The 230,686-nt window shown below is 57.9% G+C and carries 195 protein-coding genes, 2 tRNA genes, 2 pseudogenes and 2 riboswitches (2 of these 201 cut by a window edge); of the genes and pseudogenes, 109 read left to right on the forward strand and 90 right to left on the reverse strand.

Going from position 1 to position 230,686, the window contains the following annotated elements:
- Nucleotides 1-6 carry the final stretch of a protein-export chaperone SecB gene (gene secB / locus H1Y61_RS01795; protein ID WP_012654504.1) on the forward strand. 456 nt of this gene lie to the left of the window's left edge, so the window shows 6 of its 462 coding nt (coding positions 457-462); its start codon lies off the left edge, out of view; it ends in the stop codon at nt 4-6.
- 79 nt (nt 7-85) lie between these two features.
- Here secB and dnaQ read toward each other — a convergent pair whose 3' ends face one another.
- The 5 genes from dnaQ to H1Y61_RS01820 form a co-directional block, all read right to left on the reverse strand.
- Nucleotides 86-796 carry a DNA polymerase III subunit epsilon gene (dnaQ, locus tag H1Y61_RS01800; protein WP_180573548.1) on the reverse strand — a complete coding sequence of 237 codons (711 nt, stop codon included), beginning with the start codon at nt 794-796 and terminating at the stop codon, nt 86-88.
- Nucleotides 797-890: 94 nt separating this feature from the next.
- Nucleotides 891-1,478, reverse strand: coding sequence for a dephospho-CoA kinase (gene coaE / locus H1Y61_RS01805; protein WP_180573549.1), 588 nt, complete (start codon nt 1,476-1,478; stop codon nt 891-893).
- On the reverse strand, nt 1,475-2,335 hold the full coding sequence (locus H1Y61_RS01810; RefSeq protein ID WP_180573550.1) for a shikimate dehydrogenase: 861 nt from the start codon (nt 2,333-2,335) through the stop codon (nt 1,475-1,477). Before H1Y61_RS01810 ends, coaE begins: the two co-directional genes overlap by 4 nt.
- On the reverse strand, nt 2,328-2,927 hold the full coding sequence (locus H1Y61_RS01815) for a Maf family nucleotide pyrophosphatase (RefSeq protein WP_180573551.1): 600 nt from the start codon (nt 2,925-2,927) through the stop codon (nt 2,328-2,330). Before H1Y61_RS01815 ends, H1Y61_RS01810 begins: the two co-directional genes overlap by 8 nt.
- Before the next feature lie 31 nt (nt 2,928-2,958).
- On the reverse strand, nt 2,959-3,780 hold the full coding sequence (locus H1Y61_RS01820; RefSeq protein WP_071205335.1) for a pyruvate, water dikinase regulatory protein: 822 nt from the start codon (nt 3,778-3,780) through the stop codon (nt 2,959-2,961).
- Nucleotides 3,781-4,180: 400 nt separating this feature from the next.
- Here H1Y61_RS01820 and hemE point away from each other — a divergent pair, with 400 nt between their 5' ends.
- From hemE to H1Y61_RS01860, 8 genes are all read left to right on the forward strand, one after another.
- On the forward strand, nt 4,181-5,221 hold the full coding sequence (gene hemE / locus H1Y61_RS01825) for a uroporphyrinogen decarboxylase (protein ID WP_409363955.1): 1,041 nt from the start codon (nt 4,181-4,183) through the stop codon (nt 5,219-5,221).
- Nucleotide 5,222: 1 nt separating this feature from the next.
- Nucleotides 5,223-5,762 (forward strand): protoporphyrinogen oxidase HemJ, encoded by a 540-nt coding sequence (gene hemJ / locus H1Y61_RS01830; RefSeq protein ID WP_180573552.1) that lies wholly within the window; start codon nt 5,223-5,225, stop codon nt 5,760-5,762.
- 195 nt (nt 5,763-5,957) lie between these two features.
- Nucleotides 5,958-7,223, forward strand: coding sequence for a transcription termination factor Rho (gene rho / locus H1Y61_RS01835; RefSeq protein WP_015917602.1), 1,266 nt, complete (start codon nt 5,958-5,960; stop codon nt 7,221-7,223).
- 141 nt (nt 7,224-7,364) lie between these two features.
- Nucleotides 7,365-8,675 (forward strand): tRNA uridine-5-carboxymethylaminomethyl(34) synthesis GTPase MnmE, encoded by a 1,311-nt coding sequence (gene mnmE, locus H1Y61_RS01840; RefSeq protein WP_180573553.1) that lies wholly within the window; start codon nt 7,365-7,367, stop codon nt 8,673-8,675.
- Between the two features lie 34 nt (nt 8,676-8,709).
- The gene (gene mnmG, locus H1Y61_RS01845; RefSeq protein ID WP_180574376.1) at nt 8,710-10,575 is read left to right on the forward strand and encodes a tRNA uridine-5-carboxymethylaminomethyl(34) synthesis enzyme MnmG; all 1,866 of its coding nucleotides are present in this window, start codon (nt 8,710-8,712) and stop codon (nt 10,573-10,575) included.
- 4 nt (nt 10,576-10,579) lie between these two features.
- Nucleotides 10,580-11,215, forward strand: a complete 636-nt coding sequence (gene rsmG, locus H1Y61_RS01850; protein ID WP_180574377.1) for a 16S rRNA (guanine(527)-N(7))-methyltransferase RsmG — start codon at nt 10,580-10,582, stop codon at nt 11,213-11,215.
- An 18-nt stretch (nt 11,216-11,233) separates the two neighbouring features.
- Nucleotides 11,234-12,028: a ParA family protein gene (locus tag H1Y61_RS01855; RefSeq protein WP_180573554.1), complete on the forward strand. Its 795-nt coding sequence runs from the start codon at nt 11,234-11,236 to the stop codon at nt 12,026-12,028.
- A 104-nt stretch (nt 12,029-12,132) separates the two neighbouring features.
- Nucleotides 12,133-13,011, forward strand: a complete 879-nt coding sequence (locus H1Y61_RS01860) for a ParB/RepB/Spo0J family partition protein (protein ID WP_015917597.1) — start codon at nt 12,133-12,135, stop codon at nt 13,009-13,011.
- Nucleotides 13,012-13,109: 98 nt separating this feature from the next.
- Here H1Y61_RS01860 and holA read toward each other — a convergent pair whose 3' ends face one another.
- The 3 genes from holA to leuS form a co-directional block, all read right to left on the reverse strand.
- Nucleotides 13,110-14,153 carry a DNA polymerase III subunit delta gene (holA, locus tag H1Y61_RS01865; RefSeq protein WP_180573555.1) on the reverse strand — a complete coding sequence of 348 codons (1,044 nt, stop codon included), beginning with the start codon at nt 14,151-14,153 and terminating at the stop codon, nt 13,110-13,112.
- Between the two features lie 272 nt (nt 14,154-14,425).
- Nucleotides 14,426-14,950, reverse strand: coding sequence for an LPS assembly lipoprotein LptE (gene lptE, locus H1Y61_RS01870; protein WP_174112110.1), 525 nt, complete (start codon nt 14,948-14,950; stop codon nt 14,426-14,428).
- On the reverse strand, nt 14,940-17,570 hold the full coding sequence (gene leuS, locus H1Y61_RS01875) for a leucine--tRNA ligase (protein ID WP_180573556.1): 2,631 nt from the start codon (nt 17,568-17,570) through the stop codon (nt 14,940-14,942). The genes lptE and leuS overlap by 11 nt, the downstream gene beginning before the upstream one ends.
- Before the next feature lie 200 nt (nt 17,571-17,770).
- On the opposite strand from leuS, the gene H1Y61_RS01880 reads away from it, so the two are divergent.
- Nucleotides 17,771-18,430: a YggS family pyridoxal phosphate-dependent enzyme gene (locus tag H1Y61_RS01880; protein WP_180573557.1), complete on the forward strand. Its 660-nt coding sequence runs from the start codon at nt 17,771-17,773 to the stop codon at nt 18,428-18,430.
- 97 nt (nt 18,431-18,527) lie between these two features.
- Here the strand turns inward: H1Y61_RS01880 and H1Y61_RS01885 are convergent, their stop codons facing one another.
- Nucleotides 18,528-19,223: a DUF1013 domain-containing protein gene (locus H1Y61_RS01885; RefSeq protein ID WP_015917592.1), complete on the reverse strand. Its 696-nt coding sequence runs from the start codon at nt 19,221-19,223 to the stop codon at nt 18,528-18,530.
- Between the two features lie 289 nt (nt 19,224-19,512).
- Between H1Y61_RS01885 and acs the strand changes: the two genes are divergently transcribed.
- Together acs and H1Y61_RS01895 are read left to right on the forward strand one after the other, a co-directional pair.
- Nucleotides 19,513-21,468: an acetate--CoA ligase gene (gene acs, locus H1Y61_RS01890; protein WP_180573558.1), complete on the forward strand. Its 1,956-nt coding sequence runs from the start codon at nt 19,513-19,515 to the stop codon at nt 21,466-21,468.
- Between the two features lie 321 nt (nt 21,469-21,789).
- On the forward strand, nt 21,790-22,233 hold the full coding sequence (locus H1Y61_RS01895; protein ID WP_015917590.1) for a metallopeptidase family protein: 444 nt from the start codon (nt 21,790-21,792) through the stop codon (nt 22,231-22,233).
- Between the two features lie 180 nt (nt 22,234-22,413).
- Here H1Y61_RS01895 and pyc read toward each other — a convergent pair whose 3' ends face one another.
- Nucleotides 22,414-25,875: a pyruvate carboxylase gene (gene pyc / locus H1Y61_RS01900; protein ID WP_180573559.1), complete on the reverse strand. Its 3,462-nt coding sequence runs from the start codon at nt 25,873-25,875 to the stop codon at nt 22,414-22,416.
- Nucleotides 25,876-25,981: 106 nt separating this feature from the next.
- The gene (locus tag H1Y61_RS01905) at nt 25,982-26,722 is read right to left on the reverse strand and encodes a helix-turn-helix transcriptional regulator (protein WP_174112105.1); all 741 of its coding nucleotides are present in this window, start codon (nt 26,720-26,722) and stop codon (nt 25,982-25,984) included.
- A gap of 275 nt (nt 26,723-26,997) precedes the next feature.
- Between H1Y61_RS01905 and H1Y61_RS01910 the strand changes: the two genes are divergently transcribed.
- Complete coding sequence (locus H1Y61_RS01910) at nt 26,998-28,752, forward strand: glucan ABC transporter ATP-binding protein/ permease (RefSeq protein WP_174112104.1); 1,755 nt, start codon at nt 26,998-27,000, stop codon at nt 28,750-28,752.
- Nucleotides 28,753-28,860: 108 nt separating this feature from the next.
- On the opposite strand, the gene H1Y61_RS01915 is transcribed toward H1Y61_RS01910, so the two are convergent.
- On the reverse strand, nt 28,861-30,000 hold the full coding sequence (locus H1Y61_RS01915; protein WP_180574378.1) for a M20 aminoacylase family protein: 1,140 nt from the start codon (nt 29,998-30,000) through the stop codon (nt 28,861-28,863).
- Nucleotides 30,001-30,598: 598 nt separating this feature from the next.
- Between H1Y61_RS01915 and H1Y61_RS01920 the strand changes: the two genes are divergently transcribed.
- On the forward strand, nt 30,599-39,100 hold the full coding sequence (locus H1Y61_RS01920; RefSeq protein WP_180573560.1) for a GH36-type glycosyl hydrolase domain-containing protein: 8,502 nt from the start codon (nt 30,599-30,601) through the stop codon (nt 39,098-39,100).
- A 109-nt stretch (nt 39,101-39,209) separates the two neighbouring features.
- Here H1Y61_RS01920 and H1Y61_RS01925 read toward each other — a convergent pair whose 3' ends face one another.
- From H1Y61_RS01925 to H1Y61_RS01935, 3 genes are all read right to left on the reverse strand, one after another.
- Nucleotides 39,210-39,836 carry a LysE family translocator gene (locus H1Y61_RS01925; protein ID WP_180573561.1) on the reverse strand — a complete coding sequence of 209 codons (627 nt, stop codon included), beginning with the start codon at nt 39,834-39,836 and terminating at the stop codon, nt 39,210-39,212.
- A gap of 20 nt (nt 39,837-39,856) precedes the next feature.
- The gene (locus tag H1Y61_RS01930; protein WP_180573562.1) at nt 39,857-41,233 is read right to left on the reverse strand and encodes an MFS transporter; all 1,377 of its coding nucleotides are present in this window, start codon (nt 41,231-41,233) and stop codon (nt 39,857-39,859) included.
- Nucleotides 41,234-41,335: 102 nt separating this feature from the next.
- On the reverse strand, nt 41,336-46,141 hold the full coding sequence (locus H1Y61_RS01935; RefSeq protein ID WP_180573563.1) for an NAD-glutamate dehydrogenase: 4,806 nt from the start codon (nt 46,139-46,141) through the stop codon (nt 41,336-41,338).
- Nucleotides 46,142-46,378: 237 nt separating this feature from the next.
- Here H1Y61_RS01935 and pdxY point away from each other — a divergent pair, with 237 nt between their 5' ends.
- Both pdxY and H1Y61_RS01945 read left to right on the forward strand, forming a co-directional pair.
- Nucleotides 46,379-47,257: a pyridoxal kinase PdxY gene (pdxY, locus tag H1Y61_RS01940; protein WP_180573564.1), complete on the forward strand. Its 879-nt coding sequence runs from the start codon at nt 46,379-46,381 to the stop codon at nt 47,255-47,257.
- A 71-nt stretch (nt 47,258-47,328) separates the two neighbouring features.
- A complete protein-coding gene (locus H1Y61_RS01945) occupies nt 47,329-47,970 on the forward strand; it encodes a carbonic anhydrase (RefSeq protein ID WP_174112098.1) in 642 nt (213 codons plus the stop codon).
- Between the two features lie 113 nt (nt 47,971-48,083).
- On the opposite strand, the gene H1Y61_RS01950 is transcribed toward H1Y61_RS01945, so the two are convergent.
- The 3 genes from H1Y61_RS01950 to H1Y61_RS01960 form a co-directional block, all read right to left on the reverse strand.
- Nucleotides 48,084-49,940 carry a di-heme-cytochrome C peroxidase gene (locus H1Y61_RS01950; RefSeq protein WP_235680812.1) on the reverse strand — a complete coding sequence of 619 codons (1,857 nt, stop codon included), beginning with the start codon at nt 49,938-49,940 and terminating at the stop codon, nt 48,084-48,086.
- Nucleotides 49,941-50,156: 216 nt separating this feature from the next.
- Nucleotides 50,157-50,975: a lytic murein transglycosylase gene (locus tag H1Y61_RS01955; protein ID WP_180573566.1), complete on the reverse strand. Its 819-nt coding sequence runs from the start codon at nt 50,973-50,975 to the stop codon at nt 50,157-50,159.
- A 126-nt stretch (nt 50,976-51,101) separates the two neighbouring features.
- Nucleotides 51,102-52,136: an aspartate-semialdehyde dehydrogenase gene (locus H1Y61_RS01960; protein WP_180573567.1), complete on the reverse strand. Its 1,035-nt coding sequence runs from the start codon at nt 52,134-52,136 to the stop codon at nt 51,102-51,104.
- Between the two features lie 498 nt (nt 52,137-52,634).
- Between H1Y61_RS01960 and H1Y61_RS01965 the strand changes: the two genes are divergently transcribed.
- A complete protein-coding gene (locus H1Y61_RS01965) occupies nt 52,635-54,518 on the forward strand; it encodes an MFS transporter (RefSeq protein WP_180573568.1) in 1,884 nt (627 codons plus the stop codon).
- A gap of 68 nt (nt 54,519-54,586) precedes the next feature.
- Here H1Y61_RS01965 and H1Y61_RS01970 read toward each other — a convergent pair whose 3' ends face one another.
- From H1Y61_RS01970 to H1Y61_RS01985, 4 genes are all read right to left on the reverse strand, one after another.
- Nucleotides 54,587-55,393, reverse strand: a complete 807-nt coding sequence (locus H1Y61_RS01970; protein ID WP_180573569.1) for a phosphatase PAP2 family protein — start codon at nt 55,391-55,393, stop codon at nt 54,587-54,589.
- 134 nt (nt 55,394-55,527) lie between these two features.
- On the reverse strand, nt 55,528-56,640 hold the full coding sequence (leuB, locus tag H1Y61_RS01975) for a 3-isopropylmalate dehydrogenase (protein WP_180573570.1): 1,113 nt from the start codon (nt 56,638-56,640) through the stop codon (nt 55,528-55,530).
- A 305-nt stretch (nt 56,641-56,945) separates the two neighbouring features.
- Nucleotides 56,946-57,551: a 3-isopropylmalate dehydratase small subunit gene (leuD, locus tag H1Y61_RS01980; RefSeq protein WP_071203173.1), complete on the reverse strand. Its 606-nt coding sequence runs from the start codon at nt 57,549-57,551 to the stop codon at nt 56,946-56,948.
- 128 nt (nt 57,552-57,679) lie between these two features.
- Nucleotides 57,680-57,919, reverse strand: a complete 240-nt coding sequence (locus H1Y61_RS01985; protein WP_174112172.1) for a hypothetical protein — start codon at nt 57,917-57,919, stop codon at nt 57,680-57,682.
- Nucleotides 57,920-58,033: 114 nt separating this feature from the next.
- Between H1Y61_RS01985 and H1Y61_RS01990 the strand changes: the two genes are divergently transcribed.
- The 3 genes from H1Y61_RS01990 to H1Y61_RS02000 all read left to right on the forward strand — a co-directional run bounded on the left by H1Y61_RS01990 (nt 58,034) and on the right by H1Y61_RS02000 (nt 61,033).
- Nucleotides 58,034-58,933 (forward strand): HpcH/HpaI aldolase/citrate lyase family protein, encoded by a 900-nt coding sequence (locus H1Y61_RS01990; RefSeq protein ID WP_174112094.1) that lies wholly within the window; start codon nt 58,034-58,036, stop codon nt 58,931-58,933.
- Nucleotides 58,934-58,938: 5 nt separating this feature from the next.
- Complete coding sequence (locus H1Y61_RS01995; RefSeq protein WP_070166228.1) at nt 58,939-59,145, forward strand: DUF1737 domain-containing protein; 207 nt, start codon at nt 58,939-58,941, stop codon at nt 59,143-59,145.
- 160 nt (nt 59,146-59,305) lie between these two features.
- Nucleotides 59,306-61,033, forward strand: coding sequence for a methyl-accepting chemotaxis protein (locus H1Y61_RS02000; RefSeq protein WP_015917570.1), 1,728 nt, complete (start codon nt 59,306-59,308; stop codon nt 61,031-61,033).
- Nucleotides 61,034-61,269: 236 nt separating this feature from the next.
- Here H1Y61_RS02000 and H1Y61_RS02005 read toward each other — a convergent pair whose 3' ends face one another.
- The 4 genes from H1Y61_RS02005 to H1Y61_RS02020 form a co-directional block, all read right to left on the reverse strand.
- A complete protein-coding gene (locus H1Y61_RS02005; RefSeq protein WP_041697279.1) occupies nt 61,270-61,839 on the reverse strand; it encodes a CarD family transcriptional regulator in 570 nt (189 codons plus the stop codon).
- Nucleotides 61,840-62,571: 732 nt separating this feature from the next.
- The gene (gene fdxA, locus H1Y61_RS02010; RefSeq protein ID WP_070166230.1) at nt 62,572-62,910 is read right to left on the reverse strand and encodes a ferredoxin FdxA; all 339 of its coding nucleotides are present in this window, start codon (nt 62,908-62,910) and stop codon (nt 62,572-62,574) included.
- Nucleotides 62,911-63,262: 352 nt separating this feature from the next.
- On the reverse strand, nt 63,263-63,664 hold the full coding sequence (locus H1Y61_RS02015; RefSeq protein ID WP_174112092.1) for an RNA-binding S4 domain-containing protein: 402 nt from the start codon (nt 63,662-63,664) through the stop codon (nt 63,263-63,265).
- 3 nt (nt 63,665-63,667) lie between these two features.
- A complete protein-coding gene (locus tag H1Y61_RS02020; protein ID WP_180574379.1) occupies nt 63,668-66,811 on the reverse strand; it encodes a helicase-related protein in 3,144 nt (1,047 codons plus the stop codon).
- 464 nt (nt 66,812-67,275) lie between these two features.
- On the opposite strand from H1Y61_RS02020, the gene H1Y61_RS02030 reads away from it, so the two are divergent.
- Both H1Y61_RS02030 and H1Y61_RS02035 read left to right on the forward strand, forming a co-directional pair.
- Nucleotides 67,276-67,431, forward strand: coding sequence for a DUF3309 family protein (locus tag H1Y61_RS02030; protein WP_015917565.1), 156 nt, complete (start codon nt 67,276-67,278; stop codon nt 67,429-67,431).
- 34 nt (nt 67,432-67,465) lie between these two features.
- Nucleotides 67,466-67,723, forward strand: a complete 258-nt coding sequence (locus tag H1Y61_RS02035; RefSeq protein WP_041697274.1) for a YMGG-like glycine zipper-containing protein — start codon at nt 67,466-67,468, stop codon at nt 67,721-67,723.
- Between the two features lie 95 nt (nt 67,724-67,818).
- On the opposite strand, the gene phbB is transcribed toward H1Y61_RS02035, so the two are convergent.
- Both phbB and H1Y61_RS02045 read right to left on the reverse strand, forming a co-directional pair.
- Nucleotides 67,819-68,544 (reverse strand): beta-ketoacyl-ACP reductase, encoded by a 726-nt coding sequence (gene phbB / locus H1Y61_RS02040; RefSeq protein WP_180573572.1) that lies wholly within the window; start codon nt 68,542-68,544, stop codon nt 67,819-67,821.
- Nucleotides 68,545-68,888: 344 nt separating this feature from the next.
- Nucleotides 68,889-70,070, reverse strand: coding sequence for an acetyl-CoA C-acetyltransferase (locus tag H1Y61_RS02045; protein ID WP_180573573.1), 1,182 nt, complete (start codon nt 70,068-70,070; stop codon nt 68,889-68,891).
- Nucleotides 70,071-70,309: 239 nt separating this feature from the next.
- Here H1Y61_RS02045 and phaR point away from each other — a divergent pair, with 239 nt between their 5' ends.
- A complete protein-coding gene (gene phaR / locus H1Y61_RS02050) occupies nt 70,310-70,885 on the forward strand; it encodes a polyhydroxyalkanoate synthesis repressor PhaR (RefSeq protein ID WP_015917562.1) in 576 nt (191 codons plus the stop codon).
- Between the two features lie 158 nt (nt 70,886-71,043).
- Here the strand turns inward: phaR and rpmF are convergent, their stop codons facing one another.
- The 3 genes from rpmF to mtgA all read right to left on the reverse strand — a co-directional run bounded on the left by rpmF (nt 71,044) and on the right by mtgA (nt 72,828).
- Entirely contained in the window at nt 71,044-71,229 is a 186-nt protein-coding gene (gene rpmF / locus H1Y61_RS02055) for a 50S ribosomal protein L32 (protein WP_007604390.1), read from the reverse strand.
- A gap of 198 nt (nt 71,230-71,427) precedes the next feature.
- On the reverse strand, nt 71,428-72,087 hold the full coding sequence (locus H1Y61_RS02060) for a glutathione S-transferase family protein (protein ID WP_180573574.1): 660 nt from the start codon (nt 72,085-72,087) through the stop codon (nt 71,428-71,430).
- Between the two features lie 72 nt (nt 72,088-72,159).
- On the reverse strand, nt 72,160-72,828 hold the full coding sequence (gene mtgA, locus H1Y61_RS02065) for a monofunctional biosynthetic peptidoglycan transglycosylase (RefSeq protein ID WP_235680866.1): 669 nt from the start codon (nt 72,826-72,828) through the stop codon (nt 72,160-72,162).
- A 286-nt stretch (nt 72,829-73,114) separates the two neighbouring features.
- On the opposite strand from mtgA, the gene H1Y61_RS02070 reads away from it, so the two are divergent.
- Both H1Y61_RS02070 and H1Y61_RS02075 read left to right on the forward strand, forming a co-directional pair.
- Entirely contained in the window at nt 73,115-74,011 is an 897-nt protein-coding gene (locus tag H1Y61_RS02070; RefSeq protein WP_180573575.1) for a polyprenyl synthetase family protein, read from the forward strand.
- A gap of 88 nt (nt 74,012-74,099) precedes the next feature.
- Nucleotides 74,100-74,738 carry a LysE family translocator gene (locus H1Y61_RS02075; protein ID WP_180573576.1) on the forward strand — a complete coding sequence of 213 codons (639 nt, stop codon included), beginning with the start codon at nt 74,100-74,102 and terminating at the stop codon, nt 74,736-74,738.
- Between the two features lie 91 nt (nt 74,739-74,829).
- Here the strand turns inward: H1Y61_RS02075 and H1Y61_RS02080 are convergent, their stop codons facing one another.
- From H1Y61_RS02080 to H1Y61_RS02090, 3 genes are all read right to left on the reverse strand, one after another.
- Nucleotides 74,830-75,495, reverse strand: coding sequence for an OmpA family protein (locus H1Y61_RS02080; RefSeq protein ID WP_015917557.1), 666 nt, complete (start codon nt 75,493-75,495; stop codon nt 74,830-74,832).
- A 106-nt stretch (nt 75,496-75,601) separates the two neighbouring features.
- Nucleotides 75,602-76,852 (reverse strand): flavodoxin-dependent (E)-4-hydroxy-3-methylbut-2-enyl-diphosphate synthase, encoded by a 1,251-nt coding sequence (gene ispG, locus H1Y61_RS02085; protein WP_015917556.1) that lies wholly within the window; start codon nt 76,850-76,852, stop codon nt 75,602-75,604.
- A gap of 87 nt (nt 76,853-76,939) precedes the next feature.
- Complete coding sequence (locus H1Y61_RS02090) at nt 76,940-78,094, reverse strand: MFS transporter (RefSeq protein WP_180573577.1); 1,155 nt, start codon at nt 78,092-78,094, stop codon at nt 76,940-76,942.
- Between the two features lie 531 nt (nt 78,095-78,625).
- Here H1Y61_RS02090 and H1Y61_RS02095 point away from each other — a divergent pair.
- From H1Y61_RS02095 to H1Y61_RS02105, 3 genes are all read left to right on the forward strand, one after another.
- Nucleotides 78,626-86,209, forward strand: a complete 7,584-nt coding sequence (locus tag H1Y61_RS02095) for a type I polyketide synthase (RefSeq protein ID WP_180573578.1) — start codon at nt 78,626-78,628, stop codon at nt 86,207-86,209.
- 114 nt (nt 86,210-86,323) lie between these two features.
- Entirely contained in the window at nt 86,324-87,691 is a 1,368-nt protein-coding gene (locus H1Y61_RS02100) for an aminotransferase class I/II-fold pyridoxal phosphate-dependent enzyme (RefSeq protein ID WP_156531697.1), read from the forward strand.
- 11 nt (nt 87,692-87,702) lie between these two features.
- On the forward strand, nt 87,703-88,491 hold the full coding sequence (locus H1Y61_RS02105; protein WP_174112083.1) for an SDR family NAD(P)-dependent oxidoreductase: 789 nt from the start codon (nt 87,703-87,705) through the stop codon (nt 88,489-88,491).
- 12 nt (nt 88,492-88,503) lie between these two features.
- Here H1Y61_RS02105 and H1Y61_RS02110 read toward each other — a convergent pair whose 3' ends face one another.
- Nucleotides 88,504-89,103, reverse strand: a complete 600-nt coding sequence (locus H1Y61_RS02110; protein ID WP_180573579.1) for an IMPACT family protein — start codon at nt 89,101-89,103, stop codon at nt 88,504-88,506.
- Between the two features lie 298 nt (nt 89,104-89,401).
- Here H1Y61_RS02110 and H1Y61_RS02115 point away from each other — a divergent pair, with 298 nt between their 5' ends.
- A complete protein-coding gene (locus H1Y61_RS02115) occupies nt 89,402-89,566 on the forward strand; it encodes a hypothetical protein (RefSeq protein WP_087729479.1) in 165 nt (54 codons plus the stop codon).
- A 28-nt stretch (nt 89,567-89,594) separates the two neighbouring features.
- Here the strand turns inward: H1Y61_RS02115 and H1Y61_RS02120 are convergent, their stop codons facing one another.
- On the reverse strand, nt 89,595-90,065 hold the full coding sequence (locus H1Y61_RS02120) for an Lrp/AsnC family transcriptional regulator (RefSeq protein ID WP_180573580.1): 471 nt from the start codon (nt 90,063-90,065) through the stop codon (nt 89,595-89,597).
- Nucleotides 90,066-90,210: 145 nt separating this feature from the next.
- On the opposite strand from H1Y61_RS02120, the gene putA reads away from it, so the two are divergent.
- The 13 genes and pseudogenes from putA to H1Y61_RS02185 all read left to right on the forward strand — a co-directional run bounded on the left by putA (nt 90,211) and on the right by H1Y61_RS02185 (nt 108,227).
- Complete coding sequence (gene putA, locus H1Y61_RS02125) at nt 90,211-93,930, forward strand: trifunctional transcriptional regulator/proline dehydrogenase/L-glutamate gamma-semialdehyde dehydrogenase (protein WP_180573581.1); 3,720 nt, start codon at nt 90,211-90,213, stop codon at nt 93,928-93,930.
- Nucleotides 93,931-93,996: 66 nt separating this feature from the next.
- Complete coding sequence (locus tag H1Y61_RS02130; RefSeq protein ID WP_174112080.1) at nt 93,997-95,217, forward strand: TIGR03862 family flavoprotein; 1,221 nt, start codon at nt 93,997-93,999, stop codon at nt 95,215-95,217.
- A gap of 429 nt (nt 95,218-95,646) precedes the next feature.
- On the forward strand, nt 95,647-96,795 hold the full coding sequence (locus H1Y61_RS02135) for an HD domain-containing phosphohydrolase (RefSeq protein ID WP_180573582.1): 1,149 nt from the start codon (nt 95,647-95,649) through the stop codon (nt 96,793-96,795).
- On the forward strand, nt 96,792-97,118 hold the full coding sequence (locus tag H1Y61_RS02140) for an STAS domain-containing protein (protein WP_180573583.1): 327 nt from the start codon (nt 96,792-96,794) through the stop codon (nt 97,116-97,118). The genes H1Y61_RS02135 and H1Y61_RS02140 overlap by 4 nt, the downstream gene beginning before the upstream one ends.
- 4 nt (nt 97,119-97,122) lie before the next feature.
- A complete protein-coding gene (locus H1Y61_RS02145) occupies nt 97,123-97,491 on the forward strand; it encodes a response regulator (protein ID WP_174112077.1) in 369 nt (122 codons plus the stop codon).
- Nucleotides 97,488-99,545 (forward strand): chemotaxis protein CheA, encoded by a 2,058-nt coding sequence (locus H1Y61_RS02150; protein ID WP_180573584.1) that lies wholly within the window; start codon nt 97,488-97,490, stop codon nt 99,543-99,545. The genes H1Y61_RS02145 and H1Y61_RS02150 overlap by 4 nt, the downstream gene beginning before the upstream one ends.
- Nucleotides 99,542-100,069: a chemotaxis protein CheW gene (locus H1Y61_RS02155; RefSeq protein ID WP_156617493.1), complete on the forward strand. Its 528-nt coding sequence runs from the start codon at nt 99,542-99,544 to the stop codon at nt 100,067-100,069. The genes H1Y61_RS02150 and H1Y61_RS02155 overlap by 4 nt, the downstream gene beginning before the upstream one ends.
- 8 nt (nt 100,070-100,077) lie before the next feature.
- Complete coding sequence (locus tag H1Y61_RS02160; RefSeq protein ID WP_180573585.1) at nt 100,078-101,772, forward strand: methyl-accepting chemotaxis protein; 1,695 nt, start codon at nt 100,078-100,080, stop codon at nt 101,770-101,772.
- A 153-nt stretch (nt 101,773-101,925) separates the two neighbouring features.
- A pseudogene (locus H1Y61_RS02165) lies at nt 101,926-103,651 on the forward strand (methyl-accepting chemotaxis protein); the annotation flags it as partial.
- 288 nt (nt 103,652-103,939) lie between these two features.
- On the forward strand, nt 103,940-105,751 hold the full coding sequence (locus tag H1Y61_RS02170; protein WP_180573587.1) for a methyl-accepting chemotaxis protein: 1,812 nt from the start codon (nt 103,940-103,942) through the stop codon (nt 105,749-105,751).
- Nucleotide 105,752: 1 nt separating this feature from the next.
- Nucleotides 105,753-106,247 (forward strand): chemotaxis protein CheW, encoded by a 495-nt coding sequence (locus H1Y61_RS02175; protein WP_015917538.1) that lies wholly within the window; start codon nt 105,753-105,755, stop codon nt 106,245-106,247.
- Nucleotides 106,248-106,273: 26 nt separating this feature from the next.
- Nucleotides 106,274-107,125 (forward strand): CheR family methyltransferase, encoded by an 852-nt coding sequence (locus H1Y61_RS02180; RefSeq protein WP_174112072.1) that lies wholly within the window; start codon nt 106,274-106,276, stop codon nt 107,123-107,125.
- 7 nt (nt 107,126-107,132) lie between these two features.
- A complete protein-coding gene (locus H1Y61_RS02185; protein WP_174112071.1) occupies nt 107,133-108,227 on the forward strand; it encodes a protein-glutamate methylesterase/protein-glutamine glutaminase in 1,095 nt (364 codons plus the stop codon).
- A gap of 374 nt (nt 108,228-108,601) precedes the next feature.
- On the opposite strand, the gene H1Y61_RS02190 is transcribed toward H1Y61_RS02185, so the two are convergent.
- From H1Y61_RS02190 to H1Y61_RS02205, 4 genes are all read right to left on the reverse strand, one after another.
- A complete protein-coding gene (locus tag H1Y61_RS02190; RefSeq protein ID WP_180573588.1) occupies nt 108,602-109,174 on the reverse strand; it encodes a hypothetical protein in 573 nt (190 codons plus the stop codon).
- 390 nt (nt 109,175-109,564) lie between these two features.
- Nucleotides 109,565-110,272, reverse strand: coding sequence for a GIN domain-containing protein (locus tag H1Y61_RS02195; protein ID WP_180573589.1), 708 nt, complete (start codon nt 110,270-110,272; stop codon nt 109,565-109,567).
- Nucleotides 110,273-110,306: 34 nt separating this feature from the next.
- On the reverse strand, nt 110,307-110,879 hold the full coding sequence (locus H1Y61_RS02200; RefSeq protein ID WP_156637559.1) for a DUF1700 domain-containing protein: 573 nt from the start codon (nt 110,877-110,879) through the stop codon (nt 110,307-110,309).
- On the reverse strand, nt 110,876-111,202 hold the full coding sequence (locus tag H1Y61_RS02205) for a PadR family transcriptional regulator (RefSeq protein ID WP_041697252.1): 327 nt from the start codon (nt 111,200-111,202) through the stop codon (nt 110,876-110,878). The genes H1Y61_RS02200 and H1Y61_RS02205 overlap by 4 nt, the downstream gene beginning before the upstream one ends.
- A gap of 278 nt (nt 111,203-111,480) precedes the next feature.
- On the opposite strand from H1Y61_RS02205, the gene H1Y61_RS02210 reads away from it, so the two are divergent.
- On the forward strand, nt 111,481-112,239 hold the full coding sequence (locus H1Y61_RS02210) for a ParA family protein (RefSeq protein WP_180573590.1): 759 nt from the start codon (nt 111,481-111,483) through the stop codon (nt 112,237-112,239).
- Between the two features lie 149 nt (nt 112,240-112,388).
- Here the strand turns inward: H1Y61_RS02210 and H1Y61_RS02215 are convergent, their stop codons facing one another.
- The 5 genes from H1Y61_RS02215 to H1Y61_RS02235 all read right to left on the reverse strand — a co-directional run bounded on the left by H1Y61_RS02215 (nt 112,389) and on the right by H1Y61_RS02235 (nt 118,074).
- Nucleotides 112,389-112,916 carry an RNA pyrophosphohydrolase gene (locus H1Y61_RS02215; RefSeq protein ID WP_015917530.1) on the reverse strand — a complete coding sequence of 176 codons (528 nt, stop codon included), beginning with the start codon at nt 112,914-112,916 and terminating at the stop codon, nt 112,389-112,391.
- Nucleotides 112,917-112,952: 36 nt separating this feature from the next.
- A complete protein-coding gene (locus H1Y61_RS02220; protein WP_409363956.1) occupies nt 112,953-114,143 on the reverse strand; it encodes a divergent polysaccharide deacetylase family protein in 1,191 nt (396 codons plus the stop codon).
- A gap of 183 nt (nt 114,144-114,326) precedes the next feature.
- The gene (locus tag H1Y61_RS02225; protein WP_174112065.1) at nt 114,327-115,661 is read right to left on the reverse strand and encodes a S41 family peptidase; all 1,335 of its coding nucleotides are present in this window, start codon (nt 115,659-115,661) and stop codon (nt 114,327-114,329) included.
- Nucleotides 115,651-117,159 carry a peptidoglycan DD-metalloendopeptidase family protein gene (locus H1Y61_RS02230; protein WP_180573591.1) on the reverse strand — a complete coding sequence of 503 codons (1,509 nt, stop codon included), beginning with the start codon at nt 117,157-117,159 and terminating at the stop codon, nt 115,651-115,653. The genes H1Y61_RS02225 and H1Y61_RS02230 overlap by 11 nt, the downstream gene beginning before the upstream one ends.
- A 684-nt stretch (nt 117,160-117,843) precedes the next feature.
- Nucleotides 117,844-118,074 (reverse strand): DUF1674 domain-containing protein, encoded by a 231-nt coding sequence (locus H1Y61_RS02235; protein ID WP_180573592.1) that lies wholly within the window; start codon nt 118,072-118,074, stop codon nt 117,844-117,846.
- A gap of 160 nt (nt 118,075-118,234) precedes the next feature.
- Between H1Y61_RS02235 and htpX the strand changes: the two genes are divergently transcribed.
- The 4 genes from htpX (at nt 118,235) to purH (ending at nt 124,246) form a co-directional block, all read left to right on the forward strand.
- Nucleotides 118,235-119,212 carry a zinc metalloprotease HtpX gene (htpX, locus tag H1Y61_RS02240; protein ID WP_409363963.1) on the forward strand — a complete coding sequence of 326 codons (978 nt, stop codon included), beginning with the start codon at nt 118,235-118,237 and terminating at the stop codon, nt 119,210-119,212.
- Complete coding sequence (locus H1Y61_RS02245) at nt 119,203-120,684, forward strand: RsmB/NOP family class I SAM-dependent RNA methyltransferase (protein ID WP_180573594.1); 1,482 nt, start codon at nt 119,203-119,205, stop codon at nt 120,682-120,684. Before htpX ends, H1Y61_RS02245 begins: the two co-directional genes overlap by 10 nt.
- Before the next feature lie 116 nt (nt 120,685-120,800).
- On the forward strand, nt 120,801-122,477 hold the full coding sequence (locus H1Y61_RS02250; protein WP_235680813.1) for a heparinase II/III family protein: 1,677 nt from the start codon (nt 120,801-120,803) through the stop codon (nt 122,475-122,477).
- A gap of 152 nt (nt 122,478-122,629) precedes the next feature.
- Nucleotides 122,630-124,246, forward strand: coding sequence for a bifunctional phosphoribosylaminoimidazolecarboxamide formyltransferase/IMP cyclohydrolase (gene purH / locus H1Y61_RS02255; RefSeq protein WP_180573595.1), 1,617 nt, complete (start codon nt 122,630-122,632; stop codon nt 124,244-124,246).
- 76 nt (nt 124,247-124,322) lie between these two features.
- Here the strand turns inward: purH and H1Y61_RS02260 are convergent, their stop codons facing one another.
- The gene (locus H1Y61_RS02260) at nt 124,323-125,675 is read right to left on the reverse strand and encodes a capsule biosynthesis protein (RefSeq protein WP_180573596.1); all 1,353 of its coding nucleotides are present in this window, start codon (nt 125,673-125,675) and stop codon (nt 124,323-124,325) included.
- Between the two features lie 136 nt (nt 125,676-125,811).
- On the opposite strand from H1Y61_RS02260, the gene H1Y61_RS02265 reads away from it, so the two are divergent.
- Nucleotides 125,812-127,116, forward strand: coding sequence for a capsular biosynthesis protein (locus tag H1Y61_RS02265; protein WP_180573597.1), 1,305 nt, complete (start codon nt 125,812-125,814; stop codon nt 127,114-127,116).
- A 2-nt stretch (nt 127,117-127,118) separates the two neighbouring features.
- Here the strand turns inward: H1Y61_RS02265 and H1Y61_RS02270 are convergent.
- Nucleotides 127,119-127,208, reverse strand: a tRNA-Ser gene (locus H1Y61_RS02270).
- 431 nt (nt 127,209-127,639) lie between these two features.
- Here H1Y61_RS02270 and rplU point away from each other — a divergent pair.
- The 4 genes from rplU (at nt 127,640) to H1Y61_RS02290 (ending at nt 129,611) form a co-directional block, all read left to right on the forward strand.
- Entirely contained in the window at nt 127,640-127,954 is a 315-nt protein-coding gene (gene rplU / locus H1Y61_RS02275; RefSeq protein ID WP_015917518.1) for a 50S ribosomal protein L21, read from the forward strand.
- A 38-nt stretch (nt 127,955-127,992) separates the two neighbouring features.
- Nucleotides 127,993-128,265: a 50S ribosomal protein L27 gene (gene rpmA, locus H1Y61_RS02280; protein WP_015917517.1), complete on the forward strand. Its 273-nt coding sequence runs from the start codon at nt 127,993-127,995 to the stop codon at nt 128,263-128,265.
- A gap of 126 nt (nt 128,266-128,391) precedes the next feature.
- Complete coding sequence (locus H1Y61_RS02285; RefSeq protein WP_180573598.1) at nt 128,392-129,024, forward strand: GNAT family N-acetyltransferase; 633 nt, start codon at nt 128,392-128,394, stop codon at nt 129,022-129,024.
- Nucleotides 129,024-129,611 carry a GNAT family N-acetyltransferase gene (locus H1Y61_RS02290; protein WP_180573599.1) on the forward strand — a complete coding sequence of 196 codons (588 nt, stop codon included), beginning with the start codon at nt 129,024-129,026 and terminating at the stop codon, nt 129,609-129,611. Before H1Y61_RS02285 ends, H1Y61_RS02290 begins: the two co-directional genes overlap by 1 nt.
- A 37-nt stretch (nt 129,612-129,648) precedes the next feature.
- Here H1Y61_RS02290 and H1Y61_RS02295 read toward each other — a convergent pair whose 3' ends face one another.
- Nucleotides 129,649-130,509 carry an endonuclease/exonuclease/phosphatase family protein gene (locus H1Y61_RS02295; protein ID WP_180573600.1) on the reverse strand — a complete coding sequence of 287 codons (861 nt, stop codon included), beginning with the start codon at nt 130,507-130,509 and terminating at the stop codon, nt 129,649-129,651.
- 87 nt (nt 130,510-130,596) lie between these two features.
- Between H1Y61_RS02295 and obgE the strand changes: the two genes are divergently transcribed.
- The 8 genes from obgE (at nt 130,597) to bfr (ending at nt 137,289) form a co-directional block, all read left to right on the forward strand.
- Complete coding sequence (gene obgE, locus H1Y61_RS02300) at nt 130,597-131,697, forward strand: GTPase ObgE (RefSeq protein ID WP_156548087.1); 1,101 nt, start codon at nt 130,597-130,599, stop codon at nt 131,695-131,697.
- Nucleotides 131,694-132,872 (forward strand): glutamate 5-kinase, encoded by a 1,179-nt coding sequence (gene proB, locus H1Y61_RS02305; RefSeq protein WP_180573601.1) that lies wholly within the window; start codon nt 131,694-131,696, stop codon nt 132,870-132,872. The genes obgE and proB overlap by 4 nt, the downstream gene beginning before the upstream one ends.
- Entirely contained in the window at nt 132,865-134,148 is a 1,284-nt protein-coding gene (locus H1Y61_RS02310) for a glutamate-5-semialdehyde dehydrogenase (protein WP_180573602.1), read from the forward strand. Before proB ends, H1Y61_RS02310 begins: the two co-directional genes overlap by 8 nt.
- Complete coding sequence (locus tag H1Y61_RS02315) at nt 134,123-134,779, forward strand: nicotinate-nucleotide adenylyltransferase (protein ID WP_015917510.1); 657 nt, start codon at nt 134,123-134,125, stop codon at nt 134,777-134,779. The genes H1Y61_RS02310 and H1Y61_RS02315 overlap by 26 nt, the downstream gene beginning before the upstream one ends.
- Before the next feature lie 35 nt (nt 134,780-134,814).
- Nucleotides 134,815-135,279 carry a ribosome silencing factor gene (rsfS, locus tag H1Y61_RS02320; RefSeq protein WP_041697243.1) on the forward strand — a complete coding sequence of 155 codons (465 nt, stop codon included), beginning with the start codon at nt 134,815-134,817 and terminating at the stop codon, nt 135,277-135,279.
- A 163-nt stretch (nt 135,280-135,442) separates the two neighbouring features.
- Nucleotides 135,443-135,925: a 23S rRNA (pseudouridine(1915)-N(3))-methyltransferase RlmH gene (gene rlmH, locus H1Y61_RS02325; RefSeq protein WP_180573603.1), complete on the forward strand. Its 483-nt coding sequence runs from the start codon at nt 135,443-135,445 to the stop codon at nt 135,923-135,925.
- Nucleotides 135,926-136,046: 121 nt separating this feature from the next.
- Nucleotides 136,047-136,358, forward strand: coding sequence for a (2Fe-2S)-binding protein (locus tag H1Y61_RS02330; RefSeq protein WP_041698275.1), 312 nt, complete (start codon nt 136,047-136,049; stop codon nt 136,356-136,358).
- A gap of 445 nt (nt 136,359-136,803) precedes the next feature.
- Nucleotides 136,804-137,289, forward strand: a complete 486-nt coding sequence (bfr, locus tag H1Y61_RS02335) for a bacterioferritin (RefSeq protein WP_015917506.1) — start codon at nt 136,804-136,806, stop codon at nt 137,287-137,289.
- A gap of 68 nt (nt 137,290-137,357) precedes the next feature.
- Here the strand turns inward: bfr and htpG are convergent, their stop codons facing one another.
- Nucleotides 137,358-139,289 carry a molecular chaperone HtpG gene (gene htpG, locus H1Y61_RS02340; RefSeq protein ID WP_180573604.1) on the reverse strand — a complete coding sequence of 644 codons (1,932 nt, stop codon included), beginning with the start codon at nt 139,287-139,289 and terminating at the stop codon, nt 137,358-137,360.
- 489 nt (nt 139,290-139,778) lie between these two features.
- Here htpG and H1Y61_RS02345 point away from each other — a divergent pair, with 489 nt between their 5' ends.
- Nucleotides 139,779-140,636 (forward strand): RNA polymerase factor sigma-32, encoded by an 858-nt coding sequence (locus H1Y61_RS02345; RefSeq protein WP_015917504.1) that lies wholly within the window; start codon nt 139,779-139,781, stop codon nt 140,634-140,636.
- A gap of 135 nt (nt 140,637-140,771) precedes the next feature.
- On the opposite strand, the gene H1Y61_RS02350 is transcribed toward H1Y61_RS02345, so the two are convergent.
- The 4 genes from H1Y61_RS02350 to thiB form a co-directional block, all read right to left on the reverse strand.
- Nucleotides 140,772-142,253, reverse strand: a complete 1,482-nt coding sequence (locus H1Y61_RS02350; protein ID WP_174112169.1) for a M48 family metalloprotease — start codon at nt 142,251-142,253, stop codon at nt 140,772-140,774.
- 293 nt (nt 142,254-142,546) lie between these two features.
- Nucleotides 142,547-143,296 carry a thiamine ABC transporter ATP-binding protein gene (locus tag H1Y61_RS02355; RefSeq protein WP_180573605.1) on the reverse strand — a complete coding sequence of 250 codons (750 nt, stop codon included), beginning with the start codon at nt 143,294-143,296 and terminating at the stop codon, nt 142,547-142,549.
- Nucleotides 143,293-144,921 (reverse strand): thiamine/thiamine pyrophosphate ABC transporter permease ThiP, encoded by a 1,629-nt coding sequence (gene thiP, locus H1Y61_RS02360; protein ID WP_180573606.1) that lies wholly within the window; start codon nt 144,919-144,921, stop codon nt 143,293-143,295. The genes H1Y61_RS02355 and thiP overlap by 4 nt, the downstream gene beginning before the upstream one ends.
- Before the next feature lie 8 nt (nt 144,922-144,929).
- On the reverse strand, nt 144,930-145,931 hold the full coding sequence (gene thiB, locus H1Y61_RS02365) for a thiamine ABC transporter substrate binding subunit (RefSeq protein ID WP_180573607.1): 1,002 nt from the start codon (nt 145,929-145,931) through the stop codon (nt 144,930-144,932).
- Nucleotides 145,932-145,972: 41 nt separating this feature from the next.
- Nucleotides 145,973-146,080: riboswitch (TPP riboswitch) on the reverse strand.
- A 327-nt stretch (nt 146,081-146,407) separates the two neighbouring features.
- Between thiB and H1Y61_RS02370 the strand changes: the two genes are divergently transcribed.
- From H1Y61_RS02370 to H1Y61_RS02380, 3 genes are all read left to right on the forward strand, one after another.
- Nucleotides 146,408-147,160 carry a hypothetical protein gene (locus tag H1Y61_RS02370; protein WP_180573608.1) on the forward strand — a complete coding sequence of 251 codons (753 nt, stop codon included), beginning with the start codon at nt 146,408-146,410 and terminating at the stop codon, nt 147,158-147,160.
- 233 nt (nt 147,161-147,393) lie between these two features.
- A complete protein-coding gene (locus H1Y61_RS02375) occupies nt 147,394-149,166 on the forward strand; it encodes an ABC transporter ATP-binding protein/permease (RefSeq protein WP_180573609.1) in 1,773 nt (590 codons plus the stop codon).
- Nucleotides 149,167-149,588: 422 nt separating this feature from the next.
- Nucleotides 149,589-149,876, forward strand: coding sequence for a hypothetical protein (locus H1Y61_RS02380; protein ID WP_060718743.1), 288 nt, complete (start codon nt 149,589-149,591; stop codon nt 149,874-149,876).
- A 354-nt stretch (nt 149,877-150,230) separates the two neighbouring features.
- Here the strand turns inward: H1Y61_RS02380 and H1Y61_RS02385 are convergent, their stop codons facing one another.
- From H1Y61_RS02385 to H1Y61_RS02400, 4 genes are all read right to left on the reverse strand, one after another.
- Nucleotides 150,231-152,060, reverse strand: a complete 1,830-nt coding sequence (locus tag H1Y61_RS02385; protein WP_180573610.1) for an ABC-F family ATP-binding cassette domain-containing protein — start codon at nt 152,058-152,060, stop codon at nt 150,231-150,233.
- A 3-nt stretch (nt 152,061-152,063) separates the two neighbouring features.
- Complete coding sequence (locus H1Y61_RS02390) at nt 152,064-152,723, reverse strand: thiamine diphosphokinase (RefSeq protein ID WP_174112044.1); 660 nt, start codon at nt 152,721-152,723, stop codon at nt 152,064-152,066.
- A gap of 179 nt (nt 152,724-152,902) precedes the next feature.
- Complete coding sequence (gene rpsU, locus H1Y61_RS02395) at nt 152,903-153,151, reverse strand: 30S ribosomal protein S21 (protein WP_015917494.1); 249 nt, start codon at nt 153,149-153,151, stop codon at nt 152,903-152,905.
- Between the two features lie 35 nt (nt 153,152-153,186).
- Entirely contained in the window at nt 153,187-153,456 is a 270-nt protein-coding gene (locus H1Y61_RS02400) for a hypothetical protein (protein WP_015917493.1), read from the reverse strand.
- A gap of 481 nt (nt 153,457-153,937) precedes the next feature.
- Here H1Y61_RS02400 and H1Y61_RS02405 point away from each other — a divergent pair, with 481 nt between their 5' ends.
- From H1Y61_RS02405 to H1Y61_RS02430, 6 genes are all read left to right on the forward strand, one after another.
- Nucleotides 153,938-154,804 (forward strand): AAA family ATPase, encoded by an 867-nt coding sequence (locus H1Y61_RS02405; protein ID WP_180573611.1) that lies wholly within the window; start codon nt 153,938-153,940, stop codon nt 154,802-154,804.
- A 59-nt stretch (nt 154,805-154,863) separates the two neighbouring features.
- Nucleotides 154,864-154,941: riboswitch (SAM riboswitch) on the forward strand.
- A gap of 69 nt (nt 154,942-155,010) precedes the next feature.
- A complete protein-coding gene (gene metA, locus H1Y61_RS02410) occupies nt 155,011-155,940 on the forward strand; it encodes a homoserine O-acetyltransferase MetA (protein ID WP_180573612.1) in 930 nt (309 codons plus the stop codon).
- A complete protein-coding gene (locus H1Y61_RS02415) occupies nt 155,937-156,389 on the forward strand; it encodes a GNAT family N-acetyltransferase (RefSeq protein WP_180573613.1) in 453 nt (150 codons plus the stop codon). The genes metA and H1Y61_RS02415 overlap by 4 nt, the downstream gene beginning before the upstream one ends.
- A 6-nt stretch (nt 156,390-156,395) precedes the next feature.
- Nucleotides 156,396-157,583 (forward strand): vWA domain-containing protein, encoded by a 1,188-nt coding sequence (locus tag H1Y61_RS02420; protein ID WP_180573614.1) that lies wholly within the window; start codon nt 156,396-156,398, stop codon nt 157,581-157,583.
- A 177-nt stretch (nt 157,584-157,760) separates the two neighbouring features.
- Entirely contained in the window at nt 157,761-158,771 is a 1,011-nt protein-coding gene (locus tag H1Y61_RS02425; protein WP_180574383.1) for an aldose epimerase family protein, read from the forward strand.
- 169 nt (nt 158,772-158,940) lie between these two features.
- Nucleotides 158,941-160,221, forward strand: coding sequence for an MFS transporter (locus H1Y61_RS02430; RefSeq protein ID WP_180573615.1), 1,281 nt, complete (start codon nt 158,941-158,943; stop codon nt 160,219-160,221).
- Nucleotides 160,222-160,413: 192 nt separating this feature from the next.
- On the opposite strand, the gene H1Y61_RS02435 is transcribed toward H1Y61_RS02430, so the two are convergent.
- Nucleotides 160,414-160,488: transfer RNA gene (locus H1Y61_RS02435), tRNA-Gly, on the reverse strand.
- A 317-nt stretch (nt 160,489-160,805) separates the two neighbouring features.
- Between H1Y61_RS02435 and H1Y61_RS02440 the strand changes: the two genes are divergently transcribed.
- From H1Y61_RS02440 to H1Y61_RS02455, 4 genes are all read left to right on the forward strand, one after another.
- A complete protein-coding gene (locus tag H1Y61_RS02440) occupies nt 160,806-161,315 on the forward strand; it encodes a prolyl-tRNA synthetase associated domain-containing protein (RefSeq protein WP_180573616.1) in 510 nt (169 codons plus the stop codon).
- Between the two features lie 185 nt (nt 161,316-161,500).
- A complete protein-coding gene (gene trxA, locus H1Y61_RS02445; protein WP_180573617.1) occupies nt 161,501-162,499 on the forward strand; it encodes a thioredoxin in 999 nt (332 codons plus the stop codon).
- 177 nt (nt 162,500-162,676) lie between these two features.
- Entirely contained in the window at nt 162,677-163,351 is a 675-nt protein-coding gene (locus H1Y61_RS02450; RefSeq protein ID WP_174112036.1) for an LON peptidase substrate-binding domain-containing protein, read from the forward strand.
- A gap of 33 nt (nt 163,352-163,384) precedes the next feature.
- Nucleotides 163,385-163,573, forward strand: a complete 189-nt coding sequence (locus H1Y61_RS02455; RefSeq protein ID WP_015917483.1) for a Trm112 family protein — start codon at nt 163,385-163,387, stop codon at nt 163,571-163,573.
- 55 nt (nt 163,574-163,628) lie between these two features.
- Here H1Y61_RS02455 and H1Y61_RS02460 read toward each other — a convergent pair whose 3' ends face one another.
- The gene (locus H1Y61_RS02460; RefSeq protein ID WP_180573618.1) at nt 163,629-164,843 is read right to left on the reverse strand and encodes a ubiquinone biosynthesis hydroxylase; all 1,215 of its coding nucleotides are present in this window, start codon (nt 164,841-164,843) and stop codon (nt 163,629-163,631) included.
- An 86-nt stretch (nt 164,844-164,929) separates the two neighbouring features.
- Here H1Y61_RS02460 and tesB point away from each other — a divergent pair, with 86 nt between their 5' ends.
- The 7 genes from tesB (at nt 164,930) to H1Y61_RS02495 (ending at nt 173,356) form a co-directional block, all read left to right on the forward strand.
- Nucleotides 164,930-165,814, forward strand: coding sequence for an acyl-CoA thioesterase II (tesB, locus tag H1Y61_RS02465; protein WP_174112034.1), 885 nt, complete (start codon nt 164,930-164,932; stop codon nt 165,812-165,814).
- Nucleotides 165,815-166,032: 218 nt separating this feature from the next.
- The gene (locus tag H1Y61_RS02470; protein ID WP_272492752.1) at nt 166,033-166,383 is read left to right on the forward strand and encodes a P-II family nitrogen regulator; all 351 of its coding nucleotides are present in this window, start codon (nt 166,033-166,035) and stop codon (nt 166,381-166,383) included.
- A gap of 28 nt (nt 166,384-166,411) precedes the next feature.
- Nucleotides 166,412-167,770: an ammonium transporter gene (locus H1Y61_RS02475; protein ID WP_180573619.1), complete on the forward strand. Its 1,359-nt coding sequence runs from the start codon at nt 166,412-166,414 to the stop codon at nt 167,768-167,770.
- Between the two features lie 294 nt (nt 167,771-168,064).
- Nucleotides 168,065-170,698, forward strand: coding sequence for a DNA translocase FtsK (locus tag H1Y61_RS02480; RefSeq protein ID WP_180573620.1), 2,634 nt, complete (start codon nt 168,065-168,067; stop codon nt 170,696-170,698).
- Nucleotides 170,699-170,818: 120 nt separating this feature from the next.
- Nucleotides 170,819-171,481 carry an outer membrane lipoprotein carrier protein LolA gene (locus H1Y61_RS02485; RefSeq protein ID WP_156637592.1) on the forward strand — a complete coding sequence of 221 codons (663 nt, stop codon included), beginning with the start codon at nt 170,819-170,821 and terminating at the stop codon, nt 171,479-171,481.
- Nucleotides 171,482-171,615: 134 nt separating this feature from the next.
- Entirely contained in the window at nt 171,616-172,419 is an 804-nt protein-coding gene (locus H1Y61_RS02490) for an exodeoxyribonuclease III (protein WP_180573621.1), read from the forward strand.
- Between the two features lie 28 nt (nt 172,420-172,447).
- The gene (locus H1Y61_RS02495) at nt 172,448-173,356 is read left to right on the forward strand and encodes a HEPN domain-containing protein (RefSeq protein ID WP_180573622.1); all 909 of its coding nucleotides are present in this window, start codon (nt 172,448-172,450) and stop codon (nt 173,354-173,356) included.
- Nucleotides 173,357-173,663: 307 nt separating this feature from the next.
- On the opposite strand, the gene H1Y61_RS02500 is transcribed toward H1Y61_RS02495, so the two are convergent.
- Together H1Y61_RS02500 and H1Y61_RS02505 are read right to left on the reverse strand one after the other, a co-directional pair.
- The gene (locus tag H1Y61_RS02500) at nt 173,664-174,119 is read right to left on the reverse strand and encodes a cyclic nucleotide-binding domain-containing protein (RefSeq protein WP_180573623.1); all 456 of its coding nucleotides are present in this window, start codon (nt 174,117-174,119) and stop codon (nt 173,664-173,666) included.
- A gap of 37 nt (nt 174,120-174,156) precedes the next feature.
- A complete protein-coding gene (locus H1Y61_RS02505; protein WP_015917473.1) occupies nt 174,157-174,840 on the reverse strand; it encodes a response regulator transcription factor in 684 nt (227 codons plus the stop codon).
- 119 nt (nt 174,841-174,959) lie between these two features.
- Between H1Y61_RS02505 and H1Y61_RS02510 the strand changes: the two genes are divergently transcribed.
- Together H1Y61_RS02510 and H1Y61_RS02515 are read left to right on the forward strand one after the other, a co-directional pair.
- Complete coding sequence (locus H1Y61_RS02510) at nt 174,960-175,520, forward strand: L,D-transpeptidase family protein (RefSeq protein ID WP_180574384.1); 561 nt, start codon at nt 174,960-174,962, stop codon at nt 175,518-175,520.
- A 154-nt stretch (nt 175,521-175,674) separates the two neighbouring features.
- Complete coding sequence (locus H1Y61_RS02515) at nt 175,675-176,505, forward strand: aldo/keto reductase (RefSeq protein WP_180573624.1); 831 nt, start codon at nt 175,675-175,677, stop codon at nt 176,503-176,505.
- A 76-nt stretch (nt 176,506-176,581) separates the two neighbouring features.
- Here the strand turns inward: H1Y61_RS02515 and leuC are convergent, their stop codons facing one another.
- Together leuC and H1Y61_RS02525 are read right to left on the reverse strand one after the other, a co-directional pair.
- Nucleotides 176,582-177,991, reverse strand: coding sequence for a 3-isopropylmalate dehydratase large subunit (gene leuC / locus H1Y61_RS02520; protein ID WP_071203051.1), 1,410 nt, complete (start codon nt 177,989-177,991; stop codon nt 176,582-176,584).
- Between the two features lie 307 nt (nt 177,992-178,298).
- Entirely contained in the window at nt 178,299-179,966 is a 1,668-nt protein-coding gene (locus H1Y61_RS02525; RefSeq protein WP_180573625.1) for an O-linked N-acetylglucosamine transferase family protein, read from the reverse strand.
- Between the two features lie 237 nt (nt 179,967-180,203).
- On the opposite strand from H1Y61_RS02525, the gene H1Y61_RS02530 reads away from it, so the two are divergent.
- Nucleotides 180,204-181,223 (forward strand): glycosyltransferase family protein, encoded by a 1,020-nt coding sequence (locus tag H1Y61_RS02530; RefSeq protein WP_180573626.1) that lies wholly within the window; start codon nt 180,204-180,206, stop codon nt 181,221-181,223.
- Here H1Y61_RS02530 and H1Y61_RS02535 read toward each other — a convergent pair.
- The 7 genes from H1Y61_RS02535 to rplS all read right to left on the reverse strand — a co-directional run bounded on the left by H1Y61_RS02535 (nt 181,220) and on the right by rplS (nt 187,080).
- Nucleotides 181,220-182,044, reverse strand: coding sequence for an amino acid ABC transporter permease (locus H1Y61_RS02535; protein WP_087729556.1), 825 nt, complete (start codon nt 182,042-182,044; stop codon nt 181,220-181,222). The two genes, H1Y61_RS02530 and H1Y61_RS02535, sit on opposite strands and share 4 nt — an antisense overlap.
- 17 nt (nt 182,045-182,061) lie before the next feature.
- On the reverse strand, nt 182,062-182,859 hold the full coding sequence (locus H1Y61_RS02540; RefSeq protein ID WP_180573627.1) for a transporter substrate-binding domain-containing protein: 798 nt from the start codon (nt 182,857-182,859) through the stop codon (nt 182,062-182,064).
- A gap of 104 nt (nt 182,860-182,963) precedes the next feature.
- Nucleotides 182,964-183,842, reverse strand: a complete 879-nt coding sequence (copD, locus tag H1Y61_RS02545) for a copper homeostasis membrane protein CopD (protein WP_180573628.1) — start codon at nt 183,840-183,842, stop codon at nt 182,964-182,966.
- A complete protein-coding gene (copC, locus tag H1Y61_RS02550; protein ID WP_081355241.1) occupies nt 183,839-184,216 on the reverse strand; it encodes a copper homeostasis periplasmic binding protein CopC in 378 nt (125 codons plus the stop codon). Before copC ends, copD begins: the two co-directional genes overlap by 4 nt.
- A 64-nt stretch (nt 184,217-184,280) precedes the next feature.
- The gene (locus H1Y61_RS02555) at nt 184,281-185,693 is read right to left on the reverse strand and encodes a PepSY-associated TM helix domain-containing protein (RefSeq protein ID WP_180573629.1); all 1,413 of its coding nucleotides are present in this window, start codon (nt 185,691-185,693) and stop codon (nt 184,281-184,283) included.
- Nucleotides 185,694-185,931: 238 nt separating this feature from the next.
- Entirely contained in the window at nt 185,932-186,288 is a 357-nt protein-coding gene (locus tag H1Y61_RS02560) for a hypothetical protein (protein ID WP_234903405.1), read from the reverse strand.
- Nucleotides 186,289-186,537: 249 nt separating this feature from the next.
- Nucleotides 186,538-187,080, reverse strand: coding sequence for a 50S ribosomal protein L19 (gene rplS, locus H1Y61_RS02565; protein WP_070153199.1), 543 nt, complete (start codon nt 187,078-187,080; stop codon nt 186,538-186,540).
- 790 nt (nt 187,081-187,870) lie between these two features.
- Here rplS and H1Y61_RS02570 point away from each other — a divergent pair.
- Nucleotides 187,871-188,614: a sulfite exporter TauE/SafE family protein gene (locus H1Y61_RS02570; RefSeq protein ID WP_174112020.1), complete on the forward strand. Its 744-nt coding sequence runs from the start codon at nt 187,871-187,873 to the stop codon at nt 188,612-188,614.
- Here the strand turns inward: H1Y61_RS02570 and trmD are convergent.
- The 6 genes from trmD to H1Y61_RS02600 all read right to left on the reverse strand — a co-directional run bounded on the left by trmD (nt 188,596) and on the right by H1Y61_RS02600 (nt 193,231).
- Nucleotides 188,596-189,315 (reverse strand): tRNA (guanosine(37)-N1)-methyltransferase TrmD, encoded by a 720-nt coding sequence (gene trmD / locus H1Y61_RS02575; RefSeq protein ID WP_174112019.1) that lies wholly within the window; start codon nt 189,313-189,315, stop codon nt 188,596-188,598. The two genes, H1Y61_RS02570 and trmD, sit on opposite strands and share 19 nt — an antisense overlap.
- A gap of 1 nt (nt 189,316) precedes the next feature.
- Nucleotides 189,317-189,889, reverse strand: coding sequence for a ribosome maturation factor RimM (rimM, locus tag H1Y61_RS02580; protein WP_041697211.1), 573 nt, complete (start codon nt 189,887-189,889; stop codon nt 189,317-189,319).
- Nucleotides 189,890-190,013: 124 nt separating this feature from the next.
- Nucleotides 190,014-190,385: a 30S ribosomal protein S16 gene (gene rpsP, locus H1Y61_RS02585; protein WP_015917458.1), complete on the reverse strand. Its 372-nt coding sequence runs from the start codon at nt 190,383-190,385 to the stop codon at nt 190,014-190,016.
- 64 nt (nt 190,386-190,449) lie between these two features.
- Nucleotides 190,450-190,782, reverse strand: a complete 333-nt coding sequence (locus H1Y61_RS02590; RefSeq protein ID WP_015917457.1) for a chorismate mutase — start codon at nt 190,780-190,782, stop codon at nt 190,450-190,452.
- Between the two features lie 12 nt (nt 190,783-190,794).
- Entirely contained in the window at nt 190,795-192,375 is a 1,581-nt protein-coding gene (gene ffh / locus H1Y61_RS02595; protein WP_180573630.1) for a signal recognition particle protein, read from the reverse strand.
- Nucleotides 192,376-192,637: 262 nt separating this feature from the next.
- Nucleotides 192,638-193,231: a hypothetical protein gene (locus tag H1Y61_RS02600; RefSeq protein ID WP_180573631.1), complete on the reverse strand. Its 594-nt coding sequence runs from the start codon at nt 193,229-193,231 to the stop codon at nt 192,638-192,640.
- A 93-nt stretch (nt 193,232-193,324) separates the two neighbouring features.
- Here H1Y61_RS02600 and H1Y61_RS02605 point away from each other — a divergent pair, with 93 nt between their 5' ends.
- The 6 genes from H1Y61_RS02605 to H1Y61_RS02630 all read left to right on the forward strand — a co-directional run bounded on the left by H1Y61_RS02605 (nt 193,325) and on the right by H1Y61_RS02630 (nt 199,272).
- The gene (locus H1Y61_RS02605; protein WP_180573632.1) at nt 193,325-194,320 is read left to right on the forward strand and encodes an MBL fold metallo-hydrolase; all 996 of its coding nucleotides are present in this window, start codon (nt 193,325-193,327) and stop codon (nt 194,318-194,320) included.
- Between the two features lie 71 nt (nt 194,321-194,391).
- Nucleotides 194,392-195,303, forward strand: coding sequence for a diaminopimelate epimerase (gene dapF / locus H1Y61_RS02610; RefSeq protein ID WP_180573633.1), 912 nt, complete (start codon nt 194,392-194,394; stop codon nt 195,301-195,303).
- Nucleotides 195,300-196,574 carry a tRNA (N(6)-L-threonylcarbamoyladenosine(37)-C(2))-methylthiotransferase MtaB gene (mtaB, locus tag H1Y61_RS02615; RefSeq protein ID WP_180573634.1) on the forward strand — a complete coding sequence of 425 codons (1,275 nt, stop codon included), beginning with the start codon at nt 195,300-195,302 and terminating at the stop codon, nt 196,572-196,574. Before dapF ends, mtaB begins: the two co-directional genes overlap by 4 nt.
- A 22-nt stretch (nt 196,575-196,596) precedes the next feature.
- The gene (ftsY, locus tag H1Y61_RS02620; RefSeq protein ID WP_180573635.1) at nt 196,597-197,961 is read left to right on the forward strand and encodes a signal recognition particle-docking protein FtsY; all 1,365 of its coding nucleotides are present in this window, start codon (nt 196,597-196,599) and stop codon (nt 197,959-197,961) included.
- Nucleotides 197,962-198,034: 73 nt separating this feature from the next.
- Nucleotides 198,035-198,685: a septation protein A gene (locus tag H1Y61_RS02625; protein WP_015917450.1), complete on the forward strand. Its 651-nt coding sequence runs from the start codon at nt 198,035-198,037 to the stop codon at nt 198,683-198,685.
- A complete protein-coding gene (locus H1Y61_RS02630) occupies nt 198,682-199,272 on the forward strand; it encodes a DUF2585 domain-containing protein (protein ID WP_180573636.1) in 591 nt (196 codons plus the stop codon). Before H1Y61_RS02625 ends, H1Y61_RS02630 begins: the two co-directional genes overlap by 4 nt.
- On the opposite strand, the gene H1Y61_RS02635 is transcribed toward H1Y61_RS02630, so the two are convergent.
- From H1Y61_RS02635 to ccmA, 5 genes are all read right to left on the reverse strand, one after another.
- Nucleotides 199,247-199,873, reverse strand: coding sequence for a DsbE family thiol:disulfide interchange protein (locus H1Y61_RS02635; protein ID WP_087729415.1), 627 nt, complete (start codon nt 199,871-199,873; stop codon nt 199,247-199,249). The genes H1Y61_RS02630 and H1Y61_RS02635 overlap by 26 nt on opposite strands.
- Nucleotides 199,873-200,043 (reverse strand): heme exporter protein CcmD, encoded by a 171-nt coding sequence (ccmD, locus tag H1Y61_RS02640; protein WP_156617548.1) that lies wholly within the window; start codon nt 200,041-200,043, stop codon nt 199,873-199,875. Before ccmD ends, H1Y61_RS02635 begins: the two co-directional genes overlap by 1 nt.
- Nucleotides 200,040-200,822, reverse strand: a complete 783-nt coding sequence (locus H1Y61_RS02645) for a heme ABC transporter permease (RefSeq protein WP_174112011.1) — start codon at nt 200,820-200,822, stop codon at nt 200,040-200,042. Before H1Y61_RS02645 ends, ccmD begins: the two co-directional genes overlap by 4 nt.
- A gap of 68 nt (nt 200,823-200,890) precedes the next feature.
- Nucleotides 200,891-201,550 (reverse strand): heme exporter protein CcmB, encoded by a 660-nt coding sequence (ccmB, locus tag H1Y61_RS02650; RefSeq protein WP_180573637.1) that lies wholly within the window; start codon nt 201,548-201,550, stop codon nt 200,891-200,893.
- A complete protein-coding gene (ccmA, locus tag H1Y61_RS02655) occupies nt 201,547-202,212 on the reverse strand; it encodes a heme ABC exporter ATP-binding protein CcmA (protein WP_235680814.1) in 666 nt (221 codons plus the stop codon). Before ccmA ends, ccmB begins: the two co-directional genes overlap by 4 nt.
- Nucleotides 202,213-202,463: 251 nt before the next feature.
- On the opposite strand from ccmA, the gene acnA reads away from it, so the two are divergent.
- The 3 genes from acnA to H1Y61_RS02670 all read left to right on the forward strand — a co-directional run bounded on the left by acnA (nt 202,464) and on the right by H1Y61_RS02670 (nt 207,057).
- Nucleotides 202,464-205,157 (forward strand): aconitate hydratase AcnA, encoded by a 2,694-nt coding sequence (acnA, locus tag H1Y61_RS02660; RefSeq protein WP_180573638.1) that lies wholly within the window; start codon nt 202,464-202,466, stop codon nt 205,155-205,157.
- 361 nt (nt 205,158-205,518) lie between these two features.
- A complete protein-coding gene (locus H1Y61_RS02665) occupies nt 205,519-206,307 on the forward strand; it encodes a DUF1223 domain-containing protein (RefSeq protein WP_409363964.1) in 789 nt (262 codons plus the stop codon).
- Nucleotides 206,308-206,637: 330 nt separating this feature from the next.
- Nucleotides 206,638-207,057 carry a DUF2794 domain-containing protein gene (locus H1Y61_RS02670; RefSeq protein WP_015917441.1) on the forward strand — a complete coding sequence of 140 codons (420 nt, stop codon included), beginning with the start codon at nt 206,638-206,640 and terminating at the stop codon, nt 207,055-207,057.
- 7 nt (nt 207,058-207,064) lie between these two features.
- Here H1Y61_RS02670 and H1Y61_RS02675 read toward each other — a convergent pair whose 3' ends face one another.
- The 4 genes from H1Y61_RS02675 to H1Y61_RS02690 form a co-directional block, all read right to left on the reverse strand.
- Nucleotides 207,065-207,622: a GNAT family N-acetyltransferase gene (locus H1Y61_RS02675; protein WP_180573640.1), complete on the reverse strand. Its 558-nt coding sequence runs from the start codon at nt 207,620-207,622 to the stop codon at nt 207,065-207,067.
- A 126-nt stretch (nt 207,623-207,748) separates the two neighbouring features.
- On the reverse strand, nt 207,749-208,519 hold the full coding sequence (locus H1Y61_RS02680) for a Bax inhibitor-1/YccA family protein (protein WP_060718701.1): 771 nt from the start codon (nt 208,517-208,519) through the stop codon (nt 207,749-207,751).
- Between the two features lie 188 nt (nt 208,520-208,707).
- The gene (locus H1Y61_RS02685; RefSeq protein ID WP_180573641.1) at nt 208,708-211,254 is read right to left on the reverse strand and encodes an ABC transporter permease; all 2,547 of its coding nucleotides are present in this window, start codon (nt 211,252-211,254) and stop codon (nt 208,708-208,710) included.
- Nucleotides 211,251-211,967 carry an ABC transporter ATP-binding protein gene (locus H1Y61_RS02690; RefSeq protein ID WP_180573642.1) on the reverse strand — a complete coding sequence of 239 codons (717 nt, stop codon included), beginning with the start codon at nt 211,965-211,967 and terminating at the stop codon, nt 211,251-211,253. The genes H1Y61_RS02685 and H1Y61_RS02690 overlap by 4 nt, the downstream gene beginning before the upstream one ends.
- A gap of 254 nt (nt 211,968-212,221) precedes the next feature.
- On the opposite strand from H1Y61_RS02690, the gene H1Y61_RS02695 reads away from it, so the two are divergent.
- The 8 genes from H1Y61_RS02695 to H1Y61_RS26930 all read left to right on the forward strand — a co-directional run bounded on the left by H1Y61_RS02695 (nt 212,222) and on the right by H1Y61_RS26930 (nt 217,051).
- On the forward strand, nt 212,222-212,830 hold the full coding sequence (locus tag H1Y61_RS02695) for an arylesterase (RefSeq protein WP_071205390.1): 609 nt from the start codon (nt 212,222-212,224) through the stop codon (nt 212,828-212,830).
- A 66-nt stretch (nt 212,831-212,896) separates the two neighbouring features.
- Complete coding sequence (gene thpR / locus H1Y61_RS02700; protein ID WP_060718698.1) at nt 212,897-213,484, forward strand: RNA 2',3'-cyclic phosphodiesterase; 588 nt, start codon at nt 212,897-212,899, stop codon at nt 213,482-213,484.
- 115 nt (nt 213,485-213,599) lie between these two features.
- A complete protein-coding gene (locus H1Y61_RS02705) occupies nt 213,600-213,902 on the forward strand; it encodes a 4a-hydroxytetrahydrobiopterin dehydratase (RefSeq protein ID WP_180573643.1) in 303 nt (100 codons plus the stop codon).
- 94 nt (nt 213,903-213,996) lie between these two features.
- A complete protein-coding gene (locus tag H1Y61_RS02710; protein ID WP_049777323.1) occupies nt 213,997-214,422 on the forward strand; it encodes a YkvA family protein in 426 nt (141 codons plus the stop codon).
- A 281-nt stretch (nt 214,423-214,703) separates the two neighbouring features.
- Complete coding sequence (locus H1Y61_RS02715; protein WP_015917432.1) at nt 214,704-215,213, forward strand: invasion associated locus B family protein; 510 nt, start codon at nt 214,704-214,706, stop codon at nt 215,211-215,213.
- A gap of 295 nt (nt 215,214-215,508) precedes the next feature.
- Entirely contained in the window at nt 215,509-216,687 is a 1,179-nt protein-coding gene (gene rlmN, locus H1Y61_RS02720; RefSeq protein ID WP_409068175.1) for a 23S rRNA (adenine(2503)-C(2))-methyltransferase RlmN, read from the forward strand.
- 14 nt (nt 216,688-216,701) lie between these two features.
- Nucleotides 216,702-216,926 carry a hypothetical protein gene (locus H1Y61_RS02725; protein WP_015917430.1) on the forward strand — a complete coding sequence of 75 codons (225 nt, stop codon included), beginning with the start codon at nt 216,702-216,704 and terminating at the stop codon, nt 216,924-216,926.
- Nucleotides 216,923-217,051 (forward strand): hypothetical protein, encoded by a 129-nt coding sequence (locus H1Y61_RS26930; RefSeq protein ID WP_267889528.1) that lies wholly within the window; start codon nt 216,923-216,925, stop codon nt 217,049-217,051. The genes H1Y61_RS02725 and H1Y61_RS26930 overlap by 4 nt, the downstream gene beginning before the upstream one ends.
- A 50-nt stretch (nt 217,052-217,101) precedes the next feature.
- On the opposite strand, the gene H1Y61_RS02730 is transcribed toward H1Y61_RS26930, so the two are convergent.
- The 3 genes from H1Y61_RS02730 to H1Y61_RS02740 all read right to left on the reverse strand — a co-directional run bounded on the left by H1Y61_RS02730 (nt 217,102) and on the right by H1Y61_RS02740 (nt 219,632).
- Nucleotides 217,102-217,743, reverse strand: coding sequence for a LysE family translocator (locus H1Y61_RS02730; protein ID WP_180573644.1), 642 nt, complete (start codon nt 217,741-217,743; stop codon nt 217,102-217,104).
- An 81-nt stretch (nt 217,744-217,824) separates the two neighbouring features.
- Nucleotides 217,825-218,640, reverse strand: a complete 816-nt coding sequence (locus H1Y61_RS02735) for a hypothetical protein (protein WP_174112002.1) — start codon at nt 218,638-218,640, stop codon at nt 217,825-217,827.
- 137 nt (nt 218,641-218,777) lie between these two features.
- Nucleotides 218,778-219,632 carry an SDR family NAD(P)-dependent oxidoreductase gene (locus H1Y61_RS02740; RefSeq protein WP_180573645.1) on the reverse strand — a complete coding sequence of 285 codons (855 nt, stop codon included), beginning with the start codon at nt 219,630-219,632 and terminating at the stop codon, nt 218,778-218,780.
- 336 nt (nt 219,633-219,968) lie between these two features.
- On the opposite strand from H1Y61_RS02740, the gene H1Y61_RS02745 reads away from it, so the two are divergent.
- Nucleotides 219,969-221,192 (forward strand): argininosuccinate synthase, encoded by a 1,224-nt coding sequence (locus H1Y61_RS02745; protein WP_180573646.1) that lies wholly within the window; start codon nt 219,969-219,971, stop codon nt 221,190-221,192.
- Between the two features lie 52 nt (nt 221,193-221,244).
- On the opposite strand, the gene H1Y61_RS02750 is transcribed toward H1Y61_RS02745, so the two are convergent.
- The gene (locus tag H1Y61_RS02750) at nt 221,245-222,423 is read right to left on the reverse strand and encodes a multidrug effflux MFS transporter (protein ID WP_180573647.1); all 1,179 of its coding nucleotides are present in this window, start codon (nt 222,421-222,423) and stop codon (nt 221,245-221,247) included.
- Between the two features lie 178 nt (nt 222,424-222,601).
- On the opposite strand from H1Y61_RS02750, the pseudogene H1Y61_RS02755 reads away from it, so the two are divergent.
- Nucleotides 222,602-222,958 (forward strand): annotated as a pseudogene (locus tag H1Y61_RS02755) (transposase domain-containing protein); the annotation flags it as partial.
- Nucleotides 222,959-222,970: 12 nt separating this feature from the next.
- On the opposite strand, the gene H1Y61_RS02760 reads toward H1Y61_RS02755, so the two are convergent.
- Nucleotides 222,971-223,477 carry a GNAT family N-acetyltransferase gene (locus H1Y61_RS02760; protein ID WP_180573648.1) on the reverse strand — a complete coding sequence of 169 codons (507 nt, stop codon included), beginning with the start codon at nt 223,475-223,477 and terminating at the stop codon, nt 222,971-222,973.
- Nucleotides 223,478-223,664: 187 nt separating this feature from the next.
- Here H1Y61_RS02760 and H1Y61_RS02765 point away from each other — a divergent pair, with 187 nt between their 5' ends.
- The 5 genes from H1Y61_RS02765 to ppa form a co-directional block, all read left to right on the forward strand.
- A complete protein-coding gene (locus H1Y61_RS02765) occupies nt 223,665-225,749 on the forward strand; it encodes a M3 family metallopeptidase (protein WP_235680868.1) in 2,085 nt (694 codons plus the stop codon).
- A 128-nt stretch (nt 225,750-225,877) separates the two neighbouring features.
- Nucleotides 225,878-227,458, forward strand: coding sequence for an alkaline phosphatase D family protein (locus H1Y61_RS02770; protein ID WP_180573649.1), 1,581 nt, complete (start codon nt 225,878-225,880; stop codon nt 227,456-227,458).
- Between the two features lie 159 nt (nt 227,459-227,617).
- Nucleotides 227,618-229,447: a translational GTPase TypA gene (gene typA, locus H1Y61_RS02775; protein ID WP_041698252.1), complete on the forward strand. Its 1,830-nt coding sequence runs from the start codon at nt 227,618-227,620 to the stop codon at nt 229,445-229,447.
- A gap of 247 nt (nt 229,448-229,694) precedes the next feature.
- Nucleotides 229,695-230,201 (forward strand): GNAT family N-acetyltransferase, encoded by a 507-nt coding sequence (locus H1Y61_RS02780; protein WP_180573650.1) that lies wholly within the window; start codon nt 229,695-229,697, stop codon nt 230,199-230,201.
- 134 nt (nt 230,202-230,335) lie between these two features.
- Nucleotides 230,336-230,686, forward strand: partial view of an inorganic diphosphatase gene (ppa, locus tag H1Y61_RS02785; RefSeq protein ID WP_015917420.1) — the 5' portion only. The gene runs 183 nt beyond the window's last position; the window shows 351 of its 534 coding nt (coding positions 1-351); its start codon is at nt 230,336-230,338; its stop codon lies beyond the right edge, outside the window.

The raw sequence follows: 230,686 nt of genomic DNA on the forward strand, positions 1-230,686 counted from the left end.
AACTGATCCTTGCGTCATCCCGCTGTTTATCTCAGCACAAAAAAGCCCGGTCGAACCGGGCTTTTTTTATCGAAGGCGATGGCTGTTATTCGCCTTGATTGTAATGCGCCCAGATCGCTTTCTGGCCGAGCCGCTTGACCAGGGCTGCATGGCGCTCCTGTTCGGCCTCGGTTAGACGCGGCGCCAGTGTTTTCGGACGGGCGGCAATTTCCACCGTCACATTGCTATCCTGGTTGCGGGATCGTTTGTCGCTGTTTCCCGACTGCTCAAGACCGAAGGTCGCCTGGCGGCCGCCCAGCATTTCGATATAGACTTCAGCCAGAAGTTCGGAATCGAGCAAGGCGCCATGCTTGGTGCGATGAGAATTGTCGATACCATAGCGTCGGCAAAGTGCATCGAGCGAGTTTGGACCCATCGGGTGTTTGCGCCGCGCCAGAGACAGGGTATCGATGACATGCTCCGGCCCGACCGGCGGGCGACCCAACCGCTCGAACTCGGCATTGATAAATCCCATGTCGAATGTGGCATTATGCGCCACCCATTTTGCGCCATCGAAAAAAGCGACCAGATCCTCGACGATATCGGCGAAGACCGGCTTGTCCTTCAAAAACTCAGGTGTAATGCCGTGAACTGCCAAGGCATCCGGGTGAATGGCCCGGTCGGCAGGATTGATATAGACATGAAAACTGCGGCCTGTCGGGAAATGATTGAACAATTCGATGCCACCGATTTCAATCACCCGGTCCAGCTTGCTTTCCAGTCCGGTGGTTTCCGTATCGAAAACGATTTCCCGCATTATTGCTCCATTGTCAGGTTTTGGCTGCTGGCAGATCACTATTCCGACGCCACGCCATTTTCCATGTTCCCAGAAAAACTCTGGCGGTTCGATTTCAGGTTTGACCGCGCAGCATAGAAACGATGGCCTTCACCTGTGTCTGTGCGGCTTGGAGGCCTTGTCCGGTGTCAATCACGAAATCTGCGCGAGCGCGCTTTTCAGCATCCGGCATCTGCCGTGACAAAACCAGCGCAAGTTTTTCTTCGCTCCAGCCTGGTCGCGCCAGAACCCTACGCCTTTGAGTATCGGCATCGCAACTGACGACAACAACCTTATCAAGCCGTTTTTCTCCGCCGGTTTCAAACAGCAGCGGAATATCGAAAACAACCAGATCGGCGCCCGCCAATTCCTGATCTTCCAGAAAGTCCTGTTGCTTGTCACGCACCAGCGGGTGAACAATTGCCTCAAGTTGCTTAAGTTTACCCGGATTCTGAGCCAGAGTCCGACTGAGAATTTCCCGATCCACAACGCCAGAAACAACCGCTTCGGGAAACACCGCGCCAATCGGAGCGACCGCATCACCCCGGTACAAGTCATGCACCGCCGCATCCGCATCATAAACCGGCACACCTTCCTGGCGAAAAAAATCTGCCGTCGTTGTCTTGCCCATGCCAATCGAGCCGGTCAGACCGATGCGGATCATCGCTGCTTCTCCAGATCGGCAATCAACAACTGCCGCAAATCATCCGTCACCTGTGGCCGGACGCCGAACCATTTTTCAAATCCAGGTACAGCCTGATGCAAAAGCATGCCAAGACCATCCACAGTGGCAAAGCCCGCTGCCCTCGCCTGCCGCAACAGACCGGTTTCAAGCGGCGTGTAGACGATATCCGTTACCAAAGCGCCGGGAGAAATCCTGTCCCAGTCGATCTGTGGAACATCTTCCCCGTTCATGCCGAGAGATGTGGTGTTGACCAAAAGTTCAGCGCCCTGCAAAACCTCCTGCAGTTGCTCTCTTCCATGTGCATGGACGGCCGCACCAAAATGATCCGCCAGGTCCTGTGCTCGCGCCAGGGTCCGATTGACAACATGAACATGCTGCAATCCCCGATCCAGTAGTGCCTGGATGATCGCTCGACTGGCACCACCCGCCCCCAGCACAACAGCCTTACGCGCCTTGTCCCAGCCGGCATGTCCCTGGTCCAGATTGGCCAGAAAACCGTAAACATCGGTATTGGTGGCATGGATAAGACCGTTTTCAAGCCAAAGCGTATTGGCAGCCCCGAGTTGCCTGGCCACCATGTCGGGGACATCCGCTATCTGAAAAGCCGCTTCTTTATGCGGAATGGTAATGTTACCACCCCGATAGCGGGTCTTGCCCGACTTCATTCGGGCGAAGAAATCCACGATATCTGCCGGATCGATCTCCAGTTTATCATAGCCACCGATGAGACCGTGCTGTTGAAGCCAATAGCTGTGAATGATCGGCGACCGTGAATGCTTGATTGGATAGCCGGCAACAAAGGCGCCCGTCAGAAATGTTTCACGTGAATCATGCATGCACAACATCCAATTCGCGTAGTTTCTCCATCAAAGGCAAAAGCGGCACGCCGACGATGGTAAAATAGTCCCCGACGATATCCGAAAACAACTGCACACCCAAGCCTTCGATCTGGTAGCCACCAACGCTTTTCAGGATTGCCCCGCCTACCCGATCGAGATAGTCGTCCAGAAACGTCTCACTGAACATCCGCATCGTCATCCGAGCCAGGGAGACATGCCGCCAGATCACTTCACCCTGTCTCGCCAGCGCCAGCGCGCTATAAAGCACATGGGTTTCACCCCGCAAGCTGAGCAATTGGTCACGAGCGACGCTGAGATCCTTCGGTTTATGATAGACACGGTCGCCCAGAGCCAAAACCTGATCGCCGCCGATCACAAGACCATCCGGGGCCTGCCGGCTCACGGCCAAAGCCTTTTCGCAGGCCAGCACCTGAGCCAGCTCTTGTGGTGACACGTGCTGATGTTCGACCCGACCTTCGATTTCGCGCTCATCGATATCGGGTGCCATGACCGTGAAGCGCAAACCGGCCTGCTCCAGCAATTGCCGGCGGAAAGGGCTGGTCGATGCAAGAATAACGGGAATTGACATGATTGCCTCAACTTTAAAAAACTATCCGGCATTAGCGCGGCTTGGCACGCAGCGCAATGATTGCCGCTGCTGTCTCTTCAATTGATCGCCGCGTCACATCAATGACCGGCCAATTGTGACGGGCACACAGCGAACGGGCATATTTCAATTCTTCTGCAATGCTCGCCCTGTCCGTATAATCGCTTGGATCGAAACCACTGACGGTTCCCAATTCACGATGGCCGCGAACTTGTGAAATCCGATCAGACGTGGCGATCAATCCAACGATCAATGGCCCTTTTGCAGCGAGCAGCGATTCGGGTAAGGGCGAATCTGGCACGATGGGAATATTGGCGGTCTTAATGCCACGATTGGCGAGATAGATGCTGGTCGGGGTTTTCGATGTACGACTGATCCCTACCAGAACGACGTCTGCCTGGTCGTAATCCTCGGCCATCTGGCCATCATCGTGATCCATCGTGTAATTCAGCGCCTCAATACGCGCAAAATAATCGGCATTCATCACATGCTGGGCGCCGACGCGCCGACGCGCCAGTGGACCAAGATAGGCCTGAAACGTCCCGATAACAGGCTCAAGCACGTTAACGCTGGGTACACCGATCTCGATACAACGCCGATCAATAAAGTCCGCCAGCTCCGGATCGACAATGGTGTAAAGAACGATGCCGGGTTCCTTATCGATCGATTGGAGCACGGCATCCGCCTGCCGGCGGTTGCGCACCAGTGGATAGACATGCTCGATCGGATTGGAATGCGGAAACTGAACCGCTGCTGCCCGTCCAGCCGAGATCAGGGTTTCTCCCGTTGAGTCAGAAATGAGGTGCAGATGAAAGAAGTTTTTTCTGTTCTCCACGTTATCCTGACCCTGCTGTTGATAGACCTGTAGAAATCAGCCTGACTTTCCCCCCGGCGTTTCGCCCTGGGGATATCAGCCGGTTTTTCCACAGCACTAACCCGTTCAGCGTCGTTTTCACAGGCCCTGTGCATAAGGTGGCCGTTTTTTATCTGTTCAGCCCAAATCCCCACTCTATCCACAGGCCGAGCTATTCTTTATGCTGACCTTATCATTCTGATTATAATTGGCTTTTTATGATATGCCGGTACAATTATCCAAATTCCCCATCGTTCACTCCCCGCCGCAGGATTTCCCGCCTTAAAACATCGTTAATCTGTGCATTGTCTTTAACCCTTGCTACTCACAGACTCTTAGAAATAGAAAAAAGAAAGATCTCTCTTTTTATAATTTGAAAGGCATGACTTTGAGCGCTGAAAACCGTAAAGTCCTGAAAGTGCTTGAAGGCCAGAGCCTTTCACCACCGCCAATCTGGCTGATGCGTCAGGCTGGCCGCTATCTCCCAGAATATCGTCAAACGCGGGCACAGGCCGGAAGTTTCCTCGATCTCTGTTATTCCCCGGAACTGGCGACGGAAGTCACGCTCCAGCCAATCCGCCGTTACGCATTCGATGCTGCCATTCTGTTTTCCGACATTCTCGTCATTCCCGATGCCCTGAATCGAAACGTCACCTTCACCGAAGGCAAAGGCCCTGAAATGACGCCGATCACCGCCGATGAGATTCTGGATTTACCGGACCAATCGGTTTTCCCGCATCTGAACCCGGTGATCGAAACAGTGTCGCGATTACGCCAGACATTGCCGGATGAAACCACTCTGCTTGGATTTTGTGGTGCCCCCTGGACTGTGGCAACCTATATGATCGCCGGGCATGGCACCCCGGATCAGGCCCCGGCCCGCCTGTTTGCCTATCGACATCGCCAGGCTTTCCTGCGGCTTCTGGATCACCTCGCTGATCTTTCTGCCGAATATTTGCAGGCGCAGATCGACGCTGGTGCAGATGCGGTGCAAATCTTTGATTCCTGGGCTGGGGTTCTGGGTGAAGAGGAATTTGCGGATTTTTGTGTCAAGCCAGTCAAACGGATCATCGACAAACTGCGTCTCAGCCGCCCCGACGCGAAAATCATCAGTTTTGCGAAAGGGGCTGGAACACTCCTGAAGGATTACCGTCGCCGGACCGGAGCTGACGCAATTGGGCTGGATTGGAGTGTGCCTTTGTCCTTTGCCGCCGAGTTGCAAAAAGACGGACCTGTTCAGGGTAATCTCGATCCGATGCTGGCGGTTGCCGGTGGTCAGGCGATGCGTGATGGCATAGACAGGATCCTGGACCGGCTCGGGACCGGTCCGCTGATCTTCAATCTGGGCCATGGGATTACGCCACAAGCCGATCCGGAAACGGTGCGAGAGCTCGTGCAGCATGTCAGGCAAAAGGTGCAATGAGATGAGTGGCAGGCAAAGCGGAGAAACAGCTGGGAAGACCGCACGCCTGCGGGCCTTGGTGGCCCTTGCCATTTTTTGCCTGATCGTGATTGCCTTGTTTTGGGCTGGCCCCGATCAATCCTATCTCTGGATAAAGGCCTTGCATGTCATCGCGATCATCTCCTGGATGGCGGGCCTGCTCTATATGCCGCGGCTGCTGATCTACCATTTCGATGCGCCGAAGGGATCGCTCCAAGCCGAGACATTTGCGGTTATGGAGCGTCGCCTGATGAATGTGATCATGCGTCCTGCAATGGCCCTTTCCTGGATTCTGGGTCTTTATCTCGCCTGGTCGGTTTTTGGATTCCACGGCGGATGGCTGCACGCAAAACTGGCTGCGGTTGTTTGTCTCACCCTCGCTAACGAATATCTCGGCATGGCCACAAAATCCTTTGCCAACGGCGAGTATTTGAAAACCCCGCGATTTTGGCGGGCTTTCAATGAAATCCCGACAGTCCTGATGATCGTGATTGTCATTCTGGTCATTGTAAAACCCTTCTAAAGCAAGGTTCTCACTGACAAGTTGACCGAAATGTGAATGAAATTTCTGCCGCCTCTTGCGGCGCGCCCTATGAATCGCTATTTTCCCGCTACCCCTCTTCATGGCATGCATTTCTCGTATTCGCCGGTTTCGCTGGCAGAACCGAATTTATCCCCCGCACGCCTTCCCCAACAGTTTTAAATTATGGTCCCCTTCATGGCTGAAATGAAGCTACAAGAACTCAAGAGCAAATCGCCAACCGATCTGCTGGCCTTTGCGGAATCGCTTGAGGTCGAAAATGCCAGCACGATGCGCAAACAGGAATTGATGTTTGCCATTTTGAAAATGCTGGCCAGCCAGGATGTCGAAATCATTGGTGAAGGCGTTGTCGAAGTCCTGCAGGATGGTTTCGGGTTCATGCGTTCGGCCAATGCCAACTATTTGCCGGGTCCGGACGACATCTATATTTCGCCGTCGCAGATCCGTCGGTTTTCGCTGAAGACCGGCGATACCGTCGAAGGACCGATCCGCGGACCCAAGGAAGGCGAGCGCTATTTCGCGCTGCTGAAAGTCAATACGATCAATTTCGAGGATCCGGAAAAGATCCGCCATAAGGTCCACTTCGATAACCTGACGCCGCTCTACCCGAATGAGCGGTTCAAGATGGAATTGGAGATTCCTACCTCCAAGGATCTTTCCTCCCGGGTCATCGATCTGGTTGCGCCGCTTGGCAAAGGCCAGCGTGGCTTGATCGTCGCGCCGCCGCGGACTGGTAAAACCGTCCTGCTCCAGAATATCGCTCATTCCATTACCGCCAACCATCCGGAATGCTATCTGATCGTCCTTCTGATCGATGAACGTCCTGAAGAAGTGACGGATATGCAGCGTTCCGTGCGGGGCGAAGTCGTTTCCTCCACCTTTGACGAGCCGGCCGTGCGCCATGTTCAGGTCGCGGAAATGGTCATTGAGAAGGCCAAACGGTTGGTTGAGCACGGTCGTGACGTTGTCATCCTGCTCGATTCCATTACCCGCCTTGGCCGTGCCTACAACACCGTCGTTCCGTCTTCTGGCAAGGTCCTGACGGGTGGTGTCGATGCCAATGCGCTGCAACGCCCCAAGCGCTTCTTTGGCGCAGCGCGTAATATCGAAGAAGGTGGTTCGCTGACGATTATTGCAACCGCGTTGATCGATACCGGCAGCCGTATGGACGAAGTGATCTTTGAAGAGTTCAAAGGTACCGGCAATTCCGAAATTGTGCTTGACCGCAAGGTTGCCGACAAACGTATCTTCCCGTCCATGGATATTCTGAAATCCGGAACGCGCAAAGAAGACTTGCTTGTGCCGCGTCAGGACCTTCAGAAGATCTTTGTTCTTCGCCGGATTCTTGCTCCAATGGGAACAACCGACGCTATCGAATTCCTGATCGACAAATTGAAACAGACGAAGACCAATGGCGATTTCTTCGAATCGATGAATACCTGATCGCTCTCGCTTTCTTAAGCCGGATTCATAGTTTCAACCTCCGACCGCAAGGTCGGGGGTTTTGCATTTGGGGCACACTGTTGATTATGAAGCATGCCCAAGCACAAGGCAGGTTGCGGGTTCAAGGAGTAAGTTCAAGCAATGGCAGTCGATACTATTTTTGCCCTCTCGACCGGATCGCTTCCGAGTGGTGTAGCCGTCATTCGGTTATCGGGTCCTGATGTCCAAGCCGTTTTAACAGAACTTTGTGGTATGGTTCCTGAGCCACGCCAGGCCACGTTACGATCGATTCGGCACCGTGATGGACTGGTGATTGACCGCGGACTGGTCCTTTTCTTCTCCGGCCCCTCCTCGTTCACTGGTGAGGATTGCGGGGAACTACACGTGCATGGGAGTCGTGCCGTGGTAAGTGTTTTGCTTTCGACACTGGCCTCGTTCTCCGGTTGCCGCCTTGCAGAGCCAGGAGAGTTTTCGAGACGCGCTTTCGAAAACGGAAAGCTGGATTTGGTCGAAATTGAAGGCCTAGCCGATCTGCTGGCAGCGGAAACAGAAATGCAGCGGCGCCAAGCTCTAGCCCAAGCCAGCGGTCACGCGACCGGTATCTATGAGAGCTGGCGTGAGAAATTGATCTATGGCCGCGCGATGATTGAGGCTGAGTTGGATTTTGCCGATGAAGGGGATATTCCCGGCTCGGTGTCAGATCAGGTTTGGGATACCATTGCCGACCTCCGCACGCAGATTTCAGCGGCTATTGTCGATGACCGGCGAGGTGAGATCATTCGTGACGGTTTCAACGTTGTGATTGCTGGGCCTCCTAACGCTGGCAAGTCGAGCCTCATTAATGCGCTTGCTGGTCGGGATGTAGCGATTGTTACCCATTATGCCGGGACGACACGGGACGTTCTGCAATGTGATATAGACCTTGAAGGATATGTTGTTCGCCTGTATGACACCGCCGGTATTCGAGAGACCGAAGAGGTCATCGAACAGGAAGGCATACGGCGGGCATTGCGCAAGGTCGAAGAAGCCGATCTCGTTCTATTGCTTGATGACGTTTCATCTCCAGGCCACACAATTAATATTGTTTCGGTTCCGTTTATCACCATAGGCACAAAACTTGATCTTGTGTCGGCAAGTGATGAGATTGGACGAGATCTCGTCATTTCGACTTATGTTGCAGACGATGTGGATAGGGTCCGAAGCGTAATTCTTGATTCGATTCGGAAACGGTTTGGTCAGAGTGAATCAGTGATCCCAAGTCGCTTGCGACATATTGAATGCCTGCGAGATGCAGTTTCTTACATTGAGCAGGCCTTGGATGGGCGACTGAGCTTGGAAATCAGGGCGGATTTCCTGCGTTTGGCCAGTGACTCGCTGGGTCGCCTGGTTGGGCGTATCGATACCGAAACGCTTTTGGGCAAAATCTTTTCGGAATTTTGTGTCGGAAAATGATTCACGTGAAACACTGGTGGTCGAGATGAAAATGATGCCGCGGCGATTTGATGTGATTGTGATTGGCGGGGGGCATGCGGGCAGTGAAGCTGCCTATGCAAGCGCGCGGCTTGGTGCGCGAACATGCCTAGTGACGCATCGGCGCGATACGATCGGTGTTATGTCTTGTAATCCGGCCATTGGCGGTTTGGGCAAAGGGCATCTTGTCCGGGAAATTGATGCGCTCGGCGGACTCATGGGCAGATGTGCTGATGCCGCTGGAATTCAGTTCCGGTTGCTTAACCGTAAGAAAGGACCAGCGGTACGAGGACCGAGAACGCAAGCCGACCGAAAGCTTTACCGCCAAGCCGTACAAAATGTTCTCTTCAATTATCCACAGCTCGAGATCATCGAAGGGGATGTGTTCGATCTTGATGTCGAAAATGGCACGGTTAAAGGGGTTATTTTGGCAGACGGGCAAAGTCTGTCCAGCGCGTCAGTGATATTGACCTCCGGTACTTTTTTGCGCGGTCTCATCCATATTGGACAGACAAAAATTCCGGCCGGACGTGTTGGCGAAGCCCCTTCGCTTGGTTTGAGCGCGACATTGGGGCGGTTGGGCCTAAGGCTGGGTCGGTTGAAAACCGGAACTCCGGCCAGGTTGGATGGTCGAACTATTGATTGGGCACAGCTCGAAATGCAGGCGGCTGATGAGCAACCAGTCCCATTCTCGTTCATGACCGATCGGATTACCAATCCACAGATCGAATGTGGAATTACCCGTACCACTGCCGCAACCCACACAATCATTCGAGATAATATTCATCTCTCTGCCATGTATTCTGGGCAGATCGAAGGTGTCGGCCCACGCTACTGTCCTTCGATTGAGGATAAGATCAGCCGGTTTGGAGATAGGGACGGCCATCAGGTTTTCCTGGAGCCGGAGGGCTTGGATGACTATACGGTCTATCCAAATGGAATATCGACGTCTTTGCCGGAGTCCGTGCAGAGAGAGTTCATGAGAACTCTGCCCGGCTTGGAAAATGTGACCATTCTCCAGAGTGCCTATGCAATCGAATATGACCACATAGACCCGCGGGAATTGTCGGCGAGCCTCGAATTGAAAAGGCTGAATGGTCTCTATCTCGCGGGGCAGATCAATGGAACCACTGGTTATGAAGAAGCTGCGGCACAAGGCTTGGTAGCAGGATTCAATGCCGCACGCACGGCAGGCGGCCAGGATGTGGTTCATTTCAGCCGGGCTCAATCGTATATTGGCGTGTTGATTGATGATTTGATCAGCCATGGCGTGACTGAGCCCTATAGGATGTTCACCTCGCGTGCTGAGTTTCGTTTGTCGCTTCGGGCGGATAATGCCGATATGCGTTTGACGCCTATGGGTATCGCGCTCGGATGTATCGCTTCAGACCAGGAGACACGATTTAAGCACTACAAGCGTCAGATTGATGAAACGATCCAGATGTTTGAGGCGAGGAAACTGACACCGAATGAAGCAGTTGCCGTTGGAATTCCAGTCAACCAAGACGGGCGTCGGCGCAGCGCTCTCGAACTGTTGGCTTATCCCAATATTTCGATTGCCGATCTCTCGCGGCTCTGGCCTGACCTTTCCGCTCTAGATACTAAGGTCGCGGAGGCTGTTGAAATTCACGCGACCTATGCTGTTTATATGGATCGACAAAATGCCGATATTGCCGCAATCAAACGAGATGAAGATAGACTGATTCCAAAGGATTTCGATTATGCTTCCTTATCGGGCCTATCCAACGAGCTAAAGCAGAAACTGGAAAAGACCCGTCCTGAAAATCTCTCCCAGGCCGCCAAGGTCGAGGGTATGACCCCCGCGGCCATTTCTCTGCTTATCGCTTTCTTAAACAAGGGTATGTTGCGACATGTCGGTTGATGCAATGTCCGCGAGTCTCTTTCAGCGGCTTACCGGTCTACGTGTTTCACGTGAAACATACGAAAAACTGGATCATTTCGTCGATCTGTTTGGCAAATGGTCCAAGGTCATCAACCTTGTTGCCAATTCAACGAAAGATCAGATCTGGCATCGACATGTCATTGATAGCGCGCAGCTGTTTAAGCTTCGTTCGAACCCACAGCACTGGATCGACTTGGGAAGTGGTGGCGGATTTCCGGGTGTCATTACTGCGATTTTATTGTCGGAAAAGAGCGACGGCTGGGTCGATTTGGTCGAGAGCAATAATAAAAAAGCTGCGTTCCTCCGCACGGCTCTGATGGAAACCGGGGCCCGAGGCAGAGTTCATCCCGTGCGAATCGAAGAAGCACATAAAAGTCTGTCTGCTTGCAATACAATTTCGGCTCGAGCGCTTGCCGATCTCGATCTGCTTTTTTCTTATGCGTCTCCTTGGGCCGAAAAAAACAAAGATCTTAATTTTCTCCTGCATAAAGGTCGGGATTACCAGTCTGAAGTTAACAATGCGCGTGACCGATGGACGTTTGATCTGATAATACATCCTAGCGTGCTTGAAGCCGACTCTGTCATCCTGGAAGTGAGCGGGCTTGCACGATCAAAGTAAGATCAGTCAGGTGACCTCATGCCCCACGAGAAGAACCGGATCATAACGATTGCCAATCAAAAAGGCGGTGTCGGCAAGACTACGACCGCCATTAATCTTGCAACCGCATTGGCTGCGATTGGCGAAAGAGTATTGATTGTCGATCTCGATCCCCAAGGCAACGCAAGCACGGGTTTGGGAATTGACCGCCGTGACCGCAAATTGTCCTCCTATGATTTATTGATCGGAAGCCATAGCGTTTCCGAAACGGTTATCGATACTGCGGTGCCTAATCTGTCGATTGTACCCTCCACCCTCGACTTGCTGGGGCTTGAGATGGAAATCGCCCAGAAGGCTGATCGGGTGTTTCGCTTGAAGGCTGCTTTGCAATCTCAAGATGGATTGGCCTATTCCTATGTGCTGGTCGATTGCCCTCCGTCTTTTAATTTGCTGACAATGAACGCTATGGCTGCGGCGCATTCTATTTTGGTACCGCTCCAATGTGAGTTTTTTGCACTGGAAGGTCTTAGCCAATTGCTTGAAACGATTGGTCAGGTCAGGCGCAACGTTAATCCCACCTTGGATATCCAAGGCATTGTTCTGACAATGTTCGACTCCCGGAATAATCTCGCTCAGCAGGTGGTGACAGACGTCCGGAGCCATTTGGGTGAAAAGGTCTATCACACGCTCATTCCGCGCAACGTCAGGGTCTCGGAAGCACCGTCTTATGGAAAGCCGGCTATTCTTTATGACCTGAAATGCGCAGGCAGTCAGGCTTATCTGCAATTGGCGTCAGAAGTTATCCAAAGGGAGAGGCAACGTCGCGCGGCTTAGATCGTCTGTCCTGCGCCTATGGGTATGGTTTTGACGATTTGAATGGTGTTGACGTGGCGAGTAAAAGCCTGTTCCAGCGTGAAGAGTGAACGAAGAGGTTCGTGATGAACGACGATATTTCGAAACGGCGTCTTGGTCGTGGTTTGGCCGCCTTGATTGGCGAAATGGATCAACCTGTTCCTGTCGATGAAAGCAGAGCTGTGGTCTCTGCCGACCGGATGGTGCCGATTGAATTTGTGTCTCGTAATCCACGCAATCCTCGTCGTTACTTTGACGAAACGGTTCTTCAGGAACTTGCTGGCTCCATTCGCCAACACGGCATTGTGCAGCCAGTCGTGGTGCGAACGATTGCAACAGGCCGTTACGAAATCATTGCTGGCGAACGTCGCTGGCGGGCAGCCCAGCTCGCCGGATTGGTAGAAATACCCGTTATCGTTCGCGATGTGGATGATCGCACCGCTCTGGAATTGGCAATTGTCGAAAACGTTCAACGTGCTGATCTCAATCCGCTCGAAGAGGCGATGGGATATGAACAACTGATTGCAGAACATGGATATACCCAGAATGATCTCGGGGAGATTATCGGCAAGAGCCGCAGCCATGTGGCGAACAGCCTGCGGCTTTTGAAGCTTCCTGATCCAGTGCGCGATATGCTAGCAGACGGTTCTCTGTCTGCCGGTCATGCTCGTGCTTTGGTCTCGACATCGGACCCGAATAGCTTGGCCCGTCAGATCGTGTCCAAAGGCATGTCGGTCCGAGATGCTGAGCGTCTGGCGCAAAACGACATCAAGGGCCAAGGCCAGCCAAAGCCGCACGTGGCGCCTGCAAAGGACTCTGATACAGTCGCATTGGAGAGAAGCCTATCGGATCGTTTGGGATTGGATGTGTCGATCAATCACAAAGGTGGCGGTGGCCAGCTTCGAATCAATTACAAAACCCTGGAGCAGCTTGAGGAAATTTGCCGGTTGCTTGAGGCGCGCTAGCCTCTGAATGGACTTTTGCGCTGCCGTTTATCTTCCAAATAAAGCAGAAGACAATATTCTTTGCCATTTCCTGAGCGTGAAATGGCAAGCAGAAGAAGTTACTGGCGGCTTCTCCTGGCCGATTGCAGGGTAATGGCCAGAAGGGTTTGAAGCGACAGGCTGTCTTCTAAAGATGGCTGACGTCTGCTGGCGAGAATAGCTGCCTGTAATCGGCGCATCTCGACTGAAAGGGCGTCGGACGGCCAATTCTTTAGAGATTTTTCAAACAGTGGCTTTCGCTTGAAATGTATCTGACGGCCAAGCGTTTGCATGACTTGGCCAGCCTGTTGGCGTTTTTCATCCATCTCACTTCGCATAATGTCCAGCAACTGAAACTGTCGAAGGCACCCCTGAAGAACCAGGAACATGGGTGTTTTGGAGGTGGCAATTTTCTGGACGGCATGCAAGAGAGCGTCGGAATTGCCAGCAAGCACGGCATCTACCGCTTCGTCCGTCGAAACGGCGCTGGCATCTCCAATAATCTGCTCGACATGGGTTTCATCGACGAGATCGTCATGCAGACAATAGAGCAGCAGCTTGGATATCTCATTGCGAGATGCGCGGCGGTCACCGCCTAGACTTTCACTGAGCAGTGAACGAGCCGCAGGCGTCAGTCTCTTTCCTGCGGCGCTGAATTCCGCGTCAATCAAGGCATTGATGGCGCGTGCATCGTCCTGATAGCAGGGAATAACTGCGATATTGCGGGCTGGCTCGGCTATTTTCCGGGTCGCTGATCCCTTTTTGAGATCCCCAGCCTCCAAGATGAGACAACTGGAGTCTGGCGGATCGCTCGCAAGAATTTGTAGCCCATCCACCACACTCTTTTCATTGGCGATACCACGGATCCAGACAAGCCTGTCACCGCCGAATAGGCCGAGGGCGTTCATTTCATCCAATAGTTTTCCCGGATCGCTCTGCAGGTCGCTGCTATCCAGCCGAATGACCGAGAAGGGATCGTCAAGCGCAACGCCAGTCGATTTGGCAAGGGCTGCCGCGCGTTCCGCCACAAGGCCAACATCCGGGCCATAGACCAGAAACATCTTGTAGTGGCGGACTGATTTTTGCAGAAAGCCATCGAATTCGTGTGACTTGACTTCAACCATGGCTTCAAGTCTCTCCGCTTGACCGTGTATCAGACAGGCAGTGCAGCAAATTTAAAGTGATAGAGCATCATGCGTTTGATTAAACGCATGATGCTCAAGAATTTTTCAGGAAAAAGTAAAACCGGTTTTCCATTAAGACGAGCGGGTTGAAGGATGTCTATAGGTTGTCCGGTTCAATGTGATCCCAAGCAACCTATAGCGCTGTGCATTGCGATTTCAGGCACATCCCATCGAAAATCCCGGGCTCTCCATGTTGAAAAAACCCGCGTTTATTATTTACGAACCAGCAGACTAGCCAAATCTGCAGAGATCAACTCCGCCAATTCCCGCGCAGCACGATTTTCAGCATCTCTTACAGCGCGAAGCTTGGCAAATTCCTGGGTCGGAAAGTCCACCAGCGCCACGGCCTGACGATGGGCGATACGCATGACTGAAAGGTCGCTTGCCTTCTTCAGGGTATAGTCAGCGCTGACCGTCACGCGGCCAGCTGTTGCGCGGTCGGTGCTTTCGTTGATCAGGACTTCTGTCGTGTCAGTTTTCACGACAAGCGTTAAAAAGTATTCGGGATGGGCCGGTTCACCCTGCCCACCGGCAGCAAGGAAGATCAACCGATTGCGAACCTCTTGTCCAACTCTGTCCGTTGCCGGCGAGAAGCCAATCGAGGCCATCAATTTACGGGTGCCTAGTGCCTCGCCATAAAGCGGTCTGACCTGGCAGCCCGCAAGGGCGCCAAGCAAACCAACGGACGCGGCGAGAACCGCGCGACGGGATAAATTTACGCGTGAATCAGACGACAATGTTCACAATCCTCTGCGGAACCACAATGATCTTCTTAGGAGCTTGCCCTTGAAGAGCGGCTTTGACGGCATCCAGATCGAGCACCGCTTGGCTAACGGCATTCTGATCCGCATCGCGACCGATTGTCAATTCGGCCTTCTTCTTGCCGTTGATCTGTACCGGCATGACCACTTCGTTTTCAGCCACCAATTCAGCGTCGAAAACTGGCCAGTCTGCTTGCGCCACCATTCCGGAATGGCCCAGCACCGCCCAGCATTCTTCGGCCAGATGCGGCATCATCGGCGCAATGATCTGGATCAGTATTTCTGTAGCGTTGCGCACCGCAGCGACGAAGCTGGTATCTGCGTTTCCGGATGCCACCTGCGTCAGCGGCGCTGCCAGAGTGTTGAGCAACTCGTAGATCCGCGCCACAGCCTTGTTGAACGCCAGTTTGTCCAGATCGGCACCGACAGCCTGCAAGGTCTTGTGGGCAGCTTGAGAAACCGCCCTGCCCGGACCATCCTTAGCCGGAGTCGATGCAGAGGTTCTCAGCACGTCAGCAGCCTCGGAAATCAGCCGCCAAAGCCGCTGGACGAAGCGATGCGAGCCTTCGATACCGGCTTCCGACCAGATCACGTCCCGATCCGGTGGTGAATCCGACAAAACGAAAAAGCGGGCGGTATCGGCGCCGTAGGAGCCCAGAATATCATCGGGGTCGATGACGTTCTTTTTCGACTTCGACATTTTTTCAACGGAGCCAATCGTCACTTCCTCGCCGGAGGACAAAAGGAAGGCGCGGCGTGTGCCATCGACATCCTCGACGCGGATATCGGCAGGCGCCACCCATTCGCCATTCGCGCCGCTGCCAAGGCGGTAGGTCTCGTGGACGACCATGCCCTGGGTAAACAGACCCTTGAATGGTTCGCTGACGGCCACATGGCCGGTTTCCCGCATGGCGCGGGTGAAGAAGCGGGAATAGAGCAGGTGCAGGATCGCGTGCTCAATGCCGCCGATATATTGATCGACTGGCAGCCAATGATTGGCCACAGCCGGATCGGTCGGCTTATCTTCCCATGGTGCCGTGAAACGGGTGTAATACCAGCTAGAATCGACAAATGTGTCCATCGTATCGGTTTCACGCCGGGCTGCCTTGCCACAGCACGGGCAGGAAACGTTGCGCCAGGTTGGGTGGCGGTCCAGCGGGTTGCCGGGTACATCGAAGGTGACGTCATCCGGCAGCTTGACCGGCAGATCCTGTTTCGGGACTGGAACAACACCGCAGTCATCGCAGTGAATGACCGGGATCGGGCAGCCCCAATAGCGCTGGCGTGACACGCCCCAGTCGCGCAGGCGGAAGTTTACCCGACGCTCTGCGACAGGTTCATTGCCGAGCTGTGCAGCGGTGAGTTTGCCTGCGACGACATCGAAGGCCTCCTGTGTCGTTAAACCGTCCAGAAAGCGGGAATTGATCATCACGCCATCGCCGTCATAAGCGGTATCGCTGACGGTAAAGCTTGCGGCGTCACCATCTTTTGGCATGACGACCGGCACGACCGGTAAACCATATTTCCGGGCGAAATCCAGATCTCTCTGGTCTCCGGACGGGCAGGCGAAGATCGCGCCCGTGCCATAGTCCATCAGAACGAAATTGGCGATATAGACCGGCAATTCCCAGTTGGGATCAAGCGGATGCTTGACCTTGATGCCGGTGTCCAAGCCCTTTTTCTCGGCGGTTTCCAAGGCAGCCAGCGAGGTCCCTGCCCTGCGGCATTCGTCGCAGAAGGCAGCGATGTCGCTGGATGTTTCCGACAGCGCCTTGGCCAATGGGTGATCCGCAGCAATTGCCAGGAAGCTGGCGCCGAACAGCGTGTCAGGACGGGTCGTATAGACCTGCACGTCGGTAAAGCCCTGCGGGCCGGTGCCAGCGGCGATCTCCCAACGAATGGCAAGGCCTTCGGAACGGCCAATCCAGTTTTTCTGCATCAGCCGGACCTTTTCCGGCCAATGATCCAGCGTGTCCAGGGCGTCCAGCAAATCCTGGGCGAAATCGGTGATCTTGAAGAACCATTGGGTCAGTTCGCGCTGCTCGACCAAAGCGCCGGAGCGCCAACCGCGGCCATCGATCACCTGTTCATTGGCCAGAACCGTTTGATCGACCGGGTCCCAGTTAACTTTGGACTGCTTGCGATAGACGAGGCCCTTTTCCATCATGTCGAGGAAGAGATATTGCTGGCGTTGGTAATATTCGACATCGCAGGTGGCGAATTCACGCGACCAGTCCAGCGACAGGCCCATGGATTTCAGCTGGGCGCGCATGGAGGCGATATTCTGGTAGGTCCAGTCCTTGGGATGAACCTTGTTCTGCATGGCGGCGTTTTCGGCGGGCATGCCGAAAGCGTCCCAACCCATTGGATGCAGGACATTATAGCCGCGGGCGCGTTTGTAGCGGGCCACGACATCGCCCATGGCATAATTGCGCACATGGCCGATGTGAATCCGGCCAGACGGGTAGGGGAACATTTCGAGTACGTAGTATTTTTCGCGAGGATCGTTGTTATCGGTCTCGAAGATTTTCGCCTCAGACCATTTTTCCTGCCAACGAGGTTCCGCATCGCGCGGATTGTAACGTTCTGTACTCATGGGATGCTACGTCCGGATTGCTTGAAAATTTGGGTGGACCTTCACCATGAAACAGCTCTAGCGTCAAGGTTTTGCGCCGGAATCGGGCCATCCTGGGACGCATTCCTTGCTGCGGTGCCTATAATGCACTTGCAAGGCTCTTGCCTTTCGCGGCCAGTGCCGCGAAAACAGGCGGAATTTCAAAATACGGATTGCTGGCGATGACCATTGAAGAACGACTGGATGAGGTACGGACCCGGATCGCCGCTGCGGCCGAAGACGCTGATCGCAACCCCGAAGCGGTCACGCTGGTCGCGGTTTCCAAAACCTTCGATGCGGAGGCGATCCGCCCGGTCATTCTGCATGGCCAGCGGGTGTTCGGTGAAAACCGCGTGCAGGAATCGCAAGGAAAATGGCCGGAACTGAAAGCCGAAACACCTGGGATCGAGCTGCATTTGATCGGACCTTTGCAATCCAACAAGGCTGCGGAAGCCGTGGCGCTGTTCGATGTGATTGAGACGGTAGACCGGGAAAAGATCGCGCGCGCGCTGGCCGAGGAAATGGCAAAGCAGGACCGGAGGCTGTGCCTGTATGTGCAGGTCAATACCGGCCTGGAGCCGCAAAAGGCGGGCATTGCCCCACAGGACACGGTGGATTTTGTCACGCTTTGCCGGTCAGAACTCGGCCTCGATATTGTGGGACTGATGTGCATTCCGCCAGCCGATGAAAATCCCGGGCCGCATTTCGCCCTTCTGGCGAAGCTGGCCGGGCAATGCGGCGTTGAACGCTTGTCGATGGGCATGTCGGGTGATTACGAGACGGCAATTGCCTTCGGCGCCACGAGTGTGCGGGTGGGATCGGCGATTTTCGGCCATCGCTGACAGCTCGTTCAATAATCGCCGCTGGCCGTCTGCAATCAGAATAAAACCCCGGGGCGGAGCCACCGGGGTTTGAATTTTCCACAATGAAAGCTGAGGATCAGTACTGATCGTCTTCTTCTTCGGGAGTGGTCGATTTCAGCGATTGCAGCTTCTTGAACACGGCATTGGCATCGATTTCCTTTTCCTCTTCCTGGGCGTAGAAATCGAGATGTTCGGTCTGCGAAGCCGATTGCAGGGTGGCGCCCAGCTCGGCAGCCGTCGGCAGAGGCCGGCCCTTCGAGGCCTTTTCCACTTCCATGTCCAGATCGATCTGGCTGCACAGGCCAAGCGTCACAGGGTCCATCGGCGCGAGATTGGCCGAATTCCAGTGGCTGCGGTCGCGGATCTGCTCGATCGTGCTCTTGGTGGTGCCGACCAGCCGGGAAATCTGCGCATCCTTCAGCTCAGGATGATTGCGCACCAGCCAGAGAATGGCGTTCGGGCGGTCCTGACGCTTGGAGACCGGCGTATAGCGGGGGCCACGGCGCTTCGAATCAGGCACGCGCACCTTCGGTTCGGAAATCTTCAGCTTGTGGGCAATATCTTTTTCGCCGCGCGCGATCTCGTCGCGGGAAAGCTGGCCGGTGGCAATGGGATCAAGACCCTTGATGCCTTGCGCGGCTTCGCCATCGGCAATGGCTTTTACCTCAAGCGGGTGCAGCTTGCAGAACTGGGCGATCTGCTCGAATGACAGCGCCGTATTGTCTACGAGCCATACGGCCGTTGCCTTTGGCATAAGCAGTGTCTGGGCCATGCAATTACAATCCTTCTGTAGGTACGCGCCGTCGGGCGCGAGCCGTGGATACAACCAGAATTTCCGGGAAATCAACGGCTATATACGCCGGTTGACGCAGAAATGCAATTCTTTGAAAGACAAATGACCTTTGTCTAATTGCCGCCATGTGGCGACCTGATAAGAATTGGCAGTATGACACCTATATCATGATGCAGAGCCACTGCACCGCGTCATGCCAGGTCGCATGTTGAGAGAGGTGAGGAGCTCTCCGCAGCCTGTCATGGCTGCGTCACATCAGGAGGATTTCATGTCTGCGAAGACCTATACCGTTTTAAAGGCCGCCAAGGCCCAGGCTTTGATCGATAACGACAAATACCTGAAATGGTACGAGGAAAGCATTGAGGAGCCGGAGAAGTTCTGGTCCAAGCACGGCAAGCGGATCGATTGGTTCAAGCCGTATACCAAGGCCAAGAACACCAGTTTCAAGGGCAAGGTGCCGATCAAATGGTTCGAGGACGGGCTGACCAATGTCTCCTATAATTGTATCGACCGGCATCTGAAAACCCATGGCGAGCGCACCGCGATCATCTGGGAAGGCGACAATCCCTATATCGACAAGCGGATCACCTATAACCAGCTTTATGACAATGTCTGCCGGCTTGCCAATGTGCTGAAGGCGCATGGTGTCAAGAAGGGCGACCGCGTTACAATCTATATGCCCATGGTGCCGGAAGCGACCTATGCCATGCTGGCGTGTTCGCGTATCGGTGCTGTGCATTCGGTGGTGTTTGGCGGTTTTTCGCCTGAAGCCCTGGCTGGCCGGATCGTCGATTGCGAATCGACCTTCGTGATCACCTGTGACGAAGGGGTGCGCGGCGGCAAGCCGGTGGCCCTCAAGGAAAACACCGATGTCGCCATCGACATTGCAGCGAAACAATATGTCATCGTCAACAAGGTGTTGGTGGTGCGCCGTACCGGCGGCAAGGTCGGCTGGGCTCCGGGGCGCGATCTCTGGTACCATCAGGAAATCGCCAAGGTGAAGCCGGATTGCCCGCCGGTGAAGATGAAGGCGGAAGATCCGCTGTTCATTCTCTACACGTCCGGCTCCACCGGCAAGCCAAAGGGCGTGCTGCACACGACCGGTGGCTATCTCGTCTATGCGGCGATGACTCACGAATATGTGTTCGACTACAAGGACGGCGAGATATTCTGGTGCTCGGCAGACGTGGGTTGGGTGACCGGCCATTCCTATATCGTCTACGGGCCGCTGGCCAATTGCGCGACGACGCTGATGTTCGAAGGTGTGCCCAATTTCCCCGATCAGGGACGGTTCTGGGAAATTATCGACAAGCACAAGGTCAATATTTTCTATACCGCACCCACCGCCATCCGTTCGCTGATGGGGGCCGGAGACGATTTCGTCAAGCGCTCCTCGCGCTCCAGCCTGCGATTGCTGGGCTCGGTCGGTGAGCCGATCAATCCGGAGGCCTGGGAATGGTATTATAACGTGGTCGGTGATCAGCGCTGCCCGATTGTCGATACCTGGTGGCAGACCGAGACCGGTGGCATTCTCATCAGCCCCCTGCCCGGAGCCACGGATCTCAAGCCCGGTTCCGCGACCCGGCCGTTCTTCGGCGTCAAGCCGGAGTTGGTGGACAATGAAGGCAAGGTGCTGGAGGGGGCTGCCGATGGCAATCTCTGCCTGATCGATAGCTGGCCGGGTCAGGCGCGGACGATTTATGGCGACCACAATCGCTTCGTCCAGACCTATTTTTCCACCTATAAGGGCAAGTATTTCACCGGTGACGGCTGCCGTCGTGACGAGGACGGCTATTACTGGATCACCGGTCGCGTCGATGACGTGCTGAATGTGTCAGGTCACCGTCTGGGGACTGCCGAGGTGGAATCGGCGCTGGTCTCGCATCATCTGGTCTCGGAAGCCGCCGTGGTCGGTTATCCGCACGGCATAAAGGGCCAGGGGATTTATTGCTATGTGACGCTGATGGCGGGCCATGAGGGCGATGAGGAGTTGCGCCAGACGCTGATCAAGCATGTCCGTTCCGAAATCGGCCCGATTGCCTCTCCCGACAAGGTTCAGTTCGCTCCCGGCCTGCCGAAAACCCGGTCCGGCAAGATCATGCGTCGTATCCTGCGCAAGATCGCCGAGGACGATTTTGGCGCGCTGGGCGATACATCGACGCTCGCCGATCCTGGCGTTGTCGATGACTTGATTGCCAACCGGCAGAACAAAGCATCCGCCTGAGACTATTTTTCTTAGGTTTGCAAAGGGGGCGGGGTCTCTCCGCCCCTTTACCAAGTCGCTCACGCATTGTCTCTGTGAACGAATAAGAAAACGAACTATCGGCTTCAATGGCAGTTCATATTTTCCGCATTTTCAAGCGGAACTGGCCGGGTTTTGAATGGCACTCGTAAAGTGCAATTAAACAGACTATATGGGGGATCTTACTGCGGAACGACCCTTACCTGACCTTCGAGCCGGTCGGTGACAGGCCTCCACAGTCCATTCGAGTGTTATGGCGGGTGCGCGATGTCAGTCCTGCGCGGCGCTGTAGTAGGAGTTCCCATGGCCCGGGTAGACCAATCCGACGACTGGCGCGAAAAACACGCGCCGACAATCAGCACGTTCGAGTCGCTGGCGATCGAAGCTTTCGGCAATTTACCGAAGGAGTTTCGGGACCTGACCGGAAACCTGATCATCGAGATTGCCGATTTTCCCACCGACGACGTATTTGAAGACATGGCCCTCGAAACGCCCTTCGATCTGTTGGGCCTGTTCGAAGGGCGCGGCATTTCCGAGCGTTTCAGCATGGAAACCGGCGAGGTGCCTAATAAGATCACTCTCTATCGCCGCCCCATTCTCGATTATTGGGCTGAGAATGAAGAAACGCTGGGCGATATCGTCACCCATGTACTGATCCACGAGATCGGCCATCATTTCGGCCTGTCCGACGATGATATGGAGCGGATCGAGGAAAGCGTTGACGACGGAATGGCTGACCGGTCGTAACGCCTGCGAGACGTCAGGGAAAAGCGTCCAAGATTAGGGCGGCGCATCCTGAGGGACGCGCCGCCGCTTTACAGCGCCGTGCGTTTTATAAAATGCACAGAGGACGCTGTAACACTTTAAATCTGCTGCATAATTTTCTACTTAAATAGATTCCGATTTAAGGAATTATGCAGTAGTTTGTTATGCCTCAAGGCCGATCAGCAGGTCCTTGGCGTCGATCTGGTCACCCGCTTTCACCAGCACTTCGGCAATCTTGCCATCGCGTTCGGCATGCAGCGCGGTTTCCATCTTCATCGCTTCGATGGACAGCAGCACGTCCCCGGCTTTCACCGCCTGCCCGGCCGAGACGAAGACCCGCGAGATGACACCAGGCATCGGTGCGCCGATATGGGCGGCATTGGTGGCTTCCGCCTTGCGGCGGGCGGCGGCACCGGACGCTCCATGGCTGCGGTCCGGCACCTTGATACGGCGTGGCTGGCCGTTCAGCTCGAAAAACATCGTAACCAGACCCTGGGCATCGGGAGCACTGGCGGCCTGATTGACGATGACCAGCGTCTTGCCTTTTTCGATTTCGGCAAACAATTCCTCGCCATCGCCCATGCCGTAGAAATAGGAATGGGTCGGCAGGACCGAGACCGGGCCATAGGTATCGGAGGCCAGGGCGAAATCGGTGAACACTTTCGGATACATCAGGTAGGACGCGAATTCGAAATCACTGACACTGCGCTCCAGCTTGTCCTCGATGGTCTTGCGTTCGGCATCGAGATCGGCGGGCGGTAAAAGCGAGCCCGGCACAGCCGTATATGGTTTTTCGCCCTTCAACGCTTTCTTTTGTAGGCTCTGCGGCCAGCCGCCGGGTGGTTGGCCGAGGTCACCCTTCAGCATCGAGACGACCGAATCAGGGAAGGCAATATCCTTATCCGGATTCTCGACATCGTCCACCGTCAGGTCCTGTGCCACCATCATCAGCGCCATATCGCCCACCACCTTGGAAGAAGGCGTGACTTTGACGATATCACCGAACATCTGGTTGACGTCGGCATAGGCCTGCGCCACCTCGTGCCAGCGGGTTTCCAGCCCTAGCGAGCGGGCCTGTTCCTTCAGGTTGGTGAACTGGCCGCCGGGCATTTCATGCAGATAGACTTCGGAGGCCGGACCCTTGAGATCGCTTTCGAAGGCTGCATATTGGCCGCGGACCGCTTCCCAATAGAAGGAAATCCGACGAATCCATTCGGGGTCTAGCCCCGGATCGCGCTCGGTTCCGGCCAGAGCCTCGACGATCGAGCCCAGGCAGGGCTGGGACGTATTGCCTGACAGCGCATCCATGGCGGCATCCACGGCATCGACACCGGCATCAATGGCTGCCAGCACAGTGGCGGCTGAAATACCCGATGTGTCATGGGTGTGGAAATGGATCGGCAGGCTGGTCGCCTCACGCAACGCCTTGAACAAGACTTTCGCGGCTGCGGGTTTGAGCAACCCGGCCATGTCCTTGACGGCGATGATATGGGCGCCGGCCTTTTCCAGTTCGGCGGCAAGAGACGTATAATATTTCAGATCATATTTCGGCCGGGCGCTGTTCAAGAGATCGCCAGTATAGCAGATTGCCGCCTCGCACAGCTTGTTTTCTTCCTGCACGGCATCCATGGAGACGCGCATATTATCGACCCAGTTCAGGCAATCGAACACCCGGAACAGGTCGATGCCGCCCTTTGCTGCCTGGCGGACAAAATATTTGACGACATTGTTGGGGTAATTGGTATAGCCGACACCGTTTGCTCCGCGCAGCAGCATTTGCAGCAGCAGGTTGGGTGCACCTTCGCGGATCAGTGCCAGCCTCTCCCACGGATCTTCTGTCAGGAACCGCATGGATACGTCAAAGGTCGCGCCGCCCCAGCATTCCAGCGAGAGTAGATTGGGCAGGGCGCGGGCGTAGACGCTGGCGATCCGGGCAATGTCATGAGTGCGCATCCGGGTGGCCAGCAGCGATTGATGGCCGTCGCGCATGGTCGTATCGGTCAAAAGCACACGCGGTTCGTTGCGCATCCACTCGGCAAAGCCCTTTGGCCCCAGTGCATCAAGCTTCTGCTTGGTGCCATCGGTGATACTGGCATCGATATAGGGAATGACCGGCTTTGCCGCCTTGTCCGAGGGCTTGGGACGGCCCTTGGTTTCCGGGTGGCCGTTGACGGTCACGTCGGCCAGATAGGTCAGCAGCTTGGTTGCCCGGTCCTGGCGCTTGACCTGGGCGAACAGTTCCGGTGTGGTATCGATGAAGCGCGTCGTATAGGTGTTGTCGCGAAATTTCGGGTGTCCGATGATCGCTTCCAGGAAGGTCAGATTGGTGGCGACACCGCGGATACGGAATTCGCGCAGCGCCCGATCCATTCTGCTGATCGCCTCCTGCGGCGAGCTGCCTGCGGCAGTCACTTTCACCAGCAGTGGATCATAAAAACGGGTGATGATCGCGCCGGTATAGGCAGTGCCGCCATCAAGCCGGATGCCGAAACCTGCCGCCGAGCGATAGGCGGTGATACGGCCGTAATCGGGAATGAAATTATGCTCGGGGTCCTCGGTCGTAACACGGCATTGCAGGGCATGGCCATGCAGGCGGATATCCTCTTGGCGGGGAACGCCCGATTCCGGCGTGCCGATCGCAAACCCTTCGAGGATATGGATCTGTGCCTTGACGATGTCGATACCGGTCACCACTTCGGTGACGGTATGCTCCACCTGAATGCGCGGGTTGACCTCGATGAAGTAGAATTTTCCAGTATCGGCATCCATCAGATATTCGACGGTGCCGGCACCGATATAGCCGGTGGCTCTGGCAATTTTCAGCGAATAGGCGGCAAGTTCCTGGCGCTGCTCCTCGGAAAGATAGGGGGCGGGTGCCCGTTCCACGACTTTCTGGTTGCGGCGCTGCACCGAGCAATCGCGTTCGAACAGATGCACGGCATTGCCATGGGTATCACCCAGGATCTGGCTTTCGACATGGCGGGCATTTTCCACCAGCTTTTCCAGATAGACTTCATCCTTGCCGAAGGCCGCCTTTGCCTCGCGCTTGGCCTCCGTGACTTCGCGGGCCAGATCGCTTTCGGAGCGGATCACCCGCATGCCGCGCCCGCCACCGCCCCAGGATGCCTTAAGCATCAGCGGATAGCCGATCTCGCCTGCCATTTTGGCCACGGTGTCCATGTCATCAGGCAGCGGTTCGGTAGCTGGCACCACGGGAACGCCGACTTCGACCGCCAGATTGCGGGCAGCGACCTTGTTGCCCAATTGCCGCATCGTATCGGAGGTCGGGCCGATGAAAATCAGACCTGCATCGTTACAGGCATCGACAAATTCGGGACTTTCGGACAGAAGGCCATAGCCCGGATGGATGGCGTCCGCGCCTGACAGTTTGGCGACACGGATGATTTCCTCAATGGAAAGATAGCTTTCGATTGGGCCGAGATCCCGCTTCAGATGCGGGCCGCGACCGACCTGATAGCTTTCGTCCGCCTTGAAGCGATGCAGGGAGAGCTTGTCCTCCTCAGCCCAGATGGCGACCGTTTTTATGCCGAGTTCATTGGCAGCCCGAAACACGCGAATGGCGATTTCGGAGCGATTGGCAACTAGGATCTTGGAAATAGACAAATGGGCCTCCTCTTCATCAGGCGCTCATTGTGCGCCTGCGAAGAGAATCCATAGCGGTTTGCAAGACATCGCGCAATTTAGGCAAGTCAGCAGAACGATGAAATTATCAGCTGATCAGGCCGAGACGATAAGCAATTGCTACCATATGTTGCCGATTCTTGGCGTTCAACTTGTCCTGCAATTCGTTGACATACCAATCGACGGTGTGGTTCGAAATCTCGAGCAATTTGCTCATCTCATTCGAGGTCATGCCCTCTCCGAGATAATTGAGAATTTCAAGCTCGCGTCGGGTCAGGCGAACATCGACTTTTTGCACCATCGACAGCAGTTCGTCTTCGCCGTTGATTTCCGCCAGCCGCCAGAAGGCGCATTTCGCCACCGTATCGAACAGCATGATCTCAATCGGGGTCAGTTCCACCGATCGCCCGCCAATGGTCATGTTGGCCAGCAATCCGCCCCGCCCGTGGATGGGGAAGATATAGCCTTCCTCAAGACCAAAGCGCTGGGCATCCATCATCATCCGCTGCATGCGTTTGAAATGTGGGTCCTGGCTGAATGCCGTCAGCGTTTCGCTCCAACGGAACGGCCGTTGCGCTTGCGCCAGATAGCGAATGGCAGGGTCGATCAGCACGAATTTTTTCGTGATATAGACCTGCGGCCATTTTTCCGGCCAGCGTCCTGCAAGCACCAGCGACATGGGGTTTTGGTCAGGTTTGGGACTGCGCACTAGGCCGTAATAATCGAATTTATAAAATTCGAGGAGTTTCTCCAATTCTAGGATCAGCTCCTCGCGACTTCGGCATCCCTGAGATACAGCCAAAAACTGTATGAGATGATTGACACTCACACGCACCCCCTAGGTCCAGCACCAGACTGAACATTAACATTCTCTAATTATTATCAAACACTATTTCTTAAAATACACGTTAAGCTTATGTGTTTGTTAATTCGGCTACCTGAAATTTTACCCATAGCAAGCATGGTGAAAAAGAGAATTCCAAAACCGGACTTTGCACAACATCTGCGGGTCTGTATAGGCAGCGTTCAGGTTCGTCTCCTTAAAATATCGTGATACGATGCCTCAACCGGCCAATTCGAAGCCGATCAGGAGAAACTGACGCCATGTCCCTGTTACAAATTTACTGGCGAGCCTTGCAATATCTTGCCGCTTACCGTCTGAAGGTCAGCATCGTGGTGGCAGCCAATATCATATTGGCGGTGATCACCATTGCCGAGCCGATCCTGTTTGGTTGGATCATCGACGCAATTTCCAGTGGCAAGCCAGTCAAGGATATTCTGTTCCTCTGGGGCGGCTTTGGCATATTCAACACCATTGCTTTCGTGCTTGTTGCGCGCGAAGCCGATCGGCTGGCGCATGGCCGCCGGGCCAGCCTGCTGACCGAAGCCTTTGGCCGGATTATTTCCATGCCGCTGTCCTGGCACCACCAGCGCGGCACATCCAATGCGCTGCATACGCTGCTGCGCGCCAGCGAGACGCTGTTCGGCCTCTGGCTGGAATTCATGAGAACCCATTTGGCCACGGCAGTAGCGCTCGTGTTGCTGGTGCCGACCGCCTTTTCCATGGATGTACGCCTGACCCTGGTGCTGATCGTGCTTGGTCTGATCTATGTGGCGATCGGCAAGATGGTGATGGACAAGACCAAGGATGGGCAGGCCTCCGTCGAGAGCCACTACCACACGGTGTTTTCCCATGTCAGCGACACGATCAGCAATGTCTCGGTGGTGCATAGCTATAACCGTATCCAGGCCGAAACCTCGGCGCTGAAGACCTTTACCAGCAAGCTGCTCGATGCTCAGTATCCGGTGCTGGACTGGTGGGCGATTGCCAGCGGCCTCAATCGCATCGCCTCTACCGCTTCGATGCTGATCATCCTGATTATCGGCACGATGCTGGTGCAAAGCGGCGAATTGCGGGTCGGCGACGTTATCGCCTTTATCGGCTTTGCCAATCTGCTGATCGCCCGTCTCGACCAGATGCGCCAGTTTTCGACGCAGATCTTCGAGGCGCGCGCCAAGCTTGAAGATTTCTACGTGCTGGAGGATTCCGTGCAGGATCGTGATGAGCCGGTCGGCAATCGCGATTTGAAGTCTGTACGTGGCGACGTTGAATTCCGCCATGTTTCCTTCGATTTCGCCAATACCACCCAGGGCGTTAAGGACGTGTCCTTTACGGTCAAGGCCGGACAGACGATTGCCATCGTCGGGCCGACCGGTGCCGGCAAGACGACGTTGATCAACCTGCTGCAACGGGTGCATGAGCCGCAGCAGGGGCAGATCCTGATCGATGGCGCCGATATTTCCACCATTACCCGCCAGTCGCTGCGCAACTCGATTGCGACTGTGTTTCAGGATGCGGGCATTCTCAACCGGTCGATTGCCGATAACATCCGCATCGGGCGCGAAAATGCGACGGACGAGGATATCGTCAAGGCGGCTGAGGCTGCTGCGGCCACCGACTTCATCGAAAGCCGTCTGTCTGGCTTCGATACCGATGTCGGTGAGCGTGGCAACCGTCTGTCGGGCGGCGAGCGGCAGCGTATCGCCATTGCCCGTGCCATCCTGAAGGATGCGCCGATCCTGGTGCTGGACGAGGCAACCAGTGCGCTCGACGTGGAGACCGAAGAGCGGGTAAAATCCGCTATCGACCGGCTGCGCCAGAACCGCACGACCTTTATCATTGCCCACAGGTTATCGACTGTGCGTGAAGCCGACCAAGTGCTGTTCCTGGATCATGGCCGTATTGTCGAAATGGGTGGCTATGACGAATTGAGCGCCAAGGGTGGCCGTTTTGCAGCTCTATTGCATACCAGCGGTTTGCTGAACGATGACGACAAGACGGCAGTGAAGGTCGGATAAACCAATCATTCTATCTGTTGAAAAGGCGCGGTTCCGAAGGGAGCCGCGCCTTTTGGTTGTCTGCATTATCGCCCTGAACAGAGCGTTTCTGAATATCCTTGGAATACCCTATTCCAGCTTCAGGCGGCTTTCCACCAGTTCCACCCAGAATGCCGTGCCGGTTGGGATGATGTCGTCGTTGAAATCATAGCGCGGATGATGGAGCGGCGGGTCGTTTTCGGTGCGTTTGGTACCGAGGAAGAAGTAGGTGCCAGGCTTTTCCTGGAGCATATAGGCGAAATCCTCTCCGCCCATGGTCGGACGCGGCATATCAAAAACCTTGCCTTCTCCGGCAAAGCGTCTGGCAAGGTCGCGCACGTAATCGGTTTCCGCCTTGTGATTGACGGTGGCCGGATAGCCCCGCTCATAGTCGATCTCCACGGTCATGCCGTAGCTGGCCGCCTGCCCCTCGGCGATGGCTCGAACGCGGCTTTCCAGTTCATCGCGCACGTGATCGTCAAAGCTGCGGATGGTCAGCACCATGTCCGCCCGTTCCGGTATCACATTGCTGGCGGCACCGGCATGAAAGGCCCCAACGGTGACGACGACGGGATCGAGCGGGTGGATATTGCGCGATGCAATGGTTTGCAGCGCCATGATAATGCTCGCGCCTGCCACGATCGGATCGCTGGTGCTTTGCGGCTCGGCACCGTGGCCGCCCCGACCGATCACGGTGATCTTGCACTCATCCACCGAAGCCATGATCGGCCCTTCCCGGAAGGCGAAATGGCCGAATGCAATACCGGGGTCGTTATGCAGGCCAAACACCGCATCGCATTGAAAACGCTCGAACAACCCGTCTTCGATCATCAGCCGGGCACCGCCAAAGTTTTCTTCCGCTGGCTGGAAAATCAGATGCACGATGCCATCGAAATTGCGGCGTTCGGCCAGAATACCGGCAGCACCGAGCAACATGGCCGTGTGACCGTCGTGGCCGCAGGCATGCATCAGGCCGGGAGTGAGGCTGGCATAATCGAGGCCGGTCTCTTCAGTGATTGGCAGAGCATCGAAATCCGCCCGTAGCCCTAGGGAACGCTGACTGGTCCCATTGCGCAGGGTGGCGACGATGCCGGTGCGGGCCAGGCCTCTGGTGACCTCATAGCCCATGGCTTCCAGTTTTCCAGCCACATAATCGGAGGTGTGAAACTCCGATAGCCCCAGTTCCGGGTGCTGATGGAGGTAGCGCCTGATCTCGACGACATCTTTCATGGCATTGGAGAAAAAGAGAGACATAGTTAACCTAAAATGTGGATGGTCTGTTTCCGATTCGAAAAGTCCACCTCGGGCAGAGGGTCGTGGATTTGTTCTCGTTGGATTTATAGAGGGAGACCCTAACACCCGTTCAGCTTCGGTTCAAACTGCGCATTGCAGGGTGGAAGACTAGGATGAACAGTCTTGCCGACAAATTGTCGGGACAACATCGATCTGCAAAGGTCCGGCAGATGGATGAGCCCAAGCAAAGGAAGTGTTTATCGCCGTGAAACTCTGTCTAGATCATCTCCGCCCGTCTTGCCGGATTGACGGATTAATACGTGGAGTCATTGAAGATTGCTCTTCGTATTCCTTTTGCAAATATCTCAAGCGATTGATGCATTTGAGATATTTGCAATGCCTTCAAGGCGAGGATGCGTCAGCATGTCAGAGACTTGGTATAACGCCTGACCAAGCCTTTTTTAAAGGCGCCTGTCATGGACGTATTGATTTTCCCGCAGCCGCGGGCCTTTCCCTAGGCCCCGTTGCGCATATGTAAGTGCTGCATCATCCCAATGCGGCAGATTTCACTCTTGCTGGTAACAGATTCGAAAACATGTCCCCATCTATGACGCCGTCCACAGCGCCACGCGATACAGAAACCCGCAATATCGATCATAACGATTCGATCCGGGCCACCTATCTGACAATCGATGAGTTGCAGGAGAAATCCAGGGCTCTCGCCACTTCGGTGATGAGCACACTTCCGGGTTTCTTCGATTTCGATTTCTTCGCCCGGCATAAGGAAAACGAGCGGGAAATCCTGCGCGTCTATCGCACCACCGCCGCCGATGTCGAGGCGGGGGCGACGATTACGCCTGCTGCCGAATGGCTGCTGGACAATCACTACATTATCGAAGAAGCGATCCAGGAAGTCCGCCGCGACTTTCCCAAGAAATTCTATCGGCAATTGCCGACGGTCAAGGTCGGCGACCGGATCATTCCCCGCGTCATGGCGCTGGCCTGGCTCTATGTAGCTCATACCCATTCCACAGTGACACGCGAAAGCATGACGGCGCTGGCGGAAGGCTATCAGTCCGAGCATTCGCTTGAAATCGGCGAATTGTGGGCCCTGCCCTCTATGGTGCGCTTTGTGCTGGTGGAAAATCTGCGGCGCATTTCGACCCGGGTGGAAAAATCCCGGCAGATGCGGCGCAAGGCCAATGAGGCCGCTGACGAAATCGTCCGGCTGAATGACGAGGCCGCCTGCCGCGAATATTTAAAGCAGCTGGAATCGCTCGCCGACGACAATACATTCGCCACCCAGTTTCTCTATCGTTTGCGCAACGGTTCGCAGACATCCGCCGTTGCCGTCAGCTGGCTGGAGCAGCGGTTGGAGGCCAATGGCCGCACCACCGAAGAGGCGATGGCCGCCGAGCATAACCGGCTTTCGTCCGGCAATGTCAGCATGGGCAGTATCATCAAGGGTCTGCGGACCATCGACGACACCGAATGGTCGGTCTGGGTCGAAGAAGTCAGCCATGTTGACAAGATCCTGCGCAGCCACAGCGATTATGAAGCGCTGGATTTCGGTTCACGCAACAGCTACCGCAACACGATTGAAAAGCTGGCCCGCCGTTCCGACAAGAGCGAGCTGGAAATAGCCCAGATCGCCATCGATCTGTCGAAGGCCGCTGCCTCGACCGGTGATCTCTCCGACGCGCCTTCCAATGTCGGCAGCGTTCTCGTGGGCGCGCAGAAGGAGGCATTGGAACGTGCGGTCGATTATCGCGTGCCCGCGCATATTGCGGTCACCCGTAGCTTCAAGCGGTTGCATTGGCTGGCCATCGCCCTGCCCGTCCTGGCGCTGACGGCATTGGCGCTGGCGCTTGTCGCCTGGTATCTGTCTTACGCTGGCCTTTCGGTGCCGCTGATCGCCATTCTTGTCGTGCTGTTTGCTTTGCCGGCATCCGAAGGTGCAACCGGCCTGTTCAACACGCTGTCCACCTTTGTCCTGAAGCCAGCACGACTGGTCGGTTACGAGTTCAAGGAGGGCATTCCCGACGATGCCCGCACGCTGGTTGCCGTTCCCTGTATGATTTCCAAGCGCGACCATGTCGATGAATTGGTCCGCAATCTGGAAGTCCATTACCTCACCAATCCGCGTGGCGAAGTGTATTTTTCGCTGCTCAGCGACTGGCCGGATGCCAAGGTCGAAGAGACCGAAACCGATCTCGAAGTGCTGGAATATGCCAAGCGGGAAATGGCTGTGCTGAACGCCCGCTACAACGAAGACGGCAAGACCCGTTTCTATTTCCTGCACCGCCGCCGTCTGTTCAATCCCCAGGAAGATTGCTGGATGGGGTGGGAGCGCAAGCGGGGCAAGCTGCATGAACTGAACATGCTGTTGCGCGGCGACAAGGATACGTCCTACCTGCCGGGCGCCAATACGGTGCCGGATGGCGTGCAATATGTGATGACGCTGGACGCCGATACCCGGTTGATGCGCGATGCCGTGACCAAGATGGTCGGCAAGATGTATCATCCGATCAATCGGCCCGTACATGACCCGGAAACCGGTCGTGTGGTCAGCGGGTATGGGATTCTTCAGCCGCGTGTCACCCCCTCGCTGACAACAGGCAAGGACGCCTCGGTGTTCCAGCGAGTGTTTTCGATCAATCGCGGTCTCGATCCTTACGTCTTTACCGTTTCTGACGTCTATCAGGACATTACCGGCGAAGGCAGCTTCACCGGCAAGGGCCTTTATCATGTCGATGCTTTCGAGCGCGCTATCAAGGGCCAGATCGACGAGAATACCGTTCTTAGCCACGACTTGTTGGAAGGCTCGTTTGCCCGCTGCGCGCTGGTGACGGATGTCGAACTGGTCGAGGATTTTCCGACCCGTTACGAAGTGGAAATTTCCCGCCAGCATCGCTGGGCGCGGGGCGACTGGCAGTTGCTGCCCTATATCCTCGATCCGAAGCGCGGTATTACCTCGCTTGGCCGCTGGAAAATGGTCGATAACCTGCGCCGGTCGCTGACCCCGATTGCCTGGTTCGCTGCGTCCGTGATCGGCTGGTTCGCCATGAGTCCGATCGACACGCTGATCTGGCAATTGCTGTTGATCTTCTCGCTGTTCGTTGCGCCGACAATCTCTCTGATCAACGCGCTTGTGCCACGTCAGACGGATATCGTGCCAAGCGCGCACTTCCAGTCGCTCTGGGCCGATTTGCGCGGTGCCAATGCGCAAGTGGCACTTCGTATCGTGTTCATCGCCGATATGGCCTGCATGATGGCCGATGCTATCGTGCGCTCGATGTATCGCCTGCTGGTCAGCCGCAAGCTGCTGCTGGAATGGCGCACCGCCGCCAGCATCCAGTCGGTGGCCCAGGGCAGTATTCCGACCTATTACCGCACGATGCGCTATGCACCGACGCTCGCCCTCGTCGCCTTCGGCCTTTCGGCCTATGAAGCCGGTTATGGCGCGCTGATCGGCCTGCCCTTCACGCTGATGTGGGTGTTGTCGCCGCTGGTTGCCTGGTATGTCAGCCAGTCCGCCGAAACGGAAGACCGGTTGCTGGTGCCGGAAGAAACCGTGATCGAGCTGCGCCGCATCGCGCGCCGCACCTGGCGCTACTATGAGACCTTCGCCAATGCCGGTGAACACTTCCTGCCGCCGGACAATTTCCAGGAAACGCCGGAGCCGGTTGTCGCACGGCGGACCTCGCCGACCAATATCGGCGTCTATCTTCTGTCGATTGTCTCGGCCCGTCACTTCGGCTGGCTCGGTTTCGAGCAGACCATTGAAAAACTGGAACAGACCATCGGCACCGTCGAGAAGATGGACAAGTTCCGGGGCCATCTTTACAACTGGTACCATACCGATACGCTGAAATCGCTCGGCAACCGGTATATTTCGGCGGTCGATAGCGGCAATCTTGCTGGCCATCTAATTGCGATTTCGTCTGCCTGCCGCCATTGGGCCGAAGCCCCGTCTGCCCATCTCCAGGGCAGCCTTGATGGCATCGGCGATGTCGGCGGCATCCTGATGGAAGCGCTGAAGGAACTGCCTGACGACCGCAAGACCGTGCGCCCGTTGCGCACCCGTCTCTACGAGCGGATCATCGGCTTCAACAATGCGCTGGCCTCGGTCAAGCGCGAGCATGAATTCGCCTCGATCCGGGTGATCAACCTCGCGGTTCTGGCGCGTGACATCCAGAAGCTGGCGGCCAATCTTCACCACGAGCTGCGCTCTGACAAGAGCACGGACCTGTTGCGTTGGAGTGAGGCACTGGTGGCGGTCTGCGAATCCCATATCGCCGATAGCGCCTTCGACCTGTCCAATATCGAGCCGCTGCGCCAGCGTTTGGCCAGCCTGCGTGACCGCAGCCGCGACCTCGCGTTTTCCATGGATTTCGCCTTCCTGTTCCGCAAGGAACGGCGTCTGCTTTCCATCGGGTATCGTGTCGAAACCATGGAACTGGACGAGGCCTGCTACGACCTTCTGGCCTCCGAAGCTCGTCTGACCTCGCTGTTTGCCATTGCCAAGGGCGATCTGCCCACCGAACATTGGTACAAGCTGGGACGTCAGGTCGTGCCGATTGGCTCACGTGCCGCGCTGGTCTCCTGGTCCGGTTCGATGTTCGAATATCTGATGCCACCGCTGGTCATGCAGGAACGGCAGGGCGGTATTCTGAACCAGACGAACAACCTGATCGTCAAGGAACAGATGAACCACGGCAAGCGCCTTAATATCCCCTGGGGTATTTCGGAAGCGGCCTTCAACGCCCGCGACCATGCGCTCGCCTACCAATATACCAATTTCGGCGTGCCCACTCTCGGCCTGAAACGTGGCCTTGGCCAGAACGCGGTCATCGCGCCCTATGCGTCGATTCTCGCCAGCCAGTATGATCCGAAGGCAGCGGCTGAAAACCTGAAAAAGCTGCGGGCGCTTGGCGCGCTTGGCGCCTATGGTTTCCATGACGCTGTCGATTTCACCCCGACCCGGGTGCCGAAGGGCAAGACCTGCGCGGTGGTCTACAATTACTATGCCCACCATCACGGCATGTCGATTGCAGCGATTGCCAACGTCACCTTCAACGGCTTGTTGCGTGAACTCTTCCACGCCGATCCGGTGATCGAGGCAGCCGAACTGCTGTTGCAGGAAAAGGCACCGCGCGAAATCCCTGTGATGAGCGCCAAATACGAGCCGCAGACCCCCGGCAAGGGCCAGGCCGACCTGCTGCGTCCTGAAATTCGCACAATTACCGATCCGCTCTCCAAGGACCGCGAACTGGTACTGCTGTCGAATGGCCATTATTCGGTGATGCTGACGGCCACCGGCTCCGGCTTCTCCCGCTGGAATGGCCTCTCCGTTTCCCGCTGGAAGGCCGATCCGACCGAAGACCGCAACGGCACCTTCATCTTCCTGCGCGATACGGCGTCGGGCGAATGGTGGTCAACGACCGCTGCGCCGCGCCGTGCGGCTGAAGAAAAGACCCGCGTCGTTTTCAGCGATGACAAGGCCGAATTTACCAAGTCCGTCGGTGACATCACCTCGACTGTCGAATGCGTGGTTGCCACCGAACATGACGCCGAAGGCCGTCGTGTCACCCTGCTCAACACCGGCACCGAGGACCGCTTCATCGAAGTGACCTCCTATATGGAGCCGGTTCTGTCGAGCGACGACAACGACAACGCGCATCCGGTGTTCTCGCGGATGTTCGTGAAAACCGAGCTTGGCCGCAAGGGCGACGTGATCCGCATCGAGCGCAACAAGCGTTCGCCGAGCGATCCGGATATCTGCGTGGCGCATCTGGTCTCCGACACATCGGGACCGGGCCGCAATACTGAATTCGAGACCGACCGCTACAAGTTCATCGGTCGGGGTCGCACCTTGGCCGAGGCGGCGGCCTTCGATCCGGATGCTGCTCTGTCTGGTTCGGACGGGTTTACGCTCGATCCAATCGCCAGCTTCCGCCGCGTGCTGCGCGTTCCCGCTGGTAAGAAGGTCAGCGTGGTCTATTGGACCATTGCCGCCCCGAGCCGTCAGGAAGTCGATGTCGCCATTGAGCGTTATCGTCATCCCGATGCGTTCAACCACGAAATGCTGCATGCCTGGACCCGTACCCAGGTCGAGATGCGCCATATCGGCATCACTTCGCAGCAGGCTGCCGCCTTCCAGCAGCTCGGTCGCTACCTGGTCTATCCCGACATGCATCTGCGGGCCGATCCGGAAACCGTGCGCGCTGGCCTTGCCTCGCAATCGGCGCTATGGCCAAACTCGATCTCCGGCGACTACCCGATCTTCGCGGTGCGCATCAATGACGAGATGGACACCGAAGTGGTCCGCGAAGCTTTGAGTGCCCAGGATTATCTGCAACGCCATGGCGTCGTGACCGATGTCGTGATCCTCAACGAGCGGGCAGCATCCTATGCGCAGGACATGCAGCATGCTCTGGAACAGTTGGCTGAGGGCATGCGCACTAAGCAGGCCGAAGGCGGCCAGCAACATGTGTTTGCGGTGCGCCGCGACCTGATGGACGACAGCGGCTGGAATGCCGTGCTCGCCGCCGCCCGCGTTGTGCTCCATGCCCGCAATGGCAAGATCACCGATCAGGTGACGCATGCCGCCGAGCTGTTTGCAGCACCGCGCGGTGTGGACGCCATTGATGCCGACTGGTATCCGCCGGTGCCGGTCATGGCTGGCCGTGCTGATCTTGTTGCTCCAATCATTGATGGCAGCGATCTGGAGTTCTGGAACGGCTATGGCGGCTTTGCTGCCGATGGTGCCGAATATGTGGTGCGGCTTGGCCCCGGCCAATCGACGCCGCAGCCGTGGATCAACGTGATCTCCAACGACAATTTCGGCTTCCATATTGCCGCCGAAGGCTCTGGCTTCACCTGGAGCCGCAATTCACGCGACTATCAGCTGACACCATGGTCGAACGATGCTGTCACCAACCGTACCGGCGAGGCCTTCTATGTGGCCGATCTCGACAGCGGTGAGGTGGTCAGCCCGATCTCTGCTGCCAGCAACCGGCAGGACGTCGTCTATGAGACCCGTCATGGCCTTGGCTATTCGGTGTTCTCCACTGAAGCTGCTGGACTTGCCGTCGAACTGACGGTCACAGTCGATCAGGTCGAGCCGGTCCGCTTTACCCGGCTTACGATCCGCAATACCGGCGATAGCGCTCGTCGTCTGCGCAGCTACGGTTATGTCGAATGGATTCTCGGCAATAATCCGCAGAAGACGGCGGCCTTTGTGCTGCCGTCCCATGATATGGAAACCGGGGCGCTGATGGCGACCAACCCCTATAGCATCGACTATTCGGGTCGCTTCGCCTTCCTGACCGCCGTGGAAACGGCGTCGGGCTTTGCGTCCAGCCGCCGCGAATTCATCGGTCGGCATGGTGATATCAAGATGCCGCAGGCCGTGGCCAAAGGCTCGCCTCTCTCCGGCTCCATCGATCCGGAAGGCGATCCCTGTGCGGCACTGGCCTTCGACATCACCTTGCAGCCGGGCGAAGAAGCGTCAATCACCTTCCTCTTGGGCGATTCTGAAAGCATCGAACAGGCGCGAAGCGTCATTGCGGCTGCCAAAGCCAAGGGCTTTGATGGCGCACTGGCCGAGGCCAAGTCCTTCTGGGGTGATTTCACCGGTCATATCAAGGTGAAGACCGGCGACAAGGCCTTCGACCATATGGTCAATCACTGGCTGCCCTATCAGACGCTGGCCTGCCGCATCAAGGCACGTGCCGGTTTCTATCAGGCATCGGGGGCCTATGGTTTCCGCGACCAGTTGCAGGATAGCCTGGCCTTTCTGCTCTACCGGCCAGAGTTGGCCCGCGACCAGATCCTCAACGCTGCTTCACGGCAGTTCAAAGAAGGTGACGTGCAGCATTGGTGGTTGCCGCAAAACGGTGCCGGCATTCGCAGCACGATTTCCGATGACGTGGTCTGGCTGGCCTATGCCGTCCATTCCTATGTCACGGCGACCGGCGACAAGGCGATCCTGGATACAGACGTCAGCTTCCTCGATGGTCCGACGCTGGCCCTTGGTCGCCACGACGCCTTCTTCAAGCCGGAAATTTCCGCTGAGAAGGCACCGCTCTACGAACACGCGGCCCGGGCGCTCGATCTCGCCATCACCCGTACCGGCACCAACGGCCTGCCGCTGATCCTTGGCGGCGACTGGAACGACGGCATGAACCGGGTCGGTGTTGCCGGACGCGGCGAAAGCGTCTGGCTTGGCTGGTTCCTTGCCAATGCGTTGACGGTGTTCACGCCCTTTGCCGAGGAGCGCAAGGACAGCGCCCGCGTCAAGGCCTGGGCGAAATACCTGAAGAGCCTGAAGGCTGCGCTGGAAAAAGCCGGTTGGGATGGCGATCACTACCGCCGTGGCTATTTCGATGATGGCGATCCGTTGGGTTCCGATCAGTCGGACGAATGCCGGATCGATGCCATCGCCCAGTCCTGGTCGGTTCTGTCTGGCTTTGCCGAGCCGGAGCGTCAGCAGCAGGCTATGAACTCTGTGGTCGGACGGCTGATCGATGACGAAGTGGGGATCGTTCGCCTCTTCACCCCACCGTTCGAAAAGAGCCGTCTGGACCCGGGCTATATCAAGTCCTATCCGCCGGGCGTGCGCGAAAACGGCGGTCAATATACCCATGCGGCAATCTGGACGGGTCTGGCTCTGTCCAAGCTTGGTCGCAATGACGAGGCCTGGAAAGTGTTCTCGATGCTGAACCCGGTTCATCATGCCGAGACCACGGATGAAGCCGATCGTTACCGGGTCGAGCCCTATGTCGTGGCTGCCGATGTCTATGGCGGCCCCGGCTATGAAGGACGCGGCGGCTGGACCTGGTATACCGGCTCGGCTGGTTGGCTCTACCGCTTCGCGCTGGAAGGCTTCCTCGGCATTCACCGCCAGGGTGAGGGCATCAGCCTGAAGCCTGCCCTGCCCTCCAGCCTCTCCTCCTATGAGGCAGAGGTCAGCATCGGCGGCAAGGCCGTGGCCATCACCGCTAGCCGCAAGGCTGATGGTTCTGGTTACGAGGTGACGGCCAATGGCGCAGCGGTGACTGAAAAGGACGGGGCTTTCGCCATTAGCTTGTAGTGATTAGGTAACCTGACACGAAAAAGCGGCTGGGAGTTCTCCTTCCGGCCGCTGATACAAGTATTCATGGTTCTTCTCAATGACGGCAAACGCGAGCTGCTGAGAGAAATTATGGGCGGCTTGTAAGGAGCTTTATTCCTGCCACGGTGAAGAAGACGCCCAAAGCTGTGTCAATCCAACGACGTGCTCTGTCGTATAATGCCACAACGCGCTTGGTGGAGAAGGCGACAGCATATACAGTATGCCCGACAACCGATAGAATCGTGGTTCCAATCACAATAATGAGCGCTGTGGATGTGGGTGCGGAATCCGCAAGACCAAGCGACATGATTGCAATCCACGTCAGGGCAGCTTTAGGGTTGGTCAGCTGAATAGCCAAGCCGCGCAAAAAGAATACATACAGGTTCCCTGCGGCTAGGACGGAGGCGTCTAAGTTTGGCTTTGCGGACGCCGCCGAGCGAAAAGCTTTGAAGGCAAGCCAGAGAAGATACAAACCGCCAGCGATCTTGATGACCGTTAGCACAGATGCATAAGCGCTGATCAGCGCCGTCAGCCCAATCGCTGTCATAGACGCCCACAGTAGAGATCCGGCTGAAATACCGAGGGCTAAGGCAATGCCTGCTTTACGGTTTACGGCCATTGAGGTGCCGATGACCGATAAAATATTGGGGCCGGGACTGAACATTCCGAGCGCAAAGGCCCCGAAAGCAAGTCCAATTTCAGGTAAATGCTCCATATTCTCTATCCTCCATCTCGTCAGTTCTTCCTGTCGGCAGGATAAGGTGTCGCCAGCAGCAGGACCAGTCCAACGCCGAGAAAGATGACCAAGCTCGCCATGCCAGCCCGTGATGAGCCAGTGGCGGTGGTGATCAGGGAAAATGATAGAGTTGCCATGAAGCTGGTGGCGCGGCCTGACAGCGCGTAGATGCCGAAATAGCGGCCTGCTTCCTCAGGGGCGATGCTGCGGGCGAGGTAGGAGCGGGACGAGGCCTGAACCGGCCCGAAGGCAAGGCCGATCAGGATGCCGTAGAGGATATAGACTTTTTCCGCTGCCGTGCCGAACAGGCTGCCGGTACTATCAGGCGAAAGCGGTATCAGGCCGAAGGCGGTGAAGCTGGGGCCGGTGGAAATAATGCCGAATGTGGCCGTCAAAAGCAGGATAATGCTGATGATCACCATGGTTTTCGAGCCAAGCGCCGCATCCAACCGGCTGGCAAGGGTGCAGCCGAAAATGGCAACGAAATTGAGAATAATCCCGTAAATGCCGATTTCCATCGTTGACCAGCCGAACATGCCAGCGGCAAACACCCCACCGAGGATCAGCAGGCCGTTGACACCGTCCTGGTAGATCATCCGGGCAATGAGGAACCTCAAAATGCCAGCCCGGTGCCGCACCTCGCGGAGCGTCGCCTTGAGGTCGGCAAGCCCGGCTTTCACCGCCTTGCCAAACGGATCGCCCTTCTGCTGGTCGGGTGTGAAGAAGAACATCGGCAGGATGAACAGCAGATACCAGAGCGCCGAGACCGGCCCGGTGACGCGGGCATCCTCGCCCGTTGCGGCGTCTAGACCAAACAGCGGCGTGCTGCCCAAAATGGTCTTGCCGCTTTCAGGGTTGGCGGCAACAAACAGCACGACGGCAATCAGCACGATCATGCCGCCGAGATAGCCGAGCCCCCAGGCCATATTGGAAATGCGTCCGACATCCTTGGCGCTCACCAGCCGTGGCATCATCGAATCGTTGAAGACGATGGAGAATTCGGCGGCTATCGAGGCAAGGCTGAACAGCACCAGCGGAAAGATCACCGGTGAGCCGGGAACAGCTTCCCACAGCAGCAGAAGACAGGTGATCTTGATGACAGCAAAAAAGGCGATCCAGGGCTTGCGTGAACCGCTGCGGTCGGCAATGGCTCCTAGAACCGGGGAGAGCAGGGCAATCACCACAGAGGCGACGGTGGCGGCATTGCTCCAGGCGGCTTGTGCGCTGACGGGATCGCTGGTGAAGCGAGAGACGAAATAGGGACCGAAAATAAAGGTCGTGACCACGGTGAAGAAGGGCTGGGCGGCCCAGTCGAACAGCATCCAGCCCCATATGCCGGATCTGCTGGTCTGCCTTGTCTGTGCATCTGATTGCATTGTCGTGCCTGTCGCCGCCGATGATCTCGGCGGCGACACTGGCATTATCTCATGACAGCTTCAATGGGGCTGGAAACCGGCCTCATTAAAGCAACGAGCCTTTCACGCAGCCCCTTGAGCGATGTCCGTCAGCAGGCTGGCGGCAACGGTCAAGCGCGACAAGCTCGGATCGCCTTCCGTGAGCGCGATCAACTCGCTGCCCAACCTGTTGATCCGTAGTGCATCCGCAGACCGCCAGGCGGCAACCGGATCGCGGCTGTCCCCGTGCTGGGTCAGCGCCTGGACGACAATATTGCGTCGTGCTTTCAGCACCAGATCCAGGCTGCGCAGCCGGGCCAGGCTGTCGTAATGGTCGCTGGTCGGAATTTTTTCGACCGAGGACAGCAGCCTGCCAATCCGGAAGATTTCGCTGACCTTGTAATAGCCTTCCGTTGCCTTTTGCAGGCTGGCATCGGCCCGAAGTGCGACGGAAATCACCTCCGGGGTAACCGTCAGGCTCCACAATTCGGCGAGGTCCTCGGCCAGATCCTCCGGCACGCCCGCAGCGGTCATGGCGCTGGCCTCCGCACCGATCTGCGCCGAGAAATCGGCCGGGGTGACCGAGCGGCTGAAGCCCTTGAAGGATTTGATCGCGCTTTTCAACTTGCGCACCACATCCGACAGGTCACCGGCGGCCAATCGTGTATCAATCGCCAGTTTGGTGAAGACGCGGTAGACCGTGGCGACCCGCTGGTAGAGATCGTTCTGCGCTTCGCCGGAAATTTCCCCGTCCAGCGCGTCGATCCGGTCCCAATAGGCCCGCAGATCCAGCCCATCGCGGGTCAGAAGGGCGGCTCTGGCAATATCCTCGACAGTACCGCCAGTCGCGTCGCTCATCCACGCCATGAAGCCTGGGCCGCCACGGTTGATGATGTGGTTGGCGAGCACAGTCGCAATGATTTCGCGATGCAGCCGATGCGTGGCAATGTCATCGGCGTAAGGCTTGCGCATTTTTTTCGGGAAGTAATTGCTGAGTATGCTGGCGCAATAGGGATCGTCCGGCAGGCTGGTTTCGACCAGATCGTCGAACAGCGAGATCTTGGCGTAGGACAGGAGTACGCCGATTTCCGGTCGCGTCAGGGATTGACCGCCTGCATAGCGCTCGGCCAGCGCCGCATCATCCGGCAGGGTTTCCACCTTGCGGTTCAGTCGGCCCGAGGCCTCCAAGACGGTCATCAGCCGTGACAGTTCATCGCGATTGCCGCTGCCCTGGCGTGCCACCAGCGAAATCGCCAGGGATTGGAGGTAGTTGTTGCGCAATACCAGTTCGCCAACCTCCTCGGTCATCGAGGCCAGCAGTTTGTTGCGCGCCGGGAGATCGAGGCGACCGCTTGATACAGCCGTTGACAGGGCAATCTTGATATTGACCTCGACGTCGGAGGAATTGACGCCCGCCGAATTGTCGATGGCGTCAGAATTGCAGCGTCCGCCCTTCAGCGAAAAGGCGATGCGGCCCTTCTGGGTGACGCCGAGATTGGCACCTTCGCCGATCACCTTGGCGCCGACCTCGTCCGCCGTAATGCGGATCGGGTCGTTCGCACGATCGCCGACCTCGGCATCGGTTTCCGACAGCGCCTTGATATAGGTGCCGATACCGCCGAACCACAGCAGATCGACCGGCGCCTTCAGGATTGCGGTCATGATTTCAAACGGTGTCGCCACTTTCTTGGCAAGGCCGATTGCCTCGGCGGCTTGCGGGGTCAAGGTGACGGACTTTTCCGTCCGTGAAATGATCATCCCGCCCTTGGATAGCAAGGTCTTATCGTAATCCTGCCAGCTGGAGCGGGCGAGCCCGAACATCCGCTTGCGTTGCTGGAAGGATTTTTCCATGTCCGGATCGGGGTCGATGAAAATATCCCGGTGGTCGAAGGCGCCGATCAGCCGGATCTTGCGTGACAGCAGCATGCCATTGCCGAACACATCGCCCGACATGTCACCAACGCCTGCGACCGTGAAGGGCGTCTTCTGGATATCGACGCCCATTTCGCGGAAATGCCGCTTGGCAGCTTCCCAGGCACCGCGAGCGGTGATGCCCATTTTCTTGTGGTCATAACCGGCGGAACCGCCCGACGCGAAAGCGTCGTCCAGCCAGAAGCCGGCCTCGCGGGCCAGACCGTTGGCCGTATCGGAAAAGGTTGCCGTGCCTTTATCGGCGGCGACGACGAAATAGGGATCGTCTCCATCCAGCCGCACCGTATCGGCGGGGGCGACGACTGCGCCGTCCTTGATATTGTCGGTGATCGACAGCAGCGTGCGGATATAGGTCATATAGGCTTCCCGGCCCATCCGCAGGTAGTCTTCCCGGTTGGCGGGGCTTGGCAATTGCCGGGGAAAGAAGCCGCCCTTGGCGCCAACAGGCACAATTACCGCGTTCTTGACCTGCTGCGCCTTGACGAGGCCGAGCACTTCGGTGCGATAGTCCTGGGCGCGGTCCGACCAGCGCAGGCCGCCACGGGCAACCTTGCCGAAGCGCAGATGCACGCCCTCGACCTGCACCCCATAGACAAACATTTCCCGGAACGGGCGCGGTTGCGGCAGGCCGTCCAATTGCTGTGGATCGAATTTGAAAGCCAGCATCGGCTTGACATTGCTGCTGCTGTTTTTCTGCGAAGAGAGGCTTTTCTGGAAATAATTGGTGCGCAGGGTCGAATCCACTGCGTTCTGGTAACGCCGCAGGATCCGGTCCTCATCCAGGCTCGGCACCGAGGCGAGCGCCGTCTCGATGCCGTCACGCAGTTCCGCCAGTTTGCGCGGACGCGATTTTTCAGAAAGCTTCGGATCGAAAGACTGGTGGAACAGGGTGAAGAGATCGGCGGTGATCTCAGGATATTTGTTCAGTGTTTCGGCAATATAGGTGAGGGAATAGACCAGGCCTGCCTGGCGCAGATAGGCCGCATAGGCGCGCAGCACCGCCACGTCGCCGACATGAAGGCCTGTGCTCAACACCAGCCGGTTGAAGGCGTCATTGTCAACCACGCCGTTGAAGACGGCGAGGAATGTCGCCTCCACACGGGCGCCGTGCCGGGCAATGTCGAAATCCTGGCCAGCGCGAACCGTCAATTCCATGTCATGCAGAACGACCAGCTGATCTCCGGTCTTGCCAGCGGTTTCGCCACTGCCTTTGACCGTAATGTCGAAGGTGCGCTCGCTGACGACGCTGAAGCCGAGATTTTCCAGCAGCGGCACGCGCCGCGACAGTGGCAGGTGATGACCGGCGTGGAACACCTTGAGATAAAGTGTCTGGCCTTCCGCTGTCTGGCGGTTGTGGAAGGCGATGGAGGCTTTCGCGCCGGACAGGCATGTCTGGATGTGGCTGAGATCGGCGACGGTCTCTTCCGGTGAAAACGTATCCTCGAAAGCGCGGCTGACGACCAGTTGCGGTGATTTCGGCGGAGCAAGGCTGGCGAAGCGGTCATCCCATCGGGCGGTAATGGCCTTGACTGCCTCTTCCAGTTTGTTCTGGGCGATGCGCGGTGTCTTGCCTTCCGAACGGCCGATGATGAAATGCACCCGCGCCACGCCACCTTCCGGGAAAGCCGGATAATAAGCCGAGAGACGACCATCGTAGACCTTGGTGAAATAGTCGCCGATCTTCTCGCGCACCAGCGAATTATATTCCTCACGCGGCACGAAGACCAGCAGTGAGACGAAACGGTCGAAATGGTCGATCCGTTGCAGCACACGCACCCTTGGCCGCTCGCTCAGATCCATGATCTGCTCGCAGAAGCGCGAAAGCGTTTCGGTATCGATCTGGAACAGGTCGTCGCGTGGGTAGGATTCCAGCGTGTTCTGCAATATCCGTCCGGAATGGCTCAAAGGGTCGAAATTGAACTGGTCGGTGACCTTCTCGACCTTGGCGCGCAGCAGGGGAATGTGATTGACGGAATGGGTATAGGCGGTGGCCGTGAACAGGCCGACGACCCGCAACTCCCCGACAACCTTGCCCGCAGCATCGAAGCGCTTGATGCCGATGTAATCCATATAGGCGCGGCGATGCACCACGGATTTGACATTGGCCTTGGTGACGATCAGGTCGTCCGGCCCCTGAAGAAAGGCCAGGATTTCCGGTGTTGTCGTCACTGCATTGCGGCCCTGGCGCAGCACCAGAACATCGGGATTGGAGAGAATGCCCAATCCACGGCCCTTGTCGCGCTCCAGCTTGGCGTTCGCGCCATCACCGGAATAAAGATATTCGCGCATGCCGAGGAAGGTGAAATTGTCGTCGCGCAGCCATTCCAGAAAGGCGATGGCTTCGGCTCGTTCTGTCTTGCGTTTGACATTGGACTGCTCGGTCAATTCGGCCATGACGCTGTCGAGCAGCGAGATCATCGGCTGCCAGTCACTGGCAACGGTGCCGACCTGGGCCACGACGGATTGTAGCCGTTCCGCTAGCCCCTTGGCTTGATCCTCGTTCAAGGGCGCCAGATGTAGTTGGATATAGCTAACCCGGTCGCTGGCCTCGGTCTGGGTGTCGGCGAGTGTCCAGCACCCCTCCGCCTGGACCAGAATCGGATGGATGGTGAGATGAATGTCACGGAATTGGCTTGTGACCTCGCCCATGACCGAATCGTAGAGAAACGGCTTGTTGCGATCGACGATGGACAGCACGCTGAGGCTTGCGCCATCGGCGGCAATGCCTTCGACGGGGGAAATGCGCACCTGCGCTGCCTTGCCCTGCCAGTCTTGCAGATCCTGGCTGGCGCGAAGGGCCGCAGCTCGAAGCATCGCGGCGTCGTAATGCTGGAGATCGTCATCGCTGGCGCGTCCGAACAGGGCGCCCGGATCGATGAGGCCGGGCTGGTTTTCTCCGGCTGTGGATCTGGCAAGCTCAAAGAGCTGGTCCCGTTTTACCCGTTTTGCTGCAACCACGACTTTCCTCCAAGGCATTTTGCTGCGGTATCTTCGTCACTATGCACTACCAGTGATTTCAGAATCATATCTGTGAGCGCAAATGTGGGTTCCACAAGCCGAATTTTTGTTTTTTTCATTTTTTTGGAGACAAAATCCCAAAAAGCGGTCGAATTTTCGCCGCTAGCCATCAAAATTTGACAAAACAGCCTCAAAAGCGTCGAGTAGGATCACACGTTCACGAGGTTTCATCCGTCCATGTCCGAAAGCCCAGCCGGTGCCGTCATCGCCATTTCCAGCCATGTCATTCGCGGATCGGTCGGCAATCGCGCCGCCGTCTTCGCGCTTGAAAGTCTTGGCTTCCCGGTCTGGTCGATGCCAACTGTGGTTTTGCCCTGGCATCCGGGCCACGGCCCTTCCACCCGCATGAGCTTTCCCGACGATGTTTTCGATGCGGCCATCGATGACCTGATCCGGGCTCCCTGGATTTCCGAGGTCAAGGCGGTGATGTCAGGTTATTTCGGCAGCGCGCGTCAGCCATTGGCTGTGGCCCGGCTGGTTCAGGCGTTGAAACGGCAAAATCCGGATCTCGTTTATCTCTGCGATCCTGTCATCGGCGATCTGCAAGGCCTCTATGTGCCGGAGGCCACGGCTGTCGCCATTCGCGATCATCTGATACCGCTAGCCGACATTGCGACGCCCAACCGCTATGAACTGGCCTGGATGGCCGGTGCCGGGCTGGAAACCAATGCTGCGATCATCGATGCGGCCCTGTCGCTCGGGCCGTCGCTGATGGCCGTTACCTCAGCGGTGCCGATGATGGCGGGCAGCATCGGCAATTTGCTGTTATCGAACCGCAATGCGCTTCTGGCCGAACACCGGGCGATGGACGGGGTGCCGAACGGGTTGGGCGATCTGTTTTCGGCGCTGCTTCTGGCCAGGCTTCTCCAGCAGCATAGTGAGGAAAAGGCCCTGCAACTGGCGACAGCCAGCGTATACGAGGTCCTGGCACGCTCATTGAAGCGTCAGAGTGACGAACTGACCCTGGAGCAGGATCAATCGAGCCTGATCACGCCAATGGCGCTGGTGCAGATTCGCAGGTTGTTGCATCCGGCCAGCAGGCCAGTTCGCTCATGACGTGTAAAGGTGGCGGGCACTGGTGGTTTTCCTTGCTTGTCAACCGTGCTGCATCGCGATAATCCAAAGCCATGACAGATTTTCCAGCCTCCCTCCTTGCTGGTTACAGCAACTTTATGAACGGCCGCTACAGCGACGAGCGGGACCGGTATAGGGCCTTGGCCGAGCAGGGCCAGAACCCCAAAACCATGGTTGTCGCCTGTTGCGATTCCCGATCAGCTCCGGAAACCATTTTCGACTGTGGCCCGGGTGAATTGTTCGTGGTGCGCAATGTCGCCAATATGGTGCCGCCCTATGAGCCGGATGGCCAGTATCACTCGACCTCTGCGGCGCTTGAATTTGCCGTTCAGGCATTGAAGGTCGAGAATATCATCGTCATGGGGCATGGGCGTTGCGGTGGTATCCGCGCTGCATTGGACCCGGATTCCGAGCCGCTGTCTCCCGGTGATTTCATCGGAAAATGGATGAACCTGATCAAGCCCGCTGCCGAGCAGATCCAGAATGCCTCTGTCATGACCGATGCCGAGCGCCAGACGGCCATGGAGCGGATCTCGATCCGCAACTCCATTGAAAACCTGCGCACCTTTCCCAATGTCCGGGCTTTGGAAGACGAGGGCAAACTGGCCATCCATGGTGCCTGGTTCGATATCTCCAATGGCGAATTATGGGTGATGGACCCCGACAGCCGCGATTTCCGGCGGTTGGACCCGTAATTTTGGTCCGAAGAACTTCGCCTATTGTCAAAGTATCGAAGGCTTGAGAGCCTCTTCTATGCAGCGGGACCGGATAAACCGGTCCCGCTATTTGTTTGCAGTGGCGTAATTTATTACAGTGTCTTGAGATATTCGAGCAGTGCGACCTTGTCATTGTCGGACAGATCGGTGCCGAACTCATGGCCGCAGCGGCTATTGCCGGAATTTCGCTGGCTGCAATCGGTCGTCTGCGTGATCGTATTCAACCCGGTTTGGGTAGCGGCGATGCCGACGAGCTTTGGATCGTAATCAGCGCCGACAGCGAATTTCTGCGGTCTCTGGGCGGTCGATTTCAACAGATCGGCAAGGGTTGGAACCGAACCATTGTGCAGATAGGGCGCCGTGGCCCAAATGCCGTAGAGAACCCGGGACTCGTATTTGAATTCGGTGGTCGGAGAATTCGACGAGTCCGGTGCCTGGCCAGCCGTGGTTCCGGTCGCTTTGACCGCAGCATTTTTCCTTGCGGTCGAGATTTTTGCCTGGAGCCCCGCCAATGTCTTGCCCTGCGAGCGCGGGAAGGCATTCTGCAATTCCTTGAGATCAGAGGACAGGTTGAGTTCCGGTAGTTTTGACTCGAAGGCGTCGTCGATGGCGCTCTGCAACAACGGAAATTTCAGGTCGCGCAGATCAAAAATGCTCTCGGCATAATGCTGTAGAATACTGCCTTCGACCGCAACGGTCAGAATATCGATGGACGGCGAGGTTGCGGCGAGTTTGTCGTTGGCGAAGGGAATGCGGGCGCCTGTCATCACGCCGGGTGATGCTGTCCAGTTCATGACATTATACTCGCGGCTGTCCGTTCCGACATCCACCAGAGGGGTGGCCCAAGTGGCATTGCCAAGGGAGGGGGTGCCGGGCTTCTGGCCATGGCAATCGAAACAACTGCTGCCGCTTCCATTGGTGCCGCGCCAAGTGTTGAAAAGTGTCTCGCCTTTGCTGGCAAGCGTCGTATCGACGGGAAAGGGATATTTGGGAGGCCCCATCTGCTTGATCAGATCCTCCAAGGTGCTGAGACCATCGAAGTTAAGTGAGTTTCCCTTCAAATAATCATAGCCGAGTAGTGACCACTTTTCCTTGGTGGGTTCGAAAACACCGAACACCCCATAGACTTCACCCACATTGCGCGCCAAGCCGAGAATATCGCTGCCATTGGCGGCGAAGCCTGGCCATTGGGTCCGGTCCTGGATGGCGGCATTCCACAGGAAGGGATAACGGACCGGCGCATCGGCGGGTTGGATATTGTCTTCTATCAACCGTGATGGCGGCGAACCGAGATCAAGGCCCGTGAGCCGGTTGAAGATCATCCCCACTGCGTCCAGCCGACCAACACCCCAACTGTCATGGGGAACGCCCTTGCTGACGATCGCATGGTAGCGTTGCGTCCAAAGCGTAAAGTCCACCTGCAATTGTGCACGGCTGCTGGGATCTTGATAGTCCGTTCCCAGCACCGCCTTGGCAAAACGATCAAAGGCGGCGGAATCGACGACGAGTTTCTGTGTGGCTGCATCCAGATCCAACAGGAAGCTATGGAAATCCGAGAGCGCCGGGCCGCCATCAATACGGTAGCGGATGTTGGAAACGGCAATTTCCCGCGTGTGGCACGCGGCGCAGGTCATGCCCACCTCCTTGCGTGAATCCGGCCCGGTCACGGTAAAACCGACCGGAAGTTCGTTGTTCGGGCCATCCATTTTCAGATAGCCGTATCGCGCCAGATTGTCGGTGAGAAACGGCGTGCCATCCGGCAATGTGAGCGCCTGCATCCAGGAAAGCGGCATCAGGCGCGATCCCTGGTCCTGGGTATAGTAGATTGCCCGGTCCATTGCTGACCAATTGCTGCCCTGATCTGTATAGACAAGACTATCGGCGCTGGCCGAGCCAGCGAGAAGACAGAGTGTTGCGACAAACGATGCCGCGACTTTGATATTTTTCACGAAGCCCCCCTCGATCATATCAACCTAAATTTGAAATTTAGAGGGCATTAATGCACGCAATAACTGAAATTGCAACTAATAAGATAATGTCAAATGAGTACACTTTTAAACAAAAAGGCGGCGCATTTTTCAATGCTCCGCCCTTCATTCATGGATTGTTCTAACTTATAGAAACAAAGCGAAAACCATGCCGGTTTTCCGCACGGTGCGATAGGTTCAGGGAGCGTCGATCTGCTTGCCGATATAGGCAATTGCCTGTTGGTAGACCGTTGCTGCATTCCAGCCACCGATTGCGGAGAAATTCGGCTCGCCCGGCTGATAACCCAGGCCGGGCTGCCAGCCATGACCCTTCAGGAAATTGGCCGTGGACGACAGGGCGTCGGCGCGGGAATGGATGAGGTCGATATGGCGGTCACCGTCGCCATCGACGCCGTAGAGCGTGACATTTTTCGGTAGGAACTGCGTCTGGCCGATTTCGCCGTGGGCAGCACCTCGGGAATTTACGTCCAGATCGCCATCGGCCACCAGCTTTAAGGCGGCGTAAAGCTGTTCACGGAAATAATCGCTGCGGCGACAATCATAGGTCAGGGTCGAGACAGCGGACAGCGTGTGTTCATTGCCCATGTAGCTGCCAAACCCGGTTTCCATGCCCCAGATGGCGATGATCGGGCCAGCTGGCACGCCGAAACGCCGCTCGATGCTGGCGAACAGCTGGGCATTGGCCCTTTTCATCGACTTGCCGCGGCTGATGATGGTTTGTCCGCCGCGCTTTTTCATGAATTCATCGAAGGAGAGCTTGAAGCTCTTCTGACCGCGATCGGCCCGGATGGTCGGCACATTGTAATGGACATTGGCAAAGGAGCGGTCGAGAACCGATTGGCTGACGCCACGGCCCGCCGCTTCCCGCTTGAAGCCTTCCACCCATTGCTCGAAACCGGCGGACGTATTGCCGCATTGGGCGGCATTTGCAGCCTGTGCTGTCGCCATTGTGGCGAGAGCCGTGAAAGCTATGGCAAAAAACGTCCTGGTTCGCATCGATACCTCGTCTGGAAAAGGGAAGGGGGCAGCCGCCTTTCGGCTGTATTGGCTTATCTGCATTCAAGTCGGGCAAGGCAAAACGGCTGAGCGCGATTGCGTCCAGCCGTTGCCGAAATCCTGTCTTCAGGCTGCCAGGGCCTTTGGCTTGATCAAACCGCGATTGACCAGCAACTCCGCGATCTGCACGGCATTGAGAGCCGCGCCCTTGCGCAGATTGTCGGAAACGACCCAGATATTCAGGCCGTTTTCAACCGTGGCGTCCTCGCGGATACGGGAAATATAGGTGGCATCTTCGCCAGCGCATTCGACGGGGGTGATGTAGCCGCCGTTCTCATGCTTGTCGATCACCAGGCAACCGGGTGCTTCACGCAGGATATCACGGGCCTGATCGGGGGAAATTTCCCGTTCGAACTCGATATTGACCGACTCGGAGTGACCGATGAAGACGGGAACGCGAACCGCCGTGCAGGTCACGCGGATCTTCGGGTCGAGCATCTTCTTGGTTTCGGCCAGGACCTTCCACTCTTCCTTGGTATAGCCATCTTCCATGAAGCTATCGATATGGGGGATGACGTTGAAGGCGATCCGCTTGGTGAACTTCTTGGATTCGACCGGATCGGCGACGAAAACGGCGCGGGTCTGGGTGAACAACTCGTCCATGCCTTCTTTGCCGGCACCGGATACCGACTGATAGGTGGAAATGACGACGCGCTTGATGGTGGCAAAATCATGCAGCGGCTTCAAGGCCACGACCAGCTGGGCTGTCGAGCAATTGGGATTGGCGATGATATTGCGGTTCTTGAAGGCGGTGATGGCATCCGGGTTTACTTCCGGCACGATCAGCGGAATATCCGAATCGTAGCGCCAGGCCGATGAATTGTCGATGACGACGCAGCCCTGAGCACCGATCTTTGGCGACCACTTCTGTGAAATCGTGCCACCAGCCGACATCAGGCAAAGATCGGTATCGGAAAAATTATAATTTTCGAGGTTTTGAACCTTCAGAACCTTGTCGCCATAAGACACTTCCGTGCCTTGCGAACGGGCCGAGGCCAAAGCCACGACTTCGCTGACCGGAAAACCGCGCTCGACGAGAATGTTGAGAATTTCGCGACCGACATTGCCGGTGGCGCCTACGACTGCAACTTTGAAACCCATTTTCCTGCTCTCTTTCTGTCTCTCCTCGGTTTTTAGAGGGGGAAGGCGCGTGACCGCGTCTTCCTTGTCCCCGGCCGTGCCGGGGAGAGAGCGGAGGCCAGAGACGTCAGACGGTTTTGGTCGTCGTTTTGGCCTTGGTGGTTGAGGACATGGCAAACGCCATCATCGCCCGGGCAGATCCTGCCGGTTCCAAATGATCAGCACTGTAAAAGCCGAGTGCGCGCATTCCATGATCCTTTCGCCTCTGCCTTTACCGGGTTTTGTGCCGGTGTCAAGAAATTCACGCTGCATACAGGCAGCGTGCGCGTGCAAATTCCAGAATGAATCATCCATTTGCATGCTGATGAACCGACTAAAAAATTAGACGAAAGTCATAAGCCCAAAGCATGCCTCTCGATTTTCCCTAAATTCTGTCAGGCTGTCAGTAATTCGGAGCCGTGAATTGAGCCTTGGAGGAAGGTGCGCGGCCATCGGAGAGCTCGTTTTGGAGGAACAGCAATGGCAAATGCCGCAAGCCTGCATGCCGCGCCGCGCAGCATGACCAAGGAAGAGCGAAAGGTCATCTTCGCCTCTTCGCTCGGCACGGTTTTCGAGTGGTATGATTTCTATCTCTACGGTTCGCTGGCGATTTATATCGGCGCGACCTTCTTCTCCCAATATCCTGAAACCACCCGTAATATTTTCACGCTGCTGGCTTTTGCCGCTGGCTTTCTGGTGCGACCCTTCGGCGCGCTGGTATTCGGACGGCTGGGCGATCTGGTCGGGCGAAAATATACGTTTCTGGTGACGATCCTGATCATGGGTGCCTCGACCTTCCTGGTCGGCATTCTGCCGGGATCGGCCACCATCGGCATCGCTGCCCCGATCATCCTGATCGTGCTGCGCATGTTGCAGGGCCTGGCGCTGGGCGGTGAATACGGTGGTGCTGCGACCTATGTGGCCGAACATGCGCCGCATGGCCGTCGCGGCTTCTACACGTCCTGGATACAGACCACGGCAACGCTTGGTCTGTTCCTGTCGCTGCTGATCATTCTCGGCATTCAGACGGCGATGGGCAAGGAAGCCTTTGCTGCCTGGGGCTGGCGTCTTCCTTTCCTTTTATCGGTCATTCTGCTGGGGATTTCCGTCTGGATTCGCATGCAGATGAACGAATCGCCCGCCTTCAAGAAAATGAAGGAAGAGGGTACTCAGTCGAAAGCGCCGATTTCCGAAGCATTCGGCCAGTGGAAGAATGCCAAGATCGCCATTCTCGCCCTGTTCGGCGCTGTCGCCGGTCAGGCGGTCGTCTGGTATTGCGGCCAGTTTTACGCCCTGTTCTTTCTCCAGAATGTGCTGAAGGTTGATCCTCAGGCGGCCAATATCATGGTGGCGATTGCGCTGGCGATTGGTACCCTGTTTTTCGTGGTCTTCGGCTGGCTGTCCGACAAGATCGGTCGCAAGCCGATCATCATGGCCGGTCTGCTTCTGGCCATGGTCACCTATTTTCCGCTGTTCAAGGCGATGACCTGGGCAGGCAATCCGGCTCTGGCACAGGCGCAGGATACGCTGAAGGCAACGGTGACTGCCGATCCCAAGGATTGCAATTTTCAGTTCAATCCGACCGGCACGGCAAAATTCACCACCTCTTGCGATATAGCCACGGCGCTTTTGACCAAGAACTCCGTACCGTATGAAGTGGCGCCGGGTCCGGCTGGTTCGGTTGCGACGGTAAAGCTTGGCGATAGTCAGATCGAAAGCTATGACGCCGTCAAGGCTGGCGCCAATGCCAAGGCTCTGGATGCCGCCTTGCAGAAAAAGATTAATGTCGCCCTGCAACAGAATGGCTATCCGCTGGTTCGGGCGCCGGTTCAGGTTCCCGAGAGCAAGCTTGACGGCTTTATCGCCGCCAATGCGGAACTGGGTCTGAGTGCCGACACTGTCCGCACTGGGGCCAAGACCATGGTGCCCACGGCAAAGCTCGTCACCGACAAGTTGCTGACCCCGGAAGAGGCAACAGCTGCCGCTGCCCCTGAAATGGCGGTCTATACTGTTGCCAATGGCGGTGCATTCAGGATGGTGGCGGACCCTGCCCAGGTCAAATGGGTGCCGCTGATTGCCGTGCTGACGGTGCTGGTGATCTATGTCACCATGGTCTACGGGCCGATTGCCGCGATGCTGGTGGAGATGTTCCCGACCCGCATCCGTTATACCGGCATGTCGCTTCCCTATCATATCGGCAATGGCTGGTTCGGCGGCCTGCTGCCAGCAACGGCCTTCGCGATGAGCGCAGCCAAGGGCGATATCTATTACGGCCTCTGGTATCCGATCATCATCGCCGGGATGTCCTTCATTATCGGCATGATCTTCCTGAAGGAAACCAAGAACAACGATATCGACGGTTGATCCTCTTCCCGTCACACGACAAGGCGCCCGGAAATCACTTTCCGGGCGCCTTTCTTATTGCTGCAAGATCACGCCGCAGCCGCAGACAAGGACGGGTCCGGTTCCTGTTGGGGTGTCTGGGCCCTCTGCGGCATGTCATACCGTTGGCCACTATCCTGGATCAGTCTTTGCCGCAGAACGAGACTGCCGTCGGAGGAGAGGAGGAAAACCAGTCCGCGACGGGCAAAGCCGAGCGCTGCGATCCAGGCGAACCATGCTCCGAACCCCAGGCCGGCCACCACGTCGCTCGGGTAATGCGCACCGACCATCACCCTTGTCATGCCGAGCCAGAGGGCGGCGATGGCAAAACCCAGCCGGTAGCGGGGGGCGATCAGGGCTGCAATCATCATCAGCGCTCCGATGGTGGTGGCATGGCCGGAAGGAAAGCTTTCAAAGCGCGCTGAATTGGCAAAAGGCAGGAAGTCGAAGGCGCCGGCATCGGTGAATTGATCCGGCCGGGCGCGACCGAGGGCGCGTTTCAACAGATTTGCCGCAAGACCTGAACCCGCGATGGTCACAAAGGCGTAGCAGCCAAGCATGGCGATAAACAGCGCCCGGAAGCGCTCCTCCACCGTATTGGCCAATCGCGATTTGGCTGCAGCCTGGACGGCGATCACAAAACTCGCCAAAAGACACCAGTCCGATTGGCCGACGCGGGTCAGAACAGTGGCAATCCGGTAAAAGATCGGGCAGGTCAGGCGGCCCGCATTGCCGATGGCGGTATCGAACAGCAGCGCCATCAACACAACCAAACTTGACCCCGCCAACAGACACAGGCGCGTCCGGCAATCCGGCACACGTCGCCGCCCGCTCTTGATCCTGGCAAGAATTGTCATCGCGACCCCCGTGCGCTGCGTCCCTTATCAGAGAACCAGCACATACAGGCGGATGTCTTCAACTATGTGACACTGTAATCCTGTTCCAGCGCAAGCCTTTGTCTTGCGCTGGAAATCCTTATCAATCCCGTCGATCAGTTCATCAGGGACTGGAATTCGGCGAGGATTGCATCGCCCATTTCGACAGTGCCGACCTGCTTGCAGCCGTCCGCCATGATGTCGCTGGTGCGAATGCCCTTGTCGAGCACGTTGGCAATGGCCTTTTCGAGCTTGTCAGCTTCATCGACCATGGCGAAGGAATAGCGAAGGCACATGGCAAAGGAAGCGATCATTGCGATCGGGTTGGCAATGCCGCGACCGGCGATATCCGGTGCTGAGCCGTGGACGGGCTCATACAGTGCCTTGCGCTTGCCGGTCTTGGCATCCGGTGCGCCAAGCGAAGCGGAGGGCAGCATGCCGAGCGACCCCGTCAGCATGGCGGCCACGTCCGACAGCATGTCGCCGAACAGGTTGTCGGTGACGATGACGTCGAATTGCTTTGGTGCGCGTACCAGCTGCATGCCGCCAGCATCGGCCAGCATATGCTCCAGCTTGACGTCGGAGAACTTGGCCTTGTGCAGCGCTGTTACCACCTGGTTCCACAGCACGCCTGATTTCATCACATTGCGCTTTTCCATCGAGCAGACCGCATTGCGGCGGGTGCGGGCTAGTTCGAAGGCCACGGCAGAAATCCGCTCGATTTCGTAGGTGTCGTAGACCTGGGTGTCGATGGCGCGCTTCTGGCCATTGCCGATGTCGGTAATGGTCTTCGGCTCACCGAAATAGACGCCACCGGTCAGTTCGCGGATGATCAGGATGTCGAGGCCTTCGACCAGCTCTGGCTTCAGCGAGGAAGCAGAAGCCAGCGCCGGATAGCAGATCGCCGGACGCAGGTTGGCGAACAGTTCGAGGTCCTTGCGCAGCCGCAGAAGACCGGCTTCCGGGCGAACGTCGTACTCGACGGCATCCCATTTCGGGCCACCGACGGCACCGAACAGCACGGCATCCGCCGCCATTGCCTTGGCCATGTCAGCCTCGGAAATTGCTGCCCCATGAGCGTCGTAGGCGCAACCACCCACCAGACCTTCATCGGTCTCGAAACCGGCACCCAGCGCGGAATTCATATAGGAAACGATCTTGCGAACTTCGTTCATGGCTTCAGGCCCAATGCCATCGCCAGGAAGAAGGAAGAGTGTGCGAACTGTCATGAGCCGACCTCGTTTGAAACAGGAGTGCGGCGGTTTTATCGGGCGATCAAGGGCAATTCAAGGACGCCAGCGCTGCTAACGGTACGGTTTGGCCATGCGACATGGCAAAGAAAAAGGCGGAACCTGCGTTCCGCCTTAGCGATGACTGCCACGGGTTGTGGCGAATGACTTCAGATCAGGCCCGAGGACCAGGGCTAGAGCATGTCGCGCAAAAGTGTGCAGCGGTTTTGCGGTAACGACATGCGTAAAAACAAAAACTTAAAGCGTGTTGCTTGAGGCTGATAAGCCGCAACACGCTTTAGGGATCAGGCCCAGGGGCGCGATGCGGCGTTGGACGTCTCGAACGAAGCAATCGCGCTGGATTTTTCCATGGTGAGGCCGATGTCATCGAGGCCGTTCAGCATGCAATGGCGCTTGAATTCATCGATTTCGAAGCTGATGCTGCCACCATCCGGGCCGGTGATTTCCTGGGTTTCCAGATCCACGGTCACCACGGCGTTGGAGCCGCGCTGCGCGTCATCCATCAGCTTTTCCAGGTTTTCCTGGCTGACGACGATCGGCAGAATGCCGTTCTTGAAACAGTTATTGTAGAAGATATCGGCAAAGCTGGTGGAGATCACGCAACGGATCCCGAAGTCGAGCAAAGCCCAAGGCGCATGTTCACGCGAGGAACCGCAGCCAAAATTATCGCCAGCGACCAGGATCTTGGCGTTTTGATAGGCTGGTTTGTTGAGCACGAAATCCTGATTGATCGAGCCATCCTGATGATAGCGGGCTTCGGCAAACAGGCCTGTTCCAAGGCCAGTGCGCTTGATCGTCTTCAGGTAATCCTTGGGAATGATCATATCCGTATCGATATTAACGACCGGCAGCGGTGCCGCGACCCCGGTGAGCTTCGTGAACTTTTCCATAGACGTTACCTTCACTGGACCTGAATGAGATTGGCTCTTCGCATAACCGAAAAGCCTCCCGATTTGAAGGAGAATCTTGGAGCTGCTCGTTTCAGCGACGCATGGTCTCACGCGTATACGGCGACCTATTACATATCGATAATGGTGCCGCGCCCATCATTCCAGATTCGGACCGGCTGCTGCTCTTCGGGTTGGCGCTTGCGGGCGTGGACGGCAACCGGCTTCGGCTTGAGCGTCAAAGCGCGCCATGCCAGCGTTCCCGTCAAAACGGCACCGAGCACAAGCGTCAGAGAGAAAGTCAATAAAGCTGCCGCAGTCAAGGCGATGATCCCAAGGCCGAGCAATCCAAGAGCACGAAGGTTCTGCATCATAGTGTTCCTTTCAATGGTTTGAAGGTGGGGCTTCTCCTGACGCTTTACAAGAGTTATTGAGGTCGCAACCCTTGTCGCAATGAAGGTCAAACAACCGAAAGGCGAAGCGCCATGCAGACCAATCCGCCCAATCGCAGGCCGCGTTTTCGTCGCTCGTTGATCAGCGTTCCCGCTATCAATCTTCGTGCATTGGAAAAATCCCTGTCGCTGCCTTGCGATGGAATGATTTTCGATCTGGAGGATTCGGTTGCAGATGCTAGCAAGGCCGAGGCGCGTGACAACCTGGGGCAGTTCCTAAAACACGCGGATTTGAACGGTCGTGAAGCCATTATTCGTGTCAATAGCAGTGATACTCTCTGGTTTGCCGAGGATTTAGCCCTTGTCGAGGCGATCAAGCCGGATGCGGTTTTGCTGCCCAAGGCTGAACGGGTGGAAGACCTGCACCGGCTTCGCAGTGCAGCCGGGGTGGGGCCTGCCCTCTGGGCGATGATCGAGACACCGAAGGCCGTTCTGGCGGCGGTGGAGCTTGCCAGTACGGGTGCGGCACTGGGGCTGGAATGCCTTGTGGTCGGGCTGAACGACTTGCGCAAGGAAACCCGGGTGCCACCGGGCCTTGGCCGTCAATATCTGGTTCCGTGGCTGATGCAGGTGGTCTTGGCTGCCCGTGCTTACGGACTTGAGGTTATCGATGCAGTTTCCAATGATTTTCGCGATCTTGACGGTTTTGCAGCCGAATGCAGCCAGGGGCGTTCGATGGGCTTTGATGGAAAGATGCTGATCCACCCGGCCCAGATCGAGGCGGCCAACCGGTATTTCGGCCCATCTGAAGCCGAGATTGCCGAGGCGCGGGCAATTGTTGCGGCTTTTGCTGCGCCGGAGGCAGCGCATCTCAATGTCATCAATCTGGATGGCAGGATGATCGAGCGACTGCATGTCGCAGAAGCCGAGTATCTTCTGTCCAAGCTGTCTCTTCTTGAACCACGACCATCATCTCCAATCCAGAAAGGATGATCCCCATGAAAGTCTATCGTTTTCTCACCGGTCCCGACGACGCCACCTTCTGTCACCGGGTGACCGATGCCCTTAACAAGGGCTGGGAACTGCACGGCTCGCCCAGCCTGACATTTAACCCTGCTGTCAACCAGACCTATTGCGGCCAGGCGGTGGTGAAGACCGTCGAGGGCAAGACCTATGATCCGTCCATGAAGCTGGGTGAACAATAAGCGTTTAAGTCGCTGGCCGGATGCGAAAATGCATCCGGCTGGAAGGCTGCCTTGAAGGATTGTCGTTATCTCGAATTCGATACGAATGTTTTGCAGAATTTACCTGTCATTCTTGAATTGGAGCTAATGTGCCGAAATATCGCTCTTGTGAGGTGTATTCGTGCGACCAGTTTTCAAGGCCCATTCGACCGGCAATTCCCACTCCGATTTTGAGGTGAAGCTTGCCTCCGCCCATTCGCGGATCGAGAAGTCCTTTCTCGATGGCGGCGCCGTACTGGTATCGGTGATGGATAATCTCGGCAGTCTGGTGGATAGCCTCGACCAGTTGACCGGCGTTTTGGATGGCAAGACGACGACGGATACCGTCCAGGGTCTTCGCAAGACGGTTTCCGATCTCGCCTTGCTGCCCGCACGGGCATCGGCGCGCCAGGACTCCTTCAGCCAGATCTCCGATCAATGTGCCTCGACCTATTCCCATGTCGAGGAAATGCGTGAGACCATTCGCTACCTGCGCACATTCGCCATCACCGTGAAGATAACCGGGGCGGGGCTTGCCGAGTTTTCGGGCTTCGCCGATGAAATCCGTGAGCGTATTCAATCCGGTGCCGAGGAAATCGACCGGTTTGCCGAGCAATTGGCGGGTATGCGCGGCCAGTTGGACACGGCACGGGCGTTTTCCGATGGCATCTTGTCGGATTTCAGCAACACCATTCCCACCATTGTCAGCTCGCTGACCCTAAGCTCCGACCAGTTGGCAACCCAGCACAAGACGATGGCTGGCATTGCCAATGATGTGAAAGGGCTTACCCGCGCCATTCAGGGTAAGATCGCCAACGTGCTCTCGGCCTTGCAAATTGGTGACATTACCCGTCAGCGCATTGAGCATATCCAGAGTAGCCTGGATTATCTGGAGGAGTTTTTTGCGGCTGGCGGATTACGTGACCCGGCTGAAAAAGAGGCGCTTCGTCAGGCTGTTCTGCATCTTGCCCACGCGCAATTGCAGGAATCCCTGGATGATTTCCGGCAGAAATGCACATCGATTGCCGCCAATATGTCGAGCTTTACCAGCGATGCTGCCCGCGTTCTGGCGCTGCGTGACGAATTGAACCAATCGGGCGGTGACAATGACCGCAGCCTGCTGCGCAAGATGGAAAGCGATATCAGCCATGCCTGCGCGCTCTCAGCCCGCGTACAGGACCGCAGCCATGAATCGGATGCTGTCGTCAGTTCCGTTACCCAGTCCGCTCAGGCGCTCCAGGAAGGCATTGAGACGATCCGGTCGATCAAGACTGATATTCACTACATGGCGCTGAATTCCAATCTTCGCTGCTCCCGTCTTGGTGATGCCGGCCGGTCCGTCAATGTCGTCAGTGGCGAATTGCGCACCTTTGCTGCCAAGCTGGAAACTCCAGCCGATGCTATTGTCGAGGACATGCGCTGCGTCGAAGAGGCGACGGCGTCGCTGACCCGCGACGACAATGACGACATCAACCATATTCATGAGCCGCTGAACCTGGCGCTGGATAAGATCCGCGTTGTTGCGACGGATATGGAAAAGGGTCTTGAGGCCTTTGGGGCTGAAGGTCAGCTGGTGTTCAGCCGGATCAGCGCGGCGGTGACCAAGCTTGATTTCGATGGCGAATTGGGTGGCCTGCTGCTGGATTGCCTGGCAATCGCCGACCGCGCTCGCGGGCATATGCCGTCGCTATCGGCTATTCCCGCTGCTGCGCTGCCGCTCAGCCAGAAAATCTTCGCCATCTACACGATGGCGCAGGAGCGCGATATTCATCAGCGTTTCCTGCCGTTGCAGGCTGGCTTTGATATGGTCGTAGATCAGGCCGAGGTTTTTGAAGACGACGAACAGTTGTTTGCCGGAGCATTGTTCTAGAGTCTTCCAGAGGAAAAGTTGAACCCGGTTTTCCCGAAAAGACAAACAAAAACAAGAGAGTTTAGCGTTTGTCTGGTTCAATATGAGCCTGGCAGACGCTAAAGCATCGCATCGAAAGCTGGGCATCGATTTTCGGAAAATCCGCCGTAAAAACCAAAGCCAACGCATCCATGGATGTGCAGAAGACATAAAAAAACCCGGCAATGCCGGGCTTTTTTATGTTGGAGTGAGCAAGCTTACGCTGCTTCTTCCTGAGTTTCGTCTTCTTCCACGGACTTGCCGCGCTTCGGGCCTTTGGCAAGATTGACTTCCACCAGCCGGACGGCTTCGGTTTCAGACATCTTGTTGACGGCGGCGATTTCACGCGCCATGCGATCCAGTGCGGCTTCATAGAGCTGACGCTCGGAATAGGACTGTTCCGGCTGGTGTTCGGCACGGAAAAGGTCGCGCACCACTTCGGCAATGGAAATCAGGTCGCCGGAATTGATTTTCGCATCATATTCCTGTGCCCGGCGTGACCACATGGTCCGCTTGACACGTGCCTTGCCCTGAACGACTTTCAAAGCCCGATCAACAAAATCGGTTTCCGAAAGCTTGCGCATTCCGATGGTGACAGCCTTGGTGACCGGCACTTTCAAACGCATTTTATCTTTATCGAAATCGATTACAAAAAGCTCAAGCTTCATGCCCGCGACTTCCTGCTCTTCAATGGCGGTAATCGTACCGACGCCATGGGCCGGATAAACGATCGCCTCACCTGTCTTGAAGCCCTGACGCGTCGAGGATTTTTTCTGCTGGGTCGTCATTCGCTCTAAAAACTCCCTGTTACTGTATCGGCGACAGCCGACCCCAGGCCGAAAGACCCGGATGAGACGGGGGAACCGTCGGGTGACTCCATGCTGATCCAGTTACGATCAAACGAATAAAAGCACATCAGCGACAGAACCGGCGAGGTTTACATGTCACAAACATAACTTTCGTGGATTTTTCGGCTTTCGCGGTAGGTTTGGGCACACAAATGCCCTCACGTGTGGATCAGTTCTATAGGCTTAACATAAAAAAGTGAGGAAATCAATATTTTGCTGCCTTGCGACAGCTTGACGGCGGAAACTGTTCTTCTTTATGGGTGCGGTTTGACCTGTCATTGGCCAGCCTCGCCAAGGTAAAATAAAATATCTTTTAACCTATTGATTTTTTTAGAAATTCAGAAAATCGTCAAGCTGCGGTAACGATTCCTTTTGCTCGTTGACGCCGCCCTTGTCTCGTCAATTCGTTCACAATGACACGCAATTGCATGGCTGCTGTCATAAAAAACAGAAGCTGCTATGCAGTTTTATCCCAAGTCTTAAACAGGTGAAGCTGAAGGCGTTTCAAATATCTCAAATGCGGCAAGGGCTTGAGACATTTGAAAAGGAATAGGACGATGTGATCGTCAACAGGCAGTCCATCGTCCATTGCCGCCCAATGGGCGGCACCAGGGGGAGGCGGCACCGGGGGCGGCATCCGGAATCGGGTGAGACCGCGTCGCAACTTGCCAATCAGTCGCCCGTGCCAGGCTTTTCCGAGAAATAAAGCTCGAACTTGCCTTCGACGCCATCCATTTCCTTGGCTTCGGGCAAAGCATCGCGCTTGGTGGTGATATTTGGCCAGATCTGGGCAAACTCCGCATTGATTTTCAGCCACTTATCGAGACCCGGTTCCGTGTCCGGCTTGATGGCTTCCGCTGGACATTCCGGCTCGCATACACCGCAATCGATGCATTCATCGGGATTGATGGCCAGAAAATTCTCACCTTCGTAAAAACAGTCGACCGGGCATACTTCCACGCAATCGGTATATTTGCAGCGTATGCAGTTGTCAGTCACGATATACGTCATGCGGTACTCCAGAGATCTCTCGATGGCGAGTGCGACGCCGCGTCTTGCAGGAACGGATTAGGCAAGGAAAAATCGACTGTCCCATATCATGCACAGCTTTTTCCACAAGGGCAGTGAGCTACTGCTTTCCAGAACTGTTAGCAAGGATAAATCATCCCTATCTCGCTGCGATAGAGGTCGATTTTCCTAGTGTCCGTCAGGCGCTTCCCAAACCAGACCGCCCAGCTCTGATACCAGGCATGAAGATACGGCGTATCCTTGCCTTCCGCAGATTTCGAATATCTCCAATGCATCAAAGGCTTGAGATATTCGAAAATGGAAAATGGCCGGCTATTTTCGGTGGCCCTTCGTGTCAATCGTCGCCATCCATCAGGCGGTCCATTTGCCGGCGCTCGCGCTTGGTCGGACGACCGGAGCCGGGAAGTCTTTGTGCCTGTTCGAAAGCGGTCATGGCGTCTCGGGGCGGGCGCGGCGGTGACTGGTCTTCATAGAGAAGTTTCGCCTGCTCGTAAGGGCCGCGATGCGTGCCGGGCTGGCGAACGACAAGTTTCATGTCGTGATTTGGAAGGGTGATATCCAGCACGTCGCCGGGCCGGACAATGATGCTGGGCTGCTTGGCGGATTTGCCATTGACCCGTACCCGGCCCGAGACGATCTGTTGCTGGGCTAGCGTTCGGGATTTGAAAATTCGCGCAAAAAACAGCCACTTGTCGATCCGTTGAGAGGGTCCGGCGAGTGGCTGTTGTTCGCTCATGTCTTACTTCTTCATCTGCTCCTTCAAGGCAGCCAGTTTGGCGAAAGGAGAATCCGGGTCGATCGGCTTTTCCTTGCGCGGCGGCTTTGCCTCGAAACGCTGCGGCTGGGTTGATTTTGTGTCCCTGTCGCGGTCCTTACGCGGACCGCGATCATCGCGGTCGCCCCGGTTTGCGTGCTTGTCGCGGTTGCCGTCCCGGTCGCGGGGCTTGCCGTGATGGCCACCCTCGCGGCGCTTGTCATCGCGGTCACGGCCACCTTCTGTACGGGCACCTTCGGGACGAGCGTCCGGTTTCTGCTCGCCCTGCTGCGGGGCGCGCTTTGCACCCTGCGGACGGCGGTCGCCCTGTTGTGGACGTCCGGCCTGGCGCTGGTTGTCGTTGCGTCCACCAGGACGCCACAGCAGAACCGGCTTGGGTTCCGTTGGTCCTTCCGGATTGGCAAGAAGGTCAGCGGATGGAGCCTCGGTCGCTGCAACTTCGGCCTCTTTGACCTCCGCTGGTGCTTCTAGCGTTGCTTCGGCGCTGATCTCAGCACTTGGGACGGTCTCGAGCGCTGCCGGTTCAGCAGTGACAGTTTCCGTCGCTGAGGCTTCGCCATGCTGATCCGCATCGTCTTCGTCGGTTTTTTCGACGCTTTCGGCTGTCTGCGTTGGTGCATTGGCGGCTGGTGCGGCAGGCTTGTCATCCTGGGTGCCTAGGAAGGCCTGGGCCTCTTCCGCCTTAACGGCATCGGCGCGGTAGCCGAGGCCCTTCAGGATTTCTTCCATGTCATCGGGTGTCGCACCGAGGATGGAGAGCATGGCCGTGGTGGTGGTGAAGCGGCGGCCATCGTAAGCACCGTCCGGGCGCGGCGTGGTGCCCGGCTTCCATTGCAACAACGGACGGATCAGATCCGCCAACCGCTCGAGAATGTCGATGCGCACGGCGCGCTTGCCCAGGAAGCGGAAACCCGCCAGCTTGTAGAAATTACGCTCAAAGCTTGGATCAGTCACCACTGAGGTGCGGCCTGCGGCCAGAACCGGAATGAGATCGCCATAGCCGGGCTTGTCCAGACCATCGTTCTTCAAGGCCCAGAGCAGGGTGATCAGCTCCGCCGGAGCGGGCTTCAACAGCGCTGGCATGAAGATGTGATAGGCGCCGAAGCGCACGCCGTAGCGGCGCATGGAGGCGCGTGCATCCTGGTCCAGCGATTTCACCTCTTCGGTGACGTCGCGGCGGAACAGAATTCCAAGCCCTTCCACCAGCTGGAAGGCCAATCCCTTGGAGAGGCCCTGCAAGTCCTCGGCCCGCGACAGATCGTCGAGTGGCTTCAGAATGGTCGAGATATGATGATTGACGAAGCGTTCGATGCGGGCGACGACGTGCTCGCGCGCATTGCCGCTCAGCGGTTCATCCGCCAGCAGCAGAATGCGGGGGCGCATGATGTGATCCGATCCGGTCAGCCGGGCGACGGGATCACCCAGCCACCGGACGAGACCGTCGGAACTGAGCGCCAGATCCCCATTGCCCGAAGCATGCAATCTGGCAGCCCGCGCTTCGAATTCCAGGCCAAGCGCCTTTTGGGCAGCAGTTTGCACCGCCTTGGCGTCCGGCCCCTCGGTTCCAGAGATCGGCGTAAACCGGAATCCGGAGAGTTGGCCCACGTGATGTCCTTCGACGAAGACATCACCGTTCACACTGATTTCAGCTTCCAGCATCCCATTCTCTCTCAAGCGCTTCATAAGCACAGATGTCCTGCGATCAACAAAGCGTTTCGTCAACCTTTCATGTAACGCGTCAGACAATCGATCTTCGATTTCCCGCGTCTTTTCTTGCCAGTGTGTCGGATCGGCAAGCCAACCTGGCCGGTTCGACACATACGTCCAAGTTCGGATCTGCGCAATGCGCGCAGAAAGAGTATCTATCTCGCCGTCTGTCCGGTCGGAGCGATGCACCTGCTCTGCCATGAAATCTTCGTTCACACTACCGTGCCGGGCAAGGTCGGAATAGAGGGTAAGAATCAGATCGGCATGTTGTGCCGGGGTAATTCGCCGATAATCCGGTAATGCGCAGGCATCCCATAGCAGCGAGACCCGATTTGGCGACGAAGCCAGGTCCTGGACCTCCGGATAGCGGGCCAGATAATCCAGCGCCTGCTGATCGATTGCCGGCAGCGCCCGCACCAGTCCAGTCACCTTGGGGGCGGCATCGAGGCTGCGGCGCAGGTTGGCAATCGAGGAAAAATCGAACTGGGCCGTGCGCCATTGCAGCACCTTGACCGGATCGAAATGGTGGCTTTGCAGCCGATCCACCAGTTCCGGCTCAAACGGATCGACCCGTCCTGTGACGCCGAACGTGCCATCCTTCAGATGGCGTCCGGCGCGTCCAGCAATCTGGCCCAGTTCTCCGGGGTTGAGATTGCGGAACTGATAGCCATCGAATTTGCGGTCCTGGGCAAAGGCAACATGATCGACATCGAGGTTCAGGCCCATGCCGATCGCATCGGTCGCGACAAGATATTCGACATCGCCGGATTGATAGAGGCCGACCTGGGCATTGCGGGTGCGCGGGCTGAGTGCGCCGAGCACCACAGCGGCCCCGCCGCGCTGGCGACGGATCAATTCGGCAATGGAATACACCTCGTCGGCGGAGAAGGCGACGATTGCCGTGCGTTGCGGCAGCCGGGTGATCTTCTTTTCGCCGGCATAAAACAGCTGCGACAGGCGTGGACGCTCAACGACAGTAATACCCGGCAGCAGATGCTGAAGGATTGGCTTCATCGTCGCCGAACCAAGCAGCAGGGTTTCCTCGCGTCCGCGCAGATGCAAGAGCCGATCGGTGAAAATATGGCCGCGCTCGAGATCGCCCGCCAACTGGATTTCATCAATGGCCACGAACGCGACTTTGGTTTCGCGCGGCAGCGCTTCGACGGTGCAGACGGAAAACCTTGCATTGGGCGGGGTGATCTTTTCCTCGCCTGTGATAAGGGCGACATGCGCTGCGCCGACCCGCTCGACCACCCGCGTATAAACTTCGCGCGCCAGCAACCGCAAAGGCAGGCCGATCATACCCGACCCATGGGCAACCATGCGCTCGATGGCATAATGGGTCTTGCCCGTATTGGTCGGCCCCAGCACAGCAATGACGCTGCGGCCGCTCAGGATCATGGGTTGCGAAGTCAAATCGTCGCTCCGGACTGCACTGTCAAAAGAAGATGGTAACAGTCTATCTTCCTTCGGGACCACACATGGCGATGCCTTGGAGCAAAGGCAAGAAAAGATTTGCCCAGAAGGTGCTTTTCCGGCTCTGGAGGCGAATAGGAGGAAAATAACCTCAGGTTGTGACGCATTTCACTCATTTTCCGCAGCAGGCGTTGATTCGGAACAGCTAAAGAACGAATCGGCGACGAATCGCTGACTCCCGAATTTTCAGGTTTTGTTCCAATCTTCATCTTGTGGGTCATTGGCCTAAGGCGAGCAAGATGATGGAGGCCACTTACAACCGGAACCGTTGCCGGTTTCCAGAATGCAAAGCGATGAGATGAAAGGAGAGATCGGGCGGAACAATACAGTGTCTGGATCATTATAGGGACACATGAATTAAGACATGCTGAAAAGTAAAGGGAAACACCATGCTAGGCACAATTCTCGTCATCATCCTCATATTGTTGCTGCTTGGGGCGCTTCCGACTTGGGGTCATAGCCGCAACTGGGGCTATGGTCCGTCCGGCGGCTTGGGTTTGGTTGTGGTCATCATCATTATTCTGCTGCTTATGGGCCGTATCTGACGGTTATCCAGGCCAGGAAGAAGAGGAAGTTTTTATGAAAAAGACAGTGATTGCAGTCGCCATGCTCTTGCCGATGATTGCGTCTTGTACGCCGACGGAGCGCGGTGCCTCGATTGGTGCAGCATCCGGCGCGGTCATCGGTGGCGTTGCTACCAATTCGGTTGGTGGTGCTGCGGTGGGTGCGGTCGGCGGTGGTGTGATTGGCGCTTTGATTGGCCAGTCAACAGAGCGTCGTGGCTACTGCGTTTACCGTGACCGTTACGGTCGCCAATACGAGCGCCGCTGCCGTTAAGCGGCATAGATTTGAATGCGAAAAGCCGCCGGAGCGATCCGGCGGCTTTTGTTTGTTGGGATAAGGCAATAGCGGGTGGAGCAAAGCCGATGCAGTCAGACGAAGAATTGGCCACCATTGGCGGAAATCGTTGAGCCGGTGATGAAACCGGCGTCATCGGACGCGAGAAACACCACGATACGGGCAATTTCCTCCGGTTCGCCGAGGCGTCCGACTGGAATTTGCGGAATGATCCGCTCGTTCAAGACTTTTTCCGGGATCGCCCGGACCATTTCCGTGCCGATATAGCCCGGGCAAATGGCGTTAACGGTAATATTCTTCGCCGCACCTTCCTGGGCAAGCGCCTTGGTAAAGCCGAGATCGCCAGCCTTGGCGGCAGAATAATTGGCTTGGCCCATCTGGCCCTTCTGGCCGTTGATGGAGGAAATGTTGATGACGCGGCCAAAGCTGCGGTCGCGCATGCCCGTCCAGACCGGGTGGGTGACATTGAACAGACCACTCAGATTGGTGCCGATCACATCGTTCCACTGTTCAGGCGTCATTTTATGGAACATGGCATCACGGGTAATGCCAGCGTTGTTGACAAGGATTTCAACCGGCCCGAGGGCCACCTCGACGGCGGAAATGCCCTGCTTGCAAGCCTCGTAGGAGGAGACGTCCCATTTAAAGACCGGAATGCCGGTTTCGGCTTCAAATGCCTTTGCGGCCTCGTCATTGCCAGCATAATTGGCGGCAACCGTATATCCAGCTGCCTTCAATGCCGTTGAAATTGCTGCGCCGATGCCACGTGTTCCGCCGGTTACCAAAGCTACCCTGCTCATTCCAGTCTCCTCTCAATAAGTGTTTTCTTGTGTTGCGTCTCTCCGTTACCCCAGGGGGCAAGGAGTGACATCCCCCAATTCAACGGGTGTTTCTGCGAAATACACAGAGAACGCCAGTCACTACGGTTTGACGCCGGAAACATTGAACTGGAATGATGCAGGTAAAATATGGCCGGATCGGTTCCCGGCTCGTTTATTGTCTTGGCGGTGCGCATGTGGTCCGCCGCTGAAACCAGTTCCGTTGATTCCATCCGGCAAAAGGAAGGGTGGCGATCAGGCGATACCCTCACCGTTTACGATATCAAAGCCCGATGGTTCCCCATCGGGCTTCTGGCTCGATAGGCTCAGAGACCTTCGATGCACATGGCAACGCCCATGCCACCACCGATGCACAGGGTCGCCAGACCCTTCTTTGCGCCGCGCCGTTTCATTTCAAACAGCAGGGTGTTGAGAATACGGGCACCAGACGCCCCGACCGGGTGGCCGATGGCAATGGCGCCGCCATTGACATTGACGATTGACGTATCCCAGCCAAGATCCTTGTTGACGGCGCAGGCCTGGGCGGCAAAGGCTTCGTTGGCCTCGACGAGATCGAGATCGTTCACGCTCCAGCCAGCCTTTTCAAGCGCCTTGCGGGATGCGGGGATCGGACCTGTACCCATGATCTTCGGATCGACGCCAGCTGTGGCCCAGGAGGCGATGCGCGCCAAAGGCTGGATGCCGCGACGGACGGCTTCAGCTTCGGTCATCAGCAGGGCGGCGGCGGCTCCGTCATTGATGCCAGATGCATTCCCGGCGGTGACGGTGCCTTCCTTGTCGAAAGCGGGACGCAGCTTGGTCATGCTGTCCAGGGTCGCACCTGCGCGGATATATTCATCCGCATCGACGATCACATCGCCCTTGCGGCCTGGCACAGTGACCGGGACGATTTCGTCCTTGAACCGGCCTGCGGCCTGGGCGGCTTCGGCCTTGTTTTGCGAGGCAACCGCAAAGGCGTCCTGCTCGTCGCGGGTCAACTGCCACTGGCGGGCAACATTTTCGGCGGTGACACCCATGTGATAGCCGTAGAAGGCATCGGTCAGGCCGTCCTTGATCATGGTGTCGATCATTTTCATGTCGCCCATCTTGGTGCCGGCGCGCAAATGGGCGCAGTGGGGAGCAAGCGACATGGATTCCTGGCCGCCAGCAATGATGATGGAGGCGTCGCCGGTGGCGATCTGCTGCATGCCGAGTGCCACGGCGCGCAAGCCGGAGCCGCAGAGCTGGTTCAGGCCCCAGGCAGTTTTTTCCTGCGGAATGCCGGCCTTCATGGCGGCCTGGCGGGCCGGGTTCTGGCCCTGGCCGGCGGTCAGGATCTGGCCGAGGATCACTTCGTCGACTTCGGCTGCCTCGATGCCTGCGCGTTCCAGCACGGCCTTGATCGCGGTCGCACCCATATCATGCGCGGCAACGTTGGCAAATGCCCCGTTGAAAGAGCAAACTGCCGTTCGAGCCGCGCTGGCAATGACGATGGAAGGCGTAGACATGGGTATCTCCTCGATAGTGTTCTTTGCTGCGGCTGAGACTGTCAAAGCTTCCCCGAGAAGTCAAACTCAAAGCATTGGGAAATTTCAGTCTTTGGTTGCATTTCAGCGGATGGCTATCGCTGCTTTCGATAGCGCAATCCCGCGACGCACAAAGAGATTGTCACGCCCGTCGATTTGCGATTACACTTCCCTCTCAGGGAAGAGCAATAATAACGACATAAGCCGGGTTAGGAGACACAATGGCCAAGACCGATGGCGAAATCATCATTAAGAAATATGCCAATCGCCGCCTCTACAACACGGGGACCAGTACCTATGTGACGCTGGAAGATCTGGCCAAGATGGTAAAAAAGGGCGAGGAGTTCACCGTGCAGGATGCAAAATCCGGCGAGGATATTACCCATTCTGTCCTGACCCAGATTATTTTCGAGCAGGAAGCCAAGACCACCAATACGTTGCTGCCGATTTCTTTCCTGCGCCAGTTGATCAGCTATTATGGCGATCAGATGCAGATGGTGGTGCCAAGCTTTCTCGAACATTCGATGAAAGCCTTTACCGAACAGCAATCCCAGATGCGCGACCAGATGACCCGCGCTTTCGGTGAGACACCACTTGCCAAGAATTTACAGGCACCGATCCAGTTGATGGAGGAGCAGGTCAAGCGCAATACCGAGATGTTCCATCAGGCCATGCAGATGTTTTCGCCCTTCATGACGCCGACGCCAGCACGCGAGACGAAGCGACCGGAAACCAAGGATATCGACGATCTGAAGGAGCAGTTGCGCAATCTGCAAACCAAGCTCGACAAGCTCTGACAACTGGTGCCGCAACGGCGTTGTGCAGGGGGTGTTTTCCTGCACCGCGCGGTTTGTAATATCTGTAAAGGACGCTGCAAGCAGGCGGTTTAATCAAAAAATGACAAAGAAAAAGGCCGGAAAAACCGGCCTTTTTTATATAGTCAGATAGAAAACGCTTATGCGCTTTCCTTCGGCGTCAGAACCTGACGGCCGCGATACATGCCGGTCTTCAGATCGATATGATGCGGACGGCGCAGTTCGCCGGAATTCTTGTCTTCGACATAGGTCGGAGCCTTCAGACCGTCGGCAGAACGGCGCATACCGCGCTTGGACGGGCTTGTTTTTCTTTTTGGTACAGCCATTTTAATTACTCCACGTGACGGTCGAAAACCGATGAACCGGCCCTTTTGGAGCCGCACAATCACTCATCCGATCTTCGAATTTGGCGGCCTTATACATGCCGCCCAGGGGTTTGACCAGTCCCCGGCGGGATTTTTTTGTCATCGTGCGGTCGCAAAACGACGCCTCTGCCCGGCCTTTGCAGGCATCGGGCAATCAGTTCAGGCCTCGTCCTCCGGCACGATCCAGGGTTCGGCCAGGGCAGCATCGCGCCACTTGATCCAGGCGGGATGGGCCTGCATGCGATCCATATAGGCAAGACTAACCGGATCGGCGGTCAGTTGATAGGCTGAAAAACGGTTGACCACAGGTGCATACATGGCATCCGCAGCGCTAAAGGCACCAAACAGGAAAGGACCGCCGGAACGGGCCAATTGCTGGTGCCAGATGGTTTCGATGCGGGAGACATCCGCCATCACCGCTGCCTTTGTCTCAGGGCTGAAGGCAAGCGCCTGTGGCGGGCGACGGAAATTCATCGGGCAGGCATTGCGCAAGGCCCGGAAGCCAGCCAGCATTTCGAGAGAAATTGCTCGAGCAACAGCCCGGTCCGACTGCGCCGATGGCCAAATGCCGGCATCTGGAAAAAGCTCCGCAGCATATTCGATAATGGCCAGCGATTCCCAGACCTTCACATCCCCATGCACGAGGACTGGCACCTGGCCGGTCGGCGATATGGCTTTGATGCCGGGATTGCCAGCTGGAAAGTCGAAGCGGATCAAAACCTCTTTGAAGTCGATCCCGGCTGCGGTCAGAGCAATCCAGGGTCGGAACGACCAGGAGGAATAATTCTTGTTGGCAATATAGAGTGTTAGGTCCGTCATCGGTTTTGTCTCCTGAAATGTCCGCAATCCTAACCGGCGCATACGGCTCAAAGCCAATGCCAAGTTTTGACATCATTTATCAATGCAGCTGATATATGGATCGGCGCCCCGGGCGCGACGCTCCACCATGGCGGCGAGCCGCCTTAGACCGGGGCCAGGCTTGCCAGCATTGCGGTCGATGGGATTGGGCAGGGAGACGGCGAGCAGGGCGGCCTGGCGGGCTGAAAGCCGGGCGGCCGGGATTTTGAAATGGTGGAGTGCTGCGGCCTCTGCACCGTAAATGCCTGGTCCCCATTCAGCGATATTGAGGTAAATTTCCATCGTCCGACGTTTCGACCAGACCTTGTCGGCGGTGAGAGCCAGGGGGATTTCCATACCCTTGCGGATGAAGGACCGGCTGTTCCACAAAAACAGGTTTTTCACTGTCTGCATGGTGATGGTGCTGGCGCCACGGGTTTCCTCTCCATCCAGCGCATCGTCGATCACCGAGCGCATCTGCACCCAGTCAACGCCGCTATGACTACAGAATTGCCCGTCCTCCGACATCATCACGGCGCGGATCAAATTGGGCGATATGCGCTCCAGCGGCACCCATTGCCGGTCATAGCCACGAAACAGAACGAGATTGGCCAGCATCAAGGTGGACGGCGGGTGAATGAAGGGCAGCAGATAGAGCGCCATCAGCGCGAAAGGCAAAAGGGCAACAGCAAGCAGTGCCTTGGCTATTCGATGCAGCACCAGCCGCCGGTCTCCTTTTTCGCCCTCCTGGTCGAGGTGCTCGTCTTGTCCGGGCACAGTCGCGTCCAGAGGGTCGATAGCATCAGGTGCGTTGTCCGTCGTCAATCCTGTCACCTGCCCCGACGCCTGCTTGATTTGCGCATTTGTTTTCTTAGCCGTGAATAAGGCTAAGCGCCAGACCAAGGCACTTTGGCGGGCCGATACCCCACAGATAGTCCTCAATACTCATTGTATCTTGCACCTTCTGAGGGCGCATGGCAAAGAGCAGCCGGCAAACCTGAGGCATGCGATGTTTGACGATCATCTCCGCGATACAGCCACGCGCATCCAGGCGCTGCTGACCGAGCTTTTGCAGCCTGAGCCTCTATCGGATGAAATCGCCAGGCCGGGTCAATTGCTGGCGGCAATGCGCCATGCCGTGCTGAACGGCGGCAAGCGGCTACGCCCATTTCTGGTAATGGAAAGCGCCCGGCTGTTTCATGGCCAGGACGATGCTGCCCTGCGGGTCGGGGCCGCGCTGGAATGCCTGCATTGCTACTCTCTCGTGCATGACGACTTGCCCGCCATGGATGACGACGATCTGCGTCGTGGCCAGCCAACTGTGCATATCGCCTTTGACGAGGCGACGGCCATTCTGGCCGGTGACAGCCTGCTGACTTTTGCCTTTGAAATCATTGCTGCGCCACAAACCACGCTTCCCGACGCAGCCAAGACCGCGCTGGTTCTGGCGCTGGCGCGGGCTGCCGGGCTTGGCGGCATGGCAGGTGGTCAGGCGCTGGATCTGGCTGCCGAGAAACACGCTCCAGATGAGACCGGCATCGTCACATTGCAGGCGATGAAAACCGGTGCACTGTTGCGCTTTGCCTGCGAGGCTGGACCAGTGATTGCCGGAGCGTCGGACGAGGACCGGCAGCGGTTGCGCCAGTTCGGCGAGTTGATCGGCCGGGCCTTCCAGCTTGCTGACGATCTCCTCGATTTGACGGCTGATGCTGCGACCATGGGCAAGGCGACGGGCAAGGATGCCGGGCGCGGTAAGGGGACTCTCGTCGCCCTCAAGGGCCAGACCTGGGCGGAAGCCGAGCTGGATCGGCTGGTCGATCAGGCGGTCGCATTGCTGTCTCACTATGGCGAACGCGCCGCAGTGTTGATGGCTGCCGCCCGTTTTGTCGCCAATCGCAAGAATTGAATTGCCACTGTGACAGGTTTTCAGGTGCGGACTCTGGTTTGATGTTTTAGGGCTCAGGGACTGTAATTCTCTCCTGAAAGCGCCTGACATGATTGCCGATCATTTTGCGCAGTTTTTCTCCGCCTATCTCGTCTATCTGGTCGCGGTGATCAGCCCCGGCCCGGCCAATATGGCGATTATCTCGACGGCCATATCGCAAGGGCGCAAGGCTGGTCTGGTGATTGCGCTTGGGATATTTGCAGGTTCGTTTACCTGGGCCATGGCTGCGTCCTTTGGCCTTGCCGCCTTGCTGCATCATTACGGCCAGGCCCTCATCCTGCTGAAAATCGCAGGCGGGCTTTATCTTTTCTATCTCGCCATCAAGGCCGGACTGTCTGCCTTGCGAAAACAACAGCCTGCCGGGGAGCAGGTCGAGGCGGTCAAGCGGGACCGTTATGGGTCAATCTTTCTGCGCGGCTATCTCATCCACTTGACCAATCCGAAAGCGATTTTCGGCTGGCTGGCGATTATTTCGCTGGGCGTGCCCGTGGATGCCTCACTAGGGTCCGTGGTGCTCGTGGTCGGTGGATGTCTGGTGACCGGGTTTTCAATCTTCTGCGGCTATGCTCTGGTGTTTTCGACCGCCCGGGCCGTGCATGTTTATCGGGCCAGCAGGTGCTATGTGGATGGCGTTCTGGCGCTTCTATTCGGCGCGGCGGGCGTGAAAATGCTGACAACCAGCTTGTGATAGGGCAGCTTGTGACAGGCCAGCTTATAACAAGAAAGCCGCCTTTCGGCGGCTTTCTTTGTTTTTGACTGGGCAGTGGCCTTGGCCGTAATCAATTGTCCTTGAGCGGCGAAATTGCCACTTCGACACGGCGGTTCTGAGCGCGGCCTTGTGGCGTGGCGTTGGTGGCAATCGGCTGGCTGGGGCCAAAGCCCATGGCCGACATGCGGCGCGGATCGACGCCCTGCGAGCCGAGATAGTTCAGCACCGATTCGGCGCGGCGCTGCGACAGATCCTGATTGTGCTGCAAGCCGCCGGTCGAGTCGGTATGGCCGTTAACATCGACCAGGGTGCGGTTGAACTTCTTCAGCACGATGGCGACCGAATTCAGCGTTGGATAGAACGGCGGCAACACCTGGTCCTGATCGGTCGGGAAAGTGATGTTGGACGGCATGTTGAGGATGATCCGGTCGCCTTGGCGGGTGACGGACACGCCGGTGCCCTGAAGCTGGGCGCGCAGTTCGGCTTCCTGATTGTCCATGTAACTGCCAATGGCGCCGCCTGCCAGCGCACCGATGCCAGCGCCGATCAGGGCGGCATTGCGCTTGCCGTGGCCGCCGCCGCCGACCGCCAGGCCGCCGAGCGCGCCGAGGCCCGCGCCAATCATCGCGCCACCGGCGGTGTTCGACATTTTCTGTTCGCCCGTATAGGGGTCTGTGGTGGTGCAGGCACTCAGATAGGTGGCAGTCAGGGCAAGAAGGATGAATTTCTTCAGCATCGGGATAGGGCTCCGTAGGTTCATTTCATCCTGAACATAGCAATTGCGGCAATATGAAGAAAACATGCCGCCTGCTACAGAATTGCTTGCTGACAGAACGGCTCTCTTACTCCGCTGCCGACCGCTGACCGTAGCGTTTTTCGATATAGTCGATCACCAGCGCCTCGAAATCCTCGGCGATTTTCGGACCACGCAATGTCAACGCCTTCTCACCGTCGATAAACACCGGTGCCGCCGGGTTTTCACCGGTACCGGGCAGGGAAATGCCGATATCGGCATGCTTGCTTTCCCCCGGGCCATTGACGATGCAGCCCATGACCGCGACATTCAGCCCTTCCACACCAGGATATTTTTCCCGCCAGACCGGCATATTCTTGCGGATATCGCTCTGGATCTTCTGCGCCAGCTCCTGGAACACCGTAGACGTGGTGCGCCCGCAGCCCGGACAGGCCGCAACGACCGGGATGAACTGGCGAAAGCCCATGACCTGCAACAGTTCCTGTGCCACCTGCACTTCGCGGGTCCGGTCGCCGTTCGGTTCTGGCGTCAGCGAAACGCGGATGGTGTCGCCGATGCCCTGTTGCAGGACATAGCCCATGGCCGCTGATGAGGCGACAATGCCTTTCGAGCCCATGCCCGCTTCCGTCAGGCCCAGATGCAGCGCATGGTCGGAGCGGGACGCCAGCATGGAATAGACGGCAATCAGATCCTGCACCTGGCTGACCTTGGCCGACAGGATGATGCGGTTGCGCGACAGGCCGATCTCTTCGGCCAGTTCGGCAGACAGAAGCGCCGATTGGCAGATCGCTTCACGGGTCACCTGCCGGGCCGAGAGCGGAAAGCCCTTGGCCTGGTTCTCGTCCATCAACTGGGTCAGCAATTCCTGGTCGAGCGAGCCCCAGTTGACGCCGATGCGCACAGGCTTGTCATAGCGGATCGCCATCTCAATGATATCGGCAAACTGCTTGTCCTTCTTGTCCTTGAAGCCGACATTGCCCGGATTGATCCGGTATTTGGCGAGCGCCTCGGCACAGGCTGGATGATCGGCCAGAAGCTTGTGACCGATATAGTGAAAGTCGCCGATCAGGGGGACATCAAGGCCGAGCCGCTCCAGACGGTCACGGATTTTCGGCACGGCAGCCGCACTCTCGTCGCGGTCCACGGTGATGCGGACGATTTCCGATCCGGCTTTATGCAGGGCTGCAACCTGCGCCACCGTGCCGTCAATATCGGCGGTATCGGTATTGGTCATCGACTGGACGACGACAGGCGCGCCGCCGCCGACAATGACGCCGCCGACATCGACGGCCACGGATGCGCGGCGTGGTTTCGGGTCAAAGTCTTCGGCTGGCGCCATGGTGGTCATCCCGATCTTGCGGATAATTCGCTTTCAGGTGGATCAATCATGTTCGCTTGTCAACATCGTGACAGCGGCTTGTGTCGATCAAACTTGGGGCCGGTCGGCATGCCGGGCAAGGCCGGAGAGCAGCAGGGCAACCAGAATCAGCACCGGAAGCACGCGAAACACCAGCGCCAGCGAGGTGTGTTCGGCGACAAAACCAATCAGCGATGGGGCCACCAGAATACCCGAATAGCCCATGGCACTGACCACCGACAGGCCGACGCCCGGCGCCATGCCCGGCAGATTGCCAGCGGCAGAAAAGGCGATGGGGACCAGGTTGGAAATGCCGATACCCATGATGGCAAAGCCGATGACGGCAGTCCATGGATCGGCAGCAAAGCCGGAAATGGCCGTGCCGATCATGGCGATCAGGGAGCAAATCCGCATGGTTTTCACCGCCCCCAGCCGGTCGCGGACGATGTCGCCGGCAAAGCGCATGATCGCCATGGTCAAGGAAAAGCCCGCATAGGCATAGCTTGAGGTGGCAATGGAGCCGCCCAGTTCATTGCGCAGATAAAAAGCCCCCCAGTCGAGCACCGCACCTTCCGGGATCATGCAAAACAGTGCGACAAGGCCAAGAAGCCAGGGCAGCGGCGTCATCGGCAGACGCGCCTTGCGATGCTCGGCATCGGGATGGGGCTGGTCGCGAAGGGTGATCGGCCAGGCAGCAAACAGCATCAGGGCGGCGAGGACCGTGGCGACAAGGCTATGCACCGTTGATCCAGCCATGGCCAACAGCGGCCCGCCAATGCTGGCGCCAATCAGGCCGCCGAGGCTCCAGAAGGCGTGGCAGGACGACATGATTGAGCGCCCCATCTGTCTTTCGGTCTCGACCGCATTGGCATTCATCGCCACATCCATGGCGCCCATGAAGCCGCCAAACAGGAAAATCGCCAGGGCCGCCAAGGGAATATTGGGAGCAACCGTCAGCAGGAGCAGCGTCGGTAGAAATATCAGCGCGCAGGCGAGCGTGACCCGGCGTGAGCCGTAGCGGGCAATCTGGGCACCAGCCACAGGCATGCAGGCGAGCGAGCCAAGCCCCAGAACGAGGATCATCAGACCAAGCTGTGCTTCGCTCAGGTCGAGATTGCGGGCGAATTCAGGGACTTTGGGCGCCCAGGAGCCGATAATGAAGCCGTTCATCAGGAACAGAAGTGAAACGGCCAGACGTTCCCTGGTGAAAAATCCTTGCTGCATGTCTGCACTCCTCCGAATGCGCGAAAACTCTCTTAAATCGATTAGAGTTGCAAGCGCAGACCGGGGGTTTGCGCTGTCACGAATCGTATCTTCCTGTTGGAAATGTTTGTTCAGGTGGGTGTTGATACCGACATTGCAATTTGGCGGGTTCCTTTGCAAAGGTCTAAAACCGCCATCCGTTTTGTCAAGAAACGACGAAATCGTCCATGAGGACAAAGGCACGAACCGTATCGGATAACCTGCTCATTTTAAGAGGAAATTCGAAACGGGCATGTTGGTTTTCGCTCTCATATCCGGCAGGATAGACGTGGTTTGCGGGGCGGGTTTCTCTCTGGCTGCCACCTCTCATCAGGTTAAAAAAATCGTTCTACGCCATAAGTTTCCGGCGGTTTTCTTTCATGAGGCGGATGCCTGCCTATGTGAATCCTGATTGACGCCCCTATGTCGCTTCTCTAAGTGAAGGACAATTATATCTGAGGACATCTGAAAGGCTATCAGACCTCGCTAAACTGTTGAGATCCGTACGAATAGATGACAGTAGAGATTATAGGGCGTGCCTGCGTGGCACCGGGGGCAAGATCTCCCGAAGAGTTGTTTGATCTTTTGCGTGCCGGCGCATGCACTGTCTCGACCTTGCCCGGGGATCGTTGGGATATTGCGCGCTACTGGCATCCCGAAATCGGCACGCCTGGCAAATATTACACCTTCGCTGCCGGTGTGATGGATGGAATCTATCAATTCGATCCCGCCCTGTTCGGCATGTCACGGCGTGAAGCCGCCTTTATGGACCCGCAGCAGCGCATCCTGCTGGAGTTGACCTGGCGGGCGCTGGAAGATGCCAATATCCCCGCCAATAGTCTGTCCGGCCAGAATGTCGCGGTCTATGTCGGTGCCTCCAGTTTCGACCATGCCAATCTGGCGGCGGAAGATCCGGCTGGTCCCGGTCCGCATTTCATGACCGGCAATACGCTATCGGTCGTCTCCAACCGTATCTCTCATGTCTTCGGCCTGAATGGTCCGAGCATGACGGTCGATACGGCCTGCTCGTCCTCGCTGGTCGCACTCGATCACGCGGTGCGCGCGATTGCGTCTGGCGAGGTTGACACCGCCATTGTTGCCGGTGTCAACGTTCTGGTCCATCCGCTGCCTTTCGTTGGCTTTGCGCAGGCGCGCATGCTGTCGATCGACGGTTTGTGCAAGGCCTATGCCAATGACGGTATCGGGTATGTTCGGGCCGAAGGCGGTGCCGTGCTGGTGCTGCGATCTAGCGATAAGGCCCGGCGCGAAGGCGACCGCAGCCACGCGACTATTGTTGCCAGCGGCACCAATGCAGCCGGGCGCACCAACGGTATTTCGCTGCCGTCGCGCGAGGCGCAGGCCGTTCTGTTGCGCGCCGTCTATGACGACAATGGTCTCGACCCGGATCGGCTGGCCTTTATCGAAGGCCATGGCACCGGCACCAAGGTCGGCGATCCCGCCGAAGTCTGGTCGCTTGGCACGGTCATCGGCCAGCGTCGCAAGGAACCTGTGTGGATCGGCTCGATCAAAACCAATATCGGTCATACCGAACCCGCATCCGGCCTGCTTGGCGTGATGAAGGCGATGATGGCTTTGCAGCACGACCTGCTTCCGGCCTCGCTGCATTTCAATGAGCCGAATGACACGATTGATTTCGATGGCCTGAATGTCCGGGTTGCCTCGCAGGCCGTTGCACTGGCACGCGATGGTGCGCCGCGCCTTGCCGGAATCAACTCCTTTGGCTTTGGCGGCGCCAATGCACATGTGGTGATTGCCGATCCGCAGAGACCTGATTTGGTGCCTGGTTTGGCGCAAGACGCGGCTAATCCAGCCGGTGCCGGTCGCTTGTTCATGGCCAGCGCCCACTCTCAGGAAAGCCTGAAAGCGTTGCTGGACAGTTACGACAAGGCCTTTGCGGCCGCTGGAAGCGATGGTGATCTGGAAGACCTGATCTCGGCGGCCGCCTCCAACCGTGCGCCGCTCCGGCACCGTTTCGTTGCCAGTGGCAGCGCGGATGCCATCGTCAAGGCAGTGCAGGAACGGCTTGCCACAGCGAAGACCGGCGGCGAAACCGGCGAAGCCTTGTCGCGCAACGGCAAGCTCGCCTTCGTGTTTTCTGGCAATGGCGCCCAATGGGCGGGCATGGGTCTTGATGCCTACCGGGCAAACGCCCGCTTCCGCGAGAGCTATGAGCGGATCGCCACGCTCTTTACGGCGCATTCGGACCTTGACCTCGTTGCGGCCTTGACTGATCCGGATCTGGAAGCCCGATTGAAAGATACCAGGCTTGCCCAGCCTATGCTGTTTGCCATCCAGGCCTCGCTGTCGGATGCGCTGCAACTTGCCGGTCTGGTGCCGGATGCTGTTTACGGTCATTCGGTCGGTGAAGTGGCTGCCGCCTATGTATCGGGTGCGCTGTCGCTGAAGGATGCCGTCTGTGTCATCGCCAAACGGTCGCAGCATCAGGCGGTGCTGGCCGGTGAAGGCACGATGGCGGCCCTGAAGCTTGGCGAGGCCGATGCGCGCGCCATGCTGGCCGAGCTTGGCTTTGATGACCTGACGATTGCCGCGATCAATGCGCCCAATTCGGTGACCGTCTCGGGTCGTGAAGACGCGATCCGGGCACTGAGAGAACATGCCCGCAAGCAGCGGGTGCCAGCCCAGGTGCTGGACATTGACTATCCCTTCCATCATCCGCTGATCGATAAGGCGAAGGCTGCCTTTTCCGCCGATCCGCCGCTGATTACCCCGCGCCAGACCACCCTTCCATTCATCTCCACGGTGACGGGTGAGCAACTGGAGGGCACCGCACTGACTTCGGATTACTGGTGGAAGAATGTCCGCCAGCCGGTGCAGTTCCAAGGGGCGACGGAAGCGGCCATCGCGCTTGGTTGCACCGTGTTCGTTGAAATTTCTCCGCGTGCGATCCTTGGCGGCTATGTGTCGGAAACGGCGCAGCATGTGTCTTCGACGGTTGCCGTCAGTGCCAGCCTTAGCCGTGAGGCTCTGGATGAGACGGTCGATCCGGTGGCGCGGGCTTTGGCGCGTGCTGTCGCCAGCGGCGCCAAGGTGGATGAGGCCAAGGTCTTCGGTCCGCGCCGCGCCGATATCGTCCTGCCGGGCGTGCCTTTCGAGCGGGCCGATCTGCGACCGGAGCCGACCAGTGACCGCGTCGATCTCTATGGCCGGTTCGGCCAGACGGCCTATCGGTTGAGCGGCTGGCGGGTCGATTTGAATGGCGGGCATTGGAAAAACCATCTCGACGCGCACCTGTTTCCGGATCTGGCCGAACATGTGGTCGATGGCCGGGCCATTTTGCCGGGCAGCGGTTTTGTGGAAATTGCCATTTCGGCGGCGCAGGCGCATTTCGGCTCCGACCAGCTTGAGATCAGCAATGTCGAGATCATGCGACCGCTGGAATTGAGCGACAGCCGGATCGTCGAACTTTCCACGCTGATTTCCGCCGCGACCGGCGATGTTCAGATCCGCTCGCGCGAGCGGCTGAGCGATGACGACTGGACGGTGAATGCGGTTGCCCGGGTTCGCAAGCTCACGGCCTCCGAACTGGACGATGCCGTGGATTTCGACCTGTCCAGCCCGACATCAGAGCTGGATAAATCTGCCGCCTATCGGACGGCGCGCAATTTCGGCCTGGATTATGGGCCGCGCTTCCAATTGCTGGAAAAGGCGATCTGCCATGGCGAGCGGCTTGTCGAAGTGTTCCTGAAGCCGGCAGCCGCGCCGGGTCACCCGTTGCTGCGCTATAATCTCAACCCGATGTCGGTTGATGCGATGTTCCACGGGTTGGTGGCGCTGTTTGGCCGCTTCAGCGGCGAGCAGGGTGGTGCGCCTTATATTCCCGTGCGTTTCGGACGTGTCCGCACATGGGTTCTCGGTCGCCCGGTCCATCGGGCGGTGATCGAGATCGAACGGATCAGCGACAGCTCGATCAAGGCCAATTTTCATCTCTATAGTGAGACGGGCGAGCGGATCGCCAGCTTGAGCGATAGCCGGTTCCGACGCACCTATCTGAAGCAGCACAAGACGCTTGACGGACTTGCCTATCATTATGAAACCATCGCGCTACCCCTGGTGAAAGATCAGGGTGCGGCCCTGGTTGCACCGTTGGGTGATGTTTTCGCATGTCAGGAACGTGAGCTGGACAATGCCACGGTGCTGATCCAGGCCTGCGTGCTCAGCGCCTTCTATGCGCTGGCCGAGTGCCTTGCCGGTCAAGATCGGCGCGTGTCGCTGGTCGATCTGCCGGGCGATGTGCGGTTGCGGCGGTTCCTGACCAATGCCCTGCACAGTCTGACCGATAGCGGCTTTGCCCAGTATGCGGATGGCAGCTGGACGCTTGAAGATGGCAGCGATCTTCCGCCCGCTTTCGAGCTGATCCGGGAACTCTATCGGGATTTCCCGGAACGCACCGTTGAACTGGTGATGATCAATGACGTGCTGACAGCCGTTAATGCAGCGCTCAATCAGCCTGCAGGTGTTGTGGACGAGGGTTTGGATTGGGACGGGGTGATCAGCGAAGCGACGCTGGACCATTTCGCCGTTCATTCCACGCTCGCCACCGAGAGTCATAGGGTGTTGTTGAAGGCTGTGATCGACTGTCTCTCGACCTTGGATGCCGATGCGCCGCCGCTGGTGGTCGAGCTTGGCGCCAGCTCGCTTCACCTTAGCCGCAAGCTCGCCGATCTGGTTCGTGCGGCTGGCGGCAATATGGTGATTTACGAGCCTGAGGCAGGCCTGCGCCGTAATCTGGAACTGTCTTTCGAGGCTGATCCGCGCGTCACTGTCGTGGACGCAAAGGGATTGGACCAACTTTCTCTGCTGAAAGCGCCGGTCGATCTAATTGCCAGCGCCCATGCCGATCTTTGCCGCTTGCTGGATGGTGAAATGCTGGCACGGCTCAGCCATGGCGCGTTGGCCTCGGCCCGTCGCCTTATCGCCGTGCAACCAGCGCCCGGCCTATTGCATGATTTCGCCTTCGGTCTGCTGGATGGCTGGTTCGACAGGACGGTTTCGGAGGAATTTCCGCTCGGCCGATTTGGCGGTAGCGAAGACTGGATGAAATCCCTGCAACAGGCCGGTTTTGCTGCGGCCCATGCCCGGCAAGTGCAGGTGGATGGCGGTAGCCTTATCGTGGCGGAAGCCCAGGGCCGGGCTGACGTGGCTGAGCCATATGATGCGACGCGTCAGGACGGTGGGTCGGTGGACGAGGTTGTTGCCAGCGGGCCGGTGATCATCGTTCATGAAAAAACTGCGGATCTTGCCCGACTTTCGGCGGCAGCAAGAGCGCTTGGTGGTTCCCAGGTGTCTTTGCTGTGTCTGTCAGGCAGCTTTGAAACGGACCGCTCGATGCTGGCCGACGCACTGGGCAAGGCTGGATCAGCCTTGGGCGGAATGGTCTGGCTGATGCCGGATACCGATGCGGCTGCGGATGGATCGCTGCTGTTGCAGGACAGGGTCGGCGCTCTTAGCGCGCTGGCCATGGCGCTTGGCGATGTTGCGGCATCAGCGTCTGATGCTGCGAGGACGCTTCCGGTCACTCTGGTTCTGCCCGGCGGTGCGCCCGTCACCGGCTTTACCGGCAAGGACTTGACCCGCTCCAGTCATGCGGGGCCTGTCAATGCAGGTCTCTGGGCCTTTGCCCGCGTATTGCGCAATGAGTTCGACCTGTTCGACATGCAGGTCGTCGATACCGGACCCTCCAGCAATACGCTGGAAATCATGCTGGACTGGGGCATGCGCCTGCTGGCCGCCAAGGGCGACAACCGCGAATGGCTGGTGGAGCCGGAAACCGGGCGGATGGCCGAGATTCGTGCCGTGCCTGGTCCGGCCCCGCTGACGGCGCAGCGTACCGATGCTTTTGAGGCAGCGGTCATTCGCCAGCAGGTGCCGTCGCAGGTCGCCAGCATCCGCTGGGAAAGCTGCCCGGTCCCAGTCATCGGCCCCACCGAAGTGCTGGTGAAGACCGCAGCGACAGGCTTGAATTTCCGCGACGTGATGTGGGCCATGGGTCTGCTGCCGGAAGAGGCGCTTGAGGACGGCTTTGCCGGGGCTTCCATCGGCATGGAATTTGCCGGTGAAGTGGTCGCTGTCGGTGCCAAGGTGAGCGATCTTGCCCTCGGTGACAAGGTGATGGCGATCGCTGCTGCGGCTTTCGGCACCCATGTCAAGGTTGAGCGGGCTGGTGTGGCCAAGTTGCCGGATGGCGTGGACCCGGTTTCGGCGGCGACCATTCCGGTGGTCTTCCTGACCGCCTATTATGCCATCCATGAGCTTGGGCGGGTACGTCCGGGCGAAACCATCCTTATTCACGGTGCCGCTGGCGGCGTCGGGCTTGCGGCTTTGCAGGTCGCCCGGCATTTCGGCGCCAAGATCATTGCCACGGCTGGCACAGAAGAAAAGCGGCGCTTCCTGGAAACGCTGGGGGCGGATCATGTGTTCGACAGCCGCTCGCTCGGTTTTGTCGGCGATGTGCTTGACGTGACCGGTGGTAAAGGTGTCGATCTGGTGTTGAACTCGCTGTTTGGCGAGGCGATGGAAAAATCCCTGTCGCTGGTCAAGCCGTTCGGGCGTTTCCTTGAGCTTGGCAAGCGCGATTATTACGCCGACAGCAAGATCGGTCTGCGGCCATTCCGTCGCAATGTCAGCTATTTCGGCATCGATGCCGACCAATTGCTGGTCCTGCATCCCGATCTGTCTCGCCGCATGCTGGCCGAGATCGGCGGCCTGTTCGAGCAGGGCGTGTTCACGCCGCTGCCGTTCCGCGCCTTTGAACATGACGAGATCGGCGATGCCTTCCGCCTGATGCAGAATGCTGGCCATATCGGCAAGATCGTCGTGCTGCCGCCGGTTGCGGGTCGTGACCGCGTGGCGGTAAAGTCTGCGCGCCGGATGGTGGTTGATGCGGATGGCATGCATCTGGTGGTCGGCGGTATCGGCGGTTTCGGCCTTGCCGCCGCCGATTGGCTGGTAGAGCAGGGCGCGCGCCATATCGCTTTATCGACGCGGCGCGGGCTGGTTGATGCGGAGACACAGACCGTTGTTGACCGCTGGGCCAAGCAGGGCGTGACGGCCTATATTCGCGGCTGCGACGTGACCAGTGAAGCGGCCTTGTCGGCGCTTTTGACCGAGCTACGCGCCATTGCGCCGTTGAAGACCGTTATCCATGCGGCAATGGTGCTGGACGATGCCTTCATCTCCAATTTGACGCGGGCGCGAAACCAGCCGGTGATCGACGTCAAGGCCAAGGGTGCTGTACTTCTTGACCGGTTGACCCGGCAGGACGGGATCGACAATTTCATTCTGTTTTCGTCGATCACCACCTATGTCGGCAATCCCGGTCAGGGCAATTATGTCGCTGCGAACGGCTTCCTGGAAGGCTTGGCGCGGGCGCGTCGCGCCGATGGTCTGCCTGGTCTTGCCATCGGCTTCGGAGCAATCGGCGATGCCGGTTATCTGGCCCGCAATGCGCAGGTCAATGAACGGCTTGGACGCCGGATTGGCAAAACGGCGCTGGATGCCCGCGATGCGCTGGCGACGGTCGCCCGCTATATCGCCGCCGATACCGGTTCCGTCGATGCGGCTGTGGTGATGATTTCCGAATTCGACTGGGCTGCTGCACATTCGCTTTCCGTGGTCAACGAACCCTTGTTTTCGCTGATTATGCGCCGCAGCAACCAGCATGCCGGTGGCAGTGAGGGTGGCGAGATCGATCTGGTGGCGCTGATTGATGGCAAGGCGCCGGCTGCGGCGCAGGACGTGCTGTTTACGGTGCTTGCCGGTGAAATTGCCGATACGCTGCGGGTGCCCAAGGAAAGCATCGGGCTGAACAGCGTGCTGAAGGACATCGGGCTGGACAGTTTGATGGCTGTCGAACTGGGGATGAATTTCGAGCAGAATACCGGCTTTGACATTCCCCTCAGCAGCCTTGCCGACAACGCCACTGTCGGAGACCTGACGCGACGCCTCTATGAAAAAGTCAGCCTGCGCGGACGGACAGGCGACAAGGATGAAGCGCTACCTGAGGACAGCAAGATCATGGACGATCTGCATCGTCGCCACAGCGGGCAGGACCAGTAAAACTGGCCCAGTTTTTGCTGTCCGTTACGCTGCTGTTCATGTTTGTGTTGATAAACATCATTCTGTTCGGCATAGGTGATAGACGATTGACTAAAATTCTAGGGTTTTCTGCGGATGAATGAGAACAAGCGTCAGGATCTGCTGGCCCGTATGCGTGGCGTACAAAAGGATGTGGACCGGAGCCGGGCCAGCCGCAGCCAGCAGAGCGTGTCGCGCAGCCAGCCAGGTTTTGCCGAATTGCCTGAATATAAGCAGGTGGTGATGCAGAAGCTTGTCAGCGAGCAACTGAACATGCCCAATCCGTTTTACCGGGCGCATGAGAGCGCCTCCGGGGCAACGGCTGATATCGACGGGCGCGCCTATGATAATTTTGCCTCCTATGATTATCTCGGCTTGAACAGTGATCCACGCATTCGCGATGCCGCCATGGCGGCCATCGACCAGTTCGGTATCTCGGCCTCCGCCAGCCGGCTTGTTGCCGGTGAGCGCACCATCCATGCCGAGCTGGAAAAGGCCTTTGCCAAAAATTACCAGACCGAGGACGCCATCTGTTTCGTCAGCGGCTATCTCACCAATGTCACGACCATCGGCAGCTTGATGGGGCCGAAAGACCTGGTGATCCATGACGAGTTCATTCACAACAGCGCCCTGACGGGCATCAAGCTGTCGGGTGCCAATCGCCGCTTCTTCAAGCATAATGACATGGCGGACCTGGACCGTATTCTTGCGAGCCTCGCCCCCTTGCATGAACGAATCCTGGTGATCTCCGAGGGCATTTTCTCCATGGATGGAGACGTTGCCGATCTGCCGGGCCTTCTTGCATTGAAAAAGCAGTATAATTTCTGGCTGATGATGGACGAGGCCCATTCTCTGGGCGTACTTGGACAGCGTGGCCACGGCATTTTCGAACATTTCAATCTCGATCCAGCCGATGTCGATATCTGGATGGGGACGCTGTCGAAAACCACCTGTAGCTGCGGCGGCTATGTTGCCGGCAGTGAAGCGCTGATCACGCTGTTGAAGGCGCAGGCCGGTGGTTTCGTTTATAGTGTCGGCTTGGCACCAGCGCTGGCGGCTGCGGCCATCGCCAGCCTGTCGGTGCTGGACGAGGAGCCGGACCGGGTAGAGGCTTTGCGTCGCAACAGCCAGCTTTTCCTGGAGCAAGCCAAGCTACGGGGGCTGGATACCGGTCTGAGCGAAGGTTTCTCGGTGGTGCCTGTGATCGTTGCCGATTCGGTGCGCGCTGTGCAGCTTTCCAATGAATTGTTCGAGGCAGGCATCAATGCGCTGCCGATCATCTATCCCGCAGTACCGGAAGGTCTGGCACGTCTGCGGTTCTTCATCACCAGCGCCCACACGCCCGACCAGATTACCCGCAGCGTGGACAAGGTGGCGGACATTCTGGATCGGCTGAAGGCCGAGAATTTCGGCATGGGCTCGATGGATGTCCAGAAGGTCATGCTGCAATTGGCGCAGCGCTGAAGGACAAGAGCGTGAACAGCCGCAATTCGCCGCGTCATGTGATCATTACCGGCGGATCGAGCGGGATCGGGCTGGCCTTGGCGAAAGCCTATCTGTTGGCCGGGTCAAAGGTCAGTCTTGTTGCTCGCTCGCTGGTGCGGCTTGAGACGGCTCGCAGCCAGCTGCCGGAAGCCTGTTTTTCACATATTGGACTTCATGCTGCGGATGTAACGGATTATCAGGCTCTGTCGGCTGCCTTATTGGCTGCTGAGGATAGTTTCGGACCCTGCGATTTGCTGATGACCTGTGCTGGTATTGTTCATCCGGCCAGCATGGATGCCATGGACGTGGCGGATGCGCGCCAGCAACTTGACGTCAATGTCATGGGAACGATCCATGCCGTTAAAGCACTGTGGGCGGGGATGACAGCGCGGGGCGGCACCATGCTGTTGGTTTCTTCCGGGGCCGCATTCATTGGTCTGCATGGCTATGGTCCCTATTGCGCCTCCAAGGCGGCACTGGTCGGGCTGGCCGATTCGCTGCGCATGGAAGCGTTTGGCACCAAGCTGAGGGTGGCGATCTGTTTTCCGCCCGATACCGATACACCGCAACTTGCCGCAGAATTACCCTTGCGCTCGCCCCAGGCACAGCGCGTTATGGGGACCGTTAAGCCCTGGAATGCAGATGCTGTGGCGGCACGCATCGTTCGCCAGCTACAAAAAGGTCGCCGCGACATTGTCTTCGGGATGACGCTCCTGCTGCTCGCTCGCTTCGGCTCGCTGGTGCGTCCGGTTTTATATTGGTGGTATAGCCGCCGTTGACAGTGTGCCGCGTCACTGCGCGCCAATCTCGTCCTTGAGCACCTGAACCCGTCCGGCACTCACGTCAACGATCATGCCGAGGGTCGCGTCCAGCCGTTCCTCCGGGATGGCGAGGGTCAGTTCGGCACCGGTATCGGTAAAACTTTCCTGGATGACAAGCAGATCTGCGACAGGGGAAAGCCGGGCCTTGACCAATGCCAGATCCGAAAAGCCGACGCGGATGGTCCTTGTCGCCCGTATGATGATTTCCACCTTTTCGGCTTGCCGCAGGCATTGCGCCGCCGTGCCGCCATAGGCCCGTATCAGGCCGCCGCTGCCCAGAAGAATGCCACCGAACCATCGGGTGACGATGACCAGCACGCCATCCAGCGTCTGGCCATCAATGGCTTGCAGGATCGGTTTTCCGGCAGTGCCGGAAGGCTCACCATCGTCGTTGAAGCGATAGGTCTGCCCCAGCCGCCATGCCCAGCAATTGTGGTTGGCGCTAGCATCGGATTGGCCTTCCAGAAGAGGGCGGACGTCATTTTCATGGGAGATCGGAAAAGCGATGGCGCGAAACCGGCTCTTCTTGATCTCCTGTTCATAGCTGTGTAGGCCGGGAAGGGTAAACATCACCCTTTGTGACGTGATTTGAGTCGCAAGAAAAGACCGATGGTTGCCGAGACAGCGGCTCATCAGAGAAAAGGAGACGATCCAGTTCCACGCAAGCGACGGCTTCTAGGGTTATCAGGGAGAGCTTGGAGATCCGGCTCGGGTTTCGGGCTTTGATCCGGCAGTTTGACTGCCAGCCTTGGCTGACCCGGTCGAACTCTGCGGAAAATGACAGTGTTGCGGCGTCTTTTCGCGTCATGATGACGTTGGTCGCCGCCAACGGAAAGCCGGGATGATCCCGGGGAAACAGGATAGGCCTATGTCTGACGATTTTGAACCAGAAGCGACCATCGAAACCTCCAATCTGGCGGCTCTGGTTCTGAGCCAGGAAATCGACTCGCTCACCGATGTTCTCGTCAAGGCCCTTTACGAAGTCTACCGCATTCTCGATGACAGCCATCAGCAGCCCGGCACCGTGCACTGACGGGCAAGGTCGGCAAGACAAAACCGTTTTACCGCCCATATTCCTTGACCGCCTGCATGACGACGAAGGTCGATGTGCTCGCCACATGCGGCAGGCTGGAGATCTTCTCACCCAGAACCTGCCGGTAGCGACGGATATCGCCGGTGCGCACCTTCAACAGATAGTCGAAGGCGCCGGCGATCATATGACATTCCTCCACTTCCCTGATCTTGCGGACCGCCGTGTTGAATTCCGTCAATGCCGTTTCACGGGTGTCGGACAGCTTCACCTCGGCGAAGGCGATGTGGTCGAGGCCGAATTTGCGGGCATCCAGCACGGCGCGGAAGCCGAGAATATAGCCCTCGTCCATCAGCCGTTTCAGCCGCACCTGGCAAGGTGTTTTCGATAGTCCGACCCGTTCGGACAAGTCGGTAATCGACATCCGGCCATCCTGCGAGAGAGCCTCGACAATTTTCATATCGAATTGGTCGATCTCACTTTCAAATTCAATTTTGGCCATCATATCTCCTGAAAATCTGCATTTTTTTAGAGAATTTACCTAGATTGACCATGAATTCAAGTTCGCTGATCGAACTGGCTCCATGATATGATCCGGCATCGCTAAATTTCCGTAGAGCCCCCTTCATCGATCCAGGATAACCGTGATGAACCAGACCGTTTCCGTCGCATCGCAGGCCGTTTCATCCTCTCCAGATCCGATCTTTGCCGCTTTTGCGCCGCCTTTGCGTCAGCCAAGCTTGTTGCGTCAGGCGATCACGGGGGCTTATCGCCGACCGGAGCCGGAATGCCTGTCACCGCTGCTGGCGGCGGCCCGCTTGCGGGATGCCATGCGCAGCGCCGTTGAGGGTACCGCCCGCACATTGATCGAAGCCCTGCGCGCCAAGCACAGCGGCAGCGGTGTTGAAGGGCTGGTGCATGAATATTCGCTGTCCAGCCAGGAAGGCGTGGCGCTGATGTGCCTGGCCGAAGCGCTGCTGCGCATTCCCGACCACGCCACGCGCGATGCGCTGATCCGCGACAAGATTGCCGAGGGCGATTGGAAAGCCCATCTCGGCGGTGGCCGGTCGCTGTTCGTCAATGCAGCCACCTGGGGACTGGTCGTGACTGGCAAGCTGACCTCGACCGTCAATGATCGTGGTCTGTCGGCAGCTTTGACCCGGTTGATTGCCCGGTGCGGCGAGCCGGTCATACGTCGCGGCGTCGATATGGCCATGCGGATGATGGGGGAGCAATTCGTTACCGGCGAAACCATCGAGGAGGCGCTGAAACGCGCCCGCCCGCTGGAAGCCAGGGGCTTTCGCTATTCCTACGACATGCTGGGCGAGGCGGCGACCACGGCTGGCGATGCGGCGCGGTATTTCCGGGATTACCAGCAGGCCATCCATGCCATCGGCAAGGCCTCGGCGGGACGCGGCATTTATGACGGTCCCGGCATTTCCATCAAGCTGTCGGCCCTGCATCCGCGCTACAGCCGCGCCAAGGCTGATCGGGTGATGGGTGAATTGCTGCCGCAGGTCAAGGCGCTGGCGCTGCTGGCCAAGCAGTATGATATTGGCCTCAATATCGATGCCGAGGAGGCCGACCGGCTGGAACTGTCGCTGGATCTGCTGGAAGACCTCTGCCTCGATCCCGCCTTGTCGGGCTGGAACGGCATGGGCTTCGTGGTGCAGGCCTATGGCAAGCGCTGCCCCTTCGTGCTGGATTTCATCATTGATCTTGCCCACCGCGCAGAGCGCCGGATCATGGTGCGCCTGGTCAAGGGGGCCTATTGGGATGCCGAGATCAAGCGGGCGCAGGTCGATGGGCTGGAGGATTTTCCGGTCTATACCCGCAAGGTTCACACCGACGTTTCCTATATCGCCTGCGCCAAAAAGCTGCTCGCGGCGCGGGATGTGATCTTTCCGCAATTTGCCACCCACAATGCCCAGACGCTGGCGGCAATCTATCATCTGGCCGGCCCTGATTTCAAAACCGGCTCCTACGAGTTTCAGTGCCTGCACGGCATGGGCGAGCCGCTCTACGACGAAGTCGTGGGCAAGGCGAAGCTTGGCCGCCCCTGCCGGATTTACGCGCCTGTGGGTACGCATGAGACGCTGCTGGCCTATCTCGTGCGCCGCCTGTTGGAAAATGGTGCCAATTCCTCCTTCGTCAATCGGATCGCCGATCCGGCCATATCCGTGGATGCGTTGATCGCCGATCCGACTGAAACCGTGCTCGCCATGGTGCAGCCGGGTGCAAAGCATGAGAGGATTGCTTTGCCCGCCGATCTTTTCGAAGGCCGCAAAAATTCCGCAGGCCTCGATCTTAGCAATGAAGCGGTGTTGCAGGCGCTTGGCCAGACCCTGCGCCAAACCGCTCTCTCGTCTTGGGATGCGGTGCCCGCTTTGATTGCGGGGACAAGTGCCGGGCCTGTGCGTTCTGTCGTCAATCCCGGCGACCATCGTGATGTGGTTGGCAGTATCAGGGAAGCAACCGAGGAAGAGGCGCGCCAGGCCGTGGCGGATGCCGCGCTTCATGCTCAGACCTGGGCGCAGACGGTGCCTTTGGAGCGGGCGCGGATGCTGGACGAGGCTGCCGACCTGATGCAGGCACGGTTGCCGGTGCTGCTGGGGCTGATTATGCGCGAGGCGGGCAAATCAGCGGCCAATGCCATTGCCGAGGTGCGCGAGGCCATCGACTTTCTGCGCTACTACGCCGAGCAGGCGCGTCGCACCTTGGGGCCAGTGCATGCGCCATTGGGGCCGATTGTCTGCATCAGCCCCTGGAATTTTCCGCTGGCGATTTTCACCGGACAGGTGGCGGCAGCACTGGTGGCAGGCAATCCGGTTCTGGCCAAGCCCGCCGAGGAAACACCGCTGATCGCCGCTGAGGCCGTGCGCCTCCTGCATCAGGCTGGCGTCCCCGGCGCTGCCCTTCAGCTTCTGCCAGGCGACGGGCGGATCGGGGCGGCATTGGTCGCCTCGCCGCAGGTGGCAGGCGTGATGTTTACCGGCTCGACCGAGGTTGCCAAGCTGATCCAGAGGGAGCTTGCCGGGCGTCTGCTGGCCAATGGCAGGCCCATCCCGCTGATTGCCGAGACCGGTGGCCAGAACGCGATGATCGTTGATTCCTCGGCGCTTGCTGAACAGGTGGTGGCGGATGTGATCGCCTCGGCCTTCGACAGCGCCGGTCAGCGTTGTTCAGCGCTCAGGGTTCTGTGCCTTCAGGACGAGGTGGCGGATCGCATTCTTGCCATGCTGAAAGGCGCGCTGCATGAACTGACCTTGGGCCGTACCGACCGGCTGTCCACCGATATCGGCCCGGTGATTACCGCCGAGGCCAAGGGCGTGATCGAGGCGCATATTGACGCCATGCGCGCCATGGGCAAGGCGGTGGAGCAGATCGGTGCGGGTGATGGCACTGAGCACGGCACCTTCGTTGCACCGACCATCATCGAGATCGGCGCATTGTCTGATCTTAAGCGGGAAGTATTTGGCCCGGTCCTGCATGTGCTGCGCTACCGGCGTAACGATCTTGATCGCCTGATCGACCAGATCAACGCCACCGGCTATGGCCTGACCTTCGGCCTGCATACACGGCTGGATGAGACCATTGCCCATGTAACCTCAAGGGTGAAGGCGGGTAATCTCTACATCAACCGCAATGTGATTGGCGCGGTGGTGGGCGTGCAGCCGTTCGGTGGCCGTGGCCTGTCCGGCACCGGGCCGAAGGCTGGCGGTCCGCTTTATCTGGGCCGCCTGGTTGAAAAGCCGCCGGTGCCGCCGCAGCATAGTTCGGTTCACGTCGATCCGGGCCTGCTGGATTTTGCCAAATGGCTTGACGAACAGGGTGAAACGGCAGCGGCGGAGGCAACGCGCAGCCTCGGCAGCCTTTCCGCGGTTGGGTTGGTCCAGGATTTGCCTGGACCGGTCGGCGAACGCAACCTGTATGCCCTGCATCCGCGCGGCACCATTCTGCTGCTGCCCCGCACGAAGCAGGGGCTTTACCGGCAAGTGGCAAGCGCATTGGCGACGGGCAACAGCATGGTCATCGGCACAAGCACCGATCTCCGCGAAGCGCTGATGGGCCTGCCGGATGGCGTGCTTGCCCGTGTCCATTTCGTCCAAGCGTCAGGCTGGGCGGAGGCCGGTCCTTTCGCAGGCGCATTGTTGGAAGGCGAGGGGGATCAGCTCATCGAGCAGGCAAAAGCAATTGCCGCCCTGCCCGGACCGCTGGTCCTGACCCAGGCGGCTTCAAGTGATGAGCTGGGTAACGAGCTTGGTGTTGATGATGCCTATTGCCTGAACTGGCTGGTGGAGGAAGTTTCGGTGTCCACCAATACGGCTGCTGCCGGAGGCAATGCCAGCCTGATGGCCATCGGCTGAGGGTTCTGCTTGCTTTTAACCCGTCCTTTGCCCAAAACGCCTGATAGTCGAACGCAAGGCACGGGCATGGCAGGCAAGACGGTTGCAATCATCGGCGGGGGGCCTGCGGGGCTGATGGCGGCGGATAGTCTGTCGCTGGCTGGTCTGAGCGTGACGATCTATGAGGCTATGCCGACACTGGCCCGCAAATTTCTCCTGGCCGGGAAATCCGGGCTGAATATTACCCATTCCGAAGAGTATGTGCGGTTTTCGAGCCGCTTCGGGGAGGCCGGAAGCCATTTAAAGGCAGCTCTCGATGATTTTATGCCGGACGATGTGCGCGCCTGGGCGGCGGATCTTGGAACGGAGACCTTCATCGGCTCCTCAGGCCGGGTGTTTCCAAAGGCGATGAAGGCCTCGCCGCTGCTGCGGGCCTGGATCAAGGCATTGCAGGATCGGGGCGTGATGATCCGCACCCGCCACCGTTGGACCGGCTTTTCGGAAAATGGCTATCGGTTTGCAACGCCGGATGGCGATGTCACTGTTATGGCAGATGCCGTGGTTTTGGCGCTGGGCGGGGCGAGTTGGCCGCGTTTAGGCTCGGACGCCGCCTGGGTGCCGTGGCTGCGCGACACTGGCGTTGCAGTCACGGATTTCAAGCCTGCCAATTGCGGCTTCGACATTGCCTGGAGCGATGTGTTCCGTGAAAGGTTTGCCGGCCAGCCGGTCAAATCGGTTGTCGCCACGTCTGCGGCGGGTCAGATCCAGGGCGAATTCGTCATTTCCCGGCATGGGATCGAGGGCAGCCTGATCTATGCCCATGCGGCAGCCCTGCGCGATGATCTTCGCCATCATGGCAAGGCAGAGCTTCTGCTCGATCTGGCACCCGGCAAGCGGCTTGAAAAACTGGCGGAGGATCTTGCCCGTCAACCCGCAAAGGCCAGTCTCTCGACAAGGCTTCGTAAGGCAGCCTCTCTGGATGGCGTCAAGGCAGCGCTGTTGCGGGAGGTCGTACCCGATATCGCCACCCGGGATGCCACATCGCTTGCGGGCCTCATTAAGGCTTTGCCGGTGTCGCTGCTGCGGCCAAGACCACTGGCGGAAGCGATTTCCTCAGCAGGGGGCGTCAACTGGAGTGGGATCGACAGCAATTACATGCTGGTGGATCGGCCTGGCCTGTTCTTGGCCGGAGAAATGCTGGATTGGGAAGCGCCAACCGGCGGCTATCTGTTGACCGCTTGCTTTGCCACTGGCAGGGCGGCGGCGGTTGGCGTGATTCGCTGGCTCACCGATGATGCAGGTGATTGATGCAAAGTATGGTATGCCACAATTGGTGGGTCTGATCCTGTCTGTTTTCAGGGCATGTGATCCATCAACGTCAGGAAGTTTTTTACGCCCATTGGTTGTTTTTTGTCAAAAAAATATGGGATGAATCAACGAAAACAACGCGTTAATAAACCCCAAAATCCTATGGCTTATTAGAGCTATCAATTAAATATAGTTGTGGCCTAACAGTGTTAGTTCTATCTTAACTTACTAACGTGAGAATTCGGTTCAGAAATCTGGAAATATTTAGGGCTCTGCCACAATGTTCCGGAATTCGCTCCCCGCATGATGCGGAATGGTCCCAAAAAATTCACAGATATTAACAGTGCTTGAGATGGCTTGTCACATCGCATGGGAACATGCGCATGTCACCGTGCCTGTCCAAGCCGTCATGGCGGAATGGAGCCTCCCTTGCATGCCGTTGTGATAGACGACAGCCGATCCACATTGCTGGCACTGCGTCTGGAACTCCTTGAAATTACGGGTCTGGAGGTGGAAACCTTCGCTGATCCCGAGGAAGCCATTCGTGTTTGTGAGGCCCGGCAATTCGACCTGGTGCTGGTGGATTACAATATGCCGAAGCGCTCGGGTATCGAGGTGATTACCGCTTTGCGTGCCATGCCGACCTATGAGTTGGTGCCGATTTTGATGATCACTTCGGAAACCGAAACGGCGGTCTGCCTGAATGCGCTGGAAGCGGGGGCGACGGATTTTCTGCGGAAATCCGCCGATCCGGTCGAGTTGAAGGCCCGTGCGCGTAACCTTTTGAGCCTGCGGCGTGCCCAGGTGGAACTGTCGTTGCGGGCTGATGGCCTTGCGGCTGCCGTGACGGCGAAATCCGCGGCACTTGTTGCCAGCGAAGAGGAACTGATCTGGCGTCTGGCCCGAGCCATGGAATATCGCGACGGGGAAACTGGTGATCATGTCTCGCGTGTGGCGCAGATCTCCAGGCTGCTGGCGCAGGATCTTGGGCTCGATGAGGACCGGCAGCGCAAGATCTATCTGGCGGCTCCGCTGCACGATGTCGGCAAGATCGGCATTCCCGATGGTGTCCTGTCCAAGCCCGGCCGGTTGACCGACAGCGAACGGGACATGATGCGCAGGCATGTCGATATCGGCATAAAGATTCTGGAGAACGGGACCTCCGATCTGTTGCGGGTCGCTGAGCGGATTGCTGGCGGTCATCACGAGAAATGGGATGGAACCGGCTATCCCAAGGGATTGTCGGGACGGGAAATTCCGCTGGAAGCGCGCATTGTCGCGCTCGCGGATGTGTTCGACGCTTTGTGCTCGCCCCGTGCCTACAAGACAGCGTGGTCGCTGCAAGACGCGCTGGATCACATCAAGTGCGAAAAGGGTCGTCATTTCGATCCGGCCTGCGTCGAGGCTTTTGAGCGGCAATGGCCAAAGATTGTATCGGTCATGGGAGCGCATGAGACAGATATGAGGATCCACATGAAAGGGGCGCCGTCGCTGGATGCTTCCCATCCTGAAAACGCCCTCTGCCTTCAGAAGCAGACGAAATACCGATCAACACCCCAGCCAGCAGGACGGGAATGACGATGACAACGCAAACATTGCCGCATGAGACCATTGCCTTGCCACAGGCGCTGACCATTCGCACTGTGCAGACCACCCGGGATCAACTCCTGACAGGCCTTTCGACTGGTCAGGCCGTCGTTATCGATATCCCCGCAGACGCGGAGGTTGACCTGAGTTTTATTCAATTGATTGAAGCGGCACGCATGTCTGCGCAAACGAATGGCCAGGACCTCACGCTGCAAAGCGCTGCGGTTGGTGGTGTTCTGTCCACGCTGGAGCGTAGCGGCTTCTTGACCGACATGGATCCGTCGGCTCGATTTTTCTGGTTACATGAAAGGTAATGCCATGAGTGCCCATATTCTCACCGTTGACGATTCCGCCAGCATCCGCATGACAACGAAGATCGCCCTGACCAATGCCGGCTACAAGGTGACCGAAGCCGTCGATGGATTGGATGGTCTGAACAAGGCCAAGTCATCGCAGTTTGATCTGATCGTTACCGACCTCAACATGCCTAACATGAACGGTTTGGCGATGATCGAGGCTCTGCGCCGGTCTCCGTCCCATACGGGTATTCCGATCATCTTCCTGACAACCGAATCCGACGCCGACATGAAGAACAGGGCCAAGGCCGCTGGTGCGACCGGCTGGATCACCAAACCGTTCGATGCGGAGCAACTGGTGAAAATTGCTAGAAAGGTTCTCGGCAAATGACCAATCTGGATCCCATTCAGGTTTTCAGGACAGAAGCAGCAGAGCTGTTCGAGCAGATCGAAAACGGCCTGCTCGACCTGTTGCATGACCTGTCCAATCAAGATCAGATCGATTCGGTGTTCCGCGGTCTCCATACCCTGAAGGGATCCGGAGCCATGTTTGGCTTCGAGGCTCTGGCCGCTTTCACCCACCATTGCGAAACCGCTTTCGACCGCGTCCGCAAGGGTGAAGTACCGGCAACCGCCGAGCTTGTCGCTGCCGTTCTCGACGCCCAGGACCATATGAAGGCACTGGTTGCCACTCCCAATGGCGATCATGAAGCCGCTGGAGAGCGGCTGCTTGCCAAGTTGCAGGATGCTGTCGGCGACCATGGTGGCAATGCGCATGCGGTGCCGGCTGCCAAGCCCGGCAATGGCGGAGCCGCCAAGCCGCAGTCGGCATCGCGACCGGCAACGACGACATGGCGGATGAAATTCCGCCTGCCAGCCAATTCCATGGTCAATGGCACCAATCCACTCGGCCTTCTGAATGAGCTTCGCGACCTTGGAAAATGCACCGTTAAAGCGGATTTGAGCGCTATCCCGGGTCTTGAGGAGATTTCACCTGCCGATCTTTATATCGGCTGGAGCGTGGAGCTTGTTACCGAAAAGCCGAAGTCGGATATCGAGGATGTCTTCATCTTCGTCATGGATGACATGGATCTCGAACTGACTGAGGATGCGACCGCTGTCTCTTCCGAGACCATTGCCGCCGATGATCCAGCCGAACAGGCCGTTGCCGCGCCGGTGGCATCTGACAACAAGCAGCCGCCAAGCCAGGCTCAGGCCGCTCCACCTGCCGCTGCTCAGACTGGTTCCAATGACGCCAAGCATGGCCGTGCCGCCGAAAATGTCCGCGTTCCGGCCGAGCGGCTTGACGAATTGATGGACAGGGTCGGTGAGCTGGTGATTGCCCAGTCCCGCCTGTCGCAGCTGGCCAATACCAGCGCCGACATCATGCTGCGATCCGTTTCGGAAGACGTTGAGCGGCTCTCCGGTGAGCTGCGCGATACGATGATGGTGTTGCGCATGGTGCCGGTTGGCAGTCTGTTCACCCGATTCCGTCGCCTTGTCCACGATCTTGCCCGCGAGACCGGCAAGGTCATCGAACTGGAGACGGAAGGCGAAACCACGGAAGTGGACAAGACCGTTATCGAGCGGCTGGCCGATCCACTGGTGCATCTGGTGCGCAATTCCATCGACCACGGACTCGAGCCGCCGGAAGAACGGTTGGCGGCTGGCAAAAACAAGGCGGGCAAGGTGGTGCTGTCGGCCCATCAATCCGGCGGCGAAGTGATCATCACCATCAAGGACGATGGCCGTGGCATCAACCGTGACCGGGTCCGGGCCAAGGCGGAATCCTCGGGGCTGATCCAGCCGGGCCAGCAGCTGATGGACCAGGAATTGTTGCAGCTGATCTTCCAGCCGGGCTTTTCCACCGCCCAGACGATCACCAATCTTTCCGGTCGTGGCGTCGGCATGGATGTGGTGAAGAAAACCGTCGAGGCCCTGCGCGGGGTGATCGACATCCGCAGTGAAAACGGCAAGGGCTCGGAAGTCTCCCTGCGCATTCCGCTGACGCTGGCGATCATTGACGGTCTTTTGGTGCGCGTCGGTACCGGGTGCTACGTCATTCCGCTGTCGGCGGTTGAGGAATGCCTGGAACTGTCGATCGAGGACGATCTGCGCTCCAGGGGCCGCAGTTTCATTTCGCTGCGCGACAGTCTGGTTCCTTTCCTCAGGCTCAGGGATCTGTTCCGCACGGGAACGCAGCCTGATCCGTTCCAGAAGGTCGTGGTGATCTCGACCGGCGATGAGCGCGTCGGCCTGGTGGTCGACCAGATCATTGGCGATCACCAGACCGTTATCAAATCCATGTCCAAGCTTCACCACGACGTCGTGACTTTCTCGGGTGCGACCATTCTGGGTGACGGCAGTGTCGCGCTGATCCTGGATGTGACGCATCTGGTCAACGCGGGCCAACAGCAGGAGGCGCAATTGCGTGTAGCAGGATGAGCATCGTACCCGGCAAACATGATTTCCAGCATTTCTGGGCGGACCGCGACGAAGTCGCCGTGCTGACTTTCAATCTGAACGGTGAGACGTTTGCGATTGAGGCCATCACCGTGCAGGAGATTATCGATCTCCTGCCGGAAACCAAGGTGCCCGGCGCAAAGCCGTTCGTCTCCAGCGTCATCAACTTCCGTGGCAAGGTCATTCCACTGGCCGATATCCGGCTGGCCTTCGGCATGGAAGCGACGGAGCCGACCATCGACAGCCGTATCATTGTCATTGAGCTCGATCTCGATGGTGAAACCACCCTGACCGGCATTCGCACGGACCGGGTGTTCGAAGTCACGACATTGGCGCACTCCGCCAGCGAACCGCCCCCCAGCGTCGGCATGCGTTGGCGTCCCGACTTCATTGAATGCCTGGTCAAACGGGATGGAGAGTTCATCATTCTCCCCAATCTCCAGGCAATTTTCTCCAGCACCAGTGATCGGATCGCCGCTTCCACGGCTGGTCTGGCAACAAATTGAGGTCTGTTATGCGGTTTACAATCAAAATGAAGCTGGGGCTGGCTTTCGGCATCGTCGTCGCATTGCTGATTGCCAGTTCGGTTCTGGGTATTCAAAGTCTGGGCTCAATGAACGATGCCATGGGCAATACGCTTGAAGGTCCTGTGGAGCGGTTGCGCCTGGCTCAACAGCTCCAGATGGAGCAACTTCAGCAATTGCGTCAGCAAAAGAATGTTCAGCTGGCGCAATCCGAGGACGAAATCAAATCCAGTATCGCCAAGGCCAATGCGTCGCGCGCCGAATTCGACCAGGCTTTTACAGCCGTCATGGCCAAGGCGACGGAAGAAGGCAAGGTATTCTGGAACAAGCTTGCCGTCGTGGAAGCCGACTTCCGAAAGACCGACGACCAGATCAAGGCTTTGACAATTGCTGGCGATACTGCGGGCGCACTGAAAATCTCGACGGGTGAAAACCGCAAGGCTGTCAATGAAATTGACGATCTCCTGTCGCAAGTCGTCAGCCTGGAGCAGTCCCGCCTGCGCGATGCCGATGCTGCTGGCGATGCCGAATATGCCAGCACCCGGTTGATGCTTTTGTCCCTGTCGATCGCTGCTTCCGTTATTGCCGTTATGGCAGCGGTCTGGATTGTCATCAGCGTCACCGGCGGTATCAATCGTGCGGTTGTGGCTGTGCGCAAGGTTGCCGATGGCGACCTGACGGAGTTTGCCCAAATCCGCTCACGCGATGAAATCGGCGACATGCTGCAATATGTCAACACGATGATCGAGCGTCTTCGCGGCGTGGTTGGCGATGCCTTGTCGGCGTCCGACAATGTATCTTCTGGTAGCCAGCAGCTGTCGTCTGCTTCCGAGCAGGTCAGCCAGGGCGCGACGGAACAGGCGTCGTCTGCTGAAGAAGCCTCTGCCTCGATGGAAGAGATGGCGGCCAATATCAAGCAGAATGCCGACAATGCCGCCCAGACCGAAAAGATTGCCCGCCAGTCCTCCAAGGATGCGGAAGCCTCCGGCGAAGCGGTCAACCGTGCGGTCGGTGCGATGCGCACGATTGCCGAGAAGATCTCGATCGTCCAGGAAATCGCCCGTCAGACCGATCTTCTGGCCTTGAATGCGGCGGTTGAAGCCGCCCGTGCCGGTGAGCATGGCATGGGCTTTGCAGTGGTTGCCTCTGAAGTGCGCAAGCTTGCCGAACGCAGTCAGGCGGCAGCGGCTGAAATCAGCACGCTGTCCGGCCAGACGGTTCAGGTGGCAACGGAAGCCGGAGAAATGCTGACTCGGCTTGTTCCTGATATCCGCAAGACAGCGGAACTGATTTCCGAGATTTCGGCGGCTTGCCGTGAGCAGGATATCGGCGCCAGCCAGATCAACGAAGCGATCCAGCAGCTCGACAAGGTGACGCAGCAGAATGCGGGCGCTTCGGAAGAAATGTCGGCTACCTCTGAAGAACTGGCTGCTCAGGCCGAGGAACTGCAAACCTCCATCGCCTTCTTCAAGGTCGATGGTGCGCATCAGAAGAAGCCCGCACCACAGACCCGTGCCGTTGCCGCTCGTGTTGCGCCAGTGCGGACGGCTGCACCGGCAAAACCCCGCACACCGACGTCGTCTCAGACGGTTGCCGCTCAACAGGCGAGAGCCAAGGGCTTTGCCCTTGATCTCTCCATGGGCGGTCCGGATGAGGAGGATCTGGATTTTCGCCAGACGGCATGACCTAGGCTCTTATTCGATTTCGCATCGGGCCGATTAGCGGCCCGATGGCACCCGACAGGCATGTATGTGCGCCGAGCCGGACCTTACCCGCTTCGAACGAATGATGTTGTTCGGCCCGGGCTTGCTTCTCAAATTAATTTAGGGATGACGCACATGCGCTTCACAATAAAACTCAAACTTGCGTTGGCTTTCGGGCTTATGATCGCCATGCTGATTGCGGTCGCATTGTATGGCATCTCCAGCATCGGGACGATCAACCAGGCTGCGTCTGATATTATCGCCGGACCGGCTAAACGGCTCGAATACGCATTGTCGGCTTCCAGCAAAATGTCAGAAGCCATTCGCGCCCAGAAAAATGCCCTGCTTTCCAAGGATGATGCGGAAGCCAAGGCATATTATCAGACATCCGACACCAACATCAAAGATATGATCAGCTTGGCACAGGCGGGTCTTACGATTGCAAGTCAGCAGGGCAGACCCTACTGGGAAGCCGTAATCAAGAATGCTCTGGATTTCAGAGAATCTGCGGCTCGTCTGCCAGATATCCAGGCGGCCGGCAAAGTGAATGATGCCATAGCGCTTTCGAATGGCGACCTGCGCGCTATGGCGACCAATATGGCTGAAGCCATTACAAAACTGGTCGAAATTCAGAAGCAGGGCATGGCCAAAGCTGATGAGGATACAGATACTCTCTATGCCGAGACGAGGACCATGGTTCTTGTTGTCGCGGGGATCGCTACGCTTCTCGCAATTGCTGCTGCTTTGTGGATTGCTCTTGGCATCAGCGCCGGGCTTCGCAAGATCGAAACTGTTGCCAATGCCGTTTCCATCGGCGATCTGGACCAGACCGTTGAAGTGAAAACCAATGACGAGATCAAGGATCTTGTCACGACGATTAACGGGATGACGGAAAACCTGCGAGCAACTGCCGCTTTAGCAAACCGCATCTCCGAAGGTGATTTGTCCCAGGATATCACGCCACTCTCGAGCAAGGATTCATTGGGCATCGCTATGCGATCCATGACCGTCAATCTGCGTGAAACGGCAGCTACTGCCGATAAGATTGCCAATGGTGATTTGACGGTGACGACAACGCCGCGCTCCAATGTTGACACGCTGGGCCTTGCCTTGCAGAGCATGGTGGAGCGTCTTCGGGGTGTTGTTGCCGATGCCTTGTCGGCGTCTGACAACGTCTCTTCCGGCAGCCAGGAACTGTCCTCAAGCTCCGAACAGCTGTCGCAGGGCGCAACGGAACAGGCGTCGTCTGCTGAAGAAGCCTCTGCCTCGATGGAAGAGATGGCGGCCAATATCAAGCAGAATGCCGACAATGCCGCCCAGACCGAAAAGATTGCCCGCCAGTCCTCCAAGGATGCGGAAGCCTCTGGCGAAGCGGTCAACCGGGCCGTTGGTGCAATGCGCACGATTGCCGAGAAGATCTCGATCGTCCAGGAAATCGCTCGTCAGACCGACCTGCTGGCCTTGAATGCGGCGGTTGAAGCCGCCCGTGCGGGTGAGCATGGCAAGGGCTTTGCGGTGGTTGCCTCTGAAGTGCGCAAGCTTGCCGAACGCAGTCAGGCAGCAGCGGCTGAAATCAGCACGTTGTCGGGCCAGACGGTACAGGTGGCAACGGAAGCCGGTGAAATGCTCGGCCGGTTGGTTCCTGACATCAGAAAGACGGCGGACCTGATTTCCGAGATCTCGGCAGCGTGCCGAGAGCAGGATATCGGTGCGAGCCAGATCAACGAAGCGATCCAGCAGCTCGACAAGGTGACGCAGCAGAATGCGGGTGCCTCGGAAGAAATGTCTGCAACCTCTGAAGAACTCGCCGCTCAGGCCGAGGAACTCCAGGCTTCCATCGCCTTCTTCAAGGTTGATGGACTGAAGGCACAGAAGAAGGCGGCCCAAAACTATACGTCGCAGCCTGCAAGACCGGCCAAAATCACGACAGCGGCGGCTGTTGTGCGCAGGCCTTCGGCAGCACAGACCGTTTCCGCTCAACAGGCGAGAGCCAAGGGTTTTGCCCTCGACCTTTCCATGGGCGGACCGGATGACGAAGATCACGATTTCCGCCAGCAGGCGTGAAATCGGCCCACGACAAAGACCGGGACAGGCAAGAGATTGGCTGTCCCACCACGCCTAAATACGCGGAAATATCTGGGGGACTACCATGCGATTCACGATCAAACTGAAACTGGCCGTAACGTTCGGCTTAATGATCATTATGCTAGGAGTGATGGCATTCTATGGCATAACGAGTCTTTCGACAATCAATCAGGCCAGTACTGATATTATTGCGGGCCCGGCCAAGCGCTTAGAATATGCGCTTACCGCTTCAAATGAAATGTCGGAAACAATCCGTGCGCAGAAAAATGCCCTGCTATCGAAAAGCGATGATGATGCGAAAAAGTATTATCAGGCGGCAGCGCAAAATATCGAGGATATGCTTCAGATTGCTGAATCTGGAAAGACTATTGCCAGTGTTGAAGGCAAACCATATTGGGAGGCTTTGATTGCGACCGGCGCTGTTTTCAAGGAAGCTTCGAGCCGTCTTCCCTCTGTACAAGCTGCGGGCGATTTAGATGCTGCGATCGCATTGTCTAACGGATCAATCCGTGAGAATGCAGCAAAAATGGGAGAAGCTGTCGCAAAGCTTATCGATATCCAGAAAAAGGCCATGGCTAAGGCCGATAGCGACACAGATCTTCTTTATGACCAGACGAAGACCTTGATGATATCCATCGCCTCAGTGGCAATGCTTGTGGCGTTTGTCGCGGCCATCTGGATCGCCTTGAGCATCAGCTCGGGCCTGAAAAAGATCAAGTCCGTTGCAGATGCCGTTGCCATTGGCGATCTGGATCAGGATATCGACATCAGAACCAACGATGAAATCCGCGATGTCGTTGAAAGCGTCAAGGTGATGACCGGCAACCTCAGGGAAACGGCAGCTATCGCCAATCAGATTGCCGATGGCAATTTGACGGTGGCGCCGAAATCCCTGTCCGATAAGGACACGCTTGGCCAGTCTCTTCAGTTGATGGTTGAGCGCCTTCGCGGCGTGGTCGCTGATGCCTTGTCGGCATCCGACAATGTATCTTCTGGTAGCCAGCAGCTGTCGTCTGCCTCCGAGCAGGTCAGCCAGGGCGCGACGGAACAGGCATCGTCTGCCGAAGAAGCTTCCGCCTCGATGGAAGAGATGGCGGCCAATATCAAGCAGAATGCCGACAATGCCGCCCAGACCGAAAAGATTGCCCGCCAGTCCTCCAAGGATGCGGAAGCCTCCGGCGAAGCGGTCAACCGTGCCGTCGGTGCAATGCGCACGATTGCCGAGAAGATCTCGATCGTCCAGGAAATCGCCCGTCAGACCGATCTTCTGGCCTTGAATGCGGCGGTTGAAGCAGCGCGTGCCGGTGAGCATGGCAAGGGCTTTGCAGTGGTTGCCTCTGAAGTGCGCAAGCTTGCCGAACGCAGTCAGGCAGCAGCGGCTGAAATCAGCACGCTGTCCGGCCAGACGGTTCAGGTGGCAACGGAAGCCGGAGAAATGCTGACTCGGCTTGTTCCTGATATCCGCAAGACAGCGGAACTGATTTCCGAGATTTCGGCGGCTTGCCGTGAGCAGGATATCGGGGCCAGCCAGATCAACGAAGCGATCCAGCAGCTCGACAAGGTGACGCAGCAGAATGCGGGCGCTTCGGAAGAAATGTCGGCTACCTCTGAAGAACTGGCTGCTCAGGCCGAGGAACTGCAAACCTCCATCGCCTTCTTCAAGGTTGATGGTGCACATCAGAAGAAGCCCGCACCACAGACCCGTGCCGTTGCCGCTCGTGCTGCGCCAGTGCGGACGGCTGCACCGGCAAAACCCCGCACACCGACGTCGTCTCAGACGGTTGCCGCTCAACAGGCGAGAGCCAAGGGCTTTGCCCTCGATCTCTCCATGGGCGGTCCGGATGAGGAGGATCGTCTCTTTCAGGAAAGCGCGTAACATGAGTGGACAATCGTCAGAATCGCAATTTGTCACCTTCAGCCTTGGGGAAGAAGTGTTTGCCGTGCCCGTTACCGTGGTCCGGGAAATTCTCGATCACGAGGACCCGTTCAAGATCCCACATGGACCGGATTATCTTCTGGGCCTGCGGGATGTCCGGGGTCAGGGTGTGCCGGTCATCGATCTTCGTCTGCGGCTCGGCATGTCGCGGACGGTGAAGACGCCCCATACCCGGATTCTGGTGATGGATGTGCCACTTTCCGATCGCAGTCTTGCGGTCGGGGTGGTGGCCGACAAGGTCTTCGAGGTCATTCCCTTCCGGCATGCCGACATCGAGCAGGCGCCCGATATCGGCATCCGCTGGCGCTCAGACTATATCCAGGGCGTGGTGCGCCGTGAGGCGGGCTTTGTGGTGATCATTGATCTGGCGCGGTTGTTTTCGGGCGATGAAACTGCCCTTGCCTCTTCTTCTGCACCGGCTTTTGCCGTCGCGTGAAAAACCATTACAGGGAGGCCGCCAGCGTGAATGCATTGGCAGAAGCAGTTGTTGGAGACCACAGAATCAGCCCGAAAAATTTCAGGCGTCTGTCGAACTACATTTTTGAATATAGCGGCATCAAGATGCCGGAAACCAAGACGACGATGCTGGAAGGCCGGTTGCGCAGGCGCTTGCGCGCCACCGGCTTTACGGACTTCGACAGCTATTGCCATTATATTTTCGAAGAGGGCGGCCTTGCGACCGAATCCGTCCATCTGATCGATGCGGTTACCACCAACAAGACGGACTTTTTCCGCGAGCCCAACCATTTCGACTATCTGACGCAAAAGGCCTTGCCGGATCTGCAGGCCAGGGGCGTGCGTCGGGTTCGCGTCTGGAGTTCGGCCTGTTCGATCGGTGCGGAGCCCTATACGCTTGCCATGGTGATGGCGGAATATATGGAACGCCGCAGCGGGATGGACTATCATATCCTGGCAACAGATCTTTCGACCGATGTGCTGCAGAAGGCTCGCCGGGGTGTCTACCCTGCCGAAATGCTGGAGCCGGTGCCGCGCGCCATGGCGGCGCGGTATGTGATGCACGCGCGTGACAAGCAGCGGAACGAGGTACGCATCGCGGCGGCACTTCGCACCCATGTCGGTTTTGCCCGGCTGAACCTGATGGACGACAGCTATCAGGTGGGGGAGCCTATGGATATTATTTTCTGCCGTAATGTATTGATTTATTTTGATAAAAAGACGCAGTTCAATGTGTTGCGACGCCTATGCGATTGCCTTGGCCAAGGGGGCTATATGTTCATAGGCCATTCCGAATCAATTACTGGGTTGGATCTTCCGCTCAAGCAATTGGCCAATACGGTTTTCAGGAAGGTATGATTGTCAGATGCCGAAGAAAATTCGCGTCCTTATTGTCGATGATTCAGCCAGTGTCCGGCAAATCCTGACAAATGTCCTGCAATCGGATCCGGAGATCGAGGTGATCGGAGCCGCTTCCGACCCCTTCGTAGCCGCCCGGCGCATTGCAGAGGAAATTCCGGATGTGATCACGCTGGATGTGGAAATGCCGCGCATGGATGGCATCACCTTCCTGCGCAAGCTGATGTCGCAGCGCCCCATTCCGGTGGTGATGTGCTCCTCCCTGACGGAGGCCGGCAGTGAAACTCTGATGCAGGCTATGGAGGCGGGCGCCGTCGACATCATTCTCAAGCCGAAAATTGCCGCGGCGGATCACCTGGCTGAGCAGGCCGAACGGATTTGCCAGGTGGTGAAAAGTGCAGCCCAGGCGCGGCTCGGGACGCGAAAGTCGATTGTCACGGATCGTGCCTCCGCCAGCGGTGAGCCAGCAAAGAAACTGACTGCGGATGCCATGCTGCCACCACCGACAGGCCGTGCCATGGCCAAAACCACTGAAATGGTGGTTTGCGTGGGCGCATCGACCGGCGGCACCGAGGCGCTTCGGGAGTTCCTGGAAAAAATGCCCGCCAACGCCCCAGGCATCGTCATCGTGCAGCATATGCCGGAAAAATTTACGGCGGCCTTTGCCAAGCGCTTGAACGGCCTGTGCGAAATGGAAATCAAGGAAGCCGAAAACGGCGATCCGGTGCTGCGCGGTCATGTGCTGATTGCGCCCGGGGATCGCCATATGATGCTGGAGCGCCAAGGGGCGCGGTATCATGTGTCGGTCAAATCAGGCCCGCTGGTGTCGCGCCATCGTCCGTCGGTGGATGTGCTGTTTCGCTCGGCGGCCCGCTCGGCAGGCGCCAATGCCATGGGTGTTATCATGACCGGCATGGGGGATGACGGCGCGCGCGGCATGCTGGAAATGCATCAGGCCGGGGCCTTCACGCTTGCCCAGGATGAGGCAAGTTGCATTGTCTTCGGCATGCCCAAGGAAGCCATCGCCCATGGCGGCGTGGACCGTACCGTGCCGCTGCACCAGATTGCGCCGGAAATTTTGGCGGAGGACCGGAGGCGCTAGAGTTTGTCTTCGGACAATTGGCGACCGGTTTTCCCGATAAGACAAACGAAAACAGAAAGCTATAGCATCGGACTTGTTCGGTTTTCATAGTATACGACGCAACTTGATCAATTGGCTTCGCCCCCCTCATCCCCCTGCCGGGGACTTCTCCCCGCTGGGGAGAAGAGGTCAACACGACAACACTGAGCCTCATCTTAAGGCTGCGGACAAAGGAGTTTATCGGCCTTTGCTGCGCATAGAAGGCACAAGGGGATGCCGCAGGTTTCTTCTCCCCATCGGGGAGAAGGTGGCGGCAGAGGCAAGAGGGGGCGGCAAAGCCGAGAACCGTTTCTGTCGTGTACTCTGGAGTCCGATTTTCTGCACGATACAATCGCTTACGGTGCCGGGGCGTTCCGCTCGGTGTCCTGATCCAGGAAGACCTGTCGCGCACTATGCAGCGCTTCTTCCGGGGGGCGGTTGTTGCGGTATTTTTCGACAATGATCTGGTGAATTTGGCTGCGGATCTCTTCATTGTCTCTGGCTGCTGGAGGCAACGAGGGCAGGAGAGCGTGTCCGCTTTTCATTGAGCCGCCCAAATTCTCCCTCTCTTTGATTTCAGGCATTTCCGAACGCAAAATCGCTTCACACTTGTCCTGGAAATGCTTCAGATCCGGGTGCTGGAGTGCTTGCTTTGCCTCCTCCAGCCGGGCTTGCAAATCCATCAGCGAATTCAGCAGGAGCATATCGACTGTTTCAGCGGCGATGCTGTCTCCAGTCGGCTGCTCCTTCATCCACTGATAATGGCCTGACAAGGGCGGCTCTGTTTGCAACCGCGCCCGGTGGCGCAGCAACAGCCCCAACACGCCCAATCCGAAAGCAGGCGGGGTGATAATCAGCAAAGCCTTGATCCAATTGGATGAGGATTGCCATGTATCGAAAAGATCAGCCCAGAGATTATAATCGGTCATTGTCCATCCTCCCGCACCTGGAAACCGATCGACCACCGGAGGCGTGAGCCTCTGGTGGCCGGGGAGCTAGAAAAATCGCGTACAAACGACCGCCCCGACCTTTAAGCCGAAGCTCTGGACATACATCGAGGCCTCCCCGACCATAAAGAATGGTGGGAAGTGGACCTTATAGACACAGGCCCACCGCCTCAGCCACAAACCTATGGCTGAGGGGTGTCATTTAACGGCCGACACAGGCCGTTGCACGAGGAGTTTTCTAGGCTCCGGGATTGGCCCCGTTCCGACCAATCCTGGTGCAACCATATAGGGTATTGTTGGCGGAAGGGAAACAGTGAATTTGTGGGGGGCGGACGTAAAACAATGCAGTCGAGTTTAAAGGGCTCAACCAGGTTAAGGAGCCTGCACGATGCGACCACTGCCATTGATTTCTGAACGCCGCAATGTCGGGTGACCGGAGAGATCAACATTGCCGCTCCCGGAAATCGACACATCCGCATCTTTCAGCGCGGTCATGTCTGCGTTCCCGCTGCCACGGATCACGATCCGTGCGGACTGAGCCGTCAGCCTCTTGAGCTGGGCGGTACCCGAACCTGAAATGTCTACATCGACCGTCTCGGCAGTTCCTGTCGCCGAAACGCTGCCGCTCCCTTTGATATCCAGTCGCAATTGAGGCTGGTTGATGTGCGATAGCGATAGGTCGCCGCTTCCAAGCAGTTTCCAGTCTGTTATCGCGGGTCCCGATACGCTGATATCGAGTTTTGATTGCGACCAGCCCAGATGGCAATCCAGGCTCAGCCGGTGGCCATCCATTCGCACATGCCCGACAAGGGTAGGATCGCCACTGACGATGACTTCCGCCTTATCACCTGGCTGATAGCGGACCGACGCCGGCAAATCGATGGCGAGACTGTCGCTGGCGGTAAAGGGCAGCGTGACCTGCTGGCTGGTGGATTGGCCCGATCCGCAGGTGGAGGAGGTTGTCGCCCACAATTGCCGGGCTCCACCCCAGTGTTCGCCTGAAATCCCGATACCCAATGTTAGAAAAACGACTGCACCAATCAGTCCCGTCGTTGCAACGAATGCCAATTTCCTCGTCATTGTCCGGTTCCTTCAATGAAGTGTCAGGGAAAGCTCAAGCGTGATCCGGGCTTAATTGAGCCAGGCGAAAATGCAGCCGCGCATAGTGGCCGAGTATGCGGATACCGGTGCCAAGCCCCATCAACAACAACGCGCCACCGCCCAGGAACCCGCTCACAAGGCCCGCGCCGATCAGCAGTTGCGAAAGTGTTTCTGTTGTTGGTCCATCAAGCTGAAACAGCATCGTGGTAATGATGATCTTCACGCCCGCCGCTCCGATGGCCGTGACCGCAATCCCAAGGCCGAACACGGTAAAGAACGCAGCGGTGAGCAGGGGCAGTAAAAACAGGATGTCAACGATGGCGAGCCCCGCCAGCGCCATCATGGCCGCCAGCATGTTCGACAGGCTCCAATGGGATTCGAAACGGCGCAGCCCCATTTCGGCCCTGAGTTCTCTGGCAATTCTGGCCGGATTGCCCAAGGCCGCCGCAACCTCCTGTTCACTACGACCGGAGGCGGCTGATTCGGCAAAATGAGCCTGATAATCGGCGACGATGTCGTCCACTTCTTGAGCAGGCAACCCGGCCAGCCCCAGTCTCAGCATGCGTAAGAAGGCATCCTTGGTCATGGCAAATCCTCAAGAAGTGTATCGACGGCGCTTGCAAAGGAACGCCAGTCGCGGCGATGAGCTTCGAAAATTGTTCGGCCCTGTTCCGTGAGCCGATAATATTTGCGCGGTGGCCCATTGCTGGACTCAACGATGCGGGTGGCCACCAATCCGTCATTCTGCATTCGACGCATCAGCGGATAGATCGTGCCTTCTCCCATGCCGACGGCGCTGACCAAGGTACTGGCGATTTCGTAGCCATAGCTTTCGCCGTGAGACAGCACAGCCAGGACGCAGAGGTCGAGGGCACCTTTCCGCAATTGAACCTGGATCGAGTCAGTCATGGGCACCTCAGCTTTGTATTTTGAATATAACAAGCTATCTGTTTATGCAAGGTAGTGGTTTACGTTTTTTGGAAGGAGACGGGTGATTGAGGGGTGTCGGGCTTATGGTTGTGAACGAACCTGGAAAGCCAAGGGGAATTGTCGCATTTTGTCGAATAAATAACGCCTGATTAACCATGTCGCGTCACAATGGATCTGCCCGATGCGAATGGGTTGCCCGATATGTTTGGGCCTTGGGGAGCGATGCCTGGCTCCGTTATGGCTGACCGAGGTTTCTCATGCCCATCATTACCTTCGCCAATACCAAGGGCGGTGCCGGAAAGACCACGGCGGTTCTGTTGCTTGCGACGGAACTGGTGCTCCGGGGTTATAGGGTCTCGGTGATCGATACCGATCCGCAGCGCTGGATTTCCCGCTGGTTTGAGGGCGCGGACGGTCATGCCGGCACCATGCGTGTCGCTACCTATATCTCCGTCAATGCCTTGGCACGCACCATCGAGGCTTATCGTGGTAGCTCCGATTATGTAATCGTCGATCTGCCCGGGGCGCAATCACCCTTGCTGGCGACGGCGCTTGGTCTTTCCGATCATGTGCTGATCCCCATCCAGGGCAGTGCCATGGATGCCCAGGGCGGCGCGCAGGTGATCGAACTGCTGCAATATCTCTACAGCAAGGGCAATATTCGAATTCCCCATTCCGTGGTTCTGTCACGGGTCAATTCGCTGGTCACTACCCGCGCGCTTCGCGCCGTCAAACTGCTTCTGGCTGAACGGTCGGTGCGGGTTCTGGCGACGCCGATCATCGAGCGCGCCGCCTATCGCGATATGTTTGAATATCGCACCAGCCTGCACCGCCTCGACCCGGAGCGGGTCAGCAATCTGGATAAGGCTATCGCCAATGCCGAGCGCTATTGCGACGAGGTCGAAATGCTGGTGCCGACCATCCGCATGCCGGTTGCCGATAACCTGACGAATAGCCGGGCCGATAACGGCAATCGCGGCTTTATGGAAATGCCACTGCTGCGGGCTGCCTATTGATAACCGTCACAGTCTATCCAACAATCGCCGCTGACGGGCTGCAAAAGGCAATTTCTGCGCTTCCAGTGCTCACTTACGTTAAGTACGCTCCGCTCCGGTTCTCGAAATCACCATTTTCGCCACGTCAACAGCAATTCTTGAACAGACTGTCAGGCATTGGCAGGGGAAAGATGCCGGAAGGCGGCGACCACCTGTTCGTAGACGCCGCGTTTGAACGGCACAATCAGGTCTGGCAGTTCTGCCATTGGCTTCCATTGCCATTCATCGAATTCGGCATGCTGGCTGGTCGGCGGCGGATTGATCTGGATTTCGCTTTCGTCGCCGTCGAAGCGAAAGGCAAACCAACGTTGTGTCTGGCCGCGAAATTTGCCGCGAAGACCGATGCCGATCAGGGCTGGCGGCAGGTCGTAATTGATCCAGTTCGGCGCTTCGGCCAGCAGGGTCACGGTTTTCATGCCGGTTTCTTCGTAAAGCTCGCGATAGGCCGCCTCTTTCGGGTCTTCACCCGGATCGATCCCGCCCTGCGGCATCTGCCAAAGCTGCGGTGAGCCATCATATTCGGAATTGAGCAGTGGAATGCGGCGACCGGCCCAGACCAGGCCCTGCGCATTCAGCACCATGATGCCGACGCAAGGGCGATAGGGCAGATCCTCGGCTTTGACGGTGGTCTGGGTCATGGTGTCCTCATTGGGGGTATTGTGTGACTGTAAAAATCACTGTTGCGCTTCCATGGCAAGGGCGGAAACGCCGACGATTTCGATGCCGCGTGCCTTGGCGCCTTCTGCCCATTTGGCAATGGCATTGACGCTTTCATCAAACGCCGAGGCAACACCGATGGCAGAGCCATTGCGCCGGGCAATCCGCTCCAGCTCGTCCAGCCGTTTCAGGATGGCCTGTTCCTGTATCTGGTCGTCCAATTGCAGATCGGCGACGGAAAACGGCATGTTCATCGCCTTGGCGAACGTCGCTGTCAGGGATCTTGCCGAGGAGCCGTCATCGAGAAACAGCAGGCCACGAGCCGCAATATCACGCATGACAGGGTCCATCGCGCCGCTATCGGACAAGAAGCGCCCGCCCATGTAATTCATCAATCCGGTATAATTGGTCATGCTGGCCATGGCCTTATGCAGGTCACGCAGATTGTCGGAGGCAGCGCGCCCAACCTGCAACGTGCCTCGGCCCGGATCGTTTGCCGGATAACCAACCGGCTCCAACGGCACCTGCAACAGGATCTCATGGCCGCCGCGCCGCGCTTCCTGCATCCAGCGCGACAGGCTGTTGCCGCTGGCGGCAAAGGCTAGTGTCACTTGTTCCGGCAGGTGCTTGATCGCTCTTTGCGTGCCGGTTTGGCTGAGGCCGAGGCCGCTGACGACGATGGCCACCCGTGTTCCATGCGCGCCGGACCAGGGCCGTGCATATTGCTCGACGGGTCGCAGTCCATCGCGTCCCGTCACCGGGATTTTCCCTTCTGGGCTGTCCTCCAGAAGGTCCGGATTGGGCATTGTTGCCACGCGGGCGTCCTGTCCCACATGCGGAGTGGCGACCAGGGCCGGGCCGGAGCCGTCCCGGCTGGCGGGTGAATATTTGGTGACAACCGAACCGTCCGGAAGGGTCGAGCGCTCGACTGTAGCGCCAGAGGTCGGGGCGCGGGCTTCCATGCTGCGGGACGGGCCGGGGGCTTTCGCGGCTGGCTCCTCGGCAGGGACGGCTGCCGCCACCGGTGGGGTGGTGGTGAGCGGTAGCGGATTGCGCAGCGGAAGCGGCGTGAGTGTTGTGTAAACGGACAGGCCGAGAAGAGCGACCGAGCTGGCTGCTGTCAGTGCCTTGAAGGGAGAGATTTTCGGGCCGCCCGTGCGGCGCTTCTTGCGATTCTGGCCCAAAGCTGCGTGCAGATCAGCGCTCAATGTCATGTCCTTCGACACATTGGATTGGACTGCCCTCTCCATGCCGCGAATCACTTCGCCATTTCGATGACCATGCCTTTCCCTCTCATGCGGTTCAAGCTTTGCCTGCGTGCAACGGGAAGGGCGCTGTAAACGAAAAATGCCGGCCATGAGGCCGGCATTTCGAGGACCGTCAACCGATCCTTACTTCTTCTTGGCGCTTTCCAGCACGGCCTTGCTTGGGTCCGGCGGGAAGGACGGGTCTGTCTTGGCGCCGCGCAGCAGGTCGAGTGCGTAGTTAAGCTGCACGTCATCCTTCGGATCCGGCGGCACATAGGCAACCGAGCCGGAGCCTTCTTCCGTCTCGCTCTGGCCCTGGATATGGCCCGGCAGCGAGGATTCGCCCTCGGTGCGCAGCTTGCCCTGCAGATCGGCGGGCAGCGGCTCTTCCACCTTGATATCAGGATGGATGCCAGTCCCCTGGATCGACTTGCCTGATGGCGTGTAATAGAGCGCCGTCGTCAGGCGCAGCGCGCCCTTGTCGCCCATCGGGATGATGGTCTGCACGGAACCCTTGCCGAAGCTGCGGGTGCCGACCACTGTTGCCCGCTTCAGGTCCTGAAGCGCGCCAGCGACGATTTCAGATGCCGAGGCCGAACCACCATTGACCAGCACGATCAACGGCTTGCCATCGGTCAGATCGCCAGCGGTGGCATTGAAGCGGCGGGTATCTTCCGGATCGCGCGAGCGGGTGGAGACGATTTCGCCCTTCTGCAGGAAGGCGTCGGAGACGTAAATCGCCTGATCGAGCAGACCGCCCGGATTGAGGCGCAGGTCGAGAACAAAGCCCTTCAGCTTATCGGCTGGCACTTCCTTCTTGATCTTGTTGATCGCGGCTTCCAGATCGTCATAGGTCTTTTCGGTGAAGGAGATCACCCTGACATAGCCGACATCGCCATCGACGCGAGACTTGACGGCGCGGATCGGGATGATTTCGCGCATGACGCTGAGTTCGATCGGCTTGTCGGCACCCTTGCGCAAAATGGTCAGCTTGATCGGCGTATTGACCGCGCCGCGCATCTTTTCAACGGCGTCATTGAGCTGCATGCCGCGCACGGGGGTGCCGTTGATCTCGGAGATCATGTCGCCAGCCAGAATGCCGGCCTTGGCGCCGGGTGTGTCATCGATAGGTGCGATGACCTTGACCAGGTCGTTTTCCATCGTCACTTCGATGCCGATGCCGCCGAATTCACCCTTGGTCTGGGTCTGCATGTCCGCCGCTTCCTGGGCGTTCATGTAGCTGGAATGGGGATCGAGAGAGCTCAACATGCCATTGATGGCGGCTTCGACCAGCTTTTTCTCGTCAGGAGGCGTGACATACTGAGCGCGGACACGCTCGAACACGTCTCCAAAAATCGCCAGTTCCTTGTAAGTGGAATTGCCTGCCGCCTCGGCAGGAACGCCAGCCGAATAAACAACGCTCATCGCCGTCGCGCCCATCAGCGCGCCAACCAGCATTATAGAAGCCCTACGTATCATTGCGAACCTTTCCGGCGTCCTTCGCCCACCATGGTCGGGAATCAACCGAGTTACCGTCTTTTCTGAATTCTATGTAAAGGGTTGGGCGATCTGTTTCCAGCGCGAAAGCAGCTGCGCTGACGACTCTCTTTTCACCCATAGCACCAATCGGCTCGCCGGACAGCACGAATTGTCCGGCATGCACGTTGACACGGTCCATGCCGGACAAAACTATGTGATATCCGTTGCCTGTGTTGAGGATGGCCATTTTCCCGTAACTGCGGAACTGTCCCGCATACACCACCGTGCCGTCGGCGGGGGCAATCACCACGGCTGCCGGCGCGGTGGCAAGAACGATCCCCTTGGCCTCGTGACCGGTGCCGTCGGGATCGCCGAATTGCCGCAATACATCGCCCACAGCCGGAAGTTCCAGCTTCGCTTTCAGCTCTTCAAAGGAAAATGCCGGGGCAATGCGGTTTTTATCGGGCGGCGTAGTCTGGGCCTCAAGGCGTGCCTTATCCCGTTGCGCATCGGTCATCTGACGGCGCTTTTCCTCTTCCAGCTTTGCCTGGTCGGTGGCCTGACGCACAGAGGCAATTTCGTTTTCCAGGCTGCCGATCAGGCCCTGGAGTGACGAGGATTTCTGTGCAAGCTCCTGCGAGCGCGCCAGTTCTTCTTGCAATTGGGCGTTATTCTGCTGGCTCAGCCGGGCGTTTTCAGCCAGAAGCATATCCATGCGGGCTTCTTCTTCCTGGCGGCTCTTCAGGCTGGCAACCATTTTTTCGCGCTCATCGATGCTGGCCTTGCGCAGGTTGGTCAGTTCCTGCAAGTCATTGGCGAGCTTCTCGGTTTCCTTGCGCATGCCAGGCACGACAGCGCCCAGCAGAATGGCGGTGCGCACTGCTCCTAGCGCATCTTCCGGCGTAACCAGCAGGGCTGGCGGCGGATTGCGGCCCATGCGCTCCAGTGCACCCAGCACCTCGGCCAGCACGGCGCGCCGCGCCCGGAAGGATTTATGGATGACGTCCTGGCGGACACCGTAGTCCGCCAGCTTCTTTTCGCCATCGGCGATCTTTTGCTCCAGATCCTTGCGTCGTGCGGCTGAATCGATCAGCGCCTGGCGCAGGCTGGTGCTGCTCTTGTCAAGCGCATCAATGCTCTTGCGCAACTCCTCGGATTTTTCCGAGGAAAGCTGCATGGATTGTGACAGATCCTGCAACTGACGGGAAACATCCTCGCGCTTGGCCCGCAAGGCCCCGGCGGGATCGTCGGGGACGGGAGTAGCAGGATTGCCCGGCGCGGGCGTATCGCCATTTGCAGCCGGTGCCACGTTGATGTCCGGTTTCCCGGCACCCTGCTGGCTAATGGCAGGCGGTGTCGAGGCCGGATTCTCGGGGGCGGGTGCTGGCAATTGCTGGGCTGTGGCAGAGGAAAGAGCGCTGACCCAAATGATTGCGATTGTCCCGCACCACATTGCTCTAGCGGCCAGAGGCCCGGATGCGAAGGAGTGGGATGTCATCGCTCTGCTGATCGTGCCTCTGCATGTTTGCCCTGCCGCTGTTTTTATCGGGTGCGGGAAGGGCTCTCTTTTCCCGGACGCTTTTAGAATATCACAAGCGACAAACCAAACTAACCGATTTGCGCTTGGGCGGAAAGGACAGGTGTTTCAATAAGAATGAGGCCTGCGTGTGATATCCACGCGCAGGCCTCAAAATAATGGGCCATGCGTGTCATCACGCATGGCCCATGGCAGTGTGGAGCCTATGTAAATTCTGCGCTCAATCCCCTTGGATTTCAGCAGCTACATTCAGCCGTTATCTTTAACCGTTAACGGCAGACGCGAACCCTTTTGACAATTTTTTCGCCATGGTGCCAGCGAACGATTTTGCGGACTTTACAATGCGGCGGCGGCGGTGGCGGGCGCTGCATATGGTGTGGAGGACCACGACGATCATCGTCCGGTGGAGGCATCCCAGGCGACTGGGCCTGAGCCGGGACGATATTGGCAATAGTGGCCGTCAATGCAAACGCCGTAGCAAGGACAATTTTCTTCATAGTCTACCTCTGACTCTGAGCATTTTCTGAGTTGCGCTGCCTAAACGTAGAACACGACAAAATGTTTCATAGAATAACGGTTTTACAGAGACGTGAACGGCGGATGCTGCGTTGTATCTGGAGAAAACCCTCTATCCTGCCGAGAAATCTAGAAATCGATAGCGCGGCCGTTGATTTCCCAATCACCAAACCGGGCCGGGTCCGCGCCGCCGCGTCCACCCACTTCCGGCGCCGGTTTTTGGGCCTGCTCGGCCTTACGACGCTCCTCGGCTTCGGCCAGCGCGCGGGCTGCGGCAGGCGACAGCGTTTTCGGTGCGGCTTCGGTGCCGCCACTGTTTGCGGTGCCGGAATCTTGTCGGTCGTTCTGGTGCTCGTCCATTCGGCATCCATCCTGTAGCAATTGAAAATGATCGATTGTCTTTACATATGTAGGACATCGCAGCGGGCTGGAAAACCCTCTCCGCTGCCGGACCCTTTTGGAGGACCCGATGAATATCATGCGCACCGCCATGCTTCTGGCTTTCATGACCGCCCTGTTCATGGGCGTCGGCTTCCTGATCGGCGGCAAGGGCGGGATGATGATCGCGCTGGTCATCGCTGGGGCGATGAACCTGTTTTCCTACTGGAATTCCGACCGGATGGTACTGTCGGCCTATCACGCCCAGGAGGTCGATCCGCGCAATGCGCCGGAATTTTATGAGATCGTTCGTGGTCTCACACAAAATGCCGGGCTGCCGATGCCCAAAGTCTATATTTTCGACAATCCGCAGCCCAATGCCTTTGCCACCGGTCGCAATCCGCAAAATGCTGCCGTTGCCGCCTCGACTGGCCTGTTGCAGGCCTTGACGCCGGAAGAAGTGGCGGGCGTCATGGCCCATGAACTTGCCCATGTCGAGCACCGCGACACGCTGACCATGACGATCACCGCGACGCTGGCCGGGGCGATTTCGATGCTGGGCAATTTTGCCTTTTTCTTCGGCGGTCGCCGCGACGAAAACGGCAATGGTGGTGGCATTATTGGTCCGCTCGTGGCGATGATTGTCGCGCCCTTTGCCGCCATGCTGGTGCAGATGGCCATCAGCCGAACCCGCGAATATGCCGCCGACCGGCGTGGTGCGGAAATCTGCGGCAATCCGCTGTGGCTGGCCTCCGCACTGGCCAAGATCGCCGGGGCGCATCAGCCCAATTATCAGGCCGAGCGCAACCCCGCCACCGCCCATATGTTCATCATCAATCCCTTGTCGGGCCAAAAGATGGACAGCCTGTTTTCCACCCACCCCGATACCAGCAACCGGATCGTGGCGCTGCAAGCCTTGGCGCAGGAAATGGGCGCGCGTCAGGAAAATGTCTATCGCCCGCAACAAAACAGGGCGGCGGCTTCAGGCCCCTGGGGCAGCAGTGCGGAAACATCGACGGATGACCCCTGGGGTGTTAAGGGAGGCGCAAGCACGCGCTCCGTTCCCAAAATCGGGCGGCGCGGCAAGGATAATGACGCCCCGAAGGGACCATGGAATTGAACGAAAGACGCGGCAAACCTCCAACCGATAAATCCTCTTCCAACCATCGGGAGCCAAGCCTTGGGATCCCTGGCAAACAGGATGGCCAATCCAGGCACAAATCCGATAGACCGCGCCGACCGGTGCATGACGACAAGCCGGGGCTGGAAGCGCGCATGGCCGCGAGCCGCCTTCTGGCGGCGGTGATCGACCGCAAGACCTCGCTGGACGGCATGATGGATGGCGATCATGGCAATCCAGCCTATGCCGCCCTGTCGGAGGCCGATCGTGGCCTGGTGCGCGCCATTCTCAATACCTCCCTGCGCTTTCTGCCCCGCATCGAGGCCATGCTGGCCCGGTTGCTGGATGCGCCTTTGCCGGAGGGGGCGCGTGCGCTTTATCATTCGCTGATCGTTGCCGCCGCGCAAATGGTCTACCTTGATGTCCCCGATCATTCCGCTGTCGATCTTGCCGTCGAACAGGCCAATCGCGATCCGCGCAGCCGCCGGTTCGCCAAGCTGGTCAATGCCGTTTTGCGCAGGCTGGGCCGTGAAAAACAGGCACTCTTGGCGGATGTCGAAGACGTCATCTGCATGCCTGACTGGTTCTTTGAACGGCTGATCGTCGTCTATGGGGAGGAGGAAGCGCGGCGGATCGCGCAGGCCCAATTGACCCCGGCTGCCATCGACCTGACCGTCAAAGCCGATCCGGCCATTTGGGCCGAAAAACTGAATGGGGTGGTGTTACCGACCGGCAGCATCCGGCTGGCAAGCTTTGCCGGTGCGGTTTCGGCCCTTCCGGGCTTCGAAGAGGGTGCCTGGTGGGTGCAGGACGCGGCGGCGGCTCTTCCCGTGCGGATGTTCGGAGCTATCGAAGGCAAGCGGGCCGTGGATCTCTGTGCCGCACCTGGCGGCAAGACGGCGCAATTGGCAGCAGCAGGCGCGGTGGTGACGGCGGTCGAGCAATCGGCCAACCGGCTGAAGCGGCTGGATGGCAACCTGCAACGGCTGGGGTTTTCAGCGGAACTGGTTCATCAGGACCTGATGGAGTTCAATCTGGGCGAGGATCATCCGGGCTTTGACGCCGTGTTGCTGGATGCCCCCTGTTCTTCCACCGGCACGACGCGCCGGCACCCCGATGTGTTTTATACCAAGGGGCCGCAGGATATCGTCAAGCTGGCGGGTGTGCAGGAACGGTTGCTGCGCCACGCCGTGACACTGCTGGCGCCCGGCGGCTCTATCGTGTTTTCCAATTGCTCGCTTGATCCGCAGGAAGGTGAGGATGTCGTGGCCCGGGTTCTGGCCGATCATCCGGAACTGGAGCGGGTTGCGATGCAGGTCGCCGACTGGCCGGGGCTGGAAGACGCGATCACCCCGCTTGGCGAATTTCGCACCACACCTGCTATGTTACCGGGGCCTGCTATGTTACCGGGCGGCGATAGCCATGCGGGCGGGCTGGATGGCTTTTATGCCTGCCGTTTACGTCGGGTTTAAATAAATCTTTACACAATTGGCAGCTGATAAACTGACATCCTTCGATTTCGGTTTATCAGCCTCATAGTTTTATCGCGCAAGGCCAAAGCGGGATTTTGCGCGCAACGGAATGTCGAATGCCACAGAGACAGGGCCAGAGTTTGCCGGTGCTCTACGTCCGCGAAGGCTGGCGGCGATGGAAGCGGCGCGGCTGGTTGCCTGTGCGCGCTGCTTTTTCGCGGTTGCATCGTCGGCAGGTGCGCCTGCTTGTTGCGCCGACCGATCTGCGGGTCGTGGATTCCCATGTGGCGACAGAGATTTTCGAAGGGCGCTTTCCGCTTGCAGGACGCTTGCTGGAATGCGGACGCGCATCACCCTTCACCCTGGAACTGCCGTCGCAGGTGTTTGCCGCCAAGCTTCATTCCTTTTCCTGGCTCAGGCATATCCGCGCCAACAAGACGCCGGAAGCATCGGCCCATGCCCGCGCCATTGTCGATAGCTGGATCAAGCTGAACGGCAAGCGGGTCGGGATCGGCTGGGAGGCTGGCATATTGGGCCAGCGGATCATTGCCTGGCTGTCCCATTCGCCGGTTGTGCTTCAGGATTGCGAGAGCGGGTTTTACCGGCGTTTCCTGAAAAGCCTCAGCCGTCAGGTTGCCCATGCCGGACTGATCGCCGACCTCGCCCCTGACGGAGTGGACCGGCTGAAACTGCGTATTGCCCTGGCCATGGCCTCGATTGCCATGTCGGCCTCGGCGCGGCAGATCCGCAAGGCGGCCCATTTCCTCGACCTGGAACTGGAGCGGCAGGTGCTGGCCGATGGCGGGCATATCTCCCGCAATCCGCAGGCAGCGCTCGACATCCTGTTCGATTTGCTGCCGCTACGGCAGACCTATGTCAATCTCGGTCATGACGTGCCGATCAAGCTGATTTCCACCATTGACCGGATGTTTCCCGCCATAAGGTTTTTCCGTCACAGCAATGGCGATCTGGCACTGTTCAATGGCGCCACGGCAACGCTTGCCAATGATCTGATGTCGGTGCTGCGCTATGACGAAAGCGGCGGCCAGCCGTTCCGGGCCTTGCCGCACAGCCATTACCAACGGCTGGCGGCAGGCGGTGCCGTCGTTCTGGTCGATACCGGCGTGCCTGCGCAAGGCGATATCAGCCGTAGCGCCCATGCAGGTTGCCTGTCTTTCGAACTGTCTTGCGGACGCCATCGGTTGGTGGTCAATTCCGGCACGCCGCGTTTTGCAGGCGAGCGATACCGGCAGATGGCGCGAGCAACGGCGGCCCATTCGACCCTTGTCATCGCCGATCAATCCTCTTGTCGGATTTCGACCTCGCGGTTTTTGGGGCCGATCATTGTCGGCGGCGTCTCTTCGGTGGAGGTAATGCGCCGGGCCGGTGACGATGGCAGTGACCATCTGACGGCCCGTCATGACGGTTATCTCAAGGGTTTCGGCATTCTTCACGAACGGGATCTGCGCCTTAATGCGGCGGGCACCAAGCTGGTGGGCCATGACCGGCTGCTATCGGACAAGGAACAGCCGCTGGCCGATATGCCGAAGGGGGGGACGATCATCCGTTTTCACATTCACCCCTCGGTGCGCCTCACCCAGGAGGATGACCATAATATCCGGCTGGTGGCCAATGGCGGTAGCGAGACCTGGGTGTTTTCCTCACCGACCGGCTATCCTGTGATTGCCGAGGACGTGTTTTTCGCGGGCCTTTCCGGCATTCAGGCTTCCGAGCAGATCGAGCTTCTCCTGGAAATGCCGGAAATCTGGTGGTTTTTTTCAAAGCTGGGATAAGGCTGTTTCCTCTGGCAATATGCTGTGCTAGGCGGGCAGGCATCATGCTTGCCGCCGGTCTGCGGGCTGTATCGGCTATTTTTGTTCACGCAATTCCACCTCTGGGATGCTTTTGAAGTCCATCCAGGAATTGCTCTTTCGGAGTGAAGGCCATGGCTGTTGTCTCGAAGAAAATCCCTGTTCCGGACAGAGTGCAGGTTCGCACCGCCCTGCTGTCGGTGTTCGACAAGAGCGGCATTGTCGATCTTGCCCGGGCCTTGAACGATATGGGCGTGAGGCTGCTGTCAACCGGCGGCACCTACAAGGCGCTGATTGAGGCAGGCCTGCCCGCCACCGACGTCTCCGAAGTGACCGGCTTTCCGGAAATCATGGATGGTCGGGTCAAGACCCTGCATCCTGCCGTGCATGGTGGCCTTCTTGCCATCCGAGACGATGAAGATCATGTGAAGGCCATGCAGGCCCATAAGATCGAGGCCATCGATCTCTCGGTCATCAATCTTTATCCGTTTGAGGCGGTTCTGGCAGCGGGCGGCGACTATCCGACCACGGTCGAAAATATCGATATTGGCGGTCCGGCGATGATCCGTGCGTCTGCCAAGAACCACGCCTATGTCACTGTTGTGACGGACCCTGCCGATTACGCCCAGCTTCTGGAAGCCCTGACAGCGGACGATTGTCATACGCCTTATACGCTCCGTCAGCAATTCGCCGCCCGCGCCTATGCCCGGACCGCCGCTTATGACGCAACGATTTCCAACTGGTTTGCCGAGGCGCTTGCCATCGAGACGCCGCGCCACCGGGTGATCGGTGGCAGCCTGCGCGAGGAAATGCGCTATGGCGAGAACCCGCACCAGAAAGCAGGCTTCTACGTCAATGGCGATCAGCGCCCCGGAGTCGCAACTGCCACGCTTTTGCAGGGCAAGCAGCTTTCCTATAACAATATCAATGATACGGATGCCGCTTTCGAACTGGTTTCGGAATTCCTGCCCGAAAACGGTCCGGCCTGCGCCATCATCAAGCACGCCAATCCATGCGGTGTCGCGGTCGGCAAGACGCTGGCCGATGCCTATCGCCGGGCGCTGGCCTGCGACAGCGTTTCGGCTTTCGGCGGGATTATCGCGCTGAACCAGACGCTGGACGCGGAAACCGCTGAAGAAATCGTCAAGCTGTTTACCGAGGTGATCATCGCCCCTGACGTCACGGACGAGGCAAAGGCCATTATTGCCCGCAAGGCCAATCTACGCCTGTTGACCACCGGCGGCCTGGCCGACCCACGCGCGCCAGGCCTGACGGCCAAAACGGTATCGGGTGGCCTGCTGGTCCAGAGCCGCGACAATCTGGTGGTGGAAGATCTGGACCTGAAGGTCGTCACCAAGCGCGCGCCAACCGCAGCCGAGTTGGAAGACATGAAGCTGGCCTTCAAGATCGCCAAGCATGTGAAATCCAACGCTGTCATCTATGCCAAGGACGGCCAGGCTGTCGGCATTGGCGCAGGCCAGATGAGCCGGGTGGATTCCGCCCGGATCGCCGCGATGAAAGCCGAAGATGCTGCCAAGGCCCTCGGGCTTGCCCTACCATTGACGCGCGGCTCCGCTGTCGCGTCCGAGGCCTTCTATCCCTTTGCCGATGGTCTCCTGGCCGCCATTGCCGCCGGCGCGACGGCGGTGATCCAGCCGGGTGGATCGATGCGCGATCCCGAAGTGATTGCCGCAGCTGACGATCACAATGTCGCCATGGTCTTTACCGGCGTGCGCCATTTCCGCCACTGATCGGCTGTTGTTGGTCAAAAAAGGGCGCGGAGTTTTTCACTCCGCGCCCTTTTTTATGAAGTTCTGACTGGCGAATTCAGCGGATTGGGCCGGACCGCGCATAGGTCATATCAGGCACCGCCGCGTCTTCTTCCCAATCGAGTTCGACGGGTCTTCCTAAAACAGTCAGGATACCCTTGGGCGAAGTAAGCCTTGGTGGTGGATCGATGAAGGCGTCGGGCATGTTGACCGTTCCCTCGATAACCCGCTGCACCATGGCGCCAATGGCCGCCTGACGGCCCGCCTTGTTGAAGAAGTCGCCCTTGATCTGAATGGTCGCGGCCATGGCCTTGACGAGATCGCGCATCAATTCGGGATCGACCGGCTCCGGCCGCTTCCAGAAATCATCCAGCCGGCCCTGATGGGTCAGCCCCGGCACGTCAAACACCGCGCAGCCCAGCACGATGGTTGGCTTTTGGGCGCGCAGGCTGTGAAGGCCAACGGTGGAATTGACGATGACAACGCCCGCCGTCTTTTGCAGAATATCATGCAGGTCGCCTTCCTCGATGAAGACGACGCGGTCCTCGATCTTGAATTCACGGGCGATATGGCGAAGCACCTTGTGCCAACGCTCCAGACCGTTGTCGAGCGGATGCTGCTTAAACAGCAGCTTGCTACCGGCTGGCGCATTTTTGACGAAAGAGGCGATCACCTGCCGCATCATGTCGCGCAGATGCCGATAGGGGGAGTTTGCACGGATCTGGTAATCGCTCTGCAATTGCAGGGCGACGAGATAGAAAGGCGGCTGGCCGTCCTCCAGAAATCCCTCCGGCAGGCGGGCAGGCTTGACGCCCGCTTTGAGCAGCCAGGGCAGATAATCCACCAGAGCGGAATAATATTTGTCGGCGTTATAGAGCGGATAGAAGGGCCTGCCGAAGAAATTCAGCAGGTTATAGATCACCTCGTTGAAGGCTTCCTGGCCGAACGTATGCGGATATTTCACCGCGATATCAGGTTCTTCCACCTTGGCGGCAATGGCGCGAATAGCCTTCGGATCGTTGGGAAAATGCGAGAAGCGGCCCATGCCGTCGCGCTCGAAGGTCAGCCAGTCCGGCCGCAGATAGCCCCATTCGACCGCATGACAGCGCACCCCGATTTCAGCGCCGATTTCAGCCGCTTTGGCGTGATAGGGCAGGCGGTCTGCATAATAGACGATATCGGTAATGCCCTTTTCGGCAATCAACCGCCGCAGATAGGCTGGCCATTTGGAAAAGGAACCGCGATAATTTTTAGCGCCACGTTTGCGCCAGAACAGAAAATCGCCCAGCGTAAAATTCACATGGTGGGTTTTTACACCCGCTTGTTCAAAAGCTCTTGCAAATTCCGTCCAGAGAATGGAGGGAGGCCCCTGAAGGAACAATACGGCCTTTGTCGGCTCAGATGATGTCATTGCGGACGGGACCCCTCGTCTCAATTTCCACGCAAGGTTTTTCAATTCAACGGCTCTTATAGGCCATGTTATAATTTTGTCGTATGACTTAAACACCACAGAAGGCAGGGATTCGTTAGAGAATCGTTTATATCGAGTGACAAAGCGACGCACATTTCTGTTTCTCCAAGGCCCGGCCTCGCCGTTTCTCCCAGCGCTCGCAAGAGAATTGGAAACGCGCGGCGTAGCCGTGCGTAAGGTCAATTTTTGTTCAGGTGATGTCATTTTCTGGAGAAAATGGCCTTTTGATTTTTTTCGTGGACGGGACGATGCCTGGCCCGGCTTTCTTGAACTGCTCATTCTGCGCCACGGCATTACCGATGTGTTGATGCTGGGCGATGGCCGCCCCAAACATGCCGCCGCCGTTGCGCTATGCACCAGGCTTGGCCTGCGTGCCCATATTTTCGAACATGGCTATCTGCGGCCCGACTGGTTGACGGTGGAGCCGTTTGGTATGTCCAGCCAGTCGCGGTTTCCAGTCGATCCGCAGGCAATCGTTGCGTTGGCGCAGGGCGTCGAGGCCCCTCAGCCGCGCAGCCCCTATCCCTCCAGCTTTCTCACTTATGCGCTTTATGACCTGATCTATCATATCCCGAATGTCGCGCTCGGCTGGCTGCTGCATCCGCATTACAAGGCGCATGGTCCGGTCCATCCCGTCGTGGAATATAGTGGCTGGATCATTAAGGGACTGACTGCGCGCAGGCGAAAGGCACAAGCATTGCGCCTGCAACAACGCTATCTGGCGACGGACAGAGAGTTCGACTTCTATCTTTTTCCGCTGCAATTGCCGGGGGACTATCAGATCCGCCGCCATGCGCCGATGGGCGACCTGTTTCGCATCCTGCAAGCCGTGATCCGTTCCTTTGCCGACCGTGCGCCATCCGGCAGCAGATTGCTGTTCAAGACGCATCCAATTGATAATGGCCTGCGTGACTGGTCATCAGACATCGCCCGCATGGCGGCGCGCTGCGGCATTGCCCATCAGGTGGATGTGATCGATGGCGGTGACCTGACGGCCCTGATAAGGGCGAGCCGCGGCCTGGTGACGGTAAACTCCACGGTCGGCCTGACGGCGCTGCAACAGGCCATCCCGGTCATGGCGCTTGCCCCGGCAATCTACGACGTCCCCGGCCTCACGCACCAACAAAGCCTCGCCAGCTTCTGGCAGGCAGCCGAATTGCCTGACGCCACCCTGCTCAATCACCTGATCCGAGCCATGACCGCCACAATCCAACTCCCCGGCGGCTTCATCGGCAAGCAGGCTATCACCGACGGTGCCACGGCAATGGCCGACAGACTGCTGGCCGAAACAAAACCACTTGCCCACGAGCCGTCACCGGAACGCAGCCGTTTTCGGTATGAGAGTGAGCTTTTAGAATTGGAGGCAGGAGCGCTGGGGTAATATGGCGGAGAGGGTGGGATTCGAACCCACGATACGGTTGCCCGTATGCCGCATTTCGAGTGCGGTGCTTTCGACCACTCAGCCACCTCTCCGCGGGTCTGGTCGGCGCTTGTGTAGCGCGGGCTGTCTCATAGCGGCGATTGAGGGGGCTGGCAAGAGCGAAAAAGGCATAATTCTTTGCTGTGGTATGGATCTCCCGGATGGATCGCACTGCGGGTCTGCCGCCTGCCTGTTGCAGAAAAGACAATGGGCCACGGTGATGTGATGCGCGGGTGGTCTATCGTCAGGAATTCTCTTTGTGTTTATGGGGTGTTCGCCTTGACAGGTTGGGGCTTCTCACGTATGCGACGTGCGACTTTAGATATGGGTGATCCCTATTTGTGGATTCTCAAGTCTATAATCGCTTCTCGCTTTGCCGAGAGGTTTCCACCGGCAGATCTCAAGATCTGCTCTCCGACTGACAAAAAGACGGTCGTCCGGCATTTGCCGGTCAGAACCGGTAACGAACATGGAAGGATAAAATATGTTCGCAGTCATCAAGACCGGCGGTAAGCAGTACCGCGTAGCCGCCAACGACGTGCTGACCATCGAAAAGCTGGAAGCCGAAGCTGGTGCTATCGTTGAATTCACCGAAATTCTCGTTGTTGGCGTTGGTGCCGACGCGACGATTGGTGCGCCTTTTGTTGCTGGTGCAACCGTGAAGGCTGAAGTTGTCGAGCATAACCGTGGCAAGAAGGTCATCGCGTTCAAGAAGCGCCGTCGCCAGAATTCCAAGCGGTCGCGCGGCCATCGCCAGCACCACACAGTCGTTCGCATCACCGACATCGTCGCTGCGTAATCGGTCAACGGGAAACCAGGTTTTAAAGGAGAACTCCAATGGCACATAAAAAAGCTGGCGGTTCGTCGCGCAACGGTCGCGATTCCGAGTCCAAGCGCCTTGGCGTGAAGAAGTTCGGCGGCGAAGTCGTCATTCCAGGCAATATTATCGTTCGTCAGCGCGGCACGCAGTGGCATCCGGGCGCAAACGTCGGCATGGGCAAGGACCATACGATCTTTGCACTCACCACCGGCAATGTCACCTACCGTACGAAGTCCAACGGCCGCGTATTCGTGTCCGTCATGCCGAAAACGGCGGAAGCCGCAGAATAAAGCCGGTCGCTTACCAACAGCCGGCGTCTCATCGACCCGGCTGAGCGTACAGGTTCAGTCAGACAAAAGGGAAGATGAGGCGCCACCTCTCTTCCCTTTTTTCTTACCTCCAAAGGAGACTGAACCATGGAACGCTTATTACTGAGGGAGGACCAATTACGGTCACCCGACGATCGGCTGAGGCCGGATCGGTTAAGGCAAAGTTGCCCCGTCCTCTTATCGCAGCGGCTGGTTATGCGCGCTCCGCATGTAGAAGACATTGACGCCCTTACCCATCTCGCCAATAACGCCGCCGTTGCGACCATGGTGTCGCGCATGCCACATCCTTACACGGCAGCCGATGCCGCCGATTTTGTGCGACGTTCCAATCTCGGCGAGATCGGTAAATGCGTCTATGCGATCACAAAAGGCGAAAACGGCGAATTTCTCGGGTGCTGCGCGCTCGAGCCGCATACGGATCTGGAGACGCTTGAAATCGGCTATTGGCTGGGCGAACCCTATTGGAATAACGGCTATGCGACGGAAGCCGCCCATGCCCTGATCGATATGGCCTTCCGGACCCGTGATATCGTCTTTATCGATGCTCGTTGCCGCGTCACCAATGTCGCGGCGCGCCGCGTCATCCAGAAATGCGGCTTCCAGTTCCAGGGGTCCGGCATGGTCGGCCATCTGGCTGCCCGTGGCATGGTGCCGGTGGAATGGTACCGGCTGGATCGTAAGACCTGGATGTCGCTGAAGAGCTGGGGGGAGATGCGGTGATGGCTGCGCTTGAAAAGCCCCGGCTGCAAACGCGGTTCCCCTCGCTTGGGCCTTGCCCGGTGATTGAAACGCCACGATTGGTGCTGCGTCCGCATCGGCTTTCCGATGCGGACGCCATTGCCGCCTCGCTGAACGACTGGCAGGTGACGCGGATGTTGAGCCGGGTACCGATGCCTTACGACCGGCAGGATGCTTGCGACTGGCTAAATCGCATCAGCGCCGGTGTTATGCCGGATTGGCACCTGGCCATCACCTCGGACGATGACGTTCATATCGGCATGGTTGGCCTGGAGCTGCGCCATGGGCTTTGGCATCTCGGTTATTGGCTCAATCGCTTCTATTGGGGGCAGGGGTTGATGAGCGAGGCGGCCCAAGCTGCGGTCGAACGGTTCTTCCGGCGCATGCCGGAGGCGGTGCTGCATTCCGGTGCCTTTGCCGATAATGCCGCCTCCTTGAAGATCCAGGACAAGCTGGGCTTCACCCTGACGCGCTGCGCCGATCTTTACAGCCTGTCGCGCAATGCCATGGCACCGCATATTGAAACCCGTCTGACGCAGGACGGGTTTCAGAGAACGAAAGCGTTTTAAAAACAGGGTGCGGCGGCCGGACAGGGCCGCCGCACCTTCAATCCAAGTCCACCCAGACCGGAAAATGGTCTGAGCCGACCGCATCGGTATCGACGCTTGCCGCTTTCAGGCGATGGGCCAGTGAACCGCTTAGGAAGCAATAATCGAGATGCATGCGCATATCCGGCTTGCCGACCTCTTCCCAGCTGTAACTGCCAGCATTGAGTTTGCCGAGCCGGGCCAATGCGTCCAGAGGCGCGTCGGCGCGGGCGGTGCGACCGTAATAAGCATCGATGGTTCCGACCATCTCGCGGTATTCCGGCGATTCCGGCTGCATGTTGAAATCGCCCATGAGCAGAAAATCCTCCGGCAGCGGCGGTTGCGGCAGGGCAAATTCCTGTCCACCAGTCATCGCGCCGCCTTCCTGGATGAAGTTGATGGCGCGGTCCTTCAGGAACCGAATCTGGGCGATGCGCTCGTCCGGTGCCACATGGTCGAGATGGACGGAATAGGCCCGGAGCGCCCCGCCGGGCGCATCGATCACCGCTTCGGTGGCGGCGCGCTGATTGTTGAGCTTTTCGAACGTGCGGGTGCGCGGCAACAGCAGCATCCGGTTGGCCAGGATCGGCCAGCGCGACAGCACCATATTGCCGAATTGGAAGCGCTTATCGACCCGGCGGCCCTTGATCAGCGCCGAGGAGGCGTGCAGGTCGCAGGCGGGTCCATAAACCCAATGGTATTCGGGAAAATGGTTGGCAAAAATCTCCGGCAGGTCGGCACCGCCATTGGCGGGATAACCGCGGGTGACTTCCTGGAGGGCGATGACATCGGCACCCTCGAGGTTTTTGGCGATCCTGATCGGGTCGAATTTGCCGTCCAGGCCGATCCCGTATTGAATATTGTAACTGACGAAACGCACGATACTCTTTGACCTCCGCGTCAAGCGGCGATAACGATGGCCGCATATATGATATGAGTATCCTGACACAGGAAGTATGGCAGCGACATGAAATTTCTCGACGAGGCAAAGGTCTATATTCGATCAGGTGACGGCGGCGCAGGTGCCGTCTCGTTCCGCCGCGAGAAGTTCATCGAGTTCGGCGGGCCGGATGGTGGCGATGGCGGGCGCGGTGGCGATGTTTGGGTGGAGGCCGTCAATGGTCTGAACACCCTGATCGATTTTCGGTTCCAGCAGCATTTCAAGGCGACGGTCGGCACCCATGGCATGGGGCGCAACCGCACCGGTGCCAATGGCGAGCATGTGACGCTGAAAGTGCCTGTCGGCACCCAGATCTTCGAAGAAGACGCCGAAACCCTGATCGTTGATATGGTCACCGAGGGCCAGCGCTTCCGGCTGGCGGCGGGCGGCAATGGCGGCTTCGGTAATGCGCATTTCAAATCCGCTACCAATCAGGCGCCCGATTGGGCCAATCCTGGTCTGGAAGGCGAGGAGAAAACCATCTGGCTGCGGCTGAAACTGATTGCCGATGCCGGTCTGGTCGGCTTGCCCAATGCCGGAAAATCCACCTTCCTGGCGGCGGTGACGCGGGCGCGCCCGAAAATCGCCAATTATCCGTTCACCACGCTGCATCCCAATCTGGGTGTGGCGACCGTGGATGAGCGTGAGTTCATCCTGGCCGATATTCCGGGTCTGATTGAAGGCGCCCATGAAGGGGTTGGCATTGGCGACCGCTTCCTCGGCCATGTCGAGCGCACGCGGGTGCTGTTGCATCTGGTGTCCGCCCAGGAAGAGGATGTCGCCAAGGCCTACACCACGGTTGCCCATGAGCTGGAAGCCTATGATGGTGGCCTGGAAGACAAGCCTGAGATCGTCGCCCTGTCGCAGATCGATGTGCTGGACGAGGATGAGCTGAAAAAGAAGCTCAAGGCCCTGCAAAAGGCCTGCGGCAAGAAGCCGATGATGATTTCGGCGATTACCGGCAAGGGAATGCTCGAAGTCCTGCGGGCGTTGCGCGACGTGATTGTTGAAAATCGCAGCTATGACGACGAGACGATTTCGCAGCGGCCGAAGAAGCATCGCCACAAGCTGGAAGATCGGCCCCAACACGAAGATGGACCAGAGGAGAGTGAGGAGGGCGAGGAATGAGCGCACCGCTTGCCTCTCTCTCGCACTATAAGCGGATCGTCATCAAGATCGGCTCGGCCCTGCTGGTGGACCGGGGGGCCGGCCTGAAACATGCCTGGCTCGATGCCGTCTGCGACGATATCGCCGCCCTGCGCGCCAAAGGTGTCGAGGTGCTGGTCGTGTCGTCTGGCGCCATTGCGCTTGGCCGCACGGTGCTGAACCTGCCAGCCGGGGCCTTGAAGCTGGAAGAAAGCCAGGCGGCGGCAGCCGTCGGGCAAATTGCTCTGGCGCGGCATTGGTCGGAAAGCCTGTCGCGGTCATCCATTGTTGCAGGCCAGATCCTGCTGACGCTGGGGGATACGGAGGAGCGCCGCCGCTATCTCAATGCGCGCGCCACCATCAGTCAATTGCTGAAACTGGGGGCGGTGCCGATCATCAACGAAAACGACACCGTGGCGACCACCGAAATCCGCTATGGCGATAATGATCGATTGGCCGCCCGGGTGGCGACGATGACCGGTGCCGATCTGCTGATCCTGCTCTCCGATATCGATGGTCTCTATACCGCGCCACCGCATCTTGATCCTGAGGCGAAACTTCTGCCTGTGATTGCCGAAATCACCCCTGAAATCGAGGCGATGGCGGGCGGAGCGGCCTCGGAATTGTCGCGTGGCGGCATGCGCACCAAGATCGACGCAGGCAAGATTGCCACAAGTGCGGGCTGCGCGATGATTATCACGTCGGGCAAGCTGCTCAATCCGTTACGCGGCATTGATGAGGGTGCGGCCCATTCCTGGTTTGCGCCGTCTGCCATGCCGGTGACGGCCCGCAAGACATGGATTGCCGGACAATTGCAGCCCGCCGGTATTCTGAGCGTCGATGCGGGTGCCGAAACAGCCCTCCGTGCTGGCAAGAGCCTGTTGCCCGCAGGGGTGCGCGAGGTCTCCGGCCACTTTCATCGTGGTGACACGATTTCGGTTGTTGGGCTTGAGGGGCGGGAAATTGCCCGTGGCCTGGCGGGTTACGATGCCGATGAGGCGCGAAGGATTGCCGGTCATAAATCGGCAGAGATCGAAGCGCTGCTCGGCTATGCCGGACGCTCGGCGATGATCCATCGCGACGATCTGGTGATGACGGAACAGACCGGTAGGAAAGCCGGCAAGAATGCGAAGAAAAAGGACGAGGCCCATGCTTGACTCAGTCGCCAAGGCGGATGGTATCGACGCGCTGATGCTGGACATCGGCGCCAAGGCCAAGGCCGCTGCGCGACCGTTGGCCATTGCCTCGGCTGACCAGAAAAATGCCGCGCTGATGGCGATGAGTGAGGCGATCCTGACCGGGAAAAGCCAGATCATCGCCGCTAATGCCATTGATCTCAAGGCTGCGCAAACGGCAGGGCTGGCTGCCTCCTTCATCGACCGGCTCACGCTGAATGACGAGCGGATCACCGCGATGGCCAAGGGCCTGCGCGAGGTGGCCGAGCTGAAAGACCCGGTCAGTGAAGTCATCGCGGCCTGGGAGCGCCCGAACGGTTTGAAGATCGAACGGGTCCGCACGCCGCTTGGCGTGATCGGGGTGATCTATGAGAGCCGTCCGAATGTGACGGCGGATGCAGGGGCACTTTGCCTGAAATCCGGCAATGCCGTGATCCTGCGCGGCGGTTCGGATTCGGTCAATTCCTCGCGCGCCATTCATGCCTGCCTGGTGGCGGGGCTTGTGGCCGCCGGGCTGCCGGACCATGCCATCCAGCTGGTGCCGGTCACGGATCGTGCTGCGGTTGGCGCGATGCTGACCGGGCTGAATGGCACGATTGACGTGATCGTGCCGCGTGGTGGCAAGAGCCTGGTGGCGCGGGTCCAGGCGGATGCGCGGGTGCCGGTTTTTGCCCATCTGGAAGGGCTGTGCCATGTCTATGTTGACGGATCTGCCGATCTCGACATGGCGAAAAGCATTGTCGTCAACGCCAAGATGCGCCGGACCGGCATTTGCGGCTCGGCGGAAACCCTGTTGGTCGATAGCGCTGCCATCGGCAGCCATTTGATGCCGCTTCTCGAAGCCCTGACCGAGGCCGGTTGCGAAATTCGTGCATCGGCGACTGTGCTAAAAGTCTTTCCCGGCCTGAAGGCTGCTGTGGACGAAGATTGGCGTACCGAATATCTCGATGCGATCATCTCGGTTGCCGTGGTCGATGGCATCGGTGGGGCCATCGACCATATCGCCCGCTATTCTTCCAACCATACCGAGGCGGTGATTGCCGAAGATCCCGCTGTGGTTGAGCGGTTTTTCAACGAAGTGGATTCAGCCATTCTGTTGCACAATGCCTCAACCCAATTTGCTGATGGCGGCGAATTCGGCATGGGCGGTGAAATCGGCATTGCCACCGGCAAGATGCATGCGCGCGGGCCGGTTGGCGTCGAGCAGTTGACCTCGTTCAAGTACCGGGTGCATGGCACCGGGCAGATCCGGCCCTGACGTGAGCCATTCCGGGGTCGCGGCACACTATCTGCGCATGCCGCATACCGAGCGCGGCATGGTGGTGGGCCTGTTCGGCGGATCGTTCAATCCGCCGCATCAGGGCCATGTGCTGGTGGCGGAGATTGCCCTTCGCCGGTTGGGCCTCGATCAGCTGTGGTGGATGGTGACACCCGGAAACCCGCTGAAAAACCACAGTCAGCTGGCACCTTTGGCCGAGCGGCTGGCGCTTTGCGAAGGCTTGGCGCAGGACCCCCGCCTGAAGATCACCGCCTTTGAGGCGGAGCTGGGGACGAGCTATACCGCCCGCACGCTGGACCATGTTAAGCGGTTGAACCCGCATGTGCATTTCATCTGGATCATGGGTGCGGATAATCTTCGCTCGTTTCACCATTGGCAGGATTGGCAGAAGATCGCCATGACCTTTCCGATTGCGGTGATTGATCGGCCCGGTGCGACCCTGTCTTATCTGTCATCGAAAATGGCGCAGCGGTTTGACTTTGCCCGGGTCGATGAAAGCGATGCCGGTGTGCTGTGGCGCAGGCAGGCACCCGCCTGGACCTTCATTCACGGACCGCGTTCAATGCTCAGTTCGACGGCGCTTCGCACAGGGCCTGTCTTGAAAGATTAACTATTCAGTGCCACCTTATTCTTGGCTCAGCGGCAATGGGTGCCTCTGAGTCGTTTTCGTGCTGTTACCGACGGAAAGGACAAACTCTGACAACAGTACACACCAAGGGCCGCGCCACTGTCGCGATCCCGCAAAGCCCGGAACGTGGCGTCGATGCCGCAGCCCGCGCGCTTGAGCTGGTCCTCACAAGCCTTGAGGACTCGAAAGCAGAAGATATCGTCTCTATCGACATTGCCGGAAAATCGGCGCTGGGCGACTACATGGTGGTCGTGTCCGGTCGCTCGTCCCGTCACGTCGTGGCGATCTGCGAACATCTCGTCTCCGATCTGAAGGATGAAGGCTTCGGCGCACCGCGCGTCGAAGGTCTTGAGACCGGCGATTGGGTGCTGATCGACGCCGGAGACATTATTATACATGTCTTCCGCCCCGAAATCCGCGAGTTCTATAACATCGAAAAGATGTGGGCCGCACCGGATATCGAGGAAAGCCGACTGCACTAACCCTCACAGGCGGTATATTTGCCGGTCTGGAGATGGTATCGAGCCCGATAAAGGCAATGATCGTCGCGTGTTTTCGACGGGATGATCCTTGTCTGCCAAGAAAGCGAGCGGGTTTCCGTTCAGTTGGTGTTGGTTTTGCGGATCGAACCCTCAAGAGGATGGGATGCGGATAGGCATTGTTGCCGTTGGCCGGTTGAAAGCCGGGCCAGAGAAAGATCTTGTGTCACGCTATCTGGACCGGTTTGCCAAGGCCGGTCCCGCGAGCGGGCTGGAATTTTCTCGTGTCAACGAGCTGCCGGAAAGCAGAGCCTCGAATTCCGCCACCCGCAAGCGGGAAGAGGCGGTGCAGATCGAAAAATCCATGCCGGACAATCCTCTTGTCGTGGCGTTGGATGAGCGCGGCAAAAGCTGGGACAGCCAGGAATTCGCAACCTATGTCGGCGACCACAAGGATCGCGGTCGTCGTGACATGGTGATCGTTATCGGTGGGGCCGATGGGCTGGACCCGGATTTCCGCGACCGGGCCGATCTGGTGCTGAATCTTGGAAAGATGACCTGGCCGCATCAGCTGGTGCGGATTATGCTGGCCGAACAGCTCTACCGTGCCGTTACCATTCTCTCTGGCCATCCCTACCATCGGTCCTGACGCATTTCATGCGCATAAAACAACTTCCCTGTGATCGGTATGTTTTTTCTTGACAGATAGCCTCTTGTTTAGCCATAAAACGAGAGAGTAGATGTCATGTTTGTTTGACGGGCTGAAACCGATGCTGGTGTGCAGTTGCAATTTCATTACCGAGAAAGAGATCCGCGACACGATCACGGAATTTCTTGAGCAGGACTGTTGGCAGTTGATCGTGCCTGCAAAGGTTTATCACGCCATGGAAAAGCGTGGTCGCTGTTGTGGGTGCTTCCCGAATGTCGTGGATATCATCGTTTCGACAACCCAGGCCTTTCACGCTCAGCGCAACAGCGATGGCGAAAACCTGGTGAATTTCATGGAGCGCCTGAAGCGTTTCCAGGAAGAGCAGAAGAACGAACTCATCGAACGCCGCAATCGCATCAGCCGGACGGCCTAACGGGCGTCTGATATGGGGGCGGACCTATTGCATAATTTCCTACTGAAATCGGAATTGATTTAAGACATTATCGAGCAGATATAAAGAGCGACATTGAGCCTTTGTGCGCCATATATGGCGCAAGGGGCTGTAGTTATTGCCCCAATTAACCTCGTTGCAGCGTGAACCTTGCCTTTTCAACCCCGCTTCGCGCGGGGTTTTTCGTTTCTACGTAACGCGTGACCGGTTCGGTGGAATCTGGGCTTTCTTCAATCTTTTTGGAATCATTCTAAGATAGCGCTCGACTTGACGGTACAATCCTGCTTTTATCACGACATTACCGGTGCAAATCGCAAGAGCGAGGCGCAGTGGATTGTAATCTATCAGACTGCATGGATAATTCTGGTGATCATCCAAGATCTCGGCAATTATTTGTGCCGGTCACTGTCAAAATAGGGGTCCTGTTATGAAGGGCGATGCAAAAGTTATTGAACGTTTGAACCAGGCTTTGTTTCTGGAGCTGGGTGCCGTCAATCAGTATTGGCTGCACTACCGTCTTCTTGAAGATTGGGGCTATACCAAGCTTGCAAAGAAGGAACGGGCGGAATCCATCGAAGAAATGCAGCATGCCGACAAGCTGGTCGAGCGGATCATTTTCCTGGAAGGCCACCCCAATCTTCAGACGCTGGCGCCTTTGCGCATTGGCCAGACGGTCAAGGAAGTGCTGGAGGCCGATCTGGCTGGCGAATACGAAGCTCGCACGGCTTACAAGGAATCCCGCGACATCTGTTATCAGGCTGGTGACTACGTCACCATGAAGCTGTTCGAACAGCTGCTGATGGATGAGGAAGGCCATATCGACTTCCTCGAAACCCAGCTCGAGCTGTTCTCCAAGCTTGGCGCCGAAAAATACGGCCAGCTCAACGCTGATTCCGCCGACGCTTCGGAATAATCTTCCTTCATCAAAAAAGGCCCGGTTTGCAGATGCGAACCGGGCCTTTTTTCGTTATTTCTCACTTATCAGGCGCGAAGCGCCTTTTCGAACAGCCGTCCCATGCGCTCCGCAAAGGCCCGGGCGTCGGCTGGCTTTTCACCATCAAGAATACGGGCCTGATCATACAGCAGATGGATCGCATCATTTTGCAGGGCAGGGGCATGTTGAGCGCCCGCCATGGCCTTCACCAGCGCGTGATCGGCATTCAGCTCCAGCACCGGCTTGGAGGTCGAGGCAAGCTGGCCTGCTCCGGCCAATATTTTCTCCAGCTGGCGGTCATAACCGCTTTCCGGCGCAACGAGGCAGACGGGGCTTTCCGTCAACCGGTCCGAGGCGCGGACATCGGCAACCAGATCTTTCAACTCCTCCTTGGCGAGTGCCAGGAATCCGGCAATATCCGCCTTTGCCTGGTCATTGCTGTTCGGGTCGTTATCAGCACTGGCGTCGGCCTTGGCGAATTTGGCAAGGTCGGCTGCACCCTGGCTGACGGATTTGAAGGTCTTGCCCTCAAACTCCGGAGCATTCATCACCCAGAAACTGTCGATCTGGTCAGACAGTAGCAGAACCTCGATGCCACGGGCGCGAAAACCTTCCAGCTGCGGCGAGACTTTCAGTTGTTCAAGGCTGCTGCCAGCCAGGTAATAAATGCTGTCCTGTTCCGGCTTGAGGTCCTTGATATAGTCGTCAAGGCTACGCTGGTCGTCGCCTGATGTCGTGGTGCGAAACCGGGCAAGTCCCAACAATTGGCTGCGCCGTTCGAAATCCTCGTAGAGCCCTTCCTTCAACACAGCGCCGAAATTCTCCCAGAGCGTCCGATAGGTTTCCGGCTCGTTCTTGCCCAGCTTTTCCAGGGATGTGAGGATGCGATTGGTGACGCCCTTGCGAATGGCCGACAGGATCGGGCTTTCCTGGATCATCTCACGCGACACATTCAGCGGCAGGTCGGCGGTATCGACGAGGCCGCGCACGAAGCGCAGGTAACGCGGCAGAAGTTCGGCATCGTCGGTGATGAAGACCCGCTTCACATAGAGCTTGATACGGCCTTTGCGGTCGGGATCAAACAGGTCGAAAGGGGGCGTGCCGGGCACGAAGGCAAGGGCGGTATATTCATGCCGGCCTTCGGCGTGGAAATGCACCGTCAAGGCCGGTTCGTCATATTGACCAGAAATGCCGCGATAAAAATCGGCATAGTCCTCGCTGCTGATCTCGGATTTCGAGCGGGTCCAGAGTGCAGTGCCTTCGGTGATCCGGGTTGGTTCGTCGCCGGGCTTTTCAACCAGGGTGATCGCAACCGGGACATGGCCTGACTGCTGCTTGACGATTCGCTCGACGCGGGCGCGGGTGGCATAGTCCTTCGCATCCTCCATCAAATGCAGAGTGATACGGGTGCCGCGGGCTGGCGCGTCGTCGGCATCAATCTCGCTGATGGAATAGCTGCCCTTGCCATCCGAGGTCCAGGCCCAGGCCTGCGTCTCCCCGGCACGGCGGGTTACCACATCCACCTTATCCGCCACCATGAAGCAGGAATAGAAGCCGACGCCGAACTGGCCGATCAATTGGGCATCCTCGCCGGTCTTGCCTGCTTCAGCCTTGCTTGCCTCGATCCGCTCCATGAAGGCACGGGTGCCGGACCGGGCAATCGTCCCCAGCGCTTCGATCAACTCGGCCCGGCTCATGCCGATACCATTGTCTTCGAGAATCAATTGCCTGTTATCGGCATCGAGCCGCAGTTGAATGCGGGGATCAGGATCGCTGGTGAGAAGGCCCGGCGTGGTAATCGCCTCATAACGCAGTTTCTCGCAGGCATCGGCGGCATTAGAGACCAGTTCCCGCAGGAACACATCCTTGTCCGAATAGACCGAATGCACCATCATATGCAGAAGGCGCGCCACATCGGCTTCGAACACATGTGATTCTGGCGTAGTTTCGCCCGGCTTTTCGGCGGTTTCTGTCGACATTGTAACTCCCGTATCACGTCAGGCAGCATGCCTGGGCGGGTGCTGCGACCTGTCCCTCAGCATGCGGCAAAAAGAGCATTTTGCTGGCGTCGCAAAGGGTGTCCCTCCTGCGGCCCGCAACCGCCTTCAGGTGGCGAAAGATCAGGTGAAATTCAAGAGCCGAGATGTTGGTGGGATGATCGACATTCGCTTTTTTGCGCTGCGCAGACCCATGGATGCGCGCGGATGCGGGTATCGTGGGCGCGCAAGAGAATTTGTCCAGCCTTATAGCTAGCTGGAACATTCCGCAGCTTTAAGCGTTACAGCGACGTTGGTACGGGCAAAACACCATCTCATGACTGAGCACATTAGTTAAATCTGTAAAAGATATGTCGCGCAGTGATCCGTTTGGCAAGTCCCATCGTAAAAGAATGAAACATTCATTGCCGTGGTTTGAACCTTTAAATTGCTCTCGACGCGGCCCGTGGTGCCGCGCGAATGGAGGTCGTAATGAATTCCCTGCAGGCCGATAAGAAGCTCATCAGGATTGCAATGGCCGCACCGTATCTGGAGCGCCAGGAGGAGCATGATCTGGCGGTACGCTGGAAACATGGCAACGACCAAGTGGCCCGTAACCAGATTGCCCATGCCCACATGCGGCTGGTGATTGCCATGGCTTCCAAGTTCCGTGGCTTCGGCCTGCCGCTCGGCGATCTCATTCAAGAAGGATATATAGGGCTGCTGGAAGCTGCGGCAAGGTTTGAGCCGACCCGCGATGTGCGTTTTTCGACCTATGCTGGCTGGTGGATTCGCGCCTCCATGCAAGATTATATCCTGCGCAACTGGTCCATCGTGCGCGGCGGCACCAGTTCCTCCCAGAAGGCACTATTTTTCAATCTGCGCCGGTTGCGGGCAAAGCTGGCTCAAGGCGATCAACGCTTGACCGATCAGGCCATCCACCAGGAAATCGCCACCGCGCTTGGTGTCAGCCTTGCCGATGTCCAGTCGATGGACGCCCGGCTCTCTTCCAATGATACCTCCCTGCAAGCACCGATTTCCAACAATGGTGAAGAGGGTGCCGAGCGTCTGGACATGCTGGCCAGCGATGAGCCGACACCGGACGAGCAGGTGACGGATATGATCGATACCGAACGCCGCCTGGATTGGCTGCGTGGCGCCATGGCCCATCTGAATGAGCGTGAAATGCGCATCATTCGCGCCCGGCGGCTTTCGGAGGATGGCGCGACACTTGAGGAACTGGGCTGTGAGCTTGGTATTTCCAAGGAACGGGTACGCCAGATCGAGACGCGGGCGATGGAAAAGCTGAAGGTCGCGCTGGTTCAGGCCAATCCACAGATGGTGGCCTGAACAGACCCAATAGATCGAACCAAATCTCTACAGCCTCCTTTGTGCGTGTTATAAAACGCACAAAGGAGGCTGTAACGCTTTGAATCTGCTTCATAATTCCTTAAATCGATTCCGATTTAAGGAATTATGCATAGGTTATTCCGAGACGATTTTGACCCGGCTGCCGAGCGCCGGGCTTTGGCCGGCGGGAATAGCATTCAACACCTTGAACAATTCCAGCTTTCGGTCCGTTCCCATCATCCTGGCTGACAGGCTGGCCAGCGTGTCGCCTTGTCCAACGGTAACGACCCGGACGCGCAGTGGTTTTAGCGTCTTGGCTTCTTCGGGTGTGATGCGGCGGAAGGTTTGGCGCAGAAGATCGGATGTCGGCGCCAGCTGGTCGCTTCCTTTGGGAACGGCGGTCAGGAAGCGGAAAATCTGATTGCCCAGCCGCACCACGGTGACGTCGAAATCCCAGCGATCCGCAGAGGCTCTGGCGGTCGCGGCCTCCATGCCATTGATCTTGGTTTCGTGAATGCTGTCCGGTAAAAGGCCGGTGACCCAGCCGCTGGAAATATAATTGGTCAGGCTGCGGTTCTGAGTATCGGCCACGCCGTCGAAGCGGATGGCGACATCGCCCGGCCCGGTGGCCATGACCGCCTCCACCTTGTTGTCGATCTGAAAACCGTCCGGTACGTCGAAGCGAATGCCGAGGCCACCATGCAGGAACGTGTGGCCACGGACATAGCCCTCCTGCGGGCTGTCGCCATACAGCATGCCATCGATGCCATCGAAAAAGTAATCGCGGCCCTTGTCGCCGGTCGATCCGTCAGGCCCAAAGGCGCGGGCATGGTCGCGCGCCAGTTCCACCCGCTGCGGTGTGCTGGGGTGACTGGACAGGAAGTCCATGCTTTGGTCGGCATTGGGGTCGGATGAGCTGTAATGCTGGTAGGCGGCCATCGAATCCAGGAAGCGCGCCGCTGCATAGGGATCGTAACCTGCTTCGCCCAGCGTCCGCACCCCGATCGTATCGGCCTGCAATTCCTGCTGGCGTGAGAAGGCGGCCAGCCGCAGCTTGCCACGGGCCAAGGCCTGCTTGCCAGCCAGATCGCTGGATAGGACTTCGGCCACCACCCGGCTGGCAATCACCTCGGCTTCTTCGCGCCGCTGGCGCTCGATGCCATGATTGGCGGTGACATGGGCCATTTCATGCGACAGCACGGCGGCGACTTCCGAAGCGTCATTGGCCAGCGCCAGCAGGCCACGGGTCACGTAGAGATAGCCGCCCGGCAGGGCAAAGGCATTGATAGCCGGAGAATTCAGAATGGTAATGCGATAGGACTGCTGCGGGTTTTCAGACACCACCGTCAACGCACCGGCAATTTTCGCCACCAGCCGTTCGGTTTTTTCGTCGTGATATTCGCCGCCATAGCTTGCCACGATACGGGGATGCTCACGCGCACCCATCTGGGCGCGGGGATCGTCCTTCTGCACTTCCTGAACGATCTGCGGCGAAGACGAGGGCGAGATGTTCGGCTGATAGGACTGCTCAACCATCGACTGGCAGCCGGCAAGCGACAGGGCCGCGACAAGGCCGAGGCTGGCTTTCAATCCAGGGCGCATTTTTCCCACCACCATTCGCGTGGTTTGCCAGGTGCCTTGCTGTGCAGGGGCCATCAGGATCATATTGCAGCGCATCCTAGAAACGTCTTCGTCCCCTTACCTGTTCAGTCACACCCGCGATTTCGCTGATATTGCGACGCGGGACGTTTCACGATTTTCATCCAAATCCTTAACAGCATATTATTGATTTGGATAAAACTGCGCATCGCACAAGATCAGTCAATTGGATAAGAAAATGTTAATGATCGCATTGATTTGTGCTTTGTATGCATCACGCCATGCCAGCTGGTCGCGTCGAAATCATGGCCTCAAAGCCGATCGCGATCATGAAAGGGACCGAGGAAGGTCTTGAGTGCAGCCGGGCCTTCGCCGGAAAGGAAGGTTTTTGCGTCGCAATTCAGTGAAATGCGGCCTCGATCCAGAAACAGCACATCATCAGCCAGGCGCCGCACATCCTGGGGATCGTGGCTGACGATCAACACGCTCTGGCCGGTTTCGCGGTGCAGATCCAGCAGCAGGTCTGCCATGCTGGCGCGCAGGCCAGGATCGAGGGCGGCAAAAGGTTCGTCCAGCAACAACACTGGCTTACGCCGCACTAGCGCACGGGCAAAGGCAGCACGCTGTTTTTCGCCGCCGGAAAGCGTTGCTGGCTTGCGCTTGTCATAACCGCCAAGTCCCACTCTTTTCAGTGCCTCGCTCACCGCCCGCCGATCCGCCGCGCTAAGCCGCAGAGACGGATCGATGCCAAGGCCGATATTGGTGGCGAGATCGAGATGGGCAAACAGGTTATGGTCCTGGAACACCAGGGAGACCGGACGTTTGGCGGGGGGCAGATCCGTGATGTCTTCCGAGCCGATCCTTATACGGCCCTGATCGGGCATTTCGAACCCCGCAATCAAGTTCAGCAGGGTGGATTTGCCTGAGCCGGACATGCCGGTGATCGCGGTGATCTTTCCCGCAGCGACCTGATCGTTGAAACCAAAACTCTGGTTTGCCAGCCGCAATTGCACGTTGTCGAGAACAATTGCGGCATCGGGGATAGTGGCCGTCTCGCTCAAGCTCGATCCTCCGGTTTGCCAGCACTTGAACCGCCTGCCGTTCCAATCATGGTCAGCACAAGGCAGACAAGGCCGAGCAGCAGGGCCAGGCCATCCGCATCGGCGGTGCGGTAGCTGCCCATCCGGCTATAGATCAGCCATGGCAAAGTCGCCAGATTATTGGCACCGAACAGGGCCACCGCCCCAAGGTCTCCAAGCGATAGCGCCATGGCAAAGGACAGGGCCGTCAAGATCGGACGGCGCAGGCCCGGCCAGTCGATATGGCGGATCTTGGCCAGTCCGCCAAGGCCGAGGCTTGCAGACAGGCGCGCCGTGCGGTGGTGATGGGTGGCGATGGCCGGTGCCAAGACCCCCATGGTAAAGGGCAGCGCCATGATCGCGTTGATCGCCACCACCACCGGCCCGGCAAACCCCGCCGCATTGCCCATCTGGCGCAGCAGCAGGAACCAGCCGGTGGCAAGCACGATCACTGGCACTAGCAGAACCAGCGAGGATGTTGCGCCAATCAGCCGGGACAGAGTGGTTGCGGTCAGGGTTTTTTGCCGCAGGCCGGATAGTGCTGTCCTGGCATTGATGAAGACGAGGCTGAGACCCAGCGCCAGCAGGGCGGCGGGAAAAGCGATCGCAAGGCTAAGACCGGCAGCCCGCCAGACCGAGGGATCATCAAGCAGTTTCAGGAGATCAGCTTTGAAGCCGGCAAAAGCGATATTGGCAAGGGGCGTGACCAGGAAAAACAGAGCAAACAGCAGCACAACCCCATCCCAGACCCGCGCTGCCAGTCCCTTGCCATCGAGCCGCAGCACAGGTCTTTCATCGGGCAATGCCTGGTCGTCTGGTGCCGGAAACAGCGCCAAAAGGCCAAGCAACAGGGCCGTGACAGCCAGTTGTAGCGTGGCTAGGCACACAGCAAGGGGCGGATCGAAATCAAAGCGCAAGGCCTGATAGATCGCCACTTCCAGCGTGGTTGCGCCCGGCCCGCCGCCCAGCGTCATCACCAGCGTGAAACTCGTGGCGCAGAGCATGAAGATCAGCCCGGCGATGCCGGGAAGTAAGGGGCTGAGGGCTGGCCATTCGATCATCCGAAAAATCGCAATCGGACCCATGCCAAGGCTTGCCGCCATGCGCCAATAATCCGGTGGCACTCGTTCCAGCCCGGCAAGCAGCAGGCGGCATGCCAAGGGCATGTTGAAAAACACATGGGCAATGAGAATGCCGGTCAGGCCGTAAATGCTGACCGGTGTCTGACGGCCAAGTAGCGCCAGCAGATCATTGGCAAACCCGTTGCGACCCCAAATACCGATCAGGCCCAGCGCTCCGATCAGCACCGGCAGACCCATGGGCAGCGCCATCAGCCGGATCAGCCAGCGGCGACCCCAGAAATGCCGTTGCCGTGCTATCGCCAGCGCTACCGGCAGGGCAAAGACAAGAGACAGCAATGTCGATAGCCCGGCCTGCACCAGGGTGAAGCGCAGGATGGACAGCGTGTAACTGTCCAGCGCCAGCGGCACGTTGTCACCGCTTGCCACCAGCAAGGCGGCGATTGCCAACCCGATAAACGCAAACAGGCTGGCAAGGCCAATGACCCCGCCAGCAATCGGTAGCAGGTTTTGCCGTGCGAGAGCCATGCCGGGCCTTACTTAGCTGCCATTGCCGCCTGCCATTCCGCAATCCAGGCCTTGCGGTTGGTGGCAACTTCCTGCGGGCTCATCAGGAAGGTCTTGGCTGGCTTGACCAGACGGTCGAAAGCCTCTGGCAGCGGGGTCGAGGTCTTGGTGACTGGCATCATCCAGTTGTTGGTCGGGATCTCATTCTGGAAGCCTGACGTCAGCATGAATTTCAGGAAATCCTCGGCCAATTGCTTGTGCTTGGCGCCTTTCAACAGTCCCGCCACTTCGATCTGGATGTAATGCCCTTCCGAAAAGGGCGCGGCCTGATAACGATCGGTGTTTTCAGATACCATGTGATAGGCGGGTGAGGTCGTATAGGAAAACACCATCGGCACTTCGCCCTTGGTAAACAGGCCATAGGCTTCCGACCAGCCGGGAGTGACGGTCAGCACCCGGTCCTTCAATTTTGCCCAGGCGGCAGGCGCGTCCTTACCATAAACGGATTTGACCCAGAGCAGCAGGCCGAGCCCCGGCGTCGAGGTGCGCGGGTCTTCGATGACGATTTTTTGGGTAGGGTCGCCTTCCACCAGTTCCTTCAGGCTTTTGGGCGGATTTTTCACGGTCTGGGTGTCGTAGACGACGGCAAAATGTCCGTAATCATAGGGCACAAACATATCGTCCTTGAAGCTGCCAGGCACCTGTGCCGCCGAGGCGTCAATGCCGTGCGGGGCAAAAAGCCCGGTTTCTTTGGCTTCCTCGGTGAGATTGGTGTCCAGCCCCAGCGCCAGATCTGCCTCGCTGGAAGCGCCTTCCAGTTTCAAGCGGTTCAGCAGTGCCACGCCATCTTCCAGCCCCACAAACTTGACGGTGCAGCCGCAGGTCTTTTCAAAGGTGGCTTTCACCTTCGGCCCCGGCCCCCATTCGGAAACGAAGCTTTCATAGGTGTAGATGGTCAGCACCTTGTCTTCGGCCTGGGCGGCCGTCAGGCTGGCAAGAAGGGGAAGGGCTGCTAGCAACAAACGGCGCATGGTCTCTCCTTGAACAACAACAATGAAAGAGAGACAGGGAGCAGACATGCACCTCTAATCCCTCCGCCGGTTTTAACCGGATCAGGTTCCGCGGGTTGGCCTAAGCCTCTCAGCCCCGAACCAAAATCGGAGCACCCCGTTAGAGTATTAGGCGCAGATGTAACTGGCCGATCGTGAGCTGGCAAGGGGTGGAAAAGAGGAATGATACGTCCGGTATGTCACTACGGCAGATCTTGTTTATGTCCAATTATGCCAATGCGGATGTTTTCTTGGCATAGTTTAGTCGGCTATTTAACTCTTTCCAAAAACACCGATTTTAGGTGTCGCGTATCATCGATGTTGTGTTGGGGCGTATCAGTTCTGTTTGAGGCTATAACAGGTGGGGTGGTCACATCACTTGCAATCATATCTTGATTGCGACATAATGTTGAAATTATTGTCGCATATTGGTTTTTGCCGTTCTCACGGAGTTTGTCATGGTCGAGAAACTACAAAGTGAAGCCCGAAACAAGGTTTTTAAAGGGGCGGTGGATACTGCCTGCGTCGGCATACACACTACGGGAATGCTAAGCGGACATACGGGAAGTTGGGGCGATAACGAAATTCTTGAGCAAGCGCGCATTGCCACGATGAGGCCCGGCGGTCGGGCCGAAGCTTATCTCAATCACTATCGTCAAGGGTCTGGTGCCGATGTTCATTTTTCAGTCAAGCAATTGATGGATGAAGATCAATCGGTGAAAGCGTATATTACGCGTAAGATAAACGAGATGGTTGCGTTCTTTGAAAATAGTGGTACGCCGATGTCCAGCATGATCGGTATTGTCGGATTGGCGCAGAAATATTTCAGTAATATTGATTGGCAATACGCCACCGGTTCCCTGAACATAAAATGGAGCGTGGTCGATAAATTTGAAAGGTCAAATGGCAGATTTTTGCTCGTTGAATTAAGCTGCGTCAATGTTTATCGATGGCATCCTGAAGCTGACCGCTATACGCAATGTGTCCATCAGGCTGCCCAAAACCTTCAAAAGCCAGCTTCGGATTTCAATGTAGGCGCACCATTGAATCCGATGGACATTGGATCTTATGTCGGATTAAAGCCCGGAAAAACGCAAAAATTTCCTGCTGCGCGAAATTTCAAAATGATATCTAAGCCGGAAAGAGTTATACTTCCAAAACTATCTGGAATTCCAAATGTTTCTGGGAGTGGAGCCGTTTCTTCTATATAGATTGGAATGAAACAGACGAAGACGGTGCGATATTTTCCTGTGTTATTTTTGGGTCTTCACTATCCCGTGGCTTAGAATAGTGAATCGCTTACGAGTCCTTTATCCGGTTTAAAAAGTGGCCAATTCGACATCGTCCCTTTGATTTGTGAGTGATAGACGTGATTATTCAGTAGCCAAGCGGTGGTAACTAGAGCATTCTTGAGGTCAAGGGCGGCATTAGAGGCCGCGACTCAATGATGATTGTACCGCGACGAATGTTTGACAACGAAACCGCCGCGCCGGACCTGACATTTGCCGAACAGATGCGCATGGCTGGCCAATCCTTCTGGTCCAGCCATGTAAGAGGGCGCATTCTGCTGCTCTCGCTTTCGTTGCTCGTCGTCATTTTGCTGTTGACCTACGGCCAGATATTGCTCAATCGCTGGAACCAGCCGTTCTATAACGCCTTGGAAAATCGCGATCTGCCAGCTTTCTGGCAGGAGTTGCGCAATTTCTTCTTCATTGCCGCCTTTCTGCTTGTCATCAATGTGGCGCAGACCTTTTTTAGCCAGATGACCGCGCTCTACATGCGCGAGGGATTGGCCCGCGATATGGTCGATCAATGGCTGAAAGGCAGGCGTGCCTATCGGCTGTCGGTGTCCAGCCCGCTTGGCGTCAATCCAGACCAGCGCCTGCATGAAGATGCGCGCAAACTGGCGGAATCGACGACGTCGCTCACCGTCGGCTTGGTGCAATCCACCATTCTGCTCGTCAGTTTCATCAGCGTGCTCTGGGAATTGTCCGGGGATTTCTCGCTGACCCTGTTTGGCCACCAGATCGCCATTCCCGGTTATATGGTCTGGGCGGCGCTGATCTATGCGGGTGGGGCGGCGGTGGCGAGCAATCTGGTCGGGGCAACGCTCACCCGTCTCAATTCCACCCGCTATGCCCGCGAGGCGGAGCTTCGTGCGGCCCTGATGCGCAGCAACGAGCATCTGGAGCCGATCGCGCTCGCACGCGGCGAGGATGTCGAGCGCGGCCAGATCCATGCCACCATCGACCGCGTGCTGGCGATTATTTCCAAGCTGGCGCTGGCGCTGACCAATCTGACCTGGGTATCGGCGGCCTTCGGCTGGCTGGCGCTGATCGTGCCGGTGCTGATCGCCTCGCCAGCCTATTTCGGCGGCACCATGACCTTCGGCGGCTTGATGATGGCGGCCTCGGCTTTCACGCAGGTCTATACGGCGCTGCGCTGGTATGTCGATAATTTCGGGGCGATTGCCGATTGGAAGGCGACACTGCTGCGGGTGATGGTGCTGCGCGCCGCTCTGATCGAACCAGCGCTGACCGAGACGGTGGAAGGCCAGATCCGGGTCGAGGCCGGAAAGCCGGGCGAACTGGCTTTCGAGGATGTCTATATCCGCACCCCCGTCGAGGCGGAGGCCCATTGGGGCGGTTATCATCTGAAAGAGGACAATCCCACCATCCTTGCCGGTGAACATGTGATGGTCAACGGTGATCCCGGCATCAACCGGCGACAATTCTTCAACGCCATCGCTGGACTCTGGCCCTATGGTGAGGGCCTGATCCGCCTGCCGCAGGAAGATCATATCCTGTTTGTGCCGCAGACCCCCTATCTGCCGGAGGGGCGGTTGCGGGACATCCTGGCCTATCCCGAGGATGCCTCCACCTATGGTGACGAGGCGATGACGCTGGCGCTGAAGACGGTTAAGCTCAGCCGCCTTGCTAGCGCGCTGGACGAGCGGCAGCGTTGGGACCGGGTGCTGGACAAGGATGAGCAGATGGCGCTGGCTTTTGCCCATATCCTGTTGCGCAAGCCTCATTGGGTGGTGTTCAACGATGTGCTTGATGGGTTGGAGCCGGAAACGGCGACGATCCTGACCGGCGTGATGACGCAGTTAGAAGAGGCGACGCTGATCTATATCGGCCGCGCCCAGGGCTTTATCGATGCGGTATCGCCGCGCATCCTGCATCTGGAGCGGATGGACGTGCCGGTGCCGGAATAGGCCTGCTCGGCGGCATAACGCCTGAAAGCGGGCATCATCTCGTCCGATTTAAAGAATTATCCAGTAGACTCTCTGCCCGCAGAAGCTTACTGCATAATCTTTAAACCAGATATGGATTAAAAAAGCGAAATTGCGCGCCAAGCAGACTGTGACATCGCCCTTGGGGCGCTCTGCACAGGCGCTCGCAATATCAGAATTCATTGGGCCGTTTTCCGCGTGCCGCCGCATCATGCCAATAGCCGTTAACAATGGCAGTCGGTATTCCGTTGCGACTATCTCAAGCCTTTAAGGCACTTGGGATGGTCGTTTTTTTTTCAAGGCAGGGATGCGTGTGCGTCTTCGGGCCTTGCTATAACACAAAAGAGACAGAGCATTTCCTGGAGCGTCCTTGGCGCTGGAAATGGTCCCACTAGAGGCTGGATATGATCGAATTGACACCCACGCAGATCCGCGGACTGAAGCTTGCCAAGGACGGCGATCTGTATCCCCAGCCGCTGAAGAAATGGACGCATCTGAACGCAGAGGTGACCTATTCCCGGACCGACCGTTTCAAGGAACGGCCGCAGAAGATCAAGTTTCTTACCACCACGACCGTGACGGAACTGACAGACCTGGGCCTGCTGGAACGGTGCAATACCGCAGAAGAAGCCGAGCAAGATTCGCGCCGGATTACGATGGCCGGCAAGATGTGGCTGCTCAAAACCAAATAATGGTTACTGCATCATTCTTTAAACCGGAATCTGTTTAAAGAGAAAATTATGCAGCAGATATCAAGAGCGACAGCGAACCTTTGTGCGCCATATAGGGCGCATGGCGCTGTAGTGATGCCAATGCCTGGAGATGTCTTTGTGCCTCCAGGCATTGGGAATGTACGGCTTCATGCTACACATGTAATACCAAGTCTCTGACATGCTGACGCATCCTCGACTAGACGGCATTACAAATATCTCAAATGCATCAATCGCTTGAGATATTTGCAAAAGGAATACGAAGAGTCATCTTCAATGACTCTTCGTATAAAGCGCTACAGCGAGCTTTGCGCAGGCTGCTATAGAGCGCTTGGGTTACCCCTCCAGTTCTTCGCGCAGCATTTCCAGTTCCAGCCATTCCTCTTCCATGCGGGCGATGGACTGACGTAGCGCTTCCATTTCGGCGGCGAGCTTGTTGAATGTGGCGGGGTCCTTCACGAACAGATTGGGATCGGCCATTTTTGTCTCGCGCAGCGCGATCTCTTTCTCGGCCTTTTCCATTTCCTTCGGCAGGTTTTCCAGCGCAAATTTCTGCTTGAAGGACAGTTTTCCCTTGTTCTTCGGCGCCGTATCACCGCTTTTGCCGCCACCCTCCTGCGTTTTGGCTTTTTCCGCCTTTTCCACGCGCTTGCGCTCGTCTTCCACACCCCGGCGCTGCGCCAGCATGTCGGAATAGCCGCCGGCATATTCGATCCAGTGGCCATTGGGGGCTTCCGGATTGGCGGGGGCGATGGTCGAGGTTACCGTGCGGTCGAGGAAATCACGGTCATGGCTGACGAGGATGACGGTGCCGGAATATCCGGTGACGATTTCCTGAAGCAGGTCCAGCGTCTCGATATCGAGGTCGTTGGTCGGCTCGTCGAGGATCAGCAGATTGGAGGGTTTCGCCATGATTCGCGCCAGCATCAGCCGGGCCCGCTCGCCGCCGGACAGGTTGCGGATCGGGGTGCGGGCCTGTTCCGGCTGAAACAGGAATTCCTTCATATAGCCGGTGACATGTTTCTGCTCACCATTGACCAGCAGGTTCTCGCCGCGCCCATCCGTCAGGTAATTGGCCAGCGTGTCATCAGGGTTCAGGTCCTCGCGCTTCTGGTCAAGCGTGGCAATTTCCAGATTGGTGCCGAGCTTGATCGTGCCTTCGTCGGGCGAAAGTTGACCGGTCAGCATTTTCAACAGCGTGGTCTTGCCAGCGCCATTCGGGCCGACCAGGCCGATACAGTCGCCGCGATGCACGCGGATTGAAAACGGTGCGATAATCGTCCGCTCGCCATAGGCCTTGGTGATCTTGTCGGCCTCGATCACCAGCTTGCCGCTTTCCTTGCCCTCGGTGGCGCTGGCAAGGATCGTTCCTTGCGGACCTTTATGGCCGCGATAGTCGGCGCGCAGGGTCTGGAGGTTGCCAAGCCGGCGCATATTGCGTTTGCGCCGTGCCGTTACGCCGTAGCGCAGCCAATGTTCTTCGCGCTCGATGGCTTTGCCCAGCTTGTGCTGTTCGATCTCTTCTTCTTCCAGCACCTTGTCGCGCCATTCCTCGAAATGTCCAAAGCCGCGCGCCAGACGGCGTGACAGGCCGCGATCCAGCCAGACGGTGGCGGTCGAGCATTTCTCCAGGAAGCGACGGTCATGGGAGATCAGCACCAGGGCGCTGCGGGTCTTGCGTAACTCTTCTTCCAGCCATTCGATGGTTGGCAGGTCGAGATGGTTGGTCGGCTCGTCCAGCATCAGGATGTCGGGTTCCGGCGCCAGCACCCGGGCGAGGGCTGCGCGGCGCGCTTCACCACCCGATAGGCTTTTCGGATCTTCCTGGCCGCTCAGCCCCAGATGTTCCAGCAGATATGTGACCCGATAGGGGTCGTCGCCGGGGCCAAGCCCCGCTTCGGCATAGGCCTGCACGGTCGCATGACTGCCAAAATCCGGGGCCTGTTCGAGATAGCGGATGGTGGCCGAGGGGTGGCGGAACACTTCACCCGACTGGGCCTCGACCAGACCGGCGGCAATCTTCATCAGGGTGGACTTGCCCGACCCGTTGCGGCCAACAAGGCAGATGCGGTCGCCCGGTTCCACTTGCAGGCCAGCGCCGTTGAGCAGCGGTGCGCCGCCGAAGGACAGGAAGATATTGTCAAGTTTCAGGATTGGCGGTGCCAAGGGTCACGCTCCGGTCATGTCATAAGGGCGGGCAAGGATCACGGCGTCGCCGCTGCCAAGCGACAGCGTTACCGGACCTTCGGCCACATTGGAAATGGTGCGGGACGATCCGAACGGCAGATCGAAACCCTGCAATGGATAGCGGGCACCGGCGATGGTCAACCCGGTCAGCGCGGAAAAGCCGAGAATGGAAAACAACGAACCCTGCGGCAGGTCCAGTGTCATGGTTTTACCCGGCAGAAGCGGCCATGCCTCCTCCTCACCGGATGTGAGGTGCAGATCAAGCCCCTGGGCCGCCAGCGCCACCGCCAGCAGCAGATGCATCATCGCATGGTCGGATCGCTCTCCTCCAAGCGCGCCCGCCAGCAGAAGGGAGGTCGCGCTACGCTTGCGGGCTTCGTCAATGGCGATTTCACCATCGGTGAGGTTCTTGCGGGCCGGATAGGGCAGGCGCGGAACACCCGGAAACCGGTCTGCCGGAAGATCGTCGGAACTGTCGAAATCGCCCACCCAAAGCTCAGGTGTCAGTCCCAGCGGTTCGGCATGGCGCATGCCGCCATCGGCGGCGATGGCGCGGGTTCCTGCAACAGTGCCGAGCAGCCGGGGCGTGATGGCGAGGGGACCGCCGAGCAGAATGGTGAAGGTGCTTTCCGTCATGGCCATGCCATAACGCATCTGAGGCCAAATGCAAAAGGCGTTCCGTGATCAACGGAACGCCTGCGGCATTTTCCAGTCCTATTGCCCGAGGCATAATTGCCTGGAAAAAAGGATTTGAGACCTGCACGGATTTGCCCGGTCTCGATTTTATGGCGAAGGGTGATGTGTCCCTTGCCCTTCGGCCCTTATCCTTGGGCGCGTGGCGCAAAAACTTTTTTCTTCGGCGCAGGCAGAAGGCCCTCGCGCTGAAGCTTCTTGCGGGCCAGCTTGCGGGTGCGGCGCACGGCCTCGGCCTTTTCGCGGGTCTTCTTTTCCGACGGCTTTTCATAGGCCGAACGGGCCTTCATTTCACGAAACAGGCCTTCGCGCTGCATTTTCTTCTTCAGCACGCGCAATGCCTGCTCAACATTGTTATCCCTGACGAGTACCTGCACTGTCTCTCCTTTGATGGTTGAGGATGATAATCTGGTTATTTCGAATTAACTGGCGTTGCCCAGGCCCCGCCGGCCTTTTGTGTTTTTGAGGCGGTGCCGGACCGTGGCGAACGGCTGACATCGATCTCGTCCTCGGCAATCGACCGGTCGAACGTTTCGCTCTCGAAGCGAACCCGATACCGGCGTGCGCCCTGGGATTCCGGCAGGGTGGCAAGCACCTTGCACACGCCGACCGACCGGGAGAGCCTGACGGGACCGTCTTTCAGCACGACCATGTCGCCTGTCTTGTATAAATGCGCCGTCATGCCGGTCTCCTTGCAGGACTACTGCTCGCGGATCAAATGCCGAAACGAAAATGCGCCGGGAAACCGCTTTGGTTTCGCCTGGGCGAAAAGATGCGGACAACAGTGCGAACGGCGCGGTGCGGATTTTTGCAGCGCTGTGCGCCGATACCGGCGCTCACGTGTCACTGCAAAAACGGATAGTCCCTGCCCAATCCTGCCATCAAACCGCACCCGGTTCAGCGGCACAGACAAAGGCCGGAACGTCCGGCCTTGCAGTTCAGTCAGGCAGAGGAAAGTTTAACTCATGCCCATTCGGGGCCAAAGCGCTTTCCTGCCGGAAAAGGTGACCCCATCCTGAATGGTCGAGCAGGATGTAGGGGCCAAACTGGCAGATTTCAAACAAAATACAAGCTTTATTTGTGAAGAGATTGGCCTGCACCGGCTTGTCGCTGGCTGTGCTGCTGATTACTTTCACCGAAATTGACGATGAATTGGAGAGATCATGTCATTTACCGGGCAATTCACCGGAAGCGCCGATTATATCGCCGACAAGGACCTGACGGTGGCCGTCAACGCAGCCATTGCGCTGGAACGGCCACTGCTGGTCAAAGGTGAACCAGGCACCGGCAAGACCGAGCTGGCCCGCCAGGTTGCCGCAGCCCTTGGTCTCGACATGATTGAATGGACGATCAAATCCACCACCAAGGCGCAACAGGGGCTTTATGAATATGATGCCGTGTCTCGCCTGCGCGATAGCCAGCTGGGCGATCCGCGCGTCAGCGATATCGGTAACTATATAAGGCGCGGCAAGCTCTGGGAGGCTTTTGCGGCGGGAAGAAAGACCGTGCTGCTGATCGACGAGATCGACAAGGCGGATATCGAGTTTCCCAACGATTTGTTGCAGGAACTGGATCGGATGGAGTTTCACGTTTATGAGACAGGTGAGCGGGTGAAGGCGCAGGTACGCCCGATCGTCATCATCACCTCCAACAATGAGAAAGAGCTGCCCGACGCCTTCCTGCGCCGCTGTTTCTTCCACTATATCCGCTTTCCGGATGCCGAGACGTTGGCGCGGATCGTCGATGTTCATTATCCCGGCATCAAGCAGCAGTTGCTTCAGGCGGCCTTGACCCGGTTTTACGAAATACGCGAAACGCCGGGCTTGAAAAAACGTCCATCGACCTCGGAAGCCCTGGACTGGATACGCCTACTGGTGGCCGATGAGGTCGATCCCGCCTATCTGCGCAGCGATGCCACCAATGCCCTGCCGAAACTGCATGGCGCGCTTTTGAAGAATGAGCAGGACGTGCATCTGTTCGAGCGGCTTGCCTTCATGGCCCGGCGCGACGGAGCGCGGGACGGACGCTGATCCTTGCTGCGGTGCAGCTTATGTTTTCATTGATTCGTAACGGGTGAAGGCGTAAATAACCGTCTTCTCGTGGTGATTTGGCCGGCCGGCTTGCAGCCACGTAAAATAAATTGCTAAAGGGCCGAGGCAAGTTATTCAAGACTTTCCGAGGCCGATGGCGATAGCAAAGCTGCCGCACCGTGCCGTGACAGGAAAGTTTAAAGCCGATGCCGATCAAGATTCCCGATACGCTCCCCGCCTTCGACGCCCTCGTTCATGAGGGTGTGCGGGTGATGACGGAAACCGCAGCGATCCGTCAGGATATTCGCCCGTTGCAGATCGCCCTGCTCAATCTCATGCCCAACAAGATCAAGACCGAGGTGCAGTTTGCCCGGCTGATCGGTGCATCGCCATTGCAGGTGGAATTGACCCTGGTGCGGATCGGCGGCCATAAGGCCAAGAACACGCCCGAAGAGCATCTCCTGTCCTTCTACCAGACTTGGGAAGAGGTGAAGCACCGCAAGTTCGACGGACTGATCATTACCGGTGCGCCGGTGGAAACGCTGCCCTTCGAAGACGTCACCTATTGGAGCGAAATGCAGCAGATTCTCGACTGGACGGAGACCAATGTCCACACGACGATGAATGTCTGCTGGGGGGCGATGGCGGCGATCTATCACTTCCACAAGGTGCCGAAACATGGGCTGAAGGAAAAGGCTTTCGGCGTGTTCCGCCACCGCAATCTGGCGCCATCCTCCATCTATCTCAACGGTTTCTCGGATGATTTCCAGGTGCCGGTCTCACGCTGGACCGAGGTACGCCGCGCCGATATCGAAAAAGTGCCGGACCTGAACATCCTGATGGAATCCGATGAAATGGGTGTTTGTCTGGTGCAGGAGGATAAGGGCAATCGGCTCTATATGTTCAACCATGTCGAATATGATTCCACCTCGCTTGCGGATGAATATTTTCGCGACGTCAGCGCCGGCATCCCGATCCGCCTGCCATATGATTACTTTCCCCATAACGATGATACATTGACGCCGCTCAACCGCTGGCGCAGCCATGCGCATCTGCTGTTTGGAAACTGGATCAACGAGATGTATCAGACCACCAGCTATGATTTGAACGATATCGGCAAGGGGCGCGGCACATGACCGGGGATCTTCTGGTCCGTCCCCTGACTGTTGACGACGAGGCAGACTGGCGTCGCCTGTGGCGCGCCTATCTCGCCTTTTACGAAACGGAGCTGCCCGAAGAGATCTATGCGACCACCTTTGCCCGGCTGACGGGGCAGGGAGCTGGCGAATTTCGCGGGTTTCTGGCTGTGGCTGAGGGGAAAGCTGTGGGCCTTAGCCATTATGTCTTTCATCGGTCCTGCTGGTATATTGCCGATGTCTGCTATCTTCAGGATCTCTATGTCGATCCTGAGGTGCGTGGGCTTGGCATCGGTCGGGCGCTGATTGCAGCGGTCAACGCGGCGGCGGTGGAAGCTGGCGCGGGTAAGGTCTACTGGATGACCCAGGAGTTTAACAGCACGGCCCGGCGCCTCTATGATCAGGTGGCGGACAAGACCCCCTTTATCATCTACCAGCAACCGCTCTGAGCGCCGATGTTCCTGCCTTTTTTCCTCAAGCTTAAACAACAGAAAATCCCGGTCTCCCTCGGGGAATATCTGGCCTTGCTGGAAGGGGTGGAGCGCGGCCTTGTCGATTTCGACATTGAGGCTTTCTACTATCTGGCGCGCACGACGCTGATCAAGGATGAGCGGCATATCGACCGTTTCGATCTGGCCTTTGCTGAATGTTTCAAGGGGTTGGAAGCGACCGGTGGGTCGCAGCCGGGTGTGTCTGAGACCGCTCTGCCGGAAGAATGGTTGCGCAAGCTGACCGAAAAACACCTGTCCGACGAAGACAAGAAGCTGATCGAAGCCATGGGTGGTTTCGACAGGCTGATGGAAACGCTGAAACAGCGGCTGGCCGAGCAGAAGGAGCGCCATCAGGGCGGCTCGAAATGGATCGGCACGGCGGGGACCTCGCCCTTCGGGGCCTATGGCTACAATCCGGAAGGAGTGAGGATCGGCCAGGACGGATCGCGCCATCGCCGCGCCGTCAAGGTGTGGGACCAGCGGGAATTTCGCAATCTCGACGATTCCGTCGCGCTTGGCACCCGCAATATCAAAGTTGCCCTGCGCCGGTTGCGGCGGTTCGTCCGACAAGGTGCGCCGGACGAGTTTGATTTGAGCGGTACGATCCGCGCGACGGCGGAGCATGGCTATCTTGACATCAAGACCCAGGCGGAACGGCGAAATGCCGTCAAGCTGCTGATGTTCTTTGATATTGGCGGCTCCATGGACGATCACGTCAAAGGCGTGGAGGAGCTGTTTTCGGCCGCCCGGTCGGAATTTCGGCATATGGAGCATTTCTACTTCCACAACTGCCTTTATGAGCGGGTGTGGAAAGACAATCGCCGCCGCCGGACCGATGTCATTCCGACAGAAGAAATTATCCGCACCTATGGGCCGGATTACCGGGTGATCTTCGTCGGCGATGCGGCGATGAGCCCCTATGAGATCACCATGATCGGCGGATCGGTGGAACATTGGAATGGTGAGCCCGGCGCCCTCTGGCTTTCGCGCATCACGGAGCATTTTCGCAAATGTCTGTGGCTCAACCCGATGCAGCAGGAGCATTGGGCCTATACCCATTCTATCGGTTTGATTTCCCGTCTCATGGGCGGGCGCATGCATCCTCTGACGCTTGGCGGGTTGGAGGATGCGGCACGAGAGCTGTCGCGCTAATCCGGCCTGCATCGTCTATGGTGCGTTGATGTTTGCTGTAACGCCTTATGGTGGCTGGATATTTTATCTCTGATCGATTTCGGTTTGAGGAATTATGCAATAAACCTATTTGACACGGCAGAAACGATGACGCGCCCGCCTCAGGCAGGCACCGTCGATGCAAGGGTGAGGAAGCATATGCAGCGTCTGGAATTTGGCACGACCACCAAGGGTGAAACAGTAGAGCAGGTCACGCTGCATGGCGGTGGCCTGAAGGCCAAGGTGTTGACCTGGGGAGCGGTGATCCAGGATCTCAGGATGGAAGGCCATGTGGCGCCGCTGGTGCTGGGTTTCGAGCATTTCGAAGACTATGCCATCCACTCTCCCTATTTCGGGGCGACGCCCGGGCGCTTGGCCAATCGTATTGCAAACGGACGTTTCACCCTGGATGGTGAAGACTATCAGCTGGAATGCAACGAGCGCGGCCTTACCCATCTGCATGGCGGCAGCGATGGCATAGGCAGGCGCAATTGGACGATTGCCGATCTTGACCGTGACCGGGTGGTGCTCGAGATCACCGATCCGGCGGGCCGGGCCGGTTATCCCGGCAATGCCCACATCCGGGCGACCTATCACCTTCAGGATGACGGTGTGCTGTCGGTGGTCTATGAAACGACCACGGACGCGCCAACCCTCGCCAATCTCTGCCAGCATTCCTATTTCAACCTGGATGATTCGCCTGATATGCTGGATCATGAGTTGATGATTGCCGCAGATCACTATCTGCCTGTCGATGAGCGTCTGATCCCGACCGGAGAGCAGCGTCCGGTGATCGGCACGCCGTTTGATTTCCGGCAGATGGGCGTGATGCGTCGCACAGAGGACGGCGTTCAGGTGCCCTTCGACAACAATTTCTGTCTGTCGCAGACACGGGTGGCCAAGCGCAGCGTCGCCATGGCCCGCAGCCTGAAATCCGGCGTCTCCATGGAAGTGCGCACCACGGAGCCTGGCGTTCAATTTTACGCGGGCGTCTACCTGAATATACCGGTTTCCGGTCTTGAGGGCCGTCGCTATGGCGCTTATGCCGGTTTCTGTCTGGAAACCCAGATTTGGCCTGATGCCATCAACCAGACCGGTTTTTCAAGTGCTGTTCTGCGTCCCGGTGAAACGCTGCGGCAGGAAACGGATTATGTGTTTTCTATGAGTTGATGGTTTTTTGCACGGCTTTGTCCAAGGGTGTGCGGGGAACAATTAAGCGTGTAATCCTGTTTACATTACCCGTCCCCGCGGCACCCGCAGGAGGTTGCATGATTGGTTGAATCGGACCCGGTTCAAGCAGGGAATTATGCAGGAGGGGAGGGTTGTGGGAGGACATGACTTGGTTTCCGAAAAAGCACTGATTTCAAAAATCACCTGGCGGCTGATGCCGTTTCTGGGGCTTCTCTACCTGATTGCCTATATCGATCGGCAGAATGTCAGTTACGCCAAATTACAGATGGTCGATGCGCTGGGCCTCAGCGAATATGCCTATGGTTTGGGGGCATCGCTGTTCTTTATCGGCTATTTTCTATTTGAAGTGCCGAGCAACCTGTTTCTCGAACGGTTCGGCGCCAGCCGCTGGTTTGCCCGCATTCTGGTGTCCTGGGGCGCTGTAACCATTGCGCTTGCTTATACCCAGAACGCGACGATGTTCTACATCCTGCGCTTTCTGCTGGGCGTCTGCGAGGCGGGGTTCTTTCCGGGCGTGCTCTATCTGCTGACGCTCTGGTTCCCAAGGGATTATCGTGGCCGGATGGTTGGCATGTTCATGATTTTCAGTGCCCTTGCCAATGCCATTGGCGCACCATTGGGCGGCGTATTGCTCGATCTCGATGGGTTCCTGGGCTATCAGGGTTGGGAATGGGTGTTTCTGGCGACCGGTATTCCCGCGGTTCTGGCCGGTATCGTGACCTGGTTTTATCTCGCCGACACTCCGGCCAAGGCGCATTTTCTGACGGATGCTGAAAAAGCCTGGCTTCAGGCAAGGCTTGATGCCGAAAATACCGGAATGGACGCCAATGCCGACAATGGCTTCAAGGCGCTGATCAATCCCCGTGTGCTGCTGATGTCGCTCTGCTATGTCGGCTTTCCACTCGCCGCTTATGGCTTGAGCTATTGGCTGCCGACCATCGTCAAGGGGTTTGGCGTGTCGAATACGGTGAATGGCCTGATCAACATCATCCCCTGGGTTGCGGTTGCCATCGCGCTCTATGTTGTGCCATCGGCGGCTGACCGGACGGAGAACAAGACGCCCTATATCGTCATACCGGCCTTTGTCGGTGCCGTCAGTCTTGTGATGTCGGCAGTGCTGACAGACCAGGTGTTGCAATTTGCGTTTCTGTGCCTTGCCGCCGCCGGGATCTTCGCAGGCCAGCCGGTGTTCTGGAGCCTGCCATCGCGCTTCTTGAAAGGCGCTGGCGCTGCGGCCGGTCTGGCTGCCATCAATTCGGTCGGCAATCTCGGCGGTTTCGTTGCCCAGAATGTCGTGCCATTGATCCGCGACCAAACGGGCAGCACGATTGCTCCGATGTTCTTTCTGGCGGCCTGCCTCGCCATTGCCGGCGTGCTGGTCATTATCATTGGCAGGGTGATGGGACATAAGCCGATACGGGCGACCTGACGCATTTTGCATTCCGGTGTCGCCATTCGGAGTGCGTTTGGCGGCGCCACTTTTGCCAAAGGCAAGTTTTGATAGCTTATCAGGGAAGGGTTTTAACGTCGTCAGTTTTGCAGCCCAAACCACGCAGCCGGACACGGAAAACCGCGATCTCCCTTTCGGGAAGGCATATTCTTGAATTCATCTTTGTAAAATTGGAGCGGGCGAAGGGATTCGAACCCTCGACCCCAACCTTGGCAAGGTTGTGCTCTACCCCTGAGCTACGCCCGCTCATTATCCACCGGTCCGGGGTAGTACGCTGAACCGTGGGTCGCTGTGTTGCGGCGACGGGCGGTATATGGCCCAACTGCTTTTCGATTGCAACAGGGAAATGACGGCGGGTCCAAGATTTTTTCCAATCTCGGCCTAAGCTATTCTTTGGAAATGAAAATTTTGAACGTCGCGTGAGTGGTCAAGATAAGGCTGCATGGGGAAACATTTGAATTCCTGATCGGCGCATAAAACACGCATAAAACAGTTGAAGGAGATCGCTTGATATCGTTTAACCGCAGCATGCCGCCGAGACTATATTCTGAAATAGGACCATCATGACAGAGATTGTGCCGAAGTTGCCCGCAGACCTGTTTGCATTTCTCGATAGCCTCGGCATCGAGCACCGGACAGTGTCACATCCGCCTGTCTTTACCGTGGCAGAATCGGTGTCGCTGCGCGATGAGATCCCTGGCGGCCATACCAAAAACCTATTCGTCAAGGACAAGAAGGATCAGTTCTTCCTGCTGGTGGTCGAGGAAAACGCCATTGTCGATCTGAAGACCGTCCATACGCTGATTGGTGCGGCCAGCAAGTTATCGTTTGGCAAGCCGGAAAAGCTGATGGAGTATCTGGGCGTTGTGCCGGGATCGGTAACGGCTTTTGGGGCCATCAATGATGCTGACAACAAGGTGACATTCGTTCTGGACGCGGACTTGATGCAGCATGAGATCATCAATTGCCATCCGCTGTCGAATGACGCTACAACCTCGATTGGCCGCGACGACCTCCTGCGCTTTCTGATGGCGACTGGACATGAGGCAATCGTCTTGAAAGTCACGGCTTGAGGCACGATTTAAACGCTTGCAGGGTTCATTGAAATTCAAGGAACCCTGTAAAGATCATGTGGCCAGGACAAGGGCTGCGATATCTGTTGCGGTATGAAACGGAACTTGCGGACGGTGGAAATAAGGCGGCACCTGGAATGCGTTTGCAAAACGCCCGGGCTGTCAGGAACAGGCGGGAGATGGTGATGAGCAATTCTGGTAATCCATATGGCGGCTCCTATGGCGGGCAGATGACGGCGAATGCGCAATTCGGCACAGCGCCTCCTGCGGCAGCGCCAGCGTCTGCAGGAGCATCGCCCGCTGGCGGTTTGATCAAGGATACGACCACCCAGGGCTTTGCCAAGGATGTGCTGGAAGAGTCTCGCCGCCAGCCGGTCCTGGTGGATTTCTGGGCGCCCTGGTGTGGCCCCTGCCGCCAGTTGACGCCGATCATCGAAAAGGCGGTCAATGAGGCCAAGGGCAAGGTCAAGCTGGTCAAGATGAATATCGACGACCATCCGGCCATTGCCGGTCAGCTTGGTATCCAGTCCATTCCTGCCGTCGTCGCTTTTGTCGATGGCCGTCCTGCCGACGGCTTCATGGGCGCGCTGCCGGAAAGTCAGGTCAAGCAGTTCATTGACAAGCTGGGTGGCCCGGACGGCGGTGCCGATCAGGCGGCGGAAATTGAGGCTGTGCTGGAAGAAGCCAAGGGGCTTTACGATGGCGGCGATTTCGACGGCGCGGCCCAGCTCTATGCGGCGGTCATGCAGGCCGATCCGGAAAATGCCAAGGCGGTCGCCGGCATTGCCGAATGCATGCTTGCCCTCAACCAGCATGAACGGGTGCGCCAGATTGTCGATGGCCTGCCCGAAGAGCTGGCGAAAGCCGCTGAAATCCAAGCCGTTGCCAAAAAGCTGGAGCAAATCGAAGAGGCCCGCAAGCTGGGTGATCCGGTGGCGCTGGAGCAGCAACTGTCGCTTAACCCTGACGATCACGAGGCGCGGCTGAAGCTCGCCAAGATCCGCAATGTCGAGGGCAAGCGTGAAGACGCAGCCGATCATCTGCTGTTGATCATGAAAAAAGACCGGACCTTCGACGATGATGGTGCGCGTCGCCAACTGGTTGAATTTTTCGAGGTATGGGGTCCGAAGGACCCCGCCACCATTCAGGCCCGTCGCAAGCTGTCTTCGATCTTGTTTTCGTAACGGGCTTGAAGGCAGAGAATGGGACGAGCCCTGTTCAAGGACTGAACCCTATATGTTCGGACGGGCGGAAGGTGTGTTCTGTGGCAGGCGCATCTTGAGATTTGCCGGGCGCATGCCACATTATAAGGAATTAAAGAGCGACAGGGCATTGGCTCGGTGCTCTTTCAGGAGGGTGGAATGCAGGTCGGCAATGCGCGATATCTGACGGCGGCTGATTTTCCGGAAACATTGCCGGTTTTTCCGCTGGCAGGAGCTCTTCTGCTGCCCGGTGGGCAATTGCCACTGAATATATTCGAGCCGCGCTATCTGGAAATGTTCGATGCCGCGCTGCGCAGCAATCGGCTGATCGGCATGATTCAGCCAGCATTGACCGAGCCCTATGAGATCGCCACCGGCATTCCGGCCCTATGCAGCATGGGATGTATCGGTCGGATCACCTCTTTCGCCGAGACAGGCGATGGCCGCTATATTCTGTCGCTGGGTGGAATCTGCCGTTTCCGGATGAGCGAAGAGCTGAAAACCAGCCATCCATTCCGCACAGCACGAATTTCGCCGTTCATGGCCGATCTGGCGGCTGAAGGCCAGGAAAACAGCGTGGATCGGGAGCGGTTGCTCGCGGTGTTCCGGGCCTATCTGGATGCCAACAAGCTGGAAGCGGATTGGGAGAGCGTCCAGCGCGCCAGCAATCTGACCCTGGTCAATTCTTTGTCGATGATGTCGCCTTTCACACCTGCTGAAAAACAGGCCTTGCTGGAGGCTACTGATCTGCATAGCCGCACGGAAACGCTGATTGCCATTACCGAAATTTATCTGGCACGCGGTTTCGGTGATGTGGAGCCGGTTTTACAGTAACGGTGAATGGGCAAAGAGTGAAGGAGCGCAGCCATGGATCAGCGGATGAACGGTGTCGATCCGAAAATGCTGGAATTACTGGTCTGCCCGCTGACCAATGGCCGCTTGACCCTTAACCGGGAAAACAACGAACTGGTTTCGGAAAAGGCAAGACTTGCCTATCCCATTCGTGATGGCATTCCGATCATGCTGGTCTCGGAAGCCCGCAAGATCGAAGACTGAAGGCGCTGGTTAGGGCCACTCATTGGCCCCGCCAAATCGCCTGCCGGACATTTTGTCAGATCGACTGACCGGTCAGAAGTTTCGGGCCGCCCTTCACCGCTGTTCCGGCAGCCTCGGAAATGAAATAGTTTTTCAGTTTCGGCAGCCGTTCCACCAGGCCCAGCCCGAAATCCCGGGCGATTCTTACCGGCGTAATATCGTTGGAAAACAGCCGGTTCAAAACGTCGGTGGTAACGCCCATCCGGAATGTGTCGAAGCGCCGCCAGGTCTGGTAGCGTTCCAGAACCGTGAGGTCGCCGATATCGAGGCCGAGGCGATCGGCATCGACGATTGTTTCCGCCAGCGCCGCCACATCCTTGAAACCAAGATTGAGGCCCTGGCCGGAAATCGGATGAATACCATGGGCCGCGTCGCCTGCCAGCGCCAGCCTTGGTCCGATGAAAGAGCGGGCCAGCGTCAGTCCCAGCGGAAAGGCCCGGCGGTCGCCGGTGGCACGGATTGCGCCGAGTTTGTGGCCGAAACGGCGCTCCAGTTCGGTTTCGAACATCAGGTCGTCCTCCGCCACCAGCCGGTCCGCATCCTCGCTGCGCTCGGTCCAGACCAATGAGGAGCGATTGCCAGTCAATGGCAGGATCGCAAAAGGCCCGGCGGGCAGAAAATGTTCCTCTGCCACCCCTTCATGCGGACGCTCATGTTCGACCGTGGTGACAATCCCGGACTGGCCATAGGCCCAGGTGACGGTCTTGATCCCCGCCATGTCCCTGACGCGCGAGCGCACGCCGTCACAGGCCACAACCAAGCGGCAATCAAGGGTTGTGCCATCGGAAAGCGCGACTTCGGCCTTATGGCCTTTCACGGAAAAGCCTGCGGCTTTCACGCCATGGCGGATGGAAATTCCCGCCACACCGGCAGCATCGAGAAGCGCGCCGACCATGGCGACATTGGGCACCATATAGGCGAAGGGCTTGCCCTCCTCGACTTCGCCGTCAAAGGTCAGGTAGACGGGCCGGACCGGATCGCTGGTGCGCGAATCGGTAACGATCATCCTGTTGATCGGCTGAGACTGCGGTTCGATCGTGCTCCAGACACCGAAAACCTCCAGCATTTTGGTGGCTGCCGCAATCACCGCCGAGGCCCGTGGGTCCTTGCGCCATTGGCCTTCGGGGGCTGCTTCGATTACCGTCACCTCCAGATGCGGCGCGGCGCGCTTGACGGCGAGCGCCGCCGAGAGACCGACATATCCGCCTCCGACTACAACCAGATCCGCCATCATCTACTCCCTTACAGCTTGTATCGTGCTTCGGGTCTTATATAGATCAGTTGGACCCGACTTCCTACCGCCGGAGCTTTTCCAAAATGCCGCAGACAGAAAATTCCGCCACACCGATGGAAAAACTGATCGAAACGCTGAACCTGGAGGCATTGGAAGTCAATTTGTTCCGAGGCACCAGCCCGCAGGTCGGCTGGCAAAGGGTGTTCGGTGGCCAGGTCATCGCTCAGGCCTTGATGGCAGCCCAGCGCTGTGTCGATGGCGAGCGGTATGTTCACTCCTTGCATGCCTATTTCTTGCGTCCCGGCGATCCGACGGTGCCAATTCTCTATCAGGTCGAGCGGACCCGTGACGGTGCCAGCTTTTCGACCCGTCGGGTCGTTGCCATCCAGCACGGCCAGATGATATTTTCGATGTCGGCCTCTTTCCAGCAAGAAGAAGAAGGCTTTTCCCACCAGCTCGTCATGCCCAATGTGACGCCGCCGGAAGGGTTGATGGGCGAGCGGGAATTTCGCGAAATGTTTCTGTCGCAAGCGCCCGCCCATATCCGGGCCTATTGGGCCAGGGAGCGTCCGGTGGAGTTTCGCCCCACCTCCTTCCTGCATTATCTGACAAAGGACAAGCTGGAACCGAAAGCCGATATCTGGGTGCGTATGACCGGCTTGGTGCCGGATGACCGCCGTTTGCAGGCCGCCGTGCTGGCCTATCTCTCGGACATGACGCTCCTGGATGTCGCGCTTTATGCCCACGGCGTTTCCGTTTTTGACCAGCGCCTCCAGGCCGCCAGCCTCGACCATGCGATGTGGTTCCACCTGCCCACAAAGCTCGATGACTGGCTGCTCTATTCGCAAGATAGCCCCAGCGCGTCGGGTGGCCGGGGAATGACCAGAGGCTCAATTTATACGCGGACAGGCCAGCTGGTTGTTTCCGTTGCCCAGGAGGGCTTGATTCGGAAAAAGGCAAATGATTAAATTTTGTGCTGTTTTTTGATTTTGCACAAAAAAAACCATGTTTTCGCCCATTCCGGTGCCTTTTTTTTGGCGCTCTCCATTATAACCCTTGTATTTCAATAGCTTAAATGCCGATTGAAACTTGGCACACGGTTTGAATGTAGGAGGATAGTCGCTGCCCCCTGTCGTAGGTCGGCGTCGCGGAGAGACGGCGTTATTCGCCGAGGATAAACCAGAGGATGGGAAACCAGATGAAGATTGTGATGGCCATTATCAAGCCGTTCAAGCTGGACGAAGTGCGCGAAGCACTGACGGCTGTCGGTATCCAAGGCCTGACCGTCACGGAGGTCAAGGGATATGGGCGGCAGAAGGGGCACACGGAAATCTATCGCGGCACGGAATATGCCGTGAGCTTCCTGCCCAAGCTGAAGATCGAGGTCGCAGTGGCGACGGATGTTGCCGAAAAGGCGGTAGAAGCGATCGCCTCGGCTGCCAAGACCGGTCAGATCGGCGATGGAAAGATTTTCGTCTACGGAATCGATCAGGCGGTGCGTATCCGCACCGGTGAAACCAATACCGAAGCCTTGTAAGACCGGCCGTCAAGGGGAGTTCATATACATGTCGTTTTCCACATTCAAATCTCAAGCCTTGCGCCTCGGGGCTGCATCGGCGGCCTTGATGGCGCCAGCGATCGCCTTTGCGCAGGATGCAGCGCCAGCCGTTGCGGCGGCAGCTGCTCCGGTTCCTGATAAGGGCGATACCGCCTTCATGTTCCTGTCCACCATCCTCGTTCTGTTCATGGCCATTCCCGGCCTTGGCCTGTTCTACGGCGGCCTGGTGCGCGCCAAAAATATGCTGTCCGTGCTGATGCAGTGCACCGTCATTGCCGCCATGGTGATGATCGTCTGGGTCATCTATGGCTATTCCTTCGCCTTCGGCGGCGGCGAAAGCCCGTTCTTCGGCGGCTTTGCCAAGATGTTCCTGGCTGGCGTCGATACGACGACAACGGCTGCTACCTTCAGCAAGGGCGTCGTTATCCCGGAATATATCTTCATGCTGTTCCAGATGACCTTTGCGGCCATCACGCCTGCGCTGATCATCGGTGCCTTCGCGGAACGCATCAAGTTCTCGGCTGCGATCCTGTTCTGCCTGCTGTGGGTCACATTCGTTTATTTCCCGGTCGCCCATATGGTCTGGGATGCCAAGGGCTATCTCTTCGGTCTTGGCGCACTTGATTTTGCTGGCGGCACCGTCGTTCACATCAATGCCGGTGTTGCCGGTCTGGTCGGTGCGATCCTGGTCGGCAAGCGTACGGGCTATGGCAAGGACATGATGGCCCCCCATTCCATGACGCTCACCTATGTCGGTGCCGCCATGCTCTGGGTCGGCTGGTTCGGCTTCAATGCCGGCTCCAACCTCGAAGCCTCCGGTGGTGCGATGCTCGCAACCGTCAACACCTTTATTGCCACGGCTGCGGCTATCCTGTCCTGGTGTGTGGTTGAATCCTTCACTCGCGGCAAGGCCTCGATGCTGGGCGCTGCCTCCGGCATGATTGCTGGCCTCGTTGCCATCACGCCTGCCGCCGGTATCGTCGGCCCGATGGGCGCGATTGTCATGGGCGTGATCGTTTCGCCGCTTTGCTACTTCTTCGTCTCTGTCGTGAAGAACAAGTTCGGCTATGACGATACGGCTGACGTGTTCGGCGTCCACGGCATTGGCGGCATGTTCGGCGCTATTGCCACCGGCATTTTCGCCAGCGCTTCGCTGGGTGGCGTCGGCTATGCCGGCGAACAGACGATGGGTGGCCAGGTCATGGTGCAGCTTCAGGCCGTGGTCATCACCATCCTGTGGACCGGTATCGGCTCTGCAATCCTCTACAAGATCGTCGATGTGATCGTTGGTCTGCGTGTGCCAGTCGAAGCCGAGCGCGAAGGTCTCGACCTCGCCTCTCACGGTGAAGCTGCTTATCATTCTTGATCTCTCTTGCTCCCGGTTTCGGGGGCCGATCAAGGTGCTTCGTTATCAGAAAATCAACCCGGGCCTCGTGTCCGGGTTTTTTGATTCTGGAAAATCGCGCTCTATATACCCTCATAGCGAAAGACTGGTTGCGCCAGGTTGGTCAGGCGGGCTTTCGATCGGACGGGTTATCCCATGGTTAAAGGAGCGTTAACCCGTATTCTGGTAATCTCACTCTTCGCAAGCCGGTTCGGGTCCTGCCCGGCGTATCCGGTTTCCAAATTTTGTTGAAATTGCACTGGCAGGCGAACACCTATGAGCAGAAGCACGCTGGCAATATTGGAAGAGCGGTCGCCTCGGATGATCGTGATGGGTTTCATCATGCGGCAATGCCTGGCTCTGCTCGGCTTTGCCTTGTTCCTTGGGCTGGTGGCGGCCATTGCCGCGCTGGCCACCTGGAATGTTGCCGATCCCAGTTTTTCCTATGCGACCAGCCGGGCGCCCACCAATATTCTCGGTTATCCCGGTGCCGTCTTTGCCGATCTTGCTATGCAGTTTTTCGGACTGGCTTCGGTTGCAGCCCTTTTACCCATTCTGGCCTGGTCGCTTTCGCTGATCTCCGGTCGTAAGATCACCCGCCTGCCACGTCGGCTTGCCGCCTGGGGCACTGGGGCGGTTGCGGGCGCTGCCGTGTTCGGCTGTTTTCCGCCGCCCGGCACATGGCCCATTCCGAACGGGATCGGTGGGGTGATCGGCGACATGATCCTGCGCTTTCCCGCACTGTTTGTCGGAGCCTATCCGACCGGAACCTTTGCCATGGTGCTGGGCGTGATCTTCATCGCCCCGATGCTGTGGCTGATGTTGTTTGCCGCCGGTATTATCGGCAATGAAGAGGATGATTTCGAAGCGGAAATTCTGGCTGCCCGCGCAAGCTCACAGGCGGGGTCGCGCAAGAGCAAGGCCGTGCCAATCGTTGATGAGGATGAGGACGATGATGACCGCACCGGGCCTTTCGCGCTGGCTGCCGGTGCGCTCGCCCATGTCTGGTATACCGGTCAGGCCCGGATGCGGCGTCTCGCCGGTCTGAAGCCAAAAAGGCGCGAGCGGTCGGATTTCGACCAGCCCTATGACTTCAATGATGATGAGGTTATGCCGGTTCAGGCTGGACGCCCGGACCACCGCGCCGACCCGTCCTTTGAGCCGGGTGAGCGGAGTGCGGGCCGTCGCCGTATCGCGCCGCCGCCGGTGTCGCCGGATGACGAGCCACCCTTTGACCTGCGCACCCGTGGTCGTTCGGCTGATGACATCCTATTCGACGATGAAGACGAAGACCGCGCTGCAAAGCCTTCTGCCCGCCGTGTTGCCCCCGCCGCAGAGCGTCCGCGCCCGTCTCCGGTGTCTGGTTCTCCGGTCGCTGGTCCAAGAGGTGCGCGTGGTTTCCAATTGCCGTCGGTTCAGCTTCTGGCCGAACCACGTGCGGTTGCCAAGGATGCCAGCCTGTCGGCTGACCAGCTTGAACACAACGCCCGGACGCTGGAAGGCGTGCTGGAAGATTTCGGCGTCAAGGGTGATATTATCGAAGTGCGCCCCGGCCCGGTCGTCACACTTTATGAGCTTGAGCCTGCGCCAGGGATCAAATCGTCCCGCGTTATCGGTCTTGCCGATGATATTGCCCGCTCGATGAGCGCCATTGCCGCCCGTGTCGCCGTGGTGCCGGGCCGCAATGCCATCGGTATCGAATTGCCGAATCGCACCCGCGAAACCGTCTATCTGCGGGAAATGATTGGCAGTCGCGACTTCAACGGCTCGACAGCCAAGCTGCCGATGGCGCTGGGCAAGACCATTGGCGGTGAACCTGTGATCGCCGACCTCGCCAAGATGCCGCATCTGCTGGTCGCTGGTACGACCGGGTCGGGCAAGTCGGTGGCGATCAACACCATGATCCTGTCGCTGGTCTACCGTTTGCCGCCGGAAAAATGCCGGTTGATCATGATCGATCCGAAAATGCTGGAATTGTCGATCTATGACGGCATTCCGCATCTGCTCTCACCTGTCGTTACCGATCCGAAAAAGGCCGTTGTCGCCTTGAAATGGACGGTGCGCGAGATGGAAGAGCGCTACAAGAAGATGTCGAAGATCGGCGTGCGCAATATCGACGGCTTCAACAGCCGCGTCGAGCAGGCCATCGAAAAAGGCGAGGTTCTGACCCGCACCGTGCAGACCGGCTTCGACCGGCAGACCGGCGAGGCTATGTACGAGACCGAGACCTTCGATTTGCAGCCCATGCCCTATATCGTTGTTATCATCGACGAGATGGCCGACCTGATGATGGTGGCGGGCAAGGATATCGAAGGCGCGGTGCAGCGCCTGGCGCAGATGGCGCGTGCGGCTGGTATTCACGTGATCATGGCGACGCAGCGGCCTTCTGTCGATGTCATAACCGGTACCATCAAGGCAAACTTCCCGACCCGGATTTCCTTCCAGGTTACCTCCAAGATCGACAGCCGTACTATTCTGGGCGAGCAGGGCGCTGAACAGTTGCTGGGCATGGGCGATATGCTCTACATGGCTGGCGGCGGGCGCATCCAGCGCGTTCACGGACCTTTCGTCTCGGATAATGAGGTGGAAGACATCGTTGCCTATCTGAAAACCCAGGGCGCGCCGGATTATCTTGATGCCGTGACCATCGATGAGGACGACGACGAAGGCGGTGGACCGGCAGGAACCGGCAATCTGGCCGAATCGGACGATCCTTACGACCAGGCCGTCGCCGTCGTGCTTCGGGATGGAAAAGCCTCGACCTCCTATGTTCAACGTCGGCTGGGCATCGGCTATAACCGTGCCGCATCGCTGATCGAACGCATGGAGCAGGAAGGCATTATCGGCCCGGCCAACCACGCGGGCAAACGCGAAATCCTCGTTCCGACGGAAGCTGACATCGAGCGGTGATGGCGACAGGCTGGTGTGGAACGTCCAGGCGTCGAAAGACGTTTCGGCGTTCACGATCCGGTGTGTGTCACCATGGCGCCCGGTTTGCGCCTTATGGAACAGGGGCAAAAGGAGAAAAGAATGCAAAAGAAGACGTTTGCCCCGGCAGGCATGGCAGGGATGATTGGCCGCCGGGGATTTATCGGCATGGCGGCTGCGGGGATTGCTGTGGCGGCCACGGGCGCCACAGTCTCACCCGCATACGCTCAGGCCCAGGCCAGCGCCGCGCAGAGGATCGCCGATCATTTTGCCTCGGTGAAAACCATGATGGGTGAGTTCGTGCAGTTTGGCCCGCGCGGTGAACAGACAGCCGGAAAATTCTATATCGAACGTCCCGGCAAGCTGCGCTTCAACTATGAACAGCCCTCACCGATGCGGGTGATTTCCGATGGCCGTAACGTGGCAATCGGCAACCTGAAAATGAAGACCTGGGATGTCTATCCGCTGTCGAAGACGCCGCTAAGCCTGCTTTTGTCCGACCGCATCGATCTCGGCCATCAGATGGTGCGGCAGGTCAAGGAAGAGCAGGACCTGACCACCATCGTGCTGGGTGACAAATCGATTTTTGGCGACCAGACCATCACCCTGATGTTTGATCCGAAGACCTTCGAGCTGCGGCAATGGACCGTCACCGATGCGCAGGGCAAGGACACGTCGGTAATGATCTTCAACGTCCAGCAGGGCGTCAATTTCGATGAAAAAGTCTTCGAAGTTCCCTATGACGATATCCGCAATCGCGGCTGAGCGGTGTTTGAACGATCTCTACTGGATCGAGGCTCGAAATCTGGAGATTTCGGGCCTTTTCACTGTCAAAATTCTGCGAGTTTGCATAAAGGGATGAGCGAGGCCGGATCTGTTCGGCGCTGAAGGAACCCGGCATGACTTTTTCCCTGACCACCTGGAATATCAATTCGGTGCGGCTGCGCATGCCGATCGTCGAGCATTTTCTCAAACTGCGTCAGCCGGATATTCTCTGCCTTCAGGAAATCAAATGCCAGAACCATGAGTTTCCGTTGGAGGCGTTTCAGGCGCTGGGCTATCCCTATGCTATTCTGCATGGCCAGAAGGGCTATCATGGCGTTGCAACCGTCTCGAAATTTCCTTTGACCGAAGACCACCGGCAGGATTTCTGCGGCGTCGGTGACAGCCGCCATATTTCGGCGATTTTCGAGTGGAACGGGCGGCGTATTCGCCTGCATAATTTCTATGTGCCTGCCGGAGGCGACGAGCCCAACCGGGACATCAATCCAAAATTCGGCCACAAGCTGGATTTCGTCGAGGAAATGAAGACGCTGTCGGCCAGTGCCGAGCCAAATACGTCGGCTATCCTGGTCGGCGACCTGAATATCGCACCGCTGGAGCATGATGTCTGGTCGCACAAGCAGTTGCTGAAGATCGTGTCCCATACCCCGGTGGAAACCGCAGGTCTGCTTGACGTGATCGACCGAGGTGGCTGGGTGGACCTGATGCGCCAGTTGGTCGATCCATCGCAAAAACTCTATACGTGGTGGAGCTACCGGGCCAAGGACTGGGCCAGCGCCGACAAGGGCCGCCGCCTCGACCATATCTGGTCGTCACCGGATCTGTTACCGTCGCTGAAAACCATCGAGATTTTGCGCGAAGCACGCGGCTGGGAAAAGCCGTCTGACCATGTGCCGGTGACGGTGCAGTTCGCGCTTTGATATCCACGGCACGTCAAGGGAGGGGTAGATGGATCAGGACCGGCTCAATCATCTGCCCACCCGCAAGCAGCGCGAACTGGAGCGGGTGGTCCGCATTCTCTTCGACGAGTTCGAAGCCGCGCAAAAGGGCAGGCTGTCCGATAAAAACAAGGGCGGCCGTATCCTCAAGCTGATCCTGTTCGGCTCCTATGCGCGTGGCGACTGGGTCGAGGACCATGCCAGCGGCTATTACTCCGATTATGACCTGCTGGTGGTGGTGAATAGTGAGACTTTTGCCGATGAGGATGAGTTCTGGCGCGGCGCGCAGGAATATCTGATACGGGAGGAAATCGCCACCAAGCGCTTGAAAACCCCTGTCAATTTCATTGTTCACTCCCTTGATGATATGAACAATCGACTGGCCCGAGGCCTGCCTTTCTTCATCGATATCGCCCGTGACGGTATCCCGCTTTATGAAGCGCCAGGCTTTCCGCTCACCACAGCCAAACCGCTGCCTCCAGAGGAGAGGCAGGCTCAGGCGAAGACTTATTTCGAGGATTGGTTTTCGAGTGCCGACGCCTTTCAGGCCGCAGCCGGATTTTTGATTGAGCGCGGTAATTTTAATGAAGCCGCCTTCCAGCTTCATCAAACGGTTGAACGGCTTTACCACTGCGTTCTGCTGGTGCTGACGCTCTATAGCCCCCGGTTGCACAATTTAAGAAAATTGCGACCGCTGGCCGAAAGTTTGGATACTCGTCTGATCGATGCGTGGCCGAGGAAAAACCGCCTTGCCCGTCGTTGTTTCGACCGCCTGCACCGTGCCTATGTCGAGGCCCGCTATTCATCGCAATACGAGATCACAGCCGAAGAACTGACTTGGTTGGTGGAGCATATCAAACTCTTGCAAGGCGCCGTCGAGGTGGTGTGCAAGGAGCGGTTGGACAACCACGGTTTATAGAAGCGTCAGTAAACCGCTGTGATTGATTGACGACGGTACATAATATTGTCGTTACGATATGCCGTTTACCCCCCTCTGTCCTGCCGGACATCTCCCCCTCAAAGGGGGAGATCGGATAGACGTAGCCGCTCATTCTTCGGATAGGTTGGCGACTTTCGTTGCTGTGTACAGATGACGTGAAGCGAGCGGTCAACTCCGGTTCGATCTCCCCCCTTGAGGGGGAGATGCCTGGCAAGGCAGAGGGGGGTGAGCCCCATAGTAAAACGATGATGCAATCTTGCCGCCCAACCTGACAACGCGGTAAGCGTTACCGAAACCGCTCTTCCATGCCTTTTGCCCCAGTCGCCAGTGCGACAAGGTTTTGCCGGATGCGGTCCTGCATCACCAGGCCGAGCTTTGGATATTCCTCCAGCAGCCGGTGGAACAGCGGGCGGGGAATGCGCAGCACTTCGGCATCCTCCAGGGCGATGGCGGTGTATTTGCGCTCCACCATGGTGGCCAGCGCCAGTTCCGACAGCATGGTGCCAGGACCGGCAACAGCGGCGACTTGCGGCTTGCCATCGCGGCCCGTGTTGGAAAGCTCGAACCGGCCCCGCACCACCACATAGGCGCATTCAGCCGGAGAGTGTTCCCGAAATAGTGGCTGGCCCTGGCCGATGGGCCTGTGCTCGGCACCAAAGGCGATCAGCCGTAATTGGTCCGGCTCCAGCCCCTGAAACAGCGCCAGAGATGAAAGCAGTTGCATGTCATCGCTCAGCGCCATCGAGAATGCTCCGGTTCAGGGTCCGTTCAATGTCCGTTTAGGGAATAATCTTGTAACCGCCGTTTTCGGTGACCAGAATTTCGGCGTTGGACGGGTCCCGTTCTATCTTCTGGCGCAGGCGATAGACATGGGTTTCCAGCGTATGGGTGGTGACGCCGGAGTTGTATCCCCAGACTTCTTCCAGCAGCACGTCGCGGGTGACGACTTTCTGCCCGGCGCGGTAGAGATAGCGGATGATCGCCGCTTCCTTTTCCGTCAGTCGGATTTTCTTGCCGTCCTCGGTGGTCAGCAGCTTCTGGCTCGGCTTGAACAGATAGGGACCGACAGTAAACGTCGCGTCCTCGCTCTGCTCGTGCTGGCGCAACTGCGCGCGGATGCGGGCGAGCAGAACGGCAAAGCGGAATGGCTTGGTGACATAGTCATTCGCACCGGCCTCAAGCCCCAGAATGGTGTCAGAATCGGTGTCGTGGCCGGTCAGCATGATGACGGGGGCCTTGAAGCCGCCCTTGCGCAGCAGTTTCACGGCTTCGCGGCCATCCATGTCCGGCAGGCCCACATCCATGATCATCAGGTCCACCTGGCCGTTGCGGGCAGCCTGCACGCCCTTGGTGGCGTTGGATTCCTGCTGGATCGAAAACTCCTCGTAAAGAGAAAGTTGTTCCACCAGCGTTTCGCGCAGGTCATCGTCGTCATCGACCAGAAGGATCGTCCGAGCAGCCATACCTGATATACTCCCAAGCAGCGAACAGGCCAGATTGCACTGTTCTTGAAATCATTGTCTTATCTAGCCAACTCACTCTACAAGAAAAGTGTTCGACAAAGCAAAACTCCGTGAGCGATATGCCAAACCCACCTCCCAGAGCCGGGTCTCGACCGCGCCAAGGTCTTCGCAGTATTGTGGTGCGCCGCAAGCCCGGTTGCAAGAGCCAGGCCATCGTTCAGGCTGGACCGCTTCGGTTTCCCGCCTCCATCGGACGGTCGGGCATCACGGCTTTCAAGCGTGAGGGCGATGGCGCAACCCCACGGGCATCGATGCGGTTGCTTTACGGCTACTTTCGGGCGGAGTCTCGTGCGGCCATAGGCTCGCGCCTGCCTTTGAGGTCGATTCGTGCTGACATGCTGTGGTGCGATGCGCCGGGACACCCGGCCTATAACCGTCCGGTCAAGGCGCCGTTTACCCCCAGTCATGAGCGATTGCAGCGTCAGGACCGGCTCTATGATATCTGCCTGGTGATGGACTGGAACGTCACCTGCCGTAAGCAGGGCTGCGGGTCTGCGATCTTTTTCCACGTGGCGCGCCCGGACTATACTCCGACGGAGGGCTGCGTGGCGATCAGCCCCGCCGACATGCGCCGCCTGCTGGCGGTTGTTTCACAGGCCACCATTGTCACGGTTTTGTGAAGACATACCTCCCTGAGACAAACACCGGGCTGCCGGGGTGGGAAACACATTGCCCCTGCCTATCTATAGACCCGGCATCATGGAATGCGCCTTCTCAAGGTCGTCGCGGTTCTTGCCCGATCTTAAACCTCGATCTCGAATGGGAGACCCTTACGTGGCAGATCAATCCTACATTTCCTTTTCCGACGGCAACAGCATCCCGCAGGTGGGTCTCGGCGTCTGGCAAACCCCAAATAGCGAAGCGGCACCTGCGGTACGTTCGGCGCTGTCGGCGGGTTATCGCCATATCGATACGGCTGCCGTCTATGAAAACGAGGAGGGTGTCGGCGAAGGCATCCGCTCGTCCGGCATCGACCGTGGCGACATTTTCCTGACCACCAAACTGTGGAACAATGAGCAGGGCTTTGACAACACCCTCAAAGCCTTCGATGCCAGCCTGAAACGGCTCGGCACTGATTATGTCGATCTCTACCTGATCCACTGGCCATCGCCGCATCGCGGCCTGTTTGTCGAGACCTGGAAGGCCTTTATCAAATTGAAGGAGGAGGGCCGGGCGCGCTCCATCGGCGTGTCGAATTTCTATCCGGAGCATCTGAAGACGATCATCGATGAAACCGGCGTGGTGCCTGTCATCAACCAGATCGAACTGCATCCGGATTTCCAGCAGAAACAAGCCCGCGAATTCCACCAGGCTCACGGTATCATCACCCAGTCCTGGAGCCCACTTGGCCAGGGCAAGCTGTTGGACAATCCGGTGATCGGTAAGATCGCTGCCAAGCATGGCCGCACGGCGGCCCAGATCATCATCCGCTGGCATATCGAAAGCGGGCTGGTGGTGATCCCGAAATCCGTTACGCCGTCGCGTATCGAGGAGAATTTCAAGGTGTTCGATTTCAGCCTTGATCCACAAGACATGACTGAGATCGCTGCGCTCGACAGCTCATCGACCCGCATTGGACCCGATCCGATAACGGCGAGCTTCTGATTTCACGTGAATCATTGAGTGAAAATAACAAAGGCGGCTCAAGAGCCGCCTTTCTGATGAAGAGTTCGAGACTATCTCACTTCCATTCGCGGATATCGACGAAATGGCCGGCAATGGCAGCGGCAGCGGCCATGGCGGGGGAAACGAGGTGAGTGCGGCCCTTATAGCCCTGGCGGCCTTCGAAATTGCGGTTCGAGGTCGAGGCGCAGCGTTCTTCCGGCTTCAAGCGGTCGTCGTTCATCGCCAGACACATGGAACAGCCCGGCTCACGCCATTCGCAACCGGCATCGAGGAAGATCTTGTCGAGACCTTCGGCTTCCGCCTGTTCCTTGACGAGGCCAGACCCCGGAACCACCATGGCAGAAACCGTCGATGCCACCTTGCGATCCTTCAGCACGGCGGCTGCGGCGCGCAGGTCTTCGATGCGGCCATTGGTGCAGGAGCCGATAAACACCCGGTCGATGGCGATGTCGGTGATCTTGGTGCCGGGTTTCAGGCCCATATAGTCGAGCGCCCGCCACTTCGACGTCCGCTTGTTTTCGTCAGCGATATCGTCGGGGTTCGGCACGACGCCCTGAACCGAAATCACATCTTCCGGCGAAGAACCCCAGGAGACGATGGGCGGCAGGTTGGCGGCATCCAGCACCACGGTGCGGTCGAAATGCGCGCCTTCATCGGTATGCAGCGTCTTCCAGTATTGAAGCGCCATCTCCAGTTCTTCACCCTTCGGCGCGCGGGGCTTGCCCTTGATATATTCGAAGGTCTTTTCATCAGGCGCAATCAGGCCAGCGCGGGCACCACCTTCGATCGTCATGTTGCAGACGGTCATGCGGCCTTCCATCGACAGGGCCTCGATAGCCTCACCGGCAAATTCGATGACGTGGCCGGTGCCGCCAGCCGTGCCGATTTCACCGATGATGGCGAGAATGATGTCCTTGGCGGTGACGCCAGCCGGCAGCTTGCCATCGACACGCACCAGCATGTTCTTGGCCTTCTTCTGGATCAAGGTCTGGGTGGCCAGAACATGTTCCACTTCCGACGTGCCGATGCCATGCGCCAGGGCGCCGAAGGCTCCGTGGGTCGAGGTATGGCTGTCGCCGCAGACGATGGTCATGCCAGGCAGGGTGAAACCCTGTTCAGGGCCGACGATATGCACGATGCCCTGGCGCTTGTCTTTTTCGGAATAATATTCGACGCCGAAGTCAGCGGCATTCTTGGCCAAGGCCTCGACCTGGATGCGGCTTTCCTCGTTCTTGATCCCTTCGGCCCGGTCCGGCGTGGTCGGTACGTTATGGTCAACGACGGCCAGAGTGCGGGTTGGTGCATGCACCTTGCGGCCAGCCATGCGCAAACCTTCAAAGGCCTGCGGGCTCGTCACCTCGTGCACGAGGTGGCGGTCGATATAGAGAAGACAGGTGCCGTCATCCTGGCGATCCACCAGATGATCGTCGAAAATCTTGTCGTAGAGGGTACGAGGTGCGCTCATGGCTATTCATCCGTCGAAGGGTTGAAAAGGGATTGGGTCATATGACCGTGTCAAAGAGTGTTTGCAAGACTATCGCAGTTGCAGGCCGCACCGCGAGGAGCGACTTAAGTCAGCTGATTGCCAAGCGCTCCGGCAACGCGCGCAAAGAAACGTGCCGGAAGACGCTTGTGGTCTTGCAGCACGAATATGTCAGGCGCGAGACATCCGAATTTAGATCCCATGGCGGTCTGATACCAGTTTTCAAGCGAAACGGCAATTCAAAGATTGAAGGCTTTGCCTTTGGTTTCATGAAGAACGCCAGCAGCGTTTACAGGACTGGAACTGAAAAATCCTGCGGCTCAAGGCCCGTTGCGGCCCGCGCTGCCATGGTGTGATAGGCGGCTTCCAAGTGGCGGATAAAGCCTGTGATATCAAACAGAGGCGATCTTGGACCCTGTGCGCGAATAGTCTGTTTCAAGGCATTGCGGGCGCTCTTATCGCGGGCCAGATCGATACACAGAGCCACATAGGCATCGGCGTCTCGGGCAATCAGCTTTTCTAGCCCGCAGGTGTGCAACAGGCTTGCCGTGACACGACTGGCGAAATTTCCGCCCGAAAAAGTTGGCACGGGTAAACCGGCCTGTAAGGCGGCAAGCGTCGAAAATCCGGCGTTGCAAGGGAAACAATCGAGGGCGATGTCGGCCAGGGTCATCCAGCCCACTTGCTCCATGGGCTTGGCTGGGTTGCGAAAAACCAATCGGTTTTCGGCTATGCCCTGACGGTTCATCCAGGTGCTGAAATTGTTTCGGGCGTAATTGCCGCAGGATATCCATAGCAGGCTATTTTCCGTCTGCCGCAGAATATCAACCCAGAGATCGGCGGTTCGTGGAGATATCTGTTCGGTGGGATGAAAAGCCGCGAAGACCACTCTGTCTTCAGGCAGGTCGAACTGCTGGCGCGACAGCGAAGGCGGCTGTTGTATGGGAGAACTGACAAGAAAAGTCTCCGGCAGATGGCAGATCGCCCGGCCATGGAGGCGTAGGTCGTCCTTCGGCAGAACTGCGGTGTTTGCGAGCATATAGTCGCATATAAGCTCGGTCCTTGGCCCCGGGTGACCGGCCATTGCCAGATGCAGCGGCGCGATCCGGTGCCGCAGCAGATCAGGACGGCCGCCGTCGCCATGGCCAAGCGGATCGATCAGGATATCGATGCCAGCGGCGCGCAGGGCGGCCAAAGCCGCATCCTCACAGAGATCCTTGAGGCTGAGAGTCTTTATGTCTGCATCCAATTCGTCGGGTCCCGGCGGCTCGTTGCAAATCAACAGAACGTCAAAATTGGTCGGGTCATGTCGGGCTGCAAGCGACAGGGTAAGCCTGCGAAGTGGGTCGTCGCTTGGGCCATCGGCAAGCAGATAGGCGAGTTTGAGTGTCTCGCCAGCTGGTTTTCGCCAATCGCGTGAGGCCGGTGCCGGGGCTGGCAAGCCATTGTTCCAGCGGCTGTTTAAGGTCTCGTCATCACACCAGCTCAGATGAACGGTTTGGCTATCGAGCGAATAATAGGCCGCCTCCTGCCGGTTCAACCGGTCCCGAACCGCCTGGTCGCTCATGCGCATTTCGTCGATATTGAGCGTGTGCCGCAAAGCGGTCCGATAGGTTCGCCAGGATTGGACATCAAACGGACCGGAGCGAATGGCCCGCCTGGATGTTTCAAGGATTTGGATTTCCTGGGCGCTTGCCTTTTCAATCCCGGACCGCTCCATTTTTTCTGCGAGTGTGACCAGGGTGAGAGCTTGAGACGGGATGATCTTGGCTGCCTGCCGGTAAAACACGGCGGCTTCGGTGAAATGGTCGAGCTTGGCACAGCACTGGGCCATGACCAGCAGGGCTCTCGGTCCCGGAGCGGGGTCTTTGGCCAGGGCGCTTTTCAAGGCGGCATAAGCGCCCGCCAGGTTTCCAGAGGCGTAAAGCGCCAATGCTGCGGCAAGATTGTCGGACATTGCGTCTGCTGTCACTCCTGTTGATCGCTCGGCGATATACCGTTGGTCTGGCGCAGGGCTTGTCTTTCGTTCATGCTTGCAGCATCGGACTGCAAAGGGGCAGCTAGTTTTCTGCATGGTGCGGCGTACAAGCCATCCAGCCTGGGGAAACACTGCTTCTCTAATACCGAGGCATCAAGAATGCTGATGCATTCTCTCCTTTAAAAATTCTGCTGCCCTGTTTTCGGAAAACCCTGCATGTCCCAGCTTTCAATTGTTGTTCCCAGCCGCCGATCGCTGGATCAGGGCCGATTTTCCCTGGAAAGTGCGTTGATTTATGCGGAAAAGCTGGATGCCGTGCTGATCGTGTCCGACAATTCCGGCGATCCGGCCAAGGCGAAATGGCTGCAAAGCCTCGGCGCGCGCGTCCGTTACCTGCATTCCACTGCAGAAGATGCCGTCGCCAATCTGGTCAACGCGCTCAATCATGTGGAAACGCCGTTTCTGATGCCGTTTGCCGATGATGACGCGATCTATGTTCTCGACGGCTTGCCGGTAGCGGATCTCTCCTCCTTGCCGCAGGATGTGATCGGTGTGCGACCGCAAACGATGATATGGCGCGACGATGCGGGTGTGGCCGATGTGGTCACGACCAATCTGGATGCGGAGACGCCATCGGGGCGGATACAGCAGTATGTCAATAAGACCGGTGGCAATAATGCGCTTTATTACAGCATTTTTCGCACTAGGCTATTTACAGGGGTCCTGAAGACTTTCAATGCGCATCATCCGACGCGGGGCGCCTATTGCGACTGGAGTTTCGTCGCTACGTTTCTGTGTTGTGGCAAGGTGTTGTATGATCCGACTTTGATCTATTGCTATGATCTCGGGCAATGGAAGTCTGCCGCAGGTTTGGACACTTCGTTTGACAAGCTGCTGTTGCAAGTCGGTCTGCCGGAAACGGCGCGCTATTATCATGAATTTCTGTTGTTTCTGGATATGCATAGCCTGTTTGGCTGGCGCGACCTTCCTTTGGCCGCCGCCGACCGTGCTGATGCGATCAGCGCCAATATCCGGTTCAATTTGCAGGTATTCTGCAACCGGGTGGCCCGCCAGCCGGATCTTTATCCGCAAGAGGTCAAGGATGCGGTGGCAGCGCTTGGCACTATCGCCGATCCGGAAACACTCTTTGCGACGATCCTGCCGGTGGCCGACAGTCTGAGGCCCGGTCTTGCCGAGGAGTATCGCCGGTATAGAGCTATGATTAGCGACGTTTAGGTTCGCTGGCCATCGCGGGACCGCATCCGTTTTTCCAAGCGCCGCAGGATGAGCGACAGGCCGATGGTGAGGATCAGATAAATATAGGCGACAATGGAATAGGTCTCGAAAAACCGGAAGGACCCGGAGGCATAAATCTTTCCTGCCTGGCTGATATCGGCGACGCCCAGCACTGAGACCAGCGATGAATCCTTGACCATGGCGACGAAATCATTGGAGAGCGGTGGGAAAATAACCCGGATGGCCTGGGGCAGAACCACCAGTCGAAACCGCTGCGTGCGGTTCAGTCCCAGCGATTTGGCGGCCTCGATCTGTCCCTTGTCGATGGATTCGATGCCGGCTCTGAAGATTTCGGCGATGAAGGCCGAATAACCGATGCAAAGCGCAAAAATCGCCCGCCACATCAGCGAGACATCGCGCACTTGAAGCGGTTCCAGCCAGCCGGTGGAAACAAGCGGGGTGGTGAGGGTATTATAGAGAGCAACGAAGCCGGGCGCGCCGACGAAGGCCACGTAAAACAGCAGGACCAGGACCGGAATGCCCCTGACGATCTCGATATAGAATCGCGCGGCCTGACGCAGCACGATGCTATCGGCCATGCCCGCCAGCGCAATCAGCAGGCCAAGCATGGAGGCGAGCGCAAAACCGGTCAGCGTCACGAAAACGGTGACGCCGATACCGCGTGAGACGGTTTCGAACACCTGGCTGTAGAGGTCGTTGACGGCGATGGTGATGGCCAGCGCTAGCGCCAGCAGGCCAAGCGCCACCAGCCACCAGGGGAAATCCTGCTTGCTACCGTTCGGAAGGGTCTGAAAGGCCATGGAAAGACGCCTGGCCGTCAATCACCCAGCTTGTAGTCGAGGAACCATTTCTTGTTCAAGGCGTCGAACGTGCCATCGGCCTTCAGGGCAGCGATGGCGGCATTGACCGGCTTGACCAGATCCGAACCCTTTGGAAAGATGAAGCCGAAATCTTCCGTACCCAGCGGTTCGCCGATGATTTTCAAGGCGCCAGCGGAGGCATCGACATAGCCTTTGCCAGCGGTGCTGTCGGTCAGAACCAGATCGACATCGCCGGTTTTTAGGGCCTGCACGGTCGCGCCAAAGGTTTCGAACAGTTTGATACGTGGGTTCTGTTCGTTGCCGTCAAGCACTTCATAGACGGCGGTGTAGAACGGGCTTGTCCCGGGTTGCGCGCCAATCAGGCCCTTTTCGAAGGCCTTGAAGCTCTTGGCGTCGGTGAAACGGGCTTCATCGCCGCGCACCAGCATCAATTGCTGCGAGCGCATATAAGGATCGGAAAAATCGACCTTTTCCTTACGGTCTTCCTTGATGGTGATGCCGGTCATGCCGATATTGTACTGGCCGTCGGACACCGCCTGGATCATCGCGTCCCAGGAGGTGTTCTGATATTCGACCTTGACATTCAGCCGCTTGGCGATCTCGTTCATGGCGTCATATTCCCAACCTATCGCCTTGCCGCTCTTCGGGTCGACGAATTGCAGTGGCGGATAGGCATTTTCCGTGACGACGACAACGGTCTTGCCACCCAGATCCGGCAGGTCGGCGGCAATAGCGGCGAAGGGGGCAAGGAAAAGCGCGGAAAGACCGGCAAGGATGGCGCGGCGCAAAGACATGAAATATCTCCTGGATCGGGTTGGCAAGACACTGTCACAGGTGATCCATGCATTTCAAGGGATTACAGCATGACCTCTGTCTTGGGAGCGTTGCAATTGCGTCGTTATCCAGGCGGCATCGTTCCAAAGGCGGATACCAGTGCCACGGCGATCAGGCCAAGCGCGCATTCCGCCAGCGTGCCAATCTTGATGGCCCGTACGGCCTGAACCGGGCTTCGATGCAGTTGCGGCACGAAAACATAACGGTTGACGACGGCAATCGTCACCATCGCAGCGACGGCGGCGATCTTCAGGGCCAGCCATTGTTGATAGGGTGCCGCTATGTCGAGCGATAGGCCGATGATTAGCCAGACATTCAGCGTCCCGCTGAGCAGCGTCAGTGCTACGGCGACATGACCGATGGTGGAAAACCGCATCAACGCAGTCAGGGCCGGTGTCCGGGTTCGAGGATCCTGTATGGCGTTTAATAGCAACAGAACGGGCGGTAAGGCACCAAGCCACAAGCTGGCGGATAGCAGATGCAGGCTATGATTGGCGCGGTGCAGCAGGCCGATCAAGCCTCCTTGCGCCACCGCATGGCCGCTGAGGCTAAGGCTCATCAACAGAGGCGCACCCAGCAGCGTCATGACGGGGCCACGATGGCGGGGAAAGGCATAATAGCTCATGAGTAGAAGCAGGCCGAACCCAGCCTGAAGCCCAAACGCCCTGCCGCTTTGCGTGGCTTCCAGCAGATCAATCATCAAGGACGGTGTAATGCTCTGCCAGCCATCGCCGAGCATGGCACTCTGGGCGACGATCTTGCCAGTTCCGGCTATTGCCAGCAACCAGAGGGCAGGCTGATAAAACCGGGCAAGGTGCTGGGCGATGCCTGCCGAAAGGTTTTTCGGCACGGCGAGCCACACGAAACCATGCGCGCCCCAGAGGAGGAGCGCGCAGGCGTCGAACACCAGGCGGCAGAGGATGTTGGCCTGTTCGGGTGTCACGGCTTGACGGTAAAGCTGGTCGTACCGTTGGACTTATGACCATCGACCGACAGAACATGCCATTCGACACTATAGGCACCGGGGGCAAGCGGCTCACTGAGCGGAACGCTCAGGCCCTTGCCGTCCTTGCTGACCACGGCTTCACCGGTTTTGATCTTCTGCTGCTGCGGGCCGGTGATATCGACGCCGGAAAATTTTGGCTCAAGCCCTTCGGTAAAGCTGAGGTCGATGGTTTTCGGAGCGCTGGCAATGGTCGCCTTGTCCGCCGGGGCGACGGTGGCCAGATGAGCGTGGGCGAAGGCTTGGCCTGCCAGGGCCAGGGCGCCGAAGAGGGCAAATGTGGCCAGTGTTCTGGATGTGACAGTCATGATCATGTCCTTTGGTTTTGGGTGGGATGGATTGCTGGCGGCTTTCGATGCGCCGCCTTTGAGTGTCGGTTTAGCTCAATGCCCTTTTCAACGGCCTGATCCGGCGGATCAGCACCATATCGAGTAGGAGTACAGCCAGCAGCGCCGCGCCCGTCAGCGGAAACAACAGGGAGGTGAACAGCATGACGATCGCTCCGGTTTTCCAGAGGCGCATGTCGGATGGATAGGCGGGGGCCATCAGCCGTGACGCGCCTTTCGGACGGCGTATCCACCACATGACGATGCCGCTGACGCTGAGGAAAATCACTGCCAGACAGTAAACGGTGACCAGTGCCAGATTCCACAGGCCAATCGTGCCCATGTGAAAGGAAACGCCGACCGCCATGGCCTTGCCAGCCAGACCATAGTTTTCATATTTGATATCGGCCAGCACCTTGCCGCTATAGCGGTCGATATGCACGGTGCGGTCCAATAGGGGATTGGTGCTGTCATTGCTCATCGTATCGCGCGAAATACTCCAGACGCCGGTTTCGTCCTTGGGGAAATTCAGCTGGAAGCGATGATCGAAGCCGATGGCGCGGGCATAGGCAATGACATTGTCCAGCGTCACGGCCTTCCCATCTGGCAGTCCGGCGTGACCGGCATGAGATCCGGACATCGGCATCGGTGCCTGTTCCAATGTCCACGGTACATCCTTGATGCTGCCATGGTTCATGGCGGCATGGGTGGCGTCGGACAGCGGGGCATCGCTCCATTTGCCAATCGGGAAAGTGCTCCAGGCCTGGGTGAATTTTTCGCCCCAGACGCCCGCCCAGCTCAAGCCCGAGACCAGAAAGACCAGAAGCAGGAGCGAGGCATAAAAGCCGATGGTGCGGTGCAGGGATTTCCAAAGCTGGCGGCCTCTGTCGGTAAAACGGGGAACCAGCAGCTGCGAGAACCGCTCGCCCTGGCGCGGCCACCACATGTAAAGCCCGGTGATGATCAGCACCACGCCGAAACCGGCGGCGATTTCAATCAGCCGGTCACCGAGCGTGCCGATCAACAGGTCGCTGTGAATGCTATCGGCCAGGTCGTAGAGCGCGCTGCGGCGGTTCCATTGGCCCAGCACCTGCGCGTCATAGGGATTGACGGCGACCATCATGGATTGTTGGCCCCGGTTGACCCGGAAAGCCGCGACACTCTGCGGCGTGGCTGGCGCGATATATTGAGCGATAACCCCGCCTGGAACGGTGGCTAGTGCGGCGTCTGCCTGTTGCGACACAAGCGTCTGGGCCGCCATGGGGGTGACGGTGAAAGCCTTTTCTCCGTCGCGTCCGATCAGGGTGGCGCTCCACATCATGATCAGCCCGGTCACGGCCAGCACGATCAGGAAAGGAGCGACGTAGAGCCCGGCATAGAAATGCCAGCGCCAGGCGGCAAAATAAAATCCTCTGGTTGAGACTGCTACCGGCTTTTCGACCGGCAGGGATGTGATGGTGGACATGGTTGAAACCTTGGAAGGATGCCTGATGGCTTGGCTTGCTGGACATGCAACGGGCGGACCTGAAACCGCATGTGATCCGGCAAAGCCCGCAGGGCCATAGGCATGAAATCTGATAGAGCTGAGCGTCAGTCGAAGGAAAAACCCTGTTTGACCAAACCCTGCTGCCGGTGGTGGCCATGCGTTCCTCGCCCTGCTGCAAGAGAGGCAGGGCGCATCAGAAGCATGGCCGGATCAGATGTTAGCCAAGGGGTGGCGCGCGGGGCGCGCTATTGGGGGGAAAAATCCGGGCGATAACCGGTTCTTCTACAGGCGGACTTGCCGTTTCAAGACTGGCTCGGGCCGCCACGCCAATCGTATCCGCAGGCATGGGCAGCAGGATGGAGGCACCGATACGGCAGGCTTCGCAGCCGCTTTGGGATAGATGCCCGTGCGTTTTGCCGTGATCCTCAGGTGTAAAGGAGGTTTGGCTGGAGATGCACAGGACCGGTAGCGAACCATCCGGCAGGGTATAGGCGGCAAACTCCGTTGGGATTTGCTGTGCTGCAAAGGCCTGAGGGGCTTTATGGGCAAAGCCAATGGCGATAACAGCGATCATGCACCAGACGTGCACCGCCATTCGCCATGTCATCCGCCTTGCGCGCATCCGTTTTCCCTTGATCGTGTCGGCTCTTGCCGAACCGCCACTGTTCGACCAGCAGTAAGGGGGAGTTTGCAATGTTTCAAGGTCATTGTCTGGCAACGGCCCTGCGTCGCGTGGCCGCAGGGTTGCGCCTGTGCTAAATGAGCGGACGGCAACAAAAAAGGCGGCCCGAAGACCGCCTTTTTCAGAAAGACTATGCTAGACTTATTCAGCCGAACCTTCGGCAGCCTTTGCTGCTTCGGCTTCAGCGGCGGCAGCCTTTTCAGCGGCTTCTGCTGCGGCCTTTTCAGCGGCGAGAGCCTGTGCTGCTGCAACCTTTTCGGCTTCCAGGCGGGCCTTTTCCTCGGCCAGTGCTGCACGCTCGGAATCGTTCAGCTTGCGGGCGCGGGTGCCTGTGTTTTCAACGATACGAGCGGATTTGCCGCGACGGTCGCGCAGGTAGTAAAGCTTGGCGCGACGAACCTTACCGCGACGGACCACTTCGACGCTTTCGACCAGCGGCGAATAGACCGGGAAAACGCGCTCGACGCCTTCGCCGTAGGAAATCTTGCGAACGGTGAAGCTTTCGTTGATGCTGCCGCCAGAGCGGGCAATGCAAACGCCTTCATAGGCCTGTACGCGGGTACGGTTGCCTTCCGTGACGCGGACGTTGACGCGCAGCGTATCGCCAGGAGAAAATTCCGGCAGGGTGCGCTTGGCTTCGATCTTGGCGGCCTGTTCGGCTTCCAGCTGCTGAATGATGTTCATCGGTTTAACCTTTTCAAGTTCTTCTGAAACAGCCAGAGCGCTCATCACTCATCCCTGGGTCATAGCCTCGGAATGACGCCTTGCGGCGGGAGCGGTTTCGCAGTTCTTTGTTTTCGGTCTTTTCAGTCTCGTCTACGGGAGTAAACCCGTTTCTGGGCCTGCCCATATACCAATAGGTCCGGCTTGTCATCCCTTGTCAGGCGAATTTTTGCTCGCGCCTCCGCTTGTATGGAGAATGGCTATGCGCCATAGGACGAAAGATCAATATCGTTGCATTATGGGATTGATATTTTAGGCAGCTTAATCTGTTTTTGAACCGCTATCATTTGGTGAAAAATGCGAAATTTGGTTTTGGTGTTATTTTGCATGTCATTGGCAAGTTGTGCGTCAGTAAAGACTGCTTGGGTTGACTCTTCTGGAAAACACGGATCTGGCTCTATTACTGGTGGGGCTGTTAATGTATCCAACGGCAAATTTCTTATCGTTGATCGAGGCATCTCCTGCACCGGTTCCTTTCCGAATTGGGCAGATTACACAGTAGTGTTTCCTGTAATTTGCACAGATGGACGTAAGGGTACGGCTTCTATGACCCGTCCGACGGCAGTTTCGACTTCTGTTCTTGCTGGAGAGGGGACGGTAAGATTTTCGGATGGCGAAAACAGAAGTTTCATCTTTGGACCGTAGGATTTAGTCACGATTGCAAACCCCCCGTAGAGAATCCGCCAAGTTTTTTAGCATGGTTCCGCAAGGAAATTGAGGCGCTGGGACAGCGAAAAGGTAACCGGGATTCATGTCGATCGAAATCATCAGTCTGATGTTTGTCGCCGGGTTTTTCTCGGCAGTGGTCAATGCCATTGCCGGTGGCGGCACGTTTCTGACCTTCGGGGTGCTGACTTTGGCGGGCCTGCCATCGGTCACGGCCAATGCGACCTCTTCCATCATCCAGTTTCCCGGCTATATCACCTCGACGCTCGCCTATCGGCGTGAAATCGCTGCCCATTGGAAAAGTGCTGCACTGCTGTCGTTCATCTCAGCTGTTGGTTCGCTGGTCGGCGCGTTGATCCTGATCTCCCTCTCCAATCCCACCTTTAGCCGCCTGGTGCCTTGGCTGTTGCTGATGGCAACGCTGGTGTTTGCACTTGGCCCCCGGCTGAGGCGCAAGGCTGATCAGCAGCACCCCGCCAACCTGCTCGGATTGCTACTGCAAGGCGTCACCTCCGTCTATGGCGGATTTTTCGGGGCGGGCATGGGCATTATGATGCTGGCCTCCCTGCAATTTGCCAGTGGCGGAGATTACCACCACCTGAACGCGCTGAAGAACCTGCTGGCCATCGTCATCGCCGCCATTGCCATCCTGGTGTTTGCAACGGCTGGCGCAGTGTCGTGGCTGCATGCGGGCATCATGCTGCCTGCGGCGGCATTGGGGGGCTATGCTGGCGTGCACATGGCCAAACGTGCGCCGCAGACATTGCTGCGCTGGCTGGTGATCGCCGCTGGCCTATCGCTGGCGATCTATTACTTTTTTAAAGGCTGATTGGCCTGGGGTTGATTTGCTGAGGGCTGAGAAAGCAAATCGGGGCGCCGCTCGCGGGTCAGATTTATAGATTGCTCCTGGCGCCAGGCCTCGATGGCACCGTGATTGCCCGAGGTCAGCACCGATGGGATCTCGCGGCCCTCAAAGACTTGCGGGCGGGTATAATGCGGATGTTCCAGCAATCCGCCCTCGAAGCTTTCATGCAGGCCGGATAGGTCATTGCCCATCACGCCTGGGATGATGCGCACCACGGCATCCAGAAGCGTCAGGGCCGCTGGCTCTCCGCCTGAGAGAATATAATCGCCGATGGAGACTTCCTCCAGATTGCGGGCCTCGATGACCCGCTGGTCGACACCCTCAAACCGTCCGCAGACGATCACCACGCCGCTACCGCCAGCGATTTCGCGGACCCGTTTCTGGGTGAGCGGCCTGCCCCGTGGGCTCATCAGCAGGCGGGGGCGGTCATCGTTTCCCAGACTGTCTATGGCTTTGGCCAACACATCCGGCTTCAGCACCATGCCTGCACCGCCGCCTGCAGGCGTATCATCGACGCTACGGTGCTTGTCACTGGCAAAGTCCCGGATCTGCACCGCATCCATGGCCCATTGGCCGCGCTCCAGCGCCCGGCCTGCCAGCGACACGCCAAGATGCCCCGGAAACATCTCCGGGTAGAGCGTCAGCACCGTTGCCTGAAAGGTCATATCAGCGGCCGCCGCTCTTCGGCTTGCCATCGGCGCTGAACGGTTCTTCGCTCCCGTCGTCCTTCAGGCCTGCTGCTTCCGGGTCGATCAACAGCTTGCCTTCCTCCAGATCGATTTGCAGCACGGCAGCCTCGGAAAATGGCACAAGAACGGGGCGCTTGCCCGGTCCTTTTACTTCCAGCAGATCGCCTGCGCCGAAATCGAATACCGCCGTCACGGTGCCGTAGCTATTGCCTTCGGCATCCACCACCGCCAGACCCTCCAGGTCGGCATAGTAGAATTCGTCATCATCAAGTTCTTCATCGGGCAGCGCACTGCGCTCGATAAACAGTTCCAGCCCGTTCAAGGCCTCGGCGGCATTGCGGTCATTGACGCCGCGAAAGCGCACCACGACAACGGTTTTCGCCTCACGAATATCCAGCACCTCAAAGACCCGGCCATCTCCGGCATGCAGTTTGCCGTAATCGCCAAGCGCCATCGGATCGGCGGTGAAGGACTTCACTCGCACTTCGCCACGGAGGCCCTGGGCGGCACCGATAACGGCCATCAGCACGGGATTTTCAAGCTTGGTCATGGCGGATGAAGGTCCTTGGCGACAGTCGGGGGCTGTTTGAAAATGGGTAGACGCGGAGGAAGAATAAACGACAAACGGGCGACATGAAACCATGCCGCCCGTCGGTCAAATCATTTCAAACCGATTATTCAGCGGCTTCGGCAGTGGCAGCAGCCAGGGCATCAGCCTTCTGCTTCTTTTCAGCCAGACGCTCGACAGCGCGCTTGCCGGGCTTTGCCTTTTCAGGGTTGCTGCGGGCTGCGCGTTCAGCCAGGCCAGCTTCTGCGAGGAACTTCAGAACGCGGTCGGTCGGCTGTGCGCCCTTGGCAATCCATTCCTTGATACGGTCGGCGTTCAGTTCAACGCGCTTTTCATTGTCCTTGCCGAGCATCGGGTTCCAGGAACCAACCTTTTCCAGGAAACGGCCATCGCGTGGGCTGCGGGCGTCGGCGATGACGATCTGGTAGTAAGGACGCTTCTTGGAACCGCCACGGGCGAGACGAATCTTGAGGGACATGGGTATACTCCTTGGTTTTTAACCGGCGCGGTCTGTTGCGTCCGGTCTGTTGTTGAGGCCGCCGTCAGGCGGTCTGTTCCGTTTGACTGCTATGTTCAGCCGCAATGGCTTCATGATGCCGAATGACTTCCTTGATGATGAAATTCAGGAAAGTCTCGGCAAAATCCGGGTCGAGCTGGGCGTCCTTGGCAAGCTGCCGCAAACGTTCGATCTGGTATTCCTCCCGCGCCGGATCGGCGGCTGGAAGGTCGTATTTGGCTTTCAGCACGCCGACTGCCTGTGTGCAGCGGAAGCGTTCGGCCAGCATATGCACCAGTGCCGCGTCGATATTGTCAATCGACTGGCGGTAACCGGCAAGTTCCTGTCTGATGGCGGTATCAAACACGGGAAGGGACATCGGCAGCTATCCTCACTTCTTCTTTGGGAGACCGGGAAGGCCTGGGAAGCCTCCACCAAGACCGGGCAATTTTCCACCACCCAGGCCGGGAAGCCCGCCACCCATTCCACCTGCCAAGCCACCAAGGCCCGGCGGCGGCTTGATACCGGCGGCTTCAGCCTGGCGCGCCAGCGCTTCCAGCTGCTTGGGGTCCATGGAGCTAAGATCCGGCATGCCACCCATCCCGCCCATTCCACCCATGCCCATCTTGCCGACCAGACCGCCCATCAGCTGCTTCATCATGCCGCCGCCCTTCTTGCCGCCCATCATTTTCATCATGTCGGCCATCTGGCGATGCATTTTCAAAAGCTTGTTGATCTCGGACGCATCGGTGCCGGAGCCCTTGGCAATGCGCTTCTTGCGGGAATGCTTGAGAATGTCGGGATTGGTGCGCTCGGCCTTGGTCATCGACGAGATGATGGCGATCTGGCGACCGAACATCTTGTCGTCCATGCCTGAGGCGGCCATCTTGTCCTTCATTCCGGCCATGCCGGGCATCAGGCCCATAATGCCGCCCATGCCGCCCATTTTCTGCATTTGGCGCAGCTGGTCGGCGAGGTCGTCGAGGTCGAACTTGCCCTTGGCCATCTTGGCGGCCATGGCGGCGGCCTTTTCGGCGTCAATATTTTCAGCGGCCTTTTCGACCAGCGAAACGATATCGCCCATGCCGAGAATACGGTCGGCGATCCGGCGCGGATGAAATTCATCCAGCTCGGTCATCTTTTCGCCGACGCCGATCAGCTTGATCGGCTTGCCGGTGACGGCGCGCATGGACAGGGCAGCGCCCCCACGGCCATCGCCGTCCATACGGGTCAGGACCAGGCCGGTAATGCCGACGCGCTCATCGAAATTGCGGGCGAGATTAACGGCGTCCTGACCGGTCAGCGCATCGGCAACCAGCAGAATTTCGTGCGGCTTGGCATTCTTCTTGATGTCGGCCATTTCGACCATCAAGGGCTCGTCGATATGGGTACGGCCTGCGGTGTCGAGAATGACCACGTCATGGCCGCCGAGCTTGGCCGCCTGCACGGCGCGACTAGCAATATCGGTTGGCGACTGGCCGGCAATGATTGGCAGCGTATCGACGCCGGTCTGCACGCCCAATTGCCGCAATTGTTCCTGGGCGGCTGGACGGCGGGTGTCCAGCGAGGCCATCAGGACCTTTTTGCGATCGCGGTCGGTCAACCGCTTGGCGATCTTGCCGGTCGTCGTGGTCTTGCCCGAGCCCTGGAGACCGACCATCATGATGACAACCGGGGCCGGTGCGTGCAGGTCGATGGAGACGCCCTCAGCGCCCAGCATGTCCACCAGCTCGTCATGGACGATCTTGACGACCATCTGGCCGGGCTTGATGGCTTTCAAAACGGCGGCGCCAACCGCCTTTTCCCGCACCTTGTCGGTGAAGCTGCGCACCACTTCCAAGGCGACGTCGGCTTCCAGCAGGGCGCGGCGAACCTCCCGCAGGGCGGCGGAAACATCGGCTTCCGACAACGCGCCACGGCCGGTCAGTCCATTCAAGATGGAGCCAAGGCGGTCCTGCAGGTTCTCAAACATCGCATCATCCTCATGGGTTGGGTTGCCCCAAACCTCGGGTTTTCCTGTGCCGAAAACAAGACGCAAAGCCAAAAATCACCCGAGGGCGCATCGCGCTGTCGGGTGTTGACCTCCGGGAACTCTTTATACCTTTACGGGTCCCGGTCGGCGGCTCGGAGTCATGTCTCGTCGCAGATTTGGGAGCGGTAAACAGCAAAATGCCGCAGGAGTCAAGAATGCTTTGCCTTGAGCCGTGCGGATGAGGGCTTCGCGAGGGTATGCCTCACGGTTTTGCATAACCCTTGCTGTATTCTTCTTCATAGAAGGCCAGCCTGTCGTGCCACTGCATGATCGACTGGCCATCGCCACCGGCATTTGCCTGGGTTGCGAGCTTTTGAACCCATTGTCCGGCTTCCTGCGAGAATTCGTAGACGGTAAGGCCGTATTCCCTGAGAACCTTCTGCGGGTCGATGCCGAATTTGACAGCCGCTTGCAGGTGGCCTTGAACTCTCGCATAGTCTTCAAAGGTCGCCAGCTTGCCTTTCTGTGCCACCTGCATCGGGGCCTTGGCAAATCGACCGCTGTTGGGATTGGCAAATGCCTCGCCATAGAGGCGGGAGAATTCGCGTTGCGGGTCGGGCGATTCTTTCCATGCCTTGGCAAAGCCAGCATCGACCTCCTGAAATTGCGTTTCGGTCACGCCCAGTATGTTCTCAACCTCGCTTTTGTCCATATTGTTGGCGATACGGGCATTGGCGGCTGCCCATTCTTCAAAGGTCACGCTGTGAATGGGGGCGGGGATATCTTGCGCCGATGTCGGCGGGGCAAAAACAAAAGCCCAGGACGTAATCAGTACCGCTATTTTTATCAAATACATCCATATGTCCTATTTGCCAAAAAACGGTTGTAATCCATATCTAGGTGATCGTGGCTTTCTGGGAAGTCATCGATTTTAACAATTGAAGATGTCATGACAAAAAATCCCTATTATCGCGGTCCCGTTTCCGACCATTTTGATGGAACCCGTTTTTTCAATCCTGGCGGTATCGCGCCCTTCGGCTTTAACTCCGTGATGCGCTGGAAGCTCAATGGGCAGCGTGCTCGCTGGCCCAAGCAGGTCGAGTTGCCGGAAGGGCAGGCTCGGCCTCTGCCGCGTGTCGAGGGCAAAGATCTGCGGGTGACGATGATCGGCCATGCCTCGATGCTGATCCAGGTTGGCGGGCTTAATATTCTGACCGATCCCGTCTGGTCCGAACGGGCTAGCCCGGTGGCATTTGCCGGACCGAAGCGAGCGATCGCTCCGGGAATTCGGCTGAACGACCTTCCGCCCATTGATGTGGTGCTGATCACCCATAATCATTACGACCATCTCGACGGAAAGACGCTGGCGCGCCTGCATCACGCATTTGCGCCGCATTTCGTCACGCCATTGGGCAATGATGTCACCATTCGGCGTGCCGTGCCTCTGGCCCATGTCAGCGTGCTGGATTGGGGTCAGCATCTGGCGGTTAGCGCCGATACCCGTGTCACCGCAGAACCCTGCCATCACTGGTCGGCGCGCGGGGCAAGGGACCGGCGCATGGCGCTGTGGGCTGCTTTTGTGCTCGAAACGCCTGCCGGCAAGATCTACCATATCGGCGATACCGGCTTTCACGATGGCATCAATTACCGGGCTGCGGCCCGGAAATATGGAGGGTTCCGGCTGGCTAACCTGCCAATTGGCGCCTATGAGCCGCGCTGGTTCATGCGCGGCCAGCATCAGAATCCGCAGGAAGCGGTGGAGGGGTTTACGCTCTGCAATGCTTCCTTTGCTGTCGGCCATCATTTCGGAACGTTCCAACTGACCGACGAGCCGATCACGGCGCCGGTGGACCATCTGGCCGCCGCGTTGGAAGCGGCGGGCATTGCGCCCGAACGGTTCCGGCCTTTGCGGGCTGGCCAGGTGTTTGATGTGCCTGCCGGTTGACCCCCGCTGCCACTGGTAATTCCAGTGAAATTGCGCCATATAGTGCTCAACAACCGCAGGACAGGAAGGCTATGGGCAATCGGGTCGAATTCGCGAAGATGAACGGGCTTGGCAACAAGATCCTTGTCGTCGACATGCGCGGTCGCACCGACCGGGTCACGCCGCAGGCGGCCATTGCGCTGGCGGGTGACACTGAAACCCATTTCGACCAGATCATGGCGATCCATGATCCCAAGCTGGCCGGTACCTTTGCCTATATCGATATTATCAATTGCGATGGCACGCTGGCGCAGGCCTGTGGCAACGGTACGCGCTGCGTGGTGCAGGCGCTGTCGGCGGAAACCGGCCTGAAGGCTTTCACCTTCCAGACGCTGGCCGGTATTCTCAATGCTGTCGAGCATGAAGACGGCTCGGTGTCTGTCGATATGGGTGCGCCGGTGTTTGACTGGAACCGCATCCCGCTGTCGGAAGAGTTTCACGATACCAGCCGGATCGAATTGCAGATCGGGCCGATCGATGCGCCGGTGCTGCATTCGCCTGCGGTGATGTCGATGGGCAATCCACATGCGGTATTCTGGGTGGACCGCGATCCGATGTCCTATGATCTGGAACGGTTCGGACCGCTGCTCGAAAACCATCCGTTGTTTCCCGAAAAGGCCAATATTACCTTGGCGCAGGTGACCTCGAAAACCACGATGACCACCCGCACCTGGGAGCGCGGCGCTGGGCTGACGCTGGCCTGCGGTTCCGCCGCCTGCGCCGCGGGGGTTTCCGCTGCGCGCACCGGGCGCACCGAGCGCAAGGTGACGATCACCGTCGCCTCCAGCCCCAACCGCCAGGCCCTCGACATCGAATGGCGCGAGCGGGACGGGCATGTGATCATGACCGGTGCTGCAGAATGGGAATGGGCTGGACAGCTCGATCCGCAGACCGGCGCCTGGCAGCGTGAGCAGCAGGCGCACCACGAGGCCTCGGTCTCGTGAGCGACATCGACGTCATCACCTTCGGCTGCCGTCTCAATACCTACGAATCGGAAGTGATGAAGGCGGAGGCCGAAAAGGCGGGCCTTGATCAGGCCATTCTGGTCAATACCTGTGCGGTGACGGGCGAGGCGGTGCGTCAGGCCCGCCAAGCCATTCGCCGGGCTCGGCGTGAAAACCCGCAAGCGCGGATTATCGTCACCGGCTGTGCCGCCCAGACCGATGCCGCAGGCTTTGCCGCCATGCCGGAAGTGGATCTGGTGCTGGGCAATGAGGAAAAGCTGAAGGCCGAACATTACCGCGCCTTGCCGGATTTCGGCGTGGCAGCGGCGGAAAAGCTGCGCGTCAACGACATCATGAGCGTGACGGAGACCGCGCCGCAGATGGTCAGCCATATCGATGGCCATGTGCGCGGCTTCCTTCAGGTGCAGAACGGCTGCGACCATCGCTGCACCTTCTGTATCATCCCCTATGGACGCGGCAATTCGCGCTCCGTGCCGATGGGGGCCGTGGTGGAGCAGGCCCGTAAGCTGGTGGAAAACGGCTACCGCGAAGTGGTGCTGACCGGCGTGGATGCCACCAGCTACGGCGCTGATCTGCCCGGCCAGCCCAGCCTTGGCCTGCTGGCAAAGACGCTGTTGAAACAGGTGCCGGAGATCCTGCGCCTGCGACTGTCCTCCATCGATAGTATCGAGGTTGACCGACACTTGCTTGACCTGATCGCCGAAGAGCCGCGCTTCATGCCGCATCTGCATCTGTCGTTGCAGCATGGTGACGACATGATTCTGAAGCGGATGAAGCGCCGTCATTCAAGGGCGGATGCCTTAGGGTTTGCGACACAGGTCCGCGCCCTGCGGCCTGATTTCAGCTTCGGTGCTGATATGATTGCCGGGTTCCCGACTGAAACCGAGGAGATGGCGGAAAATTCCGCTCGTCTGGCGCAAGAGATCGGCATCGCCCATCTGCATGTGTTTCCCTATAGCCCACGGCCCGGCACACCGGCCGCCCGGATGCCGCAACTGGACCGCGCCCTGGTGAAAGCCCGTGCGGCCAGCCTTCGTGCGGTTGCCGAACAGCTGCATCATGCCCATCTTGAACACATGGTCGGCTCACAGCAAAAGCTGCTGGTGGAGCGCAACGAAATGGCGCATACGCAGGACTTCACCCTCGTGGCCGCTCCGGGCCATCTGCCGGGTGCCCTTGTGGATGCGGTGATCGGCGGTCACAATGGGCGTCACCTGATTATTGAACAGACAGCCGCCGCTGCGGCCTGAACGTCGAAAAGCAAAGAACATCATGGCGCTTGGATTCATCAAAAAAGTCTTCACCTTTGGCAAGGACAAGCCAAGCGAAACAGGTGTCGATGCCGGGCTTTCCGCCGAGGAAAAAGCTGCCATTGCCGCCGAGAGCGAGCCACATGACCGTGTGGAGCAATTGCCGCTGGCTGAAGATCCTGTTCTCGCCGAGGAGGTCGATACGGCGGGCGGGCCTTCCGGTGATCTGACTGAGGATCAGGCTGATGAAGACGATGTGACGGCGGATGATCTGAGCCTCCTGCCGCTTTCTCTTCTGGAAGCCGAAGACGCTGCTCAAGAACACGCATCTGACGCGACGCCGTCTTTCGACGAGTTGCTCGACGAGGCGGAAGGTGCTGCGCCCGGCACCGAAATCGCGCTGCCCAGGGGCTTTTCGACCGTGATCGAGCCTGAGCCCGAGCCGGAAACGCCTGAGGTGAAGCAGAGCTGGTTCCAGCGGCTGAAAGCCGGGCTGTTTCGCACCTCCTCGCAGCTCACCGGCCAGATCTCAGCGCTGTTCACCAAGCGCAAGCTGGACGAGGAGACACTGGAAGAGCTTGAAGATCTGCTGATCCAGGCCGATCTCGGCGTCGAGACTGCCATGCGTGTCACTGGCACTCTGTCGTCCGAGCGCTATGGCAAGGATGTGACCGGCGAGGACGTAACGCGGATCATGGCGGCCGAAATCGTCAAGGTGTTGAAGCCGGTGGCCAAGCCGCTGGCACTGGATCTCAATCACAAGCCGCATGTCATTCTCGTCGTCGGTGTCAACGGCACGGGCAAGACCACGACCATCGGCAAGCTGGCCGCCAAACTGTCCGGCTCCGGGCTGAAAGTCATGCTGGCGGCGGGCGATACCTTTCGTGCGGCGGCCATCGAGCAGTTGAAAATCTGGGCGGATCGCACCGGCTCGACCTTTATCGGCACCAAGCTTGGTGCGGACGCGGCGGGGCTGGCCTATGATGCTTTTGAAAAGGCCAAGGCTGAGAAATCCGACGTGCTGATTATCGATACCGCCGGTCGCTTGCAGAACAAGACCGAGTTGATGGATGAGCTGGAAAAGATCGTCCGGGTTCTCTCCAAGCTCGACCCGGATGCGCCGCATACGGTGTTGCAGACGCTGGATGCCACCACCGGCCAGAACGCCATGAACCAGGTGGAAATTTTCCGCAATGTCGCCGGTGTTAACGGCCTGATCATGACCAAGCTGGATGGCACAGCGCGCGGCGGTATTCTGGTCGCCATCGCCGCCAAGCACAAATTGCCGGTCTATTTCATTGGCGTTGGCGAAGGCGTGGATGATCTCGAACCCTTCGAGGCCGAGGATTTTGCCCGCGCCATTGCCGGTTTTGGCCCCTCAGGCTAAAGCACCCACCTTTAAATTCGACGCAATTTCACGTTAATCACCGTATTGAGCCCGAAGAGCAAAGCAGGATACCATGACAGCAGGAAACGCAGACCAGCAACCGAGTGCGGCGGAACAGCATCACCCCTTGCTGAAGCTGGCCTTGGAGCTTGGGCCGCTGCTGGTGTTCTTCTTCGGCAATCTGCGCGGCGAATGGCTGGCGGCGCATTTTCCGGCCCTGACCGCCATCGGCGGGCCGCTGCTGATTGCGACGGCGCTGTTCATGGTCGCCACCGTGGTGGCGCTTGTCGTGTCCAAGATTGTCTTCAAGCATTTGCCGGTCATGCCTTTTGTATCCGGCGTGGTGGTGCTGGTGTTCGGATCGCTGTCGATTTGGCTCCAGGACGACACATTCATCAAGATGAAGCCGACCATCGTCAATGCACTGTTCGGCCTGGTGCTGCTTGGTGGATTACTGTTTGGCAAATCCTTGCTCGGCTATGTCTTCAACGCCGCCTTTCAACTCGATGACGAGGGCTGGCGCAAGTTGACCCTGCGATGGGGTATTTTCTTCCTGTTCCTGTCGGTGTTGAACGAGGTGGTCTGGCGCAATTTCACCAATGATGTCTGGGTGAATTTCAAGGTCTGGGGAACGATGCCGATCACCATCCTCTTCACGCTGGCGCAGATGCCGCTGATCATGCGCCATTCCCTGGAAAATAAGGCGGAAGAGGGCGGCAAGTGACGGCTGTAGCGGGAGCGCCGAAAACCCATCATGCCGCCTCGTTCTGGCTGGTGGTTCCCATCATCATTCTGGCCATACAGATCCTGGCTGAGCATTTCATGGGCCGGATCTGGATCTGCTCCTGCGGCTATGTGAAGCTGTTCGAGGCGGGGGTGAATACACCGGGCAATTCCCAACACTTGGCCGATTGGTACACGCCTTCGCATATCATCCACGGATTCCTGTTTTATGGTCTCGGCTGGCTGGTGCTGCGGCGTGGGTCGTTCGGTCAGCGTCTGACGCTGGCCACGCTGATTGAGGCGGGTTGGGAATTGCTGGAAAACTCGCCCATCATCATCAATCGTTACCGTGCTGCGACCATGGCGGTTGGCTATGAAGGCGACAGCATCCTGAACTCGGCGATGGATACCGTGTTCATGGCGCTCGGCTTCCTGTTTGCAGCCCGTGTGCCGGTGTGGCTGACGATTGTCGTTGCCGTGTTTTTCGAGTTGCTGACGGGGTATCTGATCCGCGACAATCTGACCCTGAATGTCATCATGCTGGTCTGGCCGGTGGATGCGATCAAGGCCTGGCAGGCGGCTCTGTAATGGCTTTGACGGCAAGCGCCCTGTCGATAGCCGGATAAAGACCCTTTTCTATCGACTGCGCATCAAACGGTCCAACGCGCTTATAAACAATCGTGCCATCCGGGGCGACGAGATAGCTTTCCGGGATACCGTAGACGCCCCAATCAATCGCCGCCTTGCCGTTCGGGTCGATGCCGATGGCCTTGTAGGGATTGCCAAGCTCGCCCAAAAACCTGAGCGCATTATCGCTCTTGTCCTTGTAGTTGATGGCGACGATCTGGATGCGGGGGTCATTGCTCAACTGTTTCAGCAACGGATGCTCATCCCGGCAGGGGACACACCAGGACGCAAACACATTGACCAGCGTCAGCTTGCCCGTGATGGCGGAAGAGGTCAGCGCCGGAAGGTTGGAGCCCTCCAGCGGTGGCAGGTTCAGGGTGGGAGCCTTGGTGCCGATCAGTGCGGAGGGAATGTCGCTGACATTCTTGCCGTTGAAATCTTGATCATAGAGCATCTTGCCCGCAGTGCCGGCGATTAGCGCAAAAACCGCAAGCGGAATGGCCGCCAGCAGATAACGGGAGAGCCCGCGCTTTTCAGCGGTTTCCAGCCTGTTCTCAGCCATCAGAGCGCCTTTTCTGTCGATGGATCGGAACGACGGCGGATACCGGAGGCTTCCAATGCCTTCAATTCTTTCTGACGCGCGCGGCCTTCCAGCCAGATCCAGGCCACCATAAACAGGATGGCAGCAGCGGTCAGCCCGTAGGCGGTGCCGATATAGAAGGCATATTTCATGATGCATTCTCCTGCGAGGCGACCCGGGCGGCAAGCCGGCGCTGGGCCATGATTCGTCGCCGCCAGATCTCGTTGCGCATCGCCATCAAATGCAGAGTGAAGAACAGCAGCGTGAAGGCCAGCGCCATGATCAGCAATGGCCGCAGAAACTCCGGATCGACGCTTGGGCCGCCAAGCTTCATGATGCTGGCAGGCTGGTGCAGCGTATTCCACCATTCCACGGAAAATTTGATGATCGGAATATTGACGAAGCCGACCAGGATCAGCACCGAACTGATCCGCGCCGATTTTGACGGATCGTCCATGGCCCGGTTGAGGGCGATCAGGCCCAGATACATCAGGAACAGAATGAACACCGAGGTCAGGCGGGCATCGCCCCAGGCCCACCATGTTCCCCACATGGGCCGACCCCAGAGCGAGCCGGTGACCAGCGCGATGAAAGTAAAGGCCGCTCCCAGCGGTGCCGCGGCCCTATGGCTGACATCGGCCAGCGGATGACGCCAGACCAGCGTGCCAATGGCGGAGATTGCCATGACCGAATAGCACATCATTGCCAGCCAGGCGGCGGGCACATGGATATACATGATCCGCACCGTATCGCCCTGCTGGTAGTCGCCCTCTGTCGTAAAGGCCAGCGTCAGGCCGACGGCCAGCAGAACAACGGTTATTCCCGCCATCCATGGCAGGACACGCGCTACCAGTGCCAGAAACCGGGTCGGATTGGCCAGCGCATTTAATCGGGCAGTAAGCTTGGTCGAAGCAAGGCTATTGTCGGTCATGCTGCTTTCTACCCTGAGGATGGTGTTGCTGCAATTGATCGCAATCAATTGCAGGGGGTCAAGAACGATCAATCCGATGTGTTTCTAAGCGCCAATGCGGCTGCCGATGGCCCGATGACCGCGAAGAATAAAGTGAGCGCGGATAAAAAGAGAAAAGGCGGCAGGAAAGGGGCCGGGTCTTCCACAGCCGCATAGGAGGCGCTGACACCGAAAATCAGCACCGGAATGGCCAGTGGCAGAACCAGGATCGATACCAGCAGCCCGCCGCGCGGCAGGGCCACGGCGACGGCTGCCCCGGCAGCGCCGATGAAGGTCAGCGCAGGAGAGCCGACCAGCAGCGTCAACATCACCGCCCCGATGGCCATTTCGCTCATATTCATGAACAGACCCAGCAGCGGCGAGGCGATCACCAGCGGCAGGCTGGTCGCCGTCCAATGGGCCAGACACTTTACGAAAACCGTCAGCACCAGCGGCGTGTCCTGCATCAGGAGCAGATCCAGCGAACCGTCATCGCGGTCGGCCTGAAACAGCCGGTCGAGGCCAAGCAGTGCCGACAGCAGCGCGCCGATCCAGACGATGGCAGGACCTATTCGAGCCAGCAGGTTCATATCCGGACCGACGCCAAAGGGAATGACGGCCACCACGGTCAGGAAGAACAGCACGCCGATCAGCGCGCCACCGCCCGCCCTGACCGACAGTTTCAAGTCGCGCAGAAAAAGGGCGATCACACCGCATCCTCCAGATCGCCGTAGTCGAAGCCCTTCATTTCCAGCCGTTTGGGGCTATCCAGCCCCAGGGGCTGGTGGGTGGCGGCCAGCACCATGCCGCCTTGGGCCAGATGGGCGCGGATCAGGCTTGAAAACATCTCGTCGGCTTTGACGTCCAGCGCGGCGGTTGGCTCATCGAGAATCCAGATCGGGCGGTAGGAGACCAGCAGCCGGGCCACGGCGAAGCGCCGCTGCTGCCCGGCAGAAAGATAGCCATAGGGCAGATGGGTGATGCCGCCCAGCCCGACCTGATCGGCAGCCTCTTCGATGGAAATGCCTGCGCCGCCTTGGGCCTGTCCGAGAAAGGTCTTCCAGAACTCCAGATTTTCGGCCACCGTCAGTTCCGCCTTCATGCCGTTGCGATGGCCGAGGTAGTGACTGACCTCGCGGGGTGGTCGTGGCTCGGTGCCGGGTGATTCGAACAGGACGGAGCCGCGCTCTGGCCGGATGAAGCCGGCGATGACCCGCAGCAAGGTGGATTTTCCCGATCCGTTGCGACCGGTCAGGACCAGCGCTTCGCCAGATGACAGCGTGAAGGAGACGTTGCGAAACAGCAGATCTTCCCCGCGTTTTGCGGCCAGTTCCAGGGCATTTAGCCGGGTGATTTCCCCTTTGTTTAGCAAAGCTTATCGCCTTTAAAAAATTGTGCCATTTGGCCTTCTACACTCTGGAACAGTTCTTGGAAATTCTCTATAAGACCTGCAACCACGCCAGCGACCGGCGTGTCCATCATCCTAGCGCCGAACTTGAATGTTGCGTAAAGCGATTTTCACGGGCGGACAGCGGAAATGGTCGCACCCGCATCCTGATGTGCATGTAGTGCATAGGCGTCCGCACGTATGTGTTGGCTATCAGTATCAGCGGGGTTCTATCCGTGTCCAAATCGCTTGACAGTTTCAATTGCCGGTCGACGCTTTCCGTCGATGGCAAGGATTATGTCTATTACAGTATCCCCAAGGCCGAGGCCAATGGCCTGACCGGCGTCTCCAAGCTACCCTATTCCATGAAGGTGCTGCTGGAAAACCTGCTGCGCAACGAAGACGGCCGCTCCGTCACCAAGGCCGACATTGAAAACGTCGCCGCCTGGCTGGTTGATAAGGGTACGGCTGAAAACGAAATTGCCTATCGTCCGGCCCGCGTGCTGATGCAGGACTTCACCGGCGTTCCCGCCGTGGTCGATCTGGCCGCCATGCGCGATGCCATGGTGTCGCTGGGTGGCGATCCGGAAAAGATCAACCCGCTGGTTCCCGTTGACCTCGTCATCGACCATTCGGTCATCGTTGACGAATTTGGCACGCCAACCGCTTTTGCCCGCAACGTTGAGCTGGAATATGAGCGTAACGGCGAGCGTTACCGCTTCCTCAAGTGGGGCCAGCAGGCGTTCAAGAACTTCCGCGTTGTTCCTCCGGGCACCGGCATCTGTCACCAGGTCAACCTTGAATATCTCGGCCAGACCGTCTGGACCAAGGACGAAGACGGCGAAACCACTGCCTATCCTGACACCTGCGTTGGCACCGACAGCCACACCACGATGATCAACGGTCTGGGCGTTCTGGGCTGGGGCGTGGGCGGTATCGAAGCGGAAGCGGCCATGCTTGGCCAGCCAGTTTCCATGCTTCTGCCGGAAGTTATCGGCTTCAAGCTGACTGGCAAGGTCAAGGAAGGCGTCACCGCCACCGACCTCGTGCTGACCGTTGTGCAGATGCTGCGCAAGAAGGGCGTTGTGTCCAAGTTCGTTGAATTCTTCGGCCCCGGCCTTGATTCGATGTCTTTGGCCGACCGCGCCACCATCGGCAATATGGGTCCGGAATACGGCGCGACCTGCGGCTTCTTCCCGGTTGACGGCGAAACCATTAACTACCTCACCATGTCGGGCCGCACCAAGGACCGGATTGCACTGGTCGAAGCCTATTCCAAGGCGCAGGGCATGTGGCGCGATGGCGACGGTTCCGAACTGGTGTTCACTGACACGCTGGAACTGGATCTCGGCGACGTTGTGCCGTCGATGGCTGGTCCAAAGCGTCCGGAAGGCCGCTTGCCTTTGGAAACCATTGCACCAAACTTCGCAACGGCGCTGGAAGGCGACTATAAGAAGCCTGGCCAGCTGACCAATCGCTACGCTGTTGAAGGCACTGACTTCGACCTCGGTCATGGCGATGTGGCGATTGCCGCTATCACCTCCTGCACCAACACGTCTAACCCGAGCGTGTTGATCGCTGCTGGCCTTCTGGCCCGCAATGCTGTTGCCAAGGGCCTGAAGTCCAAGCCATGGGTCAAGACCTCGCTGGCACCTGGATCTCAGGTTGTTGGTGAATATCTTGAAAAGTCCGGTCTTCAGGTTTCTCTGGATGCACTCGGCTTTAATCTGGTTGGTTTCGGTTGCACCACCTGCATCGGCAACTCTGGCCCGCTGCCAGCGCCGATTTCCAAGACCATCAACGACAAGGGCCTGATCACCGCTGGCGTGTTGTCGGGCAACCGTAACTTTGAAGGCCGTATCTCGCCGGACGTTCAGGCCAACTATCTGGCCTCTCCACCACTGGTTGTTGCTTACGCGCTGGCCGGTTCCGTCCAGAAGGATCTGACCACCGAGCCTCTGGGCGAAGATCAGAACGGCAACCCGGTTTTCCTCAAGGATATCTGGCCAACCTCGAAGGAAATTCAGGAATTCATCCTGAAATACGTCACCCGCGAACTGTACGAAAGCAAATATGCCGACGTGTTCAAGGGCGATGAAAACTGGCAGGCTGTTCAGATTCCGGCTGGCCAGACCTATGCCTGGGACGACAATTCCACCTATGTTCAGAACCCGCCTTACTTCGTGGGCATGGGCAAGAGCGGTTCTGGTCTGAAGAACATCACCAATGCGCGCGTTCTTGGCCTGTTCGGCGACAAGATCACCACCGACCATATCTCGCCGGCTGGCTCCATCAAGGCGGCGTCGCCTGCTGGCGCCTATCTGCTGGATCACGGCGTTGGCGTGGCGGACTTCAACCAGTACGGCACCCGTCGCGGCAATCACGAAGTGATGATGCGCGGTACCTTCGCCAATATCCGTATTCGCAACCACATGCTCGGCCCGAACGGCAAGGAAGGTGGCTACACCATCCATTATCCGTCCAAGGAAGAGATGTCGATTTACGATGCGGCCATGCAGTACAAGGCTGAGGGCGTTCCCCTGGTGATCTTTGCAGGCGTCGAATACGGCAACGGCTCGTCGCGTGACTGGGCTGCCAAGGGTACCAACCTGCTCGGCGTGCGCGCCGTGATTGCCCAGTCGTTCGAGCGTATCCACCGCTCCAACCTGGTCGGCATGGGCATCGTACCTTTCTGCTTCGAGGACGGCACCACCTGGGCCAGCCTCAACCTGAAGGGCGACGAAACTGTCACCATCGAAGGCCTCGAAGGCGAGATCAAGCCACGCGAGAAGAAGATCGCCAAGATCACCTATGCCGATGGCACGGTAAAGGATCTGCCGCTGATCTGCCGCATCGATACGCTTGACGAAGTGACCTATGTGAATAACGGTGGCATCTTGCAGACCGTTCTGCGCGATCTGGCCGCTTAATCCGGTCGATTCCCATTGAAAATACCAGCCGCCGGCGCAAATGCCGGCGGCTTTTTTGTTTTCTCTTCGCTTCAAGGTTGCTCTCACCCCAACGTGACTTGGTGTTGAAGCGGGTCCTGTTTATCCTCTCGACCATGAGCAGACAGATCGATGGTGTGGCGAGGCTTAAGACCAGGTTCATGTGACCGGTTTAAACTGCTTTGACATGTTTATGCAGTATGGACAGCGTAAGCCGGGCTGGCTGCAAGGGCGCGCTCCAAAAAGGATCGTTCGGCACGTTGAGACTTCATGGTATTGTGGCGGGCTTATAAGAGTTGACTAAAGGGGAGGGTTGAAAAATGGGGCAGTATCGATGGTTTCGATGAAGGTTACGGCAATCCCTGTAAAAGGTCTTTTGGTAGGCCTGATGACGTGTCTGGCGAGCGCTTCAATGGCGAAGGCTGACGAGGCGCGGTCGCCGAAGGGAGTTGTCGAGCTTTTTACGTCGCAGGGCTGCGTATCCTGCCCCCCCGCCGACCGCGCCTTTGAAGCGCTCGCCAAACAACCTGATGTGATCGCACTGGCCTATCATGTCGATTACTGGAACTACCGCGGCTGGACCGATACGCTTGGATCTCCTGGCAATACCGCCCGCCAATATGCCTATGCGCGCAGTTTTGGCCGAAGCGGGGTCTATACGCCCCAGGCTGTGGTCAATGGCACGATGCAGATGAAGGGTACCGATGCGGCGACGCTTTCGGGAAAACTGGATGGGCTGCGGGCCAGCGGCAATGGCTTGTCGGTCAAGGTCGATGCGGCCATTCAAGGCGACGCACTGTCGGTGTCGATCGGTAGTGGGCAAGGCCGCGCTGATGTGATCGTCGTCTATTTCAAGCGTCGAAAAGATGTCGAGGTCCTGAAGGGTGAAAACAAGGGCCAGCGCATGACCTATTGGAACAGCGTCAGCGACATTCAATCTGTCGGCATGTGGCATGGCGATAGTTTGAAACTGACCCTGCCATCCAAGGTTCTGCGCAGCAATGATTGTGATGGATTTGCAGTCTTGCTTCAGTCTTCGACGCAAAATGGAGAGCCCGGTCGTATCGTCGGCGCAGCGATGGTTATGGCTCAATCCGCAGGAAATGAGAGCGCTAAGCAGCTCAATCCGTGATTTGAAAACAGTCTGCGCATGGTGCGCCGACAGGTCTCACATACAATATTATGTCTTCAGCGGGTCCGGCCGGGAACATTGGGGGGCTGGGGGTAAGGGGTCAATGCGCCAGACCGGACCCTTGACGCTGACGCGTCAACTGAAGACGCTGCAATCTCGTCTGCAATTGGGGCGCTGTTTTGACCGAAATACGGCGAAGGAAAAAAACCTTCCGAAATGGTACAGGTTGCGCTTTTTGGCGCAAACGGCTTACGCAGTTACGCTCTTGCAATTTGATGCCTGTCAGGCAAACTGTCACCGGCTTGTCATGAAAAGCACGAAGGAGCCCCAATGACCGATCAGCCGGATTTACCTCGTGAAGTCCCGCCCGTCACTCCTGAAACTGGCCAGCGCCCGGGCAACAGACCTGCTCCCGTGGTGGATCTTAGGGATTACAAGCAGAATCTTGATCCGCTACCGGTCACTTTTCATCGTACGGAATTGGATGCGATCTTATGGGTCTATGGCCGAATGGTCGGGGAAGGCGAGTGGCGTGATTACGCGCTCGACCACTTGAAAGACAAGGCGGTGTTTTCCGTTTTCAAGCGCTCCGGTGAGATGCCTTTGTATCGGATCGAGAAAAATCCGAAGCTTGCGGCAAAGCAGGGGGCCTTTTCGGTGGTCAATACCCACGGAATGATCTTGAAGCGTGGCCATGACCTGCGCCAGGTGCTGAAAGTGTTCGACAAGGTTTTAAAACTGGTCGAATAGAGCATCCTTATCCTTTGAACAGGCTTCCAGGATAGGATTTTTCGTCGGGCAGGGTTTGGTTGCCCTCGCCGAGAGCGCGCTGCATGAAAACGGTGTCGAGCCAGGTTCCGTGCTTGAAGCCGGAGCCGTTGATACCTCCGGCATGGGAAAAGCCTAGGCTGCGATGGACGCCGATTGATGCGGGATTAGCACCGCCGATTACCGCGATCATCTGCCGGAAACCCAGTGCCGTGCATTGCGCCACCAGATCAGCCAACAGCGCCTTGCCGATCCCTTTGCCTTGGGCTGCCTCTGCCAGATAAATCGAATCCTCCACCAGCCAGCGATAGGCGGGCCGAGTGCGAAAGGCCGAGGCATAGGCATAGCCGAGCAGACTGCCATCATCATCCTCAGCGACGATATAAGGATAGGATTGAGAGATGATCGTCTCCATCCGGTGCGCCATCTCGGCCACGTCGGGCGGCGTGATTTCATAGCTGGCCTTTCCGGTCAGAATGGCATGCCTATAAATCTCGGTGATGCGGGGGATGTCGGCTGGGGTGGCTGCGCGGATTTGCACGGACATGAGACTTTCTACGCTGAGAAACAGTGTAGATTTCGTCTTGCATAGCCAGAAGCTTACGGCAAGACGGCGCATGAAAAAGGGCGACCCGAAGGCCGCCCCTATGTGATCCTGTTGCACTGTTCCGGGTTAGCGGCGGTCGCCCATGAAGCGCAGCATGAACAGGAACAGGTTGATGAAGTCGAGGTAAAGGGTCAGCGCACCCAGGATAGCCTTGCGGCCAGCCGTATCGGCACCATCCTGCTCGAAATACATTTCCTTGATCTTCTGCGTGTCGTAGGCGGTCAGGCCTGCGAAGATCACAACACCGATAGCCGAAACAGCAAAGGCGAGCGCCGAAGACTGAAGGAAAATGTTGACCAGCGAAGCGATGATCAGACCGAACAGACCCATGATCAGGAACGAACCCATCGCGCTCAGGCTACGCTTGGTGGTGTAACCATAGAGCGACAGGGCACCGAACGAGGCAGCCGTGACGAAGAAGGTCTGTACCACGCTCTGGCCGGTATAGATCAGCAGGATGGACGACAGCGACAGGCCCACCAGACCGGCATAGACCAGAAAGGTGGTGCGGGCCGCCGATACGCTCATCGACTGGATCTTGAAGCTCAGGAAAAATACCAGGCCGATAGGCGCCAGCATGATCACCCATTTCAGCGGGCTACCGTAAATGGCAGCGCCAAGGCTGGTCAGCATGATGCCGTTGCCGAACTGTCCGACAGCCTGGGACGGGTCGGTCGTGGTGGCAAGCATGGCGATCACGTAAGCAGCAACGCCGGTAATCGCCAGTCCAAGACCCATCAGGTTATAGACCTTCAGCATGTAGCTGCGCAGGCCCTGGTCGATCATCTCGGCCGAACCTACCCCAGTACGCGCCTGATAATTGCGAAAATCAGACATGGTTTCCTCTCATTAAGCCCCGGATTGTTCACGGTGCGGGACAGTGTCCCAAGCGCCGCTGCGGGGCTCCAGCATGCGTAGTGTCAATATGGGAGCAATAATGCTATAGAACAAGGGCTTTTGCGTTAAACCTCGGTAATGTAGCCTCTGGTCATCCAGTTCGGTTAACGGCCAAGGCCGCATCCCTGTCAGAGTTCCCGCAGAACCGGCGCTGCCTTCTGACCCAGAACCCGCCATGTTCCGGCAAGGCCGATGCCGATCGTCGTCACCAGCGCCAGCGCGACGGTGGAAACGGCGACCCCGGGCAGGAAGCTGGCGGGCAATTTCATGATCTGGCTGACCACATACCAACCGGCAACACTTCCGGCCAGCAGCGCAAAAATCGCCGTGGCAAGGCCAAGCAGCAGATATTCGTAGGTAAAGGCGCGGATCAGCATCGGGCGGGTCGCTCCAAGCGTTTTCAGCACCACCGCATCATGGGTGCGGCCCCGATTGCCTGCCGCAAGCGCACCCGACAGCACCAGAACGGAGGAAATCAGCGCGATGGCGGCGGCGGCCCGGATGGCGACGGCCAACTGGCCAACCAGCGAATTGACCATGTCCAGCGCATCTTTCACCCGGACGCTGGTAATGGTGGGATAGGCCTTGGTGACAGCGCGCAGGATGCTGGCTTCCTGCTGCGGACTGGCGGATGGCTCGGTCAGGGTGGCGATCCAGGCATGGGGTGCGCCAGCAAAGGTATTGGGCGAAAACACCATGACGAAATTGATCGACAGGGATTGCCAATCCACCTTGCGGAAATTGGCGATTTTCGCGGTGATGGTGCGGCCCAGCACATTGACCGTTACTGTATCGCCCAGTTTCAGGCCCAGTTCGCCTGCTTCCTGGGCTGAGAAAGACACCAGCGGTTCACCCTTGTAATCCGGTGTCCACCATTGCCCCTCGGTCACGGTGGCGTTTTTCGGCAGGTCGGTGGCATAGGTAATGCCCCGGTCGCCGCGCAGGACCCAACGGCCCTGCGGTGGCACGTTCATCTTGGCAACGTCCTGGCCATTGAAGGCGGTGATCCGCCCACGCAACATCGGTACTTCAACGACCTGCCCCTGCGGTGCCTCGCGAGCGATGATCTGACGGAAATCATCGAGCTGGTCGCGTTGGATATCGACAAAAAAGAAATTCGGGGCTTTTTCAGACAGCGTACCGGTGAGATTGCGCCGCAGATTGCCGTCGATCATCGACAGTGTCACCAGAAGTGCTAAGCCAAGGCCAAGCGACAGAATGACCGAGGGCGTCAGCGCGCCGGGCCGATGGATATTGCCGACAGCCAGACGAAGTGCAGGGGAAGGAAGCCGGGGGCTTTTCCGGGCAAGTGCGGCAACGCCATAAGCGACCAGCCGCAGCACTACGAAGCTGGCGGCCATGGCAATCAGGAAGAATATCGCCAGCCGTCGATCATAGGCGGTCAGGATCGCCAGCGCGGCAAGGGCGAGGATCGCCAGCCCCGCCACCAGCACGTAAGGCCAGGAGGGCAGGCGGCGGGTCTCGAAACCCTGCTCGCGAAACAGCGCTGTAGCCGGGACTTGCCGCGCGTGGCCGAGCGGCATGACGGCAAAAGCCAGCGTGGTCAGCCCACCAAACAGCAGCGCCAGCAGCAGGGAGCGTGGGTAAATGGCGAAATCCGCCTGGATCGGCAGGAATTGTGCGAGATAATAGCTGGCAATCCAGGGCGCGATGGCCCCAATGGCGAGCCCCAGCGCAATGCCGATGCTGGCGACCATCAGGATCTGGAACAGATAGACCATGACGACGACGGAAGCCGGTGCGCCCAGGCATTTCAGCGTGGCAATGACGCTGCGTTTACTGTCTAGAAAGGCGCGCACCGCATTGGCGACGCCGACACCGCCAACGATCAGCGCTGTCAGCCCGACAAGTGTCAAGAATTGCGAAAACCGGGTGATGTTTTCCGTCAGGTTGGGGGCTGCCCGGTCGCTGGTGCGGATCGACCAGCCCGCATCGGGAAATTGCTGCTTGGCCTGATCCTGAATGACCGCGAGCGATGGGCTGCCGGGGTTCAGCTTGATTTTGTAGACCTGTTCGACAAGGCTGCCGGTCTGGATCAAGCCGGAGGCGACAAGCGCTTCGCGGCTGGTGATGATGCGCGGCGCAAAGCCGAAGCCTTCGGAAATAGCATCCGGTTCGGTGGTGATGGTGCCGGTGATCACCAGCCGGGCGGAGCCGACCAGCAGGCTATCGCCGATCTTTATCCCCAGCCGATCGAGCAACAAAGGGGCTGCCACTGCGCCATAAGCGTCACCGGTTTTTGTCAATAGGTCAGCCAAGGGCTGGTCCGGCGTGGCGACGAAAGTACCGTAGAGCGGATAGGCACTATCCACGGCCTTGATTTCGGCCAGAGACTGATCGGAGCCATCCGGCAACCTCGCCATGGAGCGCAGGCCGGTGGAGGCCGAGACGGTGCCGAGCCCTTGCAAGAAAGCGCTTTCTGCCGCATTGGCCTCTCGGTTGTTCAGCTCAAACCGGATGTCGCCGCCCAAAAGCGATTGCCCCTGGCTGGCGATGGACCGGGTAATCGAGGTGGAGACGGAATTGACGGCGGCAATCGCTGCCGTGCCGAGGGCAATGCAGGCCAGGAAAATATAAAATCCGCCAAACCCGCCGCGCATTTCGCGGGCGCTGAGACGCAAGGCGGTTCTGAGACGTTGCAAAAATCCGCTCATGCCGAAACGGTCTCGTCGGCAAGTGTTTTGCTCGCTTCATCGCCCGGCTCGATCTGGCCTGAGCGGACGCGGACCTGTCTTGAGCAGCGACCGGCCAGCGCGGTATCGTGTGTGACCAGAACCAGCGTTGTCTTTCGCTCGGCCTGTTTGGCAAACAGCAGATCGGCAATCTGGCGTCCGGTTGCGCCATCCAGGTTTCCAGTTGGCTCATCGGCAATCACCACGGCGGGCGAGGGGGCAAGGGCGCGGGCAATAGCGACCCGTTGCTGTTCTCCGCCAGACAACTGGCCGGGATAATGGCTGAGCCGCTCGCCAAGGCCGACGGCGCGCAACTCCCGGGCGGCAATGTCGAAAGGATTTTTGACATTGGCCAGTTCCAGCGGCACAGCGACATTTTCCAGCGCGGTCATATTGGCGATCAGATGGAAAGACTGAAAGACGATACCGATATTGCGGCCACGAAAATCGGCAAGCGCATCTTCACTCAAGCCATGCAGCGCGGTGCCGTTGATGTGGATTTCGCCGCTGTCCAGCCGTTCCAGCCCGGCCAGCACCATCAGCAGCGTTGATTTCCCCGAACCGGACGGGCCGACAATACCAATCGATTCGCCTTCTGAAATATCCAGGTCCATACCCTTGAGGACGTGGACCGAGGCGGCGGCATTGCCAAGGGTGAGATCGGCTTTTCTGAGCTGAATGATGGTTTGTCTCACGCGGTTTTCGTCCTATATGAGGTTCAAGGGCTTTAACGCCTTGGCGATGTCCGGTCGGGCATCATGATCGTCTACGCGAATTTAGGAAAGCCATCATGGGTTTTAAACCTGTCCCCCTTCAATTCGCCGTCATAGTGATGGCTGGTCTGCTGACAACTGGCTCTTTTGCAGTCTCCAGTCTGGCGCAGGAACAGCCTCCGCAAGGTCAGCCGTCGGAACAGTCCATGCCTGACCAGCCTCTCGCTGACCAGTCCATGCCAGAGGATGCAACGGGGGATACGCCGGTGGCGGAAGCGCAAGTGCAATTGATCGGGCTTGGTGACAGCCTGATGGCCGGCTATCAGCTTCAGGGCGACGAGGCCTTGACGAGCCAGCTGGAAAAAGCCCTCCATGACAAGGGCATGAATGTCAGCATCGGCAATGCTGGCGTGTCCGGCGATACCACGGAAGGCGGGCTGGCGCGCGTTGACTGGTCTGTGCCGGATGGAACGCAGGGCGTTATCCTGGAGCTTGGCGCCAACGATGCGCTGCGCGGTATTGCGCCGGAAGAGAGCGAGAAGAACTTGTCTGCGATCATCGAAAAATTGCAGGCCCGCAAAATCGGCGTGCTGCTGGTGGGCATGATCGCGCCACCCAATATGGGCGCGGATTACGCCAAGAGGTTCAATCCGATCTATCAGCGCCTGGCTGAAAAATATAAAATTCCGCTCTATCCCTTTATCCTTGAGGGCGTCGTGACTGATGCCACGTTGAAACTGGGCGATGGCATGCATCCCAACGCAAAAGGCGTGGGGGTGATGGTCGAACACATGCTGCCCGCCGTCCAGAGTTTCGCGAAAGGTTTGGAGGATAAGGTGAATTAACGACTTGCTTACCCTTTGCAAGCATGATTCGTTGTTAGCATCTGCAAAAGATTCGGGGAGCTCTCCATGCCGAGATTGTTCACTGCCCTCGAAATTCCGCGCAACGTGGCCTTGAGCCTGTCTTTGCTGCGCGGCGGGCTTCCGGGAGCCCGATGGATCGATGTGGAAAATTACCACATCACATTGCGATTCATCGGCGATATCGACGGGCGAACCGCCGACGAGATCGTCGATAGGCTGGATCGCATCGACCGGCCGGAATTCCAGCTCAGTCTGAACGGCATCGGGTCCTTCGGATCGAAAAAACCGCATTCCATCTGGGCAGGCGTCACGCCACACCCGCAGATGACGGCGCTCCAGGGCGAAATCGAGCGGATCTGCCAACGCGTGGGTCTGCCGCCCGACCCCCGAAAGTTCACGCCGCATGTGACACTGGCGCGGCTGAAGTCATCGAGACTGGATGACGTTGTTCATTATTTATCAGGGCGCGGTAATTTCCAGACCGCGCCCTTTTTCGTTCCAAGATTCGTGCTGATGTCCTCCAAGGAATCGGTGGGGGGTGGCCCTTATCTGAAGGAGGAAATCTTCCCCCTCTATGAAGAGCGCTCAGAGGTTAGTTTTTCAGAGCATGCCGAGCATTCGTTGAACGGATAAGCCCAGTCTGAAAGTGGACGTCGAAGGAACTTTTTGCGCTCGAATGGCTTGTCTCACAAGCGCTTCTCGCCATATCGGCGAGTGATATGCTGCGGCGGTCAGATTGGACTTGATCATGCGATATGAACGACTTGCGCCGGAGGCGATTCCAGGTGCTCTGCGCGACCTGGATGGGTGGAGCCTGTCTGAACAGGGTGACGCGATCACCAAAGAATTTTCCTTCGACGATTTTGCCCAGGCCTTCGGCTTCATGACGGAATGCGCCATCATTGCCGAAAAAATGGGCCATCATCCGGAATGGTTCAATGTTTACAGGCGTGTCGATGTGCGGTTGACCACCCATGATGTCGGTGGATTGACAGGGCATGATCTGAAGCTGGCAGTTGCCATGGACCAGGTCGCAAAGCGGCGCGTTTGACAGAAACATTCGCCATTCCCATATCAGGGCCCATATCCGGGTTCACACCCCACATTGGAGAGTGAGAAAGAGGCAGGTCATGGTCGAGGCGAAACTGGACGACGTGAAGATTGGTGAAATTCTTCTGCCGGGCGATGAAGCCGAACAGCAAAAGCAGGAGCAAAAGCTGAGCCGCACCTTCTGGCCGAAGATGCGCAAAGCCATTCGCCACATCCCTTTTTCCCGGGATGTGATTGCCGCTTTCTACTGCGCGACGGATCGGCAGACGCCGCTTAGGGTGCGGGGCATCCTGCTGGCGGCGCTTGGCTATTTTGTCCTGCCGTTTGATGCCATTCCCGATATGCTGGCCTTTGTCGGCTTTACCGACGACATCGCCGTGCTGACGACTGCGCTGGCGATGATCAACGGCCATATCAAGGAACGTCATTACGATGCAGCCGATGCCGTCTTGGCCGATGACGGCGATCCGGTGCAAGGTGGGGAAAAAAGCGCACCACATGGGCAGGCTGAGCGGGGCTGATTGCGACATTTTCAACTATGGCGCCAGTCTCTTGCGCCATAGTCCAATTCCTGCCTGATTCCTTGTGTTCTACCAGAGGGCCGGTTGATCTGCCGGTGCCTTCAATCTGTACCATTTTCGGAAAAGGACTGACTGGAAGCATGGATTTGTCGGCTATAAGCTGTGCATTTCGTGTCTCGTTGACGGTTTGGTAACCAAAATTAAGTCAAATTGAATGAGGTTTCGAGGCTGGACACGAGACTGTTTGTCTTGGCGTCCGACGAAAAAGCGGCAGGAAGAAAATGTTTGTAAAAAGAATCGCAACCGCAGTCGCAATCATGCTGGCATTTGCCGATGTGGCCGCAGCGCAATCGCCAAGCCCGACGCGGATCGAGCAGTTCAAGGCTTGGGGTGCTTATTCCTACAAGTCCGGCAATAGCACGGTCTGCTATGTGTTGTCGGTGCCGACCACGAAGGAACCGCCCTCCGTCAATCACGGCGATATTTTCTTCATCGTCTCGCAGCGTCCCGGCCAGAACATTTCCTACGAGCCGCAGGCGATGATGGGCTATACGCTGAAGACCGGCTCCAAGGTGACGGTGAAAATCGACGCCAAGAGCTTCACGATGTTTACCAAGGATAGTGCTGCCTGGGTGGAAAACGCCGCGGAAGAGCCTGCTTTGGTCGCCGCGATGAAGGTTGGCAAGACCATGAGCGTTCAGGCGGTTTCCGGTCGTGGCACGCCAACCAATTACGCCTATTCGCTTCAGGGTATTTCCGATGCCTTGAAACGCATTGAAAAGTGCAAATAATATTTGCTTGATGATGCGACGAAGGCCGGGTCTCCCGGCCTTTTTGCGTTTTGGGATGACGTCACGGCATTTTGATGATAAAGGCCCGGCAAATGCGGTCTTGAAGGCTGCCGCGTTGTCGTTCGTCAACGATGGCGCATGCATTATTTCTTGAAACAGAGCAATGTTGAAAAATGGAGCGTGACCGCCCGCATCATCATATCGATGCTGGGCTCGGCTCGGGTTTTGATGAGGTTAAGCGATGGCTGCCACGGAAATTATCATTGAGCGGACGCCCCAGGCGCGGCCCGCCGCCATGACAGGCGCCACCAAGCCGACCCTGATCGGCCAGACCCGTGAGGAAATGGGCGACATGCTGCGCGAGATCGGCGTGGCCGACAAGCAGGTGCGGATGCGCGTCGCCCAGCTGTGGAACTGGATCTATGTGCGCGGCGTCTCCGATTTCGACCAGATGACCAATGTCGCCAAGGACATGCGCGAGAAGCTCAAGGCGCATTTCACCATTGCCCGGCCTGAAATCGTTGAGGAACAGGTCTCCAATGATGGCACCCGCAAGTGGTTGTTGCGCTATCCACCGCGCGGTGCGGGGCGTCCGGTCGAGGTGGAATGTGTGTATATTCCGGAAGAAGGCCGGGGAACGCTCTGCGTCTCCAGCCAGGTGGGCTGCACGCTGACCTGCACCTTCTGCCACACCGGTACGCAGAAGCTGGTGCGCAATTTGACGGCGGAAGAAGTGCTGTCGCAACTGTTGCTGGCCCGTGACCGGCTGGGCGATTTTCCCGACCGTGATGCGCCCGTCGGTGCGATGGTGCCGAATGAGGGCCGCAAGATCACCAATATGGTGATGATGGGCATGGGCGAGCCGCTCTATAATTTCGAGGAAGTGAAAAAGGCCCTGCTGATCGCCTCGGATGGCGATGGATTGTCGCTGTCCAAGCGCCGCATCACGCTTTCGACCTCCGGCGTCGTGCCGGAAATCTACCGCACCGGCGATGAAATCGGCGTGATGCTGGCGATTTCGCTGCATGCGGTGCGCGACGAATTGCGCGACCTGCTGGTGCCGATCAACAAGAAATATCCTCTGAAGGACCTGATCGAAGCCTGTCGCAACTATCCGGGCCTGTCCAACGCCCGGCGCATTACCTTTGAATATGTGATGCTGAAGGATGTGAACGACAGTCTCGAGGATGCCAAGGGCCTGATTCAGCTGTTGAAGGGCATTCCGTCCAAGATCAATCTCATTCCCTTCAATCCCTGGCCGGGCACCAATTACCAGTGTTCCGACTGGGACCAGATCATGAAATTTGCCGATTTCATCAATTCGGCAGGCTATGCCTCACCGATCCGCACGCCGCGCGGTCGCGATATTCTGGCGGCCTGCGGGCAGTTGAAGTCGGAATCGGAACGGATGCGCAAGACAGAGCGGCTGGCCTATGAGGCGATGATGATCGTTGGTCATGGTGAGGATGATTAAGGCGAGGACGATTGATGGAAATTGCCGTTCGCAATGAACGAACCAAGCTGACGGCAACCTATATCAATGGCGTTGCTATCGCGATTTTTGCCGTTGGCGGGTTTGCGCCCGTGATCTCGACGGTCAATAGCGGCCATGGTCCGAACGGAAATCTTGCTCTTGTCTGTTCCATTTGCATTTTAGCGTCTGTGGCATTACATTTGTTAGCGCGGAAGATATTGAAAGGTCTGAAGCCATGAGCACAGAGCAATTTCTGACAATGTTGATCATGCCCGTCGGTGGTTTGATGATCGGCTTTTTCATGCTCTTCATCACCCGCAAGGATCGTATTGACGCGGAAAAATCGCGCAAACACGTTCATTGATCTGCGGTATTGGGCTTTTATCATCGCGGCCCCTGTCGTCGCGGCCTATATCATCGCGCTTGGGTCATCAGGATCTTGGCGGCGAAGACTGAAAAGACACCTGCAAAGGTGTAATCCATTCCCCTCAGCACTTTAGGATTGCGTTGCAGCCAGCCAGCCAGCTTGTCGGCGGCCAGCACGATGGCGACCGTGACGGGTAGCGATACCAGCATGAACCAGAAACCGAGGAACAGTAGCTTGCCGGTGACATCAGGGTCATGGGCGGTGACGAATTGCGGCAGGAAGGTCATGAAGAAAATGATGACCTTCGGATTGAGCAGATTGACCCAGATCCCGTTGAGAAACGCCGCCTTCACGCTGCCCTTTGCGCCCGCTTCAGGCGTGGCGACGAATTTCGAGCCGTGGCGGATTGCCTGGAAGGCGAGCCAGGCCAGATAAGCCGCCCCACCGCTTTTCAGGATCAGAAAGGCCGTCGGCGAAGCGACAATCAGGGCCGAGACCCCGAAAGCCACCAGCATCGTATGGACGGCAATTCCGAGATTGGTGCCGATCAGCACGGCAAGACCCGCCGCCTTGCCATCGCGCAGCGCACGGCTGATGGAGAGTGTCATGTCCGGTCCGGGCGTCGCCGCCAGCAACAGGCAGGCAGCGGTAAAGGCTAGAAGGGTCGGCAGGCCCGGAATGAAGGTCATGACTATCTCGCATGGCATATGAAAAGGGTTCGCGGACCATGTTACGATCCGCGTTCCCTTTTCAGCAAGCCGATGCGAGGCTTATTTTTGCTCTCTGGTGGGTTCCAGCTGTGATGGATGAACCAGTTTCACCCGTTTTTCGGGGTGAATGCCGAAGACTTTTTCAAAGTCCACGGCTCCGAGAAGGTCGGCGGCCTGGTCCAGCATGTGCTGGTTACGCGCATTGATAAGCTCAATCGAAGGCGCTGCCGTGCCTGGCAGGTCCATTGCCATGTAGGATGCGACCGTGTCTCGCAAGTCCAGCAGTTTTTTCAGCTTTTCGGGCTGGTCGCCGAGTGTCTGGCGGGCATGGTCGAGAAAATCATCTGGCAGGTCGCTCATCGCATCCTCTTCCCGGATCGCTCCGCTGGTCTCGCCTGCTGTGCAGGTGGAGATCTTCTTTGCCCATGCAGCCTTGCGGGTGCCATAGGTACCATAGAGAAAGGTACTCAAGGCATATCCGGCTGCGCCCTTGACCGTCAAAGGCGCTGTCGTTGCCGTTTTCGTCGCATACAGCACCTGGTTGGCAATCTGATGGCAAACGCCATTCACACCATAGACCAGAATGGTTCCGTTCGGAGGCGAATTGGAAAGCGACCCTTCCACATTGGGTTCGACAAGGCAGCTGGCGACGCCAGTGTTGCCGTCCTGCTGGGCAAGCAGGCCGGTTGGATAATCATCGGTGGAGCCGGTGGCGTGAAAATCACCCCAGCAATACCAATAGGTTTGTCCGGCCTGTGTCACTGCATCGATTGTCGCATAGGTGTGAACCCTGTTGTCATAGGTCGTGACCCAGGTGTGATCGAGAGGATTGCCTTCGAAAAATGCGGGATTAACCCAGGCGTAAAAAATTGTCATGAAACACCTCCATAAGAATGGAGATATTTATACACGCATAACGAGAAATTTAAACATAATTCTCGTAAAATTAGCGAGGCTGTGGCAGATGTCGGGAGCCACCTGTCACAGCCTGACGCTTACCATCTAAAGGCCATTCAGCCTTTCAGATGTGCCTTGAACGCCTCTTCGTAATCCGGGTGCCATCGCGACAGCGGCGGGCGGTTTTCGATGATGTCACCGGCAGCCCAGGCGATACGCTTTTCATCCGTCGCCCGTTCGACATCGTTGTCAGGGCAGAGAATGTAGAAATCGCCGCGTTTGAGGCTGTCCAGCATGAAATCCACCGTCTGTTCCGGGGTCCAGGCCGCGTCGGGCTTTGTCGTCCGCTCGCCGGCTGTCAGACCGGTGAAGACGAAGCCGGGGATCAGCAGATGGGCGCTGACATTACAGTCCGGTGTGTTGCGCAGTTCATGCTGCAAGGCCTCAGTGAACGCTTTGACGCCGGCTTTTGCAACATTATAGGCGGGGTCGCCGGGCGGCGTGGTGATGCCCTGCTTGGAGCCGGTATTGATGATGATGGCCGGGTCCCTGTGGGCGATCATATCAGGCCCGAATACTCTGGTGCCATGGATGACGCCCATCAGGTTGACGGCAAACACGTTGTCCCAGTTGACCTGTGGCCCGAACAGGCTGCTGCCCGGCTGGATGCCGGCATTGTTTATCAGCAGGTGTACACGCCCGAAGCGTTGGAGCACGGCGCGCTCCAGGGCTTCCAGTTCATCCAGCTTGCTGACGTCTGTCTCGATGGCGACGATATCGCTCTCGGGATTTTCCGAGACTGTTGCGACTTCGCTGCGTGCATTGGCAAGCGCGTCTCCGCCGAGATCGGCGAGCACCACGCACATGCCCTGGCTGGCGAAAGCCTTGGCGGCGGCAAGGCCGATGCCTGAGGCTGCCCCGGTGACGACCGCGACCTTGCCCTTGGCAATTACCGATTGAATGTCGGTCATGTCTTGCTCCTTTGATCGTTTGAAAGCGGTCCTTGATCGAGGATGACGAACCGCTCCAATTCTACCGTTTCTATGCAATTCCTGGCTGAAATGCTTGATATTACCCGTGGAATTGTCGCAATGCTGACCATCGGCATATGGGACTTGCGGCGTCCAAGTCAAATATCAAGTCAAATCCGGACCGGTGTTTTCAGACCGGCTTTCCCTGCTAGGGCTCGCCTTGTGCCATTGTCCGGTGGCTTCACCCTTGCATGGCGCGCCAATCCGGCTAAAAGTGCCTCCAACCCGAGGGGGCCCGGTTCAGTGGCCTCGCCCAGACACACGGACTTCGCACTCATGGTACTTCCGAAAGACGTCAAAAAGGTCGTTCTCGCCTATTCCGGCGGTCTCGATACCTCGATCATCCTGAAATGGCTCCAGACCGAACTCGGCGCTGAAGTCGTGACCTTCACCGCCGATCTCGGCCAGGGCGAAGAGCTGGAACCGGCCCGCAAGAAGGCGGAAATGCTGGGCATCAAGGAAATCTTCATCGAGGATGTCCGCGAAGAGTTCGTCCGCGATTTCGTCTTCCCGATGTTCCGCGCCAATGCCGTCTATGAAGGCGTCTACCTGCTCGGCACTTCGATTGCCCGTCCGCTGATTTCCAAGCATCTAATCGAGATTGCCAAAAAGACCGGTGCCGATGCTATCGCTCATGGCGCCACCGGCAAGGGCAATGACCAGGTTCGCTTCGAGCTTTCGGCCTACGCGCTGAACCCTGATATCAAGATCATCGCCCCTTGGCGCGATTGGGCTTTCAAGAGCCGCACCGATTTGCTGGCCTTTGCTGAAGCAAACCAGATCCCGGTCGCCAAGGACAAAAAGGGCGAAGCGCCGTTCTCGGTTGATGCCAACCTGTTGCATTCCTCTTCCGAGGGCAAGGTTCTGGAAGATCCTTCTCAGGAAGCACCGGAATATGTGCATATGCGCACGATTTCGCCGGAAGCCGCTCCCGATAAGGCGACCGTCATCAAGGTCGGTTTTGAAAAGGGCGATGCCGTGTCGATCAACGGCGTGCGGATGAGCCCGGCGACGCTGCTGGCCGAACTCAACACCTATGGCCGTGACAACGGCATTGGCCGTCTGGACCTGGTTGAAAACCGCTTCGTCGGCATGAAGAGCCGTGGCGTTTACGAGACCCCCGGCGGCACCATCCTGTTGACGGCCCACCGTGCTATCGAATCGATCACGCTGGATCGTGGCGCTGCCCATCTCAAGGATGAGCTGATGCCGCGCTATGCCGAGCTGATCTATTACGGTTTCTGGTTCTCGCCGGAGCGGGAAATGTTGCAGGCGATGATTGACAAGAGCCAGGAACATGTCGAAGGCGAAGTGACGCTGAAGCTCTACAAGGGTAACGTCATGGTCATCGGTCGCGAATCGTCAAAGTCGCTCTATTCCGACCAACTCGTCACCTTTGAAGATGACCAGGGTGCCTATGACCAGAAGGATGCGGCAGGCTTCATCAAGCTCAATGCGCTCCGTCTGCGCACGCTGGCCAAGCGCAACCTCGGCAAGTAAATATTCGCTTTGAAAGATTTGAAACCGCCGCCGGGACACTGGCGGCGGTTTTTTACTGGATCTGTTTCCAGGCACGAAGGAAGCCGAAATAGGCGATGATCGCCATCCATTCCATCAGGGGAATGATGGTGCCGAAGGCGGTGAGCGGATCGCCGAGCCAGGAAGCGGCAAGTCCGCCCAGGAAACCGCAGCTCATCTGCACGAACCCCATCAGGGCCGCCGCCGACCCCGCCAGTTTTGGATGCGGCAACAGGCCTGCGGTGGAGATATCGGGAATGACGAAGGCCATGCCGAAAGCGCAGACGGCGACCGGTCCCATGATGGACAGATAAGTCGGGGTCAGCAGATGGGTGGACAAAAAGATCAGCAATCCACCGCATCCAGCCAGCGCCAGCCCGAAGCGCAGGGCCTGGCCGGGCCGCAAACGGCTTGATACCAGCCGCAGCGCCACTGAACCGGCGAAATAGGAGCCGGTCTGCATCAGCATGCCAAGGCCGAATTGCGCTGGCGACAGCCCCACCTTGTTGATCAGGACGAAAGGCAGCATGGTCGATTGCGCATAAAGTGCGCCGACACAGCCGCCCAGAACCAGGGCCGAGCATAGCACCCGCCGGTCGGCAATCAGGGTTGCGTAAGAGGCGATGAGCCGTGCCGGGCGGATCATCTGCCGGTCCGGCACCGCCGTTTCCGCCATTAGCATAGCGACCGTGACGATACTGATCGTCCCAAACCCGACCATCAGCAGAAACACCGATTGCCAGCCGAAGGCGACAAGTGCCAGCCCACCGACGGTCGGCCCCATGGCGGGTCCGATGGCCAGCATAATGCCGATCATATTGATGATCCGAGACGCCTGCTCCCCGACGAACTGGTCGCGGACCATGGCGCGCGACACCGTGACCCCGACGGATGCGCCGATGCCCTGAATGATGCGCCCGGCCAGCAGCGACTCGACAGAGGGCGCAAAGGCGGCGGCCAGGCTGCCGAGGAGGTAGATGCCCAGAAAGCCCAGCGTTGCATGGCGTCGTCCGAACGCATCCGAACACGGGCCGGACAGCAATTGCGCGCAAGCAAAGCCCGCGAAATAGAGTGACAGGCTGAGCTTGATGGCCGCATCCGTGGTGGAAAAGGCATGGACCAATTGCGGCATGGCGGGCGTGTAGATCGCCATGGACAGCGGACCGATCATGGTCAACAGCGCACCAAGCAGGGAGGTGCGATTCTCGCTCATCCGGGACGGCGGGGTGGCGGATCTCGTCATCGGGCGGGGGCATATTCAACGGGCATGGATCACTGGTAAGCCAGCCGGGGCGCAATTGAAATGGAAAATTGTTCGGGCGGTCGCCGGTCATTGCCATCGGCTATCCCACTGAGACCCACGGGTGACAGAAGAGTGTAGGGGTACCTGTGTAGCAACCAATTCCCCGCTTGGCGAGGCTCTGGCTTACATCGCCAAATACTGGGATGGTCTGAAGCTCTCCTTGACCGGTGGGCACATCGAGATAGAAAATAACAGCGTCGCGCACCATCCGACCGATTGCGCTGAACGGGAAGAACATGCTCCTTTGCAAGACGGGATGCGGGAGCCGAGAGTTGGGCGACCATCGCCTCCCTCATTGAGACCTGCAAACTCAACTCCGTTGGCCTGCTGGCCTATCTGACCAGCACACTCAAGGCCATCGCCAACTGCCACAGGCAGAGTCGGGATCGATGAACTCCTGTCTTGGAACTTTGGCCCCAATCGCAATAGCGAAGCTGCGGCTTGATATCCGAAAACGCTAACCGCGCAGGCGACGCACCATCATGACGTCATCGATCTCCTTGCCATCATCTAGAAAGCCACCAGGAATCCGACCAACCTCAGAGAAGCCTTCCCGCAGGTAGAAACGTATTGCCGCCGTGTTCTCCGCACTCACAGCCAGTTCCAACTGCAAAATCCCGATGTCACGGGCATAATCTGCAACCGTATCCAGGAGATTCCGGGCAAGGCCCGTTCCACGTAGGTTCTTACGCACATAAACCATGATAATAGTGGCACGATGAGCCATCTTGCTCGCACGTTGGCGGAGCAAACCGATTATGCCCACAGGCTCATCACCCCGAAACGCAATAAAAACCGGATCATGCAGACGCTGCTGCCATTCGTTGACAGAGAGTGAAACCCAGTCCTCATAGCTGCTTGCATAGAAGGCTGGTTCAGAGCGAAGCGCTTCCAGGCGAATGCGTCGAAATGTGTCCACTTGGTCTGGCTGAATACGCCTGATCGCTAGTGAGCTTCCGTTCATCAGTGGACTCCTGCAATATACAGGCAAAGCCAATACACGCGATTCAACTCAATGCAATAAAGACTGGCCGATAATATCAGAGCGTGGCCCAGTAACATCGCCTACCATAACAGCCCCTACCATAGGGGTGACAATGGCGGGAGTGATCGCCTATATCTTTGTCATTGATGAGAAGGATTGCTTCGTGATGACATCTCCAGACCGTAATCTTGGCCCCAACGGCGCCTTTACCACCGTCACCGAATGGAATGGGCCGCACGGCCTGCCGAATTTCACCGCCATCGCCGATGAGGATTTTGCCCCGGCTTTCGACATGGCGCTGGCTGAACACGACGCTGATATCGACACCATCGCCAATTATCCATCGGAGCCGACATTCGACAACACCATCGTTGCGCTGGAGACAGCCGGAGACGGCCTGTCGCGGGTCTCGGCGCTGTTCTGGAACAAGGCCGGTGCCGATACCAATCAGGTCATCCAGGCGCTGGAGCGCGAGATTGCGCCGAAAATGTCGCGCCACTATTCAAAGATCAGCATGAATGCCGCGCTGTTTGCCCGCGTCGATGCCTTATGGGAAAAGCGCGACAGCCTGGGCCTGACGCTGGAGCAGACCCGGGTGCTGGAGCGGCACTGGAAGGGTTTCGTCAAGGCCGGTGCCAAGCTCGCCAAGCCCGAACAGGAGCGGTTGGCGGCGATCAATGAGCGGCTGGCCAGCCTTGGCGCCAATTTCGGCCAGAATGTGCTGGGCGATGAGACCGATTGGGCATTGCCGCTGACCAGCGATGACGAGCTGGCGGGCATTCCTGATTTTCTGAAGGATGCGATGGCCTCTGCCGCGCAAGCCCGAGGCAAGGGGGAAGCCTATGTCGTGACGCTGTCGCGCTCGGTTATCGTGCCGTTCCTGACCTTTTCCGAACGACGGGACCTGCGGGAGACCGCCTTCAAGGCCTGGGTGGCGCGTGGTGAAAACGGTGGTGAACGTGACAACCGCGCCATCGTCACCGAAACCCTGACGCTTCGGGCGGAAAAGGCCAAGCTGTTGGGCTATAAGAATTTTGCCGCCCTGAAGCTCGACAATACCATGGCCAAGACCCCGGAAGCAGTGAACGGCTTGCTGATGCAGGTCTGGGAACGCGCCGTCGCCCAGGCTGCCATCGAAGAGCAGGAATTGGCGGAGTTGATTGCCAAGGATGGCAAGAACCACGCAGTTGCACCTTGGGACTGGCGTTTCTATGCCGAGAAGCTGCGCTCCGAACGGTTCAATTTTTCGGAAGCCGAACTGAAGCCCTATCTGCAACTGGAAAAAATCATCGAAGCCTGCTTTGCCGTGGCGCAAAAACTGTTCGGCATCACTGCCGTGCCGCTGAAGGACGTGAAAGGCTATCATCCCGATGTGCGGGTGTTCGAAATCCGCCAGGCCGATGGCACGTTGAAGGCTCTGTTTCTCGGCGATTATTTCGCCCGGTCCTCGAAGCGTTCCGGCGCGTGGATGAGTTCCTTCCAGTCGCAGCACAAGCTGCCGCTGAAGAACGGTGCGCAGGGTGAGTTGCCGATCATTTACAACGTCTGCAATTTCGCCAAGCCTGCCGAAGGCAAGCCAGCGCTGCTGTCGCTGGACGATGCCCGCACGCTGTTTCATGAATTCGGCCATGCCCTGCATGGGATGCTGTCGGACGTCACTTACCCGTCGGTATCAGGCACGGCGGTGTCACGTGACTTTGTCGAACTGCCCTCGCAGCTCTATGAACATTGGCTGACGGTGCCGGATATCCTGAAAACCTATGCTGTGCATTATCAGACCGGTGAGGCCATGCCACAGGCCTTGCTCGACAAGGTTCTGGCAGCGCAAACCTTCAATGCCGGGTTCGATACGGTCGAATTCACCTCTTCGGCGCTGGTCGATATGGCGTTTCACACCCGGGAAGATCGGGTGGCTGATCCGATGGCGGTGCAAGCCGAAATTCTCCAAAACATCGGCATGCCAGCTTCCATCGTCATGCGCCATGCCACGCCGCATTTCCAGCATGTGTTTTCCGGCGATGGCTATTCGGCTGGCTATTATTCCTACATGTGGTCGGAAGTGCTGGATGCCGATGCCTTCGAGGCTTTCGAGGAAACCGGCAATGCCTTCGATCCTGATATGGCCGAGCGCCTGAAGGACAATATCTACGCCATCGGCGGTGCAGTGGACCCGGAAGAAACCTACAAGGCCTTCCGTGGTCGGTTGCCGAGCCCGGAAGCGATGTTGAAGAAGCGCGGGCTTGCGGCATAAGCCCTTCGGCTGCTGTTGCAGGAAATTTAATGAAACTGTCACGGCGCGGTTAAGCGCCTGACATGTCTCTCTGTTTGGCTCCGACGTCGGTTCTGTTGAACCGGCGTCGTTTTCCAAGGAGAGGTTTGATGTCCACATCCTTCAAGGCGCTGAGCCGCCGTTCGTTTCTTCTCGGCACCAGTGCTGCCGGGCTTGCTGCCGGGTCCGGTCTGGCGCTGCCGTTTTATGCCCGGGCGGCGGACCGCCCCGTTTTCACCCACGGCGTCCAATCCGGCGATGTCGATCTGAATTCCGGGATGATCTGGACGCGGGTAGACCGCCCTTCGCGGATCATGATGGAATATTCCACCACCGAAAGCTTCGCCAATCCGGTGCGGCTACCTGCCCTCAATGCCCTGCCGGACAGCGATTATGCCGTGAAGCGGCTGCTGGCGGACCTGCCGTCCGAACAGGAGATTTTCTATCGGTTCACAGCGGCTGATCTTTCCCATATCAACAGTGTTTCTGAACCGATCATCGGCCGGTTCCGCACAGCGCCCGCTTCCAGGCGCGATGTCCGCTTTGTCTGGTCGGGTGACACGGTGGGCCAGGGCTGGGGCATCGATGAAACCGGCATGAAGACCTATGCCACCATGGCCAAGCATCAGCCGGATTTCTTCCTGCATTCCGGTGACACCATTTATGCGGATGGTCCCCTCAAGGAAGAGGTCGATCTGAAGGATGGCACCAAGTGGAAAAATGTCGTCGTCACCGATGAAAAGCGCAAAGTGGCCGAAACGCTGGACGAATATCGCGGCCAGTGGAAATACAATATGATGGACAAGAACGTCCTGGAGCTGTCAGCAATTTGTCCGACCCATTACCAGTGGGACGATCACGAAGTGCTGAACAACTGGTCCTCAGGCAAGGATTTGACAGCCGACAGCCGCTATAGCGAAAAATCCATCGCTCTTCTGTCGGCGCGTGCGGCCCGTGCCTTCCATGAAATGACGCCGATCCGCTACACGCCTGCCGAGCCGGGCCGGGTTTATCGCAAGATTTCCCACGGTCCGCTGGTCGATGTGTTTTTCCTCGATATGCGTAGCTATCGCGGTTCCAATCACGACGGCATGGAAACGGTCCAGACGTCGGAATCGCGCATCCTCGGGGCCGAGCAAGTGGCCTGGCTGAAGCGGGAGCTGACCAATTCCAAGGCGACCTGGAAAATCATCGCCGCCGACATGCCTTTGGGCCTGATCGTCTGGGACGACTTTCTCAACAAGAAAGGCACGGAAGCCGTGGCCCAGGGCCATAATGGCGAGCCGCGTGGCCGCGAGCTGGAAATTGCCGAACTGCTGCGGCATATGAAGATGACAGGCATCCGCAACACCGTCTGGCTGACAGCGGATGTGCATTATACCGCTGCCCATTATTACAATCCCGACAAGGCGGCTTTCCAGGATTTTGACCCGTTCTGGGAGTTTGTCTCCGGTCCCCTGCATGCGGGCACGTTCGGACCGAGCGATCTCGATATGACATTCGGGCCGGAGCTTAAATTCGTCAAGGCACCGACGGCAGAGCAGGGCCAGAACCTGCCGCCATCCGCGGGGCTTCAGTTCTTCGGTATCGTCGATGTCGATGGCGTGAGCGAACAACTCAGCGTGCGGCTGATGGACCGGGACGACAACGAGCTTTACAAGGTCGTGCTTGATCCGGTGCGCAGCGCCTGATTCTGCGGTGAAAATGCGGCAGAGCGTCATCAAGACGCTTTGCCTCTTTCGCAAATGCAAAAAACAGGGTATGAGCGCCCCAAAGTAACAGGCGCGGTCTTTGGTTTCATCAACGGCACCGGCATGGACTTCGCGCCAGAGCCATCAGAGATCCTAATCATGAAGATTCGCAATATCGCGATCATCGCGCACGTTGACCATGGGAAAACTACCCTCGTTGACGAACTTCTGAAACAGTCCGGTTCGTTCCGCGAAAACCAGCGCGTTGCAGAGCGCGTTATGGACAGCAACGACCTGGAAAAAGAGCGCGGCATCACCATTCTCGCCAAGGCGACGTCGGTTGAGTGGAAGGGCGTTCGCGTCAACATCGTCGATACCCCCGGCCACGCCGACTTCGGTGGCGAAGTCGAGCGTATCCTGTCGATGGTGGACGGCGCTATCGTTCTGGTTGACTCCTCGGAAGGCCCGATGCCGCAGACCAAATTCGTGGTCGGTAAGGCGCTTAAGGTTGGTCTTCGTCCAATCGTTGCGATCAACAAGATTGACCGTCCCGATGGCCGTCATGAAGAAGTCATCAACGAAGTCTTCGACCTGTTCGCCAGCCTCGACGCTACCGACGAGCAGCTCGACTTCCCGATCCTCTACGGTTCCGGTCGTGATGGCTGGATGAATATCGCCCCTGAAGGCCCGAAGGATCAGGGCCTCGCCCCGTTGCTGGACCTGGTGTTGCAGCACGTTCCTGAGCCGAGCGTTGGCGACGAAGACGGTGCGTTCCGCATGATCGGCACGCTGTTGGAAGCCAACCCCTTCCTCGGCCGTGTTATCACTGGCCGTATCCACTCCGGCTCGATCAAGCCGAACCAGTCCGTCAAGGTTCTGAGCCAGGACGGCAAGATCATCGAAACCGGTCGTATTTCCAAGATTCTCGCGTTCCGCGGCATCGAGCGCACCGCGATTGATGAAGCCCATGCTGGCGACATCGTGGCGATTGCCGGTCTGTCCAAGGGTACGGTTGCCGATACCTTCTGCGATCCGTCCGTGACCGAAGCGCTGGAAGCCCAGCCGATCGATCCGCCGACCGTCACCATGTCCTTCCTCGTCAACGACAGCCCGCTGGCTGGCACCGAAGGCGACAAGGTCACGAGCCGCGTTATCCGTGACCGCCTGTTCAAGGAAGCCGAAGGCAATGTTGCCCTGAAGATTGAAGAATCGGAAGGCAAGGATTCGTTCTTCGTGTCTGGCCGCGGCGAATTGCAGTTGGCCGTGCTGATCGAAACCATGCGCCGCGAAGGCTTCGAGCTGGCTGTGTCGCGTCCGCGCGTCGTGATGCACAAGGACGAGAACGGCACCCTGATGGAGCCGATTGAAGAAGTCGTCATCGACGTTGATGAAGAGCATTCCGGCGTCGTCGTGCAGAAAATGTCCGAGCGCAAGGCTGAAATGACCGAGCTGCGGCCTTCCGGCGGCAATCGCGTTCGTCTGGTGTTCTATGCGCCCACCCGTGGCCTGATCGGCTACCAGTCGGAACTGCTGACGGATACCCGTGGTACGGCGATCATGAACCGTCTGTTCCACAACTACCAGCCGTTCAAGGGTGAAATCTCCGGCCGTAACAATGGCGTTCTGTTGTCCAACCAGTCCGGTGAAGCCGTGGCCTACGCCATGTTCAACCTGGAAGATCGCGGCCCGATGATTATCGAGCCGGGCGAAAAGGTTTATGCAGGCATGATCGTCGGCATTCACTCGCGCGACAACGATCTGGAAGTCAATGTTCTCAAGGGCAAGCAGCTGACCAACATCCGCTCTGCCGGTAAGGACGAAGCCGTCAAGCTGACCCCGCCGATCCGCATGACGCTGGACCGTGCGCTCTCCTGGATCCAGGACGACGAGCTGATGGAAGTGACGCCGAAGTCGATCCGTCTGCGCAAGTTCTACCTGGACGCCAACGACCGCAAGCGCTTCGGCAAGGCCCGCGTCGCCCAGGCTTGATTGCCTCTTTCTATTTGCTGTTTCAGCAAGACCATCAACCCTGGCCTGTTGGCCGGGGTTTTTTTGTGCATACGCCTTTAAGACGATTCTGATCCTCGGAATTTTACAAGGACCACTCTTGCCTGATTGTTTAAGAAAGCGTTAATCTCCGCTGTGGCTATGAGGCAAGTACGGGGAGGGGGCGGACTTGCTGGCGGGAATGATCCCGCACTGATTGTCATCACCCCAGTCGGATGAGAGTGACGTTATGAAGACGTTATCGATTGATGTACGTCCGGCTGCGCCGGATGATGGGAGAGCGCTTTCCGAGGCGCATCGGGAAGCCTGGCAGTCCACCTATAGCGGTCTTATCCCGCATCAGGCTTTGATCCGGATGATGGAACGCCGTGGCGAGACATGGTGGCGCAAGGCCACCAATGGACTGGCGACGGTGCTGGTGGTCGATATCGGCGGGGTGATTGCCGGATATGCGACACTCGGCCTCAACCGGGCCAGGGGCCTTCCTTATGATGGCGAGATCTACGAGATCTATATGCGGCCGGAATACCAGGGCGTTGGCCTGGGTTTCACGCTGTTTACCGAATGTCGCCGCCTGCTCAAATCGCTTGGTTGCCGGGGACTGGTGGTCTGGTGCCTGGAGGACTGTGCGGGCGCCGTCAATTTCTTCCGCTCGAATGGCGGCACGGACAGCGTGGAGGGCATGGAGGATTTCGATGCCGTCAGCTTGAAAAAGCTTGGGTTCGTCTGGGCCTGATCGGCTCTGGTGCATTGGCCCGCAGTGTTTACCTTGATTGCGTCCTTTATTGGGGTCGCCTGTCGCAAATGGTTGCTTTGGTTTAAGAAACCCTTTACGACACCGGGGATTTCAACCATCCCATGGGGTTAGACATGCGTATTGATGCGATTGCGATTGGCAAGAATCCGCCGGAAGATATCAACGTCATCGTTGAGGTGCCAGTCGGTGGCCAGCCTATCAAGTATGAGATGGACAAGGAAGCCGGTACGCTGATCGTCGACCGCTTTCTCTATACGCCCATGCATTATCCGGGCAATTACGGTTTCGTGCCGCATACGCTGTGCCTGGACGGCGACCCGCTGGACGTGTTGATCTGCAATACCCGTCCGCTGGTGCCCGGCTGCGTCATCAATGTCCGCCCGATCGGCGTGATGATGATGGAAGACGATGGCGGCATGGATGAAAAGATTCTGGCCGTGCCGGTTCCCAAGCTGACCCGTCGT

It is taken from the genome of Agrobacterium vitis, from assembly GCF_013426735.1.
Taxonomy (GTDB): Bacteria; Pseudomonadota; Alphaproteobacteria; order Rhizobiales; family Rhizobiaceae; genus Allorhizobium; species Allorhizobium vitis_D.

Coding starts and splice junctions, on each gene's coding strand:
- thpR (WP_060718698.1), top strand. CDS start 212,897: ATGCCGAGATTGTTCACTGCCCTCGAAATTCCGCGCAACGTGGCCTTG.
- ispG (WP_015917556.1), bottom strand. CDS start 76,852: ATGGCGCCAGCCGAAGACTTTGACCCGAAACCACGCCGCGCATCCGTG.
- H1Y61_RS02315 (WP_015917510.1), top strand. CDS start 134,123: ATGGCACCGGGCAGATCCGGCCCTGACGTGAGCCATTCCGGGGTCGCG.
- H1Y61_RS01930 (WP_180573562.1), bottom strand. CDS start 41,233: ATGCAATCAGATGCACAGACAAGGCAGACCAGCAGATCCGGCATATGG.
- H1Y61_RS01810 (WP_180573550.1), bottom strand. CDS start 2,335: ATGCATGATTCACGTGAAACATTTCTGACGGGCGCCTTTGTTGCCGGC.
- H1Y61_RS02570 (WP_174112020.1), top strand. CDS start 187,871: ATGTCGATCGAAATCATCAGTCTGATGTTTGTCGCCGGGTTTTTCTCG.
- H1Y61_RS02330 (WP_041698275.1), top strand. CDS start 136,047: ATGCTGGTGTGCAGTTGCAATTTCATTACCGAGAAAGAGATCCGCGAC.
- H1Y61_RS02090 (WP_180573577.1), bottom strand. CDS start 78,094: ATGCAGCAAGGATTTTTCACCAGGGAACGTCTGGCCGTTTCACTTCTG.
- H1Y61_RS02510 (WP_180574384.1), top strand. CDS start 174,960: ATGCCAAACCCACCTCCCAGAGCCGGGTCTCGACCGCGCCAAGGTCTT.
- dapF (WP_180573633.1), top strand. CDS start 194,392: ATGGGCAATCGGGTCGAATTCGCGAAGATGAACGGGCTTGGCAACAAG.
- H1Y61_RS02730 (WP_180573644.1), bottom strand. CDS start 217,743: ATGACCTTCATTCCGGGCCTGCCGACCCTTCTAGCCTTTACCGCTGCC.
- putA (WP_180573581.1), top strand. CDS start 90,211: ATGAACCAGACCGTTTCCGTCGCATCGCAGGCCGTTTCATCCTCTCCA.
- H1Y61_RS02225 (WP_174112065.1), bottom strand. CDS start 115,661: ATGATACGTAGGGCTTCTATAATGCTGGTTGGCGCGCTGATGGGCGCG.
- H1Y61_RS02625 (WP_015917450.1), top strand. CDS start 198,035: ATGACAGCAGGAAACGCAGACCAGCAACCGAGTGCGGCGGAACAGCAT.
- H1Y61_RS02185 (WP_174112071.1), top strand. CDS start 107,133: ATGCCGAAGAAAATTCGCGTCCTTATTGTCGATGATTCAGCCAGTGTC.
- H1Y61_RS01855 (WP_180573554.1), top strand. CDS start 11,234: ATGCCCCACGAGAAGAACCGGATCATAACGATTGCCAATCAAAAAGGC.
- H1Y61_RS01995 (WP_070166228.1), top strand. CDS start 58,939: ATGAAAGTCTATCGTTTTCTCACCGGTCCCGACGACGCCACCTTCTGT.
- H1Y61_RS02600 (WP_180573631.1), bottom strand. CDS start 193,231: ATGTATTTGATAAAAATAGCGGTACTGATTACGTCCTGGGCTTTTGTT.
- H1Y61_RS02780 (WP_180573650.1), top strand. CDS start 229,695: ATGAAGACGTTATCGATTGATGTACGTCCGGCTGCGCCGGATGATGGG.
- H1Y61_RS02535 (WP_087729556.1), bottom strand. CDS start 182,044: ATGGCCTTTCAGACCCTTCCGAACGGTAGCAAGCAGGATTTCCCCTGG.
- ffh (WP_180573630.1), bottom strand. CDS start 192,375: ATGTTTGAGAACCTGCAGGACCGCCTTGGCTCCATCTTGAATGGACTG.
- H1Y61_RS02605 (WP_180573632.1), top strand. CDS start 193,325: ATGACAAAAAATCCCTATTATCGCGGTCCCGTTTCCGACCATTTTGAT.
- H1Y61_RS02190 (WP_180573588.1), bottom strand. CDS start 109,174: ATGACCGATTATAATCTCTGGGCTGATCTTTTCGATACATGGCAATCC.
- obgE (WP_156548087.1), top strand. CDS start 130,597: ATGAAATTTCTCGACGAGGCAAAGGTCTATATTCGATCAGGTGACGGC.
- ftsY (WP_180573635.1), top strand. CDS start 196,597: ATGGCGCTTGGATTCATCAAAAAAGTCTTCACCTTTGGCAAGGACAAG.
- htpX (WP_409363963.1), top strand. CDS start 118,235: ATGGGCGTCGGCTTCCTGATCGGCGGCAAGGGCGGGATGATGATCGCG.
- H1Y61_RS02495 (WP_180573622.1), top strand. CDS start 172,448: ATGGATCAGGACCGGCTCAATCATCTGCCCACCCGCAAGCAGCGCGAA.
- H1Y61_RS02715 (WP_015917432.1), top strand. CDS start 214,704: ATGTTTGTAAAAAGAATCGCAACCGCAGTCGCAATCATGCTGGCATTT.
- H1Y61_RS02500 (WP_180573623.1), bottom strand. CDS start 174,119: ATGGCGCTGAGCGATGACATGCAACTGCTTTCATCTCTGGCGCTGTTT.
- bfr (WP_015917506.1), top strand. CDS start 136,804: ATGAAGGGCGATGCAAAAGTTATTGAACGTTTGAACCAGGCTTTGTTT.
- H1Y61_RS02725 (WP_015917430.1), top strand. CDS start 216,702: ATGGAAATTGCCGTTCGCAATGAACGAACCAAGCTGACGGCAACCTAT.
- rpmF (WP_007604390.1), bottom strand. CDS start 71,229: ATGGCTGTACCAAAAAGAAAAACAAGCCCGTCCAAGCGCGGTATGCGC.
- H1Y61_RS02160 (WP_180573585.1), top strand. CDS start 100,078: ATGCGGTTTACAATCAAAATGAAGCTGGGGCTGGCTTTCGGCATCGTC.
- pdxY (WP_180573564.1), top strand. CDS start 46,379: ATGTCCGAAAGCCCAGCCGGTGCCGTCATCGCCATTTCCAGCCATGTC.
- H1Y61_RS01925 (WP_180573561.1), bottom strand. CDS start 39,836: ATGGAGCATTTACCTGAAATTGGACTTGCTTTCGGGGCCTTTGCGCTC.
- H1Y61_RS02145 (WP_174112077.1), top strand. CDS start 97,123: ATGAGTGCCCATATTCTCACCGTTGACGATTCCGCCAGCATCCGCATG.
- rsmG (WP_180574377.1), top strand. CDS start 10,580: ATGTCCGCGAGTCTCTTTCAGCGGCTTACCGGTCTACGTGTTTCACGT.
- H1Y61_RS01915 (WP_180574378.1), bottom strand. CDS start 30,000: ATGAAAGATGTCGTCGAGATCAGGCGCTACCTCCATCAGCACCCGGAA.
- H1Y61_RS02290 (WP_180573599.1), top strand. CDS start 129,024: ATGGCTGCGCTTGAAAAGCCCCGGCTGCAAACGCGGTTCCCCTCGCTT.
- H1Y61_RS02685 (WP_180573641.1), bottom strand. CDS start 211,254: ATGAGCGGATTTTTGCAACGTCTCAGAACCGCCTTGCGTCTCAGCGCC.
- typA (WP_041698252.1), top strand. CDS start 227,618: ATGAAGATTCGCAATATCGCGATCATCGCGCACGTTGACCATGGGAAA.
- phbB (WP_180573572.1), bottom strand. CDS start 68,544: ATGAGCAGGGTAGCTTTGGTAACCGGCGGAACACGTGGCATCGGCGCA.
- H1Y61_RS02765 (WP_235680868.1), top strand. CDS start 223,665: ATGACATCTCCAGACCGTAATCTTGGCCCCAACGGCGCCTTTACCACC.
- H1Y61_RS02035 (WP_041697274.1), top strand. CDS start 67,466: ATGAAAAAGACAGTGATTGCAGTCGCCATGCTCTTGCCGATGATTGCG.
- leuD (WP_071203173.1), bottom strand. CDS start 57,551: ATGGAAAAGTTCACGAAGCTCACCGGGGTCGCGGCACCGCTGCCGGTC.
- H1Y61_RS01990 (WP_174112094.1), top strand. CDS start 58,034: ATGCAGACCAATCCGCCCAATCGCAGGCCGCGTTTTCGTCGCTCGTTG.
- H1Y61_RS02680 (WP_060718701.1), bottom strand. CDS start 208,519: ATGTCTGATTTTCGCAATTATCAGGCGCGTACTGGGGTAGGTTCGGCC.
- thiP (WP_180573606.1), bottom strand. CDS start 144,921: ATGGCTCTCGCACGGCAAAACCTGCTACCGATTGCTGGCGGGGTCATT.
- H1Y61_RS02230 (WP_180573591.1), bottom strand. CDS start 117,159: ATGACATCCCACTCCTTCGCATCCGGGCCTCTGGCCGCTAGAGCAATG.
- trmD (WP_174112019.1), bottom strand. CDS start 189,315: ATGACCTTTCAGGCAACGGTGCTGACGCTCTACCCGGAGATGTTTCCG.
- H1Y61_RS02175 (WP_015917538.1), top strand. CDS start 105,753: ATGAGTGGACAATCGTCAGAATCGCAATTTGTCACCTTCAGCCTTGGG.
- H1Y61_RS02075 (WP_180573576.1), top strand. CDS start 74,100: ATGATTGCCGATCATTTTGCGCAGTTTTTCTCCGCCTATCTCGTCTAT.
- H1Y61_RS02235 (WP_180573592.1), bottom strand. CDS start 118,074: ATGGACGAGCACCAGAACGACCGACAAGATTCCGGCACCGCAAACAGT.
- H1Y61_RS02200 (WP_156637559.1), bottom strand. CDS start 110,879: ATGACCAAGGATGCCTTCTTACGCATGCTGAGACTGGGGCTGGCCGGG.
- H1Y61_RS26930 (WP_267889528.1), top strand. CDS start 216,923: ATGAGCACAGAGCAATTTCTGACAATGTTGATCATGCCCGTCGGTGGT.
- H1Y61_RS02675 (WP_180573640.1), bottom strand. CDS start 207,622: ATGTCCGTGCAAATCCGCGCAGCCACCCCAGCCGACATCCCCCGCATC.
- H1Y61_RS01960 (WP_180573567.1), bottom strand. CDS start 52,136: ATGGGTTTCAAAGTTGCAGTCGTAGGCGCCACCGGCAATGTCGGTCGC.
- H1Y61_RS01955 (WP_180573566.1), bottom strand. CDS start 50,975: ATGCGAACCAGGACGTTTTTTGCCATAGCTTTCACGGCTCTCGCCACA.
- htpG (WP_180573604.1), bottom strand. CDS start 139,289: ATGTCGACAGAAACCGCCGAAAAGCCGGGCGAAACTACGCCAGAATCA.
- thiB (WP_180573607.1), bottom strand. CDS start 145,931: ATGCGCCGTTTGTTGCTAGCAGCCCTTCCCCTTCTTGCCAGCCTGACG.
- H1Y61_RS02735 (WP_174112002.1), bottom strand. CDS start 218,640: ATGACAATTTTTTACGCCTGGGTTAATCCCGCATTTTTCGAAGGCAAT.
- rlmH (WP_180573603.1), top strand. CDS start 135,443: ATGCGGATAGGCATTGTTGCCGTTGGCCGGTTGAAAGCCGGGCCAGAG.
- dnaQ (WP_180573548.1), bottom strand. CDS start 796: ATGCGGGAAATCGTTTTCGATACGGAAACCACCGGACTGGAAAGCAAG.
- H1Y61_RS02005 (WP_041697279.1), bottom strand. CDS start 61,839: ATGACGACCCAGCAGAAAAAATCCTCGACGCGTCAGGGCTTCAAGACA.
- H1Y61_RS02115 (WP_087729479.1), top strand. CDS start 89,402: ATGTCTGACGATTTTGAACCAGAAGCGACCATCGAAACCTCCAATCTG.
- H1Y61_RS02540 (WP_180573627.1), bottom strand. CDS start 182,859: ATGTCTTTGCGCCGCGCCATCCTTGCCGGTCTTTCCGCGCTTTTCCTT.
- H1Y61_RS02530 (WP_180573626.1), top strand. CDS start 180,204: ATGTCCCAGCTTTCAATTGTTGTTCCCAGCCGCCGATCGCTGGATCAG.
- leuS (WP_180573556.1), bottom strand. CDS start 17,570: ATGAGTACAGAACGTTACAATCCGCGCGATGCGGAACCTCGTTGGCAG.
- H1Y61_RS02485 (WP_156637592.1), top strand. CDS start 170,819: ATGCAAAAGAAGACGTTTGCCCCGGCAGGCATGGCAGGGATGATTGGC.
- acs (WP_180573558.1), top strand. CDS start 19,513: ATGTCTGCGAAGACCTATACCGTTTTAAAGGCCGCCAAGGCCCAGGCT.
- H1Y61_RS02480 (WP_180573620.1), top strand. CDS start 168,065: ATGAGCAGAAGCACGCTGGCAATATTGGAAGAGCGGTCGCCTCGGATG.
- H1Y61_RS02310 (WP_180573602.1), top strand. CDS start 132,865: ATGCTTGACTCAGTCGCCAAGGCGGATGGTATCGACGCGCTGATGCTG.
- H1Y61_RS01920 (WP_180573560.1), top strand. CDS start 30,599: ATGTCCCCATCTATGACGCCGTCCACAGCGCCACGCGATACAGAAACC.
- H1Y61_RS02740 (WP_180573645.1), bottom strand. CDS start 219,632: ATGACCGACATTCAATCGGTAATTGCCAAGGGCAAGGTCGCGGTCGTC.
- ccmD (WP_156617548.1), bottom strand. CDS start 200,043: ATGAAATATGCCTTCTATATCGGCACCGCCTACGGGCTGACCGCTGCT.
- copC (WP_081355241.1), bottom strand. CDS start 184,216: ATGATCATGACTGTCACATCCAGAACACTGGCCACATTTGCCCTCTTC.
- H1Y61_RS02380 (WP_060718743.1), top strand. CDS start 149,589: ATGATCGAATTGACACCCACGCAGATCCGCGGACTGAAGCTTGCCAAG.
- H1Y61_RS02770 (WP_180573649.1), top strand. CDS start 225,878: ATGTCCACATCCTTCAAGGCGCTGAGCCGCCGTTCGTTTCTTCTCGGC.
- rho (WP_015917602.1), top strand. CDS start 5,958: ATGGCTGAAATGAAGCTACAAGAACTCAAGAGCAAATCGCCAACCGAT.
- trxA (WP_180573617.1), top strand. CDS start 161,501: ATGAGCAATTCTGGTAATCCATATGGCGGCTCCTATGGCGGGCAGATG.
- H1Y61_RS02195 (WP_180573589.1), bottom strand. CDS start 110,272: ATGACGAGGAAATTGGCATTCGTTGCAACGACGGGACTGATTGGTGCA.
- H1Y61_RS02095 (WP_180573578.1), top strand. CDS start 78,626: ATGACAGTAGAGATTATAGGGCGTGCCTGCGTGGCACCGGGGGCAAGA.
- H1Y61_RS02345 (WP_015917504.1), top strand. CDS start 139,779: ATGAATTCCCTGCAGGCCGATAAGAAGCTCATCAGGATTGCAATGGCC.
- H1Y61_RS02015 (WP_174112092.1), bottom strand. CDS start 63,664: ATGAGCGAACAACAGCCACTCGCCGGACCCTCTCAACGGATCGACAAG.
- H1Y61_RS02030 (WP_015917565.1), top strand. CDS start 67,276: ATGCTAGGCACAATTCTCGTCATCATCCTCATATTGTTGCTGCTTGGG.
- H1Y61_RS02350 (WP_174112169.1), bottom strand. CDS start 142,253: ATGGTGGTGGGAAAAATGCGCCCTGGATTGAAAGCCAGCCTCGGCCTT.
- H1Y61_RS02070 (WP_180573575.1), top strand. CDS start 73,115: ATGTTTGACGATCATCTCCGCGATACAGCCACGCGCATCCAGGCGCTG.
- H1Y61_RS02525 (WP_180573625.1), bottom strand. CDS start 179,966: ATGTCCGACAATCTTGCCGCAGCATTGGCGCTTTACGCCTCTGGAAAC.
- H1Y61_RS02370 (WP_180573608.1), top strand. CDS start 146,408: ATGGTCGAGAAACTACAAAGTGAAGCCCGAAACAAGGTTTTTAAAGGG.
- H1Y61_RS02020 (WP_180574379.1), bottom strand. CDS start 66,811: ATGATCCTGAGCGGCCGCAGCGTCATTGCTGTGCTGGGGCCGACCAAT.
- H1Y61_RS02745 (WP_180573646.1), top strand. CDS start 219,969: ATGGTACTTCCGAAAGACGTCAAAAAGGTCGTTCTCGCCTATTCCGGC.
- H1Y61_RS02470 (WP_272492752.1), top strand. CDS start 166,033: ATGGGAAACCAGATGAAGATTGTGATGGCCATTATCAAGCCGTTCAAG.
- holA (WP_180573555.1), bottom strand. CDS start 14,153: ATGGTTGAAGTCAAGTCACACGAATTCGATGGCTTTCTGCAAAAATCA.
- H1Y61_RS02425 (WP_180574383.1), top strand. CDS start 157,761: ATGCAGCGTCTGGAATTTGGCACGACCACCAAGGGTGAAACAGTAGAG.
- H1Y61_RS01965 (WP_180573568.1), top strand. CDS start 52,635: ATGGCAAATGCCGCAAGCCTGCATGCCGCGCCGCGCAGCATGACCAAG.
- H1Y61_RS02375 (WP_180573609.1), top strand. CDS start 147,394: ATGATGATTGTACCGCGACGAATGTTTGACAACGAAACCGCCGCGCCG.
- H1Y61_RS02560 (WP_234903405.1), bottom strand. CDS start 186,288: ATGATCGCTGTTATCGCCATTGGCTTTGCCCATAAAGCCCCTCAGGCC.
- tesB (WP_174112034.1), top strand. CDS start 164,930: ATGCCGCAGACAGAAAATTCCGCCACACCGATGGAAAAACTGATCGAA.
- H1Y61_RS02665 (WP_409363964.1), top strand. CDS start 205,519: ATGAAGGTTACGGCAATCCCTGTAAAAGGTCTTTTGGTAGGCCTGATG.
- H1Y61_RS02590 (WP_015917457.1), bottom strand. CDS start 190,782: ATGTCCCTTCCCGTGTTTGATACCGCCATCAGACAGGAACTTGCCGGT.
- H1Y61_RS02695 (WP_071205390.1), top strand. CDS start 212,222: ATGCCAGAGGATGCAACGGGGGATACGCCGGTGGCGGAAGCGCAAGTG.
- H1Y61_RS01945 (WP_174112098.1), top strand. CDS start 47,329: ATGACAGATTTTCCAGCCTCCCTCCTTGCTGGTTACAGCAACTTTATG.
- H1Y61_RS02555 (WP_180573629.1), bottom strand. CDS start 185,693: ATGTCCACCATCACATCCCTGCCGGTCGAAAAGCCGGTAGCAGTCTCA.
- rsfS (WP_041697243.1), top strand. CDS start 134,815: ATGGGTGCCTCTGAGTCGTTTTCGTGCTGTTACCGACGGAAAGGACAA.
- H1Y61_RS01970 (WP_180573569.1), bottom strand. CDS start 55,393: ATGACAATTCTTGCCAGGATCAAGAGCGGGCGGCGACGTGTGCCGGAT.
- H1Y61_RS02060 (WP_180573574.1), bottom strand. CDS start 72,087: ATGACGGACCTAACACTCTATATTGCCAACAAGAATTATTCCTCCTGG.
- H1Y61_RS02110 (WP_180573579.1), bottom strand. CDS start 89,103: ATGTTTACCCTTCCCGGCCTACACAGCTATGAACAGGAGATCAAGAAG.
- metA (WP_180573612.1), top strand. CDS start 155,011: ATGCCGATCAAGATTCCCGATACGCTCCCCGCCTTCGACGCCCTCGTT.
- H1Y61_RS02140 (WP_180573583.1), top strand. CDS start 96,792: ATGACGATGACAACGCAAACATTGCCGCATGAGACCATTGCCTTGCCA.
- rpmA (WP_015917517.1), top strand. CDS start 127,993: ATGGCACATAAAAAAGCTGGCGGTTCGTCGCGCAACGGTCGCGATTCC.
- coaE (WP_180573549.1), bottom strand. CDS start 1,478: ATGATCCGCATCGGTCTGACCGGCTCGATTGGCATGGGCAAGACAACG.
- H1Y61_RS02455 (WP_015917483.1), top strand. CDS start 163,385: ATGGATCAGCGGATGAACGGTGTCGATCCGAAAATGCTGGAATTACTG.
- rlmN (WP_409068175.1), top strand. CDS start 215,509: ATGACAGGCGCCACCAAGCCGACCCTGATCGGCCAGACCCGTGAGGAA.
- H1Y61_RS02390 (WP_174112044.1), bottom strand. CDS start 152,723: ATGGCCATGACGGAAAGCACCTTCACCATTCTGCTCGGCGGTCCCCTC.
- phaR (WP_015917562.1), top strand. CDS start 70,310: ATGGCCAAGACCGATGGCGAAATCATCATTAAGAAATATGCCAATCGC.
- H1Y61_RS02405 (WP_180573611.1), top strand. CDS start 153,938: ATGTCATTTACCGGGCAATTCACCGGAAGCGCCGATTATATCGCCGAC.
- H1Y61_RS02045 (WP_180573573.1), bottom strand. CDS start 70,070: ATGTCTACGCCTTCCATCGTCATTGCCAGCGCGGCTCGAACGGCAGTT.
- rpsP (WP_015917458.1), bottom strand. CDS start 190,385: ATGTCCCTCAAGATTCGTCTCGCCCGTGGCGGTTCCAAGAAGCGTCCT.
- H1Y61_RS02400 (WP_015917493.1), bottom strand. CDS start 153,456: ATGACGGCGCATTTATACAAGACAGGCGACATGGTCGTGCTGAAAGAC.
- H1Y61_RS02450 (WP_174112036.1), top strand. CDS start 162,677: ATGCAGGTCGGCAATGCGCGATATCTGACGGCGGCTGATTTTCCGGAA.
- hemJ (WP_180573552.1), top strand. CDS start 5,223: ATGAGTGGCAGGCAAAGCGGAGAAACAGCTGGGAAGACCGCACGCCTG.
- leuC (WP_071203051.1), bottom strand. CDS start 177,991: ATGAGCGCACCTCGTACCCTCTACGACAAGATTTTCGACGATCATCTG.
- rplU (WP_015917518.1), top strand. CDS start 127,640: ATGTTCGCAGTCATCAAGACCGGCGGTAAGCAGTACCGCGTAGCCGCC.
- H1Y61_RS02490 (WP_180573621.1), top strand. CDS start 171,616: ATGACTTTTTCCCTGACCACCTGGAATATCAATTCGGTGCGGCTGCGC.
- H1Y61_RS01895 (WP_015917590.1), top strand. CDS start 21,790: ATGGCCCGGGTAGACCAATCCGACGACTGGCGCGAAAAACACGCGCCG.
- H1Y61_RS02245 (WP_180573594.1), top strand. CDS start 119,203: ATGGAATTGAACGAAAGACGCGGCAAACCTCCAACCGATAAATCCTCT.
- H1Y61_RS02250 (WP_235680813.1), top strand. CDS start 120,801: ATGCCACAGAGACAGGGCCAGAGTTTGCCGGTGCTCTACGTCCGCGAA.
- purH (WP_180573595.1), top strand. CDS start 122,630: ATGGCTGTTGTCTCGAAGAAAATCCCTGTTCCGGACAGAGTGCAGGTT.
- H1Y61_RS02170 (WP_180573587.1), top strand. CDS start 103,940: ATGCGATTCACGATCAAACTGAAACTGGCCGTAACGTTCGGCTTAATG.
- rimM (WP_041697211.1), bottom strand. CDS start 189,889: ATGACCAAGCTTGAAAATCCCGTGCTGATGGCCGTTATCGGTGCCGCC.
- proB (WP_180573601.1), top strand. CDS start 131,694: ATGAGCGCACCGCTTGCCTCTCTCTCGCACTATAAGCGGATCGTCATC.
- H1Y61_RS02760 (WP_180573648.1), bottom strand. CDS start 223,477: ATGAACGGAAGCTCACTAGCGATCAGGCGTATTCAGCCAGACCAAGTG.
- H1Y61_RS02155 (WP_156617493.1), top strand. CDS start 99,542: ATGAGCATCGTACCCGGCAAACATGATTTCCAGCATTTCTGGGCGGAC.
- rplS (WP_070153199.1), bottom strand. CDS start 187,080: ATGAACATCATTCAGCAGCTGGAAGCCGAACAGGCCGCCAAGATCGAA.
- H1Y61_RS02260 (WP_180573596.1), bottom strand. CDS start 125,675: ATGACATCATCTGAGCCGACAAAGGCCGTATTGTTCCTTCAGGGGCCT.
- H1Y61_RS02215 (WP_015917530.1), bottom strand. CDS start 112,916: ATGACCCAGACCACCGTCAAAGCCGAGGATCTGCCCTATCGCCCTTGC.
- H1Y61_RS01885 (WP_015917592.1), bottom strand. CDS start 19,223: ATGGCCCAGACACTGCTTATGCCAAAGGCAACGGCCGTATGGCTCGTA.
- H1Y61_RS02210 (WP_180573590.1), top strand. CDS start 111,481: ATGCCCATCATTACCTTCGCCAATACCAAGGGCGGTGCCGGAAAGACC.
- H1Y61_RS02750 (WP_180573647.1), bottom strand. CDS start 222,423: ATGAGCGAGAATCGCACCTCCCTGCTTGGTGCGCTGTTGACCATGATC.
- H1Y61_RS02475 (WP_180573619.1), top strand. CDS start 166,412: ATGTCGTTTTCCACATTCAAATCTCAAGCCTTGCGCCTCGGGGCTGCA.
- H1Y61_RS02645 (WP_174112011.1), bottom strand. CDS start 200,822: ATGACCGACAATAGCCTTGCTTCGACCAAGCTTACTGCCCGATTAAAT.
- H1Y61_RS02120 (WP_180573580.1), bottom strand. CDS start 90,065: ATGGCCAAAATTGAATTTGAAAGTGAGATCGACCAATTCGATATGAAA.
- H1Y61_RS02130 (WP_174112080.1), top strand. CDS start 93,997: ATGGCAGGCAAGACGGTTGCAATCATCGGCGGGGGGCCTGCGGGGCTG.
- H1Y61_RS02505 (WP_015917473.1), bottom strand. CDS start 174,840: ATGGCTGCTCGGACGATCCTTCTGGTCGATGACGACGATGACCTGCGC.
- H1Y61_RS02205 (WP_041697252.1), bottom strand. CDS start 111,202: ATGACTGACTCGATCCAGGTTCAATTGCGGAAAGGTGCCCTCGACCTC.
- H1Y61_RS02420 (WP_180573614.1), top strand. CDS start 156,396: ATGTTCCTGCCTTTTTTCCTCAAGCTTAAACAACAGAAAATCCCGGTC.
- H1Y61_RS02635 (WP_087729415.1), bottom strand. CDS start 199,873: ATGGCTGAGAACAGGCTGGAAACCGCTGAAAAGCGCGGGCTCTCCCGT.
- leuB (WP_180573570.1), bottom strand. CDS start 56,640: ATGACAGTTCGCACACTCTTCCTTCTTCCTGGCGATGGCATTGGGCCT.
- H1Y61_RS01860 (WP_015917597.1), top strand. CDS start 12,133: ATGAACGACGATATTTCGAAACGGCGTCTTGGTCGTGGTTTGGCCGCC.
- H1Y61_RS02415 (WP_180573613.1), top strand. CDS start 155,937: ATGACCGGGGATCTTCTGGTCCGTCCCCTGACTGTTGACGACGAGGCA.
- fdxA (WP_070166230.1), bottom strand. CDS start 62,910: ATGACGTATATCGTGACTGACAACTGCATACGCTGCAAATATACCGAT.
- mnmE (WP_180573553.1), top strand. CDS start 7,365: ATGGCAGTCGATACTATTTTTGCCCTCTCGACCGGATCGCTTCCGAGT.
- H1Y61_RS02670 (WP_015917441.1), top strand. CDS start 206,638: ATGACCGATCAGCCGGATTTACCTCGTGAAGTCCCGCCCGTCACTCCT.
- H1Y61_RS02705 (WP_180573643.1), top strand. CDS start 213,600: ATGCGATATGAACGACTTGCGCCGGAGGCGATTCCAGGTGCTCTGCGC.
- H1Y61_RS01985 (WP_174112172.1), bottom strand. CDS start 57,919: ATGCAGAACCTTCGTGCTCTTGGATTGCTCGGCCTTGGGATCATCGCC.
- H1Y61_RS02100 (WP_156531697.1), top strand. CDS start 86,324: ATGAATGAGAACAAGCGTCAGGATCTGCTGGCCCGTATGCGTGGCGTA.
- H1Y61_RS02150 (WP_180573584.1), top strand. CDS start 97,488: ATGACCAATCTGGATCCCATTCAGGTTTTCAGGACAGAAGCAGCAGAG.
- mnmG (WP_180574376.1), top strand. CDS start 8,710: ATGCCGCGGCGATTTGATGTGATTGTGATTGGCGGGGGGCATGCGGGC.
- H1Y61_RS02440 (WP_180573616.1), top strand. CDS start 160,806: ATGACAGAGATTGTGCCGAAGTTGCCCGCAGACCTGTTTGCATTTCTC.
- H1Y61_RS02080 (WP_015917557.1), bottom strand. CDS start 75,495: ATGCTGAAGAAATTCATCCTTCTTGCCCTGACTGCCACCTATCTGAGT.
- H1Y61_RS02285 (WP_180573598.1), top strand. CDS start 128,392: ATGGAACGCTTATTACTGAGGGAGGACCAATTACGGTCACCCGACGAT.
- H1Y61_RS02460 (WP_180573618.1), bottom strand. CDS start 164,843: ATGGCGGATCTGGTTGTAGTCGGAGGCGGATATGTCGGTCTCTCGGCG.
- H1Y61_RS01880 (WP_180573557.1), top strand. CDS start 17,771: ATGACCATTGAAGAACGACTGGATGAGGTACGGACCCGGATCGCCGCT.
- hemE (WP_409363955.1), top strand. CDS start 4,181: ATGACTTTGAGCGCTGAAAACCGTAAAGTCCTGAAAGTGCTTGAAGGC.
- H1Y61_RS01910 (WP_174112104.1), top strand. CDS start 26,998: ATGTCCCTGTTACAAATTTACTGGCGAGCCTTGCAATATCTTGCCGCT.
- H1Y61_RS01815 (WP_180573551.1), bottom strand. CDS start 2,927: ATGTCAATTCCCGTTATTCTTGCATCGACCAGCCCTTTCCGCCGGCAA.